Source organism: Candidatus Obscuribacterales bacterium (genome assembly GCA_019744775.1).
In the GTDB taxonomy this organism is placed as follows: Bacteria; Cyanobacteriota; Vampirovibrionia; order Obscuribacterales; family Obscuribacteraceae; genus SBAT01.
Genome location: JAIETZ010000003.1, coordinates 114,299 through 344,984 on the forward strand (window position 1 = coordinate 114,299; position 230,686 = coordinate 344,984).

A 230,686-nucleotide genomic window follows, 5' to 3' on the forward strand; every position below is an offset into this window, starting at 1 on the left:
TGCGGCCTTTTTGATAAGGCTTGCGACTGTCTCTGTAGGTTGAGCGCCGTTCTTGATCCATTTTGAAACTGCTTCTTTGTTAACTTTGAGTTCTTTGGATTTTGGGTTGTAGTAGCCCACTTCTTCGATGGGCATGCCATCGCGTCTGTTGCGCTGGTCGGTCACCACTATTCTATAGTGTGGAGCCTTAGTTGCGCCTACGCGCTTCAGCCTGATTTTAACCACGGATTTTTCCTCTTAGGACCATTTTGTATATGTAGTCACGATATTCTAGCAAAGCTAGGATTAGAACCGTTTCCCTTTCTTTCGATATCCACCACTAAATCCACCTTTTCTTGGGAAATTAGCGGGCGGTAATTTAGGCATACCTGCTGGTGGACTGCCAGGAAAGGGCGGCATTTGCCCTTTTGGAGCCCCAGGCATCCCAGGGAAAAGGCCAGGCAGCATTGAGGCGCCGCCTCCACCCATCATTTTATTGAGTTGTTGAAACATTGTGCGCATCTTGTCAAATTCATTTAACATTTGCCCAAGAGCGTTTTCCTGCATTCCGGACCCGTTGGCAATCCGGCGACGGCGGCTCATGTTGATAATTTCGGGTTTGCGGCGCTCTTCGGGGGTCATGGAGTTAATAGCCGTCTCATAAAGACCCAGCATTTTCTCGCCATGGTCGGCAATTTGCGATTGCTGGTCGGAGGAAATTCCGAACATGCCGCCTATGCCCATCATCTTCATGATGTCGCCAAAAGATCCCATCTTCTTCATCATGCGCTGGGCGTTGACGAACATTTCCAGAGTAAATTCGCCGGCCATCATTTGCTTCGCGACTTTCTCTGCTTCCTTTTCGTCAATTGCTTGCTGCGCTTTTTCGACAAGTGATAGAACATCACCCATTCCAAGAATGCGGCTGGCCATGCGCTCTGGATAGAAGGCTTCTAGGTCGACCAACTTCTCGCCGGTGCTGATGAACTTAATGGGACGACCGGTTGCTTCGCGTACGGAAAGCGCGGCGCCACCTCTGGCGTCTCCATCAACTTTGGTTAGGAGAACCCCTGTTGTGTCTAACTGCGTGTTGAAAGTGTCGGCAACAGTAACTGCTTCTTGTCCTGTCATCGAGTCAATTACAAGAAGCTTTTCTCCTGGCTCAAACAGGCGATCAATAATTACCAACTCTGCCATCAAATCTGTATCAATTTGCAGACGACCGGCAGTATCGAGAAGTACTGGGTTTAGACTTTCTTCTTTTGCTTTGCTTATTGCCTTGGTGGCAATCTCACTTACGTCTGTAACGCCAGGTAACGTAAACACTGGCACATCAATCTGTTTGCCGAGTGTCTGTAATTGCATGATGGCTGCCGGTCTTTGAATATCGCAAGCGACCATCAAAGGCTTTTTGCCTTCTTTCTTGAGCTTCAACGCAAGCTTGGCGCAGGCAGTAGTTTTACCTGAACCTTGCAAGCCGAGCAGCATGACGACAGCCGGCTCGCCTTTGAGATTGATTGGCACATTTTCGCCACCGAAAATCGTGACCAATTCATCGTGAACGACTTTGATGAATTGCTGTCCTGGCGAAACAGACTCAATTACTTCTATTCCCAGTGCTCTTTGGCGCACACGGCTGATGAAGAGCTTTACCACCTTCAAGGAGACATCTGCCTCTAGAAGTGACTTGCGCACTTCGCGAATAGCTTCTTCGATGTTTTCCGGCGTTAGCTTGGCTTCGCCGCGGACAGTCTTGATAAAGCCCTGCAGGCGGTCTGTAAGTGTATCGAACATTTCTTAGCCCATTGGAACAATACGTATAGGCTAGCAAAAGATCTCAACAGGTTGTTGTTTCTGATCCAAAGCTTAAGGTTGTTTGTAATACGATTTATTACGGTTGTCATGCTAGTCCGAACAAAGGGTGGAAAGTCGGGGATCAGACGTTTGTCCGGCAACGTAAAAATTACATATGGAGAACAGCCGTGTAAAGCATGTCGTGAAGGAGCGTACCAGGCATTTAGAAACGCGCATACAAAAGCCGCCAGAAAGAACCAATTGAAAAATGTCCTTTTGCAATTGAAGATAGGTTGCCTTTGATTTCCGTCATATATGATTTACGACAATCGGCAGCAATCTTTCGCTCTTCCACAAGAGGATAGATTGGTCTGCGTCACTGTGCTGATTAATTCTGTGAATGCTAACGTTTTCAATTAGTCCGCCAGGCATATTGAGCAGTTTTGTAATGACGTGCCAAACGCAGCCATGCGAGACGATTAATACTGGCCCTTCGTTTTGTACGGACGCTAACAGTCCGCGATGAATCCTGTCTTGAAACTCCTGTCTGGTTTCACCACCGGGAGGGTTTTCACTTCCAAGAAATAGATTTGGTACTTGGTGATACGGTTTTCTTGACCATTCACCTACTTCCCATTCACGTAATTCGTGGACAACTGTGAGTGGGACAGACAATGCCTCATTGAGGATATGCGCTGTCTTGAGAGCTCTTTTCATTGGACTTGCGCAAATGGTTTTGATGTTGTGCTCGGTATCTTGCAATAGCTGAGTTGCAGCTTTTGCTTGGGCAATGCCTGCTTCGTTAAGCTCAATATCCCATTCGCCACCACACATGACGGCTTGGATATTGGCGTCAGTTTGTCCATGACGGGCGAAGTAAAAACTTGAGGCATTAATCATAATGTTGGTTGATCTTAGGCTATTGGTGCAGGTTCAAGAAGTCGGACAATTGTGTCCGACACTTCAGCTGGATAGATGAGCCAGAATGAGGCGAATTGCCCTTTGACCAATGCATCTACCGTTGGTGAAAGTGATGATAGTTCTTTGATTTGTCCGTTAGCTGTGCGCAACATAATATTTGACTGTGGATGATCGTTGTCCGGATGATATAACTCATATGGCTTGATACCGGTTGAGTCCGTTGTTAAATAGAATTCCGGATCAAAGTTGGATTTCTTCAGCGCATCTGCAGCTCGCTTCTGAATGGCTTCGGCTTCTTCTGTTGTTTTTACTGGAAGACGAATAGCTTTAAAGAGTTTGCGATTGATGAGACGTGAAGCGAGATCGCGGAGAATTGGATCTTTGTCGTCCATCCAACGCTTGATGTGGTACGTGAGAGCCACATCGTCCAGACGTAAATATTCTTGGACGTCCAGGGGCTCATTCATTAGCCACTTGTGCATCGGCTCGTCCATGAAGTTTAACTGTCCGGCAAGCATGCGCGCGCGTTTGACAAGTAAGCCCAATTGGGCGCGTGCGGCAAGATTCTTCTTGTGAAAATAAACAGAGGCGTACATTGAATAGCGAGCGAAGAGATAGTGCTCGACTGCTGTTTGTGCTTTTTCTCCAGAGACAACGAGACGGTCATTAGGTTCGTCGATTTCCAGCGATGCAAGAATGCGATCGAGAGCAAAAAGTCCATAGGCTGTACCGGACATATAACTATCGCGCAACAAGTAGTCGAAACGATCACAGTCAAGTTGGCTGGAGACGATGTCGGATAAGTAGTGGGGCTTAAAAGTCTTTTTCAAGACACTAGCTATCTTTTCCGGAAGTTGTTTATCGAAACTTCTAAGTGTTTCGGTGATTCCAGTGTTCTCGGTAATAATGCGGCTTGACCAGTCTTCGTGGTTATAGCCGACTATTTTTTCGGTGACGTGACTGTACGGACCGTGTCCGACGTCATGCAAAAGTGCCGAAGCAAGAATTAGTGGTTCATATTCGGTAAGCGATGGCGCTTTTTCCAGAAGTTGACTATATAGACGAGAAGCAATGTGCATCACGCCGACCGAGTGCGTAAAGCGTGAATGTTCTGAGCCTAAAAATGTCAAATTGGAAATGCCGAATTGATGCACACGGCGCAAGCGCTGGAATTCCGGTGTATCAATTAGCTTTAGGATGAGGTTTTCAGCACGATTATTGCTGTCCAGAACAATGTCGTGATGAATTGGATCAAGAAATATGCGTTTGCTGCTGGCCATTAAGACCTCGATTCGCTCGATAGAGCAGGCGTGATAAGTGAGATCAATGCGCAGAATATTGTTCCGCCAAAGATCGTGCGTGAAAGTGTGTGCAGTTTATGAAATTCGTCATGAGCCGTCGGGTCGGTGGCAATTGCCGGCAACAGTTCAGCCATCATTGGTGTGAGTCCGAGAGAGAAAATCATTGCTGTTGCAATTGCGGCAAAGCTTGCAGCATAGCGAACGTAAGTAGATTTGGTTTTATTTGGGTTTGTGGCAAAATCAACAGCTTCAGCAGCGAGCAAACCAATTGCTGCACCTAATGCTACTTTGGCAAAGTTGATAAATATCGGTGCATTGGCGGTTGCAGCTTCTGTTTGTGAAATACCGGCCGCTACTGCTGTTTTAACAAGAACAATAGCTGTGAATACTATTGCTGTAGATCCACCAAACAACAATGCTAAACAGACGAGTCGTACAACTGTCGTTAGTGTTTTTGCCCAGGACTGAATTTGCATTTGTATTAAGCTCCTTTTCCGGCTTAACCTAAGCCAGGTGTTTTGACCCTCAGCCGGGTTTCAGCGCCGGCACTTCGTCGGCCGCACTGAATAATGCCTTTGTCGGCATTCCGGATAATTCGGATAAATCTTGATTGAGTCCTTCCAATTCTGCTTTGTCAAAGCCGACGATGGTTCTGTCGATGACCAGATCTCGTCCGACAAGAAAGATGGAAGGCACGTTTGTTAAGTCATAACCGACGGACAATTCGTAGCTCTGATCGAGCAAGGCAGGAAAGGTAATGCCGAACATGCGGCAAAAGCCTTCCGTTGCATCGGTATCGTCTTGACTGATTCCCCAGATCGGCAGATTGGGATAGCTGCGGTGCAGTCTTTCCAGGTAAGGGAATGTAAACTGACAAACAGGGCAGCTAACTTTGAAAAATGCCAAAACTACTGCCGGCTCGGAACGCAAAGTGTCAGTTAACACATAGGCGGCTTTATCGAGCCCAGTTAATCTAAATGTCGGTGCCTTGGTTCCAGGACTGAGTGCCGGCATCTGTTGCTCCGTTATTGCCCTGCACCCATCTTATATTCTTGGCAACAAGTAAAAACTTTGCCAAATCGCTTAAAAGAGCTAATTCGTGGGAAAATTTTTACAGTAGGCCGGAGGATTTAAGTTGAAACCAATTCGCACTTTTGAGGTTACGCCATTCTTGCCGCCCGAGCTTGAGTGCCTGCGGGAATTGGCCTACAACCTGCGCTGGAGCTGGGACCACGAGTCAATTAACTTATTCAGGCGCATGGATAGGGAGTTGTGGGAGACGACCGGACACAATCCGGTGTTGCTTTTGGGCAAGATTAGCCAGCAGCGTTTGAATGAACTGGCAGCCGACGAAGGTTTTCTCGGACACGCCAATCGTATTTACCAAAAGTTTTGTGGATATCTCAAAAGCGAAAATACTTGGTTCGAAAAAAACTACAAAAAACTCAACACTGGCAAAATTGCATACTTTTCTGCCGAATTTGGTTTGACCGAGTCGGTGCCTATTTATTCTGGTGGTCTGGGTATTTTGGCAGGCGATCATGTTAAGGCTGCATCTGAACAAGGGCTTCCTTTTGTAGGCATGGGTATTGTTTACCAACAAGGATATTTCCGCCAGTATTTAAATCGTGATGGATGGCAGCAAGAGCGTTATCCGATTAATGACTTTTACAACATGCCCATTGTGCCTGCTCAGGATGCTAATGGTGAGCAAATTGTCGTCACCGTCAATTTCCCGGGGCGACCGCTTTATGTAAAAGTTTGGAAAGTGCAAGTCGGACGCGTGCCGCTTTATTTGCTTGATACGAATATCCCAGAAAATGGGCCTGGTGATGAAGATATTACGGATGCTCTCTATCACGGCGACAAAGAGACGCGTATTCAGCAGGAAATAGTTTTAGGTATAGGTGGTGTCAAAGCATTGAAAGCTTTGAATATCATGCCGACAGTCTTTCATATGAATGAAGGACACTCGGCTTTTCTAGCTCTTGAACGCGTGCGCATGCTTATGCAGGAGCAGAACTTATCCTTCTGGCAGGCACGTGAAGTCGCCGCTGCCGGAAATATCTTCACAACGCACACAGCAGTACCTGCCGGTATTGATAAGTTTCCACCGGAACTCATCGATAAATACTTGTCGGATTACTACCGTGATTTTGGTATTACGCGTGATGAGTTTTTAGGATTGGGACGTGCCAATGTTCATGATCACTACGAGCCATTTTCCATGGCAAATCTGGCTATGAAGCTTTCATCGCGTACAAATGCGGTAAGCAAGTTGCACGGTGATGTGTCGAGAAAATTGTTCCAAGATGTTTGGCCAAGTGTGCCGGAAAACGAAGTGCCAATCACGCATGTGACAAATGGCATTCATGCTAAGTCTTGGATTTCAGAAGAGATGGCTGATCTGTTTGATCGTTATCTTGGTCCAAAATGGTCTGAAGATGTTGAAGGACAAAACATTTGGAAAAGAGTTGCTGAAATCCCGGATGAAGAACTTTGGCGCATTCAAGATAGAAGAAGGCAGCGTCTTGTTAGTTTCTGTCGCGGCCGATTGCGCAAACAATTGGAAGCAAAGGGTGCGTTGTCCAATGAATTGAAAGAGGCTCTGGAAATACTTGATCCGGAGGCGTTGACAATTGGATTTGCGAGACGATTCGCCACTTACAAGCGGGCGAATTTGCTCATTCGAGATATTGAGCGACTTGCCTCTATTCTCAGTAACAAAGACAGACCGGTGCAGATTATCCTTGCTGGAAAAGCACATCCGGATGATGTTCCTGCTAAAGAAATCATTCGACAACTTGTGCATTTTTCGCGCGGAGAGGATGTACGACGCCGTATTGTCTTTATTGAAGACTACGATATGAACGTCGCTCGCTGGATGTTGCAGGGTGTTGATGTGTGGTTGAACACACCAAGACGCTTCATGGAAGCTTGTGGTACATCTGGAATGAAAGCAGCTTTTAACGGCGCTATTAATTTCAGCATTCTTGATGGTTGGTGGGATGAAGCTTATCAACCAAATGTTGGATGGGCGCTTGGACGTGGCGAAGTGTATGCCGATATGGACTATCAGGATGATGTTGAATCCGGCGCACTTTACGATATTTTGGAAAAAGAAATCGTGCCGATGTTCTATGACCGCGATGGTGACGGGCTGCCGCGCCGCTGGCTGTCGCTCATGAAGTCGTCAATGCTTCAAGTGTGTCCGCTGTTTAATATCAACAGAATGCTTAGAGAGTATGCACTGCGTGCTTACTTCCCGGCGTCACGTCGTTATTCGGAATTTTTGACGCAAGAAGCAGAGAAAGCAAAGAGTATTGCCGATTGGAAAGCTAAACTAAATCACCGCTTCCCTGCTGTGAAAATTGAAATGGTGCAAGCGGCTGATTCGGATCACGTGCGTGTTGGTGACGACATGCGAGTCAGGGCGCGGGTTTATTTGAATGGGCTCAGTCCGGATGATGTAGCTGTGCAGATTTATCATGGACCGATTAACTTCCATGGACAAATTGAATCAGGTGAAGTTATTCCGATGACGGTGAGTGATTCTAGGGATGGCGACACTTACATGTTTAGCGGGGCGATAAGGTATTTCAGCTCGGGTAGACATGGGTTCACGGTACGTGTGCTAGCGCATCACGATGATTTAATATCGCCGTTTGAAACAGGCCAAATCGTCTGGGCAGACGCCAACTTGCACATCGCACCGGAAGCAGATGCGACGCACAAAGAGAAGACGGCGTTGCATTAACGTTCAGCTTTGTCATTTCGAGCGAAGCAGCCAAAGGCTGCGCAGTCGAGAAATCTCGTAAGTTGAACTAATTGAACGTCTGATCGTTGCGAGATCTCCCCACTCGCTTCGCTCCGTCGAGATGACAAAAATGGGGACTCAGAATGACAAAGGGGGCGGGATGTTGGTCCCGCCCTCTTGATTTATAGCACTTACGTTATTTGTTGACAGTTTCGGAAGCGCCTATGGATCTGCTGCTTGGCGGTAGGATTTTGATCTTACCGATAGGAGCGGAAACAGCGGCTTTCGGTTCTTGGTTGTTCATGATGTCGATGAAGCTTATTTTGCGTTTGGTGTCGCTGTCGACAACAGACAACCAGACTGAGTATTCACCTGGTGTCAGTTGCGGCATGCGCAGTTCTTCTTCCCATGCTACCGGGTGTCCGGCTGCCCATGTGTTGGTTGGTGTTTCCGGTGTGTGGTAGGACAAGACGGCGGACTTGCCTTCGGCGTCTTTTAGCTCAATTTCCACGCGGAAGCTGGCGGCGATGTCCTTATCCAATTGCCTTGATGGGCGCTTTGCTGTCGCTGCTCCGAAGTTCATGGCTTTGAATGTGGCTTTGATTGGCTCGCCGGAGGCAGCTTCTGCAGGTACTGTTGCTTGTTGTACAAGTAGTTGATAGCCGATGTGTGAAGCTAGTGCCGACAATGGCTTTTGAATTGCCGGATCGGTGCTGAGCAAAATACTTGCCGGGATTTCGGCATAGCTTATGCCGTCATCGAGTGCGTACTTACTGATTTTATCTAGATCGGCTCCAGTTACGTCTTCCGCTATTTGTATACCAGTCAGAGTATCCGGACGGAACTTCAGGAATAGTCTGTATTCGTCAAACCCGTGCTTCTCGTCGGCGTTAAGGCGCGTTAGGAAAATGCGCTGTCCATAACGACGAATGGCGTAGTCGCTGATTTCATCGAGAACATCTTGTCCCATGCGGCTCTTAACTTGTGGATCGAGGTCAAAGTTTAAGCGAGCGGTCGGGAAAGACTTGGCGAACAAATCAACAATGTACTTGCCGTGCTGGTCAAGCAATCTTTGTGTCATGCCATGTTCTTTTTTCATGGCTTCATCCAATTGATTGCCGGCTGTTTTTACTTCGGAGACCACAGTCTTGCCGTTGTATGCAGGCAACGAACTTGGAGTAACCAAATTGCCTGTCATTATGCCGCCGCCGGTGATGCCGATGCTGTGGATGTTCGGGTTTTTGTCATAACGTGCACCGAACTCGGACAAGAAGTTGTCCCAGTTGGCTAAGTATGTCTTATCCCAGAACAAAGACAGTTGATGGTTCTGTCCATCAGCACCCTTGTAGGTAATTGCTTTAGCGCCGCCATCAAAAACCCACTTCGGAGTGTCGTTGGAATCGGTTGTTCTATCGATTCCAGAAGTCGCAACACGCACGATTGCTGTTCTGTTGGTTTGTGCGCAGAGTTCAAGAATGCGATCTAGAGATTCCCATTTGAAAGTATCTTCAACAGGTTCCAGTTCGTTCCATGTGTAAGTTACAGAGACGCCATTGACGTATGGTTTAGACAACAATTCTTTAATTGCAGTGATGTTGTCGTTATCTTTGATAACTGCGAAGTAGCCCAATTCTTTATTGGCCACTGGGGAAATTGTCGGCAGTTGATTTACCTTGAATGCTTTTTTCTTGATCAGTCTATCTTGTGATTTGTTCAAGTAAGATTTTTCTTGAATCGGATTGAAGTACTTCAAAATCTCGACAGGTTCATTTTTTGCAAAAGCTGCACCTGATGCGCTGACGGACATCAATAAGGTCAGCGACAGGGCAATATAAGAATTACGCATTCATCCTCCAGGCCGTCTATGGCTCACGGTTAGCTATATAGTACATATTAATAGCCTGACAACCGCAGCGGGGGACTACTCACCTAAAAGATGCTACGATTCGCTATTGATTTCCGGCTTGTGGAGTGGACTGTTGAGTCTCACCTATTTAGGTCACAGCGCGTTCAAGTTTGATCTTCCTGGACTCTGTCTTTATGTAGATCCATATTTCAAGCAACCAGTGGACTGGCAGAGACTTGAAAAGGGGCAGCTTGTTCTATTCACGCATGGTCACTTTGATCATGGCGTTAGGATGACGCCCAAACTTTACGAAGCTTGGAAGTGCAAATTTGCCGGACCGAGTAAGCTCATCAAGTGGTTGCAAAAAAGATACAAGAAGCGTGTGCCGGCAAGTGCATTCATCGAGATTGACCACGGCGAAAGCATCGAATTTAATGGCGTGGAAATAAAGGCTATTCCTGCCCATCATCCAATGACCAGACTAGGCAAGATTAGTAAGGGTATTTTCTTCTTGGTTGCGCGAGCGTCCGCTCCCGGCAATCCTGTTAATGGCTATTACTTCAACGGCTTCTATCACTCCGGAGACACCCTATATACGGAAGTAATTGCCAAAAGCCTGAAGGGCAACAAAGTCCATACTGCTTGTTTACCTATCGGTGGTCGCTATAAGGTTGCATCCCCGCAAGAGGCACTGAGAATCGCCGAGGAGATAGGCGCAAAACGCTTGGTGCCAATGCACTGGCAGGCGCTTTACGAGCAGTTTCCGTTCAGATATCAGCCATCGCATTTATTAAAGCTGGCGAAGACCCAAGAGACTCGCGTCAAGGTCAAAGCGCTGGCAATTGGTGAGGAGCTTGACGACGGATAATATAAAACTTTTGTATAAGTTTAAGAATGCATCAAATGTTTGTTGGCATGATGGAATCAGGCATAAGATGTTCATAGCTCCAAGGCAAAGACCGGAGCGTTACGAGTACGGGACCGACGAATCAGCCGAGCGAGAGCTGCGATGAGCAGGTCGCTGAGAGGCGTGAATAGCAAGGAGAAGGCACTAAATGTGCCTTCGGGCTAAGCGAAGGTGAAGACTTGTCTGAACCGGAGCGTTATTAAGGAGTACACACATAATGGGTAAGTCAGTAGGAATCGACTTGGGCACCACCAACTCTGTGGTCGCCGTGATGGAAGGTGGACAACCGACCGTTATTCCTAACGCTGAAGGCGGACGGACAACTCCATCAGTCGTGGCATTTACGAAGTCAGGCGAGCGTCTGGTTGGTCAATTGGCTCGCCGTCAGGCTGTGCTCAATCCGGAAAACACCGTTTATTCCATTAAGCGTTTCATCGGCAGACGCTTTAACGAAGTTGAATCAGAACGTTCTATCGTTTCTTACAAAGTAAAAGAAGGCGGCGACGGCGGTTGTAAGGTTTTAATTCAAGGCAAGGATTATACGCCGGAAGAAATCTCCGCAATGATCTTGCGAAAACTCAAAGAGGATGCCGAAAAATATCTCGGTGAAAAAGTGTCTTCAGCGGTAATCACTGTACCTGCTTACTTCAATGACTCACAGCGTCAATCAACAAAAAACGCCGGCACAATTGCCGGACTTGAAGTTCTGCGTATTATCAACGAGCCAACGGCAGCAGCGCTTGCGTATGGTCTCGACAAAAAAGAAAACGAAACCATTCTTGTATTCGACTTGGGTGGTGGCACATTCGACGTTTCAGTGTTGGATGTGGGCGATGGCGTATTCGAAGTTAAATCCACTTCCGGTGATACACACTTGGGTGGCGACGACTTTGACCACTGCATCGTTGACTGGGTTGCCGACGAGTTTTTGAAGCTGGAAGGCATTGACTTGAGAAAAGATCGTCAAGCTTTGCAGCGTCTGACAGAAGCTGCTGAAAAAGCGAAGATTGAACTCTCATCGGTTACCGAAACAAATATCTCCTTGCCGTTTATTACCGCTGATGCCAGTGGTCCTAAGCACTTGGACATCAAGTTGAGCCGCGCAAGATTCAATGAATTAACAAGACATTTGGTTGAGCGTTGCCGCGCCCCCATGGAACAAGCATTGAGAGATGCGAAGTTGACGTATGAACAACTCGATGAGGTTGTACTCGTTGGTGGTTCTACACGTATTCCAGCCGTGCAGGAATTGGTTAAGAGCTTAACCGGCGGCAAAGAACCTAACCAGAGTGTTAACCCGGATGAAGTGGTAGCAGTTGGTGCTGCAATTCAAGCCGGTGTTCTTGGTGGTGAAGTTAAGGGTGTTGTTCTTCTCGACGTAACACCGCTTTCACTCGGTATTGAAACAATGGGTGGTGTGTTCACCAAATTGGTAGAGCGCAACACAACCATTCCAACAAGAAAGTCAGAGATCTTCTCTACTGCTGAAGACAGCCAAACAGCCGTGGATATTTATGTATTCCAGGGTGAGCGTCCAATGGCGCGTGACAACAAGCTACTCGGTAACTTCCGCCTGGATGGTATCCCAGCATCTCCACGTGGCGTACCGAAAGTCGAAGTTACATTTGATATTGACGCCAACGGTATTCTCAACGTGACGGCGCGTGATCAATCTACCGGTAAGGAACAGAAGATCACGATTACGGCCAGCACTAATCTGTCCAGTGATGATGTTGATCGCTTGGTCAAAGAAGCCGAATCACACGCAGAAGAAGATAAACAGCGCAAGGAAGAAGCTGATATCCGTAACGAAGCCGACAGCATGTGTTATGCGGTTGAGCGGCAAATCAAAGAGCTTGGTGAACGTGTATCAAGCGGTGAGAAAGCGCGCGCTGAAATGCTCGTTACTGAACTCAGACAGAAGCTCAATGAAAACGCTGATCATGACACCATCAAAAACTTGATGAATGATCTTAGAGGTCAGATGGTTGTTATTCAGCAGTCGGCCGCGGCTGCCGGTTCACCAGTTGGTGCCGGTGCTACATCTGGTGGCGCTGAAAGCGGTGGTTTTGATGGCGGCGGCAATAGCGGCTCCGGTTCTTCGTCCAGCGGCGATGATGTAGTTGATGCTGAATTCCGCTCATCGGACGAATAACTGTCAGGGAAAACCATCTTAAATTAACGCAGCAAAAGTGCTATCTTGGGATAGGGCCTAGTTAAGCGGAGTTGATGTTGGTATGCCCAAAATTAAACTTGCCGAAGTCATAGTTGGTAGTCTATTAGGCTTTGGACTAATGTCCTTGCCGTCGGCGTTAGCCGAAGAGTCTGCTCAGGCTATGCTCGGCAAAATAAGCGCCTATGAAAATCGTTTTTTCTTTCATCAATACCCAAGTGATCCCGGTGATAAGCGCCTGCAAAGACTTGAGTTGCTTATCTTTGGTACCACACAGGAAGGCAGCATTGAGGAAAGACTGGCGCGACTGAGTAAAGCAATTGTCGAGCGCGATAGTCAATCAAGCGCAAAAACTACTCCAGTTAAACCCGAGACGCATGCTCCTTCGGCTGCGGAAAAAGAGCCACCGGCTAATAAGTCGTCTGACCAATATCCAATTCTCAATACATTAGAGTGGAGAGTTTTGAAAAAGACGTATCCTGGTGAATCACTTGATGAGAGACTGGCTCGCATTGAGACTAAAATATTCGGTCAACCGAGTCCGGCGATTTCGTATTTTGATCGCGTTGATAGATTGAAAAAGACTTTGGGTATTGGCTCTGTTACGGAAATCCCCAAAGGCCGAATGGGTCCGACTTCGAAGGCTCGACCAGGCAGTCAGTGGGGCGAAGACAATTTCAATCTTCCGCCGACCCAAAATGTGCCGAATATAGTTCCAGGTTTTCCGGAATTTGGTTCAAACAACGATATCTTTGGACCCTTGTCGGACATCATGCGCCAGATGCAAAAACAAATGAGCGATTTGTCGAAATTGCCGCCAGGTACTTATGAACTTGATCCGCAAACAGGCGAGTTTATAGAGAAAGATACTGGTAAACGCACGCAGCCATCTACGCCTTTTGTGCCGCCGAAGTTTACGGAACCAAAGCAGACAACACCAATGCCTCCGCCTTATAACGATCCGAATTCGATTTAATTATTCTATGGGTAAAGATTCCGGCTTGATGGATTTGCGCACGTAGAACATGCCGCGCACGACAACGAATACAATCGGCAGCACGCCGCCAACGACAAACGTTAAATCACCAACCACGCGAAGCCAGGTAAATAACTGGAAGTAATGTGAGTGGATAAATTCGTAACTGCGAGCAAACCAGAATCCGTGATTGAAACTTGCCACCATCTGAATTACGCCGGCCGGAAAGATGTTTAGGATAAGCATGAGCAGTAAGCCGATATTCAAACACCAGAACGATATGCCTATTAGTTTATTGTTCCAGACGGAATTTTCCATAAGATATCTGGTGCAAAATAGCACTGCTGCTACTGCCAGCATTCCATATACTCCCATTAACGCAGCATGTCCATGGTTGGATGTTAGATACGTCGCGTGTTCGTAATAACTTACGATGGGTGTGTTAATTAGGAAGCCAAATACACCGGCTCCAAGAAAATTCCAGAAGCCTACTGCCAGCAAAAACATCATTGCCCAATAGTGGGAGAAGTTCTTAATTGAGCCTTCTACCTTTGCTAGATGGACGAATTTCCAAGCTTCCATCGTTAGTAGTGTCAACGGCACAACCTCAAGAGCAGAGATCATTGAACCTAGCGCCATGTTAATTGCAGGTTGTGCGGTCCAGTAATAGTGGTGACCAATGCCAACGATACCACTGCCGAGATATAGCAAAATATCCACGTAAATAACAGACAGTGCTGACTTTTCAGAGACCATTCCTAAGCTACAGAAGAAATAGGCGACGATGATTGTCGTGTAAAGTTCAAATATTCCTTCGACCCAAAGATGAACTACCCACCAGCGCCAGAAGTCGGCAACTGCGAAATTTGTAGATGGGTCATACATCACCCCAAAACTGAAGAATAAAGGTATTGCCATTACTCCGTACAAAAGCATGTATGGCAAACTGCCGTGGTCTTGCCCTTTGAGAAGCGGACGAATGCTGCGAAATACAATGAATGCCCATAGCACCATGCCTACAATTAGCAATATTTGCCAGAACCGACCAAGTTCCAGATATTCCCAACCTTGATGACCGAGCCAGAACCATAAATCACCGAGCATATTTTTAATGCCGAGCCATTCACCGCAGACACTACCTACGGCAACAATCAGGACGGCACCAAATAATGCCTTTACCAACCAATGTTGTCCTTTGGGCTCATGCTTTGAGAGCATCGGCGCCAGGAACATGCCACCAGCTAACCAAGCAGTGGCAATCCAGAAGATGGAAAGCTGCAAATGCCAGCTGCGCGTGATGCTATATGGCAGAAAATTGCGAATATCCAATCCGTAGAGTCCCCCGGATTCCACAACGTAGTGAGCGGTAACCACACCGAACGCGGTTTGGAATAGGAATAGAAGCACGACGACCACAAAGTAAGGATAGATAGCTCTTTGGGATCGATATGGTTGAAACGATTTGACATTGTCCGTCATTCCAACGCCGGCAGGCGACCAGCCTAATGAGGGGAAAGCGCTCATGAGAAACTGAGTCAAACCAATGCCGCCGATTAACATGACAAGACTCAATGCGCTCCACATGAATATTTGCCAGTTCGGAGTGTTGCCTACAAGCTTTTCCGGAGGCCAATTGTTGGTGAACGTGTAGTCTTTGCCGGGACGATTGGTAGAACACACCCATGCTGTCCAGGCAAAAAATCTGCTTAGTTGCAAACGCTCATTACCATCGGCAATATACTTTGCAGGCAAAGGTAATTTGCCACCATCACTAAATTCAGTGTCATAGTGATGAATAAGCTCGTTGTAGGCCGCTGTCTGATTATCAGTGAGGGTAAGAGTTTCATTATCGCGATTGTAATTGTTGTGCTTAAATTCGGCGGCGAGTCCGCCAGTCAATGATTGTTGTTGCCCGGCGTTGAGTTCGTTGTACGGCTTGTTAAAACGTTCACCTGCAATCTTGTTGAGACAGAAATCCGCTTCGCGATGTAAATAGTCGGCGGAAAAATCCGGACCATTGTAAGCGCCGTGACCAAAGACGGAGCCGACGTCCATCAAGCCGTATTTTTGAAATATGCCTTGACCGGCCAAAATATCTTTACCGGTAAATAAAGTGTTGCCGTGAGAGTCGACAACTGACTTCGGAATTGGTGGTGCCTGTGTACTGGTTTCATGACCCATAAAGATGAGTGTTGAGAAACCTGCGATTAATACAAAGAACACCGAAAGTTTCCATTGCCACGACATCCGCTTAGTCTCCACCGCCTGTTGACATTTGGTTGTTCAAACCGACTATATAGTAGCGCGATTATGTCAGTGTGACTAAGATTGGCTTTCACCAGACTTGTTTGAAAGGTCCAATAAAAGATCTTTGTCGACTTGATAAACGTTGTTGCAAAATTCGCAGCGGCCTTCGGCTTGTCCATCTTCGTTGGCCATCGAAAGTAGGGAAGCTTTATCGAGGACTTTCAATGCTTCGACAAAACGTGCTTTTGAGCATTTGCACTGGAAGCTTAGTGGCAGCACTTCAGTAATTGGGCGGACATCAAATCCTTGCAAAATTCTAGACAGGATTTCTTCAATGCCCATTCCTTGTCTCATGAGAAACGTGAATGTACCGAAAGTGCTAACGTTGTTTTCCAACTGGCATACAGTATCTTCGTTGGCATCAGGCAATAATTGAACAATCAATCCGCCGGCAGCCTCAACACCTTCGCTTGTAATATGAGTACCGATAATGACTATCGAACCGGTTTGTTCCGAATCCACTAGATAGCGATTTATGTCCTCAGCAATTTCGCCTGTCTCCAATTCAACGGTCGATTGGTGCGGCATGCCAAAGCCGCGATCAATTATCACGTGCAAGTAGCCCGTGTTTCCTACAGCTGCCCCAACATCAAAATTCCCCAGGGAGTTTAACGGTAACTCAACCTGGGGATTTTCTACGTAGCCTCTAACGGTGCCTTTGGGATTTGCGTCAACCATTACCGCTCCCAAGGGTCCATTGCCCTGGAACTTTAAGGCTACCTGTCCCTGTTTAGTGACAAATGAAGCCAGCAACGACGCGCCTGTCATTGCCCGTCCAAGAGCGGCAGTAGCTGTGAAAGAGAGGTTGTGACGCCTGCGGGCTTCGGCTACGAGATTTGTGGTCGTGGCAATGACGGCTCGGATAGTTCCATCGGAAGATATTGCTTTTAAAATGCCGTCTTGCATCATGTTCGTAACGCTCCGGTAGTTTTGTCGATCCGACAACACATTTAGTGTTGTCTCCTTACCTTCGCTTGCCTCCGGCAATCCTGGTTAGCTTCGCAGCGACCGGCTTCACCGCCGCTCTTGCTCAGCTACTAGTTTTCCTCATTTTAGCAGCTTCTCAAGCGCAATCAAGTGGATTTAATTGGGCGGGTAGCCGTTAGCACTCTAGGTAGCCCATTCATGTCTTGGTGGATTTGGACCAGGCGCCATCCAGACTCTGCGAATAGTTGAGCAAGCGCTGTTTCTTGTCCGTCTCCAAATTCAAGCACGATTTGACCGTTAGTCTTGAGATGGAGAGGAGCAAGTTTTACAAAACTACGATAGAAGCTAAGTCCATCGGCATCGTCGCCAAACAACGCAAGCTCCGGTTCGAAGTCAATTACCTCGGGGGCAAGAGAGTCTTTCTTGCTCCTGGGGATGTAGGGTGGGTTGGAAACAATTGCATCGAGATCGGATGGAAGATTGTCTTGCCAGTTGCCCAGTATCAGGGTAAGCCTATCAATGACACCATTCTGCATGGCGTTCAGTTTACTTAGCTCAATAGCCGCCGGCGACAAATCAATGGCAGTGACTTGCGCTTGCGCTAATTCGGTAAGCAACGATATTGAAATCGCTCCGGAACCGACTCCAATTTCGGCGATGACTGGTGTGGCGATGTCTCGAAGTAGCGTGATGGAGTTTATGACGACCGTTTCTGTGTCGGAGCGTGGAATGAATACACCCGGCGCTACCGTCAGCTTCGTATTCATGAAGTGCGTGTAGCCGAGGCAATACTGCAAGGGCATTCTCTGACGGCGCTTTTCTACAATTTGCGCCATTCGCTCAGCTTCTACTTTGGATAAAAGCCTGTCTTCCTCAAGAAGCTGCTCCGCTTGAGACAAGTCGGTTATGTCATTGATTATCCAGTTGGCTTCGCTTAAGGCTTCGCCATCGCTCAAGCCAATCTGCTTGAGGTCCGAAAGCAGTTGCCGTTTAGCTGTCTTAATCGTCAGTTCGGGCACTCTTAGGAAATCGCTGACTCCAGCAAATAGCGCTGGTTGACCAAAATATTTGCTTCGATAATCTTGTCCATATCGCCTTCGATGATTTGATCAAGACCAAAGTTTTGGTTGATGCGGTGATCGGTAACACGATTATCTTTGTAGTTGTAAGTGCGAATCTTTTCTGAGCGATCGCCGGTGCCGACTTGTGCGCGCTTCTCGTCGCTCAAGGCTTTTTGTTGGGCTTCCAATTCCATTTGATAGAGCTTGGCTCGCAGAATTTGTTTGGCGCGCTCTTTGTTTTGCAATTGGCTGCGTTCTTCCGAGCAGGCAACCATCAATCCCGATGGTTTGTGTACGATGCGCACGGCTGTTTCTACTTTGTTGACGTTTTGTCCACCGGCGCCGCCTGAACGCATGGTGGAAATGTCCAAATCGTTTTCATTCAATTGAACATCTACTTCGTCTGCTTCCGGCATTACCGCAACAGTTGCTGTTGATGTGTGTACACGACCGGAGGCTTCCGTAGCTGGTACGCGCTGTACGCGGTGAACGCCAGACTCGTATTTTAGTCGGCTGTAAACATCGGCGCCGCGGATGTTGAGAATGACTTCTTTGTAGCCGCCCATGTCGGCCGCGTTAGCGCTAACCATTTCTGTTTGCCAGCCGCGCTTGTCGGCGTACTTGAGATAAAGGCGGAGCAAATCACCGGCAAAAATTGAGGCTTCATCGCCACCTGCGCCGGCACGAATTTCCATGATGATGTTTTTGTCGTCGTTAGGATCTTTGGGAAGAAGCATGATCTTCAGCTTCTCGATTAACTCATCTTCCTTGTTCTTGAGCATTGCTGATTCTTGCTCGGCAATTTCGCGAATTTCTTTGTCGGACTCGGTGCGTAGAATTTCTTGAGCGCCTTCGCGTTCTGCTTGGGTGCTCTTTAACTCATTGAACGCTTCTACAGTTTGTTCAAGAGTGTGACGTGTCTTGGCTAAGCGACGGAACTCATCCGGTCGCGACATGATTGTCGGATCAGCTAACTGCTCTTCCACTTTCTGAAAATCGCGCTCGATTTCCTCGAGCTTGTGAATAAAGTGATCCATTTGTAACGCTCTGGTTCCGCTAACGCTACACCTTCGCTTAGCGTTCGCCGCTCCCGCTTCACTGCGATCCGCTCCTCGCGGCTCTTCGCTCAGCTACGAACTACCCATCCTCCGACGTTTTGATACCGAAGAAAAAACTCGGAGAGGGAGGGATTCGAACCCTCGCTGCGCTATTAACACAGACAGTCTTTCCAGGACTGCACGATAGACCACTCCGACACCTCTCCATATTTAGCGCTCCGGTTCAGACAAAGTCTTCACCTTCGCTTGGCTCCGCTTGTCCCGCCTCGCAGCGACCTGCTCATCGCAGCTCTCGCTCAGCTGAGTCTTAGGAACTCTACGCGCCGGAGAAAATATTATAGCTTATCAAGTCCCGAGTTTTGGGGCTGTTTCTAGGCTTTCGACGAGCAAAGCTGGGCTTTCTTTGCGCCCGCTTTGATGATGGCTAGAAACTCGTCAGCAGCAAGGCTGGCGCCGCCTACGAGGGCTCCGTCAATGTCGGATTGAGCGAGTTGTTCTTCTATGTTGGAAGCTTTTACGCTGCCGCCGTAGAGGACAGGAATGGTTTCCGGGAATTCTTTAGATTTGAAGAGGTTGCCAATTGTTGTGCGAATCAACTTGGCAACTCGATTTGCCTCGGCTGATTCACATACTTTGCCTGTCCCGATTGCCCAGACTGGCTCGTAGGCTATGACCAAAGTCTTGAGTTCTTCCATTGTCAGGTCTGACAAAGCTGCAGCAATTTGTCTTGAGATAACCGAGTCAGCCAAATTTGACTCGCGCTCATCGAGAGTTTCGCCAACGCAAACAATTGGGATTAGCTTATGTTTAAGAGCGGTCTTTAACTTCAAGTTAACTGTGGCGTTAGTTTCGCCAAAGAATTGGCGTCTTTCCGAGTGTCCAATGATGACATAGGTCACGCCTAAGTCAGTCAACATGTTGGCAGCAATTTCGCCTGTGAAAGCGCCGGACTCATGGTGGTCCATATTTTGAGCGCCGACATCAATGCCTTTGCCGGCAGCGGCTGCCACTGTTGGCAAGCTTGTGAAAGGAGGACAGAGAACGATCTTCGGCAATTCTTTTTCGTTTTTAATTCCCTGCAAGATTGCTTCGGTGAGCTGCTTAGCTTCGCCGGTAGTTTTGTGCATTTTCCAGTTGCCGGCAATAATCGGCAAACGATGAGCATGTGCCACGGCATATCCTCCTTGTATCTGTAGACCCAAATTCTAACCGATGTACAATACTTTCGTATGGAAATAAAAGAACAGATCGCAAGTGAAGAGCTGCCAACAAGACTTCCCGAGTGGTTGAAGAAGAACATTCTCAACACCGAAGAAAATCGTGGCGTTCGAAAAATACTCAAAGAACAACGCCTGAACACTATTTGTGAAAGTGGTCGTTGCCCGAATAAGGGCGAATGCTGGGCAAGCGGTACGGCAACGTTCATGCTTATGGGTGCAGTGTGCACACGTACGTGCCAATTCTGTGCGGTCAACAAAGGCAAGCCGCAACCATTAGAAGAAGATGAGCCGACGCGCGTGGCAATGGCTGCGAAGAACATGAATCTTCGACATGTTGTTCTTACATCGGTTAATCGTGATGAGTTGCCGGATCAAGGTGCTAATCACTTTGCCAAAACCATTAGAACTTTGTACGAAACAATTCCTGGTGTGGCAGTGGAAATTCTCACGCCGGATTTTCAGGGACGCAAAGAATGTCTGGAGATAGTGCTGGCAGCCAAACCATCTGTGTTTAACCACAATGTAGAAACTGTGCCGCGTCTCTACAGAAAAGTACGTCCGGGTTCTAAGTACGATAGATCACTTTCTGTTTTAGCAATGTCAAAAGAAATTGATGCGAGCATCCCAACTAAGTCAGGCTTGATGCTTGGGTTAGGCGAAACGCAGGAAGAAGTCTTGCAAGTAATGGCTGATCTTCGCGCGATAGATTGTGATTTCCTGACGCTTGGTCAGTACATGCGTCCGACAAGAGATCAGTTGCCGGTGCAGCGTTATGTCACGCCGGAAGAATTTGAAGCGCTCGCCGACAAGGCTGAAGCAATGGGCTTTAAAACGGTGCACTCGGGACCATTGGTAAGAAGCTCTTACCACGCTAAGGAAGTCTATCAAGATTCTCAATTGGCTTCGGTGTAATGCTCGATAAGGATACCCTTCAACCTGGCGGTCTCAAGGAAGCACAACGTTGCTTTCTCGAAAAGAAGTACGATGAGTGCTTCTTCCATCTTAAGACGCATTGGATCGAGAATTTTGATGATATGGAAGCCGTCAAGCTCTTCTCGGACTTGATGAAAGCGCTAGAGCACAAAGACTTGAGCGCTAGCTTTACCTCGCTTTGCACTGATGAAGGCAAGGTCACAGACGATCCGAAATTGATGTTTGAGACTGGCTATAAGCTAATCGACACCAGGCAATATGAATTGGCAGCTCTATTACTAAAACGATGCGCGGCAATAGTCCCTGATGATCCAGCGCTAAATTATGAGCTTGGATTTGTTTTGATGTTGCAAAAGAAATTTAGTGAAGCGATTTTCTATCTTGAAAAATCCTTTGCTCATGAAATGACTTTTGACACGGCTCTAAATTTAGGCGCGTGCTTTGCGCTTTGCCGAAGAATGAATGATGCTCGTGAACTGCTCGTGCGCATGACCACTCTTGCTGAAACGGAGCAGGAAAAGGCCGCAGTTGTTGAGCATGAACACATTTTGAAGCGCTTAGAGCATTTTGCCGGGCAATCAGAAATGGATGCTCGTGATTGGGCTTATGTGCTTTATGGATCGGTGCTGTTGGATGCCGTGAGCCTCGAAAGCCAATTGGAGGACTACAAGTCAATTGCTGGGATTTTGGTTCAGCTGAAGAATTTTCTCAAATCGTCTTCGGATATCACAGTGATTGAATATTTCAATTTGAAGGCACGACCAATTGCTGAATGCTTGGCCGGAATGCTCAAATTGCCGGTGCAAAACTACAAGGGTCCTCTTCAATCAGGCAAAGCCTTGACGGTAATTGCAAATGGCGATGATATCATTGGACCTCATAGAAGTTTTCTTCCTCTTTCTGAGGAGCGTACGTTGTTTGTCTATTCGCTGGGACTGGAGCCATTGCCTTTGATAATGGAATTGATTGGCAAGTTGCCTGATGTTTTGTTGCCTTGGGACAATGACGAACAATTGACCGATTTTAAGGCAAGCTCCGAAAAGCTTCTCAATGCTGTTGGTAAAATAAATGGCAATGAAGCAGTCTCTGCGTCTGCGCAGAAATTGTTCGCGTACTATCAAAAGAAAAAGTCGCTCTTGCTGTGGAATAACGCTGAAACATATTCTGAAAGACCACAATACACGGCGGAAATTCCATGAGCGTGATTGAAAAGATCGCCTATACGGCCTCATGCGTAACGACGTTGCCTTTCTTGGAGAAGGTGCAAGAGCGTAGAAACTCGCCTTCCGGATTGGCGATTTATTTACCGGCGGTTGGATTGATAATCGGCGGTATTCTGGCTGCGATGTCTTGGATGCTTTCGTCGCTGCACGTTAATCAAATGTTGTCTGGAGCGATGCTTGCAATAGCTTGGCTTATTGTAACTGGTGGCATTCATCTTGATGGATTGATGGATACGGCCGACGGCATCTTCTCGCATCAAGGCCGTGAGCGAATGTTGGAAATCATGAAAGACAGCAGAGTCGGCAATTTCGGTGTAATGTCCGGATTTGTTGTTCTCATTCTAAAGTGTGCTTGTTTGGCTGTAATTCCAAAGACTCTTTTGCCTATCGTATTGCTTCTTTCACCTGTCTGGTCGCGTTGGTGCGAAGTATTGGCAATTGGTGGTTATCCGTACTTGAGACCGGAAGGGTTGGGCAAAGTGTGGCATGACACAACCAAATCGAGCGATGTGCTTCTGTCCTTATTCGTGCCTCTTGTAGTAACCGCAGCGGTATTTATGTCCGGCTTTTCCGGAGCGCTAATTTTGGCTGCCGCAACTGTTGTTGTCGGATGGGCTAGTGCGTACATCTTGAACAAGAAGCTTGCTGGGCACACGGGTGATACATACGGTGCAACGGTGGAGCTTTCGGAAGCGCTGGGGTTGTTGGTGTTTGTCTTAACAGTTGCGGCCTGAATTCTTTGGAACGGGCGCATGCAATGCGCCCCTACAAGAACAAGGGCAGGCACGTCTAGAAGCTTGTGCTGGGACTCTTCAAGAATGAAGGCGTATTGTCTTTCTCGTTTGGAATTAGGCCGGGAATGTTGTCCGGATTAGCTGGATTTGGCAGATTGGGATCCAGTCCGGGTAGAACAATTGGGTTGTCCCCCGCTGCTTTTGCTCGAGCGGCTTCTGCTTCGCGGCGGGCGCGCTCGGCGTCGACTTTGCTTTGCCAGTCTTGTACTTGCTGATCGTAGCTGGCTTGATCTTCTTTGATTTGTTGCATCAATTGCATTTTGCGAATTCGATAGTCGGCAACGTTAGCAATATCCAGTTCGTTGACTTTCTTGGCGCCTTTGGCAATTGCGTTGTAATCCGCCGCTGATTCGGCATTATCGAGAGCTTTCTTCAATAGCTGGCGATTTACATCATGCATGTTTAATGACTCGATGCTGTTTAGAAGCACGCACAGACGCACCGGATTGTCTTCTTGCGTTATAAGATTTGCGATGGACTTGTGTGCCAGCTTCTCCATGCCCATCGTGCGGACTTCTTGCGCGAAGTAAATTGCTTCTTCTGGTGATGTAGTCTGTTGATAGACCTTTTCCATTGCCATTTCAGCAACATCATTGAGTCCTAAATGTTGTGCGTTGACCGCTAGATTCTGCAAGTCCGCGTCCGCGTTGGTATTGTCGATAAGAGTTTTAATTGCTTGCCTGGTTAATTCAAAGAATTGATATTGCCGAGAAGTTAGTGCAACCAACATCAAGTCGTGGCTTGTCCTGCAAAGACTAAGCGCTTTTCTCACACATTGCCTGCGAACTTCCATCATCGGAAACCCATAAGTCTGAGTAAGATTTGCCAAATTGAGGCATTCATCTACAGTCGTCACGGATTCCAGCACAGAGATAATCATCGTACCTGCCATCTGGATTTTTCCAGTCTTAAGCAGTTGTTTTATCTGTAATATCTTTGCTTGGTTTTCATCCGGCAGCGGAGCTATCGGCTTAGCTTCTTTGAATTTGGCTGCATACGCAGGTGCCGGGCTGCAAATGGGAGCCGACATAATTGCTCCAATCAATAGAGGATAAATGAGTTGAGAGCTTTTCATATGGTGATTAAACCACAACTTTAAAGCAGTGCTGACAACTGCATCTGCAATTTAATTCAATGCATTGAACTTTTTTACTGTTTTTTCGTCTTTATGAATAGAGCGGTAGAAGAGTGTTGTCAGAGTGTACGTACACCTTGACATATTTACAAGATGTATTTACAATGACTATAAGATTCGAGTGGGACGAATTGAAGAACCAGCGAAACATTATCGAGCGAGGGCTTGATTTTGCGGACGCGATTGAAGTCATAAACAATCCAGCATTTATTCAACAAGATAAGCGGAAGGAATATGGCGAGGACAGATTTATTGCTGGTGGACTTTCCCAGGGACGATTTGTATTCGCTGTCTACACGGTTCGTTCAAGCGAACTAGTACGAATCATTTCATTTAGGAAGGCAAATAGGCGTGAGAGAAAGAGATATGAAGAGAAAATCTAGAACAGATTGGAAACGAGTAGATGCCATGACTGATGACGAAATCGATTATAGCGAGATTCCTGAACTCGATGATGAATGGTTCGAAAATGCTGTATGGGGCATTCCTGTCAAGGAAGTAATAACCATTCGCTTTGACAGCGAAGTTCTAGAATGGTTTAGAAAAAGTGGTCCCGGATATCAGACGAGAATCAATGCAATTCTGAAGGCTTATGTTGATGCACAGAAACGAAAGGTCGAAGCTGCAAAATCAACCAGAAAAGTTGCCAAAAGCGTGAAGTCGCGTAAGCGTGCTTAGGAGAGTCCACGTACGGTGGCGAGTTCAAACGGTCGGACGGAGAGAATTGAGGAGTTCTTTTCTTTTTTCGATTCGCCGTTCAGACTGCACTCTGTGACACTTTCTCTGAAAAGGTTGCCAGATAATTGGATTTCTTGAATCTTGTCTGTTGGATTAAGCACGCGTAAGACTGGGGCATTGCCGTCGTTATGCAGGGAAACAACGCGGGTTGCGTGATTGTTCAAACGAACCATGTCCGCCTGTTTGATTGAAGTTTGTGAAAGACAAGCCCAGAGGCGACCTTCGAATTGCTCGGCTATGTTGTAGGCATCAGTTTGTTGTGGAAGAGGAGCCCAGGCGTAGGATGTTTTATTTGGGCCGAGGCAGTTTGCTTCCGGTGTCGGTAAGTGTGGTCCGGCGCCGCCGCCACGGGTTCTCATTCGTCCACGGGAGAGTAAGGAGACGGAGCGCAATAAGGTGATGGCGATGTTGTTGCCATTGACGGCGTATTCCGGTAGCCCGGAGTTGAGGAATATTTGATCGTTGGCGATGAAGAAGCGTTGGCAGGGGAAGCGGTCGACGGGGGCTTCGGTTCCGATTTCTACTGGTAGTTCAACGGTTTCGTTTTTGTGTTGACGTTTTACAAGCGAGAAGTGATTTTCGGAAAGAGTTTCTTTTACGGTGTTGCCTGTATTGAGTAATACTTCCAGCCGGTGGTCTTTTGATTTGTTGTCCCAGGTGGTTTCAAAAAATACGATTGGGACATTCTTGCGGACTGAGACTTCTGTCTGGATTTTGTGAGTGACGAGTTTAGTCGAACGAGATAATTGTGGAATTTGATTTAGTTCTAAATCGCCAGGTGCTTGAATCACTTGGTCTGGGATTTTTATCTCATAGTTGAGGATTATTGAAGAAACCAATGGACCTTTGCTGCCAATTTTCGCGCTGATGAATTTTGCTTCTATCGGCATATCATTCGGCAGTGGATCAAAATTGTAAGTATCGCCACCGTCGCCAACGTCTTGCAGGCGATGGTCTAGGTTGTATCTTTGACCGTCTTTGGTGATTGCCGAAATGCCACCGTCTTTGGAGACTTCAACCGTCAGTAATTCATTGGTAATTGTTTTGACGTCGGCAGTGCTTGTGGAGCATGTGCTTGCGACCTTGTCATTGAGCTTTGGCGCGCCCTTTGACCATTGAACACTTGTCGCGCCAATGCCTGGCACTGTGCCTGGCCAGACCCAGCCTTCGTTGTATTGTAGAAGTTTGTAGTAGGGCGTTATGCCTGGTCCTGAGAATAATTCGTCTCGTTTTTCTGTTTTGACGATTTGGATGTTGGGTGATTTCTTGTCCTTTTCCTCGCTGTACCAGGTCATGTAGACAGGATAAGCTTGGTCTTGGCCGGAAAGATTGAAAACAGTCAGGTGATTGTGATTGCGGGCAGGATCATTCTCCGAAAGTTGGCTAATCGAAGACTGGTCGTTTAACGACAGGCGTGCTCGTCTTTCCAGTGCATCTAGAATATTGTTGAAAGAGTCTGTGCGTACCATCATTTCTCGATGCACTTCATCAACGCTGCAGCCGCAGATGCTGTCGTGTGGTTGGTTTTGAAGCAGTAATTCCCAAGCGCGAGCAAGCTCGGCATGCGGATATTCGACTTTGCCCTCGGCGGACAGAAGTGTAAACAATGGTTCGATGATGTTAGTGATTCTATGCTCAGCAAGACGATTCGCTCGCTTTAAATAAAGTCTTGTCGAAAGAACTCCGGGTAATAGATATGCTCGCTCGAAAAGCTTTGCTTCGGTGTTGTCGCGCAATTCGCCGGCTACTGTGGAGAGTTGCCCGTTGCTTGCTGTTATCGATGCAGAAAGTAGATTGATAAAGTCGTTAGGCTGTATTACCCAGGTGTCAATGCCTTCACCTTTCAACTTCTCGTCAATGCTTTCAATTGTCTCGGAGAAATCTTTCGGTGGAAAAATATGATCGCCACCGACAGGACAAAGTGCTCCGTCGATAAATGAGCAATATGAATTAGCTAGATGATTTGTTTCCGGACTGTGATTGAGCCAGGTTTTTAACGATTTGGAAAGTTCGTCAGTACTTTTATCTTCGTGGAATTGCGTTTGATAATAGCCGCGATTGAGGTGGTAGGTCAGCACGCGACTTCCATCGGGGCTTTGCCACCAGAAGACAGGATTGGTTTCGACTTTGCCAACACCACGCCAGACAATTGCGTTGTTAATGCCAAATCCGCTAAGTATTCTTGGCAAGTCTTGGCTGTGACCAAATGTATCCGGGCAATAACCAATCATTGCCGGTTTTCCAAATTTGCTTGTTGTCTCTAGTCCGAGTTTGAGATTGCGAATGAGACTTTCGCCGGATACAAGCATTTGATCTGCAAGTATGTACCAGGGCCCTGCCGATAATTTTCCGAGAGCCATTTGTTGTTTGATTCTGTCGGCAAGATGTGGTGCAATTTCAAGTGCGTCTGTAATAATCGCTGCTTGTCCATCCAAGTAAAAATTTGGAAGTGAGCCGTCATCAAGTCCGTTTAAAACGCGATCCAAAAGCGCAGGAAGTTGGCAGCGAAAACTTTCAAAGGGCAGATACCACTCTCTGTCCCAATGTGTATGAACATACAAGAAGAGCTGCATCAAAAACCTACATGTGGGTTAAGTAATCGCGCCTGACATAGGGATCGGTAATGTCGTTCAAATCCATTCTCAGCATCTTGTAGGATGAGTAATCACCTTGTCGCTGAATTGATAGCGTGACTTCTGTTCCTGGTAAGCCGACAATCATGTCGTAAACTTCTTCTTTGCTCAAGCCGACAGTGGGAATGCCATCGACTGCCACAATAATGTCGTCGTTGCGCAAGCCGACTTTAAACGCCGGCGTCAGCGGGAATACCCTGTTGATTACAGGCGGTCTGCCCATCGACATGACGAATTTTACGCCGATGATACCAATGCCGGAATTGGCGCTACCCGATAATCCTTGATCGCGAGCATCACCACGCAGGAATCTTTCCCAGTCTGACTGACCAATACCGCTGCGCATGTTGGGTTGATTCTGTTTGATGGAGCGTTGTATGCCGCCTTTTAATGCCGGACCAGTCTTTGGAGCCGGTTGGCTCTGAATCGGTGGGGCTGTTTGGGGTACGATGCTGTCCAATTCCGGCACAGCAGGCTTCAGGACAGGCTTGTCCTGCGCGTAACAGGGCAGACCGGCAAATGCCACGACTAACACAAGCGAAATAGGCCAATTCAAATTAAGGAATCCTCACTCTTATCTATAAGCATAACTTGAAATTACTTACCCGTGTTGGGGATTTGCCCTAGGTTTTTTGTTCCTTTTACGTAATGCTCCGTCTACATTTCATTTTGCCTTCACTTGCTTCCGGCAAAACGCGTTCGCTCCACTGCGACCGCTTCATCATCGCTCTTGCTTCGCTTCCCATTTTTGCGTGGAAATTGTGGTAAGCTCAAGGGACTTAAAAGGCTGACTGGTGCGCTTCTGCGCTAGATCAGAAAAACAGCGGTTGCTAGATGGCAAGCGTTGCCTCCCAATCTATAAGACACAAGGAGAACAATCGTGAGCAAGGTCACAGTTGTTGGTTCAGGTTTCGTAGGCGCTACAGTCGCCCAATATGTTGCCGAAAAAGATTTAGCTGATGTCGTTTTGATAGACATTTTGGAAGGTATTCCACAGGGTAAGGCACTTGACCTCCTCGAGGCTGCCCCTGTCAACATGCACGGTCGCAGCATCATTGGCACAAATTCGTATGCCGATACAAAGGGCTCGGACATTGTCGTAATCACAGCCGGTATTGCTCGTAAGCCAGGTATGTCACGCGACGATTTGCTGAAAACCAATGCTGGTATTGTGCAGAGTGTTGCAAAAGAAACATTCAAGCATTCGCCAGATGCAATTTTCATTGTTGTAACCAATCCGTTGGATGTAATGGCTTATTTGACCTGGCAAACAACCAAGTTGCCGACCAACCGCGTAATCGGTATGGCTGGTGTTCTTGACAGCGCACGTTTTGCTGCATTCATCGGCATGGAATTGAACGTTTCTGTTGAAGACATTCGCGCGATGGTACTGGGCGGTCACGGCGACTTGATGGTCCCGTTGCCACGCTTCTCCACAGTCAACGGCATTCCAATTACTGAACTGATGTCGAAAGAGCGTGTTGAAGCACTATGCCAACGCACGCGCGATGGCGGAGCGGAAATTGTTGGTCTCTTGAAGTCCGGAAGCGCCTACTACGCGCCAGGTGCTTCAGTGGCTCAAATGGTTGAGTCCATCTTGCGCAACAAGAACCGCCTATTGCCTTGTGCCGTGCAAGCAGATGGCAAATATGGCATCAAGGACATATATATAGGATTGCCAACAGTGCTTGGTCGTCAGGGTGTTGAGAGAGTGCTTGAACTCAAGCTAAATTCCGACGAAGAAGCGGCTCTCAAGAAGTCAGCTGACGCCATCAAGGAACACATCAACTTGATGAACCAGCTCTTGGTAGCTGTCTAAAACTAGACCAACTGGTAACGTCACCCTGAGAGTAGCGAAGGGTCTCACGTCTTTAACAGGTGAGATTCTTCGCTTCGCTCAGAATGACTGGACCAGGAAGGGCGCATGCAATGCGCCCCTACACCTTTTGTGCAATGCGTCCGTACGATTTTTACGCAGGGTTTGTGGTTACAGCTGTATAATGTCCTTAATTCTGGAAACAGGTCGTCTTTTGGCCACCACCAAGTTTATAGAGGTAATGATGCGTCGATTCTTTTTGCCTGGTTTGTCTCGTCAGTTGACTATTGCCGTGCTGGCAACGATGGTGTTGCCGGTGGTGGCGCAACCAAGTTTGGCTAAGGATGTTTCGGCGGCGCCGGCAGAAGTGTCGAAGAATCCTCTCGGCAAAACTGGAATTTTTGCTGCTGAAGCTACGCCTCCGGTAGACGATAAGGACAGCGCACAAGAGCGCAAAGAGATTGAGACTCTGCTCAACAACATTGAGCGCGAGTGGAATGCTCACAACCTCGAAGGCGTTCTTTCCTATTACGCTGATGATTACATCAACAATGACGGACTCGATAAGAAAGCTGTCGGTGCGTTGACCCAAGACTTTTGGAAGACGTATCCGGATGCAAAATCCAGCTCGACAATCAAGAGCATTCGTGTGGAAGGGCCATTCGTCACCGTTGAATCGCAAGACGTTGCTGATGGTTCAACATCCAAGGAAATGCCAGGTATCGGCGGCAAGGGTGAATTGAGCTCTATCTCCGAAGGTCAGCTTTACGTCAAGAAAGTTGGTCCAAACTGGAAAATAATTGGTGACCGCATCGACTATGAGCGTGTCAGAGTTGCTTTCGGTATTGCTAAACAAATACCGGCTCAATTTGCGGCGCCTGATCAAGTTAGATTCGGCAATCAGTATTCAGCTCGTTTGGAATTGAATCTACCCGCTGGTCTAGCTGCAGTAGGATCTATCACAGCTCAACCATTGCAATATCCGCAGCCACAGCCGACAGATGCTTGGCGTCCAATGGAAAACCCAATTCTTGAGCGCGTAATGAATGCAAACACCAAGAATCGCAATGAGTTGTTGATGGCTACTGTTGGTATAACCAATGCTGCTCGCAATTCGTTAATGGGCATCGCATTTTATACACGTCGACTGAATGTTGTTCCGAAGATGGAAATCGAAAGCGATACAACTAAAGTAACGGCTAACGCTACGCCGCCGGTAACCCCGAGGGACGAAAGCAAGTAATGTGGCTAATCTGGTTTGGTGCTCTTGGTCTCACTGTTTTGGATTTTCTTTCTAAAACATGGGCCAGAACAAATCTGACTTTTGGTACCACTCAGCCATTCATCCCCGGACTGTTGCAGTTCACGCTAACTACTAATCAAGGCGGAGCTTTTGGTCTCGGTAAGCAATATGGTTATTCAATGACCATATTGGCGTTCGCGATTTTCATTGGAATTGCCGTGTGGGCTTTTTTTCGGACGCGGGCAAACGACACACCGAATCTGATTGAAAAGGCCGGCATGGCCTGTTTGCTCGGTGGAGCGATGGGTAATTTATTGGACAGGGTGCAATACGGACGCGTCACCGATTTCTTGGAATTCTCGTTTGTTCCTTTTCCGGTATTCAATGTTGCCGATGCGACAATTGATGCAGGTATCGCTTTGATTTTTATTTCCTACTTGATTGGCTCTAGGGCTTCCGACGACAATGCCGCAAATGCCAACGAATGAAGAAACAGTTCTGACAATTGTTGTGCACTTGGATGCGGGTAATTCACTGCGTCTGGATAAGTACTTAAGCGAACAATTGGAAGAGCTGAGCCGACAACGCATACAAAAGCTAATCGATGACGAAAAGATTTTTGTAAATGGCAAAACAAGCAAGGCATCGCATAAATTAGTCGGCGGCGAAGAGCTTGAAATTCACATCCCTGCCGTGAAGGATTTGGATGTTAAAGCCGAAGACATTCCGCTCTCGATTATTTTTGAAGACGAGCATTTGATTGTGGTCAACAAACCAGCCGGCATGACTACGCATCCAGGCGCTGGCGTGCAGGAAGGCACGCTTGTAAATGCCTTATTGCACCACTGCCGTGGCGCACTTTCCGGAATTGGCGGAGTTGCCCGACCAGGTATTGTTCATCGCTTGGACAAAGACACATCAGGACTTTTGGTGGTAGCAAAAAATGATCAGGCGCACTGGAATTTAGCTGATCAAATAAAACACAAGCGAGCAAAGCGCGTTTATATGTCCTTGCTCGAAGGCGTAATGCCACTGGATGAAGGCATTGTCGATAAACCAATCGGCAGACATCCTACGCGTCGCAAAGAAATGGCTATTGTTGCCGATGGCAGAAATGCTGTTTCGCACTACACGGTAGTAAGCCGATTTAGTGCCTATACCCTTGTGAAAGTTGCACTAGAAACAGGTCGAACCCATCAAATTCGAGTTCATATGGCAAGTCTGGGATATCCTGTTGTGGGTGACATTGTTTACAACAAGAAAAATACCGGCAGCCTGGCCAAGCGGCATAAAATGGGCATCACTGGGCAGTTTCTGCATGCAGCTTACCTTTCCTTCATGCACCCGGTGACAGGCGATCATTTAGAATTTCATGCGCCTTTGCCTGATGATTTGGATAGGCTTGTAAAATCTCTCAAGTAATTCCAATTGGGATAAACAGATGATAATTCGCTATGCGGTTCTGGCAATAAGTATTGTGCTCGCTCTGGCATTTTGTTTGGCCGGCATTTTTAATGGGCAACCAGTGCAGCTCAATATGATTAACTGGCAGGGTGAAATTGCCTTGATGGTTTTGATATTGGGTGCTTTGGCTTCCGGTGCATTGCTTGGTTTTAGCATTACTCAACTGAAAGTCGGCAAAGTATCCCAAGAAAAGAAAAAGCTTGAGTGGGATGCTCAAGACGCGAAGTTAGCTGCATCAGTTAAGTCCGATCGCGAACAGCAACTGGAAGCAAAAATCAACACGCTGGAAGCCGCGCTCAAAACAGCTTTGAAAAACAAGTAATTACTTTCCCGGCGGATCTTCTTTTTTCTTTTTGGTTTCTTTCTCTTTCTCGCTGCCGCCGAAGTCGGAGGCTTTGAGATTGTCTATAAAGGTTTTGAATTCTTCTGCTTCCGCAGTATCTTTTTCCAGATCGGCGGGAATGGTTCCATCTGCCACCACTTGTGGAGATACAAAAATGGGGGCGTGGGCCCTCAATGCAAGTGCTATGGCATCTGATGGACGAGAGTCCATCGGTTTAATTACTTCCTCTAATTTGCCGTTGGGATCCGTCATGGATAACATAATGGTGGCAAAGTAAGTGTTGGCCGAAAGTTCGTTTATCTCAATTTGTTTGACCTTATAACCAAGCGACTGGATCACGCTTAAAAGTAAGTCGTGGGTCATTGGTCTTTCCGGTTTGTAATTGTCTAAGGCTCGCCCGATCGCGTTTGCTTCAGCCATGCCGATCCAGATAGGTAATGCTCGGCGTTTTGTTTCATCGTTCAGTACAACGATAGGATGTCCATTTCGTGCATCCAAGGCTATTCCGGCAACCCACATCTCAATCATCATCGTCTTACTGCTCCGGAATGCCTCTCTTGTTTTTCGTAAAGATTACTTGTTGCAACCTTTCGTTCCCGGCACCTCAAGTCAAAGGTCCAAAAGGCAGGCAGGGTGGCTGTATACGGACATCATGCCTTCCCTAGTGATATGCCCACAATCGGTCTGTTTATGTTGCTAAAAGATAAATTTTTCGCATCTTGGCGCCATTTTCAGCACTTTGGTTCATGCTAACTTGACCTAGCAGGCACGCAATGCATAAACTATTGGATCGGAGCTTTTCCAAGCTGTCCTACCGACTTCCCTTGAGTTTTCTTTAACTGGTAGGATGCACAAAATTGGAACCAAGCTAGCGCGTCCGGGTGGCGGAATTGGTAGACGCGCACGTTTGAGGGGCGTGTGGGTAACCGTGAGGGTTCAAGTCCCTCTCCGGACAAATTTTTTGAATGATGAAACCAAAGGAAGCTCAGCAGTGGTTGCTAAGCTTAACCTGCAACAGCGAGAGCGAGCTTTGCGAATGAGCAATGCGAGTGGAGCGTGGGTTGCTGGATAGCAAGTGAAGGCGAGGCTCTGCGAGCCGGAGCGTTAAAGGAGGATTCTTATGCGCAGTCAGTGGCCGCACACAGTTAGCGATATCGTGAAATCGTTGGACGGTGTTTGGGGTCTTGTAGGTGCCACGGATACACAAGGCAACTTGATTCGCTTAGAGCGCAGCCTGCATGAACCTCTCACTTACAAAATAACTGAGTATGATGGAGTGAGTGAAGACAAAGTAGTTAGGGAACAACTATACCAAGCGGGCGAAAAGGAACAAGCAGTCAAACAATTTGCCCGCGCTTTGGGATTTGATGGCTAAAAAACCGGATTACTTGGGAATAGTTACGCAGGGTTCGCTTTCGGGCGGATTAGAAATGCGTCTCAATGAAAAGGCGTCCGTTGAAGATTTACGTGTTGGACGCTTTGTTGTTGTTGAAGGAAAAAATACGCGCTTCTTCAGCATGTTGACTGATGTAAGCCTGTCTACTGCCAATCCAAGAATACTAGTCAATCCACCACAGGGCGATGACTTTGTTTTAGAAGTGCTTTCCGGTATTTCAACATTCGGTACGGTGAAAGTGCAGCCCATGCTCATGCTTGAGCAAAATGGTAAAGCACAGCCTGAATTAAGCCCGGTCAAAACGATTCCTAGCCATTTTTCGTCGGTTTACGAAGCAACTGCAGATGACTTTGCCTTGGTCTTCGGCGAAGAAGGCAAAGGCGCGGACAACGGCTACTTCAATATTGGGCAGCCTCTCAATATGGATACGCCTATTTGTATTGATTTGTCGAAGTTTGTTGAAAGATCAAATGGCATATTTGGAAAATCCGGCACAGGTAAGTCTTTCCTGACCCGTATTTTTCTGTCAGGCATGATCAGCAAGGATATGGCGTCGGTTCTAGTCTTCGACATGCACAACGAATATGGCTGGCAGGCTATTTCAGAAAACAAATCACAGCCGCGTGTAAAAGGTCTCAAGCAATTATTCGGAGCCGATGTTGTTGTCTTTAGTTTGGATGCCGAATCTTCTCGTGCACGTGGTCTGCCTGATGCGCATGAGCTATACATTGGCTATGACCAGATTGAAATTGAAGATTTAGAGCTTCTGAAATCAGAACTGGCGCTTTCTGAAGCGACTCTGGAAAATGCCTACATCGTCAAAGAGAAATTTGGTCCCAATTGGATATCCACCCTGTTGGAGATGACTCCTGAGGAAATTGACGAGTTTACGGAAACAAACAAGGGACATCCGACGGCCATAAAAACCTTGCAGCGCAGATTGAACACTGTAATCGCAAAGACCCAGTACCTAAAAACTCGTGTCAATCATAATTACATAGATGAGATTATTCGGTTTATCCAAGCAGGCAAACACGTCGTGTTGGAATTTGGTCGCCAGAATAATCTACTTGCCTATATGCTTGCGACAAACATAATCACCAGACGCATTCATAGAGAATACGTCAAACAGTCTGAAGTTTATCTGGCAAATCCTGAAAAGGTAGCGCCGCCGCGCAAGCTGATGATTGTTATTGAAGAAGCGCATAAGTTTCTGTCGCCGCAAGTTGCTAAACAAACTATTTTCGGCATCATCGCCCGTGAAATGCGTAAGTACTTCGTGACGCTGTTGATTGTCGATCAACGACCAAGCGGTATTGATCCAGAAGTGCTCAGTCAAATAGGCACGAGAGTCACGGCCCTTCTAAATGATGAGAAAGACATCGAAGCTGTTTTCACCGGCGTGCCGGGCAGCCAGGCATTGCGAACAGTCTTGTCCCAGCTGGATCCCAAACAACAGGCTTTAGTTTTAGGCTATGCCACGCCGATGCCGGTGGTTGTTCGTGCGCGTCCATTTGATGCGCAGTTTTATCAGGCAGTCGCTCCCTCAAGCGAGATTCCGTCTGATAAGCAGACGCGCCAGGCAATGGCTCGAAAAGCCCAGGCAGAGCTCTTTGGCGGCTAAGGCTATACTCGCCGACGGTTTTCAGCTATTGTTTTACGGGTATCTAAGCTGCAGGGCGGTTGGCGTAAAGCATGCAGGGACAACAGCACGATCAAGACAACTTTATCGAAAAGCGCGATCCGGCAGAGCTGGCCATGTGCATCATTTTGGCGGCCATCTATTTAGGTCTGGCTCGCTACTGCTGGGGGGCGCTCATTAACGCGCACCAGATGCGACTGCTGGTAAACATGATCGGCTTCTTTTGCACGATTGCGTTGCTGTCCATAGTCATCGGCATGCGACCTTACATAAGCCCGTGCAGTCTGCAATTGTCCGGCAAGGGAATTAAGTATCGCGGTCCGTATTGGCCTCAACGTAAGACCGTCAACTGGGATCAAGTCTTTCGTGTGTACCTGAGCCCCGAGCTGATTATCATTCTTTACCATCCGCTGGTTAACAACAAAAGTATGTGGCCGCTGCTCATCCAATCTATTTATTTAGCCGAAAAAGACAAAATCCCCAAGGCAATTTTGAAGTACTGTCCGGTGCAGCCGATTATGCTTACCGGCCCTAATTGGTTGACTCGCTTATTGCTGATTGTCGGATTTGCTATCGTCGCAATTTTTGTTTTGGACAAACTCGGCGTTTTACTTGTTAAGTGATCGTAAATAAGTAACGAGATTTTCCAGCTCGGCGTCGTTGATTGTCTCGACCGATTGCGGAGGCATATTGCCGCGACCTTTGCGAATAATCGCTTTCAATTGAGCGTCATCAGGAATCTTCTCGTTTATTTCTTCCAGGCTTGGACCGATGCCGGCTTTGCCGCCAGGGTGGCAGGTGTTGCAGCTGCGCACAAACAATTGCTCTCCGGTGAGATTCTCTGAGCGAGCAGTTTCTTGACGCTGCTCGGCTTTTTGCACTTCTTCGATGTGCTTCACTTCTTCGGCAATAGAGCAGGCTGACAGTCCCAAAACGACTGCTGCGACAGGAGTTAGTTTGACCAAATCGGCGGACGTGAATCTCATGACAGCTCCAATAAAGAATCCAAAAGGAATTAGCCCAATGATCCTATTGACAAGTGTTCACTAGGCATTGGCAGTTTAACACGCATCGGTCACCAGCCAGAATCGTGATGGAGAGCAGGTTTACGGCGATCAAAAAACTCTTTTCTTTTGTCTGAAATTACGCTAAGGTAATTAAGTAACGTAACGGTTGATAAGCGCGTTAAACACATTGTCTGGTCGGAGTTTGCTGCCTCAATTAACATATAGTTTACGTTGGCCGTGTAGAGTAGGTTTTGAGGGATGACGGGAGTAACTCGTCCTATCTGATCAACAGAACTCCACCACCCAAAAGATGTCACAAAAGTCGATTACTAGAAAGAAACAACAACACATGTCAACAGAAGCCACTCGACTAGAACAACAGGCTCGCCAGAGCCAAATGGAAGCGGTACAAGCCGCAGCGGAACAGAAAATCATCATTCGTGGTGGCAAGCCTTTGAGAGGCACTGTGCGTGTTGGCGGCGCTAAAAACGCCGTGTTGAAGATGATGGCTGGAGCATTGCTCACCAAAGACGTAAGCATTTTGCGCAACGTGCCAAACCTGACAGACGTCTACATGATGGCTGAAGTCATTCGCTATTTAGGCGCCAAAGTCGACATCACCGAAGGGCAAGTTGTAATCGACGCCCGTGATGTAAGAGATACCGAAGCACCGTATGAGCTGGTTAGCCAACTGCGCGCTTCAATTGTTGTTTTAGGACCACTACTTTCGCGCTTCAAGAAGGCAAAGGTTTCTCTGCCAGGCGGTTGTGCAATCGGCGAACGCCGCATCGACTTGCACGAGCGCGGACTGAAAATGCTCGGAGCCGAAGTCAAAATCGAGCACGGCTATGTCTATGCCAACACCGAGAAGTTGGTTGGTACAAGAATTCACTTAGACCGTCCATCCAACGGCGCCACCGAAAACATCATGATGGCTGCTGTTTTGGCTGAAGGTCAGACAATCATCGAAAACGCTGCCCAAGATCCGGAAATCGTCAACTTGGCAGATTTCTTGGTCGCAATGGGAGCAAAGATACAAGGCGCCGGCTCCTACTCCATCATCATCGATGGTGTGAAGCAGGAAGAACTCCATGGCGCTACTTTCGACACCATTCCAGACAGACTGGAAGCAGGCACATTCATTATGGCTGTGCTCGCAACAGGCGGAGAAATCGTCGTCGAAGGAGCCAACCCGCATCACCTCTATGCCTTGATGAGCAAGGTATCTGAAATGGGCGGCGAAATTTCCATGTATGCTCCGGACACAATGAAAATCCGCAGCGACGGTCTGAACAAAGGCACCGACATCACGACCTTGCCTTACCCAGGCTTCCCGACAGACTTGCAAGCACCTTTGATGGCCGTCTTGACCATCGCCGAAGGTACTTCAATCTTGTCCGAGACAATCTACGAAAACCGCTTCGGTCACGTACCCGAACTCCGCCGCATGGGCGCCGATGTAGCCTTAACCGGCAACGCCGCCGTCGTCAAAGGTGTACCGCGTCTTACAGGCGCTGAAGTAAAAGCGACAGACTTGCGCGCAGCCGGTGCACTAATCATCGCCGGACTGGCAGCCGAAGGTATTACCGAAGTTAGCGGACTTATCCACTTAGACCGTGGTTATGAACACCTCGAGTCCAAGCTCCGCAATCTCGGTGCTGATATCTGGCGTCGTTAATCGATCGCAGGTAATTGTTTTTGTAGGGGCGCATTGCATGCGCCCCTATTTGTTGGTGCTGACGATTAGGGATCCTCAGGCTTAATACGTTTCGGCCATAAACGAACCGTAGTCAAAGCTTGCCGCGCTGCTTGTTAGAGTTACAATCACCGCTGGGCTGGTGTTCATGGCTTGAGTCGCGGATGGCAAGTTTGTTGTCTTTGTCGCAACAAGGTTACCGTTAATGTATGCCTTGATTTGAGTCGGATCAGAAGCATCAACAGTGAAGGTAATCTTTGTTCCTGCCGACATGGCTACTCCGGTATCGGTAAATGACCAAACTCCTCCGCCTGAGGATGTTCCGAATTTCCAATTGGTGTCACCAGCGCTGGTAGACCAACGGAATCCGCAGCCCCCGCCGGTGATAGTTGGAGCATCGCCCCCACTTATACCACCTGGATTAAGATTGCATATCCAATACCTGACGTTGGTTGTGGTGTTTGGTGCGATTGAAACTTGCATCTTCGGCTTAAGTTCATATCGGGTTAGCGCATTGGTGGGCTGCTCGAAGCTGTTTTGACCTGATGTTGTTCCAGTGGTTAAACGATTAGTCGTTATACCATCGGTAACAGTCGCGTTTGCTATAGATCCGCTTGTGGTAACTGTAAAGCTTGTACCAATTGCGGTTCTGGTATTTACGCTGAAAGACGTTGGGTAGGAGTTAATAACGCGTTTCACTGGTGCAAGGTTTGGGTTTACTTCTCCGCCACCGGTCGATTGAATGCTAATGCCTGTAGTCGTCTTGGTAATGGTGACGTTGTTACCCGCAGTAATCGAATTGAGTATTGGCGTTGTGCCAGCCACTGCAAAAGTCCAAGTGGCGATTTTGCTTGTGCTTTGTTCTGTCATCCAGAGATTGCCGTCAGAGCCAATACATATTGATGTGACGCCGGTGCTTGAAGAGGGGAGCGCATACTCTTGAATCGAACCAGTGGGGGAAACTGATGCAATCTTATCTTTTGCATATTCGCAAAACCATATATTCCCATCAGGTCCCGCGCAGATTCCGTCTGGTGAGCTGCTGGCAGTAGGAATCGTGTATTCCGCAAATGTACCTGTAGTACTAACTTTTGCTACTTTGTTGACTCCTGATTCTGTAAACCAAAGATTGCCATCGGACCCAGTACAGATTGAGAATGGGGAGGCTGAACCGGTTGGTACTGTGTATTCAGTGATGGTTCCTGACGTTGTAATTTTTGCGACCTTGTTTCCGGCGCTCTCCACAAACCAAAGATTACCCTCCGGACCAGCGCAAATTGAACGTGGTTGAGAACTTCCGGTCGGCACGGTGTACTCGGTGATTGTACCGGCGGTGGTGATTTTACCTATCTTGTTGCCGTTGAATTCGGTAAACCATAAATTTCCATCTGGTCCAGTGCAGATACCAGTTGGCTGCGACGATGCTGTGGGAACAGTGTATTCAGTAAAGCTACCGCCTGTTGTAACCTTGGCTATTTTGTTACCAGATTTTTCAGTGAACCAGATATTTCCGTCTGGACCTGTACAAATTCCCCAAGGAGCTGAGGAACCTGTCGGAATGGTGTATTCCGTAAAACCACCTATTGGGGTTATGGTTGCTATCTTGTTTTGATTGTTTTCAGTAAACCAGATATTTCTATTTGGTCCTGTGCAGATACCTAGTGAATTGCTTGAACCTGTCGGTACTGAATATTCTGTTCCTGCGCTAGAAGCGGCAAGCGTGTGATCAAACGGCAACGGTTGTATCAATGCATTGGCTGGCATGATTACGTTAGGAACGCTTGCGGGAAGATTTCCTGCGGTGAGTGCATTGGTTGTGCTTCCACCGCCACCGGCACCATTGCTTGCAGAAGTAACCAGCCCTTGGGAGTTTACAGTGATGTCGGCGTTTGTATAGGAGCCAGGTGTAACACCGGAACTTGGAAGGCTGACGTTAACTTTGATCTGCCCTGGTGAAGTGGTATCAATAGTGGTGCCGGTGCCATTGACTAGCTGGCGACTTGTTGGCACATCTGGAGTTTCATCATTGACTGTGATTGGTGTATTGACCGGAGTTGGTGGGCATTCCGCATTTACCGCGGCACAAAATGCAAACATCGATAAAAGCGCAATTGATGCTTTCCAATTATTGAAACGACGAGTTGATTTTTTAAACATCTTGATGTTTCCTTGCCGGCGGTAAATTTGGTCGTGGCTGGTATTATACTGTCTCGTAGTGCGAACGCCATTAGATTGAGGATGACAAAATAATATGACTGTCTTTCGGGCGAAGTTCTACTTACTATGTATTGCATTTTCTATGCTCTGGTTGGGAGTAAGTCAAGCAGCTGAAGCGCTGAATCCACCGGTGATTTCGCCGGGTACGGGTTCGTATACTAGTGCACGCGCGGCAAGCATAATTGCGCCATCTGGTACCATTTTTTATACAACAGATGGAAGTACACCTACTTCAAATTCAAATCAATATCAATCACCCGTTATAGTTAACAGCCCGACACAAATTAACGCGGTTGCATATCAAGACGGAATTTATAGCACTGTTGCTACTGCATACATAGATGTAAATTCGGCACTCGAACCAATATTGCAAATTGCACCGTTATTACGCCTTACGACTGATTTCGGTGTTGTTACTGGAATTGGATCACCACAACCCGTGCAGCAGTGGATTGATTTATCAGGAAATGGTTACTCAGCTACATATAGTGAAGGTAATGAACCAATACTTTCTAATCCTTCATCAAGTATTGGCGCGATTAGCTTTAATGGCACATCTCAATTCTTGAATCTGCCGACAGGCTTTTCAAACTTCGCGTCCGGAATGAGCATTTTTCTTGTTGTGCGTCCAGACACACCAAGCACTGATGCCCGCTTCTTTGAGTTGGGCAACGGTCCTAGCAACAACAATATATATATGTCTCAACCCTCATCGACTGGTGCAGATCTGCATGTTTATAACGGCTCGACAGATAGCTCGGTAACATCATCAAGCGCTATCGCAATAGGACAATTTCAATTACTAGAAGGCATCTATAACGGAACTAGTACTGCGACAGTTTATACAAATGGAACGCAGGGTGCGCAGAATACTAGTATGCAAACGGCGGTGAATATTAGCCGTTTGCAAAATTACATTGGGCGCGCAAGTGGATTGGGTGGTTTTTACTCCGGCAAGATAGCTGAGATATTGATCTATCCCACTCAATTAACCTCAACTCAACGTTCAGCTGTCGAGTCTTACTATATTCAAAAATACCAAACACTTTCGGTCGTGCCGGTGACTCCAACAATTAGTGTGGCAGGCGGAACATTGAGCGGACCGACCGATGTTGCTGTTGCTTCTCAGCCGGGGACTATCACGTACATAACGACAGATGGATCAACACCGACAACATCATCGACAGTATATTCAGGGCCGCTTAGCGTCTACTACAGTCAGACAGTTAAGGCAATATCTGTGCGCGACGGAGTGCAGAGTAGCGTAGCTTCTGCCACATACGTGTTGGACTCAAGTCAATGGCCTGCGCCAAATCCTGGTGATACAACACCGCCCACAATTAATCTGCAACTACCAGCTCCTTCTATATAACATTTGGAAACAAATAAATGGCAAACAATAGAATCATCTGTCTTTTTCTGACAATGCTTACACTGGCGAATTCGCCGGTTGCATTTGCTGCTGACACAGCTACAGTGAAAAGGCTGAATGCACCGCCTCCGCCGGCAATGCCTGCCTTCATTCGTCGTGGCACAAAAGCCATACAACTCCACAACAACAAAGTATTGAAGTTTTCCGCCAAGGCGACAGACAGCGAAATTTCTGCTGCTCGAATTTTTCCAGAGCCGCTTTGTCCAATGAGCACAAAGCCTGTGCCAGGCGAAAACCAAGCACTCACAAAAGCGCTTTCATCGTTTAAGTCTAAAGGTGATTGTGAAAATGTTAGCGATCTGAATAGCTTTCTTGCTAAATACCCACGTTCGCGTTGGCGTGCATCATTAGAGCTGAATTTGGGACAGTGTCGTTTTGAGTCCGGCTATCCTAGTGATGCCTTGCGTTATTGGAAATCAGCATGGACTATTGCCAAGCCAGAAAAAGGACAATTGCAAACAGCCGTAGCCAACGGGGCAATTTCCAGACTGCTGATGTTAGAAGCGCGACTCGGTAAGATGGAGGACATCAGCAGTCAACTAGCCGAAATCAAAAATCGTCCGATGCGTGGCTCAGATGAAACTCGTGTACACAGCGCGCGCACCGGTCTGGAAACAATGAAGACGGATCCAGGCATAGCTTTCAAGTGTGGACCGTATGCAATTAATAGTCTTTTGTTTGGCAAAGAGCATGTTAAATCCTGTCATCCAACTTTATATAAAGCCGCTTCGACTATTAAAGGAACGAATTTATGGCAATTGAAAGGTTGGGCAACTGAAGCAGGTTTGGATTATCAACCAGCTAAAAGAATGCCGAATTCGCCTATTGTCGTTCCAGCTGTTATGCACTGGAAGGTAGGCCACTTTGCCGCGATAACTGAAGAAGCCGATGGACGATATCGACTTAAAGATCCAACTTTTGATACCGCTGGTGATAGATGGCTTAGCAAAAAGGCATTAGATGCTGAGAGCGACGGCTACTTTCTGGTGCCTGCAGGTAAATTGCCCAACGGCTGGCGAGCCTTAAGTCAGCAAGAAGCAGAAAATGTTTGGGGCAAGGGCTTTGCCAATGATAGCGACATGGATGCTATGACCCCGGATTGTCCTAGGACAAAACCTATGGATCAATGTGAAAAGGGAATGGCCCAAGCTGCATTCTGGACAATGCAGACAACTACTAATATTTCCGACATTCCATTGACATATAGTCCTCCAGTTGGACCAGAGATGAACTTTCGTGTCAACTACAACTATCTAGAAAACAATCAACCCGGCTCATTTGCCTTTACAACACTCGGAAAAAATTGGACGCTCAACTGGTTGTCCTATTTGACTCTGGATGCTTCTAAGAATGCCACCGTGCGGGTAAGTGGCGGCGGCTGCGAAGTATTTACCAATACCGGTACGGTGGGCAGTCCTGCCTACGCGAATCCAAATCTAACTTCGCAATCCACACTGGCAATTGTTGGCGGCAACTATCAGCGCCGTTTGCCTGATGGAACGATCGAGCTATTCAATGATACTGACGGTACAGGCCGGATCTTTATGACACAGGTGTTTGATCCGCAAGGCAACAGTATTTCAATTCAATATGACTCAAATTTTCGAATTTCAACAATTACGGATGCCATCGGACAGACATCCGCACTTACATATGCAACCAACAGCTTTGGTTCACCTGGCTATTACAACCTTACTCAAATCAGTGACCCGTTTGGACGTACTGCCACATTTACATATGATTCAACGTACGCCCTTCTTCTATCAATAACCGATCAAATAGGACTGGTATCTAAATTTACATATGATTCAGGTTCTAATTTTGTTACGGCAATGACGACGCCTTATGGAACGACATCCTTTTACAGTTACACGCCAGCCCGACCGAGCAATAAATTACCTACAGGGTTGAGAATCAGTTTTCCAGATGGAACTTCGTGCGTCGTGGAAAACTGGAAAGAACACATCCTTCAAACCTACTATTGGGATAGAGAAGCGATGTCTCGTTATCCCAATGATCCAGCAAATAGCGTTAATCCGGTCTATTCGAGTACCTGGCACTGCGCTGTCACCGAATGGCAACTATTAGCTCCGACAACTACCACTCAAAGCCCTGTCCCAAATTGGTACGAGCCTGCTCTTACACAGACAGGATCTGATACTAGGACTAGTTACTACTATGATGGCTCGACGGCTACCGGCGATGGCGATCACTATTGGACCGGACCAAGTAACAAACCCAACACAGTTACCCAGAACACTTCAGAGTGGGACTATACCTACAATACATACGGGCATATGACGCAGTCCATAGATCCCAAAGGGCGCAAATTTTCTTATACATATGCCGCGAATAACATTGATCTGATTCAAGCAAAGCAAGTTAGAGGAAGTAACAACGATGTAATTGGTCAATGGAGTTACAATCAATTCTCTGCACCACCCACGGCAGCGCTTAGTCAGCACCTTCCGCTTTCCTATATAAATGGATCTGGGCAGCAAACCATATACTCCTATAACGCATTTGGTCAGACTACACAGGTGTGTGATCCCCGAGGAAATGTGTGGAAATACACGTACGGCAGTATCCCAGGCAATTCTCTTCCTGCTTATCTGACCCAAATTGATGGACCACTGTCTGGTAATCAGGACGTCACGACATTTACCTACGATGGTTACGGACGGGTCTATCAAGCAACGAATTCCCAGGGCTATACACTAACGTATAGCTATGACAATGCAGACAGAATTACCCAAATAACCTACATGGACGGCACGTATGATCAAATTGTCTATGACAGACTTGATCAAATCCTGTTTACTGATCGACTAGGAAGAGTGACGCAAAATTCGTATGACAGCATGCGTCAGCTTGCCTATACAGTTGATCCGCTTGGTCGTAAAACCAAATATACATGGTGTGGTTGCGGTGCTGTAATGTGTTTGACTGATCCAGCCGGGCATACTACGACCATGCATCACGATCTTGAGGGACGTCTCTCAAGCAAGGTCTACGCTAACGGTACAAAATACAGTTACACATACAATAACTTCGGACTTCTGCAAAACCGTACGGATGCTTTGAGTCAGGTCACGAACTATTCTTACAACAGTGACCTGTCACTTGCAGAGACCAGTTATTCGAAGGCAGTTAACCCCACGTCATCGGTATATGTAACCTACGACCCGAATTATCCAAGAGTAACTAATAGACAAAATGGTAATTCCGGACTTTCTTATACCTACAACCCTTACCTAACGTCGACCGGTGGAATTGCCACTCTTACACTTGGTGGCTCTCCAACAACTGGCGATGTTGTATCGGTAACGGTAGCGAACACTACTGCCACTAATGTGTCTCTCACCGGGACTCCGACCACAGGCAATGTCGTCAACGTTCTGGTAATTAACAACAACCTTTCTGGTGGCAAGTACAATCTGCAATACACAGTCCAGGCTGGTGATACAACTTTGTCCACATTGGCAAGCAGTATTGCCACTGCAATTAACGGTAACGGGACGCTTTCGGCAGCCAACATCTCCGCTAGTGCAAGTAGCTCCAATGTGAAAATATCAGCCTATGGTGCGACTGGTGCATTTAGCATTCTGCCGAATGCCAATGGCACTGTCACCGAGACAGTTGGCGGCTCAATAAATGCCGGCGATGTTGTAAGCGTGTCGGTTTTTGACGCGGGAATTCCATCAAATACATCTACTGGATTGCCTGCTGGACAGCGGACTTATTCGTACACGGTCGGCGGCGGTGATACGACAATTACAATAGCCAATCAGCTTTCAACTGCAATTAACGCTGATGCCACACTTTCCGGATTGGGTATTACTGCCTCATGGTCTGGCGGAAATTCCTACTTCACCATTTCGTCCAATTCTGCTAATCAAACTCAATATGCCCAGTGGGTGAGCCCCGCTGGTAATGAAACAATTACTTTGACTGGTGGTCCGTCTGAGGCTGCTGCTACAGCCATATTGCCAAGCAGCTCAACGACAGTTAATTACACAGTGCAGTCAAGTGACACTACTTTGACGACGTTGGCGAATTCAATTAAGACTGCAATCAATGCGAATTCTGCCTTGAGCAATGCAGGTGTAACTGCCACTGCCAATGCCAGCTATGGCGTGATTTATCTATCTGCACCCGCTCAATTTGGTGTGCCCGCGGTAACAGTCGGCGTCAGTGGAGTGTCTCCAACTGAAACGATCACAACGGCAGTCTCTGGAAGTATTTATTTTTCCGGAACCCCCACGACAGGTAACAGAATAAATGTAACTGTGTACAATGACACGCTAAGTGGTGATAGTGTCAATTTGCAATACACGGTGCAATCGGGTGATACAACCGCCGCACTTTTAGCAAGCTCAGTCGCCAGCGCTATAAATGCAAACTCAACAATTTCCGCTGCCCAAATTGCTGCTACTGCAAGTGGGTCTATTGTCACTCTGACAGCCCCACCTGCCGCCGGCACGGTGGGTATTACCGCTAATGCCAACGGCACTGTGACTGAAACACTCACATTCTCAGGAACTTTGGGTGATACATTCAGCATCACAGTTTATGACCCTGCCTTGCCTGGAGGACAGGCAACTGCATCTTATACGGCAAGTGTTAGTGATACCGCCACGGTTATAGCTGCGGCCTTGGCTTTTAGGCTCAATTCAAGTACGCATACTTCTGGTATCGTTGCCACCTCAAGTGGTGCGGTAGTTAGTATTAACTCCTCCACTAACAGTCGCACAGTAGTTCAACAGAAGACAACTGGTACATCAACAATTGTTCAAGGTGGTGGTTCAACAAGTACGATATTGGCTGGAAGTGCATTTGGCGCCGGAAAATTGTCGTCAACCGCCAATACAGCAATCAACAATTCTATGACAACATATATCTACGATTCGCTGGGTCGTACCACTAATAGGTCAATAAATGGCCCAGCTAATTCCACAACATGGGAATATGATGCAATCAATCGTGTAACAAGCGAAGTAAACCCACTCGGCACTTTCAATTACGGATATTTGGATAACTCGCCAGGTTCATCAAAAGGTGATCCTCGTTTAGCCTCGATAACCTATCCAAATTCACAAACGACCACTTTCAATTACCTACCCAACATCCTAGATCAACGCTTGCAACAGATAGTCAACGCAAATCCAAGCGCCGTAATGGTCTCACAATTCAATTACGCTTATGACCCAGCAGGACAAATACGTCAGTGGCAGCAGCAACAAAATGCCGGCAATATCCACACTGATTACGACTATGACCTAGCCGGACAACTCACCTCTGCACAATCCGACTCCGGCAGCATTTTCAAAGCATACATTGGTGGTGCAGTGCACGCTGGCGATGTTGTGTCAGTAACTGCATATGACGCATCGCTTACTGGAACTGTACCTGTCGGACAGGAAACAGCCAGCTACACAGTAACCGGTGGCGATACGGCATCTAGCATTGCCACAGCTCTGGCCAGTTCAATCAACTCAACGATGAGCAACATAAGCGCTACGGCATCTTCGAGTGGCTCCATGGTAACCATAAGTACTTCACCAAACTACACCACAAGCTTTACTTGTGCAGTAACCGGGGCCGGAGCAACAGACACAATTGCATTAAGTCAAAGCAGTGCAATTTCTCCGCTGCACAAACAGAACTACTATAAATATGACTGCGCCAGCAATATTGTTGGAATGCAAGGAGACAGCACAGGCAGCTTCCCCTCCGGACTAACAACGACAGCAGCACAAGCAACATACGACTGTGTAAATCAACTCACAGAAGTAAAGGCCGCAGGACCTGTTGCCTTCCAAGCCACAACTGTAAATCCCGTCAAATCGGCTGTGGTAAATCTAAGCCAGACGGCCACCATAAGTGGAAACATCCAAGCAGGAGACGTCCTTTATCTAAGCGTCCATGATAAACAGCTTCCGCAAGCAGAGATAATTGCCTACACAGTTGGTGGAAGTGACACGCTGACAACGATAGCATCTGCCATTACCACAGCAATAAACGCAAACATGACGCTGAGTACGCTCGGTGTAACAGCAACGTCTGTTGGAGCAGTAATTACAATATCGTCGACATCTAGCAGCAAGACAAGCTATTCACAAGCAGCTAGCCCGAATGCAAAAACTGTAATAGCCTTGAATGACATACGAGGCGCATCAGAAAACATAAAGCCATCGACAAGCTTTGCTAGCAGTCCGAAGCTGGCTGTTGGTACAAACACTGCATCCGTGACAGCAGTCAGTGGAGGCGGAACTGCAACAACGGACACGTACCCAGTCACGATTGCCAACGGCACCTCAAAGTCATTTAGCTCAGACGCTAACGGTAATATGACGAATACGACTACAGGTGCTTACCCACAGTATTCGTATGATGCCGAGAATCGAATAATTCAGATGAATTATGGCGGTACCAACAGTACAAATATTACATACGACGCTGCGGGACGCTATTCGCAAATTTCGGAAACATACAATGGGGCGGTATTGAGTATCAGCAACTTGGTGTGGTGTGGAGATGAGATTTGCGAGACACGCCTTTCCGATAACAGCAGTTGGCGTCAATATTTTTCACTGGGACAGATAAACTTCTCCGGTGGATCTAATACAAATTACTTTTATAACTTCGATCATGTAGAGTCTGTTCGAGAAATGACAGGCACGGATGGAGGGGTTGTTGATCAGTATAGTTATGATTCATGGGGAGTAGGTTCGAAGATTGTTGGAGTCGGACCTGATGCTGATTTTGGCTATGCAAATATGTATCTCAATAGTCGTAGCGGACTATACTTGACGAAATATAGAGCTTTCAGTCCGAGTAAGGCTCGCTGGCTAAGTAGGGATCCGATGGGAATTAGCGCAGGAACCAATGAGTTTATTTATGTGGGGAATCGCCCGATATCCTACAGAGATCCATCAGGTCTTGGTCCTATAAACGCTGCAATATGGGGAACCGCTGGGGCTACTGGCGGATACTATGGTGGTGCCCTCACCGGGGGTGTCCTATCATTGCCAGGAGGAGGCGGACTTGCAATTCCTGGAGCAGTAGCAGGAGCGCTCCTCGGTGGAATGGCTGGCACTGCTGCAGGTTGGCTCATTCCGGATCCCAAAATTAGCGATATACCAGATCCCTTTTGTGCTGCTAAGCCGCCGAAAAATGCGTTAGATCCTAATGGACCAAAGGCTCCGGGGAACCCTGCTGATTATCCGGAGACTGGATTTGAGGAACCCAAGGGTGGACCTAATTGGGTTCCGAACCCGAATGGACCAGGTAAAGGATTTGAGGCTGCTGACGGGAATGTTTGGGTTCCTAGTGGACCTAAGGGACACGGTGGTCCACATTGGGATGTTCAAGTTCCTGGGCGTGCCGGAACAGGCTTTAATGTGTATCCAGGGGGACGTGTCCGGTAAATCTGGAGTGGCGTATGAGGTTGTGTAACATTGAAAATAGATAGTACTGGAGAATAAGCAGATGGTTAATGCGCAAGTACGACTCATTTTTGTCGGCGATTTGATAGATCCGGACTACATTACACAAACGTTGGGGATCACTCCAACAAAAGTAATGAAGGAAGGCGAGAAATTTGGGTCATGGAAATACGACGGACTGGCTATTAGTGATGATGAGGCTTCATCCGGCTCCTATGAAGCTTGGCGTTTGCTACTTCTTAAAAACAGTGAGCCATTAATCAAACTAAAAGAACTGGGTTACGATGGTTATATAGAGATTGAATGGCAGACCGATGGTCATCCAACGAATGACAGCTTATACCTGACTGGTGAATTCGTACAGGAGATCGGGAGGGTCGGACTTGGATTGAGCGTTTGGTTCAAGAGATAACAGAAATGTAAAACACGCGGTGAAAGATGAATAAGGCGGACTTTAAAGAAATATGGGGACAAGGTCAGCAAGACTCGGTTCGTACTTTGTTATCTCGTGCGGTCGATCGAGTTCGGAGTATTGCAGGACACACTGCGATTGATGTCTACTCAGAAGAGCGTGTGAAAATTATTTGGGATTCTGTTTGGCTAAATATTGATTGCGATCCACAAGGCTTTTGGATTCATGCCCCTAAGGATCTTGTTGGTGCTGATATTGATAGCTGGAATAAGGCTCTTGAAAGTTTTCATAAGGAAATTATTGAACCAATAAAGGATCAGATTGGCGGGGTATCCACCGGCATTGGATTTAAGTGAACGACTGCAGTTACTGGAGCGAATCAAGGGGACATGAATATAAGTTGGAACATAGCGGGGTGGTAGCTTTACTTGTGAAAGATTTTGATGTCTAAAGTGTTTTTATCATCTGTACTGGTGTTTTCTCTGGTTCTCGTGCTGGGAGGATGTGGACAGCCGTATACCCACTCAACTAATGAATGGAGACGTTTTGCAGTGCAACTTCCAGATAGCCAGTATGATCTTCAAATATCTATACGTCCTCGCCATGTGTTCTTGGCAGAATATGAGTATGAAGTCCTGGTCCGACGACCGAATCAATCACAAATAAAAGATAGCCTTCAAATGCAGACAGGAGGAGATACCTCGGTTTTGGTGAGCTGGTATCCTGGTTCTACCAAGGCGGGACCGTTTATTAGGTTTCAGCATAAAGTTGGTCCAGAGCAAATTGATGAATTGCTCGATTTGAAGTCTGGATCAAAATACGATAGTAGGAACAATGAAGATTTTGGCGACAAGTTGTCTGAAGCTCGCGTAAGCCAAGGGCAAGTTGTTGGATATATTGATAATAATTTTGAGTACCACAAAGAGAAAAATGTGCCATGAAGTTCAACGATAGCTAATCCGATATGATTGTGACGATGAAATAGTTGATTGGTCTGCCCAATGGATCGAATACTGAAGAATGGAGAGATAAGGGCCCATGCTGGAAGAATTTTCTCAATCATCCATTCGTTCATTGATACAGTCCAATGAGGAAGCTCAGCTAACAGCGCAACCGAAGATCAGAGATATTGAACTGTTTCTTGCTGTCACTAGTGAAGCTAACGGAATTGCCTGTTCTGTACTTAGTTCTCTTGGTCTAACAAAAAATGAAACTCGTTCTTGTTGTGCGGAACTGTTTCCTCAAGAAACAAAATCAACGGATAGAGACAGAGAATATGATAGGAATTTTTGGCATGCCCTCGAGCGTGCTCGGCATACACAAGTGCTATTAGACCATCGCCTGCTAACTACAGGACATCTATTGATTGGTTCGCTTGATTGCGTCAACATTTGCAAGGTGGTTGAAAAGCTGGGACTAGATCGTGCAACCATCTCAGAACAAGTCAAAGTTGCATTTAGCGATCCAGATAATGTAGCCAGAGAGGAGAGAAACCCAGACTCAGAGTTGCTTTCTTCGCTCTCGAAACGTTTGGGCAGTAAGGGTACTATTCTTCTAACTATTGCTGAAAGTGAGGCTCGAAAGTATGGACACTTTTACATAGATTCAGGGCACCTTTTATTGGCCTGTTTTTTAAGCACAGTGAGAATGCCACCAGAGCAATGTAGGAGTCAGTTAGTAGACCCCGTACGGAAGGAACTCCTACGAATGGCTGGCACGGGTAGTGGTTGCGAACTTGCTTTGCATCCACTAATGATCACTATTCTGGAAGACGCAATATCTCTAGCCAAGTCGGCGGACAAAGAAGTGGATGCCGAGTTTGTTTTTCAAGCAATCAAAGGAAATGAAAAAGGAATTGCTTTACGAGCAATGGAGAATCTTGGTATTGAATTGTAAATGGGCCAACTGAACTTTGAAGTACGTTAGCAGTTACGGTGAAAAAATGCAGAAAATGTCGGTTACCCTAAATTTGACAGCAAAAGATATGGTTGTGTGCGGAGAGCAACTTTTCTTGCGAGACATTATGCGCAGGCGGGGGCTTTGGATTTTATATGCGATCTGTTTGATTGAATCATGTCTGTCACAAGCATATTTTTCTGGAAATCTACTAGATGCTTTTTGTTGGTTCATTGTATGTTGGTTGCCAGCGTTTATTGTGTTCATAGTCTTTGTTGGTGTTCCAAGTCAATCATGGATCTACTATAGGGATAACCGCGAGCGCCTATCGAATGTCGTAATCACTATTTCACCGGAGAACCTTTTGAATGAGGCTAAGTCGGCCGGTGTTACTGCAGTCTACGAATGGGCGGCTATATCCAACATTGAGTTGAGGAAGCATTACATTTGGATTCAAGTGTTAAAGCATCCGCCAGTAGTAATATGTGTTCCACTGAGATCCTTTCAGGACGCGGACGAGGCTGAAGAGTTCTATAGACAGGCTTATTCATTTTGGCAACAGGGTAAGCTTCGGCAATAATATTGGAGGCGGAACTTTCGAGCAGACGATACACCAATTAAGAGTAAATTGCCGATTTTAACTAATGGAGTGGTGGGAGTATTGCGGATTCAAGCGGTGAGACTAATACTAGTGAAATTAGCGCTTGGCTCCATGAGTCTCGCTGCAGTAGCGTTAATCCTTACACTACTAGGATTTCCGAAGTTTCCTGCCCTGCTGGCCGCTGTTTCAAGCTTATCGTTTTGTCTTTTTGTGTGGGCAGCCGTTTGGAGGCGGAATATTGTGCTCTCGATAGCGTTTGCACTCCTGTCCGTCACCGCATTCATTGCACATGTATGGGCATGGGGACCGCACCTGCATCTCATCGCATTTTGATTAATTGAGTTCTGTTGATGCGCATGAGACAGCTTTAGCGCATAAATTCAATTCCTTTATCGATCTAGTGACATTTGAAAAGGCTGAAAAATGTCAGAATACGCTACAAGAAAAATCTGGACAGAAGAAGACTTGGACTCAATTAACTGGCAATTAGCTTATTGAGGCACCTGCAAGCTCTTGCCCAAACGCGCTGCGGCATTTAGAATTAGAACCATACGGTTCTAAAGTGGTTATATGATTCCGGTCAAAGAAAGCTCATCTCGAGAAAAGCTCATAAGCGCGACGATGCAGCTTATGTCTTCGCGTGGCTTTGAGTCTATGGGCATCCATAGCATTCTTGAAGAAGCGGGTGTTACTAAAAGCAATTTTTATTACCATTTCAAATCCAAAGAAGAGCTTTGTCTGGCAGCGCTTGATCACATGTCGGACTACTTCTTTGAGATGTTTGTTGATCCGATATTGCTTGATGCGAAGGTCTCGCCGAAAAAGAGGCTGCATAAGTTAATTGATTTCTTCAAGCAAAAAATGAGTGAGTCGCAGTGCTCGGGCGGTTGTGCCTTTGTCAATTTGTCCGCGGAGACGTCAGACTTTCATCCGGCGTTTAGAGAGAGAATTACTCGTCACTATAAAGAATATGCAGATCGTATCGCTAAGTGCTACGAAGAAGGCGTGAAGAAGGGCGAGTTCACGAAGAAGATAAAGCCGCAGCAAGCTGCACAAATGATTATGTCTTTGATGAATGGCACGATGTTGATGTCTAAGGTTCAAAAAGACCCTGGTGTTATTGAAATGAATACGAGCACCCTTTTTAGCCTTATCAGCGAAAAATAGCTACTGACAAGGTCAATCTTTATCTTTTTGTTCTTGATTAGGACAGACCGGTATGATTCAATTTAGTTAGGACAAGTCGGTCCTAATGCGTAATTCAGATTAAACAACCATAGAAAAGGAATACACACATGTCTAACGAATGCTGCGAAGAAAAGGGTCATTGCAGTGAGCCTGCCAGCCAGCAACATTGCTCAACTGGTGCTTCTCATGGCAATGAGGGCGAGTGCAATATGCACGAAAAGCTTCTGTGCTTGGCTGATGAAGCCTGGAAGGAAGTTTTGAAAGAGAAAATCAAACAGGAAATCGAAAAGACTTCCGGTGCCAAACTTTCGTCACTGGCTAAGCTTGTCGCGGAAGCTAACGGTAAGAAATGGGCGTTTATGATTCAAGGCAAGAAGGCTTGCGAAGAATACAAAGCCCAAGTTCGTAATTTGCTGACTGAATAATTTGGTCACTTGGGTGATCGATAACGAATAGCCTCGGCAACGTGCTTGCTGTCGACATTTTCCGAAGCTTCGAGATCAGCAATGGTCCGAGCAACGCGCAAAATGCGATCGTAAGCACGTGCTGATAGTCCGAGCTTGTTGACGGCTAGTGCGAGTAGTCTGCTTGCTGATTCGTCGATGCTGCAGAATTTTCGTACTTGTTTATGGGATAGCTGTCCGTTGTAGATGAAGTCGGGTGTGGGGAAGCGGGATTTTTGGGCTTCAACTGCGCGTTTGACGCGGAGAGAAATTATTTCGGAGGATTCGGAGATTTTGGTTGAGGCGAGCTCTTCTTCGCTTAGGCGGGCAGCTTCGACGTGTAGGTCCATGCGGTCGAGGAATGGGCCGGATAAGCGAGCCCAATATCTATCGGCTTGATTGGGTGTACACGTGCAGTGTTTGACTTTGTCTCCGCGGAAGCCGCATGGGCATGGATTGCAGGCGGCGACTAAAAGAAATGATGCGGGATAGGTGAGAGTCTGGCTGACGCGCGAGATGGTTACGTTGCCTGTTTCCATTGGTTGACGTAAAGTGTCCAGATGAGCGCGTGGGAATTCGGTGAGTTCATCGAGGAAGAGAATTCCTAAATGGCTCAGTGAAATTTCTCCCGGTTTTGGTTGGCGTCCTCCGCCGACTAGACCAAATGCGGATGCGCTGTGGTGTGGTGTGCGGAATGGACGTTGATTGATGAGCGACTTTTTGTCGGATAGAAGTCCGGCTACGCTGTACAGCTTCGTGAGTTCCAAAGATTCACCGAACGAGAGTGGTGGCATGATGGACGGCAAGCGTTGAGCTAGCATTGATTTGCCGGAGCCGGGTGGGCCGACCATTAGGATGTTGTGGCGACCGGCGGCGGCTATTTCTAGAGCGCGTTTTGCGTTTTCTTGTCCCTTAACGTCGCAGAAGTCTAAGTCAAATATCAATTGAGTTTGCCTTTGTTCGAATATTTGTTTAGCGCTTCGTACGAGTTGAGATGAGTTGTCCAAACCAGACAAAATATTTACCACTTGCTTCAAGTGGCTGGCTGGATAGACAGTTAGACCTTCGACAAGACCTGCCTCTTCGGCGTTAACTTCAGGCACGATTATGTTCTTTGCGCCGTAGTGAAAGGCAGCAAGAGCAACAGGTAAGACGCCTGTGACGGGGCGAATTGAACCATCCAGACTGAGCTCGCCGATGAGCCAGAAATCAGACAGCTTGTCTGTTGGCAGATAGCCAGTTGCAGCAAGTATGCCTGCGGCAATAGGCAAATCGTAAGCTGGTCCTTCTTTGCGTGTGTCAGCGGGTGCGAGATTGACCACCCACTTCTTGCCGGGTGGAAGAAGGAAGTCGCAAGCTTTAATTGCTGAGCGGACTCTTTCTTGTGATTCTTTGATTGCTGTATCAGGCAATCCGACAATTAAAATTTGTCCTATGCCACCGCCCGAATCAACTTCTACTTCAAGACGATAACCGTCGACACCTACTATGGCTCCAGAATAGACACGTGCGAACATAAGCCCTCCTTTTCAAGGGATACCTTGCTGGTGTTTATCTATAGACGGTCAAGAGGTGGAAAAAGTTCAATGCAATTGGCAGATTTTATCTTTAGCCGATAGCGTATGCATGTCCGCAACTCAAGCAGAATGAGAAGTCGTGCTGTCCGTTGATGCCGCAGTGTGGACACGCAAAGGCAGCGTTTTTGCTATTGACTTGAGTTCCAATATCTTTGTAATTGAGACTATCAAATTTGTATTCGCCGAAATCGTAATTTAACGGCTCTGGCATAGGCATGCGTTCTATTGCCCGCACTTCAGTTGCGTAGGGATCAGAATGCGTAGCAATAGTGTCGTACATAAATTGCCCTGCTTTGATGTCTCCGTAGCCTAGGTTGTTTACGGCATCAGGGTCAGTGGGACTTACAATTGGCTGGGCGCAAACGTTTTGTTGTAGGTGGCTGCGCACAAATTCATCTGTAAATTCATTGACGTTTTCCGGTGGCGTTTCGTGTGACACTTTTAACGTGGACCGAAGAGACTCGGGAGGAGCATTTATTGCTTTCGGTCTGGAGCGAGTATAACTTGGTTGAATGTCTTTCGGTTTTTTCTTTGGTGGTCGCGATAGTGCGGATTCGGCAGCGATTTCTGTGGTGGCGATGATCGACAGCACAACATAAGCTCCCAACAGCACGCCGAAATGCTCGGACATAAAAATACGAATAAGCACGCCAATTACAAGCCAGCGTAAGGCTGATAAACCACTGGCATAGACGTTGCCCACTCCTAGTAGGAATATGTTGAGAATCCAGACTAGAAGTATTGATTTTGAGGCTGGAAAGCGTACTGGCGAAACCATTGTCCTGCCCTGAAAAAGGGTCTGCCTAGCCTATTACTTGCCCTTAAGCAGCTAATTTATTTCGCTTTTTTGATGCCTTGAAACAAAGATAGATATTTCTTTGCCTCTTCGTTTTTAGGGTCTTTCGCCAGGATTTTGTTTAACTCGGCTTCGGCTTGAGACTTGTCGCCTTTGTCGTTCAGCGCTATTGCCAGACCAATTCGAGCTTCGGCATTATCTGGGTTTATCTCGAGAGCCTTTTTCTCTTCGGCAATTTGTCCATCAAGCTGTCCGCCTTGTCCTAAGGCTAGTCCGAGTTTGTGGTGGACAACATCATCGTCTTCGTTCAATTGCAGCACATAGCGGTAGTGATCGACTGCCACTTGAATGTCGCCTTTGCCCAGCGCGGCGTCTGCAAGCGCTTTGTGAGCCTGTGGCTCTGTTTGAGAAAGTTCAATTGCGGTGCTTGCTTCTTTTATTGCTTCGTCGAATTGCCCTTTGTTGGTCAATGATTGAGCCAATACGTAATGAGCAATTGTGTTTTTGGGATCAAGTTCAATTGCTTTGCGCAAAATGCTAATAGCTTCGTCGTATTGTCCTTGTTCGTTTAGGATGACACCGAGGTTGTTGGCGGCAACAGAGCTTGTCGGGTCTAATTTGAGAGCCTGTCTGTATTCGGTCTCTGCGTGTTTGTAATCCGACATTTTGAAATAGTTGTTGCCGCTTATCAAACAGTCAGTAGCGCTCTTTACCGTGCAGCCGGCTAGTGCGGCGCTTAGGCAGAGAGCAGATATGATGAAAGCTGATGAACGCAACGTCTTACTCATGCTAGGTTTTGGAACCCATCGTAGCAGGTTTGTTTTGCCCTAACAAATGAAGCTCTTTCAGTTGTTCTGCTGAAGCTTCCGATGGTGCGGCAGTCATTAAGCAAGTGCCGGATTGAGTTTTTGGAAACGCAATGACATCACGAATAGACTTTTGTTTTGCTAGAAGCATGACGATACGGTCAAGTCCGAGTGCTATGCCTCCGTGTGGTGGCGCACCGAATTCCAGTGCTTCTAATAGGAAACCGAATTTGTCATATGCGGTATTACGATCGATGCCTATTGCAGCGAACGCTTTTTGTTGGACTTCTTGGCTGTGAATACGAATAGAGCCGCCGCCAATTTCTACTCCGTTGTAGACAGCGTCGTAAGCGCGAGCACGACATTTTTCGGGGCTTGTTTCTATGTATTCGATGTCTTCCGCCTTTGGTGCGGTAAATGGATGGTGCACTGCCATCATGCGTCCTTCTTGTTCGTCGAATTCAAACATCGGGAAGTCGACTACCCAAAGAAGTTCGTGTTTTGATTCATCGATAAGACCAAGCTCTTCGCCAAGTTTTAAGCGCAGTCTGCCGAGCACGGTGGCAACAACATTTTCTTTGTCTGCCACGATTAAGATGACGTCGCCTGCGGTAGCTCCTGCAAGTGACTTCATGGTTTCGAGTTCTTCATCGGAGAAATGTTGGACAAGTCCTGATGAGCGAATGCCTTCTTTCTCGCCGCTTGCCGGGAAAGAAATCCAGGCAAGTCCTTTGGAACCTTGGGCTTTGGCGTATTCCACCCATGTGTCCAGGTGTTTGCGCGAAGTTGTCTCATGCGCGTTTTTCAAGGTGAGCGCTTTTACTTTGCCGCCGGCTTCAGCTACTGAGGCAAATACTTTGAATTTGCAAGTTTGAGCCAGTGGTGTCAGATCTCTGATTTTTAAATCAAAGCGCAAGTCCGGTTTGTCAGAGCCGTATGAGCCCATTGCTTCTGCGTAAGACAAACGCGGGAACGGACGTTTTACAGCGATGTTTACTTGTTTGAAAGACTCTTCAATAATGCCTTCGGCAATATTCATCACGTCTTCTTCATCGACAAAAGACATTTCCAAGTCTATTTGCGTGAATTCAGGTTGACGATCAGCGCGCAAGTCTTCGTCACGGAAGCAGCGAGCTACTTGATAGTAGCGATCAAGACCGCTAACCATCAATGTTTGTTTGAATAGTTGTGGAGACTGCGGTAATGCATACCATTGTCCGGGATTAAGACGGCTTGGCACCAAGAAGTCTCTTGCACCTTCAGGAGTTGCTTTGGTGAGCATTGGCGTTTCGACTTCAATGAAATTTTCTTTGTCGAGATATCTGCGCATTGCTTGTGTGATGTTGTGACGCAATTTGAGATTGCGGTTCATTGTCTGCGAGCGCAAATCCAAGAAGCGATACTTTAAGCGCAATGCTTCATCAACATTGTCAGATTCATGTAGTTGGAATGGCAATGGTTTGGAAGTGTTGAGAAGTTCAACTTCATCAGGATAAATTTCCAACTGACCGGTTGCCGCTTCTTTGTTCTGACTTTCGTCCGGGCGCTTGGTAACCGTGCCCTGGGCAATTATTACGTATTCGCTACGCAGGTTTGAAAAGATGTCGTGGACGGCTTTATTTTTGTTGGGGTCGGCTACCAATTGAATTTTGCCGGTTGTATCCCGCAATTCAATAAAGATGAGCCCGCCCAAGTCGCGCCTGGCATCCACCCAGCCTGCCACGGTTACTTTCTGTCCGATATTAGTGCTGGAAAGCTCGCCAGAGCCGCAACTACGTTTTAATCCTTTAGCCATTTCCTACAAAAAATCTCCTGCAAAAAGGACAGTTATCCCCTGCCCCGGACTCTAATTATAATTGCCCGCTTGGGTGTAGACTGAAGGGGTAAAGTAATTACATCTTTTGACAAGGTTTTAACTAATGCCCCCAGAGACCGCAGGTTTTATTTCTCAAATGAATCCCGTCGTATTGACGGTTTTGCCATGGTTGCTGTTGGCTTTGGGCGGATCTTTTATCTACAAGTCGGTTCTAGCCACCTTTTGGGGGCGCACCCGCTATTGGCATGGTTTTTTGCCAATTTCTCTTGTCTCGCCGTTATTTTTGCATTTGCCGTCGTCCCCACGCTCGCCGGTTAAGACTACCCACCAATGGTGGGTTCACATTCTGCTTGGACCTTTGTTCCTATTTCTTGGTCTGGGCTGTTTGGCCAGTGGCGCTGACCTATTGGGCTGGGAAGGTACCAAGTCCGTCAATCGTTTACTGACCCTTGGTCAAGACCATGTTGTTGATAAAAACGGTAAAACCAGAGCGGTCAAACCGCTTATCGTATTTGATCGGGATAGAGGTTATAGCTTTCCGGGATTCCATAGACTGCGCAAGCATTTTGTAAAAGTATTCAATCAGCCGGTATTCAAAGAAGAACACCCACAACCCGGACAGCCTGCGCCAGTGGAAACCGAGGAAGAGTCAAGCGACGATTCCGAATAGGCTTGCCAACAGTCAAGTTGTAACCAAAATGCCGAAGGGAGTATCCGATGACAAATTCTCTTACGCATACACGCAACGTTGCTTTTGTCGGACCGAATCATGCCGGCAAAACAAGTTTGATAGAGGCAATTCTTCACTCCACAGGTGCAATTACACGACGAGGGAAAATCGCTGATGGCACCATGACGATGGATCATGAGCCGGAAGCAATTGCCAGACAAATTTCCACTTCGACATCATTTGCGCGATTTACTTATAAGGACATCACATTCAATGTGCTCGATTGTCCGGGCTTCGTTGATTTTGTCGAGGAAGCCAAACTTGCTTTGCTTGGCTGTGATACCGCTGTCTTTGTGGTCGAACCTGATCCGCAAAAGCTAATTCAAATGGATTCGCTTTTGCATTTTGCCGAAGAATTGGGGCTCGCTTGTCTTGTCTTTGTAAATAAGATGGATAAGCCGGACATTGATTTTCACGAGACGTTAGATGCTTTGAATGCAATGACAGGTGTTAAGACATTGCATCCGATGACGGCTTTGGAGTATCCCATTTCTGATGCATCCGGCATTACAGGCTACGAAGATGTGTTGAAAATGGAAGCCTATAAATTTGGCGCTCAGGGCAAAGCAGAAAAAATGCCGGCTCCTGATGCGCTAATAACGGAAGTAGAAAATGCCCATGAGAAACTCATTGAGAATTTAGCGGATACGGATGATGCTGTTTTGGAATTGGTCATGGATGGCAAAGAGCCTCCTGTTGATCTATTGCAAAAAGATTTGAAAAAAGCTGTGCGTGAAGGTAAGTGCGTGCCTATTCTTGTTGGGTCAGCGCACACGGATGCCGGTGTATTTGCGCTGCTTGATACGCTTGTTGATGTTTGTCCTTCGCCTGCTGAGCGCCAATACAAAGACAAAAATGGCAAAGTGATAGCAGTGTCGGAGAATGGTCCTGTAATTGCACAAGTCATAAAGACTTACATTCATCCACAATTCGGTAAGCTGTCGCTGACACGAGTTATTTCAGGGACAATTTCAGGTGATGCGCATCTCGTTGACTCTTCTCGATCGGGAGCCAAGGAAGAACGCATTGGTGGCTTGTATTGGTTGCTTGGGAAAAAGCAAGAGACAATGCCTTCGGCTCCTGCTGGTTCTATAGTGGCGATTGCCCGATTGGAGAGTGCGCACACGGGTGATACTATCGTTGCCGGCAAAGATTCAACGGTGATGTTTGCGCCACCGGCACCACCGCCTTTGTATTCGCTGGCGATAACTCCAAAAACACATGGCGATGAAGCAAAGCTTTCTACATTGCTGGCAAAAATTATTGAGGAAGATCCGACTATCAAAGTTGATCGTGATCCTGACACTAATGAGTACTGCATTTATGGTCAGGGAGAAGTGCATCTAACGCTGACCAGGCAACGACTCGAGCGTAAGTATCATTTAGAACTTGAGTCAAAACGTCCTTTGATTGCTTACAAAGAAACCATCCAAAGCAAAGTAGAAGCGCATGGGCGTCACAAAAAGCAAAGCGGCGGACGTGGTCAATTTGGTGAAGTCTATCTGCGTTTGGAGCCACAGGAAAGAAGCAGTGGTGTCAAATTCAGCGAGTCCATCGTTGGTGGTGCAATACCGAGGCAGTACATTCCCGGCGTGGAAAAGGGAGTCATGGAGGCGCTTCAGCGCGGACCGCTCGCTAATTTCCCTGTAGTAGATATTTCGGTGAATCTATTTGATGGTTCATTCCATGATGTGGACAGCGATGAAATGTCCTTCAAGATGGCTGCAATTGTTGCCATGCGCGAAGGTTTGCAAAAGTCTCATCCGATTATTCTTGAGCCGATTGCCGAGGTGAAGGTCGTTGTGCCTTCAGCTCATACATCAGGTGTGCTCAGCCAAATTACTGGTCGCCGCGGACACATTTTGGGATACGGACCAAGCGGGACACGCGCCGGTTGGGACGAAGTCTCCGCGCATGTACCGCAAGGTGAGCTGTGGGATTACATAATTGAATTGCGAACTCTCAGCCACGGTCTGGGCTATTACACCTGGCAATTTGATCACCTCTCCCCTGTACCAGTGCAATTGAGCCAAGAGCTTATCTCCCAAGCCGCCGCCACCCACGATCACAGCCACGGGTAATTGCCCTTTTGTCAGCAATGCAAACCTCGCGTCCGTCGTAGGGGCGCATTGCATGCGCCCGCTTCCAAAAAGTGAATACATTCCTCAGATCTACAAAAGAAGCGCCATAGATGCTAAGATCCTTTGACTTCGAGTTTTTCGAGAAGATTTGTACTGTCTAAGTTTTCTTAGGGGGAGGTTCCCTTGTCCGAGGTTAGAGTCGCAGAAGGCGAAAGCATAGAAACAGCGCTGAAGCGTTTCAAGAAGAAGATCCAGAAAGCTGGCATCTTGTCTGAAATTAAGCGCCGCGAACGCTATGAAAAGCCGAGCGTAAAGCGCAAGCGCAAGGCCGAAGCAGCTCGTAAGCGCCGCGCCTAAAACTCTGATTTTTTGCATTCTTGTTACACGCGTCACAATGACGCGTGTTTTTTGCTAAATAAATTCCAATCTTGACATCACGTATCAAATTGGAAACGTTAATGTTGTCAAGGTTGGTTGGCAATCCAAATGGGGAATAAAAACCTTACGTCCCCCAAGGAGGCCGCTAATGGGCAGCGCTAAATTTGGCAACCAGGAAAATCTAAAGTTGGCATCCGTATCGACCAACACCTTAAAAGAGCGCCTAAACGGCATCTACAGAACCATGCAGCGCCGTCCGGAGACGATGATTACGCCAGGTCTTTTTGAGTACCTGTGGGATTTGAAAGAACTTGCGCTTCTAGAGGGCAAGCCGTCAGTTGAAGTGCCGGAGCCATGGCTCGCTGAATTAGAAGACACCTGCTGCACAGTCAGCAATGGTCTGCGTCTCAATTAACTTCTATAATTGAGGCGATGTTTTGCCTCAAGAATTACCAAATCAAAATTACTGTTAGTGCGTCAGCGCTGTTGTTTTTCAGCGGTGCCGCAATTGCGAAACATGCAAGTCAGAATTATGCGGTTTTGTACAAAGACATTCTTGCTGCAACTGTCCAGGCGGATGAGCAGTTAGTAAACGATATTGAAACAGTAGCTGAAACACTCAGAGAGTTTGCCCAAAGTCAGGGACACTTTCCAGATACCGGTGACGATATTGACGGCATGGCTTTGGAGTTGAGTGCGGTTTTGCCTAAGAATCCATATTCAGGGCAAGAAGCTCCGAAAGTTGAAGCGCACACGGATTTTTTAGATGGCTACGGACGACCCGAAGCGAAACGTGCGCGAATTATTTTTGATCCAAGCTTGAATGAAAGTATTGTCGACAAACTTAGTATGCATCCGTATTCTACGTGGACCGCTAAACCTGGCACGGTTGTTGCTGTTACCAACGGCTACGATCTCTGCCTCGTTTGGGGAGCAGGTATGGACGAACAACCGATGCGCGGAGAAGGCGGCCGTGTGCGTCTCGCTGTTCTTAGACGAGATACGGATTAAACCACTCGGATTGTATGGGCGCATTGCATGCGCCCTTTGTTTTGTCATTGCTCGTAAACTTCCAAAGGCAGTCCGTCAGGATCAAAAAAGAAGAAGAATTTCTTGTTGGTGATTTCATCGATACGAATTGGTTCGCATTTGATTCCATGTTCTTCCAAATGCGTTCGGTACTTATCTACACTTTCCACTTCGAAAGCCAGGTGCCTTAATCCACAGGCTTCGGGTCTTGTAAGACGCTTCGGAGGAGACGGGAAGGAGAAGAGTTCAATCTGGTTGTGTTCTCCTACTTTTAAGTCCAGCTTGTAGGAGTCTCTTTCGGCGCGGTAAGTCTCTTTGATTATGGGGAACTTGAGAACTCGACAGTAAAAGTCTTTGGACTGTGCGTAATCCGAGCAAATAATGGCTGCATGATGAATTTTGGTCAGCATTTGGGTTCCCAGTGACGTTTGAGGGAACTATTGTCCTGTAAAACCATCCTATTTTTGTTCGGATTAAGGTTCTTGTTCTACTTGCCTTCACTTGTCTTAACTTTTACGCAGTCAGTTATTGAAGGTGGTTTATGCAGAAAGCTCCAGTCAAAAAGCAAAGTTTATGCAGATGCCGGAATTCTTCCACGGATAGTTCTAGGAAAAACCCTATTTTCGGCGGCCACCTGAAGGCGTAATCTGGTTGCAGTAAAAGCCATTAGGGGGCTACAAGTTTATGTTTAAATTAGGGAAACGGGCTCACGGAGCCCTTTGTTTTGCTGCGTCTATGATCGCGCTAACCCTGTCGGCGCCTTGGTTTGCATATGCCAAACCGGTGGCAAGTCCAACCAAGAGAATCAGTTCCGCGTCGCCAGTGCGTCAGGCACCCGGTCTGTTAAATCAATTTGGCAAAGAAGATTCCGGATCGCTTTCGGCAATTAGCCCAGGTGGAAAACCTTTGGGCAAGTGCCCTCTTAAACATACGGATGTTAAAGCGGAAATATCCGGTTTTGTTTCAAGAGTAAAAGTAATACAGCAATTTCAAAATCCATTTCCAGAGAAAATTGAAGCCGTCTATACTTTCCCGCTGTCGGAATCAGGCGCCGTCGACGAAATGCTCATGAAAGTCGGCAATAGAATCATTCGTGGGGAAATCAAAAAACGCGAAGAGGCAAGGGAAATATACGAGCGTGCTAAAGCACAAGGACACACCGCGTCATTGTTGGATCAGGAAAGGACAAATATATTCACGCAATCAGTAGCCAATATCAAGCCTGGCGAAACTATTGAAATAACCATTTCGTATGTTGATCTATTGCCATATGAAGCAGGTAATTTCAGTTTTGTTTTTCCGACGGTAGTTGGTCCACGATTCATTCCTGGACAGGCTTTGGGCAATCAAGGAACCGGCTGGGCTTCAGATACGGACAAGGTACCGGATGCCTCGCGCATAACGCCGCCTGTAACACCGAAGGGCACACGTGCAGGGCATGACATTTCCATTTCTCTAGACATCGATGCTGGAGTACCAATTCTTGATTTGCAGTCAAAACTACACGAAGTAACCATTACAAAAAATGGTGACCGGAAAGCAGTGGTGGCATTAAAGGATAAGGAAACAATACCTAACAAAGATTTTGTACTCTCGTGGCAAGTAGCAGGCGAAAAGCTAAAGAGTGGTTATTTAACGCACAAAACCGGCGATAAGGGTTATTTCTCTTTGATGATTTTGCCACCCAAGCGCGTGACTCCAGAGACCGTAGCGCCCAAGGAAATGATCTTTTTGATCGATTGCTCGGGTTCACAGTCCGGGGCTCCGCTTGAAAAAGCAAAAGAGACTATGAGCTACATTCTCGATCACATGAATGCAAATGACACGTTTCAAGTAATTGCATTCAACAATCAACAGACTGTGCTTTTCGATAAGCCGGAAGTTGCTGATTCATCAATGCGTGCTCAGGCAAGAAAATTTATTGCCGGACTAAACGCCAATGGAGGCACCTGGATGGCGCCTGCTGTTGAAAAGGCGTGTGCTATTCCAGCTGATGAGCATCGTCTGCGCATAGTTACATTTATGACTGATGGTTATGTTGGAAATGATTTTGAAATCATCGGCATGGTCAAAAAATTGCGCGGTAAATCACGCTGGTTTCCGTTTGGCACTGGCAATGGCGTCAACAGAATGCTCATTGACATGATGGCCAAAGAAGGTGGCGGTGAGTCTGAATATGTTCTATTGAACAGTTCCGGAGCCGAAGTCGGTCACAAATTCTACGAACGCATTGCTTCGCCTGTTTTGACTGACGTCAAGATTGATTTTGGCGGACTATCCGTCAAAGATGTCTATCCGCAGCAGGTATCGGATGTTTGGGCGGAAAAGCCTTTGTACATCAAGGGCTGTTACACCAGAGCCGGTGCCGGTACAGTAACCATTTCCGGTTATAACGGCGGCAAGCCATATACCGAAAAACTAGCTGTCAATCTTCCTGTTAAGCAGACAGACAACGCTGTCATGGGTTCTATTTGGGCTCGCGCAAAAGTTGATCAATTGATGTCGGAAGATTGGTTCGGCGCACAGCAAGGCTCTGTAAAAGAGGAATTGAAGAAGGAAATTGTTGCTACCGCGCTTGCCCATCACATCATGACTCAATACACATCATTTGTGGCTGTGGAAGAGAAGCGTGTTGTCGAAGGTGGTGTGCCGAAGACAGTTACGGTGCCTGTGGAAATGCCGGATGGCGTATCCTATGAGGGAGTTTTTGGTGAGTCCGATCCTAATGTGGGTTGTGCTCGTAAAGCCCGCTTTAACTTTGCGCCGACGATGTATGGATCTGGTGGTTGTGTGCCACCACCTCCGATGGCTGCTCAAAGTTGTCTACCGATGGGTCATGTAGGTTTGTATAAATCTCGTGCCGAACTCTGTCTAGATGCGGCTTCGCCGAAGCCTGCAGTTCGCGAGAAAGAGTCGACATCCATGAAATTCAAAGATCTATCGAAGCTCGATAAGTCTCTAATTGCGGTTCTGGCTGCTTATAGCCGAGGAACAATCAACGGCAAAGCTGCAGGAATTGAAATTCGCGACGGCAAGTTGAGTGTGCGTATCCTTGTAGCTAAGGCTAATGAAAGCATTGTGAGTGCACTTACGAAACTTGGACTGCAAAATGCTCAATTAAACAAACACGCCTTGGTAGTCACCGGCGTGATCGCAGTCGCAGACTTGGAAAAGCTTGTGGACTTGAAGGAAGTGCTTTATGTGCGAGCTAACTAGGTGGTATGAATGCTGCGTAGCATAAGAATAGACCTATGCCTATTCCGAAAATGCCAATGAAAACAGCAATCAAAAAATTGCGGGCAGCAATTGAGCTACGCACAAAGAAAGCGCCGCCGCCTATGTACACAAGTCCTAAAATGAAGCAAAGTACGCGTTCAACCACAGACTTTTAGCTCTTATGTCTGGGTGGCATGCTCAAGTGGCTGGCTAGTGCTACGGCAACGAATATGGAAAAACCAACTTGCAGGAAGAGCATCAAAAAGAGAATGGTTTGATCCCCTTGTGGAAGTTGTTCCATCGTGCCTAATTGATCCACTTTGGGTTTTGCCGGAGGCATAGGAATTGGACTATTGGCCGGCTGAGCATATGCAGCAAGTCCAGATATTCCAACAACTGTCAGAGCCAAGGCGCTCAGCAGACTAGTCTTTACGGCTTTCATATTCGGCATAGAATATTCCCCTTGATACATTAGCCGCCTACGTATCAATCATATACCCTATAGTTGATTTACGGCCCGCCGCACTGTAAACGCCCAGGCAATCCTGGGTGGACGTCTGCGTGGTCGATAACCACCGGAAGCCTTTGTCTGCCCCAGTTTCCTTTGTTTTTCTCAAATAGTCCCGGAATAGGCTCTTTGCAAAAACTGCACTTGTTTCCCTTAAGCCGATAAACGCCTAGCTGGAACCAGTCGCGTTCTATCAGACACTCATGGCATTTCGGACAGTAGGTACTTTCTCTTTCAACATCGTAGACATTGCCGACGTAGGCAAACTTTATACCGGCCTCTATTGCTTGGTTGCGCGCGCGAATAAGAGTGGCATGCGGTGTAGGCGGCCGGTTCAATTTGAAATCCGGGTGATAGGCGGTGAAATGTATTGGCACGTCATCGCCTAGATTTTTCAAAATCCAGTCGCACATGCGAGCAATTTCGTCTGCTGAATCGTTTTCTTCCGGTATAACGAGATTTGTTAATTCGAACCAAACGTTAGTTTCTTTTTTCAACCATTTGAGTGTGTCTAGGACAGGTTCAAGATGAGCCAAGCATAGGTGTTGATAGAAGAGTTCAGTAAAAGCTTTCAAGTCCACATTGGCTGCGTCCATTACCGAATAGAATTCCGGGCGTGCCTCAGGTGTAATGTAACCAGCGGTGACCGCGATAGTCTTCAGTCCTCGCTCGTGGCAGGCTTTGGCTGTGTCAATTGCGTATTCAGCCCAAAGAACGGGATCGTTATAAGTAAACGCAACTGACTTACAACCCAGTTTTAGTGCTGCTTCTGCAATTTCATCAGGTGTGGCCTTCTCGGATAGTGCTGCGATCTCACGTGATTTACTGATTGACCAATTCTGGCAAAAGCGGCATCCCAAGTTGCATCCGGCTGTGCCAAATGAAAGTACGCTCGTACCTGGTAGAAAGTGATTCAGTGGTTTCTTCTCCACGGGGTCCACGCAAAACCCAGTGCTCATGCCGTAAGTAGTTAATATCATCTCGCCGCCGACATTCTGTCGCACGAAGCAAAAACCCCTGTCACCGTCTTTCATCACACACTGACGGGGACAAAGATTACATTTTATACGCGCGCCGTCCTCAACTGGTCTCCACCAGCGACCTGGATATTTCCCAACTAACATTTCGTCCATAATTTCAGTATAGCAATCAAGAATCATTGCTAGCAGCGTAGCAAGAGCGCTGATGAAGCGGTCGCCGCGAAGCGAACGTCAGTTGCCGGATGGCGAGCAAAGGCGGAGTGAAACGAAGCCGGAGCGTTATTAAAAATATGCGCCCGTTGTTCAATAATACAAATTACCCCAGACCGCCTCTAACTGATCCATGGTTTTGAATAGTGTCGTGCGCATGTGCTTATCTTTGGTGCAATATGCTTGCCAGTACAAGTCCCACCACTCTCCGTAAGCTTTTTCACGACCTTTAGCGGATTCCTCATCCAATACTTCTTGTCCCAGGATCATTGGTTTCATAGGACAAGCGGTGTCGGTGCATTCAACAGGTGGAAAGTCATCCGGTGTGAGGCTGGCTCCCTTATTAACCCAAGCGCGGCTAATATTCTCCACCGTGGCTGGATAAAGGTGCTTAATTTCCATACGGAAAATGTCGTCCGCCCGGCGGCAGCGTTCGGGATAAAACTCCACGATGCCTTCCTCGGGAAATTTTGTTTGAGGTGGTACATTCTCGCCTTCCGAGCTCATCACGACTAGATGACCCGGGAAGCTAGTAATCATTTTGTCGAACATGGCTTGCTGGATGCGTCGCCAGAGCTGCCTGGTGAGCTTGAAGTGGCCGTTGTCGGAAATTGACAGAGCCGCATTAACTACTTTTAGACAGTGGGCTAGTCGGTAAAGATCCGGATTTTCTATATGTTGATCAAGAAGACGGTAATAGCGATAAGACTCATCTAGAGCCAACTTATCGCGACGATCCATTCGTGACACGGTTGCCCTCCCAAGGATTCCAAAATTTACTGCACTGACTTTATACCCAGGCATAGATAAAACTCTCTGCCATGGCTTGTTTCAATCAGTTTTATTGCATTAAATTGCCGGCTCTAAGCCGTATTTGGCTAGAATGGCGCCCCAGTGCCCTTGTGCTTTTAAGATTAGCTCGGCTACTTCGCGAACGGCACCCTGTCCGCCGTCGGTATTGGTCACATAATCGGATGCCGATTTAATCTCTGGTCGAGCATTTGCCGTGGCTATGGATAGCCCGGATACCTTCATCTGTGGGTAATCTATAAGATCGTCCCCGATGAATGCCGTCTGGGACTCCGTAACGCCCGCCTTTGCCATGATTTCCTTGAAGGAAGCCATCTTATCCAGGTGCCCTTGATAGATGTATTTCATGCCCAGGAGAGTTGCTCTTTCCTCTACAGCTGGAGACGTGCGGGCGCTTATTAAGCCGGTTTGTAGTCCATATTGATGGAGAAGTAAAATGCCCAGTCCATCATGGGAGTGAAAGCCCTTAAACTCAGCCATTGTGCCATCTGGAGCCGGTACATACGAAAGGACACCATTGGTCAAAACGCCATCGACATCCATGACGAGAAGTTTTATTTGGCTGGCTTTAAAGGCAATTTCGTTGGGGATATTATTCATTTGGCACCTGGGTTTTTGTCCCAATAATTGAGTGTGCAGGAGCCGTTATCCAGGAGCAGTTCGCAGAGATGTCCTGTTTTGACTTTCACTTTTTTTGCTTGACGACGACTTTCAAATTCGCCGTTCATCAGCGTCAGGAAATAGCGCAGGCGACCATTGCTGCTTACAGCCATTATGGTGTCACTTGGTGAGTGCTTTCTTTGTATCTCATCGACAAAGGATTTGATATCGGCAAGTACGGCAGCTTCGCTTCCACCCCAAGAGCCTTTTTGCGGCCATTGACTTAGCTCGCTCCACTTTTTAAGCTCGTTTTCGCCAAAGCGCTCAATGATTTCCTGATCCGAAAGTCCAGTCCACTCGCCGTAATCTATTTCATTCAAACGTGCATCAATGATAGGTTGATAGTTAAGTGCTAGTCTCTCAATTACAATCTCTGCAAATTTCTTAGTGCGCTGCAGCGGACTGCAATAAATTGCCGTAGGTTTGATGTTTTCTGCAAGCAAATATTCTGCTGCATTATGAGCTTGCTTCAATCCTGTTTCTACAAGTGTTAAATCATTGCTGGAGCCGGCCCAGACGACTTTGTCTCCTGGCGCGAAGGTATTGCCATGGCGTGCAAGAATGAGGCGCATCAGACAAGCTCCCCTTCTTTTTCAATTATTGATTCGGCAATTGTGACATCATCAGGGCTGTCGATTGCCCAGTGACTGCGCCCTTTGTAATCGACCAAGACTACCTTAATTGGAATGCCGTTTTCCAGAGCGCGCAACTGCTCGAGCTTTTCGCTTTGCTCCAAAGGAGTCGGTTGAAGTTGCAGATAGTTTTTCAAACATTCATAGCGATAGCCGTACAAGCCAATGTGACGAAAAACGGGAGGCATGTCTTGTTTCTTGTCACGCAGAAACGGTATCAGTGCTTTGGAGAAATAAAGTGCATTGTTGTTTTTGTCGAATGTGACTGTTGTGCCACCGGCAACACCATTTGATTTGCTGGCTGCCAGTTTTTCATACTGCTCCCACGTAAGTTGCGTCGCAGGCGTTGCTAATTGCACTGCAGGATCAGAGTCCATTGCATCGACAATTGCTTGAATAATCCATGGCGGTGTAAGTACGGCATCACCTTGCAGATTAATTACCGCATCCGGTTTGTAACCGATATTTTGAATTGCTTGCCAGACTCTTTCCGTGCCGTTTTCGCACTCGCCTGTCATTACAGGCGTGGCGCCTATCTGTTCGGCATGTTCAGCAATGCGCTCATCGTCGGTGGCTACAAAGACACCTTCAACGTTTTTAACAGCTTTTGCGATTGCGCAAGTGCGCTCAAGCAAACTCTTACCTTTGATTAATTTCAAAGGCTTTCCAGGAAAGCGTGTTGAGCCATAGCGCGCCGGTATAACGATAACGGTTTTCATAAGGCATTTATTGTATAGTATATTGGGCGATGAAGATTAGAGGGAATAAGGTCATAGCGCTTGTTGCAGCGCTCAATGTCATGGGATTTGGACCCTTGTCAGCATATAGCGAGTCAAAATCTGCAGACGGCCAAAGCTTTGAGCTTGTTGATGTTTTGCAAGTGCGTGCAGACGATCCTCAAAGAGCAGTTAAAAAATTCAAGATAGGCAAGCCGTTAAAGCAACTAAGTTGTGATGTTTTAGTAGTTGGTGGTGGCGTTGGCGGAGTGGCAGCAGCTCTCCAGGCGTTAAAAGCCGGCATGACAGTTTGTCTGACGGAAGAAACAGACTGGCTTGGCGGACAGATGACTGCGCAAGGCGTATCAGCCCTTGATGAAAATTACTTGGTAGATATATCGGGAGCTAGCTCCAACTATCAAGAACTACGCAAAGCGATACGGTCTCACTATCTAAAGTCTTACAATCTGAGCCAAGCGGGCATTGATCAAGAGCGGCCAATTAGTTGGACAGGTGACACAACTCCAAAGGGCATTGAGTATTTCAATCCGGGAAATTGTTGGGTGAGTTGGTTGGCGTTTGAACCAAAAGTGGCCGTTGCAGAAATTGAAAAACTTTTCGTCCCGTATTTATCTGATGGCAGTCTGACTATTCTTAAGCGACACAAAGCAATTTCCATATCCGGCTCAGCGCTGAAAGTGTTAGTCGTGAATCTTGTAAATCTAGATGTCGGTACGACAGTCAAAGTGAAGCCAAAACAAGTCGTTGATGCTACTGAATGTGGTGATTTGCTGCCAATGGCTAAAGTGCCCTATGTCAGTGGTGCCGAGTCCAGAAAGCAAACCACCGAACCACATGCTCCGGAAAATGCCGATGCGGAAAATGTACAAGACTACGTATTTCCGTTTGTTGTTGAATTTTGTCCTGGCGAAAATCACACTATTGAAAAGCCTTCAGGCTATGAACAATTCCGTGATCAGGGAAAATATTCACTTGAAGGCTACAAAATGTTTACAGGCGCTGACTTTTGCAAACGTGATCGCAAGCCTGGTGAAAATGCGCCTTTCTGGACTTATAGGCGTCTTATCGACTACAAGATGTTCGCCAATGGTTCATTCGGCAAAGACATAGCTATGATTAATTGGTCGAGCAATGATCTGCGTGGTAAGAACATCATTGATAAGCCTGCAATAACCGTTGCCGAACGACTTGCTGAAGCGAAACAATTGAGCTTAGGGTTCTTATACTGGCTGCAAACCGAAGCGCCGCGCGATGACGGTGGCAAAGGCTATCCTGAAATGCAGTTGCGCAAAGATATTATGGCAACGGAAGATGGACTTTCCAAATACCCCTACATTCGCGAGGGAAGAAGAATAGTTGCCCACACAACGGTGATTGAGCAAGACATTGCTAGTGCAACCAATAAGACAGCACGAGCAAAGCTTTTCAATGACTCTGTTGGCATTGGACTTTACCCTATTGATATTCATGGTCGCCAGGAAGTGCCTGGTGCAGGACAATTTGCTCGACCATTCCAAATCCCCTTGGGTTCACTTATCACCCAACGCTCTTCAAATATAATTCCAGCTGCTAAAAATATCGGTACAACACATGTAAGCAATGGCGCTTACAGGCTGCATCCTGTCGAGTGGGGCATCGGCGAAGCCGCCGGTGTTATTGCGGCCTATTGTGCAAAAAATGGCATTCGCACAGATAAGACACGTACTCAGCTGAAGCATTTGAGACAAATTCAAAAGTCACTGGTCGAACAAAGAATTCCAATTTATTGGTACAAAGACATTTCAACAACAGATCCCGACTTTGCCGCGATTCAATTCCTCTCCGCAATAGGTGCGTTGCCGTCAGCTAGTGATAATCTCCTTTTCGATCCGCAACAGACAATTAGTCGCAGTGATGCTAGATCTGCTTTAGCGCGTGTCCTCAAGCTTCAAGGACACGACCAAATCCTTGATAGCATCATAAAGAGTAACGACGATGAGTCGCTTACTTGGAGTGATTTGGCTGTAATGGGCCGACATAGAAGCATAAAGAAGGACACCAAAAAGGCTGACAATTCAACTGTCTCACGTCGTGACTTTGCGGCATGGCTATATTTGGTTGCAACTGATCCCAAATACATGGGGAAAGTCTAAACGTTAGTCTTTTCCATTAGCTATTTCTACACGGACGCCACGGGCGCGGCCGCTTACGCCGGCCACAGCGTCCATAATTACTATCAAATCGCCTGAGGCAATTAGGTTGGCAGCGATTGCTGTTGGTATTGCTGAGCGGGGCATGTTTTCGTCATCAGTTGCTGATTTGATGTGCAGCGGATAAACACCCCAGAGAAGTGCCATTTGTCGGCAAATGGAAGCTCGTGAGGCTGTGGCAATGATTGGTGAACGCGGACGGAATTTGCTAATTAATCGAGCGGTACTACCACTGTAAGAAGGGACGATTATTGCTGCTGCATTGAGTTCAGAAGCTAAGTGCGTGGCGGCAACGGTAATAGATTCAAGTATTTGTCTTGAGCCGTCGATGTCTCTATGAGCTGGTAGTTGTTCTGATGTTTCTACCTTTTCAATAATGCGGATCATTGTCTCAACGGCTTCCAGGGGATACTGACCTGAGGCCGATTCGTTGGAAAGCATTACAGCATCGGTGCCGTCAAAAATTGCGTTGGCGACGTCAGAGGCTTCCGCGCGAGTTGGGCGGGGTGCACTGACCATGGAATCAAGCATTTGGGTTGCAGTTATGACTGGACGACCAGCGATATTGGCTTGACGAATGATTTGCTTCTGGATAAGCGGCACGTCTTCTGAAGGACATTCAACACCAAGATCGCCACGAGCGACCATGACGCCATCGGCTACCGCTAATATCTCTTGCAATGAGTTGACTGCTTCGCGCCTTTCGATTTTGGCGATGACCGGAGTCTGGCTGCCTGCCTCTTTGAGGTAAGCCTTCACTTCAGTTACGTCATTGGCTGTTTGCACAAAGGAAGCGGCTACCCAATCGACTTCGTGTTTAGCTCCAAATGAAAGATCAGCCTTATCCTTCTCAGTCAGCACAGAGATGTTGAGCAGAGAACCGGGAAAATTGACACCTTTGCGTGGTTTTAGTGGACCGCCGACTTTCACTTTCGTGACAAGCGCTTCTTTGGTAATTTCCTCAACAACGAGTTCCATACGTCCATCGTCGATTAGAATAACTGCGCCCGGCTTAATATCTTCGAGTAGTCTTTCGTAGCTTACGCTAGCAAGCTTTTCGGTGGCAACAACAGGTGCTGTCTGTAGTTTAAAAATGTTGCCTGCTACAAGTTGCACTTCACCGCCTATAACTTCGCCTATGCGGATTTTTGGACCTTGAATATCTTGCAGAATGCCTATGTTTAAGCTAAGTTCTTTGGCAATTTTTCTAATTCGCTTGATGTTTTCTTCGTGACCGGCATGTTCACCGTGAGAGAAATTGAGGCGGAAGATGTTTACACCTGCTAGCATCATGGACTTGATCATTTCATCGTTGGCGCAGGATGGGCCAACTGTGGCGACCAATTTGGTTCGCTTGTTGAAGCGTTCAAGCGCAGGCGCCTTGTCAGTGCCTTGATGGCGCAACAGCCTTTGTTTGGTCAACAATTGGCTTAATTGAAATTCTGTTACGTAGCCAAGTTCAACAAGGATTTCACCAAGACGACGCCTAGTCTTTTCTTGCACGGACATGGCTTTGGATAACTGCTCTTGGCTGATGAAGTCATTGCTTAGTAAAAGTGAACCGATGAATTGATGCGATAGGTGCTCGCGCAGGATTTTGTCTAGTTGCTCAATGGTGATAAGTCCCATTGATAGGAGAATTTCACCTATTCTCAAATGCGGTTTTTCAGCTTGAATGTATAACGCTGCTGTTACTTCGTCGGCTGTGACCATGCCACGAGCAACGAGTAATTCGCCGATGATGCGATTTTCGTCGAATTCACTGTACGTTTGTGTAGTGGGCAACTTGAGTTTCCTTGCGGTTTAGAAGGAAAAGAGGAATTCCAAATCTTCTTTGGTCAGTTCTTTGGCAACGCCTTCGTCGCCGCCGATAACTAAGTCGGCAAGTTCTTTCTTTTTCTTCTGCAAGGCAATTATTTTCTCTTCTACAGTGCCTCTTGTAATGAGTTTGTAATTAAAGACGTGCTTGGTTTGACCGATACGGTGGGCTCTATCTGTTGCTTGGTTTTCGACAGCCGGGTTCCACCATGGATCATAGTGAATGACGTAATCGGCGCCTGTTAAGTTAAGACCTGTGCCGCCTGCTTTCAAGCTGATCAAGAATATCGGAATATCCGGATTGCTGTTGAAGTGGTTGACACGATCAAGACGTTCTTTGGCAGGAGTCTGACCGTCAATATATTCGTAAGCGTAGCCGGCTTTTTCCAGCTCGGGACGGATAAGCGTAAGCATTTCAACGAATTGGCTGAAGATGAGCGTCTTGTGTCCGCCTTCGATAATGTCTTCCAGCATTTCCATGAGTGCTTCGAGCTTGGAAGAGTCAGGCAGCTTTTCTTCTTTGTCGCGGTTCTTTAATAGACGTGGATCACAACAGACTTGTCTCAAGCGCAATAAGGCTGCCAAAACCGATATCTGCGAGCGGGCAATACCACGAGCGGCAATTTCGCCGAAGACTTTTTGACGGCACTCGTCAAGGACATTGAGATAGAGTGAGCGTTGTTCGTCGTCCATTTCACAGAGCGTGACGATGTCTGTACGTGGTGGTAGTTCTTTTTCCACCTGGCTCTTCAAGCGGCGCAAAATAAATGGATGAACAATGCGGCGCAATTTCTGACCGGCACCATCAATGCCTGCTTCAATCGGGCGCTCGAATGTTTCATTGAAATCTTTGTGATTACCCAGGAAGTCCGGCATTAAGAAATCAAATATGGACCAGAGTTCTTTTAGGCGGTTTTCTACCGGTGTACCGGAGAGTGCCAGCCTGTGCAGCGCGTTTAAGCTCTTGGAGGCGATAGCGCCTACTGATTCCGGGTTTTTGATGTTTTGTGCTTCGTCAAGAATGAGATAGTCGAATTGAATGTTCTTCAATGCTTCATAGTCGCGACGAATGATACCGTAGGTTGTAAATACAACGTCAGGCTTGCTGCTGCTTACTTTTGTTAGTTTGGTCAACAGCTCATTTCTGTCTCTGCCCAAGAATAACGCTGTTGAAAGAGTTGGTGTAAAGCGCTCAGCCTCGGCCAGCCAATTGTAGACAACGGATGTTGGAGCAACAACCAACGATGACATGTGCTTGCCCTTTTTGTGATGTTCCAACAAGAGGGTGAGAGCTTGAATTGTTTTACCAAGACCCATGTCGTCAGCAAGAATGCCACCCAGACCATATTCACGCAAGAAGGTTAGCCAGCTGTAGCCCTCTTTTTGATAATCACGCAACTTGCCGCGGAAATCTTTGTGTACATCCAATTGTTCGAGCTTCTTGAAATTGAGAAGTCTATCGAGGAATTGCTGGAAGCCTTCGTCGGCATTAATGTCAACTTCATGAGCTTCTAAAGCTGCGTACACAGGCAATGCTTGATAGAGCGGACGCGACATATCTTTGCTCTGTCCGATTGCTTTGAGCAGACTCAATAAGTTATTGACCGGCAGACGTACATATTCGCTGTCATCGATTTTTAAATAAGTACGGTTGCGAAAGAGCGCTTCGATAATCTGTGGGAATGGCAACTTATTGCCGTTCGAATGCGCCGACAAGTCGAAGTCAAATTTGTAATTGTCTTTCTTGAGCGATACGCCGGCTTTTAGCTTGACCGGCTCTTTGCGCACTCGATAGTGCTTCAAATTGTCCATGCCGACAATTTCCCAGCCGGCACATTGCTCTGAGGAAAGATAATAGACAACATCGAGAGCCTGATCGTCCAGGAAGAAGAATCGATCTGCAACGGTTCTTGTAGGCTGTAAGTTGGACAAAAAGCGTCTGACTTGACTTTCTTGTTCCCAAAGACGTTTTACCCAGACGCTTTGTCCGGCGTCCGAAATTGTTCTTGTATAAAGTTCAGACTCAACAGCACTTGTTTCATCACGAGAAGGTAACACAAGATTGCCGTAGCGGAAGCCTAGGGCGAGTTCCAGGTTGGGGTTGGCGCTTGTAGTGCCACCGTTGCCGTTTTTCTCGGCTAGACGAATGACTACTTGTGGCGGTTCGGTAATAGCAACAGGGAAAGGAGCGCTGGTTTCATCAAGGCTGACATCCATGCGCTTGACCAAAATCGGCAGGTCCACAGCGAGGAACTTTGGCACGACCTCTAATTTGACGGTCATCTTGCCGTGCGAATCAAAGAATTGAAAGAGCCTATGCAAAGGACTTAAGTCAATGGTGTAAAAGGTGTTGTCTGCCAATACCCAGGACGGCTGTCCAAGGAAAAATATGGAATCCTCAATCGGTTTGTTGTGTTTCAACGCCACGAGTTGAATGCACAGTTCACCGTTTTCAGTTTCTGAAATAACTACACGCGGCTTAACAGGTGATGCCGCAAAAGTAATTGGCTTGTCGGTGCCTGTATTTATAAGGTTGGTGCAAAGACTTGCGTGATAGAGCACTTGCCCTTCATCGTTGCGCGGGATGCGGTGACCACCGGCAAGTCCTGACTTAGCGACAGATGGTAGTGATACCAAATACTCAGCCAAGCGATAGCTGCGCGAGCCTGGTTTTAACTGCTGAAGATTGTCGGGTGAGAGTCTTAAGATGTTGACTTTGCCGTGTGGCTCATCGGGAATCATGCCCAAGATAAGAGCCAGCGGTTTTTCAATTACCAGAATACCCAAGGTTAAATCGCCAGGCTCTTTAACTTCCAGCCCGGATTTTGGATCATCCAAAAAGTCTTTGGCTTTCGGGAAAATTTCTTGCGGCGCTTCCCGCGGACGGTCGACCTCACTGCTGTCAAATCTAATGCCTGGATGGTTGCGGGCAATGTGGGTCAAAATTACGGCCACTGAATGTTTGCAAACTTCCTCAAAATAAGGGCAGCTGCACTCAGCTTTGAATTTAATTTCCGAGTCGATAGTTACCTTAACTTTGTAAGGCTGGGACTCTGAGCCAATGACCAGGGCTTCGATAAGCCCACCGCCGTTAGCCTCTTCGTACTTCAGGACCTTCTTGCGCCGGTAATATTGAATGCCGCGGCGATAGACAGGCTCGCTTGAAGATTCCTGTAAGGCTTCAAGGGTAAGAGAAAACTTTTTTCCAGAAACTGGATTCATATGTACTTTGCTAGTTTGCTCGTCTGCTTAAATACGCGAATACGCAGATACCGCGTCGCTGAAACGCCAATAGGCGTCGGCAACTCATAGTCTCCAACGGTATTAGCTTAGCATGGATAGGCTAAATCGTTAACTGATATTGCAAATTTAGCCACTTGCAACTCCAAGTGTTATGCTTCTTGATAACAAGGGTAAGAAGTAATTGATCGGGTTTATAGATTCAATGGAGGTTTCTCTATCGAGAAAATCTATGACTTAGTACAACTTGATCTAGGTGGCTCTTACTAACAAGGGCAATAAATAAAAGGAATCCCGCTGGGCATTTCCAGCAAACTGTTGCCAGGTTTTAAATAACCTGGCTTTCCTTTTGGAGGACAAGTTTCTTATCCTTGGCTTTATCCACACCTGCTTGGAAATTCAGATGTGGTATGAATTACCTCTTAAGTAGACCCGTCGTTTTATCCTAATCAGGAGATGAGAATGCTACAGCAGAAAATTTCATATAAACCGTACAAAGAGATGGACTTTTCCCGCCTTAAGGGACTGAATGGTATTTCCGATGAGACATTGGAAATCCACTTGGGTCTATATTCCGGCTACGTTAAAAACACCAATATCCTCAATGAGAAAGTCATTGAGATTACAGAAGCAGGCAAGAGCGGCTCACCTGAGTACGCTGAATTGAAGCGTCGTTATGGCTTCGAGTACAACGGCATGCGCTTGCATGAGTACTACTTTGAAAACCTGAAGCCGAATGGCTCGGATATGTTCAAAGAGTCTTCCGCTTTGGGCAAAATAATTACCGAAACCTACTCCAGCATCGACGTTTGGAAAAACGACTTCTGCAAAGTTGGTGCTATGCGCGGTGTGGGCTGGGCAATTCTTTTCCAAGACCCATTCACCAAGACATTGTCCAACCACTGGATTACACTCCATGAGGAAGGCAATATCGCCGGATTTAATCCATTGCTCGTAATGGATGTCTGGGAGCATGCTTGGTTCCGTGATTACAAACCGGCTGACAGACCAAAATACATCGAAGCCTTCTTGAGCAACGTTGATTGGTCCGCTGTCGAAAAGCGTCTACTTAAGTAACTGCTTTTCTGAAATAGGTAACTTTGTAGGGGCGCATTATGTGCGCCCTTACTTTTTGCCTGCATTTATGCCGGTACAGTTGCCGGCTGGTGCACCGGTAAATAGACAGTAAATGTTGTGCCTTGCCCGACTTGGCTGCGGCAGGCAATTGTGCCGTGATGCGCTTCTGTAATCTCTCGGCAGAGATGCAGCCCGAGACCTGAGCCGGGTGCATATTTCTTGCCGGGCAAGCCTTGCCAGAATCTTTCAAACAATCTATCAATTTCCTCTTCAGGAATGCCCGGACCGGAGTCCTGCACCGAGATAATTACCTGTTCGTAATCGACTTCTAAAGCAACTTTGATGAAGCCATCGGATGGTGTGAACTTCAAAGCGTTGTTCAACAAATTCTGCATCAGACGTTTGATGGACATGTAATCAGCTTGTCCAAATACTGGTGTGCGCGGACGATCAAACATCAATTCGATGTTGCGGCTTCTGGCAAGAATTTCAATTTCAGTGACAGCGTCGGAACAAAGCTTAGTCAAATTGCAGTCGCTGAGTTGCAAACTGCGTATGTCTCTTTCCAGGCGGTAAATGTCAATCAGGTTTCTTATCAAATCAATGAGATCCTCATTGCTTTGTTTCAATTGCAAGAGAACTTCTTTTTGGTTCTCGTCGAGATCACCTAGTTTGCCGCCGATTAGAATATCGAGAACACGATCTGCTCCGACAAGCGGATTTTTTAAATCGTGAGTGAGGGCAGCCATAAAGTCTTCACGCTCTTGTAAGACATGCAAATGATTGGCTTGTTCTTGCAGGCGTTTGCGTTCGGATATGTCACGACAAACCATGACACCACCTCTAATGCTTCCTGTTTTATCAATTAGCGGGCGGGCATTTACTGAGACAAATACACCGAATGGCCTGCGACCGTTGCGAATGAACATTTCCACATCATTAACTTCCTGTCCGCCGGCAGCAAGGGAGAGTGGAAATCTATCTGCAGGAAATGGTGTTTTTTGATCGGACAAGTAAAATCCATAATGCCTGGGCCATTCTTCAGGCATTAACTCGCAAGTGCCGAAGCCGACAATACGTTCGGCAGCCGGATTGAACATTACTAGATTCTTTGATTCGTCGCAGACCATAAGTCCTTCGGAAATACTGTCGAGAACGAGATTTAATAGGCGTCCTTTGGCTTGTAATTCACGTTCGGAGCGATCCAGTTCTGTGATGTGTTGATAAAGCCTACGCATCAGGATAAAGAACAAAAGCAAAATTACGGCATCAAGCAAAAGAAAAACATTGGCGGCATTTTTGGAATCCAGTACGGATTGATCGACCTGTCCATTTAAATGCGCGATTACTTCTGTTTCGTGCGCAGCTGCCACCGAACGTAATTGATCAAAGCCTTTGTTGGCTCCGTCGATAACTAGTGCTTCGCGTGCTGCGTCAAAACCTTTATTTTGCCTGGTGTTGATTATCTGCTGAATGCGGTCAAACCTATTCTTGGACAAATTTTCCAGCTTTGCCAACCAGGACTGTCTTTCCGGAAATGAGGCATTGGCTATTTTTAATTCGGTTATGAAGCGTAAGAAGCCTGTCTGTGCCGTTTGGAACGACTGCAGATAGTCGTTGTCGCCTGTAATCACGTAACTCTCAGCACCGGCTTCGGCCGCCTTCATGGTGGTCAACGCTTCATGCAGTTGGCTTACATATTGGTAAGAATGGTTGATTGATCTTTCGAGATCCAAGAGTTTGAAAGCGTTTTTATAGGACAGCAAAAAGACATAACCGACTATCAGGAGTATCAGTCCTGAGCCAATAAAAAACTTTTTTGTTTTATCCCACTCTCCAGACATGGTCAAAACAACCGTTGGTTATGTATTTCAGCCGCTCACAAGTCTAATTTGCCCAAAAAAGCCATAGGAATAAACAATAAAACTTAAGCTTATTTCCTTATTGCGTTACTTTTGGCTAAGTAGTGTGTGTTTGGTTCATTTCGACGACTTTCCGGGGCTCAGTTACTGCTAAAATTTGACGGTTATTGGACTAGCATGAGGTTGGCAGGCACTATGTCTACAGAGACTGGCACAAACCCGGAAACCAATGTAAACGACATACCGCAAGAAGCCGCTCCCGAGCCGAGCGTCGAGATACCGCGTCCAACCCTTACCCTGAGGGAAGCTGCCGCCATAATGGGCAAGTCGCTACGTTCACTTGAGCGCAGTATCCTGGGCAAATGGGGCAACAAGCTGCCGGCAGGCTGGTCTGCACGTAAGATAGACACCGAGTCAGGTCAAGAATGGCGAATCATCCCGCCTCCAGGGTTTCGCTTAAGACATATCTTCTCGGATGCTAATGAGACTGCCGAATCAAATGACGAAATGGAAAAGCCGGTAGAAACAAAACGCCGTTTGCCGCGCCAACTAAATTCCTCTATCGAGAGTCCGGCTATTGTTATAGACCGCACTGATGAAGTAGAAAATCTTTTGCGCGAACTTCTGCAAGTGCAAAGACAGCTTTCCGAGGAAAGACGCCTGCGCATGGAGGACCTCCGTCTGATAACCCAGATGCAGGGTTCAATGAGATTGCTTGAAACCAATGCCAATGAGACTAGCCGTCTGAAAGAAGAGTTGGTGCTTGTGAAAAACGAATTCCAATCTCTGAAAGTTGACTATTTGGCTGTTGTCAACGCTCCCTGGTGGAAGCGCTTATTCAAGCAAAAGTAAATAAGTCCAGCAAATAAGTGGAGAGGGTAATGAGTCAAGCTGACGCGTTTGTAATTACATATTGTGGTGCTTGAGGTTACAGGCAACGGGCTGTCAGGTTGGCAGCCGAGTTAGAAGTACAGCTTGGTCTCAATTCAGAACTCAATCAAGGTTCTGGCGGCATCTTTGAAGTTGAGTACCAAGGACAAAACGTTTTTTCCAAGAAAGCATTCAACCGCTTTCCGGAAGACGGAGAGGTGGTGGCGATAGTGACACTTATGGGACAGGGAATGTCACTCAAAGAAGCACAGGATAAGGCTGCTGAGGGAATTGCACAGGGACCATCTTTCATGGAATGGTTGAGCAAATTCTTCAAAAAGGACTAAAAACTTTTGGCTGAGCAAAGAGATCTGGTGATTGCCATTGATGGACCGGCAGGCGCCGGTAAATCGACAGTGGCGCAAATGGTGGCACAGAAACTCCAATACCTTTACTTGGATACCGGTGCTATGTACCGCGCGGTCACCTATCTTGTAGTGAAGCGCGGTGTCAATCCGGATGATGAAAATGCTGTGACGGAAACAGCCAGACAGGCAGATATTGAACTTAAGAGCAGTGTCGATGGCTCAGGCAAACCGAGAGTGTTTGTCAATGGTGAAGAGATAACAGACAAGATTCGCACAAGGGAAATTTCCAATCTGGTCAGTCCTTTGTCGGCAATTGCGTCAGTGCGTTCAATTCTTGTTGATCAACAAAGAAAGCTCGCTGCCGGCGGCAAAGTTGTCTTGGATGGACGTGATATCGGCACTGTTGTTTTGCCGAATGCCGATGTAAAAATATTTCTGACGGCGTCTTCTGAAGAACGCGCCAGAAGAAGACTGAAGGATCTCGAGAAATCAGGCGAGACGGCCGATTTCCAGGAATTACTTGCTGAAATCGAAGCACGCGACAAGCGTGACTCAACAAGAGAAGTGGCACCTTTAAAAGTTGCCGATGGCGGTATCGTCGTCGACACCGATAGTCTGACAATTGATCAAGTCGTGGGCAAGATTTTAGATATTTGCGCTACGAAGAATTAGACTAAAAATCTTCGCGGACTTCGTCGCGGGCAATGAGAGCTTCTGTTTTTTGACAAAGAGCAACAAGAGGCTCCGGCATGCCTGGTGCGCGTATAAATTGCCGGCAGAGATCAAGTGTGCGCCGCAACGCACGCACTACATCGCCTTCATCGAATGGGCTGGCATTGCGAATCTCGTCCCAAGTGGCACCCTCCGCCCACATCTGGCAGATACCGGAAAATAGCGGACTAAAGCTTACGGGTACTTCAATTTCAAATTCCTTTTGCAGGCGCAAAACGTGTTTGGCGGTTTTGAGAATTTGTCCAAGGGCTATTTCCACGTGCGGTGAAATTGACGCTCTATTGGATGACACTCGGTCGTCTTCTGTGACAAGGGCTGTAATAACAGCTGCTAATTCGGCAGGTTTTAGTGTTTCTAGAACGCCACTCAAGGCAACTTCTGTTAAGAAGAGTTCGTTAGTGCCTCTTATCGTGGCGGCCATCAGACCGAGCTGGGTGGGCGTGTCGCCCTGTATATAACCTTCAATGCGTAAGATGTTAGCCAAGGCTTCAAAAGTTCTCCAGTAACGCCCTGATTGCCAGTGTATGCGTTTTTCAATTTGCTTGTGTCTGGCGCGCAGATGGTCAATGCGCTCGGTTTGTTTGCTGCAAGGTTTTTGCACAGGACAACCATGGCAGGGCATGCCATTTGCCTGGTCGAGCATTTCCTTCATTTGTGTTTTTACTTCTGCAAGGGCAACGCTGCCTTCTTGAGCATGAGCTTTGGAAAGCCCTTTTTGAATCTGTTTGAGTTGTTTTTCTTTAGTATGTACTGCTTCAAGGCGCTTTTTGTAGAGCGGCAAATTGCCCAATACTTTTGGACACAAAGGCTTAGCCAAGCTTTCCAATTCGCGTTCTATCTGCATGGTTTGCAAATAGAGAGGTTCTAATTCCTGGCTGACCATGAATTGTCCAAAGGACTTTTCAATAAGCTCTTGGGCTTCTTCAATGCTGTGTCTTTGCAGCAGGTTGAGAATCATGCCATATGAAGGCGTGAAGCGACTGGATAATGGATCTGCCGGTGCCTGGGCTAGTTTGCCGGCATCCTCTACTGGTTCAAATGGATGATGCAAAACGACTACGTGCCCGACTTCGTCCATGCCTCGTCTGCCGGCACGTCCGGACATTTGTAAGAATTCGCTTGCGGTTAGTTGCCTGTGTCCTTCGTCGGCACGTTTGGAAATTGAGCTGATGATGGTTGTTCTTGCCGGCATGTTAATCCCTGCAGCAAGAGTCTCTGTTGCGAAAACTACTTTCAATAGACCCTTTTGGAAAAGCTTTTCCACCATTGCTTTCCATGAAGGCAACATGCCTGCGTGGTGAACGGACATGCCCTCAAATAGATAAGGTAAATGCGGATGGTTTTTTAAATTAGGGTTATCACCGACGAAATGATCAACTTGTTTCTTGAGTTCTTCTTCTTCCTCGTGACTCAGCAGGGGAATGCCGCGTGCCTTTAGCATTGATTCTTCGCAGCCGCGTCTGGAGAATAGGAAATAAATAGCCGGCAGCATATTGCGAGAAGCCATTGTCGCCAGAATATCGCCTGGTCGCGGAGACATGCTGGCGATGATGCTTCGACGATTGCCTTTAAAAGTCTTTTTGCTGCGACCAAAGTGTTCTTTAAGACTCTTGTTTGTGCCTTGTCCGGGAGTAAGCAAAGGGTAAAGATGGCGAGCTCCGAAGTAGTAAAAGCGTAGTGGCACGGGACGAAAACTTGATGTAACAAGTTCTGTCGGCCCGTGTGTTTCGTCTATCCATTGTGTCAGTTCTTGGGCATTGGCAATGGTGGCGGAAAGCGCTACCAGCTGAATGTTTTTGGGAGCGTAAATAATCGACTCTTCCCAAACAGTGCCTCGTTGCGCATCGTTCATGTAATGACATTCATCTAAAATGACGAAAGAAACATCGCGCAGGTTGCGGTCGATATCACCAAGGGCGGTTCCGTAAAGCATATTGCGAAAGACTTCTGTTGTCATAACGACAATGGCTGCGTCTCTATTGATGGAAACATCGCCTGTTAAAAGACCGACCTTCTCATCACCGAACTTCATGCGGAAATCGTAAAACTTTTGATTGGACAGGGCTTTTAGAGGCGTTGTGTAGAAACAACGCTTATTGGCTGCCAGAGCCATTTCTACAGCATACTCGGCAATGACTGTTTTGCCTGAACCTGTCGGTGAAGAGACTACAACGCTCTTGCCTTCTTCCAAGTGTTGAATAGCTTGTAATTGAAAATCGTCAAGCTTGAAAGAGAAAAAATTGTCAGGACTTAATTGCAAGGTGAAAGGAGGCTAAGCGCCCGGATTGAGTTAACGGCTAAATCATAGCAGGGATGGGGCTTTTCAGGGGCATAATCGCCTTAAGGCAAATGGCATATTATAATAGTCCTGCCGGGACGTGGCGCAGGGGTAGCGCGCACCCTTGGGGTGGGTGAGGCCGGAGGTTCAATTCCTCTCGTCCCGACCATAACAGGAAGCCGAGCCGGACCATTTGGTCCGGCTTTTCTTTTCGGATTTATTCTAGTTTGTTTTCGTCTAATAGAGTCTTGAGCATGCCTTGTCTGTGAGAAAGGCTTGCTTGGTTCTTTTTCTGTTTTTCGTCTTCTTTTTGCTGACTGAAAACTTGGTAGTTGCCCCAGTCAAACAAGTTCGCCGGGTTACCAATCCAGATTTCTTTGATGTTCTTATCATCGACTTTCAGATTGTCGTGCACTTTGCCGTCTTCTGTTTTGCAAAATACTTTTTGTGTTTTGTCGGCGTCTAGACGAGTTTGCAAACTAACTTCATTGTAGATGGCGCGAAACTCTTCGGCAGAAGTATTGTGAAAAAGAGTTGAAAATTTATAGCTGGCTTTGTCGGCCATAGACTTGCGCTCACTGTCGTGCTTGCCGGACATATCCAAAACATCTTTGGCGATATTTTCTGGTGTAAAAGGAAGTTCTTTGTCGGACATGATCTTGAACCATTTGTAAGGAAAAGCGGTAAGGAAAAGTTTTTGATCCAGGAAATCTTCAGCACAAAAAGAGAGTGCATGGGACTCCTGATTTCAATATACCCAAATTCGGCCAAAAATGGACAAATTTAAGCGCCGGTGGAGGCACCTTTTAATATACGTTCCATTTCGACTTGGTTGAGAGCATAGCGGCGTGCCGTGTCGGAGTCTATAAAGCCCTCTCGATAAGCGTTGTAGATGCTGCCGTCCATTGTCTGCATGCCTTCAAATGTTGAATTGCGAATGTACTCGTTAATGGCTTCAATATTGTTGCCGAGAATTGCTTCCTGAATGGTCAGATTGTTGAGCATGATTTCGTGCACTGCCATACGTCCGCCGTCACGCAACGGCAATAGTTGTTGAGCAATTACAGCCTTAAGTGAATTGGCTAGTTGCTGGCGAATTTGCTCTTGTTCGGCCGAGTCGAACATACCCATTATTCTTTGGATTGTTTTTGGTGCCGAAGATGTGTGCAAGGTGGAAAGCACTAATAGCCCGGTCTCAGCGCCTCTCAGCGCCCCTAAAATCGTTTCCCGGTCACGTAGCTCACCGATGAGTAAAACGTTCGGGTCGGCACGCAGGGCAACGCGTAAAGCGGTGGCAAAGGATCTTGTCGAGAAACCAATTTCTCTTTGTGTGATGATGCAACGTTTTGGACGGTGAACAAATTCCACCGGGTCTTCCATCGTGTAAATATGTGAGAGTTCTCGCTCATTGATGGCATCAAGCATGCCGGCAAGTGTTGTAGATTTGCCGGCTCCTGTAACACCTGTGACAAGTATTAGTCCGGAGCGCGAGTGAGTAAGTTCCTCAATTACAGGCGGTAATCCAAGTTGAACGATAGTTGGTGCCACAGGCGGTATAATACGCATGGCCGCTCCGAGCGCATCGAGGTCTGTGTACAAGTTGATACGAACACGAGCCTTGTCGCCGAATTGCAAACCAATGTCTATTTCGTGTTTTTGATCAAATTCAGCTTGCTGTCTTGGATCCAGTAAGGATAAAAGTGTTGATTTAAGCGCTTCAGGAGTGAATACTGGCAGACCGGAAACCGCACGAATGCTGCCGTCGATACGTAAGACAGGTGCCATGCCCGACTTGAAGTGAATATCCGAAGCCTTATATTCGAGGGCAAGATCAAGGATCTGCTCGACTGAAACGGGTAGATTGCGGGCGTCAACTGACATTTTTACTGAAGGACCTATATTATCTCTGTGCCGAGTATGCCTTTTAAACTCTTGAGGCCGGAATTAACGGCACGTGACACAACCATCTCTGATAAACCCAGTATCCGGGCCGTTTCCTTCTGTGTCAAATCATAGAAGAAAACAAACTGTACAATCTTGCTTGTTTTATCGGATAGTTTTTGAACGGCATTGGCAATAAGTTCTCTGTCTTCCTCAGCCAATTGGAAATCTTGATACTTTTTGTCGGGCACCATGTCGTTGAGGCTGCGATGATCCTCGTCTTCATTGGTATCACCGTTAGATTCTAATGACTCATAATGCGTGCAGGCATCCCACGACTGTTGGGCAGCCAGTATCTCGTGTTGAGCGATACCGGAATTTTCCGACAGCTCATGCAAGGTTGGTGCTCGTCCCAGCTCTCTGGATAACGTCTCTTCCAGATGTCCTATCGCTGAATTTATTTCGTTGAATTTGCGAGGCACCTGCACAAGACAGGCATTGTCGCGCAAGTAGTGGAGAATTTCGCCCTTGATATAACAAGTTGCCACAGTTTTGAAGCTGGCCTTACTTCTTTCCGGATCGTAGTAACGAATAGCTTTTAAGAGGCCAATTGCCCCAACTTGCTCAAGATCCTCGAGCAAATCCGGGCGTGTTCTGGAATAGCGTCTGGCAATGCGCCCGACAAGAGACATATGATCTTTGACCAACTGGTCAGAAGATTTCCGCCCCGAATTGTCGGCCGCTAATCGAAGGGTGCCCATGTGTTATCCCGTAAAGACGTGCGTAGCTTGTCCCCACAAGATCTTTCCCGGTTAGCCTAAAGATTAAACTTGACAAGCAGCCCTGAAGCAGGGTAAAAACCTGGGTCGGAGCCCGAACTCCGCTACAATTGGGCTAGATGGGCAGATTTAGTTGTGTTTAATGCGTCCGCAATATGCAGCTTAAGTGCCTATGATTAAGTAGCTAAGATGGGAAACAGTCCTTGATACAAGCGATTAGAAATAAGTCGATGAAAGCCCTGGAGACTATTGGACAGCTCTGGGGACGCATTTCAACTCAAAAGCGACTATTGCTGTTTGGGTTGGTTTCCATTTCCGCCATAGTTACTTTTACCGCTTGGGTGGTTGTTAACCGAACGCAGGCTGTTATAAACCACTCCGTGCAACAGTTTGGACAAGCTCTAGCACAAGCGCTTGCTCGAGGGGGCGCGGAAGCTCTTTCCAATTCAGGCAATCTAGAAGGGCTTAAATACTATGTTCTGACCGAAATGGGACAGACTCCTGCAATTGCTTACGTCGTTTTTTGCGATCCCTCCGGAAAAATACTTCTGGACAGTCAAGCATTGCCGACCAATAGAGATGAAGATCCAAAAACGCAACAGATTTATCCAATCTATCGTCTGACTCGCTGGCAGCAATCGGAGCCGGGAATTTATTCCAGCCCGATTGGATACAGACCACTCATGAATATCGCAGTGCCTATGCAACGCAACAATCAACAACTAGGCATTTGTTGGGTGGGACTTGATAGCTATGCATTTACTATCTTGGGCACCCCTAAGGAGACGCGAGTATTTCTCGTCTCGATTTTTGGATTAGTGGGATTTTTAGGTGCGCTTTGTCTTGCTGTTAACTATGCGCTTATCAACGGCCCATTAACTGCACTTTCCACGGGAGCAAGTCATATTGCCGCCGGGCGTTTCGGTCACCAGATTGAACCGCAAAGTGCAGGCAAAGAAATTGATCAAGTGGTCAATGCATTTAACTACATGTCCAATCGATTGCAGCAATACGACAAGCAAAACCTTGATAGTTTGATGGGAGAGCGGAATAAGTTCATTTCCGAACGCAACAAACTTGAGCTGGTTCTGATGTCTATCGCCGACGGCGTTGTCGTGTGTGATCGAGATAATAAAGTACAAATTGCTAATACGGCTGCAACGCAGCTGTTTGACAAAGAAGCCAGTGAAATCGTTGGTAAGCCGCTTGTCTTTTGCACGGAAGGTCCTGAGTCTCCGCAGATTTGTCAGGTGATTCAAGCATTTACCGATACCGTATCGCCTGGATCGCTTGAGCCTGTTGTTCAGCAAATTCACCTTGGACAAAGAACGGTGAGACTGCACATAGCGCCACTTACGACTAATCGCGAATTTCTCGGCTCAGTTATGATCATGCAAGACATCACGCGCCAGGCTGAACTTGAGCGCATGAAAAACGAATTCATTTCTAATGTGTCGCATGAATTGCGTACACCAATTACGTCTATCAAGAGCTATGTTGATACTCTTTGTAATCACGGTGAAAAGTTGGAAGCCGATACGCACCGCGAATTCCTGCAAATTATCGACAACGAAGCTGATCGCTTGATGTATCTAGTTAATGAAGTGCTTGAGTTGTCTCGCGTGGAAGAAGGCGAATCTGAACTCGAGATGTCGCAGCAAGATTTGCGCGCCACTGTTGAGTATGCCCTCAGAGCGGTCAATCTTATGGCAGTTGAGCGGCAGATTGAAGTCAATCTTTCCAGTGATACCAACTTGCCGCCTGTGACTATCAATCAGGAGTCAATTGAGCGCGCAGTTATCAACCTGATGACCAACGCCATTAAGTACACACCAGTAGGCGGACACATTGAAGTAGTGCTTGCGCATTTGAAAGAGAGCAACGAAATAAAGATTGCCGTTTCTGATACAGGTATTGGTATTCCTGAAGAATCATTGCCGCACATATTCGATCGTTTCTACAGAGTAGAGCGCAAAGTGCATACGATAAAAGGCACGGGACTTGGTCTAACCATTGTCAAAAAGATTTTGGAAAGACACGGTGGTCGTGTGCAAGCCGAATCATCGCTGGGTGATGGCTCTACTTTCAGTCTTTTCCTGCCTTGCTCGGCTACAAAAGAAAGTCCAATTGTTGTTTCTGATGAAACGCACCAGGAAGCGGCTGGTTTACAAGGGGTTTAATTAAGCCGCGTTTAATCAGGGCTGACCATAGATTAGCAACATATCGATTTTGGGTTTCGGTTTACAAGGTAGCCACATGTTATGATCATGCAGTTGACAAGCTGAAAAACAGCTAGTCTTCTTTGATGTTCAGGGGCTTTGGAGTGTCATGCCGATGAAAAACGGTAGGATTGGAGTCTAAAAGCTTGGCTAGAGCAATCTATCCGGGATCTTTTGATCCAATGACGCTAGGTCATCTGGATATCATTCGGAGAGCTTCCAGGCTCTTTGACAAAGTGGTGATGGCGGTGGTCGGCAACCCGGGTAAATCCCCCCTCCTGCCGATTGAAGAGCGTAAAAGGCTCATTCAAGCGACAGTAAAAGGGATGCCCAATGTAGAAGTCGGGAGTTTTGAGGGCTTAACCGTTGATTACGCCAGAGCCAACGAAACGACCATCTTGATAAGGGGGCTGCGAGCTATATCGGATTTTGAAGCAGAGTTGGGCATGGCCCAAACAAATAAAGAACTGTTTCCTGAACTAGAAACAATTTTTTTAATGTCAAAAGCCGAGTATTCTTTTATTAGCTCTTCTACCGTCAAGGAGATAGCCCGATTGGGAGGCGACGTTTCCCAGTTCGTTCCAGAACCCGTAAATGTTTACTTAAAAGAACATTTCGCAAGAGGTGCCAAATAAATGACGACAGCAATTGCACCAAGTGCAACCACAGCTTATAAGCAAACATCCATTTACAAGCATTTGGATTTGCTCGAGCATTTGATTGACGATGCTGCCGGCATCCACAAGTTTAAGCTGATCAATGCCGATCAATTTCTTGATGTGCTCGACAAAGCAAGAGCTCGCCTCCCTGAAGAACTCAGAGAAGCTGCTGATGTATTGCAACATCGCGATGAAGTAATCGCCGAAGCACAAGCAAGAGCAGAACAAATTATTTCCATGGCCCGCCGTCAGGCTGAGACCATGGTCCACGAGTCGGAATTACTGAAGGCAGTACAATCCGAAGTAGAGCGTATTCGTAAGCAAGTAGTTGGCGAAGTAGAGCAAATGCGTAAGGAAGCTCTTGGCGAAGCCGAGCGTATCCGCGGCGAAGCCGAGCAAGAAGCGCAGCGTGTTCGCGATGGTGCTGACCATTATGCTGAATCAGTGCTGTCACGCATTGACGCTGATCTCAACACATTGGGTCAAACCCTTGCCGAGTCGCAGTCAATTGTTCGCAACGGACAAAGACTCTTGGGTCAAGTTAAGCGTCAGGCATCACTCACTAGCCCGCTTTTGAGCGGACGGAACGAGTAGTCGCTTTACCGGGACCAGCTTTAGAAATTGAATACTGCGGCCAGTGCTTGTGCTTTGCCACATGTCTCATTCCGTGCGGCAAACGGTAGTGTCGTGCACGGAACTTGGGCTTCGGCGGGTCGGGCACTAGTTCGCCGGTAAATCCTTCATAGACAATTTTCGACAATTTGCGCACTAATACATTAGCCCGCCTGTCATTGTGCGGACGTTCGACTTGTATGGCAACCAGATAGCATTTGCCGCTGTTGCACCAGACAATACCGGCATCGCCTACCATTGAGCCAATGTCACCTGTTTTGTGAGCAATTCTTGCCTCTTTGCCTAGACCATTTGGAATGAGTGACTTGTTGCGCACACGTTGCATGACGTTGAACATCCAGTCATGACTTTTCTTCTCGAGAATTTCACCGTTGTTGATTCTGGCAACTAAATACGCCAATTCATATGGACTTGTTTTGTTCGCACCCGGCAAATCCGGTAACCAGGCATTTAATTGGGTTTGTTTCAGCCCCCATTGTTTAAACAACGGATTGAACTTATCAATGCCGCCAAGTAAATCAATGACGAGATTGGTGGCAGTGTTGTCCGATCTGGTAATCATCAGTTCGGCTGCGTCTTGAACGGAAATTTTGGAACCTACAGGTCGCCACTGCAAAATGCCGGAACCGCCTGCCATCAAGTCTTTGCGCAATTCAAGTTGCTTATTTGGATCAACTAGGTGTTTGTCTTGCGCGCTCAACAATGCAACTAAAATAGGAATCTTGATAATGGAAGCTGCAGGGAATTTGTGATAGCCGTTAATTTCGGCATATTCGCCGGAGTCGAGATCAACAGCGAAGACACCGGCTGTTAATTTCGGCAAGTTAGCGGCTTCTTTCAGCCCAGTGGCAATGGTTTCCGATTCTGCTTTCAATGCAAATGGCGGTGCTATAAGGACAGGTGTTTCTGGTATCAGATCGTTTGCCAGGGTGGTATTGGGTGTATCGGCAGGGAGTTTGTAGCATTGTAGTAAGGTGATTAAACAGGCAAGCATGCCATAAAGAACGAGCCGTTGTCCGGGTGGCAGGCGCTTATTTCTCTTCTTGCGGGCCACGTGACGCTTTGCGTGTTTAACACGCAACGGATAAGTTTGTCTCTGGTGGTTTCCTGAATGATTCACATTTACCATTTTAGCCTCAAATCAAATTTTGGTAAGATTCTGTGCGTCCTTATGCTCGGTTTTAATCTCGACTGCAGCTGTTCTTCGTGGGATGAAGAAGTACAACGAAAGCAAAACAAACGTGGTTAATGACAGCCAGTATCTTGAAAGTAGCGAAACGTCGGTGCGTGGTGAGACGAAGCCTTCTATGCAGGCGGCAATAATGAGAAGGGGAATGCAGCCGCCAAAAAGTCCTAAAGCCGGCTTGGCTGCTAGTTTTAAGGAATCTATGCGCGAATAATTGCCGGGAAACAAAAGAGCTTTCCCTATCAAAAGACCGGCCCCGCCGCTTATGAAGATTGCCGTGAGTTCCAAAACTCCGTGAGGCGCTACAAAGGCTAGAAGATTACGGGCAATGCCGAAATTGTGGCAGACACCAAATATGGTGCCAAGAGAAATGCCATTAAATATTAAAACGATTGCTGTGCCAACGCCAAAGGTAATTCCCAAGGCAAAAGCTACGATGGATACGTGGATGTTATTGGTGACAATCTGGGAGGCGGCAAGAGGACTGAAATTTTGTATACCGCCTGTCCACAATTCCCGCTTTTCAACGGTACTCCAGATATGGTCTGGTACTAAAGGGTCACCATGGAAAAGTTCTTGGCGAGCAAAATTAAGGTCCGAGTTGGTTGCTACGTAAGAACCTATTAGAGGTAAAACGAAAAGCGTAACAGCAGCCAATACATAGGCAAAATATCTCAAGACCAAATTGGGGAATTCCACCCAGAGAAAGCGCAGTAGATCAATTAAGCGGTTATTGGTGTTTTGATAAACCTGGTTGTGGGCGCGGACTACTAAATTGTTGATGTAGCTTTCCAGTTGCCTATCAACCATAAATGAGCGCGCTCGAGATAAATCGGCTGAGGTTGCTCTGTAAAGTCTGCCCAACTGTCTCAATTCTTCCTTGCTTAAACCGGCCATGCCGAATTTATCTATGCCGGCAAGAATTGCTTCCAGCTTTTGCCAGGACTTCTTCCTTTGTCTTACCCAACGTTCGAGGTTCACAGGAGTATACTTTTATCGAAGTCATGCCAAGTTAGGTCAGTCCGTGCAAAATCCAGACTATGTAATATCTACCCCGGAAAACGTCGAGTTACACCTGGAGATGGCTGGTTTGGGCAACCGCATCTTGGCTTGCCTGATTGATACTGCCATTAGCTACCTGGTCGTCGGCATAATAGTTGGACTGGCCTTTGGCGTCGCCTATTTTCTGGAATCCATGCACCTACCTTGGCAGCAGGCGACCGTGCTCGGAATTTATCTTGTGAGCGTCACCATTATCAGCGTCTTTGTGGTTATGCTGGGTTATTTCATTTACTTTGAGGTGCGGTGGCAGGGACAGACGCCAGGCAAGCGCGTTATGCGCATTCGGGTGGTCGATGAAAATGGCGCGCCTGTAAAAACAAGCGCTGTTTGGATTCGCAACCTCGTGCGCAATGTTGATGTGGGAGTTTTCTTTATTGGAGTTCTCTTCATTATGTTCGATAAGAGAGAAAGGCGCCTTGGTGATTTTGCCGGAGCTACTCTTGTAATAAGGGAAAGACGACTCGACCCGATGATTGTCGAAGCAGGCTTTGCTGAATCCAAAGACTTCGTGCGGCATGTTGATGCCGGCAGACTTAGCCCGGAAGAGTATCAAATAGTGGCTAGTTTTCTGGCGCGGCGCAACAAGCTGGAAAAGGGAGCAAGACAGCTTTTGGCTCGCGACCTCAAGGAATACTTGATGAAAAAGGTCGGCGATGCGCAATTGAAAGAACAGAGTCCCGAGCTTTTTCTGGAAGCTGTTTACTTTGCCTATCAGGAGCGAGCGATTTAAAACCGGATTTGGTTCTAACTTAGCGCTGCGCTACTGGAACATAGTTCAAGTTGTTTGGTCCTGTGTACTCGGCACGTGGACGAATCAAACGATTGTTTGAGTATTGCTCAAGCACGTGAGCTGTCCAGCCGGAAATGCGGCTCATAGCAAACACTGGCGTGAAGAGATCCTCTGGAATGCCGAGCATGTAGTAGACCGAAGCGGAGTAGAAGTCTACATTTGCGTAGAGTCCTTTGTCAGCCAAAATCATTGCTTCAATCTTGCGGGACATGTTGAAGAGTTTCAGATCGCCTTCGCGCTTGCCGAGTTCTTCAGACATCTTGCGCAAGTGTGTTGCGCGTGGGTCTTCTGTTTTGTAAACGCGGTGTCCGAAACCGGATATCTTCTTGTGCTCTTCGAGCATCCTCTTGATGTACGCTTCAACTTTTGATTCTTCGCCAATCTTAAGCAGCATTTTGATAACTTCTTGGTTGGCGCCACCATGGAGCGGACCAGCCAAAGTACCTATTGCTGCAACAATTGCCGAATACATGTCGGTCAATGTACCTGCTGCTACGCGAGCAGCAAAGGTGGAAGCATTGAGTTCGTGATCAGCATGCAAGATAAGCGCAATATCCAAAGACTTTGTGTCTAATGCATCTGGCTCTTTGCCGGTCAGCATGTAGAGGAAGTTGCCGGCTGTGGAAAGATCGGTTTTTGGAGCAATTGGCTCTTTGCCGTTGCGAATGTTGTCCCAGTGGGCAATGATTGTTGGGAATTGCGATGTGAGACGAGTGGCTTTGCGGATATTTGCTTCGCGGCCATTGTCGCCGGCATCCGGATCGAACATGGAGAGAACAGAAACTGCCGAACGTAGCACATCCATTGGCGGAGTGTTCTTCGGAAACTCCTTCATGATTTTCACAAGGTGTGCTGGCAGTTGTCTGTTTGCTTTTAATTCTTTGACCAATGTCTCGTATTCGGACTTGTTCGGCATACGACCGAACCAGAGCAAATAGACCGTCTCTTCAAAAGTCGAGTTCTTTGCCAGGTCGTGAATGTCATAACCCTGGTAAATCAGGCGGCCTTCTTTACCATTTACGTCGCAAATCGTTGAGGTTGCGGCTACTACGTCTTCTAGCCCTGCCTTAGTCATGGTCGACTCCCGAGAATTTGAATTGTTTGGTGTGCTCATTGGTATTTTTTCCGTGTTGTATTTTGCTCAACACAATAGTTAATAATCGTCTGTTTATACACTAAATGACAACCATATAGCCTGAGTATAGGCTCATTTCGCCGGTTTTAGCAATTTCGCAAATTGAGCCATTTTGGGCGATAATTTTGAGGTGCCGAAGTCAAAAAAGCCAAGTGATCAAAATGCAGCCAAGCGGCAAAAACTGCATGGCCAGCAGTTTTCGGCGATAAGGCAGTTAGTCAGGCGTCTAAAGAAGCTCGTTCCAGTTGAGACAAACTCTCAATATGACGAGGCTGTGCTGGCTTATGCGGCGCTTCTGTCACTGGCGGCACGCCAAATTATGCCGGAAATTTTTCAGGGAAAACCTGCCGGAATTATTCTTTCAGCCCTGACAGACGAGCTTCGTCTGGATAAAAGCCAATTTGCTGACGTGCTTGTTGTCCATATAAATGACGCCTGCTTGACAGCCGATAAGTCGTTGATTGCCTCACTGAAAGAAATTCTCTTGCAGGCAGGATCTCAGGAGATCGCGGTTCTGTCAGACCCATTGCTTGTTGGTTGGGTGTATCAGTGCCTGCTTTTTGAGCGAAGAAACTCTTTTACTAAATCTGATGCGTTGCAGAGAATTAGTTCCGATGAGATTCAGTTGAGCGATCTGCCGGTGCTTACGCAATGGTTTACGCCTGATTGGATAAGCAAATTTCTTGTTGCTGAAACGATAGCGCTCAAGGCAAATTCGTCAGACAACGATTTCACATTCATTGATCCTTGTTTGGGCACAGGACATATTTTTGTTGAGGCGCTTAAGGCGCGTTTTGCGTCGCGCGGTAATTTGCCTGCTGAGACTTGTCTGACAAAAATTCTTGCCGATGAATTATTTGGTTGCGACATAGATAGAAAAGTAGTTGAGATAGCTGGATTTTCTATTTATCTTGCTTGTCGGGATTTGGCACCAATAATTGAACTGCCGTTGCCCCAAATCTTTTACTTTGAAGAAGGCGTCGGTAGTCTGTGTTTGCCGTTTGATGAAAAGCCTGGAGTGGAGATTTATTCACTAGTCGGCAAGGCCGATATAGAGCAACTAAGACGAAAATATTCGGCTGTCATTACTAATCCACCGTATTTAAGTCATCGGCTGATGCCCAAAGAGCTTTCGAATTTTCTAAAAGACAATTATCCTTTAGGGCGTTTTGATCTTTACGCTGCCTTTCTCGAATTTTGCATGAAGCTGGTTGAGGAAGATGGAGTTTTTGCTCTCATTTGCCAGCAAAGCTTTATGTCAATTACCCGCTATGAGAAATTGCGGCAAGAGCTTTTGGAAAAATTCTCTCTTAAAACGATTGTTCAATTGGGCTCAGGAGTCTTTGCTTCTCGAAAAGGTGAAAAGGTAAGCAACGCCATTATCATTGCCCAGTTGAATAAACAAGAAAGTGCCACTGACTGTTTTCGAATTTTGAGTGATGAGGAGCAAGCAATTGCACAGATAGAAGGAATTCGAAATTTGCCCAAGCTGGAAGGCAATTCCCAGCTATTTTGGAAATTTCCGGGACAGCAATTTGCATTTTGGTGTCCGGCGGAAATACTTGCTTTGTTCGACCTGCCGGCCTTGGAGTCGTCCGAGTCAGGCATTGAGTCAGCCAACGGTCTGTTCACTTGTAACAACAAGGAATTTGTGAAATTCTTCTGGCAAGTTGATGAGAGTGAGGCAGGCAATTATGTGCCTTACGATAAAGGCGGCGGCTATAAGTGGCATTACACAACACCGCTGCGCCTGAATTGGCGCAACGATGGAAAAGACATTCGCGATTATCGCAAATTGCGAGGACAGTCGGTAGCGCTTCCGGGTGAGCGTTACTACTTCAAACCAGGCGTTACTTATTCTTATATTGGAACACGTGGCTTCAAAGCCAGATTGCTGTCGCCAGACAGTATATTTGATATTGCCAGTTCGGCGTTGTTTACAGATGATCCCCACTATTTGCTTGGATATTTAAATTCGTCGCTTGCTCGTTTTCTATTGGGTGTTTTAAACCCGACTGTAAATTTCCAGATCGGTGATTTAAGACGACTGCCGTATAAAAAACCTTCGTTGCAAATAAGACAGAAGGTTGCTAAAGCAGTAAACGAAGCAATTGAACTTGCTCGCCGGTTGGAGGCTTTTGACTCGCAATCACCCAATTACAAAGGACCGGTGCTGCGGCAATATACGCAATCAAACGATTTGGAGCATCTGGCGGACGCGTGCGTTTTGCATCGTGAGAAGTTATCTGAATTGAATGAGCTGGAAGCTTCGTTGCAAAAGGCCATTGACGATGAGATTTTTGCGCACTATGGAATTAGCGCGGAAATGCGAACTTTAATTGAAAACGATCCCTGGGTTAGCCGTAATCAAAAACTAATTGGCGATATGCCTAGCGATAAGCAACTAATCGCTGACTGCATTAGTTGATTGTCTGGTTTGCCTTAGTTCCCTGTGCTAATGCGTTCTGTTTTGGACGCATAAACAGTTCAAACAGAGCTGGGATGGTTACAAGGGTAAATGCGGTGCTGGTAATTAGACCACCGACTATTACAATTGCCAGAGGTTGTTCCAATTCACGACCAGCCCCGCCAAAGATGGCTAGAGGCAACATGCCCAATGCGGCGGTAATCGCCGTCATCAATACAGGGGCAAGCCTGTCCACGGCTCCTTGATAAAGTGCGTCATCAAATGGCACATTTTGATCGACAAGGGTTTTGATATGTGTAACCAGCAAAATTGAATTGCGCGCTGAAATCCCGAAAAGGCTTATGAAGCCAATCATTGAGCCAATACTCAAGACATTGCCGGTCAATGCCACAGCTAGAATTCCGCCGATGGCAGCTAATGGTAAGTTAGTCGCTATTAGAAGTGTTGCTTTCCAGGAACCCAGTCCTCTGTTGAGAAGTAAAAGTATTCCGACAAGCGACAGAAGCGACGTCCAGATGAGATTGTTGCTGGCTTGTTGTTGAGCTTCGTATTGTCCGGCGTAGTGGATGTAATAACCGGCAGGCAGCTGTACTTGTTTTTCTATTAAGCGTTTAGCGTCGTTGACGACTGAAACAACGTCGCGCCCGTTCGTATTTGCTTGCACCACTATCCGGCGTGCGACATTTTCTCTGATAATTGCATTGGGACCGGGCATTTCTTCAATAGTTGCCAGATCTGAAATTGGTATGCGGGCGCCATCTGGAGTGTCGATGAAAGTTTGTTTGATCAAATCTAGGTTGTGCCTTGAAGTTTCATCCAGCCAAATCTTTAAACTAAAAAGTCTTTGTCCCTCGAGCACTTGTGAAACTATTTTGCCATTGAAGGCAGTTGAGATAAGCTCTGATACGTCATCTGCGGTAAGTCCATAACGAGCCGCTATCGAGCGATTGATTTTGACAATGACTTCCGGAGTCAATACTTGTGATTCGGTTTTTACATCGACGGCTCCTTTAACAGTGGACAAAGCGCCTTCTACTGAATGTGCCAGAGTGCGCAAAGTATTTAAGTCGGGACCGAATATTTTGATGGCGATGTCGGCGCGTGTGCCGCCGGAAAGTACATCATCCATGCGGTGTGCAATAAATGATCCTACATCAAAAGCCATTCCCGGAATTTCAGAAAGATGGCCGCGAATATCGGCAAGTATTTTCGATAGGGGGCGATTGCTTTCTTTCAGATGGAGATCAAATTCGCTAAAGTGAGGACCGCCGGCATCATCGTCAAGCTCCGCGCGACCGATTCTTTGTCCGACGGCTATAACATCTGGATGTTTGAGAAGATTCTTCTCAAGGGCAATACCCATTCGCTTCGAGGCGTCAATACTTTGTCCGGGAAGTCCTGTTGCTGCGATGATCAAATTAAGTTCACGAAACTCAGGCAAGAAAGTCTGTCCCATAAAGGGTAGCAGCGAAAGTGATGTTAGAAATGCTACGAGGGAAAATACCGCAACCATGCGAGGCTGTTCCATTACCCTGTGCAATAAGCGACCGTATTTGTTTTTGAGATAGTGAACTGTTGAGGGTTCGCCTTTCGGCAACTGTTCGCGCTTGCTCAAGAAGTAAACGCATAAGGCTGGAGTTACAGTCAACGCTACGGCTAAACTGGAAAGGGTGGCTACTATGTAAGAAAAGGCCAGTGGTGTAAAAATCCTGCCCTCGACTCCAGAGAGAACAAAGACAGGCAAAAACACCAATGCAACGACAAAAGTGGCATAGACAACAGATGAGCGCACTTCGCGGCAAGCCATATAGATAACTGAAAGAGTCGGCTTGGGGTGTTCCGACATATTGTTTTCTCTGAGTCGACGGTAGACATTCTCTACATCGACAATGGCATCATCAACAACTTCGCCGACAGCAATTGCTAGTCCGCCCAGAGTCATTGTGTTGATGCTGCCGCCTGTTGCTTTTATCGCTAGGATTGCCGATAGCAAAGAAAGAGGAATAGCAGTCAAGCTTATAGCGGCGGTGCGCCAGTTGAGCAGGAAACACCACAAGACGGCAACAACCAGGACACCGCCCAAGGCAATGGCAAACAAGACGTTGTTTATTGATGTTTCGATAAATTCAGCTTGCTCGAAAATGTAGTGGACTTTGATGTCTTTGGGTAGAGAGAGCTGTAGTTCGGCAATCGCTTTTTTTACTTGCTTGGTTACCCCAAGCGTATTAGCCCAGGGTTGTTTAGTGATGATTATTTCGATGCCGGTGTCGCCATTAACTGTGGCATCGCCGATTTTAAAGGCGGAGCCGATTTTCACATCGGCAACGTGTTTGAGCAAAATTGGCGTCCCTGCTCGTACGACAATGACTGAATTTGCTAAGTCGTCGATGTCTTGAATCCTGCCGACTCCGCGAATACTAAGTTGACGATCCGGGCGTACGAGGTAACCGCCGGGTGCGACTGAGTTTGCTTTTTCTGTTGCTTGCAATACTTGATTGAGTGTGACTTCATAGGATCTCAGCTTGTCGGGGTGCACCAGTACTTGATATTCCTTTTTGTCCCCACCCATCACCAGGACTCTGGCGACACCAGGGACGGCCAAAATACGGTTGCGAATATCCCAATCAGCAAGGGTGCGCATTTCCATGGGTGTGGTGACGGTCGATGTAAGTCCTATTTTTAGAATATCGCCTACAACAGACATTGGCGGCAGCATTATTGGTGGACCAATGCCATAGGGCAATTTGGGTAACACAGTCTGAATTCTTTCATTGACCAGCTGTCTTGCCAGATACAGATTTGTGCCGTAGTTAAATATGACTGTTATGACGGATACGCCCGGGAGCGAAAGCGACTTCACCAGGCTCACTCCTGGTGTGCCGTACAAAACAGTTTCCAGAGGCAGGCTTACAACAGGCTCGACTTCAGAAGGAACCAATCCTGGCGCTTCTGTCTGGATTGTTATTTGTGGTGGCGCAAATTCCGGTACGACGTCGACATCCATCTGAGTTGAGAGATAAAGACCGGAAACAACAAGTACCATCGCTAAGACTATCACAATAAAGCGATTGGCTATTGACCATTTGATTACTTGGTTGAGCATGCTTTTAGTCTTTGGCTATTTTTTCGCTGTCGGTGGAGCTGGCTTTTTCGGCTTGTATTTGCCGTTTTTCGCGAGCCGATTTTTTTGAAAGCGAGGACACAAGCAGTCCAAGGAAGAATGAGATGACAACCGCAATGGCAACCAATTGAACATGCCAGGCTTGGCTGTCGTTTGCGCTGTCGCTACCTTCACCATGACCAATTAAACGCTCGCCCTCGGTTGGTTGCGTAAACATTTCGTCGCGTCCACCGGATTTCAAAAGCTCGGCAGCTAGTTGGAAGGCGCCTTCCACTATTACTCGCTGTCCTTCATGCAGTCCGGACAGGATTTCTACTTGATCGCCCAGGCTGCGACCTGTTTTTACTCGTGTTGGTTGATAGCCGTCTTTTGTTTCGACAAATACTAAATTATGACCAGTGCTGTCAACCAAAGCTTCTTTGGGTAACATCAAGGTTTGCACCGGTGCTGATGTTTGGATGTGCAATTGTGCGTACATATCAGGCTTAAGGCGTTGATCAGGGTTGGCTATTTCAGCTCTGACTGGAAGTGTTCTCTTGTCAGGATCAAGTTCAGTGCCTATATAAGTAAGAGTGCCGCGGAAAATTTCATGTGGGTAAGAAGTGACACTGAGTGCGACAGACTGTCCTGTGGACATGCGTGAAACGTCGTCTTCATAGATATCGGCAGTTGCCCAAACTTTGGTGAGATTGCTTATCTTGAAAAGTTCATCAGCCGAAGTAATTGATTGACCGATGGTGGCTGAGACCTGTGCGACCATGCCTTCTCGACTTGCCAAAACAGGAACCGTCAAAATAGTCCGGCGAGTCTTGAACATTTCTTTCAGCCTGGCATCACTTACGCCAAGTTGTCCTAAGCGGTGACTCAACGAATCGTAGATGATGTTTAGTTTGGCTCTCAATGATTTGAGAACAATTTCTCTTTTTGTAGTGGCTGCCTTCAGTCGGCTTTCTGCCAGCTTCATGTCGGCATTTGCTTGTTGCCATGTACGCTGGGCAGCAATACCTTCAGCAAAGAGCTTCTCATTGCGCTTCACTTCAATTTGAGCAAGATCAAATTGTGTCTGGTTTTGTTTGATTTCGGCATCAAGTTCTGCTGTTGTTTGCGCTATTTGATATTCAAGTTCGGTTTTACTCTTAAGTGTTTCGGATGCTAGTTCGTTTATCTCAGGACTGTCGAGCAAAATAAGCGGCTGTCTGGCTTTGACATGTTCACCTTGTTTGACCAAGATGTCGATAATGCGGCCGGAGACAAGTGAATGTTGTTCAAATTGCCATGTGGGAATAGCTTCAATTTTCCCTGTTGTTTCAACAGTCATGGGCAGAGGTTTTTGCTCAATGGTCATAATTCTTAAGCCCAGGGCGGCTTTGCCCAGGTTGCTTACAGGAATTATCTGACCTTCCGGTCCAAAGGTTTCAAGCCCTGAGGCGCTGTCGCCGGCGAAGGCACAAGGCTGCAAAAAGCCGAATGTGAGAGCAAATGTCAGGCAAGCCAGGCGCAATTTTTTGTTCACAGCCATTAGACGAACCTGCCGTATCTAGACCAACTTAGATTCCTAACTAAGCTAATTATAGCTGTGTGGCGCTAATTTTATAGTTCGTATTTGGTCTTTCCCAGCCTGCTTGGCTGATATGGTTGTGCGCTCGGGGCGCGGCCACCCCAATACTGGCTCCACGATTTATAGGGAAAGTTTGTTTTTTTGGCCATGTACGCTTGATACAGAAAGTCGGCGTTATATTTGCCATCGGTATTGATTGTAAAACTTAGTTTTGTATCGGCGTCGGAAATTTGGAAGCATGTGGGCACAAGCGGCTGTTCTCTTGAGGTGTATTGCGGGGTGCCACCTTCCGTGATAGTGCCATTGTTGTTGAAGTCGAAATAAGCGATATTGATTGGCGGCTTCTCGCTAAACGGTTTATCTATGCCTATGTAATTCTTGACTGTTTGGAATTCGGCAATGATATTTCCCCGCAGGTCGTAGTCTTCGTGCCTTGCATGAGCCTGGGCTTGCTCAGTCTTCAAGTCTTTGATTCTGTCTTGAAAATAGCCGTTAACTTCTTGCAGTAGGCGATCATGAGTACCTTGGTCGCTCTTTGGCAGGCTATTGAGCTCTTCTATTTTTTTTGCAATGCCTTCGGGAGTGCGTCCCTGGGAGTCTTTCATCGTCAATCCTCAATTGCTGCACAAAGGGATATATGCCCAACAGAGGCATGATCTGACACTCGATGTCATTAATTTGCCTGATTGTTTAGATTAAAGACATTGCTGTACTGTTAATAGACTCATTTGGGTCTATGTCGAGCTTCTCTTTTAGCCATGCGATGAGACCTTCGACGCCTGATTTGGCGATTTGCTTCTGGAATCGGGCGGTCATGCGTGTCAGCAAGTCCTTTTCGCCGACGGTAAGGCTTATGACCGTCGGTTCGCCGTTGCTGTTTCGGCGCAGACGCCAGGTTACGTGCGACTGCTTTTTGCCCATAACTAGAGCTGTTTTGACCAATACGTCATTTTTGGATGTGGTTTCTGAAAGAATAGACAATTTCCCTTTGTGGAAAATATGGTGCCACCGTGGGTAGTATCGTTTTTCCACAAGATGTCGCAAAGCAGAGACAAACTCTCGCTTCTGTGTGGCGTTTAATTTGTTCCATTGCGGTTGTCCTACAGAAGATTCGGCCATTTCTTGATAATCGATATGTCTGGCTGCCGGCTCAAATACACTGTGATCATCGTCATCGCCTGACCACTGAGAAAAGAGGATGACCAAGTTTTGGACTACGTTTTTGCCGCTTTGTGCTTGCGCAGGCAGGCTTGTGAGCGTAAGAACGATATACAGGGCAAGTATGGAGAAAAGTATTTTTTGCATTACTGACCTTAGAGCATTGCTCGGCGCTTATTGAGAAGAATTGCGGCTGTCGCCAGACCCGCTACCGCCCAAGTGGCCAGCACCAAAATGTCTCGCAAATAATCAGCTGGAGTACCCAGCATGACGCCACGAAACGCATCTGCAGAATAATACATAGGCAATGCTTTGGCTAAAATCTTTTCCCATGTGGGCATGCCGTCAACAGGAATAATAATTCCGGACACGAACATGAGTCCCACTCCCAAGATGGACACGGTCATCGTGTAAATGCGGATTGTTTTTAGAAGACAGGCAGCACCCAATCCTATGCAAGTAAAGCAGAACATTGATGCCAGTGTGGCAATGACAATGCCGAAGAAATTATTGCCTAAACTAAAGCCTGCTAAAGGCGATGTTATGCAGAGCGCCAGCCATAAAACGACGGCTGCCTCGACGGTTACGGTCAATGTCTTAGCAATAATTGCCGCTCTTAAACCCCGGGGAGCAAGGATAATTTGTCTATAGGTCTTTTCCATCCACTCATAAATCCAGGAAAAACCCAAATTCATGCAGGCCAGTACATAACAAAGATAGGCAGCCAGCCCTGGTGTGACAAAGTCACGCATCGTGAAAGTTACTGGAAATAACGATGCCGAATGCAGGGGTAGACTTAACTCTTTAGCGCGTTGAGTTAAAACCGACAAGATGCCCATGGCAATTTGTTGATCAATTAGTGGATTGTGTCCTTCGGTCAGAATTTGCACGGAATCTTCCAAAGGATCCTGAGAAACATTTGCTAGAACGGCTATTTTGCTCGAGGTCAAATCGCGCTTAGCTTGATCAAGATCCTCGTAATTAGTGACAACGAATCTATTTGTTTCTTGCAAACGTTTAGTCAATTCGCTAATGCCTGCCGGATCGTAAAGACCAAGTGGAATATTTCTTGCGCCGGCAATGGTATTGCCTACAATCCAAATAATTAGAATGGCCAGCAAGCTGCTGGCAATAAAGTACAAGGGTCTGCGCGTCCATTGCAGAATGTCCTTGCTGATAATTGCCAGAACTTGGTGCATGTAAAAAGGACTCCTTTGAAATTTGACTAGCGTGTTACGGCTGTGCCTGTTGAGACCGCTAAAAAGATCTCTTCCAGGCTTGGTTCGTTGGTTGCAACATTGGAGAATACGAGTTTTTCTGTTTCCAACCAGTTCAAAACCGTTTGCATGCTTGGTACAAGCTGCGCATCTTTTGGCTGGGCAATTGAAATGGTGTTGCGGACAGGATCGTAGTTGATCTGAGTTGGTAGTCTTAAGAGAAGTCTTTCTATCTTGATATTCAACTCTTCTTGCGAATAGGTTTTTGCCAGGCGGATAGAAATGCTGTGAATTCCCTCAGTCTTGGCTCTTAATTCTTCGATGTTGCCTTCCAATACCATTTGTCCGCGACGAATAATGCCTATGCGATCTGCCAATAACTCCGCTTCTTCCAAATAGTGAGTGGTCAGCAAAATGGTAACGCCGGCTGAACGCAATTCCTTGAGCATTACCCAAATTTGTCTGCGTGAGGCTGGATCTAGTCCAACTGTAGGCTCATCCATGAACAATACTTTTGGATTGTGCAAAATGGCCATGGCGATAGAAAGTTTGCGCATCATGCCACCGGAAAATTCGCCGGCCAGGTCGTTGGCTCTGTCAGCTAGTCCAGCTTGCGCCAGCAACTGTTTAATTCTTGGTATCGCTTGTGCGCGGTTCATGCCGTAAAGGTCGGCTATGAAGATAAGGTTTTCGTATGCGGTGAGTTCCTGGTAGAGGCAGACATCTTGCGAAACTACGCCAAAGGCTTTTTTGCACTTTTCCGCTTGTTTGATGCTGTGAAAGCCGGAGATAAAGACATCACCGGACGTTGGGCTCAAAAGCGTGGTCAGCATATTTATTGTTGTTGTTTTGCCTGCGCCGTTATCGCCAAGCAGCGCGTAAATATCGCCTTCTTTGACGGAAAAACTTAGACGATCAACAACGACCCTGTCACCAAACTGCTTGGTCAAGGACACGGCTTGAATAGCCGGTGCCAATTTTGAGCCGGTTCCTGACTGAGACATGTCGTGCAGCGTTCCGATTGAATCTGAGTTCTTCATTGGATTCCTAATTACAGTCTGCTGTCAAGAATGAAGTAGGGCGCCAGACAGAATTGGCAGGCAGATGAAATTTATTGTATCAGGAGTGACAGGTCTATATAGTGCTGCGCTAACGACGCCGCTTGTCAAGATGCTTTTGTAGAAAAGAATGTTCCTAGCAGTGAGGACCGGTGACGGAGAGCATGCCGCAGGCTTTCATGATGGCGTCTATGTGTGCGACCTTGAAAACCTTGTAAATGTCTGTGGGTATGTTTGCGAAGGTGACCTTGGTGCCTTTTGAGTCGCTGCGTAAAAGCAGTTCTTCCAGCCATTCAATTCCTTCTACGGAAATGAATGTGGCATTGGCAAAGTCCAGTGTCAGTTCAGTTGTGTCTCCGGCAAGAAGCTCATCCACTTCAGGGATGCTGCTTTTTATTTGACCGATGATGGCGTAATTTTTTGCTTTCATAACTGACTCTTATGGACGGTTGCGTTTTGGATAGGAACTCATGAAGAGTTCCAGAACTTCACTAACTAACGCAGTGCGTGGATTGGTGCGCGCACTAATGTCGGCGCAGGCGTTCTTGATCATGTTTGGAAGTTCTTTTTGGAAGTCGCTCGGGGAAATGCCTAACTCGGAAATGCTTGATGGTTGTCCTGCGGCAGCAAGCAAATCGTAGACACCGCGTTGTAATGCAAGCACGCCTTCTTTGGTGTCATGACCACCTTCGTAAGTAGCCAGTCCTAAGTATTGAGCAGCCTTGGCATATTTCTTGTCGGCAACATAGAGATTGTAGCTGGAATGCGCAGTTATCTTGTTGGGCATGCCGGAGTTGTAGGCAATTGTTGAAAGTAAAAACACGCCGTTGGCTTTGCCGTGAGTGATATGGAATGTTGCACCCAGTGCGTGAGCTAATGCGTGGTTGATGCCGACGGATGCACCACCGATGGCCATGCCGGCCATGCTGGCGGCATTGTGCAGTTTGTGTCTCCAGACAATGTTTTCGCTGTCCTTCAAAACTTCCGGCAGTGCTTCAAAGATTAGGCGCATTGCTTCCAATGCTAAGCCATCGGTATAATCCGTTGATAGGAACGAAACCAATGCTTCCAGCGAGTGTGTCAAAGCATCAATTGCTGTGTCGACAGTAATATCTCTGGGCAATGTGCGGGTTAAGTTCGGATCGATGATGGCGACATTTGGAACTAGGGTTTTGTCGACAAGTGAAATTTTGCGCTTCGTTTCATTGTCCTTGAAGACAGCAAACGGTGTAACTTCAGAGCCGGTTCCCGATGTTGTTGGAATGGCTATCAATTGTGTATGCACTGTCTGAGGATAATTGCCTATGCGATAGCGGAAATCCAAGAAGTTAACATCGACATCAGCACGAGTAAGATTTGGTGTGTCGTAGAACAAACGCATTAGTTTGGCTGAGTCGATAATTGAGCCGCCACCTAAAGCAATAATTGTATCCGGCTTGGACTGACGCATTTTGTCGATGGCTTTGCTGATTGCTTGCCAATCAGGCTCGACGCCAACCTCATCAAATACTTCAACTTGACTGTCCGCAGGCAATCTCTCAAGGACTGCTGATAGGTGACCACGTTTTGCAGCGGATTTTGTTGTAAGCACAAAGACGGATTTCGTCTCGATGTTGCGCAAGTGATCGATACTGCCCGGATTGTTGTAGATGTTTTTCGTTGTTGGTAGCGAGAAAACGGCGGTGCGACGTCTAGGCACGCGCTTCAAATTCAACAAATTGCTGATGCCGACATTGTCGGTGGTGATATTGCCGCCGCCGGTGCCGCAACCAAAACTCAAAGTGGTCTTCAGGTTGTTGTAAATGCCGCCAAGCCCACCCATGGACGTTGGTGAGTTCACAATGATGCGTCCTGCATTTATGGCAGTAGCAAATTTTTCAATAACACTGTCGTCTTTGGCAAAAACGCCTGCGGTGTGACCTGTGCCGCCTGCATAGTTGATATCCAGGGCGCGGTTGATGCCATCCTGCACGTTGTCTACAAAAACATAGCTCAATACAGGCATTAGTTTTTCAACGGCCAATTTGTGTGACCGAATATCGCCTTCCATCGCGCAAAGCAAAATCTTCGTTCTGCTGTCGACACTAATGCCGGCTTGGTCGGCAATTAGTTTTGCCGGTTGTCCAACGAGGCGGTAGTTCATGCCACCAGATTTGGGATCGATAACAACATTTGCCACCTTTTCTGTTTCTTCGGGTGTGCAGACATGGCAGCCCAGGCGTTTAAATTCTTCCATCAGAGAAGGCCCTACTTCTCTATCGATTATGAGAGTCTGTTCCGATGGACATTCCGTTCCGTTATCAAACGTCTTGGAGATGATTATGTCCATAGCGGTTTCAGGCATACTGGCGGATTTGTGGACGTAGGCAGGTGTGTTGCCTGAACCAACGCCTAATGCCGGCTTGCCTGATGAATAGGCAGCCTTGACCATGTTTGTGCCACCTGTGGCAAAAATCAAATCGACTTCCGGATGGATCATCAGAAGTTCGGTTTCGCGACGCAAGCGGGAAGACTTTTCCACCCAGGAAATGAAGCCTTTAGGAGCGCCGGCAGCAATTGCTGCTTCATAGACAATTTTGGCCGCTAGATTGCTGCAGTTGGCAGCCATTAAGTGCGGGCTAAAAATTATCGAGTTGCGTGTTTTAGCTGCAACTATGCTTTTGAAGATAACAGTCGATGTTGGATTGGTAACCGGTGAAAGCGCGAGAATCACACCCATCGGTTCGGCAATTTCCACCATGTTGTCTTCCGGCATTTCTTTGATAATGCCGACTGTTTTTTCGCCTTTGATCTGCTCGTAAAGGTATTCTGAGGCGACACAGTTTTTCATCACTTTGTCTTCCATGACGCCCATGCGTGTCTCTTCTACGGCAGCTTGTGCGAGAAGAGCTGCATTGTTGACGGCAGCCTGTGCCATGGCTTTGACGATGCGGTCAACATCTGCCTGGCTATATTGAGTGAAAACTGCTGCAGCCAGACGCGCCTGACGGGCCAGGTGATTGACCCTGTCCATTAACTGAGTGTCTTGTTCTCGAATGGAGATGACCATTAATTCTCCTCCAGTACTAAAGACTGGATTTCAGCGCCTCTGTTCCGGCGAACTCATTACACAATAAGTAAAGTGTAATAGAGTAACCGCTCCGTTACCCGTTTTAACAGCTCAGGTTGGAGAACTTTCATTTATCTTATTGCTTAAGGTTCCTTTTATAAAGCTTGTTTTTCGCTCATAAGTGGGGCAACCACGCAAATATAGCTATCAATATAAAGAGACACTGACTAAAATATTGGCAACGGCAAACCAAGAGCAAACGAGATGAAGCTAGTTTCCGACAAAAAGAGAATCGGGTCATTGGCAATGGCTCTGTCCTTTGCTGCCAATTTGAGCCTATATCCGGCAATAGCCCAGAACCAGCAAGCTCAGCAGGTTTACGTGCCGCCGACGAAATACCAACGCACCAAGCAATATGCCTTGGCTGGTATGCAGACTGCCCAGAGCCCAGGCATTCCTTTAGCGATGTCGGGGATTCCTTACGGGGTTAATCCGACTCTCAATGTACCGTCAGCCACCTGGAGGGCTCCTTCGGCAAACGTTGCCTCCTACACTGCCTGCGATTCAGTCGCTCATACGCAAGCGACAAAGCTGGTCAAGTTGGGCAAGTTGGATCATGCCAGACAGGTAATTTTGACAGGCTTGCGTTCTCATCCCGGTGATCAGCGCTTGCGCAAAGATCTGCTCGATATTGATTTGAAGCGCGCCAAATACTTGAACAGCCAAAAGCAATTTGATGCAGCAACTTCCGCATTGCGTGAAGGGCTTTATTGGGTTTCTACAAGCACTGTTGCATTAAGCATGTTGAACAGCATTCTAGTCGTGCAGGGTATTAATGCCTCTGATGCTGCTGCTCGTTTGAGACTAGCTGATGTGTTCGCCGGACAGAACAAAAATACTGATGCGTTTGTTGAATATCGCATTTCGGCAAACATCACTGCCACGGCAGCCGCTTACATTGGCTTGGGCAATATCGCCTATCGCTTCGGCGAGATGAAAGAAGCAAAGGGATTCTATGGACAAGCTGTTTCTCTTGAGCCTAATCTTGCTGCTACGCACAGACAACTAGGATTGTTTGACTTAGCTATAAACGACTTGGTGGGAGCCAATTCCGAACTAAGTCGAGCACTTATTCTTGACCCGACTGATCAAACATCGGCTCGCTCGCTTGTCGGACTGTGGCAGCGTCAGGTATCGATGAATACCAATGACGTAAATAACCATCTTGGATTGGCTCGTGCCTATTTGCTTGTCGGCGACTTGAAGTCGGCTCAGCAAGAGTACAGGCAAGTGGTATTAATTGATCCACAGAACCCGCAATTGCCGGCAGCTCGCATGGGTTTCAAACTTGCTATATCCAGACAGGAAGTAGCCAGAGCCTTTGACGCAGCGCGCGGCTTTGAGTCACAAGGCAATTTTTCAGCAGCACTGCAAAGTGTGCAGAGTGCTTTGAGAATTGAGCCAAATAATATTCAATTGCTCAACTACGACGGCAGCCTCTGGGAAAAAATGGGGCGTTTTGAAAATGCCCGCTCAGCTTATTTGGCTGTATTGAAACAAGATCAAGCCAACACTTATGCCATTCAACGCTTAAATGCATTGGCAACTGCTGGAGGTATTGATGCCGCCAAAGTTGCCTCTTCATCCGGATTAGGAATTGCTGCCGCTTCCGCAGGAGGCGCCGCATTGGGAGCAGCTCTGCCGGCTATCATGTCGCCGCCGCCAGTTGCCAAAATTGGTACCGATGAGGAAGTGAATAGTATCGCTGGGCTTTTAGGTCACGTGCGGACAGTTGCCGCCGGTGAAAAAATGCGTATCACTAAAGGTGAGAATACAGTACAAAGTCTTATGCAACTTATGGAGAAGCTGAATTCCGGCAAGAGTAGTGGTAGCGGTGGACTAAATTTGTCTGCTTTGTTCGGCGGCGGTGGTGCTGATACAGCCGCTGCTTCTATGGGATCCGGGCTGCCACCAGGAGTATCGGCATTACTTGGTGCGGGACCGGCCGGCTCGTCTGTACCGAATGGCTTGTCCGCCTTATTAGATAGCATCGGTGGTGCCAGCGGATTGGCAGCTCTTTTGGGCGGCGCGGGAAAGCGTACGGTAGGCAGCAATGGCTTACCGCCAGCAATTGCTGACCTGATGCGTGGAGATAAGTCGCCGGCTGGTTCTGGTTTGCCTTCGGCAATTGCTGACTTGTTGCATGGCAGTCAATCATCAGCCGGAGTTGATTCTGCTTTGGCAGGGTTGCCGCCAAATATTCAAGCGATTGTAAATGGCACTCAACCGCCTGCCAAGCCGGCAGCATCAAGCATTACCGCTGGCGTTCCAGCTTCTGTAGCAGCCATTCTCGGAGCCGTGCCGGTACCTGCTGCAGCAGCCACTAGCGAATTAGCATCGACCAGTGCTCGAAAGACAAGCGGCAGCAAAAGTGTAAGTGCAAGAAAGGTGGAGACAACAAAAGGAAAAACGTCTGTCAAGAAAGCGACAGTGAAATCGGCGCCCAAGGTAGCAAGTTCATCTGGAGTAAGCGCAGCTACCGAAGCAGTAGCAGCTGGAACCGGAGCTGCACTTGGCGGTGGACTAGCCGGCTATATGCCTCTTATTCAAATGGCTATGGAACGGTTTACTGCACTTGAACAGCAAACTAAAACTATGCAACAGCAATTGGAGGAAGCAAGGCAGCAATTGCAGGTTTTGCAGTCAAGACCGTGTGTTACTCCTTGTGGTGGTAATTATTCACCGCCTAATCTACAAGCACCACCAGGATTTTTGCCCATGACACCACAATTAGACATGGCGCAACCATTGAATCCCGCCTTACCTTCTTCATCTAGCTTGCCAGTTGCTGGTGAAGTTGGAGCTGCCGCGCTTGGCACCGCTATTCCTGCTATTAATTCTCCAACTTTTAGTTCAGCAGCATCCACGTCAAGCGCCGATGGTTCTGATACCAGTAAAAAAAAAGAAAAGCAAAACAAAATTCGCCTTGAACTGGAAGGCGTGCGCCCGGATATTTTGGGATTGAGATTCAAGGTTGTTTTGAAGAACGACGAGAATCATTCAATTCCAGTGCCTGCTGATCCCAATGCCATCATAAGGAAACTCAAGGTTTCGTTCCCGGCTACTTCAGTGCCGGCACATGGCGAATTGCACGGCAATATCAAGTTCTCAATTCCCTAGTGCATTAACGGGCAAGCAACCGCTGTCTTATTGTTTAGCTCTTGGCTTAGGACATCTTTGAATATGCGCTCGTCCCTAAGGAATTCTTCCGGATAGACTTTAACGTCGCCGGAAAATGGGTAGCCATAAAAGGCAACCAAGAGCAAGTTTAAGCCAATTAAGAGAGACACGCCGGCAGTCATGATTATCTGCGATAGTAAATCCGGTAGTCCAAAGAAGTAAGTGAAAATAATTGTGCATACAGCACCTACGAAAAGCACGAACCAAACTGCCGGCCAGACGCCATGAGAACTTAGGACCAGTCTGTCGCGACGCGCGTCGGTAAATTCGGACAATTCCTGCAAAAGTGATTGGTAAATTGCTTTTTGACTTTCGGTGACAGGTTCCCACATGACGCAAGCTTTGTAGAGAAGCACCCTGTCCTTTTGTGCTTTTGGACTGGCCTGCATTTTGTTCATCAGATTCCATTCGTTGGAGCGTACCTCATGGACGTAGTCCATACAGAGTTGGTGAATCTGAAAACGTTTTGCTGAAGGCAGACCATCTGCCAATTCAAATATATTGGCCACAGCATTAGCCTCTTGTCCGACAGTCATGTGCGCTGTTTGGAATTTGGTCATACAGTCGACAACGATTAAACCAAGCAAAACAGCATAGAGGGTGCCTACAACAGAAAGAAGCGGACTTGCTACATCGTGATAATGCTTGAGAGCTTCGGCATTGACCTTGCGCCGTACCAACAATAAGCCGAAAACGGAGATAATTACTCCTACAAAGACGAAGAGTCCGCCGACTAAGTAAGAGTCCCAAGATATCCGTTCCATTTAATTAGTCCTTTCGAATTGCTTCAAAGCACATACTGCGGCTTTTGCTTGTAGAGATATCGCAAGGTGGCGGCATCCCCTGGCGATAGTTGTGGCACAATGCGATCGACATACATAAGATCATCGCGATAAGGGCTATGCGCCTTAATCCCTAATGCGTGACCAAATTCGTGGGCAGATTGTGCTTGCAGTCTCTCGTTGTTGCCGTCGAGCAACAATTCAATAACCACAGGCTTTTGGGCAATGTTTACTTGTTGTGCCAAATCGAATGGGTAAACTTGAGCCGATGTGATACCAGCCACGTGAGTGCCACCCGGAGTGCCTGAGTCGGAAAATCCTTCGGTAAAAAATACAAGTATTTGCGCATTACGAGGATCATCGGTAAAGGCAAAACTGAGTAAGCCTTCGTTTTGAAAGCGCCGCCATTGTTCTATGCCGTTAGCCACAATGTAGTTGATATCAGGAGTCCAACCGAAGGCTGTTTGCAACTGTGCGAAAGGATCTGCGGTTGGGGATTTGAGCATTCCATAGACTTCCTCAACCCTTGTCTCTTGGATTTGATCAAAAGGACACTGAGATAATTTAAGTCCGGGAGCTATCCAAATTTTGAGAGGCATTTTTCTTGCTTCCCAGCGCACAAGCGCCCCATTTAATGTAGGTTCGCCAGGTAAATAGGAAGTAGCCTGCTGATTGGGTCTGCGATCTTCTCCGGGTGTTAAGTGCAATCCATTAACTCCGGGCAAGTCCGATTCGGAGGACCGGCTATAGGTTTGAAAGCCGGCTTTGGGTAGGGCGCGGGTTTGCGCGTATAAGTCAGAGGGTGCCAATAAAAGGATTACGAGGCTGATGCCAAGTAAGCTTTTTAATGAAACACTCTGCATAGATTCGCCGTCCTGAATTGGCAAGGGCAATAGAATAAAGGTTCTAAATCTTCATTTTACAGAACGTCCATTTTTCAAGCCCAAAAAATTGCCGAAGCTACGTTAAAGGTAGGACAATGATGACAGTTTTAAACGCAGTAGGTGGCCTAGTTTTGACTGACCGATACCAAGAAATGAGCATGAAAGCAGCCCAGGCTGTAGCTTCTCAGCTAAAGCAGAAGCCAAACAGCGCTCTTGGTTTGCCTACCGGTAGGTCGCCTGTGGGTTGTTACAAACTCTTATCTGATTGGACGCGTGCCGGCAATTTGGACTGGTCGAAAGCAAATTGTTTTGCTCTCGATGATTATCTGCATGTCCAGGAGGAATTTTCCTTTGCCCGTTTTCTGGAGGATCATCTCTTTAAAAACGTCAGCTTGCCGGACAACCAAAAACATAATCCTTGTTGGGTTGATAATTATGATGAGGAGATTCATCGGGCTGGTGGTCTTGATCTAGTAATGATAGGCATAGGACGCAATGGACATATTGCTTTCAATGAACCAGGCACACCCGTAACAAGTTGGACGCATTGTTCAGGACTAACGGAATCGACGCGTCAGGCAAATGCGTCAATGTTTCCAGACGCCAACATGGTGCCAAGCGGCGCTATTTCCATTGGTTTGTCGACAATACTCTCGGCTCGTAAGGTTATCTTGTTGGTCAGCGGTGAAATAAAGAGAGATATTGTAATCAGGTCGCTATCCGGACCAATTACAACAGAGGTGCCGGCATCATGTTTGCAAACACACCCTGACTTAAAGGTATTTGCCGACTTCGAGTTGCCGAATCATATTCCTCAGCATTGATGGAGACTGCATGGTGAAATTTAGGCATTTTACGTCGGCGCTATTGGCGGCAATCTATGCTTTTCTGCCGTGCTCAGGACAAGGTGAGCAGCCCGGTTTTGAAAGCGATGACTCTCGAATAGTAGCGCCTAGACAAACGGTGCCCATGCAACCTGCCCAGCCGGCGTCGCATGTGGATCCTGTTGTTGTTTTAGAAACGAGCAAAGGGCAGATTGTCATTCGTCTGTTTGATCAGTTGGCACCAAATACGGTGAACAACTTTCTTGATCTTGTGGACAAAGGATTTTACAACGGGCTTAAGTTTCATCGCCGCGAAGCAGGCTTTGTTGTGCAGGGTGGTTGCCCGAATGGTGACGGTACAGGCAATTACATCGACCCTAAAACAAACCAACCGAGATATTTGAAACTCGAAATCAACCCGCGCTTGAGACACAATTCCGCAGGTGTTGTGGCGATGGCTCGCAGTAATCATCCGGATTCTGCCAGTTGCCAGTTTTATATTACGCTTGGAGCGGCACCTCATTTAGATGGAAAGTATGCAGTATTTGGTGGCGTGATACGTGGCATGAATGTCGTACATTCACTGGCAATCGGCGACAAAATAATTTCTGCTAGTATACAAAATCCTCAGTAACTGTTTAGAAATCAAATTGAGCCCTGTCTATTTGGAGAAAAAAGTGGGAATAGAGAGAGCGAAAATCCGTGCTGTTATTGTGGGCAACATCGCCATTCTGGGCATGAGCCTGGCTGGTTGCGGAGAAAAACCAGAAGCTGAAATGATTCAAGTGGGACAAGGGTCATTGTGTCATGGAAATTGATATTTAAAATCCTAATTTCCGACATTTTGGTGCTAAAATATTGACATGTACCCACGAAATCTTAAAAAATCACTCCTTGTCGCTGCCGGTGATACGCCAGTTGTAATGGTCAACGGTTCCAGACAAACTGGTAAAAGCACCCTGATTCAGCACCTTTTCCCGGCTTCCAAATCGCCTGAGTATGTTTCATTGGATAATTTGGCTACTTTGGACTCGGCTAGATCGGATCCACAAAGATTTATCGAGAATTTACCGGAGAGAGTTATTATTGATGAAATCCAACGTGCTCCTGAACTCATGCTGCCCATCAAATATTCGGTGGACCAAAGAAGACGTCCTGGCCGCTTCTTCCTAACCGGATCGGCAAATGTATTGGCACTTCCCAAAGTAGCCGATACGCTTGTTGGCAGGATCGAGGTTCATACTCTTTGGCCATTATCACAGGGCGAAATTCAAGGTCAAACTGAATCGTTCATTGACACTGCATTTAGTACTGCCAAATTTAAAAGAGTCAAGCCGATTAAAATGGCAGACCTCACACAGTTAATGTGTACAGGTGCTTATCCTGACGTACTTCAACGTGACACTGTAGCGAGACGCAAAGACTGGTTCACTGGATACATCAACACTTTGATCGAGCGAGATGTGCGTGATTTGCGCAATATTGAGCAGTTGACTGTAATGCCAAGACTATTACAGCTCATCGCTACTCGTGCTGGAGGATTACTCAATTATTCTGATCTTTCGCGATCTCTAGAAATAAATTTGTCTACTTTAAAAAATTACTTGGCACTTTTAGAACTGCTTTTCTTAGTGGTACCAATACAGCCATGGTTTGGAAACATAGGAAAAAGACTGGTTAAAGCACCAAAGCTCTATATGAATGACACTGGATTGCTATCTTACCTACTCAATGCAGATGCGAAGGCCGTCACTCAGAATGGTTCTCTTTCGGGAATGATTTTCGAAAATTTCGTAGTGATGGAGCTGCTCAAACAAATAGCCTGGAGCGAGGCTCAGCCGAAAATTTACCATTTCCGTACCGAGGCAGGACAGGAAGTTGATATTGTTCTTGAAACGCGTGATGGCCGAATAGTTGGCATTGAGTGCAAAAGCGCCATTACACTTTCCAGAGATGCTTTTAAGGGATTGAATGCGTTGAAGCAAATGACCGGGAAAAAATTTCATCGCGGCATTATCTTGTACGCTGGTGACTCAAATCTTGCTTTCGAAAACTATTTTGAGGCGATACCAGTTTCGGCCATTTGGGAGACTACAAGTGGCAAAGCTCCCACTCTTATATGAAAATCCATGCTTCCCTGTTTATTTCTTCAAGTGCGGTAGTAAATGCGCGATAAGCTTGTGTCCGCCGGAGTGGTTTAAGTGGGTGGTGTCCCAGAAGTCACCGTCATTGAAATCGCTATTGGCGCCCAGAGGAACATAGGTTGCACCTTGTTTGGCGGCCATTTGTCCTATTGTGTCTTCAAAGTGTTGATAGAAGCCATTGGGCAACAGTTGTCTGTTGGTGCCTGTGAGAGGCATGTTTACCAAGATAACCTTGATGCCACGCTCGTGGCAGACGGACATCAGTTTGTCCAGAAAGCCCATTTGTATAGATAGATCTCTGTCGGCAATATTGCGGTAGCGGCGACGATATTCTTCAGTACTGTTTTTCCAGCGATCTTCCACGCTGCCATCAAGCATGAAGCCGGCTTGCTGTGCTTGTTTGGGTTGTGCTTCGGTTGCTGTCAGCCCAAGCAGTTGTCCTGACGATTGATAGAACTTCTCGAGCGCCTTGTCTATTTCCTTCTGCAGGCGCCAGCGTTTGCCGTAGAAAAAACACGTGTGAGTGCAAATGAAATCAGCTTTGTCCATCCAGTTGGGCAGGTAGAGGTCTTGATAGTTGGGGAAATTCTTCAGTCCAACTAAGCGCTTGAAAGTAAATGTATGAATCGGTGACGGCAAGTCATAGTCGCTAAAGTCACGCGGAGCAATGCCGAGTACTAAGTAATCCGGTTTCTTGTCGCCTTTCAAATACTCGTTGACGTAGATGTATGCGTCAGACGCCATCTGACCAAAAATAGCTAAATTGAAAACTGTTGGTTTATCAAAACCGGCACCGGCAAGATGCTTTTCCAGGGTGTGCGAGCGGTGGTGGTGGAATATGTCGTAAATGGAACTGTCCGCTTCTTTGTCCATCGACCAAAATGGATACATCACAAGCGACGAACCAAGTAAGACTACGTTTGGTCTGCTTGGTAGGTTTTTCAAATCATCGAGTGCCAGGTCTATTGAGCCTGTGCCACCCCAAAGATCTTTGGAGGATGCCTTTTCTTCGCCATAAGCCATCCAGAGGGCAAAGTTTATAACGGCAAAAATTGCCAGCGCCAAGAAGGATGCTGTGATCCACGAATTCGATGGTTTTTTACTGGAACCAGCCTGTAAACCATTTATAGGTTCGGCAACTGACCCAGGTTTAGCTGACAAGACTTCCGGCAAAACGGACTCCCCGAAATCACTCTTGACTATTTTAAGGTCCGGGTTCAGAGCCGGCGATTAAGCTTTTATAGGACTTAAACAGCTCTCTTAACCTTGCCTGCTTTTAAGCAGCAAGTGCAGACCTTCATACGCATGGTTGTTTGCCCAACAATAGCCTTAACCGGCTGCAGGTTGGGGAGCCAGCGGCGCTTATTGTGGGGGTTGTAGTGCGAACGCAGGAACGTGTAGTTACGACCGGTCATCGGTCCTTTGCCGCAAACATCACAACGTCTGGCCATGATTTAAATCCTTCTTACAGTCCCTGTCGGGAAGAGCAATCGCGCCACTGGAGCCAATCTTGGGGCCCATCGGCACATATACAATCGAACCAGTGATCTTAGCATTTTTTGCCAAGAGCTAGCCTACCTTTCCAAAAAAATTAGATTGTAGGGGGCGAAAAAAGAAGCAATTATCATGGTAGTCTGTGTCTGGGGAATCGTCGGGTTTTGATGCGGTAGTCAACATGAGCGATTTCTGAACAATTCGGCGGGAAGACTTGGAATAAACGATGGCATTAGTAAATTACGCGGCTCGGGAAATAAACTGCAAAATCGTTTACTACGGAACTGGACTTGGCGGCAAAACCACCAACCTGAAGTACATCCATAGCCAGTTGGCCCCAACAACCCGCGGTGAGCTCATAAGCTTGGCCACGGAAACTGAAAGAACTCTTTTCTTTGATTTTTTGCCTCTGGATTTGGGTTCAGTGCAAGGCTTCAAAACAAGATTTTCCCTTTACACCGTTCCTGGTCAGGTTGAATACAACGCTTCTCGTAAGCTCATCTTGAACGGTGTTGACGGCATTATTTTCGTAGCTGACTCAGATGTGATGCGTTCGAAAGACAATGTCGAGTCCTTGCAGAACATGATTGAGAACTTGGCAGAGTACAGTCTTACACTGGATAACGTTCCATGGGTTTTGCAGTACAACAAGCGCGACCTGGCTTCCGCCATGCCCATTGAGCGTATGGAAAAAGAATTGAATATTCGTGGCGTCCCAAGCTTTGAAGCAGTAGCTTCTGAAGGTCTTGGGGTATTTGCCACCTTGAAAGCAATCAGCAAACTGATTTTGAATCGCTTACAATAACGGCCATTATGCCGGTTGTTCAAGGCAAGTACAAAGAAGTCGAACTAAACGCCTTGCGGCGTGCGATTCTTGTCGAGCGCAAGGGTCGCTATGCCGACTATCAGGGCAAACGCTCGACGTTTTCGCAGTTCATGCGTCAGACAGCGGCTGTTATGTGCCGCCGTAATCCTAAAGAAGCGCGTTGGGCAACCATACTGGGACTGTTTCGCGAATATCCAAATCTAGATGTGGCAACAAGAATTGCTGTCTTGCGCAGAGCCGAAGAATTGATTGAAACACTAATGGGCAGCCCTTCGGCAGAGGACCCCGTTGCAGAGTCTCAGCCGGAAAAGCCGGCTGCAAGCAAAGAATCCAATAAGCCGGCAACACTTCCAAGAAAGGCAGTCGAACAAAAATCGGTGCCGCCAGTAAAGCCGATAACGATAAACAAAGACGCGAAGGCGACGAAAACAAATAAACTTCCGCGCGAGGTTGATGTTCAGTACGTCAAAGGTGTTGGACCAAAAGTTGCTGAGCTTTTGAACAGACTCAATATTTTTACTGCGCACGATTTGATTCATCACTATCCGAAAAGACATTTGGATTTTCAAAACAGATTGATGATCAAAGATGTCGAACCCGGTCAGGAAGTGACTGTCTTCGGCACCATCGCATCAGTTTCGGCTTTTCAATCGCGGCGCGGCAATGTATCTATTCTGACCGTGGTCATTACAGACGGCACTGGGCGTTTGAACGTGACACGTTTTATTGGCGGCAAATCCAACAAGTATTTGCTTGACCGTTATAAGGCTCAATATCCCAAAGGCGCTCAAGTGATGGCTTCCGGCATAGTGGAACGCGATAAGTCGGGCAGGCGGCTTGAACTCAAGAATGCGGAATTGGAGATATTTGGTAATTTGGCTGGTGATGGTGAGGAGTTGGATTCCATCCATGCCGGGCGTCTGGTGCCTGTTTATCCGCTAACGGAAGGTCTTTCATTGCGCTACCTGCGCAATGTTATTCACAATGCGCTTGAATCATTTTTAGCAAATGTCGACGAAACATTACCTGCCGAGATCATCAAAAAATATGACCTTGTAGATTTGAAATCGGCATTGAAGGAAATACATTTTCCGGAAAGTCATGAAGCGCTCAATCTGGCAAGAAGACGTCTTGTTTTTGATGAGCTCTTCGGCATGCAATTGCAATTAGCGTGGCGACGTCATCACTATCAAGTGAGCGAGTCGGCTGTTGAGTTAGTCATGAAACCGGAAGGACTTGTCGCCCGCTTGCGTGCAAGCTTGCCATTTACGTTGACCAATGCTCAGGAGCGGGTATTTAAAGAAATTGCCAGCGACATGGCTTCCGGTAAACCGATGCAAAGATTGGTGCAGGGAGATGTTGGTTCCGGCAAAACAGTTGTTGCACTTATGGCTTTACTGGTTGCTGTGGAAAACGGCTATCAAGGCGCCATCATGGCACCGACTGAAATTCTTGCCGAGCAGCATTTCCGTCAATTCCAAAGATTGCTTACGCCTTTAGGACTTAAGGCGGCTCTGTTGTTAGGCAAGCAAGGCGTCAAGGAAAGAAGAGAAGTCCATCAAGGACTTATGTCGGGACAGATCCATATTGCTGTAGGAACGCATGCGCTAATTCAAGAAGGTGTTGAGTTTGAAAAACTAGGTTTGATCATCATTGATGAACAACATCGATTCGGTGTCAAACAACGAGCGCAATTGAAAGCAAAGGGCGTGCATCCACAACTATTGACGATGACCGCGACGCCAATTCCAAGAACTTTGGCCCTTTGCTTGCATGGCGACCTTGATGTGTCGGAAATTGATGAGTTGCCTCCGGGGCGCAAGCCAATTGAAACGAAGCTGCTTACCGGTACGGAAAAGCGACAAGTCTGGGCAGGTGTTGAGCGTCAGGTGCAAGCTGGCAGACAGGCCTATGTTGTCTTTCCGCTGATTGAAGAATCAGAAACGTTGTCGGCAAAGGCTGCCACTGCCGAGTATGAAAAACTGAAGACGAATGTTTTTGCCCATAGACGAGTTGGGCTTATGCACGGTAAGTTGAAACCACAAGAAAAAGATGAGGTCATGGAGCAGTTCAGGCGTGGTGAACTGGATATTCTGGTTTCAACAACGGTAATTGAAGTTGGAGTCGATGTACCTAACGCAACTGTCATGGTAATTGAAAATGCCGATAGATTTGGTCTGGCTCAATTGCACCAATTGCGTGGACGAGTCGGCCGAGGCGCCGAGCAGTCTTATTGCTTGCTTTTGTCCGATAGCCGTACTGATACGACAAGGCAGCGCCTGGAAATCATGACCAAGACTAATGACGGTTTCGTCGTTGCCGAGAAGGATTTGGAAATAAGAGGGCCTGGCGAATTTCTGGGCACTCGTCAAAGTGGTTTGCCGGATTTATTGCTGGCGGATTTGCTTAATGATGCAGAGATTTTGGAATTAGCGCGTAAAGCCGCTGTTGAAATGATAAATGCTGATCCGGAATTGGTAAAGCATCCCATGCTCAAACAACGAGTGAACAAGACTCTGGCATTGGAGCAAACGCAGTATCTGGGTTCTGGCTAAATCGCAGAGCACGTCATTCTGACGAGCGAAGTGAGGGAGAATCTCGCGTCTTTAACAGGTGAGATTCTTCGCTTTGCTCAGAATGACGTGCCTAAATCTGCGGCTTGTGGCTTTCGGCAATTAGCGATAAGAAAATATAGAAGAGTTGTTCGGTGCCTTTTAGAAATGAATCAAGAGATTCGTCAGGCAATTTGTCGCTGTTTAAATCAAATATGGGCCGGTCTGGATTGAGGGTTAGACAACTAAGTGCCGGATACTTGGCACTTACGTCGGAATGTGCTTGGTGGACATAACGCCTGACTTGGTCTCGACCTAGTAGTGCCGATAAGCTTGCTGTAACTGAATTTATACCATTAACAATGGTAATGGCTTTCAGTGACACCGGCTGTTGAACTGGTGTTGCAGGCTCAGGCTTGGGCGGAGCCGGTGCAGCCTTTGCGCGAATCATTTCCTTCTCTCGCATTGCATCCATACAGGTAAGTACTGACCAACGATCAAACGGCAGCTTGTTGGCTATTTGACTCACAGACAAACCAACCTCTAGCAAAAACCAAATCTTTCGGGCAATTTCTGCTTGATTGGTATTAAAGCCTTTCCAGTTCGGCGAACCGTTTTGCAAATAAATCATGTCAGGCCAGTCGAGCTTTTTCATTAACTGAGGCAACTCATCGGAGCGTCTTGCCGCTTCAAGCAGAAACTGATGAGGCTCTTTGCTGCTCAATATAGGATCAGCAGCGGACATGCTTTCCTCCGGCTGTGGTTCGAAAACGAATTCCATGGGCTCCGTGTGAGTGAGCAATTCGTACCACGCCGATTCTCCGCTCAAGTGTCCGAAGCCAACTTGCAGCAGTCTCCCGTGTCGGACGCCGATTGTTGCAGAAAGCTTGCCTACGCGAGCCTTCAGCGTGAGAGTGCCAGTCTGCCTGGAGGAAATAACTGTTTGGATAACTGTGGGTAGATCAAATAACGAAAGGTCACCCTTCAATCCGGCTGCTTCTGTAGGTGATGACTTGTCCAATCGTTTCGTGATTAGACTGACTATTTCTTTTGTCACTTGGGGAAAGTAGGCTTGCAATTCGTTGAATTGTTTCATTGGCAATCTCAAGATCACAGAGTCTTCCATTGCACGAATAGAGGCGGTACGTTTGGATTCGTTGTAGGCAGCCATTTCACCAAAGAGATCACCTGGTTCTAGATGAGTGACCAGTTTGGGTGGATCATGACCTTGATACACTGCCACCCGACCTTGTTGAATTACATACAACGCGTCAGCCTTGTCGCCTTCGTGAAAAACTACTTGTCCGGATGAAAGTCTCTCTTCTTCGAACAATTGGCAGATAGCTGACAGCACGCGCTCATCGAGCACCTTAAAAATCGTGCGCTCTTTGAGGAAATCAGTCAGGCTCTGTGACGATTGGACCACACTACCTCACAAGATTTTCAACTTGGGATGTGCTGCTTGGGGCATCTGGCGTGGTCGGCGCCTCTGTTGTTGCAGCAGGAGGAGCGGCCACTTGTCTTATTTTAGCCAAATTGCTGTTGGCTGATTCGGCATAAGGCCCAGCCGGCTCGAGCGACAAGTATTTTTCGAAGGAAGCAACCGCATCCGGCACATTATTGTCAGCCATGTTGACCAACCCCAAAGCATAGTAGGCGGCAGAAAACTTGTCGTCGAGACTAACTGCTCTTTGGTATTCCGCTTTTGCTTCAGGAGCCATATTTTGTCCGGCATAAGCTAAGCCAAGGTTGTAGTGCACTTGGACATTATTCGGTGCTGCCACGCTGGCTGACTTGTACTCATTCATAGCGCCGCCAAAGTCTTTCTGAATCAAGTAAATATTGCCGAGATTGACATGGGCTTCCATAAAGGTGGCGTCAAATTCCATAGCTTTGCGGTATTGCGATGCGGCACCTGTGAGGTCGCCTGTCTTTTGCAAGGCTAAACCAAGATTGTTGTAGGCTTGTGGCGAGCGCGGATTAATTTGCACCAGTCGTTGATAAATCTCAATTGACTGCTCGTTTTTATTTTGATCGGACAAGTTGTCCGCCAAAAGCGCAAGTATTTTGCTGTCCTCTGGGTTTTGAGCGAGCAATTGTCTGTAGATAACTTCGGCTTTCTCTGGATTGCCTTCATCGGTTGATAGAACAGCCAGGCTTAGCTGCGCATCTTTATTGTTGGGATTAAGAGCAATGGCTGATTCCAATGCCGAGCGAGCGCCGGGTCTGTCTTTCAACGTGATTAATGCTTTGCCCAGTTCCACATAGGCATTGGCGTCGTTTGTTTCTATAGAAAGACCTTGGCGATAGTAACCTACCGCTTCACCCAATTGTCCTTTCATAAGCAATGTGCGACCGAGGTTTATCAATGCTTGTCCGTCATTTGGTGTGGAATTCAGCACCGCACGGAATTCACTTTCCGCTTGCGCCAACTGACCTTTGTTTTGTCTTATTATGCCCAAATTGTAGTGAGCATTGATGTTGTCCGGACTGGCTTTGATGACAACTTCAAACTGTTGCGCAGCTGAGTCCATATCACCGCTCAATTGCAGTGCATAGCCCAAGCCGTAAATGGTTTCAATATCGCCGGGCTTTATCTTGTGAGCATTGCGGAATGCTGTAATTGCATCGTTGTACGAGCCAAGCTTAGTTAGTACATTGCCCAGCGAGTACTGCCAGTCGGCACGATCTGCTTTTATGCCGGTAGCTGTTTTCAATTCTTTTGCCGCGTCTTGCAAATTGCCTTGCATGGTCAAAGCTGTTGCTAATTGAGCGTGTGCTTCCGGCACCGATGGTTCGATAGCAATTGCGCGAGCAAATTCATGCGAAGCGCCTGCTGCGTCGCCAGTCGATAGCAGTGAGTTGGCGTAGTTGTAGCGAATTGAGAAGTTGCCTGGTTCATGCACCAGCACCTTACGATATTCAATAATTGCATTGCGCCAGTCGCCTTTGTCCTGATAAGTGGCAGCTAGCTGGGATCTCGCTTTTAAGTTATCCGGATAAGCTGCTACTACATTACCTAATTCAGTAATGGCGCCATCAAGATTGCCGTAAACGCGCAAAGCAATACCTAAATTCAAGCGCAACAATGGTACATCGGGACGCAGGCGGACAGCATCCTGGTACTGTCTTATTGCATCTACTATTTTGCCTTGTGATTGAAACAATAGACCTAAGCTTTCGTGAGCAAAAGCATCGCTCGGTCTTAAGGCAATCGCTTGCTGATATTCTGCAACGGCATCTTCTAGATCACCATGCTGTTGCAAGGCCGTCGCCAGGCTTATGTGCGCAAGTGGATCACCTGGGTTGGTAATAACTATTTGCTTGAAAGCAGCGATGGCTCTTTCCAGGTCGCCCGCCTTGAAGTATGTGAGGCCTTGATAGTAGTGCTCAAGCGCCTGCTTGGACATTGGTTGTCCCAAGACTTGTGTTGCCGCCCAGGTGGGGGCTGCCATGCTTACGGTCAATGCCGTTGTAATTATCAGATTTCTCAACATGGTTGTATCCAGGGTTGGGAATATAAAGAAATGCTTGTCAAGACATATTGTTTGCCGAACTACATTATGCCTCATCAATATAAAGATTGGCATAAGGATTCGCAACTATTTGCTCCTTGAAACTCTTACTAATCTGAAAGGCGGCACTGTAGGCTGCTTTTGACAAATCAACAAAGACCGGGGTTAACCCCAATTGCTAATAAAAACCATTAGACAGGTTGGCTAATTTTTGATGCTGTTTTTTGGACATAGTGCACATTGCTGTCAATAGTTGGGCTGGTGTACATTGAGAGTAGGAAGAACAGAAAGCGCTTATCAAAAGTGCACTGTTGTTGCGGCTTTTACGCCCGCCTTCTTTGGAACACGTTGAAATAGCAATATTCAATAGAGAGAATTATGAGCAACGCAAAATTCCTAATAACGAGTTTTCTGTAGCGTCTCTTCTTTACCAGTCGCTGTGCTGTGCACGCGGCTAATTCCAATAATTTCTCAAGTTAACTAGCAACACCAAATACGGTGATGCCTGGTGTCAAGGCACATTCCAATACGGAAAGGTACATTTTATGGTTCTCTACAAGAAGGACATGCAAGAAAAGTCACGGTTACCGATTGTAGACAGACAGGCTCTGCGCTACGAGCAGATGGCAGCTGAGGCACTGACGAATTCAATTGAACACTTAAACCATGCCTACAGACAAAAACTTTGTGGGGCTGAAGGTGCAGTTGAGTTTCGTGACGGTGGTGTTTATACCTACGACAATCATGGCAAACGCTATTTAGATTGCCTTGGTGGTTACGGTATATTCAACGTCGGACACAGACACCCGCGCGTTATCGAAGCTGTGCGCAATCAGTTAGATCAAGTCTGCTTGCACAGTCAGGACTTGCTCAATCCTTGGGCAGCTGAGCTTGCAGCCAAACTAGCTGACATTGCTCCAGGCAAATTGAAGTACACATTCTTCTGTAACAGTGGAACAGAAGCAGTTGAAGGCGCCTTGAAGCTTGCTCGCTTGTACACAGGCAAGACCGAAATCATCTCCACACGCAACGCTTATCATGGCGTCTCCATGGGCGCGCTTTCGGCAACCGGTCGCGATGTATTTCGTAAGCCGTTTGAGCCATTGCTTGAAGGTTTTGTGCACGTGCCATTCGGCGATGCCGAAGCTATTGAAGCTGCAATCACAAAGAAAACAGCAGCCGTTATCCTTGAACCAATTCAAGGTGAAGGCGGTATACATGTGCCACCGAAGGGCTACTTGAAAAAAGTACGTCGTATAACCCAAAAGCACGGCATCTTGCTTATTCTCGATGAAGTGCAAACAGGTATGGGTCGTACTGGTCGCATGTTTGCTTGCGAGCATGAAAATGTCCAGCCGGATATCATATGCTTAGCCAAAGCATTAGGCGGTGGTGTCATGCCGATTGGTGCTTTCATGTCGACATCGAAGATTTGGAAAGTGTTGGAGTCAAACCCAACAATTCACAACTCGACATTTGGTGGAAATCCGCTTGCTTGTACGGCAGCATCCGCCACAATTGATGTATTGCGAGATGAACACTTGCCTGCTCGTGCAACCATGATGGGCAACCACTTTATGCGTCGCTTAACGCAGCTTCAGAGACGTTATCCTGAATACATTGCTGAAGTTAGAGGCAAAGGTCTTTTGATTGGCTTGGAATTCGAAACCAAGGAAGTCCGTGAAGCTGTCCAAGTTGAACTCTTCCACAGAGGTGTATTGGTAGCCGCTACGCTCAATGCGAACCGCACAATTCGTATCGAGCCACCATTAATCATCACCGAATCACAAATCAACTTCATGGTTGATACCTTGGAAGATATCTTGGTCGACATCACCAATAAAAAGGTGAAGGTCAAGAAGAGAAAAGCCAAGAAGGACTAACCCCTGCTAAACTTTTGTCGGGGGTATTTACCAATGAATAAATTAGGCTTGATTACAGGCGCAGTTTTGGTGGCAATCACCGCGCAGGCAACCCTGGCACAGACTTCGACGACAGAAGAAGTAATTATTACGGAGCCGGCTTTTAAATCGCAGGACAAGCCGTTAATTAAGGGTGGGAAAGAAACCCGTATTCCCTATAGTCCGGTACCATTATTCAAGCAACGCCTTGCTAATAGCTTGGAGCAAATTGATACTGGTGTATCCAAAGGCTGGGTGACAAGCGATGTTGCGGCTACTCTAAAACAGCAAGGCAATGAAATCGCCCCATTGATTGACAAGATCAAAGATGCAAAAGGCGCAGATAAGCCATTAGTTGATGAAGTCGAGCAAAAGCTTACTGCTCTGAATGCTGCTGTGTTTGCTTCGTTCAATAAGCAACCAGTTAAGACGGAAGCGAAGAAAGCAGAGCCGGCTAAACCAGCAGCTAAAGTTGAAACTAAAAAGCAAACAGCTACAACTAAGACGACTGCTCAGAAAAAATCAGTTAAGACTCCATAGTTCGAGATCTGAGAAGTGGCTGACTCTTTTAGTAAGTTGAACAAGGAAATTATTTCCTGTCGACTTTGCCCGCGCCTTGTTGTGTACCGGGAAAAGGTCGCTAGAGAAAAGCGTGCCGCATATGCCAATTGTGATTACTGGGGAAAGCCGGTAACAGGCTTTGGCGACCCTAGTGCTGAGTTGCTTATCGTGGGTTTGGCTCCGGCTGCGCATGGTGGAAATAGAACTGGGCGTGTGTTTACTGGTGACAGTTCAGGGACATTTCTGATGAGAGGACTTCACGCTTTTGGTTTTGCCAATATTCCAGACAGTGTGAGTCGTGATGATGGGCTTGTTTTGAATAATGCTTACATTGTTGCGCCGGTTAAGTGTGCGCCGCCGGATAATAAGCCTTTGCCGAAAGAGATATTGAACTGTCGGCCGTATCTTGATAGAGAAATGGCGTTGTTGAAAGACCTCAAAGTAGTTCTTGTGTTGGGAAAAATCGGCATGGAGTCTTTTCTCCAGGTATTGCGAGAGCAAGGACACGAAATTCCCAAATTGGCTTTCGCGCACGGCGCAGTTTATGACTTAGGTGAGGGCTTGCCGCGTATGTTTGTGTCCTATCATGTAAGTCGGCAGAACACGCAAACTGGCAAGCTTACGCCTGCCATGTTTGAGTCTGTGATTGGGAATATACAGAAATTTCTCAAGCGTCGCGGACCTAAAACATAGCGGACAGTCTCATTGGGGCGCCGTCGAAATTTATTTGGTTCTTGTTCCAGAGGGCGACTTCGATTTCGTAACCAGTTGGATCGGTGACATACCACGATGTTGAGTGTGGATAGTCAACGGCTCCGCCGTATGCGACTTCTAACTTCTCGCGTTTGATTACGTCTTCCCATTCATTGCGATCGGTTATTCGCAAACCGAAGTGGTTGATGCCGTGAAAGTTATGCAGGCGTGAATCGTCGAAGTCGGCGTATTCTCGTTCTGGGTGTTCGTAGATGCAGAGCATTGATTCTCCGCCTTTGATAATGCCCCAGCGTACGCCGCCGCGCACGCCGTATTCGACCAGAGTGAAACCGAAGACGCGGTTGTACCAGTCGACGGTTTTGTCGAAGTTTTTGACGGACATGTTTAGGTGATCTAGGTGTTTGATTTTCATGGTGGATCTCCTTTTGTAGGCGTGGTGGATAACGGGCGCATGCAATGCGCCCCTACGAGAGGACAGTTAGGCCGACTCCTTTAGAGTTGGGCTTTTCAAGTTTTCCAGAGCGGTTTGGTAGCGTTTGGCGTGGAAGGCTTCGACCATGCCTAGTGCTTTGAAGCGCTTTGCGGCTTGTTGAAAGATGTCTGCGTGTTCTTTTGATTCGGCAGCTTGTTCTTTGAATTCAGCAACTGCTTCAAGATTTCCTTCTTCTTTAGCAACGCGTTCAAACTCCGGATACATTTGGTTTGTCTCGTAGAGTTCGCCTTCAATGGCAAGTTCGAGAAGTTTTTCGACGGTCATTTCTGATTCCGGATACAAGAGATCTAGATGTGCGAAGGCGTGTCCAGTTTCTTGATGTGCTGTTTCTTCGAAGAGATCAGCGACGGAATTGCTGCCGAGTTTGCGTGCAATTCTGGCGAAATACAGATATTTGCGATTGGCCATTGATTCGCCGGCAAATGCGGAATGTAGGTTGGCTTCGGTTTTTGTTTGATGATTGTGCATGACTGAACTCCTTTTGTATTTAATCTAGCTTTAGAATTAATCTAAATGGAAGGCCAAAAAATTTTTACTGGTCTTTGACTTCCCCAAAGAAAGTAATTTGATAGCTGTGAACCTTGTAATTGTTGCCCAGTAAGGGTTTCAGGTGTGCTATCTGGTCGGCTGGGATGTCCAAAATCTTGCCCGATTTCACATCAACAAAGTGATGGTGTTCAGTCATGTTGGCATCGTAGCGGGTTCTTTCCGCCTCGGTCACAACCTCTCTAATAACGCCTGCTTGAACAAGTGTATTTAGGGTGTTGTAGACGGTTGCGCGTGATAGAGCTACCGGCAATTTGCTTTCAACAGCTTGCAAAACCTCATCAGCAGTAGGATGCGAGTGGGTCTCCAACATGTATTTGGCGATTACAACCCTCTGCGGCGTTGGTTTTACGCCGTGTTCTATAAGGATGTCTTCTACTGAGGATAATGTCATCTTGGTCTCCTTAGGATTTAGAATAAGTCTAAACTGAGACTTTGTCAACCCTGGGTGATTACATTTTCATTTTCATAAAAATGGGCTCTGGAATGGTTTTTATGATGAGCATTATCCACTGCCAAAACCAAGGGGTGTAGACGACCTGTTTGTTTGCTTTCAATGCTTTGACGATATCTTGAGCAACGGCTTCCGGACTTGCAACCAAGAACATTCCTTGACGGCCGTATGTCATTTTTGTGTCTACAAACCCAGGCTTAACGGTGAGTACTTGTACGCCGGATTTGCAGAGACGATTGCGCAGCCCTTGGAGGAAGAGAGCGAAGGCGCCTTTGGCAGATCCATATATATAGTTGCTTTGTCTGCCACGGTCGCCGGCTACCGAAGCTATGCCAATAATAAAACCGTGTCCCTGTTTTTCAAAATGATTAGCGGCGTGAGTGAGAATTGAAACGGCTCCAGTGAAGTTGGAGTCGATGATGCTTTTTGCTTGTTCAAATTCTGATTGTGCTTCTATTTGATCACCAAGTTCGCCAAAGGCAACGACCAGACCATCAAGTCCGTGTTTGCCGTTTTTGCTTTCAACTTGGATCAAGAGAGTTTCGTGTGATTTGAAATCAGATGCTTGAAAGGAGTGTGCTGTTGATTGTTGCTGGTAGCGGACGCTTAGATCGTTAGCGATTCTTTCTATCTCGGTAGGGGTGCGTCCGGCTACGTGTACATGCGCGCCTTGTTTTGCAAGTTCTTCTGCTAGCGCTCTGGCGATACTAGATGTTGCACCAAGTACAAGTATGGATTTGTCTTTTAAGTCCATTATCGAATCTCTAAGCGCTGTGATAGATGAGAGGAGAATGTGTTTTTTGGATCGTATTTTGCTTTGACCTTTTGCCATTCGTCAAAACGTGGATACATTTTGCGAAATCCATCTGCAGAAAGAAATGCATCTTTTGCTAAATAGATTCTGCCGCCGTAGTTCAATACAACGGATTCAAGTTCCTTGAGGAAATCAAATAAGCCATCTTTAACGGCGATGTCCAAAGTTAGCGTGTAGCCGGGTCTCGGGAAAGACAACCAGCCATCTTGTGGTCCAAATCTTTTCAATACTGCCAAGAAAGAACCCCAGCCGTTTTCGCTGGACAGGGTGAGCAATGTTTTCAATGCTTCGCGGCTGGTTTCTTCAGGAAATACCGTTTGATGTTGAATGAATCCTCTCTTGCCATAGAGTCTGTTCCAAGAGCCGATGGCATCCAGTGGGAAGAAGTAAGATTCGAAATTAGCGATACCTTTGTGGTGATCGCTCATTTGTTTGGCATAGAAAAGTGAATTGAAGGTGCCCATCGTAAATGGATTCAATAGCCAATCAGGAGAATCAATTGGTACTTGAATCTGGCGTTTTTCTTTCAGCGAAAGTGGATTGGATAAATGTTTGATTCTTTCGTCGTCTTTTGTAAGAGAGTTGCCTAGCATTAAAATACTGCGTCCAAGATCATTGCCGCGTGCCAGGCAGTCTATCCAGGCAACGGAATATTGATAGTCCTTTTCGTGTTGATCGAATAAGGACATAACTGCATCGAGATTCTTTGCCTTGATTTCAGTCTTTTCTACAAATACAGACTCAATGGGTTTGAGGGTCATCTGCACATCGGTGATGATGCCTGTTAGTCCCATGCCACCGACAGTTGCCCAGAAGAGATCGCTGTTTTGTTCTCGGGAGCAAAATACCTTTTCTCCGGAGGCAACAATTACAGTAAAACTTTTGACAAAATTGCAAAATGATCCATCGCGGTGATGATTTTTGCCATGGATATCTGCAGCAATTGCGCCGCCGACCGTTACGTATTTGGTGCCGGGCACCACGGCTGGAAACCAACCTCTTGGTGCAAAAATGTTGATTATCTCTTCCAGCGTTACGCCCGACTCTAAGTGTAAGTCGCCTGAAGTATTGTCGAATGAAGTGAAACGATCAAAGCGCTCCAGCAAAATGGTGTAGCCATTGTCGTTAATGGAGGCATCACCATAGCTCCGACCTTTGCCGCGAGCGATGAGCGTGTCAGAGTTAGCGTTCTTAACATAATTATCGACAGCAGACCAATTTTCAGGGCGCACGGTTTTAGCCTGCACGACCGGGTATCTGCCCCAGCCAGTGAGGGGTCCGCTGTTTACGGCTGACCATTGATTCTGCATAGCACGCCTAGAAAGTAGGGATACACTCCGCTAGCCGGACAACTATATCATTGCCATTAGGGTTATTATGTCGAATAGGGTTAATGAACGGCGAAAGGGATACAAGGCATGAGCTCGCGTTGGCGCGATAAAGCCTATAAGGCAGAAGCCGCCCTGGATGAGGGGAATCTCAACCAGGCAGAGAGTTTGCTGCACCAAGCTGTGGATGCTAAGGTGCTGGAAGGCTTCGAGGATATCGAGCTGGCTGAGCTGTTAAGCAAGTTGGCCCTAATTCATCTGGCTCAAGGTAAAGGCGATATGGTCGAGCCTCTTCTTAAGCGCTCCCTGAAGATTCGCCAGAGAGAAATGGGAGACGAAGCCCATGGTGAAGTGGTTTTGGCGCTAAATGACCTCGCGGCTTTTTACCATCGCGTGGGACAGTATGGACAGGCAGAAAAGCTTTACGTCGAAGCTCTGCAAGTACTTATTCAAATTTTCGGTGATGACAGCAATGCTTTAGTTGCGTGTCTTACTAACTTGGCACAGTTTTTCAGGCAAATTGGAAAGTACAAGGAAGCCGAAGAGCAATTTCGTAAAGCGCTTGAGATTTTGGAAAAAGGAAAAGGTGCTGATCATCACGAAGTTGGTCTGGCGCTTAACAACTTAGGCATGTTGTGTAAACAACAAGGCAGATTTGTTGAAGCAGAGACGTATTACAAAAGAGCCCTTGCGATATTCGAAAAGGGTAAAGGTAAATATTCAAAAGAAGAAGCTACGATGTTGAACAATATGGGTTTGTTATATTGTTCGCAAAACAAATTCATCGAAGCAGAAGTTGTCTTCTGGCGCGCAGTAGAAATTTACGAGAAGTCGCTCGGGCCAGATCATCCTGAAGTGGCAAAACGTATGGCAACTTTAGCTGGTGTGTATTTTGCTCTGGGCAATTACGAAAAGGCGTTAGGGCTTTACGAATGGGCGATGAAAACCATCGAAAAAGCCAAGGGAGCTGACGATCCAAGCGTGCAGAGATTGCATGCATGTGTGAATTTGTGTCAGCGGGCCATTCAAAAAGACGACATTAGTCACGAAGAAATTGGAGTCATCTGGCGCGGTTAAAGGTAATTCTTTTCTTTTTCCAATAGAATATTCAATGCCCCCTTTCGGCTGACAAATTAAAGTGCTTTTTGGTCAGGTAGTGATGAAGTATTCATCGGCAATATGGCTCAGCTGTATTGCTGTGATTTGTCTTGCCATCTGCCAGCCATGTTTTGCTCTCACTAATGAGGGCAGGGTTACCGAATACAGCTTTTTGCCTGAGCCATTGAAGCCGGCATATACGTTGAGCGAAGCGGTCAATGAGGCGTTACGGAATTTCCCGTCTATTCGTGCTGCCCGTTTTAAATTAAAAGCTGCTGCTGCCGAAATTACCCTAGCTAAAACTGAATACCTGCCGAATCTTGATGTGCTGGCTCAAGAGATATTCACCAGCCATAACATTGTCGCCGGCACAATCATTCCGCAGGTTTTGGATGTTATTCCAATTCAATCCGGAAGTGCATCAGGCAATACCGGAAAAGGTTATTTCTCATCTAACCAAGGTATAGGTGCGTCATGGTTAGCTCTGGACTTTGGACTTCGTCGAGCAAACGTCAAATTAGCACATGCTGCAACCACGCAAGCAGAACAGAGTTTAAAATTGACGGAATTGGATGTTGCTTTTCAAGCTGCAGAAAGTTATCTCGATATGATTGCTGCCGAGCAAACAATTAGAGCAGCGCGTGCCACAGTCGATCGAATGAAAGCAAATGTGTTGGCAATACACACGTATGTGGACAATGGTCTACGTCCTGGTGTTGATGCTTCAAGAGCCGACTATGAGCTTTCAGCAGCACGCATTGCGCTAATAGATGCAGAGCAAGCTACAGAATTGGCGCGCGTTGATTTGGCAGAAAAAATGGGAGTTGCAGGTACTTACGTCAATATCGATCCGGATCCAATTATTAGAGCGCCGAGTCCAAAGTTTGATGCCAGACCGGTTGAGTTGAGCAAGCATCCGTTGGCGCTCTTGCGATCATCCGTTGTCACAACAGCCACAGCTAAAGTTAAGGTGATTGATAAGACTTGGTATCCGCACCTTTGGTTGCATGGCAATTTCTGGGGTAGAGGTTCCAATGCTCCAGGCGGTGTCGGTACACCAATCGGTGGCGGCATATTACCGCAAGCAATGAATTACATGGTTGGTGCGTCTTTAAGTTTCCCAATTATGGATTACTTTGAAATTAAGGCTAAACGCAAAAACGCATTCAATGAAGAGTTAGCGGAGAAAGCTAACTTCGATCTAGCGATGCAGATACTTGAGCAAAAGGATGCGCGTGCACGTGTGCTTCTAACAGAAGCAAGACGCGTAGCTGACGAAACACCTATTATGGTCAAAGCTGCTCGTGAAAACGCTGTGAAGACAGTTGAAAGATACAAAGTTGGATTGGCAAACATCGTAAACGTGTCGGAAGCAGAACGCATTCTGGCACGTGCTGAGGTCGATGATGCTCTTGCCCAGGTTCGAGTATGGAAAGCAATTCTGGCTACAGGATATGTACAAGGTGATTTGCGTCCGTTCTTGAAGATAGTTAGTGCAGCGGAGGGCAAATACCGGTGAACCTCATTGGTGGATCGCTTAAACGACCAATAAGCGTTGTTGTTGCCGTAATATCCATTGCGCTTGTAGCAGTCATGGCTTTGCGCTCAATGCGTCAGGACGTATTTCCTGATCTGAATATCCCAGCCATTTATGTTATCCAAGGTTATGGCGGCATGGCACCAGACCAGATGGAGGGTTACTTAACTTCAGTCTACGAACTGTTTTTTTTGTATGTGCCTGGTATTGAACACGTTGAATCTCAGTCAATTCAAAACGTAGCGCTTATCAAAATTTTCTTCCAGCCTGACACGGATATGGCTGAAGCTATGGCGATGGTTGTGGCGATGAGTAATAGGGCCACCAGTCTTATGCCTGATGGAACACTTAACCCCTTCGTGCTGCGCTTTGACGCGGGCACGTTGCCGGTAGGAGAGCTTGTGCTTTCTTCGCCAACAGAAACCGTAGAAAAAATTCAGGATTTGGCTTATGTGCGAATTAGAACGCAATTAGCAACAGTGCCCGGTGCACAAGCACCACCTCCTTTTGGCGGCAACATTCGCTCCATTATTGTCAATGTGGATGCCGATAAGCTAAGGCGTTACAACATCTCTGGTAATGAAATTCTCAATGCCCTGGCCACAGGCAATAAAGTTATGCCGGCAGGTAATGTAAGAACTGGCGATTTGATGCGTATTGCTCCCGTAAATACTGACTTGCCTGATATTCACCAGCTTGACTATTTGCCTATACGTACAGGTGCTGGTCCACAAATCTTTATTCGTGACGTTGGGGAAGTAATTGACTCATCGGATATTCTTGCCGGCTATGCTTTGTATAACGGCAAACGGACTGTTTACTTGCCGGTAGTTAAAAAGGCGGATGCATCCACGGTGTCCGTAGTTAATGCTGTGCGCGCTGCTTTGCCGACTATGCAAGCTGTTTTGCCGAAAGATGTCACTATCAGCTATGAGTTCGACCAATCAAAGTATGTAAGAGCAGCAATTGACGATGTTCTTTACGAAGGACTGATGGGCACTATCTTGCCCGGCTTAATGATCCTGCTTTTCTTGAGAGACTTAAGAGCAACGCTTATTGTTGTAACGACGATTCCATGTTCGCTGCTTGGTGCCTCCGTTGCGCTTTGGGCAACAGGGCAGACAATCAATATTCAGACGTTGAGTGGCTTAGCTTTGGCGATCGGTATTTTGGTGGACGAAGCAACGGTAAACATTGAGAACATTCACACGCACCTTGGGCGTGGCAAGCCGTTAAGTAGAGCCGTGCTTGATGCAGGTTCAGAAACCATGGTGCCCCGTTTGTTGGCCATGTTATCCGTGATTACTGTTTTCATTCCGTCCTTTTTCATGGTTGGTATTACCAAAAATCTTTTTGTGCCGCTTTCTCTAGCGGTAGGCTTTGCCATGTTCTGTTCGTTCCTTCTATCTAGCACATTGGTGCCCGTTATGGCTGTCTGGATTCTTAAGCACAAGAAGGAAGAAGACGAAGAGAAAGGATTAATGGCGAAAATAAGACACTCATTGGGTAGGTTAGTGGAAGCAGCTATGCCGGTCCGCCCTATCGTTATTGGTGTTTATTTGGCAGTTTGTCTGGTCATCATTGGCATCCTGTTTACTAATATCGGCCGCGAGATGTTTCCGCAGGGTGAAACAGAAGAATTTCGTATTCGAATTACAGCACCTACCGGTACACGCGTCGAAACGGTCGAACAAATTGTTACTAAGACAGTCGACATTGTGAAAAAGGAAGCCGGACCTGGAGTTGTGGAAAAAACTTTGGGTTATGCAGGACAGCAACCACCACAGTTTGTTATTAGCTCAACCTATTTGTGGACATCCGGCCCGCATCAGGCGGTTATGGATTTCAAATTGGCCAAAGGTGCTCATATTGATATGGAGCCCTTTAAGGAAAGACTGCGTAAGCACTTTAAAGAACAGCTTCCTAGCGTACTCTTCTCATTTGAGCCTGGCGACATCGTTAACCAGGTAATGAATATCGGATCAACTACACCAATTGGTGTCATTGTTCGTGGTCACGATCTGACAGAAGATCGAATTTTTGCTGAGAAGATAATGCGCGAAATAAAGAAAATCCCTTACATCAGGGATTTGCAGTTTGCGCAGCCTCAAGAGTATCCGACGTGCGAAATCAAAATTGATCGTGAGTTGGCTGGACAGTTGGGATTGACGCCAGTGGATATAGGCTATTCACTGCAGCCGGCATATTACTCTAGCCGCTATGTTCTTAAGAGTTTTTGGAAGGACAGAAACAGCGGTGTGTCCTACCAGATCCAGGTGCAGGTCCCGCAGGATCAAATTCAATCTAAGTCAGACATTGAAAATTTCCCGGCGATGAACAATCCTAAATTGCAACATCCATTGATTGCTGATGTGGCAAAGGTTGTTTATGGTACCTGTATTGGCGAGTATGATCGCTACAACATGATGCGTATGGTCGGCTTAACGGCCAACATCTACGGTAAGGACATGGGTACCGTCGGCGACATGGTCAAGCAGGCTGTCGACCGCTGCGGCACTCCACCAAGAGGCGTATACGCCGACGTTAAAGGACAAATTCCAATTCTTAAGTCGACATTTGATCACTTATTTACCGGTTTGGCACTTGCGGTAGTTGTAGTTTTCTTGATGTTGACCGGCTATTTTCAAGCACCAAGACTAGTGATTGTGGTTCTTTCAACAGCTCCAGCAATAATTGCCGGTATTTTGATGATGCTTACTATTACCGGAACAACACTGAATGTGCAGTCATTCATGGGAGCGATCATGGCAATTGGGGTTGGAGTGTCCAATGCTATTTTGCTTGTTGTATTTGCCGAGAAGAATCGTTACGAAGGTATGCAAGTTGAGCAAGCGGCTATTGATGCTGCCGAAAAGCGCATGCGCCCTATTATGATGACGTCATTTGCTATGATTGCCGGTATGGTGCCGATGGCGCTAAGCGATAGCCAGGGAGCTTCTCTGGCGCGAGCAGTTATTGGTGGACTGGCTATGTCCACATTGACCGTGCTGACTATACTGCCGCTTTTCTTCGCGACAATCCAAGCTAAGTTACCTCTTACATCTCCGTCCCTGCACCCTGACGATCGTGGTGAATAAAATGCCCAATTTCAAAATTCCAGACAAAGTAAAAGAGAAACCATTGCAATCAGGCGCTATTGCCGTTGCAGCTTTGATAGTGGCTTTTATGTTTTTTAAGTTTGGCGTTCCTGCCATTGAGAGTTTCTTCGTGCACAACCAAAAGGAAGAAGCCCAAGGACCGGTTGATGTGCCTGCAGTAACCGTAATTTCACGAACGCTTGAGCGAGTCGATCAGTTGCCTGGTGAAATACATGCCTACCAAGACGTAGCTATTTTCCCGAAAGTGCCGGGCTTCATCAAATGGATAGGTGTCGACCGCGGCTCCATAGTTAAAAAAGGCGACTTGATGGTTGTTATGTATGCGCCTGAATATTTGGCCAGGCGCAACGAAGCCTTATCGGCTTTTTCGCAAGCAAAGGCGCAATTACAAGAAGGCATTTCCCAATTGCAAAGCGCCCGCGCGGAATGGCGCCAAGCTAAAGCGCAGCTTCTGTCGGATGATTCAACTTACCAACGTGTAAAGGCTGCGTCTCTTGTGCCTGGTGTTGTGGCTAACAACGATGTAATTGTTCTTGGTCAGACGGTAGATGTTGATCGCGAAAATGTAAAAACATGGGAGAGCAAGGTGCTCGCTGCTGAATCACAAGTTGACGCTCTCAAAGAAAATGTCAAAGTTGCTCAGCACGGTTTTGAAAACTACAAAGACTTCGCTGATTATTTAAACATCTATGCTCCTTTTGATGGCTATATCACCAAGCGTGACATGCATGTAGGCAGCTTCGTGGGACCGTTGGGTAATGGTGCTTATCCGGAAATAGTGAGAATCCAACAATTGGATTTATTGAGAATCGTCACTCCTGTTCCTGAAATAAATACTGCCGGCGTTTTGCCGGGAGCAAAAGTTGAATTTACTGTCTCAACTTTCCCAGGTCGTCGTTTAGTTGGAACTGTAGCAAGGTTGGGTAATTACCTTGAGCAAAAGACAAGGACCATGCCTGTTGAGCTAAACTATTTCAACCCTGACTATAAAGTGCTTCCAGGAATGTTCTGTGAGGTATATTGGCCGACACGCAGACCAGAACCAACTTTGTTTGTACCTATTACATCGGTCGTATCAACGACGTTAGATACATTTATCTGCCGAATTAAGGGCAATGATATTGAATGGGTGCCTGTAAAGAAAGGCGAAATCATGGGCGAATTTGTGGAAATATTTGGCGATGTTTACGCCGGAGAAGTTGTGGCGCAATACGGAAGCGACGAGCTGCGTCCTGGACAAAATGTAAAGCCGGTTTTAGTCGCACAAAAAGATGTTAAACGAACAGAGCGCCCAACGTATCACTTGCATGCACAATAGTGAAGTCGCCAGGATTCTTGAGTGGTTTGGGTAGGAGCGCATTGCATGCGCCCTTGATACAGACACTTATTGTGTGGGCGGGACCTGTACTTGCGCTTCTGAAAGTATGTTTGCTGCGCGAGCTTCCATTTGGTCCGCTTCTGAAGTCTTGTTCAGTTTACGCAGAACTTTTGCATAGTCATTTAAACACGCGGCCAATAGCGGGCTTCTGGATCCCAGGGCTGCCTCGGTGCTTGTTTGTGCTTGTTTGTAATAACTCTCCGACTGGTCTAATTGATTCGCTCTGAAGTAGAGATAGCCGAGATTGTTCAAAATTTTAGCTGTTTCAAAATTATTGTTGCCGAACGATTTTTGGCTGGCGGCTAATGCTGACTTCAACACTTGCTCAGCTTGGCTGAAATTACCGAGTCCTTCGTAAGTGTTTGCCAAATCGTTTTGCAGTTTGAGGACGAGTAAATTGTTGCCGCCGTAAAGTCCTTGATATATCGAAAGTGCGCGCGTAAACAACGGCTCTGCTTCGGCGAATTTCCCTTGGCTTTTATAGAGCATGGCTAGATTGTTCAAATCCGCTGCAACGGCTGGATGATTAGGGCCAAGGCTTTTCTCATCAATTTCGATCAGCCGTTTATATAAAGGCTCCGAATCAACATAGCCACTTTGTCTGTAATAGACATCAGCTAATGTGCTGAACATGGGCGTTATTTGATAGTCGCGTAGACCAGATGTATGCGACTCACTCATGAGTTCCGGCGCTTCATTGGCTTGAGAAACAGTAGTTTTTTGGCTGGTCTCTTCGATTTGAGTTTGCCAAGCCGATTCTGGAGTTGCCTTTTTTGGTTTTGTTGACTGGCTGGAAGAATTCAGCAGAATTTTTCTAGCTCTAGTTTCTAAAGCCTCCGCTTCTGAATCTCTCCCTAGTTGTCTAAGAAGGCTTGCATAATCATTCAAACATTTAGCTACATCCGGATTGTCTGATCCCAAAGAGCTTTCCAAAATAGCCAGAGCCTTTTTGAACGAATCTTCAGCATGAGTTAAGTCGCCCTGACGTGTTTTAGCGGTGGCTACTCTTTGTAGACTCTTGGCTGTGACAACATCCTTTGGTCCAAAATTCTTTTCGTTGATGGCAAATACTCGGTTGTATAAAGCCATTGCTTTGTTTTGATTGCCTTGTGATTCATAGGTTGAAGCCAAAGCAAGCATTGTTGGAATTATTTTTGGGTTGTTTGCACCCAATGACCCTTCGAGGATATTTAGTGAGCGTGAATATAGCTTTTGCGCTTCTTCGCTTTTGCCGGTCATTGAATAAACATTTGCCAGTCCATTTAAGGCAGATGATAAATCCAACGCTGAGGCATGTTGTTTTTCTGCTTGCGTCACTGCCTGTTGATATAAGTTCGAAGCCTGTGAATATAGTCCTTTATTCAAGGCGTTGCTTGCCTGATTTATTATCGAGGCGTTGTCATCGGCGGCCCAAGCATTGCCTGCCACAGTTGCTAGATAGAGACTTATGGAAAGGGCGAGGATTTGTTTACACGCTGACATGTGATTTATCTCAATTCTTGGTCTCGGGACACGCTCGATCTGCGCAAGCCGCGCGGGGACTATGTTAATGATACCCCAGCTAACCGAAGCATTAGGAAATCAAACTGTTGTAAAGCAGGATTAATGTAATGAGATCGCCAATTTGATTTGATTGGTGTGGAGTCTCAATTGATCCATCTTGTCAAGGCGGGCATAGAATAACCGTGAGCCTTTCGACGGCACCAGTTTTAGAGCAAACTTCCAAAATCAAAACAGCCTTTCCGCGCTGGTCTAATTTAGACTGGAGAATTTTTGCAGTTGTAGCAATTGGCGCGATACTTCTATTTTTTCCTGCGCTTGGTTTGATGCCGATTATGGATCCTTCTGATGGATATTATTCAGAAGGGGCTCGGGAAATGTTTGAGTCCGGCAATTATTTGGTTCCGCATTTAAACTATGTGCCCTGGTTTGAAAAACCAATTTTGATTTACTGGCTAATTTCACTGAGCTACAAGATTTTTGGAGTTACTGAATTTGCCGCGCGCTTTCCTGCAGCATTGAGTGCAACTGCACTGATTACTCTTTCTTATCCACTTAATCGCCAATACCTGCGCCGCCGTGCCGCACTTCTATCTACTCTGGTTTTGGCGTCATCTGCTCTTGTATTGCTCATAGGTCATATTGCTGTAACTGACATGCCTCTGTGCTTGCTGTTTTCTATGACAGTTGCTTGTTTGTTTTTGACCATTACCAAAAACATCGGTTGGACCAAATGGCTTGCCTATGTTGCTTTGGGTATTGCTGTCTTATGCAAAGGACCGATGGCCGGTGTTCTTGTATTTGTGTCTTTGTTTGCCTATATTGGCTTTACTTCGCGCAGTATCAGCGCTGCATGGCAATCAGTTAGAAAGCTACAGTTGATTTACGGTGCACTTATTGTTGCGGCAATTTCCTTGCCATGGTTTATCGCTGTGACAATTGCCACGAATGGTGAGTTTTACCAAGAGTTCTTTATTAGGCAAAACATCGGACGTGCATTGGGCACCGTCAACCACCAAGCAGGACCTTTATATTATGTTCCTGTGTATTTGGGTGGCTTTTTCCCTTGGTCGATTTACTTGCTGGCGTTTATTCCGTCAATAATTGCAGCGGTGAAACGAGCACGTCTCAAATGTCGTGAAATGAGCATGCGCAGCCAATTGATTGTCCTAAGCGCCTTGATTGCCGCTTGGATGTATCCATTTTTTACTATAGTCTCGGCGAAGTTGACGACTTACATTTTGCCGATGTTTCCAGCTATGGCCATTTTGGTCGGCACATCGATGGACCTTGCTTTGCGTCGCAATAAAACAAAGTTGATGGCGGTAATTGCTGCTGCATTAACGGCTGTGATGGGTGTAGCTTCAATTGTTGCCCCAATGAAAGTTGGTGGCCTGCACGGATATGAAGCGGTCCTAGCCGCTGCTGGACTTTGTATAACAATGGCATTCCTTACATGCACCGTTTTGTTTTTGCGCAAGCAAAACGCATTTGCTGTTTGGCAATTGTCCATATCCTCTGTAATCGTTGGTGCTGTGCTCGTGCCTCTAGGCTTGAATGTTGCTTACGATATGAAAATGGGCGACTATCATTCATTCGTACGCATGTTAAGCGACGCGCATATCGTGCCGGCTGTGTGTGGTCGAAAATCGCCATCAGCTAATTTCTATCTTCGCCAGCCTGTAACCATCATCGAGAAAAAGAAAGAATATATTTCTTACGTCAACAACAGCGACCCAACAAAGCCGTTATGGATAATCATGGCCCAAGACAGAATCCCGTATCTAACTGAAGCCAATCGCCCCGGACACGTTGTGGAAACCCGCGGTAGATGGTCACTAGCTATTGTCGAGCCGGCTAAGTAAGCGATTGCTCTACATTCAAACCTAGGGTAAACCCGCTTACAGAAATTCGTAAGTGGCCTGTCAATGGTACAAGCGAGTCTTGTATGAGGGGTGGGCCATGAATCCTTTACGAAATATATTTCTGGGAATGTCTAGAATTCCCTTGCCGGTGATGTTGCTGGCCATTGTTGTTTTAGCAATAGGAGTGACGACGCTCATTGTGTCTTATGTGCATGAGCAGGAGACGAGGACAGCTGAGGCCATTAGAAAGGCTCAGCAGGCAGAGCAGGGTGAGCTCATTAGGGTTGTGAAAGCAGTAAAAGATATCCCCGAAGGTTCGGCAATTACATTTGAAGCTTTAGAAGAAAAGGAAATTCGTGGGCATTACGCGCAAGGTACATTAAACAACGCGTCTTTAGCTGTAGGTCGTACCGCAAAGTATCTAATTCCTGCCGGAAATCTTGTCAGCTTTGGTGATTTGGCTCCTGTTGATCAATTGATTGGAATAGAAGCACGATTGAAAGCAGGCTATCGCGCAGTAACGTTCCCCGTAGACTCCAGCTCTGGCGTCGCAGGTTTTGTTGCTCCAGGTAGTCGTGTTGATATTCTGGCTTCTGCTGGCTCTGGTCATGAGACAAGTACGGGTTGCATTTTGTCTGATGTTGAAGTGATTGCTGTTGGTGATACAACGGAAAGAGCAGCCAGCGGCACCACTTATCAGGGCAACACTATTACAGTCGCAGTCTCAACCGCAGACACCACCAAGCTCATAAAGGCGCAAATTGCTTCCGGTAAACTCTACATGGCGTTGAGAAATCAAAAAGATCATGCGCCTATTCGAGTAGTAGATGTAACGTCGTTGTATAAGCAACCGGTTGCCGAAATTAACGTGCCTGTAGTACCTCTTATTCCGCCGCCGCAAGAAAACCTAGTGCGGAATGCTGATGTGCAAACCCCGTCAAAGGATTATTCCGTTGAGATAATTTCTGGAACGCGCAAAGAAATTATGTCTGTGCCGGCTATTTAGTTTACAGGCTTAATTTCGGTTTGCCGGCCCACTCGACTGCTTTGTGACTATCGAGCATGTCGGATAGGTGCATTAGCCAGCTTGGTCCTTGATAAACTACCAGTGCGCAGGTAGCAACCCAGAGAATGATGGTTGCTTGGATGGCTTTGTCTTTGAAGAGTACTTCTTCAGGTGAGCCGGTAATAGTTGAATGTACAGAGAGGAATTTGTAACGCATCACGCCGTAAAGCACAAAAGGCACTGTTAGAAGCATTGCTTCACCGTGTGATGATTGGAAACTGTAGAAAGCATAGGATGTCACGACGCTGGGGACGATAATGCTTTCTAAGCGATCTAAGAGTTCTTTGGAGTAAAGACCAAGACTTTTGCGATGCGCTAGTGATTTGTCACCGAGCACATTCAATTCTTGTCGTCTTTTTTCTAGAGCAAGGAACAATGCACCGAGCGATGTGCACAGAAGAAACCATCCGGATGTCGGTACGCTTACAGCAACTGCACCGGCTACGGCGCGCAATACGAATCCGCCGGCGATGGCAAATACATCGAGAATGACTGTGTGCTTAAGCATCAACGTATAGGACAAGCTCAAGGCGAAATAAGCAATTGTTACAACTGCAAGAGTTGGACGTACTAAAAAGCTGATGGTCACACCAGCTATGACAGCTAGCACACAAGCGACAAGTGCTACAGATGCCGGGAGTTTGCCGGAAGCAATAGGACGCTTGCACTTTGTGGGATGCAGGCGATCAGCTTCTGCATCAAGTACGTCATTTAGTAAGTAGACAGCGCCGGACACTAAACAAAATGCAGCAACGCAGGCAGTAGCTAAAGCGAATAAATGCGGCTCGTGTATGTGCATGGAAAAGAGAAGCGGAGCATATGCAACCAAATTCTTTGTCCATTGCTTCGGACGCATTGCTTTTACGATTAAGGGAAGCATTTCCATAGGTGACGCGGAACCATTGCTGTGGTTGTTTGACTCATGCTTTGGTTGCGTTGTCGGACTTGTTTCTTGTAGTGCCGGCACAGGTGATTCTCGCGCTTGAAATGATTAGACGCAGTTAGCCAATGGATGCCATTATTAACTTTTTGCCAGGAGAATCCAGGCGTTTTAACCCAACGGACTATTTTAACACCCCTTACTGGAGTGTACCCAAGGCAGCCTCTACCGTCTGTAAGAGACTTCCCGATGCAACTATCTTCTCAGCGGCATCAATGTCCAAGTGAATTTCTCGGTCTTCGCCTAAATGAGTTATTTTGCTGCGGACATGTTTGTAGGCAGCATCAATACCTGGACCTGGTGAAAGGTCTTTGATTTTGTGATTGGCGTCAGCTCCATTTTTCAATCGGAAGTCTAAACCCTGTGTTGCGCACAAGAGTTCAATTGCCAGTACTTTAGTTGTGTTGCCTAGAATGTCGCGCGCTTTTCGCGAGCCGATGGTGCCCATGGATACGTGGTCTTCTTGATTGGCCGATGTTGGAATCGAATCAACAGACGCCGGATGAGCTAGTGGTTTGTTTTCAGAGACCAGAGCCGCTGCTGTGTAGTGGGCAATCATAAAGCCGGAGTTTAAGCCGCCGAATTCTGTCAGAAATGCCGGTAGTCCATTTGATAGTGCCGAATTGACCAGGCGCTCCGTGCGTCTTTCCGAGATGTTGGCCAATTCCGCCAAAGCGATGGACATATAATCAAAGGGCAGAGCCAGTGGTTGTCCGTGGAAGTTGCCGCCGGACAATACATCGTCGCCAAACACTAGCGGATTATCTGTTGCTGAATTGATTTCAATTTCTAGAATTGAACGCACATGCGCAAACGCCTGACGCGAGGCGCCGTGCACTTGCGGCATGCAACGCAGCGAGTATGCATCTTGAACCATTGCGCAATCCGTATGACTTTCAACAATGCCACTGTCTTTTAGAAGCCTGCGCAAGTTGGCTGCGGAAGCTAATTGTCCGGGAATTGGGCGAGCCTTGTGAATTCTTTCATCGAACGCTTTTGCCGAGCCTAATTGTGCCTCAAGTGACATGGCCCCAATAATGTCGGCCATTTTGGCCAGGCGCTCTGCTTGCAATAGCGTGAGAGAGCCGATGGCGGCCATTGCTTGAGTGCCGTTGGTCAATGCGAGTCCTTCTTTTGCTTCCAGTTCAACCGGTTGGAGTCCGGCCTTGGCTAATGCCTCGCTCGCGTCCATGATTTTGCCTTGATATTCCGCTTTGCCGTAGCCAATCAGCAAAAGACTTAAATGGGCAAGTGGGGCGAGGTCGCCGGAAGCGCCCAATGATCCCTTTTCCGGAATTAGTGGATGGACGCCTTTGTTTAAGCAATCCAGTAGAAGTTGAACGACAGACGGTCGAATACCGGAGAAGCCTTTCGCTAACGCGTTGGCGCGCAGAAGCATAATGACGCGCGTTATCCTAGTATCTAGATTGGCGCCGACTCCGGCTGCGTGGGAAAGAATGAGGTTCTTTTGTAAAACTTTGGAGTCAGCCGGATCTATATAGACGTCTTTGAATTTGCCAAAGCCAGTTGTGATGCCATAAACAGGTTTTCCACCGGCTAGTATCTTTTCCACCGTCGCACGGCTATCAGTTAGCTGCTTTAACGCTGCGTCGGAGAGTTTGACAGGTCGTCTAGCGTCTGCGACCGGTTCGAGGTCCTCCAGGCTAAGGCTGAATCCGTCGATTAATAAGGGGCTTGTTTTTACTTCTATTGCTGACATGTCAATGGGTGGTGAGGGAATAACTGATAGTCTTGAATTTTAACTGATGGAACAAAGGTCTTTTTATGTCGTCTATTTTTGGCAGTCTCCAGTGCTTTTTATCGGGTCAATTTCGGGGTTTTTACTAGGATTTACCGTGGTAAGATGGCTCTAGGGAACGGCTTCTTGGGCATTTAAAGGTCCACCTGGATGAGTTTGCACCTGTTTCAATCACCACCAATGACAGCAAAAAAGACAACTAGACTTTTCGCTTTGCTAAGTTTGAGCCTGGCTTTGTCGTTTGGCTGTATCGCTTCCGCTAGCGACGATCCTAATATCGTCAAGTTGGAAAAACGCTTTTTTGAGCATGACTATCCTAAGGATACGACTGAAGCCAGAATTGAACGTCTGGAAAAAATGGTCTTCGGCGAAGCAAAGACAGGACCAATACAGGAGCGACTGAACTCATTGATGTCTGTTGTTCCTGCAGATAATAACGCCGCCGAACCGGCTAAGGCTAGCCCGACAACTGCTAAGCAGCCAAGTAATTATGATGCAACACGATCGGCCAGTGATGTGCCTACTGCAGACGTACAAGAATTTGATGACACGCCCGCACCAGCGGGCAACTATCCGGCGATTTCAGCAATTGAAACCAAATTGCTTGGGCGTGAGTACAATGATGAGCCTGCACGTAAAAGACTCGATCGTCTAGAGACGAAAGTTTTCGGCAAGCCTTCAGGTATAGATGACATGACAGAGCGCATGGATCGTCTAAAAATGAAGACAGGTGTTGATGTAGCTAAGCAAGCACCTACGGGATCCGATTGGGCTGATGATGATGATTTCTCATTCGATAATTTACACAGTGCGCCCAAACGCACATCACCGCCTCTGACTTACACGCCTCCGGCTAATGCCGATGGTACAAGTTTTAGTGGACGCAATGTGCGTCAAGATATGCAACGCGCTTTTGGTATGCCGAGTTCCGGAAATTCAATGGGCGCGATGCCGCAGTCGGCCCCGGATTACCGCAATCGTAATAATTATGGCTATCAAGCACCAAATGCGGTGCCGGCTCAAGAAGCCGCTGGTGGACTTAACCAGCAAGTCACACAGTTGGAAAATTTGATTTTTGGTAAGAGTTATCCGAAAGATTCATTGCCTGCTCGAGTAAACAGACTTGAGCTGACTTTGTATCCACAACAACCGTTAGCTGTGACGACGCCATTGCCGGATAGAGTAAGAAGAATGCTAGGCACGGTGCCGGGAGCAGTTCCCAGCGCGACTGCTAATCGCGGTTATGCACCAAGTTACTCACAGCAACAACCAAGTTATTCACAAGATCCAAATCTTGCTGATGATCTAAGCGACATGGATAATTCCATGAGCTCTGATTTCCCCAAGCCGGCTCCACAATATCAAAAGCGTTCAAGCGGATTGTCCAAAATTATCAACTCGATTGGTTCGATGATGGGCAGTGGATACGGTGGCGGCTACACGACACAGAGTGGCACGCTAGTCACAGATCCGCAAACAGGACTCTTGTATGATCAGGCATCAGGCGTACTAATCGACCCGTTAACCGGTGCTGTTGTTGGCCAACGTTATCCAGCTAATCCATCACCGAGTTATGGCGGTTTCAATAATGGGTTCAGCCCTTATGGTGGTGGCGGCATGATGGGTGGATCTGGACTTAGATTCGGTTTTGGCGGCATTGGTGGCATGTGGCCCTAATACTTGTAACTGGTGGCACAGGCTTTGTGGGTAGTCGGGTAATCCCCGCACTGCTTGAAGAAGGCTATCAAGTTCGCATGATGTCTCGCGGCAATGTCGACTGGACCGACACAACAATGGCCGAATTAAAACGCGCAGGAGTCGATGTCATCGTTGGCGATGTCAGAGACCCGCGCAAACTTTTAGAAGCCGTCGACGGCGCCAAGGTAATCATCAATCTCATTGGCATAACTCAACAAACTGCAGACACTACTTTTGAGGACATCCACGTCGAAGCTCTTAAAGGACTTATAGAAGTCGGACAAAAATATGGTGTCGAAAGATTTATTCATGTAAGTTGTCTCGGCGCATCACAGTATTCAGAAAACGCCTGCTTTAAAACGAAGGCGCAAGGTGAAGAAATCGTCAAAGCCAGCAACTTCATCTGGACAATTCTTAGACCATCTTTGACTTTCGCGGAAGACAGTATTTTCCTAAACAGATTAGTCAACATAGTGAAAGCCTCGCCGGTAATCCCTGTTGTAGATAGCGGATTAAATAGGTTGGCACCAATTTCCGTAGATGATGTCGCCGACTGCATCGTGCAAAGCATCTACAACAAACATACCGCTGAACAAACCTATGATCTCGTCGGACCTAACTCCTACAGCATCTCCGAATTCCTGCAACTCATTGCCCAAGCCAAAGGCAAGAACAAACCCGTCCTTCATGTTCCCTCATCAATGGTCAAAGCCTTAGGCAATTTAGTAACCAAAGTTAAACCCGACAACCCCCTAAACGATGATCTTGTCAACCTCCTAAAAGCCGACTCCGTGGGCGACAAAGACGCCATGCTCGCCACCTTCGCCGTAAAGTGGAAAACGTTTGAAGAATGTCTAACCAGCTTAGAAGACTAGCTGGTTGTCAACGAGTGCTAAAATTACCCTGAAGCGAAGCAAGCGCGGCGATTGAGCCGTGCGCCCGCGGAGCAAACTACGGATGCTGGCTAGCAAGCGAAAGTCGAGCTGGCAGCGAGACTGGAGCTTTACATATGATCCGACCAAACAAACCCATCCAACTACTCGAATGGGGCCAAGGCACCAACACATTGAATCAAGTGTGGACAGTATGCGGCAAAGGACGTATCGCATCGATCAAGCAAGTTGATTGCATCACCACGATGGTCATCGACATCGAGGGTGGCTTCGACAAAAAGAATTTGAACGACAACTCCATAAAGTTGACTCAACAAGGCGAAGGAATGGCAGCGCACTCTGAAGATTGGGGCGAAGTAGGCTTCGGTATTTTAAAGTCGGTTGAATCGCAATCGGGTAAGCGCCAAGTGACTGTTGAAATCAAAGTTGCTGCAAAAGTCGGCAAAGCTCATCCAGACTAAGTTGCATAAAAAGACAAAAATTACTTGGGCTCTCATCGTATTGGGACTGATAGCAGCAGTCGCAGTTCCTTTGTTGCGTAAGCCGTTTTCTCCGCCTCGTGAGAGGTCGCGTTTTTGCATTACTGAATCGACTCTATCTTGTGATAGAGAAGATTGGGTTAAAACAGAACCTGGTGTGTGGCAAGCTCTTGCGCCTAACGGCGTAAGTCGTATTTATAAATTTGTCCGACGGGAAACAGGGGTTCTATCAAACGGCACAGTTGTTAAATGCGACGATGCAACGGTTTATATCCCGGACGAGGGAGAAGAAGGAACGTTGCGTTTTATGCAAGGCAGTGACTGGTTTGATTACACTGGTACTGTCAGAGCCCCGAGTCAAATTGAAAGCATCTATGAAGATGGTGCCAGACTATTGGCGGCTAGAGACACAGAGGGAGCAATCACAAAATTTGATGATTGCATCAAGCAAGATCCAAGATTTGTTGCTGCTTATTTGCTTCGCGGCATTGCCTACAACCAGCTCGGACAAAAGGATAAAGCCAAAGTCGACTGCGCCACAGCAGACGAATTAGCAGCCGACTGCAAGTATGCTCAGGAATTGCGTCAAAAGATTGGCTCTTAGCGGAACCAAGAAGCAAACGGCGTCATGTCGTGAATAAATGCGATGTTGCCTGTAAGCACGGCGCTTTGTTCCATCGGTGTTTTCTTCTCGATTTTTCCTAGCGGATCGATAATTGCTGACGGTCCTGTATTGGCAGCCATCACAAGATAACGCTTAGTTTCAATTGCGCGTACGGTGGCAAAGGCGAGCATCTGATCGCCAATCATTGAATTGTGGAACCACGTGAGGTCGCAGAGATTAACAATGACGGTACCACCTGAGCGAACAGATTCGGCGGTAATCTCCGGCGAAATGGCTTCAAAGCAAATATTTGGTGCAATCAGTCCTGATGGCATGTAGAACATGACCGGACGTTTTCCTGGTGTGAGTCCGCGTCCTGCCGGTGTGGAGGTTAATTTGCGCAACACATCCGGCAAGTAGTTTGCAATGTCGGGCGTGTACTCACCAAATGGCACAAGGAAGCGCTTGTGGTAAATGCTGTCGAGAACAGTGCCGTCTTTGGTGATGCCGAAAGCGGAATTGTACGGATGCTTGCGTTTGTCGGAATCCAGTCCGCCGAGAATAATGTCGATGCCGCGTTCGTGAGCTAGATGAGCTAAGAATTGCTTGGTGCGCTGATCTTCTTTTAGATAGGTAGGCAATGCATTTTCGTGAAGCACGGCCAATCCTTTTGGACAGGCGGCAACCAGCTTGCCATATTTGCTCAAGAGTTGTTCAAAACTGAATCGGGGCTTTGGTCTAAGCATTTCAATGCCGATGTTTGGTTGCAGCAGTGAAACCGTCAAAGATGGAGCATCACGGTCGACTGGACCTTCTGCCAATCTTGTTTGTCCCCAGATATAAATGTTGGCCACGACAAGTGAAATCATCAGGAGGTTGATCATCGCCAGGGGAAAACTGGGCACGGCAAACGATTGCCATTTTTGTTTATTGAACAGTGTGGCGATCAAGCCGGCAATTGTTACGTTGACGGCAACGATGAGAAATCCAATACCAATGCCGCCAATAAGACTGGCGCTCTGCATAAGCGGTAGTTGGCGATATTGCGAGTATTCGAGCATCGACCAGGGTACACCCAGAAAGTCCGGATGATTGCCAATCTTGTTATGGATTAAAACCCAAAGAAGCGGCAATACCAACAATGCAGGCAGGCGCCATTTACCATCGATGGAACGCGGGATGATACCGCCAGTCAGAGGTAGCATTTTTAGAAGCAAGGCGAATAGAGCTGTGATAAGTCCCTGGTGGCATGAGACGACAGCCCAAATAACTGCCGACATTATCAGGCTCTGCCAGTCGTCAAAACCCATCCAACGCAAAGGATGCAGGTGAAGGTACCAATTCAAATAGACGAGGTTATAGGCAAGACCAAAACAAAAACCCCGAATGAATGCCTGCAGGAAATTCGGCGATTGCGCGACAAGTAAAAACAGTGGCACTAGCCCGAACCAGGCTAAGTACCACTGTTCAATACCAGGAGCTGAAAGTCCAAGTAAGGCACCGGATAGTATGGTGACTGCAGCGGTAAACCATACACGCGCACCAGTAGCAGAAACCGACTTTTCAGTCTTAGCTTTGGCTTTATCTGCCACCACGGCTCCGGATTTTTCTAGGATCCCTATTTAGTAGATATGGAATCGATGTACTAGAAAGACCTTATACCTTGCCTTGAGATTTCGCAAGCTCTGCTTTTACTTTAGTTTGTATTTCTGCCAACAACTTAGGATTTGCTTCCAAATATTGGCGAGCGGTATCACGACCCTGTCCGATGCGCTCCTCGTTGTAGCTGAACCAGGTGCCTGACTTTTTCACAATGTCAAGCTCGGCAGCCATATCGAGCACGCAACCGGCAGTGTTGATGCCTTGTCCATAGATGATGTCGAATTCTGCAATTTTGAATGGTGGTGCTACTTTGTTCTTAACGACCTTAACCTTAACGCGGTTGCCGAATTCGGAACCATCCTTCTTAAGGGTTTCAATCTTACGGATGTCCAAACGAACTGAAGCATAGAACTTCAGGGCGTTGCCACCTGTGGTTGTTTCCGGGTTTCCGTACATGACACCAATTTTTTGTCTTAATTGGTTAATGAAGATGACGATGGTTTTGGTTTTGGCAACGACACCTGTCAGCTTTCTCAAAGCTTGGCTCATTAAACGAGCTTGCAAGCCAGGCAACGAGTCACCCATGTCGCCTTCAATTTCCGCTTTTGGAACAAGAGCGGCAACGGAGTCAACGATAACCAGATCAACAGCGCCGGAGCGGACTAATTGCTCAGTAATTTCCAGAGCTTGTTCACCTGTGTCCGGCTGAGAGATCAACAGTTCTTCAACGTTGACGCCAAGCTTGCGGGCATATTCAGGATCCATTGCGTGTTCAGCATCGACGATGGCCGCGATACCACCCAATTTTTGCACTTCGGCAGCAACGTGCTGAGCCAGTGTGGTTTTACCGGATGATTCCGGACCATAAATTTCAATTACGCGACCGCGTGGCAATCCGCCAACACCGAGGGCAACATCAAGCGAGAGGGCGCCTGTTGGTACCACCTCAATTTGTCCCTGGCGGGAATCGCCCAGGCACATAATGGAGCCGTCACCAAATTGCTTCTTAATGGAATCAAGAGCCAGACCAAGCGCTTTCTTGCGGTCGGCTGAACCCTCGCCGGACTCCGATTTGGATTTTGAATTCTTATCCACTGCTGCTTCCTTGGTTGCTTTTTCTTTTGTTGCGAATGCCATTGCTCTTCTCCTAAGTTGGTGGGTAATGCCGCCGCCGGCATTAACAAGGGTTCGACAAGAACAATAGGCGCGTACGCCGACTGTCTCATCTTACTTCCAGGGTCCCCACCCTATATTCCAAAAAGAATTATAGCGGTTTGTTCAAAAGGTGGGAATTAAAAGTAGCAGCCCTGTCGTTTGTATATGCGGTACTACCTGTGGTGGGTTTCAATAGCCCGGCCAGGGGTATAAAAATGTTGCTAGGCAACAAATTCGCACTTATCAGCCGTTCTTTTATATAGACGGTCAAGAGGGTCAAAAAGTTCAAATACTGGCAACTGAATTTATCTTTCTATGAAACAGCCACCAAAACCACCAGCCATGAAACAGAGCGATCTATTTGATTCGTTCAATCCACTTGAGATGAACAAAATCGTCGGCATGGCTGGGGAGATTGAACTTCCCAAGCACCAGATCCTTTTTGCTGCTGGGGACAAAACCCAGGCTATCTACTTTATAGAGAAGGGCCGCGTGCGTCTGTCACGTGAAGTGGACAATGGCAAGGAAATTCTTTTAGCTTTATTTGGTGCTGGCGACATGATCGCTGATGCCATATGGGAATCCGGCTATCACGAGTGCACAGCCGAAACGCTTGAAGACTCAAAATTCTATGAGATTGGCGAGGAGGTCTTCCAAGAACTCTTGCGCACCAATCCTGAATTCGCTGGGCGCATTATTCAAATAGCCGGCTCAAGACTTAAGCAAGCCGAAGCTCGGATGGAAGATCTCGTCTTTCGCCAAGTGCCCGGCCGGGTTGCCCGTCTACTAATTACTTTGTCGGAGTCTTATGGCAAGGTGACAACCAACGGAATTCGGGTGGACTTTCGCCTCACCCACCAAGACATTGCCGACTTAGTGGGCTCGTCGAGAGTTACTGTCACCCAGGTACTCAATAAGTTCAAAACTAGCGGTTGGATAGATATTGAAGGCAAGCGGGTGACTATTCACAACAGTGAAGCTCTTGAAGACCTGGTAAATCACTTTCCTTAGTCAAAGTGAGCCACAATAAAGGGTCTTATGACAACCAGGCGATATAATTAAACGCTATGTGCCCGTAGCTCAGCTGGATAGAGCGTCGGTCTCCGAAGCCGAAGGTCTCGAGTTCGAATCTCGACGGGCACGATTATTTTTGCCATGGAAATTTTGCTGTGACCAATGCAAAAACTCTAGCCCAGGTCGAGCTTATTGTCGGACCATATAGATCCGGCAAGACAGAACTTGTTCTCAAAGAGTTGGTTGAGTTCAGTCGCACAAAGCCATTGATGAATTCGCTCATCATGGTGCCGTCGGCTCGTTATCGCTCATTATTGAGTCAGCGGATTAAAGAGCAGCTAGCGCAATTTGCGGCGAATTCGGAAAAAGTATCAGGAATATTCGGGCTAAATATTCTGCCGTTTTACCAAGTCTGCCAAATGGTGCTTTCGCTTTCAGGTGAGGTCACGCATCTAATTCCAGATAAGTTGCGTGCGCGAGTGATTTCGCTTGTTGTTGATGACCTCGTAGCACAAAAGAAATTGCCGATACTTGAACCTATAGCTGGATTTGTCGGTACATCGCCGGCATTGTTGGAGCTAGTCGATGCTTTTGAACGAGCGGGAATTTCATCTGCTGATGTGAAAGGACGTTTGTCGAAAGCGCCTCCGTCGCCGTACCATAATGAACTTTCGCTTGTTTATGATGGTTATTGGAAAAAGCTTGACCAGTTAGGTCTTCTGGATCAAAGACGCTTGGCGTTTCAAGCGTGTGAGGTTTTGCAATCCAAAAAGATTTCCGGATTGAATTTAGACTGGCTTATCTGTGACGGATTTGACCGGATAAGCGGATTGCAAGCAAAAGTAATTGAAGGTTTGTCAGCGCACGCTACAAAGACGTGCTTGCTTTTCGACTTCGAACCGGAGCAAGAATCGCAGTTGAAGCAGTATCAGTGGAAAGAGCGTGGATACATTGACCTCGTCAACGTGCTTAAGCCAAAGATGCGTTCGACCAGTGCAATACAAGGTGTTAAAAGAACCGAGGAAGTATTTAGCGGATTAGATCGCTTCGTCGAAATTCAAGAAATCGCTCGGCGGGCTAAACAGCTAATTGTCGATGGCAGGCGTCCAAGTGACATTCTGGTTACAGCTCGTCAAATAGGGCCGTACAAGGCGGCCGTGATTGCGGCATTTCGCAACTTCGGCATTCCGTATTTTATGGATGAAAGCATAGCGCTTGTCGAATTGCCGCTAATTCAATTCCTCATGCGTTTGATGAAGCTAGCCAGTAGCGACTTCAAGCGTTTTGATGTCGTTGCGTGCTTGCGCAGCCCGTTTTTTGCCGGTGATCGAATTGGTATAAGCAAAGAGCTTGTTTCTGAAATTGATTCGATAACACTGACAAAGCAGCTTGTTTCCGGGAAAGAGCGCTGGCTTAAAGCATTTGCTGACAAGCCGGAGTATGCGCAGAAAGTGCAAGGTCTTTTTGACGCTGTTATGCCGCCGGTAGAAAAACGCTCAATTACCGAGCACTGCATTTGGTTGGAAAATCTAATTGACCATCTCCTGGTAATAACCAAGGAAGATGATCTCGCTCAGCAGTTGTTTAAGGGCTACGACCGTCGGGCTATGCTAGAAGTGCGCAATACGATTGCATTGCTTATTCAGGAAGAAAGAATTTTCGATTTGCCGAAAGTTTCTTACGAGACTTTCATCAAGTCATTTGAAAAGCTTATTGAGGACAGTAATTTCCGCAGCCAGCCGGAACACCCTGATTGCGTGACGATTTGTTCGGCAGAACTTGCACCCAACAAGTCCTTTGAAGCGGTATTTATTGCAGGACTTGTTGAAGGACAGTTTCCGCAGCGCTCAGGAGCCAGTGGATTTGCCGGCGGCGATGAGTTAGCCGCTTGGGCCAAATTGGGAATTGAGATAGACAATCCAAGATCGCATCCGACTTATGAATGGGCACTATTTCGTGCACAAATAGATAGAGCAAAGTCCTTTGTCAGTTTGTCTTATCCTCACTATGAATTATCCGGTCAAGAGTGTGTGCCTTCTTTCTTTCTGCAGAGTGTTGAAAAGAAAGCCAAGGTATTTGTCGCCCCATATCAAAACTCCCTAACTAACCCTGCATCTGCTGTTGATGCAATCAATGGCTGGCACTGGCGTCATGAGGGACTGGAGAGCGACTTTGCAAGTGTACCTGCAATAAATAAACTAGAGACGAATTTGTCCGGGCGTATTGGCTTGTCGCAGATGCGCATATTAGGAGGTAATGAAAGTCTCTACAACGGCTGGCTGGTTGATCCGGTGAAAGCTGGTGTCTTGAAAATTGATATGCCTGAGCACTTTAGCGCCAGCAGGCTCAATGATTATGGTAGATGCCCATTTCGCTATTGGGTATCACATGTATTGAATTTAGAGCCACGTATTGAGCCGGAAGCAGGTTTGTCACCGAAGCTATTGGGTAATCTCCACCACTACATTCTAGAGACATTTTTCAAAAAGCTGGCGACTAACAAGATAGATTTCTATTTGGCGCCTAAGGAAAACATTGCTGAACTGCTGGATGAGGCAATCAAGTCTGGTTGGTCCTGGATTGAAAGACGAGAAGAATTTTTGCCAGGTAAGTTCTGGAAGTACGAACAAGAAGATATTGCGTTTCGTTTGCGTAGACTAATTGCTCGTGAGCGTGAGCGCGGCATCGCTGATAAGGACCAGTTTGCGCCGTATATGTTTGAAGCGTCTTTCGGACGAGACAATTCGCCGATGTTGGAACTTTCAGGAAAGGACAAAGTGTCCATCCGTGGTCAGGTTGATCGTATCGATGTGACAGGTGCGTCCGGAGCACAGAAAGTCAGGCTAATTGACTACAAGACTTCCAGTCAGGCTATTTCAAAGGCAGATGCAAGCCAAGGCAGAAATATGCAATTGCCGTTGTACGCACTGGCGGTTGAGCGAGCAATTATGCCCGGTAGTCATGTCTCTAAGGCAATGTACGTCAGCATCAATTCAGGAGAAGTCGTTGGTACGCTGGACTTTGATGAGCCTGGCACTGATGAAGATTCAAATCTTCTACAACTCACGGAAGAGTATGTGCAAACATATGTGAAAAACATGCGCAGTGGCGACTTTCGCGTTATGCCTAACGGCGAACATGTCTGTAAGAGTTGCATCCACAAAAAATCTTGCCGGATAAGCGAACTGATGGAAGTGGAGGCAGCCGATGAGTCTGACTAGCGAACAGCAGTTGGCTGTCGAAGCCATTGACAAAAATGTGCTTGTTTCCGCTGGTGCAGGCTCCGGTAAAACGCACGTACTTGTTGAGCGCTTTCTAGAGATACTGCGCAAAAACAGCAGGCTGTCTGTCGGAAATATTATTGCCGTAACCTACACTCATAAGGCTGCTGATGAAATGCGCAGTCGCTTGAAAGAGCGGATGGAGTCGCTGAGCAAGGGCGAAGAAGCTAGGCGCTGGCAAGAGTGTCTGGCTGAACTTGATGGAGCCAAAATAGGCACTATTCACTCCCTCTGCCAGTCTATACTGAAGTCTTTTCCGGAAGAAGCGATTGTTGATCCGGCATTTTCTGTTTTGGATGAAATGGAGGGCGCCGAGCTTCTCAATGAGTGCTTGGAGGAAGTCCTTTACGAATCGGTGAGCGCCAGTCCCGAAATACACGACTTTCTCACCGCGTATCCGGTAGATGCTGTACGCAAGTGGCTTGAATCGCTTGTCAAATCACCAATTACTTTCTTTGAAGCACGTGAAAAGCTTGGCAAATTCGAGGATCAAGACTTTGCGAAAGTATTTGCTGATGTAGCGGCACAGGTTAAAGAGCGTGTTGTAAGGGACATTTGCGCTGATAAGCGGTTCGGACATGTGCTTGCCGAACTAGCTCCGTCATTTGCAGACGATGCTAACAAATTGGAGCAACATCGCCGTAATATCGTAAATTTGGCGTCTAAAGTTTTAGCCGATGGTTCGTTTGACGAACGATTCCAATGTCTGAGAGAAATCAAGGCAATTTCGGTTCGCACATCAGGTGGTAATGGCGAAGATGCCAAAGCATTGCGTCAGGTGATTAGCCGGCTGAAAGACATCAATAAAGCGTATTTGCCTGAGTTTTCTGACAGCTTAAATGAAGCGGATGCCCAAGCTATTGCCAGCATTAAGGCATTGATCTATTTGGCTGACAAAGTACTGGATAGTTTCAATGAGAAGAAGCTGGCGCATCAAAAGTTGGATTTCAATGATCAAATCATGCTTGTTTATAAGTTGCTTTCCAACAAGGCGAGTCGCGCGCGCAAGCATTACAATCAGATAATTGCTGCAATACTCATAGATGAATTTCAAGATACTAATGCCATTCAGGCAGAGATACTGGAGTCGCTTTTGGGTCCGCAAGCACGCCTGTTTTTGATTGGCGATGATAAGCAGTCAATTTATAAATTCCAGGGCGCAGAAGTCGAGACATTCAACCGTTGGCGGAAACGTATTGTCGATAAGAATGCCGATGGACTACTTGTCGAACTAAACAAATCATTTCGCAGCCATCCGGAAATTGTTGCCTTTGTCAATTATGTATTTGCAGGACTGCTTGATGATAGCGTAATAGACTATCGAGCTAGATTCCAGTCGCTTAGTCCCAATCGTACAGACGCTGCGCAGTCACCGCGCGTGGAACTTGTCGCATTTGATGGAAGTGATGAAGAAGGTAGTCGGAAAAACCTGAGCGTGCGTCTCACGGAAGCAGATGCCGTTGCTTGCTGGATTGAAGAAAAAATCAAGAAGCAGGCTGTAGTCTTTGAAAAGGCAACCTCTACAACGCGACCAATTGCCTACGGTGATTTTGCCGTGCTTGTGCAAGCTAGAAAAGACTTTGTGTACATCGAGCAAGCTTTAGCTAGTCACAACATTCCTTACATAACGATTGCTGGAAGTGGATTGTTGTATGCGCAGGAAGTTTACGATATTGAATCCGCGCTTGCCTTTTTGTGGTGCCCGGAAGACAGCCATGCTTTGATGACCATACTGCGCTCGCCACTAGTTGGCTTAAGTGATGATGTCATTCAAAAACTGATGATGGCGGCAAAGGACAGTCAATCCCTGTGGCATTATCTGAAATCAGCGACAGTAGAAGATGTCAGACCAGCCGTAGATATGCTCAACTCGTGGTTGAAGCATGCGTCTGCGGAGTCTGTGGGCAGGCTGGTTCAGACAATTATTGCCGACAGCAATTATGAGACGATTTTGCTCGCACTGCCAAACGGTAAGCAACGCTCTCGCAATATTTGGAAATTCCAGCAGCTGTCTTTCGATCACAACCATATGCCTATCGGTGAATTCTTGCAGGCGTTACAAAGCATGCGTGAACTGGCGGTACGGCAATCTGCTGCACCGCTAGACATGGGCGATTCAGTCAAGCTTATGACTATCCACGCCTCTAAGGGATTAGAATTCCCTGCTGTAATTCTTCCGGTGTTGGATGGCAAGGCAATTAGCAATTCACCTAAGCTAATTTTCCACAGACAATTTGGCATGGCTTTCAATTGCGCGCGTTCTAAAACCGATGAAGTGCCGTCCCTGTATGCGGCAGCTAATCACATGGAACGCGACATGCAGATAGCCGAAAAGAAACGGCTATTCTATGTGGCTGCCACTAGAGCCCGCGACTATTTGTCATTGTTTATCGAATACGATGGCGGAGATAGAGCTTCCTTTGCCGACTGGATGACTTCGATTGTCGACATCGGTGCCATTGATGCTGATGTCGGTATTGAAACAAAGACGTTGGACAAAAACTGCTCAATTCAATTGCGTCGAGTGGACAGCGAAGCTTTAACCATTTGGCAGGAAAGTGTATTTGAATCAACAACTGGCGACAAGTTACAAGTTGAGTCCAGTGTATCTTTCAATGAGAACATGATTGAACCTGTTTCTGTGGTGCTAACTGAGCCGACGGTTGACTGGCAATTGCTTGGTCGAATAACGTCAGCGACAGATGCGCCCGTGATTGCGCCAACAGTTTTAGGGCAATTCTTCCATCTGATCATGCAGCGCTGGCAGCCGGGTTGGAAGAAAGTGCCGGAAAAAGTTTTGAATGAGTTGGCACATCACAAAGAAGTCCGCGCGATTCATGCTGAGCAAAGAAAAGCACTAATAGCTGAGGCTGAAAAGCTTGTTGAAACATTTGTCGCCAGCGAGCTTCACACTATTCTTAATTCGTCCGTACGGACTTTCCGTGAAATCCCGTATCTGATCTCAGCGCGGGAAGGTCGCCCTGATTTGTTGTTGGAAGACAGCAACGGACAATGGCGAATCATCGACTTTAAGGTGAATAAGGCTGAATTCTTGGAGTTGGACAAAGAGCAGTTAAGGAAATATCGCAAGCAAGTCCTAGGGTATCTGGAAGACATCGAGACACTTACCGGCATTCGCGCAAATGCATTTCTCTACTTTGCCAGAGAAGGAAGATTAGAGCCTGTAGCCTTGGAGCCAAGCATGGTCTAGCCTTTTAGGCAGTTCGCGATTTGGCTCTGGAAGATTTTTTTCGTTGTCTTTTATTCGTATCGAAATTTACACTTTTTAGAAGTTGTTTCGCCTGAGATTCCGTCAACGTAACGCTTGCCGTAAGCAACTTCTCTTGCAACGGTTCTTGGTCTAGTTTTGCTTTGGAGGTTTCCATGGATGCTTGGTAAAATGCGTACAAAAAATCAAGTAGTTCGCCTTGGGAGCAACCAAAATCGCTCACTAATCCCTTGATGCCTTTTCTCGTTTTGGGAAGTACGTCAGTATTTAGTGCAAGCCGTCCTTTCGACGGTCTCCCTGGTTTATCATATTCCGCCATGGTGCCTTCCAGGTAAGCTTCGTAGGCATCATCTAGCAAATTGGAGAATAGTCGATGTGCTTCTTCTTCTGTTTCTCCAATTCCTGAACAGCCATCCAGTAGTGGAGATTCAACTATGTATTCGTCATACTCACTGCTCAAATAGCACACGGCTGTTCGGGCTATTAATTGCTTATTCATTTTGATTTTTCCTGTTCGCGCTTTGCCTTGATCTTTTTCAAAAACACATCTAGATAAAACGATTTTACGTACCGACCTTTAACAGTGGCGAAGCTGCATATCCATCTACCGTCTTGCAAATCGATAATGTCACATTCTTTAGTTCGTTTGCGAATCATGCAGTGCCAAGTCTTAATGAGGGCTTCAAAGTTGCGAAGACTTATAGGGGATTTCCCTCCCATAAGCATCCTCCGACTGTGATATTTTCATAATAATACAAGGCAGAAGAAAGAGCAATATGTGGCAGAACTATTAATGAACCCAGTTTGAGAAGCAGCGCCTTTGGGTATATAGAATCAAGTCATATTCACATTTCTACTGAACTGGCCAGGTGGGCAGGAATAATTCCTCCAGTGTCAGGATGAAATATGAGAACGAAAGAACTTAAATGCTTTTGGCGAACACCAGTTTCGCACGTTAAATCTCTAGACCTAGTCTCTTGTAGCATGACGTCGTCGCTTGAAGTCACCGTATTGGAAATGAGGGACTCAGAGCCGTTTGGCAAAGATGTGATTTCCTATCGGTTCATGTGGCGAAACTTGAACGTCTTCGCTTATCGTGTGATTAATGAAGAACAAACACACCCTGGTCAGGACAACCTTATACCTGACGACGTGAGTAGTTGGACATACGAAATAGGTGGCTCAAAATGGATTGCCGAATCGAATCGAGCTGATGGTGGACAAGAATTAGCTGATTTGCGTCACTTCGTCATTCTTACACGTGACTATAAGGTGGAGGTGCTGTCGGACAAAGCGCCCGGTTGCGAAATCATCTGAACTCTTATCCAAAGAATTTCGGCAAGTATTGGTCAAGTAATACAGCGCAGATAACTCCGGCGAAGATAGCAGGTCCGAGGGGCATGTACGATTTGCGCATTTGTTGGATGCGGGCTAAGTCTTCGGCGGTGATTTGGTGAGCTGCGCCTTGTCCGATTATTTGCATGAAGATTTTGTGCCAGGGTACAGCAATTGCAACGCGGCCTATTCCGAATATTCCGTAGAAGATGCAGAAGTAGAAAAAGACATAGAGGGCTGGTTTGGGTCCGAGAAATGCTCCGGTTGCGGCCATTAGCTTGATGTCGCCGAAGCCTTTTCGGTTTTTGGAGTCTGCTTGTGGTAGCAGAAGAATGGGCATTGCCATAAGTAATGCGCCGGCAAACCAACCGCCGACGGCCATTAGAGCGCCGGAAATGCCTGATTGGTAAAAGTGCAGGGCAATAGCAACAGCTGCAGCAGGAAATGTGAGGACGTTGTAGATTTTTCGGGTTTTTAAATCTGTGACTGTGCCGATGGCAACAACCAACAAAGCTAAAAGTTGTGCCAGCGTTGGCGTGGGCATGCAAGTCCTCTACTAGTTAGCTAACGCGATGGCGTCAATTTCAACGGCGACATTTTTCGGCAGACCGGCAGCTTGAATGGTGGCACGTGCCGGTTTTGTTTCGGTGAAATATTCGGCGTAAGTCTGATTCATCTCGTCGAAGTCTTTCATGTCTTTGAGATAGACGGTTGTTTTGACGACTTTGGAAAGATCGGAGCCGGAGGCTTTAAGAATTGCCGATAAATTGGCAATTACTTGCTTGACTTGAGTTGCTATGCTGCCAGAAATTAATTGTCCGCTTGCTGGGTCTAAAGGAATTTGTCCGGATACAAAAACCATACCGTTGGCTTTAATTGCTTGTGAGTAGGGGCCAATCGCCTTTGGAGCTGATTCGGTTGAAACTAGTTGCAACATGCTCTTTCCTTGTCGTTAAAGTTGAATGAAATCACATTATAATGGCTCATACGAAAAGGAGCTGGCGATGAAAATTATTGGTCTGACATTAGCGTTATCTCTTGGCTTCACTGTTGGTTTTAATACAGCAGTATGTGCAGCCGATCAAGGTCCATCACAAACCACCGGCATTTTTAGAGATTTAGAAAATGTTGTTGACGGTGCTTTTAAGAGTGCCGATCGCGCGATAAATCATTTGCATCGGAAACTAATTGCTGACTCAAGCTCGACAACATCAATTTCTTCGGAAGGAACGCTTAGAAACGTTCGCGACTTGGCTCATAGATTAATGCGTGAGGCAATGTACTTGATCGATGACTGTGAGCAGCGTGACATGGTTGTAACAGGCGAGCCAATGCTTATTCAGCCGCAAGATGTTTATCGCAATGACAAGCGCGCAGTTGGTTGGGCTCAGGAGGCTTTTGATTTGGGAGCGCCGGAAGCGCCGCGCAAGAAGTGGGTAGATGCGGATATGGCTCATTTAAAGCAATTGATTGATCTTCTCAAGGCAGACATGGGTAATACCCCTAAGGATGATCAGCAAGCTGCAGTTGATGCATCGTGGGCAAATGCAAATGCTATTGCCAAAGAAATTGAAGACCACTACAACAAGCTTGTTGATATAACGAGCGGATCCAAACTCGACAATTTTGCCATCGGCAAAGAAGCACTAGGAATTTACGACGCGTCAAAGCGGCTGGAGAAGCCTTGGACGGAAGTTCTTCGCAACGTAAAGTCGAAGTAACTCAGAATACGGGCGCATGCAATGCGCCCCTACGCCGTACCGATACAAAAGGGACCGATACGAAATGCGGGTATGAAAAGACCGGCAGGACGGCGTGAGATTCTTCATGTTACTGAGGATGTCCCCAGGCTGATGGTAGATCACTTTTGTGATCCGTCGTCATGTCGCCGTCGAAGGTATTGCCCTTGTCGAGGTAATTAAAGTCGTTGTATGGCGGTGGACCTGTTGTGCCCTCATCCCCATATTTCTTGTCGTCCATATCTGCTCTGATAAAACCATCCAATCTGGTTGGTGGCAGTTTGTATCCAAAGCGAGTTTGGTACATCAAGTTCAAATTTGTACGGGCTTCCATTCCGCCTTTGCGGGGTGCCGAGTTGGCTGCACCACTATTCTGTCCACCGCCTCTGGCTGAATCACCGGGAAGATTTGGTCCACCAGGTGTGTCGGGGCCTTGGTTTCTGGTGTAATAAGTTTGTCCTATTCCAGCATCTGCGCGCCCACTAGATGAGTCGTAGGTTGCTTGGTGGTCTGTTTTTTGCGTGTCGTGCATGCCACCACCGCCGGAACCACCCCAATCAAGTTGCGCATTGGCCGGTACCATCGAAAGAAATGATAGTGTGCTGAATGAGGCTATTAGTAAAGTTGCTTTGAGCATGTTTGTAATTTGTCCTGTTGTTGCCACTGCCGCCGAATTATTTGCCTAGATCAATGTCGACACTGCCTGTGCCTACTGGTGGCAAGTTGGCTCCTTGTTTGCCGCCGCCGCCGATGCTGCTGCCACCACCACCTGCAGAGTAGGCGCCTTGGTAATTTTTCTGTTCGCCGGCTTTGAATCCGAAATTGTATTTGTTAGATGGTATTGGTTTGTCGCTTACGCTCTCTTTGGCCAAGCATGGCGTTTCTGTCTCAGGAAGCATTGGTGCGTTGTAATCAGTGACACCTTGTGTGTCGGTTCTATAAGAACGCCCGGGAGGTGCCATCATATTGCCTGGTGACGGTTGGTATTCGATGTCTCTCCAGGGATGTGTTTCTTCGCTGTCGTGAGGACCGCCTTGAGCAAAGGCTGCTCCGCACGAAATTACTGTGCTAAAGGCTAGGAGAAGAGCAAAATGCTGATGCTTGTGCATGGGTGCCTGCCAATTGTTGTGAACGTAGTAAAGAAAACTCAAAGAAAGTGGGCAAATTCAGCCTAAGCTGGCAGAATACTACTCCTGAAAACACCACTTGTCAATAGGCAGTATAAGACGGAAGGTTAATTGTGGCGCTATACCTCGGCATTGAATCCAGTTGTGACGAAACCGCTTGCGCACTCGTAGAAGACGGACGAGTGGTAAAAGGCAGTTGCATGCTCTCGCAAACGAGCATCCATGAGACTTTTGGCGGTGTGGTACCAGAAGTTGCGGCGCGCCAGCATCTAGAGGCGATAAATGTCGTCATTGAAAAAACCCTGTCGGAATCAGGCGTTAAGCCATCTCAATTGACTGCTATTGCAGGAACAGCAGGGCCAGGGCTTGTTGGCACGCTGCTGGTAGGATTTTCCGCTGCGAAAGCTTTGAGTTGGGCTTGGGATAAGCCTCTTATTGCAGTCGATCACTTAATGGCTCATATTTGCGCTAATTACATCGACACAGACTTGGAGCCACCTTTTATAGCGCTGTTAGTCAGTGGCGGTCACACGCAAATCATTCACTTTACCGACTACAAAAATGGGCGCATCATAGGGCAAACTCGCGATGATGCAGCCGGCGAAGCGTATGACAAAGTTGCGCGCCTAATAGGACTAGGTTATCCAGGTGGGCCGGCAATAGATAAGCTCTCTGTGCAGGGTGACAAGAACGCCTTCAAATTTCCGGAAGGGCAAGTGCCAGGCTATGACTTTAGTTTCAGTGGTCTGAAGACTGCTGTTTTGCGAGTGGTGGAAAAGCTGCCGAAACCATTACCTACTGCTGATTTGGCAGCCTCATTCCAAGACGCGGTAGTTCGGGTTTTGGTTAAGAAGACACTACTAGCTCAGAAAGAGCTTGGAGCGCCAACAATAGTTTTGGCTGGTGGGGTAGCCGCTAATAAGGAATTGCGGGCTCGAATCAATGAGCAATCGCCAGTGCCTGTTTATTGCCCTCCTTTGTCCCTCTGCACCGACAATGCGGTAATGGTCGCCTCGGCTGCCCATTTTTGCGGTGAGGAAGCAACATTAGGGACCAGCGTCTATTCCCGGCAGACCTAATAGATCCAATTTTGAAATTAAATAGTTAACCGGTAGGCTAAATATTCAACTCAGGGCTTGTAAGCCTGGCTATACCAAGGTCTACACCCAAATGGGTTACAGGTGATTGCCATATTTATATAGCGATTCCCCTATATGTCGGCTCGGAGTCCTTCCCTGAGCCATATCTGCGTGTTACGATGCCCACGCAATATTTTCTTAACAACTGGCGGTTTTGCAAAACCCAAGGCTGTTAAAAGGCTGCCTGGTACACATGACTTTTGAAGATAAGATAATCACCTGCCGCGACTGCCAAGGAACATTCGTGTTTTCTGCAGGGGAGCAACAATTTTTTAGTACGAAGGGTTTAGTAAACGAGCCGAAAAGGTGCCCCAACTGCCGGTTGGTGATGCGCTTGCAGCGTAGCGGTGAAGACACCAGCCGTGCTGTCGAGGTGAATTGCGCTGAATGCGGCATAGCTACGAAGGTCCCATTCCAGCCAAAAGGGTATAGACCCGTTTACTGCACCTACTGCTTCCAAAATAAGAAGCTTGAGGCTCCGCCTGAAGAAACGGAAGAGAGCTCGCTGCCCGAGGGGGGCATGCAAGTAATCACAGTCTGATCAGTAGTTTATGTAAAGCATATGATGCACAGGAGATTGCCGACTTCCATAGTCGGTAATCTCGTTTATGATGGGATTTAGAACGCCTTGAAGGGAGATGCCCCATTCACAAGGTAGAGTTGGAGTCCATGATTTTATGCGCAGCGCTCAGGCAAAGCTGGGCGAACTGTGACTCGCCTGGCGTGCTCGTTTCAGTGCGCCAGCTCTATGAGCTTTTCCCGGATTTGATGCCGACGATAACAGAAGAGAGCAATAATCGCATCGGTGACTATTACCAACTCTTATCAGTCACGCCTGATAAGACCAACCAACAAATAGTCTCGTCTTACATGCGGCGTGCACGTAAAAAGCTCATCGCCAGCCGCAAGCAGGGCAAAGCGCCTCCGGAAAAAGAAGAGTATTGGCGCTTGTTGGATGCCGGCTTCGTTTTGAGAATGGCACGGCTGCGCCTCAGTCATGATTTGATGGGTGCCTATCAATGGCTTGTCAGTGAAGGTGTGCTCAAGGGAGATGGCACCTGGGATTTAACTGATTCGTTTAAGAAGAGTCAGCAGAGTACGCAAACATTGCCGAAGATCGACATTGTTATTCCTGAGCCGAAGCCTGTTCAAGATAAGCAAAAACTACCGCGAATCATCGAGCTTCTCCAAATTTCGCAAATCATCGGTACCGAAGAAGTCAGAGCAATGGAAGCACAGATGGCATTAGCACCGGAAGTTTCCGTCGAACGCTTAGTGCTTGACTCGGGCTACGTGACACGTCAGGAGATGAATTCGCTGAAGTTAGCGGAAATGCTTTTAGATGAGGGCAAAATAAATATTGCCCAGTTTCAAGTTGCCATGTATGACGAGCGTGCTTCCGGAATCCGCATGGCAGAGTCGTTACAAGCCAGAGGATGGCTTGCCATCGATGTTACGCCGCAAGGCCAATAAGCTGAAAACCTGGATAGAACCGCATTCAGGCTGTATGATTTAACTTCATAAAGTTGGTGAGCCCTTGCAAGGAGCGATGGTCAGGATGTCAAACGCGATCAAATTTGGAACGGACGGCTGGCGTGCCGTAATTGCTGAGGACTTTACCTTTGCCAATGTTGAGCGAACAGTCTACGCAATTGGTATGTATATCAAGCAGACATATCACAAAGATCCGGCAAGCCGTAATCTGCCTGCTCTCATCGGCTACGACACTCGCTTTTTAGCTGACGAATTTGCCAAGCGCGCTGCACGCGTATTGATGACTATGGGTATTCCAGTTAAGTTGGCCAACCGTGATGTGCCGACTCCAGTTATTGCTTACGCTGCATCAATTGAACCAACTGTAGGTGCGCTGCAATTTACAGCAAGTCATAACCCACCGCAATATTGTGGTATCAAATACATTCCGCATTTTGGCGGACCGGCTACAAACGAAACAACTAACCAGATAGTTTCTTTACTCAATGAAATTCCGGATGATTTTGTGGCTAAGCAAGCAAATTGCGAAACATTTGATCCAATGCCTGGTTATCTCAAGGCAATTACACAAAAGATTGATTCTAAGAAAATTGGTTCGTCCGGATTGAAGATTGCTTATGATGCACTCTACAGTACAAGCCGTGGTTATCTGGACAAGATACTTGCTGATACAGGGCTGACACTCAATGTCTTGCACAACTGGCGTGATCCATTGTTTGGTGGTGGCATGCCTGAGCCAAAACCGGAATGTTTGACTGAGCTAATTGCTACAGTCAAAGAAAAGAAACTCTCAGTCGGATTGGCAACAGACGGTGATGCCGATAGATTTGGTGTCATTGATGACAAAGGCAATTACTTGTCGCCGAATATGTTGCTTGCTTTGTTGACCCGTCACTTGGTCAAGAACAAAGGACAAAAAGGCATCATTGTACGCACGGTTGCGACAACACATTTGCTCGATAACTTGGCCAAACAGTACGGTTTGGAAATTGTTGAAACACCAGTTGGCTTCAAATACATTGGCGAAATCATGCGCCAGAAAGAAGTGCTCATCGGTGGTGAAGAATCAGGTGGTGTTTCCATCAAGGGGCACATTCCAGAAAAAGATGGCATTCTCGGTAATTTGCTGTTGATTGAATTGATGGCTTACGAAGGCAAGCCGCTTTCAGAAATCTGGGCGGATTTGATCAATGAAGCTGGTGTCACATTCATCGGACGTCGTCGCGATTTGCATTTAACAATGCCGATTCAACGTGGATTGATGGAGAGACTAATTGCGGAACCATTCAAAACAGTTGGTGCTGAAAAGGTCGCTAAAGTCGGCAATGCTGATGGTTTGAAATTCTACTTTGATGATTCGAATTGGCTACTTGTTCGCCCATCGGGTACTGAGCCGCTAATTCGTCTCTACTTCGAAGGCACTGACGAAAAACGAGTGGATGCCGCAGTAGATGCTTTCATCAAGCAGGTAGATGAAATCGTTGCCCAGCTTGAGTCAGGCTCTGGAGTCAAAGTAAAGGTCAACGCCTAGACATTGGCTGTCAGGAGATGTTAAGATGCCCGCCTGTCGGTGGGTCAGATAATGCCGCAATTAAGCAAAAGAAGAGCCCTCAAAGAGTTCCTCATCATGATCGTTACGATAGTGGCGATCTACCAAGCCTTTAGGTCCATTGCCGGTAGCGTGGAGCGCCAATTCCTGCTCCACCAGGAGTCCATAGCCCTCAAAGCCGGGCAAACGCAGGCTGAGGAAGTTAATAAAGAGCTACGGGACGGTCTAGCTAACTATAGGTCCGACAAAGGCATCGAACGCTTAGCTCGCGAAAGATTAAATCTGGCAGGTCCAGATGAAATCGTCGTCCGCATCGGCAAATAGATTAAATAGCTCGTCCGGAGGCCCTTTGGGCCACTGACAGCGAGCTACAGCGTGAACGAAGCGTCGCGAGGAGCGATGCGCAGTGAAGCGTGGAATGCCGGATGGCAGCGAAGGTTTAGGCGCAGCCGAAACCGGAGCGCTACAAAGGAATTTAGGAGATTGTCGTACGAATTAGCGGACGATAGCTCTCGATAGCCAGAACGAGCGCACTTGCCTATATGAGTTAAGCAATTGCGTTTTGATTACTGCTGTATTTGGTGCTACGAAAACTCTAGGAGCCGTTGTCGGCGCCGTTGCTGGTCCTAATACAAGAGGACCACTAGCAAAACTGGATGTGGCAAACAAAGTCAAACCAAACACCCCGGCTAATGCCCCTGCTGCTAAAAGGCGTTTATATTGAATCATGGATAACCTCCGAACTTCCTTTCTAGAAGGACTATGGAAATAACCTGCGACTGATAATGACGCATTCGTGTGTAGTAAACCTTGACTTCATAATAACACGGTAGTCAAGGTTCCGGAAGGTGGGGGAAACACTGGTTTCTTGGGCATTTAGCTCGTATATGCTCAAATATAAGAGATAGGAGCGCCACAGTGTCTTTCGACGTCTTTTTAATTCTTGTCTGTTCGATTTTGGGGCTTCTAGCTCACGGCTCAAGACGCGTGCCATGGTTGGAATGGCTTTTGCGCGTTGTTATCTTTGGTTTCTTTATTTACGATGCACTCACTGGTATGGCCGGTGAGCTTTTCGGAAATCAAAGTCCCTGGCAATTGGGAGTGTGGAAAGTTTTGGCGGTCGCCACCCTGGCACTTCTATTTATCAATGTTCGTAAGTGCGTGTCGGTTGTCTTCAGTGTGACTGAACGCATTGTTTCCGGACAAGCGTTTTTGGCTTTGTACAAAAAGGCAAGTGCTGCCGAAGCATTTCTTGCCGAGAGAATTTTTGTTCCTAACTCAATTCCGCATATGGTGGCATTCTTCATTTTTATAAATGCCGTGGCATTCATGCTTGGCGGGATTGATCCAAATTCAGGCAAGATGCCCATGTTGCCCGTGCCTTTGCCGGTACCAATGGATCAACTATTTACCTACAACGGATTTGGTCTGGTGTTAGTTTCTGCTTGTGGTGTCGGAATACTTGTCGCTCGCAAACTAAAGGAAGTTGCCGCCCGACTCGCCTGGGCAAAGCCAACGTGGGCGCAAGTAGGAATAGGTGTCGGACTTATTGTATTTGCTTTCAGCTATGACTATGTTTGGTCGTTATTTACGCACCAAATGGCAGGTGATCTGGGCGGAAAGCTTTCCAACTACAATGCCGGTACATTTACTGCTGGCGGTGGCTTCGGCTCATCTATTATCTTGGCGCTGGCTGTAGCACTTTGTGCAGGCATTGGTGAAGAGACGCTGATACGCGGTGCGTTGCAACCGGTATTTGGTATTTTGCCGGCGGCCATATTGCATGGACTCCTGCACGGTCAATTCAGCCATGCGCCGCTCTTCATGGTACAAGTCGCCGGTTGGTCGACTTGTATGGGGATAGCGAAGCGCTACACAAATACGACAACGACTATAATTGGACACGCCGGTTTCAATTTGGCGACAACATTCTTGTTTGCGTTTAATCCGTAATTGTAAGATCGCAAGAAATATCAAAACGCATAAGGTTCCATTGGCTAGACTTGGTTTGTTGGTTATATGGACTACGTTGAAAGAATTCAAGCAGCAATAGACTTTATCGAAGAACGTCTCTGGCAAGACGTAAATCCAGCGGATGTTTGCTGTGCAATTGGATTTTCTGAATACCACTTTCACAGAGTATTTCAAGGAATGCTCGGTGAATCGGTGGCGGCCTACATGCGCAAGAGACGCTTGTCGGAGGCAGCAAAGCAATTGCGAAGCTCTTCAACGGCAATACTGGACATTGCGCTTACGAGTCAATTTGATTCGCAGGAGTCTTTCACTCGAGCATTTAAGAAGATGTTTGGTGTCAGTCCCAATCAATTTAGGAAAAACGGAGACACGGCTTCCAGCTATTTGAAGAAAAGGACAAATATAGACATGATTGAGCATTTGCAAAAGGGTATTCATTTGGAGCCCGTATACAAGGAATTTGAAGGGGCGCTCGTAGTGGGCATGGCTAGTGGATTTGCCGAGGGTCAACACAAGGAGATTGGGCAACTTTGGGATAGATTCAACGCGAGGCAGGGTGAGATCAAAAATGTGAAACCGGGTTGCGCATTTGGCATTTGTATGTCCTCGCATCCGACTGTTGAGAAGAAATCAGGACAGACTTTTGTGTACATGTCTGGGTTGCCGGTAAATAGTGCGGAGTCTTTTCCTAGTGGAATGATCAGCTGTGAGATTCCGGCGCGCAAGTACGCCGTCTTTACCCACAAGGGATCTTTGGACACGTTGCCGCACACGGTCAACTATATTTGGGGCACGTGGGTCCCGAAAAATATCAAGGCGTATCAGCACACAGATGCGATAGATTTCGAGCTATACGACGACCGTTTCGACCCGAAGACACTCTCTGGTGAATTTGATATTTACATTCCGGTGTAAATATTACTTCGTAGCCGCTAGTTGCATTCCGAATATTTTGGCGCCTTCTTTGAGTGCTTGGAGTTTACGGAATGCAATTTCGCGGGGTAGGTGATTCAAGCCGCAGTCAGGCGATAGCCAGAGTCGGTCTATGTCGATTGACTTGCTTATCTTTTCGATCAACTTCGCGATCTTCTCTGGTGACTCGACTTCGTGATTCTGAACGTCGATAACACCGAGTCCCAGAATGCGGTCTTTGGGGAATTCCTTAAGCAACACCGGATCTTCTCCCAGAGACGTAAATGTCATCAGAATGATGTCCACATCACATTGCTCAAGTACAGGAATAATTGACTTGAATTCAGCTGGGAAAATGCGCAGCCCTTTGCGAGCGTTAGGATCTTGATTGTAATTCCCCTGGCAGACGTGCAGCGCTTTCTTGGCTCGCTTCACGCCAGAGAAGCAGGTATTGATAGCTTCAATCGCCCACTTTTGATCTTGAGCAGCGAACCAAATAACAGGCTCATCCAATTGAATAAAATCGCAACCAGCATTATCCAGAGCTGTGAATTCACGGTTGATGACTTTTGCCATGTCCTTGGCTAGAGCTTCCGTGTTCTTGTAATGCTCGTCCCAGGAAATGCAAGCAAACATATGTGGGCCGGTCATAGCGATCTTAACTTGCTTGTCTGTATTCGCTCTTAAGATGGATAACTCATCCAAAAGCCCTAGTGAAGTTGGTTTGAGAGGACCTGTTACGATAGGTGATGGAAATGAAGCTTCAGGAGCAATAGGTGTCAGTCCCGATTTAGCTCTATGCTCGCCGGAGAATCCTGTTATCTTGTCGGCGAAGTAATTGATCATCGCATTAGGAGGACCATAGCAATTGTCACTGCGACGGAATAATTCACCATCACTTATTACATCTATGCCGGCATTTACTTGATCGCAAATAGCAGACTGCACAGCCGCTACCTTGGCGTCTTGAAAAGCTTCTTTGCTCAGCGTGCCTTTGACTACAGCTTCTTGCAAAACCGGATACCAGTCAGGCACGGTATAGGAGCCAATCACAGTTGTAATTAGAGACATATTCCCTCGTCAAATATGGGACGACAGAAGCGAATATATCACAGTGGCAACAGGTTATGAGCGGGTTTGGTTGGATGATTTGCCGGGGAATTGTGCCTTGGCGTCATAGACAAATAACGATGCTAATTTGTCCCAGAAATCTCCACCTAAAATGAACAGACTTACAACGAACAAGACATCTGCTCCAATATTGATGTAAAGCCGATACGGCGAATCATCAGGCATTAGGTGAGGTGTATAAGCCATCACGTACGTTGGTATGAGGGGCAAGAGAAACAGCACAAGGCCAATGACGTAGCGTTGTTTGCTGACAGGTCCGGTTGGTTTCATTCGATGTAAGGCCGCGCGTATCTTGCCAGTGATGAATTCAAAGGCCTCTTTGCCGAGCAAGGCAACGGCAAGTAGGATGAAAACTTCCGGACCACCAAGCGTTAGCAATCCAATAATTGTGCTTTTGATTGCTATGTGCAAATCTAATTGCGCGACCCAAAATCCAAGCAAAGGCATTACCACTGACAAAATCAGGAAGGTAATTCCTAAGTAGAATTTGACTTGCTTTAGCAAAATCAGCCTTTCAAAAGCTAGCTGCGCTGTGGCATTTCCGGTGGTGGTTGATCGTTGTTGGTTGAGCCACCAGGAGCCGGTTCATGCTCGCCAATAGCTTGGAGATTAATTACTGGTGGTGTGCCCACACGCTTGCGCATGGCCATTTCGTCTATCTCGTGCTGAATGTCGGCAGGTGTCCTATTAGGCTCGAGAATTTTCGCCAGGTCGGCATAGTAGAGAGTCTCTTTCTCTACCAGTACTTGAGCAAGACGATCTACTTCGGTGCGATAGCTCTGGAGCAAGCCTTCGACGTTTTTCATGCAAGTGTCAATGATGTCCTTAATTTCAGTTTCAATTTGACGCTCGGTGTCAGGTGATGAATGGTATTTGCCACCGCGAGTAAAGGCTTCATCAGTGTTGAATTTGAAGCTGCCCATACCCCAATGTCTTACCATGCTGCTGGCAATTTCTGCTGCTACGCGAATGTCTTCGGAAACACCAGAGCCTGTGGTTTCGAGGAACATTTTTTCGGCTACCGTGCTGCCGAGGGAAATTTCTATTTGAACCAAATAGTCTTCCTTCATCCATTTGCGATAGTCTTCTTTGCCCACGTACCAGATATAACCAAGTGCGCTGCCACTCGGCACAATAGTGACGACTTGTATGCGGCTACGTCTGTTGCGGAAGTAGGCAACGACCGCGTGACCGGCTTCGTGGTAGGCGGTTGCGCGCAATTCGTCTAAGAGAATTTCGCGGCTGTAGGACATGCCGAAGCTTGTTCGCTGGATGGCGGTGATCAAGTCTTTTTGTGAGACTTTTGATCTGCCATGGCGAATTGCTGAAAGTCCTGCCTCATTGACCACATTGGCGATGTCGGCGCCTGTTTTCCAGACGGTCATACGGGCCAATTCTCTTGGTAGAACCGTCTCGTCAACACCAATCTTCTTGAGATAGTAGTTGAACATCGCTTCTCTGCCTTCGAGATCCGGCGGCGGCACTTCGATACGTCTGTCAAAGCGACCTGGACGAAGTAGAGCTGCATCGAGCATGTCAGGCTTGTTGGTTGCACCAATCGTCAGCACTTTGTGTTTGCCGAAGCCATCTAGTTCCACCAAGAACTGGTTAAGAGTCTTATTGGAGTCCTGTACGGCGCCGCCGCCAAGATCGATGCCACGCTTACCACCCAATGCATCTATTTCATCAATAAAGACAATTGCCGGTTTGCCGCTGCGACGAGCTTGCTCATATACAGCACGTACGCGGTTGGCTCCGACGCCTGCCCACATTGACTGGAAGTCTCCACCTGACAGCGCATAGAAAGGAACGCCGGCTTCGTTGGCAATTGCCTTAGCCAGCATTGTCTTGCCTGTTCCTGGCTGACCGAATAGAAGAACCCCTTTAGGTGCTTTGAGTCCAGTGTTGGAAATCTTCTCAGCGTTCTTTAGTAGAGCAACTACTTCAGCGGCTTCTGATTTGGCTTCTTCCATTCCTTTGATGTCATCGAGTCTGACATCAATATCAGGAACGCGCGCAAGGTTCATGCCGTAAGTATTCAGCTTGTGACCAGCTGTTACCGAAATACGGTCAACAGCTGCTTCTAAGTCCACTTCTTCAACGTGCTTCTTGCCATGGCGAACAGCAATGATTGCGCCTTCGTTGACAGCAGCTGCGATATCAGCTCCTGAGAAGTTGGTTGTCTGTTTTGCTAACTTCTCTAGGTCAGGTTCAGAAGCCAGCTTGATGCTCTTCAAGTATTTTGCAAAGATTTTCTTGCGGGCTTCCGAGTCCGGCAGTCCAATGTAGGCTTTGCGGTCGAAGCGACCTGAGCGCATAAAGGCTGGATCAAGACTTTGCTCAGTATTAGTTGCGCCAATTGTAATGACGTTGCTGCGGCCCAGCCCATCTAGTTCAATGAGCAGTTGGTTGAGTGCGCCTGTTCGGTTGTTGCCCGTTTCCGACATGGTGCCGCCGATTGCGTCTATCTCGTCGATAAATACAATTGCAGCTGGACTCTTGCGGGCTTGTGCGTATAAGGCGCGAATTCGTCCTGCGCCCTCGCCGGCAAATGCGCTTTGGAAGTAGCTTGCGGAAAGTCCGTAGAATGGAACGCCTGCTTCATTGGCAATTGCTTTGGCGAGCATTGTTTTGCCAACACCGGGTGGTCCGATGAAGAGCAATCCTTTAGGAACCTTGGCGCCAATCTTGCGCAAGTCATCTCCGTGGCGTAGGAAGTCGACAATTTCAGAAACGTCTTGTTTAACTTCATCGACGCCAATTACGTCATCAAGACGAATTGATGCGTCAGCATTACCGAGTTCTACACCGGAAACGAGGGTTCTTTCCAAACCGACTGAAATTCGATCGAGAGCGTTTTCAATTGTTTCTTGAGTGACTTTTCCTGGTCCACCAGGGCGTCGCGCCAGCAATGCTGCTTCGTTGATGACGTTGGCGATTTCAGCTGGTGAATAGTTGGTTGTTAGTTTTGCTAATTCATCCAGATCAATATTTACGTCGCTGGAGACTTTGTCCAAGTAATAACGGAACAGATCTTTGCGTTCTTCCGGATTGGGCGACTGGAAGTAGATACGTCTGTCCATACGACCAGCACGCATAAGGGCTGGATCAAGAATGCCGTCGTTGTTAGTCGCACCGATAACGAGAATGTTGGATGCCTGGAAGCCGTCCATTTCGGTGAGCAGAGTATTCAACGTCATGTTCATGTCTGCTTGTCCGCCGAAGCCTTTGTCACCTTGACGGCGGGCTCCCATGGAATCAATTTCGTCAATGAACAAAATCGCTTTTTCATATTTGCGCAATTTGCGGAAGAGTGTTTTTAGTTTCAAAACACCAAGACCCATAATCAAGCCGCTTAGTGATGAACCTTCCACTACATAGAATGGAATACCAACTTCGTTAGCAATGGCGCGGGCAAAAAGTGTTTTACCAACACCGGGAGGTCCTACAAAGAGAATGCCTTTAGGAACTTCAGCACCCGATTCGGAATAGTGTTTGGGGTTGGCAATAATGTCGATAACTTCGCGAATCTCAACTTTTGCCTGATCGTTGCCGATAAGCTCTGAAAGTTTGGTCGGAGCTTTTGGATTAATTGTTGGCTTCTTAAAGAGGAAAGGAAATACCCTTAGCCAAAATCCTTTTGGTGCTTTCGAGTCAGCTCTTGGTGGCAGCGGGAAAATTATGGAGATAAGTAAGTAGTACTGGATGAGGATAACCAGCGCGCCGAAGATGGCGCTGGCGATGACCGAGACTACCGAGTACTTCAGCAGCGCGGGAAATGACGTAAACGGATTCCAGTATGGCGAGCTGAATAGTAAGACCAGCGTCCATACAATTAGTAGAGTCCATTTTGCCCACGGTTTCAACATGGTGTTTATCCTCGATTAGTTATTTGCGCCAAGGGGAAACTCGGCTGTTCTTTCGTTGCTCTTCTCATCTATCTTGGTCATGTAGCCGACACCTCTTGCGGTGTCAGCAATATGAATTTCAGGGATGTTGCCTTCGGCTCTTTCCATGCCCAAGCCGCTTTCCTTAACGTGTCCAATACCCACCGGCATCGGATACGGTGGCGGCTGATCCGGAATCAGGCTGAACAGCAAACAGCTCAGCACAAGCATTGCAAAGAAACTAACAACAAAAGCCTTCATGGATCACATTGTAGCTAGGAAGAATCCCGGATAGCAAATGGTATTTCCCTGGAATTTTCTAGGGAAAAGGACCTTTTTCTAGTTGTACCCAAGAAAGAGACTTAAAGAACGCGGTTAATTTGCTCGGCGAGAGTTTCTTTTGAGGTGACACCACTTACGATGGTGACCATTTTGCCGTCTTTGAAGAGCATCAGAGTGGGGACGCCGTTCACATTAAACTTGCCGGCCAACTCCGGCTCAGCATCAATATCAACCTTGACGGTTTTTATCTGCTCTTCGAACTCTTTAGCAATCTCATTAACCACTGGTTTCATTCGCTTGCAAGGATCACACCAGGTTGCCCAAAACTCGACCAGAACAGGCTTTTCAGACTGGAGCACGTCACTGTCGAAGCTTGCTTGAGTGACCGCCGGCACAAGGTCCGCATCTCTACTAGCAGCCGCGCTTTGTTGCAAAGATTCCGGCACATGCGAAACTGCCGGCCCATGAGAGCCGTTAATGATCGCCCCGATCACGAGGCAGGCGAAGAAAGCTATGAGAGCATCGCGCATTGATTACCTTGTTTTGACTCCATCATATATCAAAAGGCGGTCCGTTATTTACAACGGGCCGCCCTCAATTTTGAATTCGTTAAATTAGCCGACGTGCTTGTTGATAGCAGTAGCCAAAGTGGATTTCGGTACTGCGCCAACGATTTGCTCGACTACCTGACCACTCTTAAAGAGGTAGAGGCTTGGAATTCCTCTGATGGTATAGGCTTGAGCCGTCTTCGGATTCTCGTCGGTGTTCAACTTGACGACCTTGAGGCGTCCGTCAAATTCCTTAGCCAGATCTTCGACTACTGGAGCGACAGCCTTACATGGTCCGCACCAGGGAGCCCAGAAGTCAACAAGTACTGGAAGGGGGTCTTTCAGAACCTCATTCTCAAAATCGTTATCATTTACGTTCGACACATGGGTCATTGGATAAGGACCTCCCTAAATCTCTGGGGTTTTGACAACCCGGACACTCGATCTCGAATTATAGATACCATTACATAATGACATAGAAATGCTCGTTTTGTTTTAATCCCAATCTAATTGCCTATTTTTAGTCTAAATCTTGGAATCGAATATAGCATCGGCAATAATTGACTGTAGGGGAGGCAGAAGAAATGTTCAGGCAACTTTCTAATTGGCTGTCCCGCAGTCTTGCAAACCAGCTTCTATTTACTTACTTGCTGGTACTAACAATCGCCCTAATGGCCGTTAGCGTATGGGCATTGGTCATTCTGAAATCCGAATCGATATCCGATTTGCGTAACGCCTTACAGGTTGAAGCTGTAAATCTAGGTCTGGAAATTGACAATGACCTGGCACTTGATTCGCCGGAAGCAACTGCGCGTATCCAATCGGCTACCGACAGACATGCCGGTAAACTCAACGCCTGGGTGACTGTTGTGGACAGTGGTGGTCATGTTATGGCCGAGTCGGGAATGCGTCCTTCAAGATCCAAAGAAAGTATTTCCGACCAACCAGAAATCAATGATGCGCTCGCCGGTATCGCTGCCATTTATACACGCAGCTCGCACCTGACGAAAACCGACTGGTTATTTGTTGCCTATCCGGTGCGCTCGATGGGTGAAACAGCAGGAGTCATTCGTGTTGGTGTGCCATTGACTGAAATCAATCAGCGATTGCACCAAGATTTGATTGTATTTTTGGAAATTATTCTGGCAACTCTTGTTGTGACGGTCTTAATCAGTCGTTGGTTGGCCAAGCGAGTGACAAAACCAATTCGCGATATGAGTCAAACGGCTAGTCAAATTGCTGAAGAGGGTGACATATCAGAATTTGTGCCGGTGTTGCGCAAAGACGAAATTGGAGAATTGGCTAACTCATTCAACCAAATGATTAGTCGCCTGCGAGAGCAAGAAAGATTACGTCAGGAATTCATCGCTAATGCGAGTCATGAATTGAAAACTCCGACCATGGCAATTAGCTCCGTTGTGGAAGCATTGCAGGCTGGTGCTGTTAACGATCCAAAATTGAGAAGCGAGTTTCTACATTCATTGGAAAAACTTGTTGATCGGCAATCAAATCTATTGAAAGATCTTCTCGACATTACACGCCTCGATGCGTCCGTTAGGGCTGACTGGCATGAAGACGTAAATATCTCGTCGATCATTAATGATGCCCTTGAACAAGTGCGTGTGCAGGCAGAAAAGAAAGAAATCGTATTGTCGAATTTGTCCAAAATAGATGGAATGATGGTGTCAGGCAACAGCATTCAATTGCAGAGAGCAATCTTGAATCTCCTGCACAACGCTGTCAGCTATACGCCTGTTGGTGGATCAGTATCGGTCGAAACAAGCACCGATGGTAAAAGCGAAATTGCTGTAGTCGTGAAAGACACTGGTCCCGGAATCGAAATCGGTGACTTGCCCCATATCTTCGAGCGCTTCTATCGCGCCGACAAGTCCCGTACTCGTGCAGCCGGAGGCACCGGTCTTGGCTTGGCGATCACCAAAGAAATCATCGTGCGCCACAAGGGCTCAGTTGATGTTGAATCAACTGTCGGCGAAGGGTCTACATTCACCATCCGCCTTCCATTGTCGCGCCACTAAGGAGCATCTGATGACTGACAAATCATGGATGCAGAAGTTGACCGGACTTTTTGGCGCCTCAAAACCAGATGCAACCGAATCCACGGAAGAAGTAGTTGAAAATCCATGCTGCAATGGCGTAGTGCACATCGCATTTCGTGGAGTAAGCGATGAGCGAATGTATATCTCATATTCGCGTAAATGGCCCGAGGTCAAATTCTTTCGCCCCAGAGGGCTAAGAGTATTCTGTGCGGACTGTCGCCGGAGATTGCTGTAGTGGTTTGATTTTATAGAGTTATTTGAGAGTGAGGAGTAATGCAAATGTTATTTAATAGTGCCCACAAACTTCATTTTTCAGGTTCGTTGTTATTGTTGGCACTTATCACGTGTCCCGTGGCAACGGCACAAATGTCACAAGCCAAGTTCAATGAGGCAGCACGACTGTATGCTGAAGCAGGGCAGGCATTTAATGCTGGTAATAACACTCGAGCTTCTGAACTGTGTGACAAGGGGGTATTACTAGTAGCAGGACAGAACCCCCAGCTTCTACAGGGGTTTTATTCCACACGTGCTCAAATCTTCTCAAGACAAGGCAAGTATGATTTGGCTGAGAAAGCGGCGCAACTGGCGGTTCAATTTGCCACGCAGGTTGACGGCAAGGGACCATCTTACGGACTGGCACTTATGGTGAAAGCAAAAGTGTTAGTTGAGTGTGCACGATTTGCAGCTGCTGAGCCACTGGCTACAGAGAGCGCAAGTATTATGGAACATACCGTTTACCGCAAAAAGGACGCATCCTACGGGCGGGATTACGTTGATGCTTTGACTGAGCAGATGATGTCGTTAGCGGGACAAGGGAAGGAAAAAGAAACCGTAGCAGTACTTAGGCAGCTACTTCCTCTCCGAGGAAAGCCTGATCCGGGAGATTTTGAGTTGTACATGGCCCTAGCTAGTGCTTCTGCACAAACGGGAGATTTGTACTACAAAGTCGGCAAGCTAAGTCAGGCTGAGACGCTATATAAACGATCTATTGCGCTTTATAACGAGTGGAATACAAAATCAAAAAACAACAATATTGGTACAACTCACGTCTTACCTTATGACAGCATCGTATTGGGGATGAAACATCTGAGCGAGATTTACATCAAGTCCGGACGAACTAAAGAAGCAGCAGATCTCAATAAAGATCTAGATTTTTGGACTGCGATGAAACGTGGAATGTAGAGAGAGTTTCCGTTAGGATTTAATGTCCCAACTTGCTGAGGAAAGGCGTTTGAGGTCACAATTTGTGACCTCAAGTTCTATGTTTTGGCTCGTCTTATTGCTAGCTTCAGGTATTCTCAATCACTGGAGAAACCGATACGTTGACAGTGTATTATAAGTGTATTACACTCGAGCTATGGATTAGTGGATAGTTGAGGCTCCTCTGTCGCTTTGAGATCACAGTTTGTGATCTCAAGATTAGTTGGAGGTTTAAGTGACGACTGACACTCCTGCACAATATGTAGATTCACTGACGTCTCGCATTCACCTTGTGCGTGGTCAGAAAGTTATGCTTGATGCTGATTTGGCCGAGCTTTACGGCATTTCGACAAGAATTTTTAATCAAGGTGTAAAACGGAACAGAAGTCGCTTTCCGGTTGACTTCATGTTTCAGCTTACGGTCGAAGAATATGAAAACTTGAGATCACAATTTGTGATCTCAAGTTCCAGATGGGGCGGTCGACGGTATACTCCTTTGGCGTTTACCGAACACGGCGCAATAATGGCAGCAACGATCTTAAATTCTCAGAAGGCGATGGAGATGAGCGTTTTTATTGTCCGTGCCTTTGTACAACTTCGGGAGATAATTTCTGCTCATAGTGAGCTAACCGACAAATTACAACAACTAGAAAGCAAAGTATCTGGACACGATCAATCGATTGCCGATTTATTTGAGGCAATTCGTCAATTGATGATGCCGCCATCCTCAAAAAAGCGTTTTGTTGGATTTCGCACGGGCGTTGATGGTGAGTCATGATCAAATTCAATTCAGCACGATAGGACAAACAATAATGCCTAAACTTACAGACAAACAATTACAACAGCGAAAGCTAGAGATGGCTGCTAGGTCACGCGCTGCTGTGGCTAAGAAGGAATTAGTCCAGTTCCGTTTAGAGGCTGACCAGATTGTGAAGCTGTTTGAAATCGCAGCGAAGAACGAAATCCACATGGGTACTATGCTGCGCCAGTGGGTCAACGAGCGGATAGCTTATGAAGAAACGGGTTCAGGCACTAGCCTATATACGGACAAACAAGAAAACAGAGGCTCATCTGCCGGATTTGTTGTGAAGGAACCTACAACTGAACAACTTTATATTAACAATAAACTGGAGCGTGGAATCAATTTGTTAGAGCAGCGCATCGCCAAACTAGAGGAGAAATCAAGAAACAAGAAGACCAAAACTTGAGATCACAATTTGTGATCTCAAGTTTTGTAAGCCCAGTTGAGGCTTTTGATGGTTTGACCTTTATTTTGTGGGTGCTAAAGTAACTATATGAGGATATGACAATGGCTCAATCTAAACCCGAAGATATTAATCTCGATCAAGTACTAAAGCTCGTAGAGCAGCTTTCGCCCGAAGACCAGAGCGAACTACGTCGTAAGCTGGACGATTCTTGGTCCAAGCGTTGGTCGGCTCTGGTTCAGCGGATAGAAAAAAGAGCCAAGGATTATCCACCATTGTCCGATGAAGAAATCTTGGCGGAAGTGAAAGCAGCTAGAGAAGCGCGTAAGGGTGCTTAGAGTCGTAATCGATACTAATGTTTGGATCAGTGGACTCATTAAGTCTGGTCCGCCTGCCAAGATCGTTTCTCTTTTTGCCGCAGGTGTATTTAGGGTTTGTTGTTCAAAGGAAACAATGGATGAACTGGCAGTGGTTCTTAAACGCCCCAAATTAGCAGATCGTATTGACCTGCTCGATGCCGAACTATTAATTGACTTACTCAATTCCAGCGCACTCCTAGTAAATACTGAAACCGTTCAGTCGATTGTTAGAGATCCAAAGGATCAGATTTACCTTGCTTGTTCCGATGCAGCAAATGCAGACGTTCTTGTGACTGGCGACAAAGACTTGTTAGTGCTTAACAGCTACGGACGGACGCGTATAATGGCACCAGCAGAGTTTTGTTCGCTGTTTGCTGAGTGATGGATTTAGAGTCCCAAAAGAACGTGCGCTCTCAAATTTGTAGTGCATAATTCCGGTGCTGCCGTAGATGCCGATTGGTTGACCTGCTTTAACTTCTTGTCCGGTGGTCACGGGACGGCTAAGTATCTTCCTCACTGTGCCTATCTTAAATACGTTTGAAACGCCAAAAAGTTCAAAGACGTCACGTTAAATCGCGACGGATTTTACTAATTAATATTGCACTCAAATTTTCGAGCGGCGTTTACTGGTTTGCAGCAAAGCATCGAATTCGTTTGCTGGATAGCGAGTTGACTTCGTTATGGTCTGAAGGGAGTTGAAAAACTCGTCTCTAAATTTCAGCGCTAGCTGCCCATACTGCTCTATGGCAGAGGCAACTGGTGGAGGCACATCATTTGATTTTGTTCTGTCGCTGAGTAAGGACTGCAATTTTAAGTGCCAGTTCTCCTGTCCATAGAATTTGGTAACTATGCAGTGAATCATGCTTGCAATGCTGGCGCAGCGGTCATAGTTTTGATGCTTGTTCAGGAATAGGAGTTCGTCGTTTGCTAACTCGAATTCAGCTGATGAAGCGAGACCAAAATCGGTAAAGTACAGGCGATTGCCATCCGTGAGTATGTTGTTGAAATGAGCGTCAAAGTGAACAAATGAATGTCTGTTGAGAAAATCCGTTGTCTCAACAAGCTGATTGTCGACAAATGAAATTGCCTCATCGGCGTCAATATCGAGTTGATGTTGTAGCCACTGCGATAATGTGGACGGAATGTATTCCAAGAATAGTACTAGATGTGCTGAAGCATCGCGAATGCCTTCTAGCCTATTTCGTATGGCTGATGAATTATCCCAATATTGAACATCTGCATCTATATCTTCAACTGCTTTGCCAATATTTTTAGTGGGAAGGCAAGGCAAAATACGCCAATGATAGAGAATTGGGAAGTTCGCACATTGGTCAGACAAGACCCAATTTGTCGTCATTATGTGGGCGGCAAGATCACGCCAAGCTCCAAATCCTGTTGATCCGACGCCATATTGATAGTAGAGCGGTAATTCAAAAATATTGGCGGTAGACTTAAAGTGCTTAGGCTGTCTTTCTAAGTCCGTCAATGGGAGTTTTTTGACAAAGATGGGAGCATCATCCACTCTAAGCAAAGCTGAACTACCACCATAACCACAATGGAGTGGCTTTGCTTGCTCAATCAGAAGAGTGAGTGTGTCGTCACTTTGGACAGAAAGCTGCTTTGAAAGTTGGTTATACGTACCTATTCGATTATTCAATTGGCCGCCTGGGAAAGTCTCCACTGTTCATCGCCAGTGATATCTATTAGCGTTACTTCTGGTCGACATAAAAATCTCACGCGCGGTGCCCAAGAGCCTTCCAGTCCTACGCCTCGAGTTACGCTGAGCCAGGTATCGTTCACGTGATACATACCTGCTTCAAATTGTTTTCCGGTCGGGGAACGAGTAATTATTGCTCCGTAGAAAGGCAAGCGTACTTGTCCACCATGTGTATGACCAGTACACAGGAGATCGATATTGTATTTGCTGAGCGACTCTGCCGCGCAGGGGTAGTGATAGACGTAAATGTTGTAATTGTCTTTGGATAACTTGTTTAAATTTGCTGTCCCCAATGATTCCCGATCTACGGGAACGCCAGTGACGCAAATGGACATGCCATGCAAATTTAGCTTTTCGATTTGTCCCTTTAGATTCTTTACTTTGGTCTTTCCGAGAATATCCATGTTCGGCCACTGCCGGCTGTCGTGATTTCCCAGTCCAACGAAGGTTGGTGCGATGGTGGACAGCTCTTGCATGCACTTTCTAAATATAGGCAAACCCTCGCGACAATTTATGCAGTCACCGGAGAATACAATAATGTCCGGATGAAGTGATTTTATCGTTGGATAAAGTCGGGGTTCAAGTCTTGGTTGGGAGTCACAATGCAAATCGGAAATATGGACTATGCGTAGAGATGGTCTGTCGGGGTTAGCGGCAAATTTTTTCGAGTAAATTGTCGATCTAGTGACTTCAAGGTCATATGGTTCGACGAAGACCCCGTAGCTAACGCAAGCGATTATGGCAATTCCAACTAAGACTCCTAGGATATCCAGTGGATCGACTTTTCTTTTTGTACGTATCGATTTGATTGTTCGCCAAACAGCTCTAAGCGCCCAGAGTGAAATCACAACAAGGACTGCCACAAAAAGGACCAAAACGAAGAGTTCTGAAATCAGCGGATTCATGGCAAATTGTTCCCCTCTGCAGGGATTATGTCCTTCGTCCTACGCCTGTTCGTCTAACGCTTGACGCAAGAAGCCGGCGGATTTGTTGATGAGGGTTTCAGCTTGTTGTCTGCCCAGCTTGCGCTTGACCATGAGGATGGCTGTTTTAGCGTTGTAGTGGGAGGCGACAAGAGCGCCTTCAGCGATGTGACGTGGCACATCGGCTAGGCTGCTGATGATCATCAAGGCGCGTTCGCGCAATTTCTCGTTGGTTGGTTTTAAATCAACCATCAAGTTTTCGTAGACTTTGCCGAGGCGGACCATGGAGCAGGTGGAGATGAGGTTCAAGATCATCTTTTGTGCTGTTCCGGCTTTCATTCTGGTTGAGCCGGTCAATGCTTCTGGTCCGACTGGAGCGACAATGGCAACGTCGGCAATTGATTCCAATTCGGAATTCGGGTTGTTAACAACAGCAATTACCTTTGCTCCCAATTCGCGAGCTTTGTCGCAAGCGCCTTGGACATAAGGTGTTCTGCCGCTGGCTGTTATTCCGACGACTACATCTTTGTCGGTTATGTTAGCGGCGGTGGCGTCGGCTATGCCGGATGTTTTGGAATCCTCGGCATTTTCAAAAGCTTGGAACATTGCTTCTTTGCCGCCGGCAATGTAGGCAGTGACGATATTGGGGTCAATGCCAAATGTCGGAGGACATTCTGAGGCGTCGAGCACGCCGAGTCTGCCGCTTGTTCCGGCGCCGAAGTAAATGAGGCGGCCGCCTGCGCGCAATCCGTCGACAATGAGGTCAACTGCGCGGGCGATGTCCGGTATCACTTTGTTGACTGCTTGAGCAACCAAGAGATCTTCGCTTTGAATACGCGACACTAAGTCCAGCGTATCGAGCACATCCAAATCCATTGTTTTTGGATTGCGCTCCTCAGTGAGCATTTTATTGAACTCAAACGTGTAACTTGATTTCACTGAGCCTCCTAGCTTCCCTTGGTTCGCGGTCGATGATGCTGAATTTGCCATCTTGTTGTGCCTTTATTGGTCCTAAATCTACGGTGGAGCGTTTCAAGTATTGACCGTCACCGGCTTTGCCTGTGTATTTGCCGTTTTCTATTACGACCTTACCACGAGACAAGACGGTTTCGGGAACGCCTGTAACTTCCATTCCTTCATAACAGTTGTAATCCACATTCATGTGGTGATGTTCTGCGCTTATGGTCATCTTCTTGTCTGGGTCGAAGATAACGATATCGGCGTCAGATCCCGGAGCAATTGTGCCCTTGCGCGGGAAGAGACCGAATATCTTCGCTGCAGACGTTGAAGTGATTTCCACGAAGCGGTTTAGATTGATTCTTCCCTGGACAACACCACCATTGAAGACGAGACTCATGCGGTTTTCAACGCCTGGTCCGCCGTTTGGTATTTTGCTGAAGTCATCTTTGCCCAGGTGTTTTTGATCTTTGAAGCAAAAGGGGCAGTGGTCTGTGGAGACTGTTTGCAGATCATTCATGCGCAAACCAGTCCAAAGTTCTTCTTGATTCCACTTTTCGCGAAGTGCTGGCGTCATTACGTACTTGGCGCCTTCAAAGTTTTCTTTCTCGTAATAGCTGTAATCGAGGAAGAGATATTGCGGGCATGTCTCAGCAAATGCTGGAATGCCTTCATCGCGAGCTTCTTTGACTTTTTTCAGCGCGTCGTAGCAGCTCAAGTGCACGATGTATACAGGTGACTCGGCCATTTCTGCTAGAGCAATTGCGCGGTTAACACCTTCAGCTTCTGCTTTAGTTGGGCGAGTAAGCGCGTGATATTTCGGTGCCGTGTAGCCTTTTCTCAGAGCATGGCGAACAATTTCATTGATGACGATACCGTTTTCGGCATGCATACAAATAAGTCCGCCGCGACTTCCTGCGACAGACATTGCGCGAAAAATAGTAGCGTCGTCAGCAAGCAATACGCCCGGATAAGCCATAAATAGTTTGAAGCTTGTTACACCTTCGCGGTCAATCATCTGCTTCATTTCGGGAATGTGATCGTCGGTGAAGTCGGTGACAATCATGTGGAAGCCATAGTCGATTGCTGTCTTGCCGTCAGCTTTTTTGTGCCAGATGTCTAAAGCTTCAAGAATTGCTTGACCTTTGTTTTGAATGGCAAAGTCAATGATGGTTGTGGTGCCGCCGTGGGCTGCTGCGCGTGTGCCGGTTTCAAAATCATCGGCAGATGTAGTGCCGCCGAATGGCATGTCCATGTGAGTGTGGGCGTCAATGCCGCCAGGAATTACCAGCTTGCCTTTTGCGTCGATTGTTTTGTCGGCTTCCATATTTAAGTTGGTGCCGATGGCGACTATCTTTTCGCCGTCAATAAAGACGTCGGCGTAGTAATCATCGACTGCTGTAATAATGCGCCCGTTTGTGATCAAAGTTTTCATGGCATTCATCACCTTTTACGCAAGGCATTGGAGCGGCTTGAAAAGCCAGAGGTAATGTTAACCCAGAAGGAGATAGCTAAAAACACCATTTTGCTTATCTCTTCAATAATCGCAATGAAACAGAACGATAGACAAAGCCGAAGATGCCAATAGGTGGCTGTTTGACAAAAGCAAGAGATCAAAAATTTAAGCTAAACCGGCTAGGGTGCCCACATTGCAGCACCGACCAAACACATGCAGAAGAAAATCCAAATCGCTAGAAAGATTTTCTTGCGAGACCTTATTTGGTCTCGATATTTTGTGCCTATGTAGCTGGCGAGAAAGGCAACCGTTGCGTTGCGCAGAGTTCTGCCGACAAACACGCTGGCAAAGATTGCTAGTGGAGAATAACTTGACCTGCTGGCTTCGAAGACAAACGCCTTAAGTGGAATTAGGCTAAATGGTTGCAGAAGGAAGGACAGGTATCCCAAATCGTTGAGCGTACGAATAACGCGCTCTATTTTTGGCGGGCTGACCAGCGAAATTTTCTGCAGCAGGTAGTAGCCGGCCGCTGGGTCAGTCTTTGCCAAAAAGAATGGGATGAGTGAACCCGTGAGGGTTCCGACAATACAGACGGCGACAAGTTTGAGCCAGCTTTGAGGATACTTTGCCGCCAGAGGAGCTAGAAGCACGTCAGGCAAAACGAAGAAAAATGACCCCTCGGCAAATACCCAAAGAAATAGTGACAAACTTGTAAGGATGCTTGGAGGATTCAATTCGAAACAGCTCTGCGAAACGACTGAATTTTAACCCGTCAGAAGCCAAGATCTGTTATAAACTCGATGAATCAGATTGGTTGATCCCGGGCGTTACCTCATGGGATCTCCAGCAGTCTCGTATTGAGCAAGGGGTCGGTTTTTGAAGAGCATAACTTCAGAAGTAATAGCCGAAGTTAGAGGCCGGGCAAGTATCCTGGAAGTTGTCTCTGACACCGTTGCGCTCAAACGGGCTGGAAAACATTACAAAGGACTTTGTCCGTTTCACAACGAGAAGACACCGTCGTTTACGGTCAACCCTGAGCGCGGGATTTTCAAATGTTTTGGTTGCGGCGAAGGTGGAGACGTTTTTGCCTTTGTGCAAAAAGCCCATCGCGTTGATTTTATTGACTCAGTAAAGAATTTGGCTGAACGCTATGGCGTTCAATTGGTTGAATCACAAGAGCAACGCCAAGAGCATGATCGTCGTAGTTTGATGCTGATGCTTTATCAACAAGCATCAGAGTTTTACATGCGCATGTTGCAAGACGAGAAGCAGGGTGCCATTGCCCGGGAATATCTAAAGCGCCGCGGAATACCGGAAGAAATTATTCAAGAATTTCGACTAGGTTATGCTCCCAATACCTGGGACAGTTTGATTCAGTATTTGACCAGCGCCAACAAAGTTAGTCCGGCAACGTTAGCGGAAGCTGGACTTGTTCGTCACAAGGAAGATACTAATTCTTACTACGACCTTTTTCGCCATCGCTTGATGGTGCCGATTACTGACGATCAAGGTCGAGTAATTGCTTTTGGTGGCAGAACATTTGTTGAAGGCGAAATCAAGTACATCAACTCGCCGGAGTCACCAATTTATACAAAGGGACAACATCTCTACGGATTGAATGTAGCCAAAGATCATATCCGTCAGAAAGACTCGGTAATTGTCGTCGAAGGTTATTTCGACGCCATTGCCTTGCATCAATTCGGATTCAAAAACTCCGTCGCTACTTTGGGTACGGCATTGACCGAACGTCAAGCAAAGTTGCTGGTCAGACATACCGACTCTAAGCGAGTTTACTTATCATTTGATGCAGACGCTGCCGGACAAAAAGCAGCGGAGCGAGGAATTGAAACGCTTAATCAAGTAGCTGAAGGCATAGGCATCCAGTTGCGAGTTATCCGCGTACCTGGTGGCAAAGATCCCGATGAGTGCCTGCGTGCTCCGGCACCCGATGGTGGCGCCGAAGCATTTGAGGCGGCGATTCAAAATGCGCCACTGCTAACCGACTATCAATTGGAAAGAGCTGTTGCTGATTGCAATTTGGCAACACATACGGGCCGTATCGAAGCATCAAAATTGTTGGTGCCAATTCTTTCGGCAATCAAGAATTCAGTTGCTCGCGGTGAATACATTCGTCAATGGGCTGTCAGGTTGAACATTCGCGAAGAAGAATTGCTTTCTGACGTCAGCCAATATCGCCGGCAATCAGGAATAGCCAGGGCTCAAATGCCATCCAGGCAGGCGTTGCCCCGACATAAGGCATTGCCGTCCGGTTGTTTTGAAGCTGAGCGTCAGTTATTGGCTTTGTACATGACCGGTGAAGATGATCAGCGTCGGGTGGCAGGAATTTTGGCCGATGACAATATGGTTGATCCGGTTCACCAAAGAGTTAAGGAAGCCATTGAGAAGGTGATGGTCGAAACTCAAGATATTGATGATTTGCAGTCAAAGCTGATGGATGAGTTGGTAACCGACCAGGATGGTTTAAAAACAGTTGTCGACTTAATCCTCAAGGCTGAGGAGTTGAAAGAGCAGAACTTCGCTGTTGACGTTATTCTGAAAGATGGCAGGGCTAGAATTCTCAAGGAAAAGGTTACCCAAGAGAAGAATCGGTTGCGCGGACTTTTGAATTCATCTACTTCGGATGATGAACAAAAGCAAATACAGAGTAAAATAGGTGGATTGATGGAGGTGGAGGCGATTCTTTTGCCTAAAGCACAAACTGATTCGGATCTGTCAGAGATTAAGATGAAAGTGGATAGACTTCTAGGCAAGGAGCCCCAAGTACTTCAGGTGGAGAGTAGTAGCCTGTGACTAAAGGTAAAGACAAAGAAGACACGTTTATCCAACGGCTAGACAAGATGGAAGAGGTTGGCAAGCGTCGTAATCGTGCCGACTTAACGGATTTCTTGACCGGTGGCGACGAAGTCTTGGGTGGCGAAGACATATCGGGTTTGTCCGAGGTCGAAGAACCAGTTTTCATTGAAGAAGACGAAGAAAGAGTTACCGAAAACCCGGCTGAATTTGAGGAAGAAGCATCCAAAGGACTTACTTCAGATGATCCGGTACGCATGTATTTGCGTGAAATCGGGCGAATTCCTCTTTTGACTGCTGACCAAGAAATTGAATTGGCTCGTCGAATTGAGGAAGGCGGAGCAGATGGTGCAATTGCTAAACGTAAATTGGTGCAAGCCAACTTGCGTTTGGTTGTTTCAATCGCCAAAAAATATGTTGGTCGCGGCATGCTTTTCTTGGATTTGATCCAGGAAGGCAATTTGGGTCTTATCCGTGCGGCAGAGAAGTTTGATCACGAGCGTGGTTACAAGTTCAGCACCTACGCAACATGGTGGATTAGACAAGCGATTACACGCGCTATCGCCGACCAGGCTCGCACGATTCGTATACCTGTGCACATGGTTGAGACCATCAATAAACTGAAAAAAGTTACTCGTAAGCTTGCTCAAGATAAAGGTCGCAAACCAAGCGAAGAAGAAATTGCTCTGGCAATGGAAATATCCATTGTTAAACTGCGCGAGATCATCAAAGTTGCCCAAGAGCCAATTTCTTTGGAAACTCCAGTCGGCAAAGAAGAAGACAGCCGTCTTGGTGATTTCATTGAAGATCGCCAGGCTGAAACTCCAGCATCGTCTGTCACCCAAGAATTGTTGCGTGAAGATCTGGTTGAAGTTATGGCTGGGTTGTCACCGCGCGAAAGAGACGTCTTGCGTCTGCGCTTCGGACTTGATGACGGCAGAACAAGAACTCTGGAAGAGGTCGGTCAGCTATTTGGTGTAACTCGAGAACGTATACGTCAGATTGAAGCCAAGGCCTTGCGTAAGCTGCGCCACCCAAATCGCAGCCGTCGCCTTCGCGAATATATCGAGTAGAAATACCGTCTTATTCTTCTAAATCCGAAATGTCCAGCTCTTCAGCAGAGCGGCGAATTTCTTCGGTTATTTCGTAGAGCGAAGCTGCGTCTTGTGCTGAGACTGCGCCGGTGGGCACAGTGAGTACCTCGACAGTAAGTGCACGCCTGCCTAACTCTATATGTACTTTGTCTTGTGGCTTAAGCTCCAGTGCCGGTTTGGCTGGCCGGTCATTTACGAAGACCCGACCCTGGTCGCAAGCCATTTGAGCCACCGTGCGGCGTTTTATTAAACGGGAGACTTTGAGCCATTTATCTAAGCGCATAGCGGTTCATTTTATAGCAATACATTAAATATGATACGAGTTCTCGATATTAGCCAATTAAATTGGTAAGAGTTAGACTAGAAGTGCCTAGACTTGTAGAACTGGTTGGGTAGGGGTATCACGTCCAATGTTTAAGACATACAAGCAGGCAATTTTCATCTGTGCCGGTCTCATTGTGTTGGCAGTGATGTCCTGGGTTATTGCCGCTTTTAGTTTGCAGAGCAATCAGGAAGCAGAACAAAAGAGCGATGAAAAAACGGAGAATTTCATCGAAGTAAGCAATGATGTTGCCAATGAGATTGCCATCCGAAATGAACCGATAGACCAGCGAAAGGTGTCCCTAACCTTGCGCATTACCGGTCAAATTAGACCGGAAGTGGGCAAAGAGGTTGATATTAATTCACGGTTTAGTGGGCGGGTAATCAAGGTGCCCGTAGCTCTTGGTCAAAAGGTAAGTCCTGGCGAAGTCCTCGCCACTATCGACAGCCGCGAGATTGGTGATTTGCAGGCGGAGCTTATTGAGGCAAGGTCGAAGTTGGAAATTGCCCGGGCGCACGAGCGGCGCGAACAACAAATTTACGAAGAACAACTGCAGCGGCCGGCAGCGTTGATCCACGCTAAAGCTGAATTCAACCAAGCAAACACAAAGTTGGAATTGTCTGAGTCGGAATATCGCAGACAGGAGCAACTGCACCAAGAGAAGATTGCTTCGACAAAGGAATTCTTGCGCTCTAAGGCTGGTTATGAAAACGCCAAGGCGGACTTCTCGCAAGCCCAACAGAGTCTTCAACGCGAGGAGCACTTGTTTGCAAACCGGGCGATGATGAGACGAGATGTTGATGTCGCCAAAGCTGAGACAAAACGGGCTGACCAGCATTTGAGTACGTTGAAGCAACGACTGGTTTTTTTAGGTGTGCCGCAGAGCATGGTTGAAGACGTAATTCGACAAGGCAAAATACAGGTACTTGTACCTTTAATATCACCGGCAAATGGTGTCGTAACCAATATAGATGTTGCTGTTGGTGAAGTTCTAAGTCCAGAGAAAGTAGCTTTCACAGTCACCAATCTTAGTTCTGTAGTTGTTGCGGCAGATTTGCCGGAAATTGATTTGGCTAGAGTGAAAATGGATAGTCCGGTTCGGGTAAAGATTTCCAGCTATCCCAATGAAATTTTCCATGGCACCATTAATTACATAAGCCAAGTAGTTGATCCAGAAACACGCACGGTAAAGATTCGAGTCACGTTGCCAAATGAAAGCAACCGGCTGAAATCAAATATGTTCGCTGTAATTGATATTGATGGGGACTCGGCTGACATGTTGGCTTGTCCGAAGTCGGCAATTCAAGAACGCGACGGCAATAAGGTTGTCTATGTAGCTGTCGATGGTGGCTATCAAGAAAGAGCAATAAAGACCGGCAGGGAAAGCGAGACATATGTTGAAGTGTTGTCGGGTCTGGCTCCTGGTGAAAAGGTTGCTACACAGGGAAGTTTGATGCTTAAAACCGAGCTGACTTACAGGCACTAAGTTTTGAATTTTGGTGTTAGGAAAACATGCTGGACAAAATAATCACATTTGCCCTGACTCAGAGATTACTGATTGCCTTTGCTATGCTCTGTTTGATTTGTGCAGGTATCTGGGCTGTTTACCAAATTCCTGTTGACTCCTTTCCCGATGTTAGCAACGTCCAGGTTCAGGTGATAACGGAACCAGAACGCATGGCGACGGAAGAGGTGGAGACGCTTGTAACCTTTCCTCTTGAGACATCGCTCAATGGCTTGCCGAAAATCAAACAGATCCGCTCGAATTCCAGCTTCGGTTTGTCTGTTGTTACAGCCATATTTGAAGATGATGCCGATGTGTATTTCTGCCGTCAGCTAGTTTATGAACGCATCAATCAGATGAACTTCAATTTGCCGGAAGGCGAAATACGCCCGGTTTTGGGACCAGTGTTGACTAGCTTTAGTAATGTATTTATGTACTACCTAAAGTCGGATCGTTACGATTTGACCGATTTGCGCACCATGCAAGATTGGCTGGTTGCTAGAAGACTGAGAGCCGTCAGGGGCGTAGGGAATGTTGTCTCTTATGGTGGATACGTAAAGCAATATCAGGTAATTGTTTCGCCGAATAAACTACGCGGTTATGGACTAACGGTAGCAGATGTCATTCATGCATTGGCTGAAAACAATGCTAACGCCGGCGGTAACTTCATTGAGCAAGGCGGCGAAGAAATAATTATTCGTGGGTTGGGTCGAATTCAAAAGGAAGCCGATATCGGCACTATCGTTTTGAAATCTGTAGGCGGCACACCGGTCAAAATATCCAACGTTGCTGAGATTGTGGTGGGGTCGGCATTCCGTCGTGGATCCGCATCTATGGATGGGAAAGGCGAAGTAGTTACAGGCATCGTTCAGACTCGCAAGGGCGCAAATACCAAGGCTTCGGTTGAAGCTATTCGCAAAGAAATAGCCCACATTCAAAAAGACTTGCCGGAAGGTGTAGAAATAGTCCCATATTATGACCAGTCACACCTTGTAAATCAGACCATCGAGACCGTAAAAGAGATTCTGATTTTTAGTAGCGGACTCGTTGTCATTGTATTGATGGCAATGCTGATGCACATTCGCAGTGCAATTATTGTTTGTGCAATCATTCCGTTATCGTTGCTATTTAGCTTCATTATGATGAAGTTCACCGGCTTGTCAGCCAACCTTATGACTCTGGGAGCCGTGGACTTTGGTGTGATTGTTGATTCCGGCGTGGTGATGGTGGAGAACATCTATCGACATTTAGCTGAAGCCAGCCACCATCAACCAGGCAAGAAATTAGACACATGGAAAATTATTTTGGAAGGAGCCAAGGAAGTAGGCAGACCAATCTTCTTTGCTATCGGCATAATTATTTCAGTTTATATTCCACTATTTACGCTTGAAGGCGTGGAAGGAAAGATGTTCCATCCACTTGCGCTTTCCTTTATTTATGCCATTTCCGGTGCTTTGATTGTGTCTCTGACAATTATTCCTGTCTTGTGTTTCTGGGCAATGAAAAAGCCTTTGGTTGAACGTGAGAGCCCAGTGCTGACTTTTGCCAAGCGTCATTACACGCCAATCTTAAAGGCTGCATTGAATAACCCGCAAAAGACAATGGGCATTTCTGTACTGGTGCTCGTTGCCAGTCTGTTGCTGGTACCGCTCTTGGGTTCTGAATTCGTGCCAACATTGGACGAAGGACCAATTCTACTTAGAACCAAATTGTCTGCCAGCGTCTCGCATACCGAATCGCGTCGAATTGCTGCTATTGTCGAGAAGATGATCAAGAATTTTCCTGAGGTCACGGAGGTCGTTTCTCGAATTGGTCGATCTGGAATGGGATCCGATCTTGATGGTGTGGACAACGCGGATGTATCTGTTGGTCTTAAGCCGAAATCAGAGTGGAAGACAGCGCACACCAAAGAAGAACTAGTCAACAAAATGGCGGCACAGCTGGACAAGATACCGGGACTTGTATATAGCTTCTCGCAGCCAATTGCGGACATGATTGATGATTTGATTGCCGGCATCAAGGCTGACTTGGGCATCAAGATATTCGGTGATGATATTTACACTATCGACAGCCTGGCCGGTAAAGTGCAAAGAGTCGTCTCAAGTGTTAAAGGTGCTGCTGATATGCAGCGAGAACATATTCTTGGTCTGCCTCAACTTAATATCAAAATCAAGCGGGAAGAAATTGCTAGGCATGGCATCAACGTGTCTGACATTCAAACTATTATCGAGACAGCGATTGCCGGTGAAGTCGTGACACAAGTCGTTGAAGGAACAAAGAGATTTGGCTTGTTGGTGCGCTTCCCTTATGACTATCGCGAAAACATGGAAGACATTCAGAATATTTTGGTTACGACTCCTGACGGCGGTAAGATTCCGCTCAAGCAGTTAGCTGATTTCGAATTGGATCGTGGTTTGGTAATGCTTAATCGCGAGGACGGACAGCGCAGAACGGCTGTGCTGGCAAATGTGCGCGGACGAGATTTGGGAAGCTTTGTTGCTGAGGCGCAGGCAAAGGTTAATAAGGAAATTCAATTGCCCAAGGGATATCACATCGAGTGGGGTGGACAGTTTGAAAATCAACAACGAGCTATGGCTCGTTTGTGCATTGTTGTTCCGGTTGTGCTTTTGCTCATCTTCATTCTTCTGTTTGTAACTTTCAACTCTCTGAAGAATGCGGGACTGATTATGCTTGTTGTGCCATTTTCCCTCATTGGTGGCATTCTTGCGCTCTTTATTACTCGTCAGGTCTTGTCTGTGCCGGCTGTTATTGGATTCATTGCCCTCTTTGGTGTCGCCGTGCAAAATGGTGTGATCTTAGTTAGCTATATTATGCAATTGCAGAAACATGGTTATCCGGTGCAAGAAGCGGTATTGGATGGCGCTCATGTTCGATTGCGGCCCGTGTTAATGACTGCTCTCGTGGCTATTATGGGATTGGTTCCCAAAGTTCTATCTAGCGGTACAGGCGCCGAAATCCAAAGACCATTGGCGACGGTAGTGCTTGGTGGATTGATATCAGCTACGATTTTGACATTGGTTGTTCTGCCGGCCCTGTATGAGCTCTTTAATCAGCCAGAAGAAGAACGTTAATGCAAAATTTGGTTGCTAGTTTTATCGGAACAGCGCTAAAGGGCAAATACCTTACTCTGGGTTGTGTTGCTTTACTTGTAATTGCTGGTGTAATTGCTTGGAGAATGCTGCCTATTGAGGCTTATCCGGAGTTGGCTAATCCTCAAGTTAGGGTGATCACTATAGTCCCTGGAAAAGGTGCCGAAGAAGTCGAACGCTTAATTACAGTGCCGCTGGAAAAGGAAATGAATGGCATTCCAGGACAGACTGCTTTGAGATCTTTATCTTTATATGGTTTGTCTGTAGTAATTTCAACATTTAGCGATAACTCCCAGACAGCGCTCGCTCGGCAGCAGGTTCTTGAACGGATTCATCAGGCTGACTTGCCGGATGGTATAGAGCCTCACTTGGAGCCGGATGTTGGCTCGCTAAGGGAAATCTATCGCTACTATTTATCCAGTCCCTACTACTCTGCTATGGGTTTGCGTTCGATTCAACAATGGGACTTAGAAAAGCTTTTTCGGCAAATCCCGGGAGTTATTGGTGTTGTTAGTGAAGGTGGGCAAACCAAGACTTTTCAAATTAACGTAGATCCATATAGGTTACGAGCATTCAATGTAAGTTTGGAGCAAGTATTTATTGCTGTAGAAAAATCCAATGACAGCACGGGTGGCGGATTCATCGAACGAAATGGAAATGCTCTCATCGTACGTGAATTGGGACTTTTAAAAAATGAGGACGACATAGGGAATGTCGTAATTAGGACAAACGCCGAGGGAGTTCCTACACGCGTAAAGGATGTGGCTTCCGTAACAATTGGACCTATGGTACGTCGTGGGCAAGTTGGGAAAGACTATGACGATGAGATTGTAGAAGGCATATTGTTGCTTCGAAGAGGCGAGAATCCTACCCAGGTGTTGAAGTCCGTGAAAGAGCATTTGCCGGAAGTTATTGCGAGGCTGCCGGCCGGCGTCAAGCTAGTGCCTTTGTATGACCGCGATATTCTGATGAAGCAGACGCTAGCTACAGTTGGTTTCAATATTTTTGCCGGTATTACTCTCGTTGTTATTTTGTTGGCAGTATTTCTCGTTGATGTACGGTCTGCTCTTATCACGGCTTGTGTCATTCCAATTTCTATGCTCATAGCTTTTATTTGCTTGACTCTTTTGGGAGTGCCGGCAAATTTATTAAGTCTTGGCGCAATTGATTTCGGTATCTTAGTTGATAGCTCTGTAGTGATGACCGAAAACATTGTTAGACGTTTGTCTAAAGAAGGACGTGATATGAACGTTCAAGAGCGCCTATATCTCTTGGCTGAGTCTGCTCGTGAGGTAGGAGGACCAATTATTTTCGGTATTGTCGTAATTATCGCTACGTTTATGCCGATATTCAGTTTCTCGGGAGTAGAAGGAAAATTGTTTCGGCCACTGGCGACTACGATGGTCAGCGCTTTAATTGGTGCAGGTCTTGTGTCGCTGGCGGTAGTGCCGGTACTGTGTTCTATTTTTTTGGTGAAGAAGCCATTAGAAGAGAAACAGAGTCCAATTGTTAAGATTGCCCGTCGTCTGTATGAACCAAGTTTGAACTGGGCGCTAAAACATTCTCACGCTGTAATTGGAATTGCGGTTCTGACGATTGTCATTTCCGGCTTGCTCTTCGTGAATCTTGGAAGCGAGTTTCTACCGCATTTGGAAGAGGGTAATATTTGGTTGAGAGCTACTATTAAGCCCGGCAGTGTGACTTTGGAAGAATCGGCTAAGATAGGCAGGCAAGTGAGACTAGCTCTGCTGAAGTTCCCTGAAGTCAAACAGGTGATTTCCCAGGTGGGTGGTCCTGATGATGGAACTGATCCAGCGAGATTTGCTGATCAGGAATATTACATTGACCTTCTGCCGGCCAAAAAATGGCGCGGACAGTTTCATGAGAACAAAGACCTACTTATAAAGGCAATGCGTCAAGATTTGGAAACTATTCCTGGTGTTGGCTATTACTTTACACAATATATTCAAACGACTCTTGATGAAGCCTTATCCGGCGTACAAGGCTCTCTTGTCGCGAAAATAGCCGGCCCTGACTTGGCAGAATTGGAAAAATTAGCCGACAAAGTTGGTCACATAATGTCGAAGACGCCTGGAATTGTGGATGTAATTGTTGACCCGCTTTTAGGACAGCCGCAGTTCGTAATTAAGATCAATCAGCAAGAAGCGGCACGTTATGGACTTAATGAACACGATTTGCGCGACCTGGTGGAAATAGCAGTCGCTGGAAAATCGGCGACCAAGATTATCGAGGGCGAAAGACGTTTTGATGTGGTCGTGCGTTTTGCTGCTCCCTTTAGATCAACTGAAGAATCGCTTGAGCAAATCCTTATTGATACTCCAAATTCGCAAAGAGTTCCTCTATCGCAATTAGCAACACTGGAACAAGTCAATGGTGCCACGCAAATTTGGCGAGAGTCTGGTTATCGAATGGCTACCATTCGAGCAAATGTACGGGGTCGTGACTTGGCTACTGCTGTTAAAGATGCACAGCGGCGTGTTGCTTCGGCGATTGTTCTGCCTGAAGGATATCGCGTTCAATGGAGCGGTGAATTTCAAAGGCAAAAAGAGGCAACACACCAATTAGCGATTGTTCTGCCTGTGACATTAGTTGTAATTGTTACTATCCTCTATCTCTCGTCTGGAACGCTGGGCGGAGCCCTGGTAATCTTTTCCGTGATACCGCTTGCTGCTCTTGGAGCGCTATTGGCCTTGCACCTCACTGGTACTTACTTTTCCATTGCTGCCGGCGTTGGACTAATTGCCTTATTTGGATTAGCTGTTAAAAATGGCATTCTTCTTGTGGCTTTTGTTAATGAATTAAGACACGAAGGATTTTCGGTTGCGGAGGCTGTTTATCAAGGAGCACTGACCCGGATGAGACCGGTTCTAATGACAGCAACAATTGCTGCTGCTGGATTGATGCCGGCAGCAATGTCAACGGAGATTGGTGCGCAGACACAGAGGCCTTTTGCTATCGTAATAATTGGCGGGTTAATTTCTTGTACACTACTTTCGTTATACGTATTGCCGGCGCTTTATCTCAAATTCTCTCCCAGCCCTGGCAGACCCGCAGGCACCAAGAGTACCGACCTAGAGGAGGCAGTTGATGCGTAGAATCACGATTCTTCTTATTACTGTCCTGATTTCTGGTTGTACGCAATCGACATCTACTATTCCGACCTCGGATTCAAAGGGCAAAGATATCTGTGCGCCGCTAATGCTCACGGATAGTGAATTGTCTAGTATTGGATTTACAGATGCAGTTGCTTCCGTGCGGACGGTGCCGGTGAAGCTGAATTTGGTAGGGACCATTCAGGCTAATCCCAACTTAACGACACCGATTAATTCTCTGGTGCCCGGTCGGATTGAAAATGTATTTGTCCAACACGGCGATGTTGTGAGAAAAGGACAGATTCTTGCACAAATTCGCAGCGACGAAGTGGGCGAGTTGGAAAGCGATTATTTGTCGAAATTAGTTGACCTGGATTCTCAGCGCAAGACCGCGAATTTACAATTGGCTTTAAAGCAAAAGATATATGATCGTAGAGCGGTTTTACTCAGTGAAAAAATTGCCGCGAGGGCGGAATTTGAGCTTGCAGAAAGCGACTTAGAGGAAGCTAGGCTAGACCTGGCTGCAATTGACGAGAAGATACAAGCAGCCTATAGATCTACCAAAGAAAGGATAGGCTTGTATGGTTTGTCTGAAAGTGAGTTGAATAGATTGAACAAGGCTCGTACTATAAAAGCTGTGTTTGATGTCGTATCGCCGCGAGCCGGGATTATTATAGATCGTGAGGCAGATCCAGGCGAAATGGTTGAGTCTGGTAAGAACTTATTTGAAGTTTCTGATTTATCGCACGTATGGCTTGTTGCCCAAGTCTTCGAGAAGGATTTGCGCTTCATGCGAAAGTATTTGCCAGTCGAAGTTGTTGTAGATAGTTTTCCTGATGAAAAATTTTACGGACTAATTGATTTTGTTGGCGCACAAATTGATCCGGAGTCCAGAACATTGAATATTAGAGCAACAATTAGCAATCCGGGAATAAGACTTAAGCCTGAGATGTTTGCCGAAATTGTAGTTCAAACAGGTTTGTCTAGTGGATTAGTAATCCCGCAGGCATCAGTGCAAACAATTGGAGAAGTATCAGTAGTGTACATAGTTAAGGATAAAAATCATTTTGAGGAAAGGCAAATTCGTACCGGGCAAACCTCTGGAGATTTAGTAGAGGTTACGCAAGGATTAAAGCCGGGCGAAAGAGTGGTCGTCAAAGGAAGTTTGCAATTGTTGGGTCAGTCGGTAAAACGAGCGAAGGAGTAAGAGCGCCATGGAATTGATTACGGCAATCATTCAACCATTCATGCTGGATCGCCTCACTCGAACCTTGCGTATGCAGGAGATTACCGGCTACACCGTTACGGAATTAAAAGGTTCAGTACTAAACTTAAATGACTCGGCTGACTATTTGCAGCCGCGTGTTAAAGTCGAGATAGCAGTCAACAATGAAGAATCTTCAAATATAATCCAACTGATTAGTAAAACAGTGAGAACGCATCAGGAAGGAGATGGCATCATTTACTCAGTTTCGTTGAATAGTTTTTCCAATATTCAAACGGGATTGACAGGACCGGAAGCTTTGGCCAAGCAGCAAAAAAAGGATTAGTTATTGCAATGGTACGTTAATTGCTTGCTCTAGATCCGTGAAGGCTAGTTGATAGTCCATGATAGCGTTTAGGTAATCTCTGCGTACTGCCACGTTTGCTTGTTGAGCGGTCAATGTAGCTGTAATGTCAGACTGACCCACCTCATAACTCCGTCGTGCCAGACGTGCTACTTCGTATGAGTCAAAGAGAACGTGTTCTTGATACTCGAGGATACGTTGTCTGGCTGTGATGAGATTGTTGTATGCAGATGAAACTTCGCCGATGACGATATTTTTCTGTCCTAGCAATTGAGCTCTCAATTGTTTAATTGTTGCCCGCAATTGAGTAATTTGTCCTTGCTGAAAATCTAGAACTGGCAGTTGAACCAGCACGTTGAATAACAGACCGACGGTGGCGTCAGATCCAGTCTCGGGAACCGGCGGGTTGCCTGAAAAGTCACGACCCCACATGAATTCGGGTGTTGGAATGATATTGCCGAATGCTGCTTTTAGCTGTGCGCTGGCTACATTAATTTGTTTGTTGATGATTTTGAGTTCGAGGCGATTGTTTTGCGCTAGGGTGATGAATTCACTAAGCGGTGGCACTGGCTTGGAAAAGTCCGGCAGTAAATCATTTCTTTCGGCGGTAGATAATTCCTCTGCACGTTCTTTGCTTGCTTTTAATCGAAAAAGCGGTAATCGCGGGACGTTAATGCTGTTTTCGACCGGATTGGCCATGACTACGTTGAGTTGTTGTGCTGCTCTTGTGGCGCGCATGTTTCCTTGTCGCAATTCGATATTGGCTTGTGACGTTGCCAGGCGTGCTTTTAAAACATCCAACTCGGGTACGTCGCCTGCATTGAATCGTTTTTGTGCAACATCTAAAAGTTTTTCGGCAAGTTGAGAAAGATCAGAGAGCGTTTCTGCCGTTTCTTGTGCGAGTGCAAGTTCGGTGAAGCTGCGGCGGATGTCGGCGCGGAACTTCCAAAGGTCGCGAGCGATTTCCAATTTTGTTTGTGCCACTTGGCGCTTGGCTACCAGCAATCTGAAAAGTACTTTCCATGGTGGCTCAATTGGAACGTTGACTGCTTGCTGGAAGCTCAAGCTACCGTATCCATTGATCAAGACCAAGCTTGGATTGGGAAAAGTGAGGGCTTGCCAATACGCTGACTTTGTAATTCCAAGTTGTTTTCGTATCGCTTCTGTCCGTGGGTTATTCATAAGCGCATCATTTAGTGCTTGGCTAATAGTCACTGTCTTTACTGCAGTGCCTTTCAACATCGGTTGCCCACTGGTGCTAGTAGCAGTGGGTTGTGTTGCGTCTGTTGCCGGCATTGATGATTGTGATAGGTCGACAGACGGTAAAACGATACCTTTGTCTGTCATTGTTCCATTGCTGGTTGTTGACTGCGGATTCGCTTTCAATGCCGAATCGGGAGCCACCTGTAGGCTTGGTGATGGAGTTAACGCCGGACGCAATTGCACCGATGAATCAGAATCAGTTTTTGCCGCAGGCATGCTGGCGCCTGCCTGCATGCTGAATGTAGGCGTTGTAGTAAGAATGAAAAACAAAAGGAAGTAGGCGATAAATGCCATTCTTCATTTCCTAATACTAGAACTAGATAGTTAGTATAACCTAATTTAAAATTGCACTGTGACAACGTGCTAAATACGCTCTTGTACCCATTGAGCTATTTCGTATCGTAGTGACGGCATCATCTCAAAGCATATATGTTTAGCCCTCGAACAGATAACCAGCTTCTTGTCCTGGCAAGATACTAATTCAAACAGATTTTTGGTTTCTGCAAACGGAACAAATACGTCTTTGCCGCCACCGATGATTAGGGTAGAGCAAGTGATGCCTGACAAGGTTGAGTGCAGGCTGAATTTTTGAGCCAGTTGGGATATGTCTTCATCGTCTTGCACAAGTTGTGACAAAAGCTCACGCTTCAATTTGTTCTGAGCTTGTTTGTTGACCAATACATCCGACGGTGCGGAAAGACTTACGCAGACTTTGAAAAGCTGCGGAAACTTTGCGGCTAGACTCAAGGCAATGGTGCCGCCGATACTTGCGCCGTGCAGTGCAATGCGATTTGCATCGAGGACTTTTGTCTCCGCAATGAATAACACAATTGCATTGCACAAAGAATCAAGATTCAGTAAGTCAAACGACTCGGAAAGACTTTCACCGGTGCCCGGATAGTCAAATGAAAGTGTTGCAATGCCTTGGCGTAAAAACGCGTGTTCGGTGTAATGCAACTCTTCTTTCGTTGACTTGTGTGCGTTAAGCAATACGACAACAGGAAGTGAGCCATACGGAATTTCTTCTTCGTTGCCTGGCAATCGCAAGTAGCCTTTAAGTGATGCAACTTTGTATGGAATTTCAATCTTGCGAGCTGGATAACTGAAATACGGCGCTGCTAACTCGTAATTGCGGCTGCACATGTTGTACGTCTGTGACTTTTGTTTTGTGTCTTTCATTATGAGTTGCGCGTAGAAACTCCACAACGCTGCTTGCAAATGATGGTCGCGTGCTCTGGCAAGAAGACCTAAGTCGTCCCAGTAGCGAGCTTTTTCTTGATAGTTTGCCGCCATCAAAGTTAAGCGGTAGCGCAAGTCGTCTAGAGTTTTTACTTTGTTTGTCGCTTGCGCGAATTCTTCGGCGTAAAGTCCATTTGCTAATGCTCTTGTTTTAAGCACCGGCAAAATCATGCGCAAGGTTGCGCTTTCGGAAACTTCATTGAGAAATTTCGTCAGTCTTTGATTTGCGCGATTTGTTGTTAGACGAGACATTAGTCGACTGAATAAATAATGACAACATGGCTGAAAGCCTGTTGGCAACGGTGTTTTAGCGATCGCTATTCTACCTGAGGGATATATCTTGTCCCTTAACAACAATCAAAAAATGTTTTTGGAAAATCTTGTCAAGAAATTCTTGGAAACGTATAGATGCAAGTCTTACTAGCGAGGACGCAGCGCCGATAATGCGGTTCAGAAGCGACAAGTCAGGGGTATAAAACCGGTACTGGGGCATCCAATTTCGGTTGTCGAGCGGGCAAATAATTTGAGAATTAATTACAGAGCAGCAGCAGAGCAAGGGCGGCGAAGAGCCGTCCGTAGCGATGCGTGTAAAGCTGGACAGCAGGCGCAGGCGAGACTTGTCGAGCCGGAGCTATAAATATGGACGTTAAAGAGAGCAGAGCATTTTTGCGAGGCGAGATGGAATTCACGCCCGAACGCATGATGCGTTATATCCGCTCCCGGGCGAGGCTCTCCTCCGAAGAAGATGTTGAGGACATTCTGCAGAATGCCCTAATTTTGGTGACCAAGCACTTTGACCCTAGCTATCCGGGTGCCAAGCTCAAGCCCTACTGTATGGCTGCCTGTAATAAGGCTATCGCTCAGAATCTGGAGCGTTATCACAAAGTTATCCTTAAGAAGGCTGAAAAGCCTGAACTGGCCGTGCCTCACGGGGTTGTCTATGAAGAAGAGCGGGAAGTCCATGGCGGCAAGGTAAAGATTAAAACCCTAGCCCCGGGACAGGCTTTCGACTCCCAGCCGTCTTCGGGCAGCATCTGGCAGACGACCTCCCTTGATTCCTTGTTTTCCGAGGAGGATGGACGCTCGGCAGATGACGTTATAGGGGAATCGTCCGTTCTGGGCTCCGGTTCAGGACTGGGTCAAAATCCTGAAGAACGGGCTCTAATGGCTGATTTAATCAAGCAAATAACCGATGAACTGCCCACAGACCTGCACAAAGTTTGTTTCATGCTCAAATATGTCCATGGATATAAAAGAGAAGATTTGATTTCCTGTCTAAAAATGGAGGCTAAGAGTATAGATACGATCGATAAGAAAATCGTCCGTACACTAGCTCAATTCAAAGCGAAGCTGGACGAGGAAAGCAAAACAAAAGCGAGGGATGAATAACATGGACGGCAAAGCCTCAAAAGCAAAGACGGAGCTCAAGCAGATTCTCGATATAAAGGAAGAAGATGTTTGCGTCAAAGCTCTTGCTGACTTTTGCCAGAGGCACAGCGACAAATTGCCGTTGCCTGGCGAGAACAGCCAATTTGATGAACTAATGTGGAAGGTATCTGAACATATCAACTTAGGTAAGGAAGACAAAGCGACAGTTAAACGCGTTACTGAAAGACTCATCGCCGGACTTGCACAGTCTGGTGTGGACATTGCCTTGAAGTTTCGCGAGTTAGTGGGTGCCGGCAAAGAGATGGCTCTCAGTGCCTGGCAGGATGCACTCTTTTCTTTGAGCTGGCAGCAATTGCAACCAGTGGCAATTACACGTAGCGCGGGCAAGCAAATGGTGTCACTTGGCACAATTGAAAGACAGCTGGGTGATGCTCACGTTGAACTAAATCTTGGTTGGTTGGTTGAAGAGGATAGTTTGCGAATATTGATGCAGGCTACAGACGAGAAGAGTTCCGGTCTGCAAGATTTGGAATTGCGCGTCAAAGAAATGGATCGCGGTGTTGTTTTCATCGAGAAGACAGATACGGATGGATCACTTGTCGCCAGCCGTGTTGAGGTTGGACCAGGCAATTATCGAATTGAAATTGGTTGGAAGGACCTTGTGGCTGTAACGCCGTATTTTTCAATCAGTGCGAGTTAGACGATCGAGACGTTCTGCGTAATCGGTGGAGCGAAGTATTGTGGCTCTGGAATATCGAGTTTCAACTGATATTCAGATGGCGGCTCGAAGCAGTGAATGCAACGTGCTTCGTATTGACTGTCACCGACAAGAATTTGTTCGTTTGATTGCACAACGCGTTGCGTACGGCAGGCGAAGTCTGATCCGCACTTACGACAGACTGCGAGCAATTTGTCGACGCGATCAGCAAGTGTAAGAAGATGCGGTACACAACCAAATGGAAGTCCGCGGTAATCCAAATCCAAACCAGAAGCGATTACTTTCTTCTTCTGTCTCAACAGTACATGGATGACATCAATAAGACTGTCATCAAAAAACTGACATTCATCAACGCCAATAACAATTGCTTGGCTCGAATACTTGAGCATATCCTTTGCTGTTTCTACGACGATCGCTTGAGAAGTTAAACCATTGCGTGATTCAACATGGTCCGGACGCGAGCGAGTATCAGTTGCCGAGCGGAACATAATTGTCGGCAAATAAGCCAAACGAGCGCGCTCGATACGCCGAATAAGCTCGCTGGATTTCCCAGCGCTCATGCAGCCAACGATCATCTCAAATCTATATCCACTATACATATCTATAGTTCCATCCTCACTACCAGTTCGGATTTCACTTGCCAGCCGGCAACCCGCGCTACGCTTCGCATCGCTCCTCGCGACGCTGCGCTCTCGCTATGGCATGTGATTAGCATGTGCGATCTCCTCGAGCAGCTTGTAAATAGTAACTCAACTTAGCTGCCTTATGGTCAGCTAGATTCTTTCATATTTCTTCATGAGGATCATGAGTTAGAAATCGATAATATTCCATTGAGGCAACGCTGGTTGAAAGAACTAAGCATATTGCTTAACAGATCCATTGAATCAAGAATGTTATGAATAATTAGGGGCATCAGTGAATTGGATTGCAACTGCCCTGATTGTGCAGCAAGCGTCACACCGCTGTCATTGCTGATAATTTGAAATGCCACCATATGCAGTGCTTCAGGAATAACTGGTTCGGAAGTTTGCAGCTGGTCTCTTGCGGCGACTGGTGGAATCGTAATCTTGCCGCTTGTTGCTAGGGCTATCAGGTCATTAGACAGTCTTGCTAATTCAATTGCCATCTCTTTAAGTGCTGCCGAGAATTCCACGAAGTCAGCCATAGACTTCAACGGACGCAAGGAATCATCCGGGGCTTTGAGTGCTAGTCCTGTTGATTGGCGAAGTTTCTCCAGGGTGAATGGTGCATAAGTCTTGGCGATTGCCGTGTCACTCACAGATAGATTTATTTCAAGCAAATTAGTGCTGGCTTGGGTCAACCGCTTCCAATTATGTTGAATTGACGATGCGTAAATATTGATTTCGCTGGATATAGCTGGCGCCGGTTTGTCAAATTCAAGTGCTTTCCTGCGCAAGAGTCTTTCTAAATCTCGAATGATTGGCGAAAGGTCTTTTAGTGATGTCAAAACAGCAATGCGCATCGCTGTGGAAAAAATATCTTGTGGTGATTGAACTGCCGCAGCATGTTTGTCTGGATGAACCATGGTGTAAGTGCCCACTTCGCCACCAAGCATTTCTGAAGCGCGATTGGCCGTGAGTTCATCCAAATTACCAGAGTGAAAAGACACTGGAGCAAATGCGTCGACTACAAAGTTATCCGGCCACATGCCCGAGAGAATTTCGTCAGCAGCTTGCGATAGAGCTTGGGCGAGTTTCGCATCTAAAAGTCCTGACTGCCCGTTAGCTTGTGAAACGGCTTTTTTGACATGCGTGAGAGCCGAAATCATTCTCGGGTGCATCGTGCAACCTGAGATTGAAAAACATTCACGTGCTCGTTGAGTGTTTGCGCCCCAGTAGACGTCAGCAGGTATCTGGACCTGGCCCAGGTGATCGCTTTCTGTGCGGACTCCGGTCTTCTTGCTCACGGGCAACCTGTGATTCCTGCGCTTAACCTGGTCTAACCTTAGGCTAGTGTGCCTTTTGGTCGCCGCTCATGGTATCACGACCGGACAAAACTGAGAAGGTTGGAATTGAAGGTCCCGGTCCATACTGAAGTGAAAATGGTTGAGGAGTCTTGTTGATGATACGGCCTTCAACTTTGCCGTGAATCTTCGGATCGAGTATCTTGCCTCTAATGTAATCGCCAATAGCGTCAACGATTGATTCTTTGTAGTCCGTTGCATCAATTGCTTTGTAGGCATCTTTAAGAGGTACGTCTCCCAAGAGTCCTGCTTTGTGTGCTTTGTCTATAAAGTGCCAGCGTGTTTGCCATCTGTAAGTTCTTGTCGGCTCTATCTCTGCTAGGTGACCGTTTTCATTGAGCATAATTTTACTGACTCTTTGTCCAACTGGTTTGCTCAAATCGAAAGTATAACTGCCGTTCATATGCAAGAGATTGCCTTGTGGATCATCAACCTTCGGCATGGATTTGCCAGTCAACATCCTGTTGAACATTTGTTTGATAAAGCCCTTGATGCCGGCATCTTGTGGTGCATTGAGATCAGCTATGCCAAACTCAAGCATGTCCTTGAATTGCTTGCCGGTGACATTCACCATAACTTGCTCGAGTTCTTCGTCCGATTTTTTACCGGCATTGATTATCACTTTGCACAAATCGAAGCGTGACAGTTCTTGTCCGCCTGGTATGCCTGTTCTTATGAAGCCGCTCTGGGCGGTAATGATGTCTGGTCTTATGTCCGGCGCAATGCGCTTTTGACTGTCCGCTACTAGAGCATCGACGATCAAATTAGCAGTTGGGTTTTCATCGCGACGAATGCTGTCTAAATTGTATTTAGCTGTTGCTGTTGCGTCGTATTTTTCTGCGTATAGATCATTGAGTTCTTTGGGTATTCTTTTATCAATGATTGATTTGATTACCGGATCTTCCTTAATGTCCTTCGTGACCGCATGCAGTCTACCGGTGGTTCTGAATTTATTGAGTGAACCGTCCGGATTGAACGCCAGGTTGTATTCGCCGATGTGAGACAGATAAGCGCCTGCCTGTATAATTGCGACATCGCGTTCGCCATTGTTGACGTACATGACTGTGCCGTAAGCTTGGTGAGAGTGAGCGTCAAATATGACAGAAACTTCCTTGAATTCTTGAGCCAACTTTCTGGTTATTTCATCGCCTAAATGTGCCTGGACCATGAAGATTTTGGTGTCCGGATGTTCTTCTTTGACTTGTGCCAATACTTCTTTGAGTCGTTTAGCAGCGTCTATGTATTTGATTCCGCCGACTGCGCCTTCTTCGGTGGTCAGACCAATGGTCGCTGCTTTGACCGGTTTACCGTTGGGCCCTTTCAATTCGTGGACAATGTAAGGCTCGAATATCTCTCGCAAGTTCTTCGCGGCTTCTTCAGGCAGTTCTGAAAGATCCAGGTTGCTTGTTACAATTGGTCGGCGCTTGCCGGTGATTGTATTTTGCTGATTGATATATTCTGGCAGCGTCACGATGTCAGACCCACCGCCTGCCTTATCGAAAGGATGGTTGCCCCAGCCTTCAACATCTAAGTCCATAGCTCTGACGATTTCGTCTTCGCCTTTGCCCCAGCCTGTCCATGGAGCTGAGACGTTGGCGTTTTCCAAATCGCCGCCCTGGCGCTTCTGGTAGTTGCGTGCGGTTCTTTGATTTTCCATTACTGGTTCTTGACCGGTGAATTGTTTCCACCAGCGACCAGTACGTTCTTTCTCGGGTACTTCACTCCAAATTGGACTGTTCGTTTCCATCGTTTTGGATTTAGTGCCCAGATCATTCATTAGTGTATTTGCTCTGGCAAAATTTCGATCGCCAAGCATTTGTCCATGTCCGTCATTGAAATAAGAGACGTCCATGCGAGTGAGACCATCGTCTCCATTTAAATGAGCTTTGAAATAGCGTCCTATAGTCTTGCCATGAATGGCAGATGTAATAAGCCCTGCTGATCCACCACCAATTAGCGTTCCTAAAGTTGTATCAACACCGATTTGAGAGATAGTTTTTATTGTGCCTTGCGTTGCATCTTTGTTTATTTCGTCGCGATTTTCCCATGCGCGATGAGGTACTGACCAGGTAAGAGAGCCGACAAAGCCTCCGGCAACTCCGCGCAGAACATTGTGAGTTATTTGCGGCAACACATCTTGCGACACGATGCGTTTGCCTTCAGTCAAAGCAGCCTTTTCAGAGACCATTCCTGTCGGAGATTTGCCCTTGATCCAGCTTGCAAATTCGTGCTTCAGTCCGCCGGCTGCGCTTGTTGAACCGCGTGTTAATTCGCGGCGGCCAACATAGCCTGTATACCAGTGCGAAGCTTTTTGTTCGGCCATGCTACCTGTGATACCGGCAACTGCATCGAGTGCGCCTGTGTAGTAGTCGTTAGTGCTGGCGCTTTTGTCTTTGCCGCTTAAATGCAGCATGCTGTCCAGTCCTTCTTTGACGCCATGTTTTGACCAACCACCTAAGACAGGAGCTAGTGCTACTGTGCCTGCTTTTAGTAATTGATAGCGCTTCATTGCAGCGCCGGCGCTAAATGTAAGAATGCCTGTTAGTCCGGCTGCGAATGTACCAACTGCTTCCGAGCTGCCTTGCTTGAAGCCCGTTGTTTCCCAGAAAGGAGTATTTGCGGCAGAGGCTTCTTGGGCGAGCCTGGAAGACGACTCAAACGAGCCATGACCGTTGCGGTCGTTGCTTAACTCGAAGTTGCCTCTTTCTGGCAATTTAGGGACTCCTGAGGACTTTTATTGAAGAGAAATAGTAATGGTAAGAAATCCCTAAGGAAACAGTAAATTACGTATAGTGTTTCGTAATTACCCCCATAAAAGCATTATTTTTTGCCGAAAAGTGGCTCTATCGGCTACGATTCTGCAAATGACTGGTTGTTACCCTTTAATGCTTATCGAGGATGCACCTGGGTCTTGTGCCCAGTGCGGTGCCGCTTTGTGCCTTCGCAAACAAGTTATTAACCTGGCTTTGGGCAATTCGGAAACGATGAAATGCCTTGAGTGTTTGGGAAAAGAAATGGGACAGAACCCTGTTGCCGTTTTGGATAGAGTTAAGGGCTATGTCGATAGCCGGGACTGTTTCAGAAAGCAATGGATTCGCTATGAAACAAAAGATTGGTGCCCTGAGCCGAGTAGATGTTTTCCAGGAGAGTGTTTCAAATGAATTTGAAGCTGGATTTGCGCGGTGTTGCCTGCCCGATGAATTTTGTGAAAACGCGACTGTTTTTGGACAAAATGGCAGTTGGGGATACTGTCGAAGTTTTGCTTGATGGTGGTGAACCGGTGGAGAGCGTAAGCTTGAGCGTTCAGCAAGAAGGGCATGCAGTTCTGGCAACGTCTCCTTCAGCCGAAGGACACTTTGTGGTTACTATCCGCAAGGACCTATAACAAGTAAATATTGAAAAGAACAAATATATATTAAATACAAACTGTTGACAAAATCCGCTCATTTTTAGAGGATCAACAGGTGTTTTACCTTTTTCACAAAGAAATCAACGGTGCCAGGCGCTTACTACTAAGCGTGTCTGCCTTTTCTGTAGTGGCTTTGCCAGCCTACGGACATGACTTTAAGGGTGATTTGAAGCCTGAGAAGGCGCCGGCTGGAGCTTCTTTTCATGGCAATATGTCGACTGGCGATGCGAAGCTCGACAATAACGACTATCACCTCGTCTATACAAAAGCCGAAGAAATGAGAAAAGCAGGCAACGAAAAAGAAGCTGCCGATTTGTATCTGCGAGCTGTTACCTTGGAACCCACTCTCTGGGTGGCATACCACCAACTAGCAAATTTGAAAGACGAACAAGGTCAAATTGATGCCGCGATGGCAAAGCTCAATGAATTGAAAGCAAAACAACCAAAAGAATTGATGTTGCGAGTTGCGTTGTCCGAACTGCTGGAAAAGCGTGGGGATTATTATCAAGCTTCTCGCGAGCTAGTTGATCTAGTTTATGCAAATTTAGTACCTGAAAAATACTCGAAGAAAATCAATGCGCGCATTCATTACCTTTTGAGCAAATCAAAGCATGCCAACATCAATGTGCCGAATACTGAATTTGAAAACCTGCGTACAGAAGAAGAATTAGATACGGTGCCGCCACCACTTCCTGATCCAGGACTTGTGGTAAGAGATTTGGCATCAACGAAATCAAAAGAAATTCCTGCAATGCAGGGTACAGGACATACACAACTTCAGCCGTGAAAAACATGACTTTATATGTGTGCGCCGCAATTGCCTGTCTGGTTTATCTGTGCAGTTGTTCTAGTCGTGTTGCATCGCCGACATCTGAATTGCCGCAAGTTAATTACGGCGAAACTAAAACAGCCGAAGTTCAACCTGCAGAGCATGATCCGGAAATGGATTCTGCTGTGGCAACAGGTTGCTTAACTGCCTGGAGAAAAGCAATTGACGGCAAGGTTGATGAGGCAATATCCGACTTGAAGGCATTGGATAAAGATCATCCAAAGACAGGCACTATCGCCATGATGATGGGTCAAGTCATGGAGCATGCCGGGCGCAAGAAAGAAGCCACTGGTTATTACAAAGAGGCAGTTAATCGCTCTCGCTACAGTTCACTTTACTTGTTCAAGTATGCTGAGCAATTGCGAAAGTCAGGCGATGCTAAGGCGTCGATTCCCGAATATAGAACGCTGCTTAAGCAAACGCCGAATTTCGCACCGGCTCATTTAGGTTTGGCCCAATCATTAATTGCTCTCGACAAGAATTCCAAAGAGGCGCGCGAAGAGATTAAACAAGCTCTTATTCTTGAACCGGAAAATACCGACGCTAAGCGACTTTCCAAGCAAGTCGGATTGAACCCATAAATGTTATAAATAAGGTGTACGCATTTGTTGCCAGGTGCATTAGCGCTTGAGAGCAACGCTCAAATGAGGATATGCCTTATGGTAAAAGAAAAAACAGAGTTGGACGCAATGGCATCCGGCGCTGAGGAACTCAGAATTGATGGGTTTGATCACGTCGAATTTTACGTAGGTAATGCCCTGCAGGCGGCTTACTACTACCATAAAGGTTTTGGCTTTGATGTAGTTGGCTATCGCGGACCGGAAACAGGTGTGCGTGACACAGCTTCTTACGTGTTGAAGCAAAACAATGTAACTCTGGTTTTGACAAGCGCATTACATCCTGGTCACCCGATTGCTGAACATGTTCATCGTCATGGTGATGGCGTGAAGTGCGTCGGCATGAAAGTACAAGATGCTCGCAAGACGTATGAGACAGCCATATCACGCGGTGCTAAAGGTGTTGGTAATCCGGTTGAGTACAAAGGCGAAGATGGAACCTATGTTTCCGCATCCGTGCAGACATATGGCGACACCATCCACACCTTTGTTGAAAGAAAAGATTACACAGGTGCCTTTGCTCCTGATTACAAAGGCAAAAAGAAATCTGCCGGCAATATTGGGCTTACTTACATTGATCACATCGTTGGCAACGTAGAAGCACAACGTATGGAATCTTGGGTTGACTTCTACAAGAAAGTATTCGGATTTTACGTCTACCAATACTTTGATGCTAAGGACATAAGCACACAGTATTCGGCATTGGTTTCCAAAGTTATGGCCAACAAGAGCGGCACAATCAAGCTGCCTATCAACGAGCCGGCACCAGGCGTTGGCAAGTCACAGATACAAGAGTATCTCGATTATTACTTGGCTCCCGGTGTTCAACATATTGCCATTGGTACGAAAGATATTATTGCCACAGTTGCACAATTGCGTGATCGCGGCATCGATTTCTTGACGGTACCGCATTCTTATTACGAAGCTTTGCCGGAACGCGTTGGTAAAATCGACGAGGATTTGGAAGAGCTTGAGCGTAACGGCATTCTTGTTGATCGCGAATCCGAAGGCTATTTGCTGCAAATTTTCACCAAGCCGGTTGAAGATAGGCCAACATTGTTCTTTGAGATCATTCAACGCAAAGGTGCGCAAGGGTTCGGCAAAGGCAACTTCAAAGCGCTTTTCGAAGCTGTGGAAAGAGAACAAGCTGCTAGAGGAAATCTCTAATGCCAATTTATCATCGCTTGGGTGAGCTGCCTCCGAAGCGTCATACGCAATTTCGCAAGGCTGACGGCACGCTTTATCACGAGCAGTTATTTGGTGTGCGTGGTTTTAGCGGACCACATTCGCTCTTGTATCATCACGTGCCTCCGACTGAAATCTCCAAGGTGGAAGTGCTTAGTGAAGATGTAACGCCCCAGTACTTGCCGAACTCTGCCGGCATGCGTCACCGTCATTTTAGACTTGGTGAATCAAAGCCATGCGGCGATCCCATATCCGGGCGCACAGCGGCAGTCGGTAATGACGATGTTGTCTTGTATACATGTGCGCCGGAAAAAGCAATGGATTATTTCTTCTCAAATGGCAATAGAGATGAAATAGTCTTCGTGCATGAAGGTACAGGTGAATTGCATTCACAATTTGGACAACTGAAGTATCGTCCCGGCGATTACATAGTTATTCCAAAGGGCACAATTTATCAACTGCTGCCTGATTTTTCCAAGCCAACAAGATATTTGGTAATTGAGACACCGGATAACGTGGCTCTACCAAAACATTACTTCAATGAAGTTGGACAATTGTTGGAGCACTCCCCTTTTTGTGCGCGCGATTTCCGTCTGCCGGAAAAATTGGAGACGCGCTCCGAGCGTGGGGATTTCCTGGTCAAAGTTAAAACCTGGCATGCCTTGATGGGCTATCACTGGGCGCATCATCCATTCGATGTAGCCGGCTGGGATGGTTATCTATATCCCTGGATATTCAACATCGAAGATTTTGAACCAATAACTGGACGCATTCACCAGCCACCACCAGTGCATGTAACTTTTGCTCTGCAGAATTTTGTAGTTTGTTCATTTGTGCCACGTCTATTTGATTACCATCCACAAGCAATTGCCGTGCCATATAATCACAGCAATCTGCAGAGCGACGAAGTGCTTTATTACGTCAACGGCGACTTCATGAGCCGCCGCGGGATTGACAAAGGCTCAATAACTCTGCATCCGGGTGGCATTCCACACGGACCACAGCCAGGTGCTGTTGAAGCTAGTCTCGGTGCAAAAGAAACAAACGAAATGGCTGTGATGGTTGACACATTCCGTCCGCTGAAAATAGCAGTCGACGCTGATAAATTCGATGATGCAAATTACCCATTTAGCTGGATGACCAAATAAAGAAAAGAGGCAGGACAAACCTGCCTCTTTTTAGATCGATTGTCAGTGCGAAATTACTTGCTGAAAGTAATTGTTGCGCATGGCTCTTCGAATTTGATTTCCGCTTTGAAGCCGAATTCTTGTCCGAGGCCTTTGATGCACTGTTCGAACATTTCACCCTGTTCTTTTTGTTGGTTAGGGGTAAACTTGCCATGCTTTTGCATTGCATTCCAAACAGCACAGGCTTCGTAGGTCAAAGAAGCTTTCTTCTCATCGCCTTCGATTTTGATCTTGCTGCCGAAGATGTTGGCTTCGAATTCAGCCATTGCTTTGACGAGATCAACTGGAGTCTTAACGCCAGCGTGCTTGTACCATTCTGCTTTCTTAGCATTCATTTGCTTTTCGAATTCTTTGATTGCGCTTTCGCCGTACTTGGACAGAACGTTAACTGTCACGAGATGGCGTACTGCAAGAATTTCAGCGACTGTTTCGCGAACTTTCTTTGTGTCCCATTTAGCTTCAACTGGTGTTGGTTTAATTGCTGTTGTCATTTAATTGATTCTCCGTATATTGGTAAAACATCGGACGGATCCCCATATCTCGATGATAGTCGAGTGACAATTCAAATGAGCCTCCGTTAATCGTTGTTTCTTATTTCCGCTTGAAATGCAATTTGAAAAGAGGGCGCATGCAATGCGCCCCTACGAAAACGATGTATTGCCTTAGGGCATTACTAATGGTGGCGCGTCTGCAGGTAAGGATTTCAGACGTTCTTCAGGATTTACATCTTTGCTAGTGGCCAATGCTGGAATTGAATTCACGGGTTCATTCAATACATCGCTCACGATATATCCTTCTGCTTTCAATGAGTCAAATATTGTTGTGAGCTTCAATATATTGCTGTCGTAATAAAGCTCCATAATGAAAGGAGAGGTTTTTACCGCGTGCGCAAGAATTACGCCTGGTGTTTGACGCACTTCACGTTCTAATCGTCTTATGCAGGATATGCAACTTGCGCCTGGTACACGAAATTTCGCATGATGCAAAGCTTGCGCGCTTGACGTAGTGTTGCTCGCATAACCGAGATCAACATTACATATAAAAAGGACCAGACTTAGAAAGACAATTACCAGTTTATTCTGAGTCGTCAATGGCAATAACTTGAACTTCCTCGTGCATGTGGCCTTCGTGACTGTGTCCATGGTGATTGTGTATTTCCTCGTCCAAATGATCGTGCATGGCTTCGCGATCTTCTTCTGAAATTTCTGCCGATGCACCGCTTCTGTGTCTGCTGTGCGCGTATAACGCTCTGCCTAATTCTAGCAGCGCTACGTCTAATCCCGCTACCAAGCTCTTAAGTGTAGATTGATCGCCATCCTCCTTGAGCGATTCTTTAATGCTGGCCAGTGCTTGCTGCACTCGCTCGATAAGCTCAGAGTCGACTGATTGACCATATTTTTGAATGCTGCGATCTGCTTCCAAGACCAAAGTCTCTGCCTTTATCTTGGTGCTTATACGTTCCTTCAATTCTTGATCCTGTTCGGCAAATTCTTCTGCCTCCTTTTGCAAGCGAGCTACTTCGTCCGGAGCAAGTCCTGTAGTGCGTGATACAGTCACAGTCTGGGTACTACCGGTTGCGGCATCTCTTGCACGACACTGCAAGATGCCGTCTGCATTGACTTCAAAAGTGACGTCAATTTGTGGGACGCCCCGAGGAGCTCTGTGAATGTCCGTTAGGAAAAATTTTGCCAAAGACTGATTGAATTTGGCAACTTCGCGCTCACCCTGCAGCACGTGTACTTCTACTGTTGTTTGCCCATCATCAGTGGTGGTGAACGTCATCGTTCTACTTGTAGGAATTGTTGTGTTGCGCTCAATGATACGCGTGAATAGTCCGCCAGCGGTTTCAATGCCCAGAGAGAGCGGTATTACGTCGAGCAGGAGAATGTCGACTACCTCACCGGAGATAATCGATGCTTGGATGGCGGCGCCTAGAGCCACAGCTTCATCCGGGTTGATTGATTTGGATGCTTCTTTGCCGAGTTTGAATTTAATGCCATCTTGAATTGCTGGTATACGAGTTGAGCCGCCGACTAACAACACCTGGTCGATTTGTTCTGGCGTTAGACCGGCATCAGATAGTGCTGCTTCGACAGGAAGTAATGTTGCTTCTACTAAATGGTGAGTCAATTCATTGAATTTTGTGCGTGACAGCGTGAGTTGCAAATGTTTGGGTCCCGACGCATCGGCAGCTAAAAATGGCAAATGGATTTCGCTGCTCATCGCGCTGGACAATTCAATTTTTGATTTTTCTGCCGCTTCCTTTAGTCTTGAAACAGCCATCACGTCGCGTGAAATATCAATACCATGTATTTTTTGAAATTCTTCTATCATCCAACCCATAATGCAGGCGTCGAAATCATCGCCGCCTAAGTGGTTGTTGCCGCTGGTGGCTTTTACTTCAAAGACGCCTTCTGTTATTTCCAGAATGCTTACGTCGAATGTGCCACCACCTAAGTCAAAGACCAAAATGACCTGATTCTCGTGAGCTTTATCGAGACCGTATGCGAGGGATGAGGCAGTCGGCTCGTTTATAATTCTGAGCACTTCTAAGCCGGCAATCTGACCGGCATCGCGTGTCGCTTTTCTTTGTGAGTCATTGAAGTATGCCGGCACAGTAATAACAGCCTTGCTTATCTTTTCACCCAGGTGTGCTTCGGCATCGGCCTTGAGTTTTTGCAGAATAATGGCTGAGATTTGCTCCGGACTGTAGGATTCTTCGCCAATCTGTACGCGATCATTCGTGCCCATCTGGCGCTTAATCGAAGCAACCGTATGCTGCGGGTTCGTCACAGCTTGTCGCTTTGCGACTTGTCCAACCAGGCGCTCGCCGTTGGGCAAAAAGGCTACGACGGAGGGTGTTGTACGTGCACCCTCAGCATTTTCTATGATGACCGGACGTCCACCCTCAACTACAGCCACGCAAGAGTAAGTCGTTCCGAGGTCAATTCCTATAACTTTGTCGTTGGCCATTAATGCTTTCCTACCACCCAAACTCAGTTAACTTCCCACAGGACCTTTTCGGGGGGTCTGTGGGTTGGGTTCCGCTATGGCTACCACCATTCCTGTACCGCTGGTTTTAGGTACGGGTACGCCTAATTGACCCTATGCCCCGATTGGGGCATAAATAATCTGTATTAATATCAAGAGATAATTAAATCTACAACACTTTACGAAGAGCTTTAATAAAGGCTCTATTCTCGTCAGGCAGACCGATTGTGACCCTGAAACAGGTCGGTAATCCGAAGGCTTTGAGCGGTCGGATGGCTACCCCTTGCCGGAGCATATTCTCGTGAATTTGTTGGACGCGAGTTTCGCTGCCGGTCTCAACCAGGACGAAATTGGCGTGAGATGTTACGTGCTCCAGCCCTTGGCGGTCGAATTCTTCAACAAGGAGTTTCATTCCTTGGCGGTTATTTTCAATCGAGCGTTTTAGGTACTTACCGTCGTTGAGAGCCGCTGTCGCCGCCACTTGTGCTAGATGATTAGGCTCGAAAGGGAGTTTGATCTTATTGATAAAACCTATGAGGTAATCGTGACCAAAGCCAAAGCCTACGCGCAAGCCGGCCAAGCCATAGGCTTTGGAGAATGTGCGCAAGGTCAATAAATTGTCGTAGCGATAGTGCAGTGAGTCGGGGAATTCTTCGGCATTGCCTGCAAATTCGTGATAAGCCTCGTCCATGATTACCAGCACCCGGTCAGGCACTTTGGTCATAAAGTTCTCGAACTCTGACTTAGTAAAAATGGTTCCGGTCGGATTATTTGGATTACAGAGGTAAATGATCTTTGTTCGATGATTGATGGCATCAGCAATGCCTTCTAAATCAAATCTGTAATTACGCAAAGGAACTGTTCTTAGGTTTACGCCGTGTGCTTTGATGAGTACAGGGAAACCGATAAATGTGCCTGCTGAAGTTAGTGCCTCGTCATCGCCGTGCAGAAACGCGCGGACGATGTTAGCCATAATACTCTCAGAACCAGAACCGATAGCGACGTTTTCCATCCAAAGGTTGTATTTGTCGGCAAGCGCTTGGCGCAATTTTGCGCCACTTGATTCCGGGTAGCGGCTCAATTCGCCTTGCGCCGCTTTTATGGCTTTGAGAGAGCTGCTGGGTGGACCAAAAGGATTTTCGTTGGAAGCCAAATTTATGAAGCGCTTTAACCCAAGCTCCCGCATTAGGACTTCCGGTGGACGTCCTGGCTGGTAGGGGGTGAGAGCTTCAATATGAGGGCATACAAGGGAACGACCGCCTTCATGATGGCACTCGGAAGCGGACTTTTGAGCTAGGCGTTCGATGAAGGTTTCCATGTGTATTTCTAAAGCGATAATTAAGGGTGGTCTGTAAAGTTATCACTGGTATGGCTTTCGGGCAACCTCTTGAATTGGAATAAAAAGTAAGTTCAATTGCCTCTAATTGATCTCTTCGATCTTGGATTCAGTATTGGCGTCGGATATCATATGTGCCAATCTCACAAGTAGCGCCGTCTGGTCACTTCGGTGACTTTTATAGAGGCGCGGCGCGTGCGCCCAGAGCGGGGGTTTTATGAGAGACCACTTAGTTTTCTACATCAACGGCAAGGAACAGCGTGTATCCGGCAGCAAAGCCTTTATGCCGCTTTCCAGCTACTTGCGCTACGTCAAGCAAGCAACAGGCACCAAAGTGGTATGTGAAGAAGGTGACTGTGGCGCCTGCACTGTATTGATTGGACGATTGGAAGGCGAAGAAGTTTCCTACAAACCTGTGAATTCCTGCATTCAATTCCTCTACCAACTTGATTGTTCGCACATTGTCACCGTTGAAGGTCTAAAAGTAGATGGGCAATTGAATGCCATTCAAGAATCGATGGTCGACTGTCACGGAGCTCAATGCGGTTACTGTACTCCTGGTTTTATCGTGGCAATGCAATCTATTTATGACAAGTCTTGCGAAGGACCAAAGACTTGTGACGGCAAAGTCACAGAGCAATGCGTTAAGGATGCTTTGACGGGAAATCTCTGCCGTTGTACCGGATATGAGTCCATTATCAAAGCCGGCATGCAGGTAGCAGCCAATGAAATGGTTTCACTGCACAAACTTTATCCATCAGCTCATATGGTGGAGACTTTCAAAAGACAATCGAAGACGCCTATTTATATCGAAGGCGAAGGCAAGAAATTCTGTAACCCGATTGATGTTACTTCCGCAGTTGAATTTAAAAGCAAAAATCCAGGCACGGTAATTGTGTCGGGTGGCACGGATGTTAGCGTCAATTGCAACAAGCGCGCTTATGATCCGCAATCAATAATGAGTCTTTCCAATGTGGAGAAGATGCAGGAGCTGAAAGTTGTCGACGGTGTCTTGCACGTCGGTGGGAAAGTGACGCTCACGCAACTGGAAGAATACGTCAAGGATCTCATTCCTGAATTGCACCGCATGCTTTGGGTCTTTGGCTCACCACAAATCAAAAATGCCGGCACTCTTGCCGGCAACATAGCAAATGCTTCGCCAATTGCGGATACACCGCCATGTCTATTTGTGACCAATGCGGAAATTGGACTCACCGGCACCAAAGGCACTCGCTTCGTCAATATGAATAACCTGTATAAGGGTTATAAACAGTTGGATATGTCCGCTGATGAACTCATTAGCGAGATTCGTATTCCTATACCCAAGCAAGATGAAGTGCTGAAACTATATAAAGTATCGAAGCGTAAGAATTTGGATATTTCTACGTTTACTGCTGCGATGCTGATGCGCAAATCCGGCAATAAAATCGAATCTATTAGAATCGCTTACGGTGGTGTAGCAGCTGTCATTTTGCGCTTGCCGAAGACAGAAGCATTTTTAACCGGCAATGCAATAAGCGAAGACACATTCCGCGCTGCTGGTGAAATTGCCAGAGGCGAAATTACACCTATTTCAGATGTTCGCGGCTCGAGCGATTTCCGCTATCAGTTGGCTGAAAACATATTGCTGAAGTTTTTCCACGATTGTGTAAGTGAGAAGGAGCTGGCATGCCGATAGATATGGAAGACGGCGTCGTTGGACGCAATATCCCGCACGACTCAGCACCTGGACATGTGTCCGGCGAATCAATTTATGTCGATGACATGCCGTTTACGTCTAATGAACTATTCGTTGACTTTTATCCAAGTCCGGCTGCCCACGGCAAAATAAAGAAGCTGGATTTGTCAGAAGCAAGTAAAGTGCCTGGCATAGTTGGTCTCTACACTTATAAAGACCTTGGCGGCAACAACAAATTTGGACCAATCATTGCTGATGAAACGCTTCTTGCTGAAGATATCGTTGAATTCATCGGACATCCTGTTGTAGTTATTGCTGCTGAATCAAGGGAGGCAATTAAGGCAGCCAAGAAAGCCATTAAGCTGGAAATTGAAGAGCTCAAGCCGGTATTTACTATCGATGAAGCAATTGCCAAAAAGCAATTTATTGCTGAGACACGAGTAATTAAACGTGGCGACGTTGAGCAGTCTCTGAAGACCGCCAAGCATGTTATTGAAGGTACTTTCATCAATGGTGGGCAAGATCACTTCTATCTGGAGTCGCAGGCAGCGATTGTTTATCCTGGCGAGTACGATACCCTAACCGTTCATTCCTCGACACAAAATCCATCGGAAGTGCAGGAAGTAATTGCGCACGTGCTTGGACTCCAGCATAACCAGGTAGTTTGCATAACCAAACGCATGGGTGGCGGCTTCGGCGGAAAAGAATGTCAGGCAACTCATCCGGCGGCTATGGCTGCCTTGGCTGCTCATAAAACCAAGCGTCCGACACGCATTGTCTACAATAAAGATGACGACATGATGTACACAGGTGGTCGCCATCCATTTCAAAACAACTACAAAGTTGGTTTTACAGATGAAGGTCTAATTACAGGTATGAAAGTTGACCTGTACACAGACGGCGGCGCTGCAAATGACTTATCCACAGCTGTTATGGGCAGAGCTATGGTGCATGCGGAAAATGCCTACTATATTGAAAACGCTGAAATAACAGGAACCATCTGCAAGACAAATTTCCCACCCAATACCGCTTTCCGTGGTTTTGGCGGACCGCAAGGCGTCGCCAACATGGAAAATATTATTGAGGAAGTGGCGGCTTATTTGAAGAAAGATCCATTGGAAATTCGTACGCTGAATTGCTATGGCATCAATGAGCGCAATGTCACTCCATATGGGCAAGTCGTTTATAACAACATGTTGCCTCAACTGTTCGAGCAGTTAACCAAGAGCTCAGATTACGAAGCTCGATTGGCAGCTGTGAAGCGATTCAATTCAGAATCCAAAACGCACTTGAAGGGCATTTCGCTAACACCAGTTAAATTCGGCATTTCTTTTAATACTAAATTCTTGAACCAGGCAAATGCGCTGGTCTTGGTCTTCAAGGATGGCACAGTGCAGGTAACAACCGGTGCCACGGAAATGGGACAAGGCGTTAACACAAAAATTCGGCAGCTTGTGGCGGACGAATTTACGATTGATGTTGGTTGCGTTGTCGTCATGCCGACGCAAACAGACAAGAACAACAACACGTCCGCAACAGCTGCGTCGTCAGCTGCGGATCTCAATGGCAGCGCTGCCGTCAATGCCTGCATCAAGATAAAAGAACGTCTTATAGACTGTGCAAGCTTGTTCTTATCGTCGGTAGAAGCTGGACTGACACCTTCGCCTGGGCACATCGTATTTGAGAAAGGGCAAATCTTTGATTTGCGCCGCCCGGAACAGCGCTTGACCTTCTCTGAATTAGTTGAGCTGGCTTATCACGAACGCGTCAATCTTGGTGAGCGCGGTTTCTATGCAACTCAAGGTATTGATTTCAGCTGGAAGACTGGCACTGGTTCCCCCTTCTTGTATTTTACGCAAGGCGCCGCATGTTCAGAAGTCTTGATTGATCGGTTTACAGGTGAACTTAAGGTCAAGCGCGTCGACATTTTGATGGATGTCGGTAAGTCGATAAATCCTGGAATTGATAGAGGGCAAATTATTGGTGCCTTCACTCAGGGCATGGGTTGGGTAACAACTGAAGAGTTGAAATACAGTCCGAAAGGCGAACTGCTCTCACACTCGCCGACGACTTACAAAATTCCAAACATTCAAGATACTCCGGAAATATTGAATTGTGCATTTATTGCCAACGAGGGCAATGTTGTGAACATCAGAGCCAGCAAGGCTGTAGGTGAACCGCCGTTGCTTCTCGGTATTTCAGTCTGGACAGCTGTTAAACATGCGTTGTCGTTTATTTCAAACGGCGAAATCCCACGATTGAAAATGCCGGCGACAAGCGAAGAAATATTGATGCGAATGACACATTACAGCAAGAAAACTGTCGGCGCTGCCAAATAGGTGTAAGAGATGAAAGCCGAATCGGGTAGCTTTTTTGAAAAATTGCAAGAGCTACTGCAAAGCGGCGTTCCATTTGTTGCCGTCACCGTCGTTGATGTGCAAGGAAGTGTGCCTCAAGACAGCGGTTCCAAAATGCTGGTTACATCGGAAGGTCACTACTTGGGCACTGTCGGCGGCGGCAAGGTGGAGAAGAGAGCTATTGAAGAAGCGCAGTCGATGCTCAATAGCGAGAATGGTCGCGAAACAAAGTTCGTAAATTGGGCGCTGGATCGCGATATAGGAATGACCTGTGGCGGCTCAATGAAATTGTTTTTTGAGCCATATAACTTAAATACGTGGAAGATTGTCATATTCGGCGCCGGGCATGTGGCAAATGCGCTAATTGATTTGTTAGTCAAACTTGATTGTCATGTCACCTGTATTGATCCTCGCCAAGAATGGCTGGACAAGTTGCCCAAAACAGCGAAACTAAAAACTGTGCTGTCCCCCAATATGCCGGACATGGTGAAATCGCTTGACGAGGATTCGTTTGTTATGTGCATTACCATGGGACATACAACAGACAAGCCAATACTTTTGGAAATCCTCAAGCAAGGCAGGAAATTCCCTTATCTTGGTGTAATTGGCAGTAAGGCAAAAGCTGAGCGTTTGAAAAAGGATGTCCTGGAAGCTGGGTTGCCGGCAGAGATGCAAAATGCATTTTATTGTCCGATAGGTATAGATATCGGCAGTAATCATCCACAAGAAATTGCCATAAGCGTAATTGCGCAGCTAATTCAGGAACGTGACAAGGCGGTGAAAAGTGCAAACTAGATTGGCTGTTGAGAATGATGTAGTACATTTGGAAAGAATTATTCAGTACGCCTATCGTGGCGGTAAGGCAACAGGTTCTTGGACTAATGAGTATAGTCTGGTAAAAGGACCAAGAATTACAATTGAGCAATTGCACGGAATTCTCAAGAATGAAGATCAGGCACTGTTGGTAGCGGAAATAGAAGAGAACGGTTCCAAGATGCTAGCAGGATGTATTTGCGTAGATAACTTGAAAAACGGACAAGCTTACTTGGGGATGTTGGCAATTGATCCTGATTTGCAGAGCAAAGGAGTCGGCAAACAACTGTTCGCAGCTGCAGAAGAGCATGCCACTAAAGTGTTTGGCTGTCACACGGCCAGAGGTTCCGTTCTCTCTCCGCGCGACGAATTGCTAGCCTGGTACCGCCGTCTAGGATACGAAGAAAACGGTGAAACAGAACCGTTTTTGAAACCTGAAAGCGGTGTAACAGCCCTTGTCGATAACCTGCATTTTAGAGTGATTGTCAAAAAATTGTTAGTTGCCGGATTCCTTCTCGCAGCAATGATGTGTTGCCTGCCTACCCTTGCAGTTGATGGCATTGGTTCAGTGGACGATTTTGTTTTGCACGATAAGCAACGCAATAAAGATCTGCATATGCGAATTACGTATCCAACAGAGGAAGGAAAATTTCCTGTAATCATCTTTTCGCACGGAGCGGGCGGTTCAAAGGATGGATATAGGTACCTGATCAGTTATTGGGTTAAGAATGGTTTTGTTTGTATTCAGCCATCGCATGCCGATGCAATTACCAATACAGCAAATAAAGAGCAGTTGTTTCAGACTCTAATGTCTACCTTGAGAGTGCTGCCAACAGATTACTCCGGTTGGGCGAATCGCGTGGCTGACATTAAGTTGATTCTTTCCTCGCTTCAATCGATACAAACATCAATTCCTGCCGTGATGGATACGTCGCATGTTGGTTTGGGCGGACATTCATATGGGGCATTCACCTCTATGCTGTTGGGTGGTGCAACAGTGCCTAAAATTGCTTCTGCTAAGGTTAAGAATCCATATGATGGTCGAGTGGCGGCAATACTCGTTATATCGCCTCAAGGCATAAAGCACAGACCTCGTGATTTTGGCTTTGACAACAAATTTTCTTGGAAAGGTCTTCATGGACCGGCAATGTTTATGACAGGCAGTCTTGATCAAACTGGTTGGACGATGCCGAAAGACAGACGTGCGCCATATTTGGATAGCCCCGCGGGAAACAAGTACCTTGTGGACATTAAAGGTGCTAATCATTTGACCTTTGCTGGTGTCGGACAAAGAGAGGATGCTTCAAAATCTAAGGGCCCAATTGTTGGCAAGCGAATTGCCAACCGCATCCAAAAGCGCAAAGAGCAACTCGGCGCACTAACGACTACAGGCCGACTAGCCAAATTCTTTGGACCAATGGAAAGCGGCGACCATCAAAAAATGCTCGATGCAATCGAGCTTGTCAGCACTGATTTCTGGGATGCTTACTTGAAAGACCTTGAATCAGATAAGCAGGCTTTGCAATCAGAAGCCGTTGAAAAAGACAATCCACTGATTCAGATTGAGTCTAAATAACTTAGATTGTTGGGTTGCTTGGTCGGAATGGGATGTCCATGGTGTAACGTCCCGGAAAGATGTCTTTTCTTTCCAGAGTGTAAGTTGGTTTGCCAATCAAATTGCCGACAACTTGAAGTTGCAGTCTTTCCTGGTCTATTCTGGGTAGACGATTGTAGACGAGGCAGGCATCACCATTTCTATTGATTAGCCGGCAGCAAGATTCTACTTGGGAAAAGGACGGGTAATTAAGTGCCCAATGAATATCTTGAGCTTCTTTGTCGATTCGTGCTGTATCTTGCTTACTAAGTTGAATACCATCCGGAAAATCGGCAGGTATTTCATGAAAACTAGCGAGTTCTTGTCTGACGTTGTATGCCTCTTGATCAAATAGACCTGCCTGATCAGTAAAGCCTTTCGGCAGTGATTTCATTTTTAGATCACTATCAAATAAATGCCAGTATCTTTCTTTGGGGGACATTTGAGGTTCTCCGCATTACGGAAAATCCCCCAGATAGCTAGTAATTGAAGTATAGATAGTGATGGAGTTGAAGTAAATTCCCTCTTCTACTTACACGAAAACGTGTATGAATTAGTGTGCTTTCTTTTGTTTTTTAGGTATCAGCCTTTCAACCGGTTTTCCTGATTTGTCTGTCAAATACAGAAGTTCTACTTTCAACTGCTCATCCGAAGTTAGTCGGCTATGCACATCCCATGCATCTTCATTGCTATTGATTTCATCGCATGCATCTTTGATTTCATCGGCATCTTTGCTTTTTAGTGCTTTGCGCAGTGTACTCGTTTCAATGCAGATTCTAAATTTGTCGAATGCATGGTCAGCATCGGTTGGATAGCAAACATCGTCGGCTGCTTGGGCCAACATAAATGAGTAAGTCGACTCTTTTAATTGGTCATCTTTGCGTAACGCAGAGACTTGGTCCTTGTAAGACGACGCATTACCAAATTGACCCTGCCTGACGTTGTCGGTTGAAGTTGACTCTAGATTCGTGAGCTTGGTTGTCTGACGGTCAAAACATGGCATGGTAATAGTCCTCTGTTGCACTGGCTATTATTACTAGCCAGGCATCAGGCGATTTTGGACATTAATTGTCTGATTAGAGAGTCCAATTAAGTTGTTCGACAGTAACTATGTCTCCGGCATTGAGCACCTGAGCCTCAAGCGGGAAGTAAATTAGACAATCAGCTTTGGCGATGCCGCCCATCATGTGCGAGTCTTGTCCTTTGGCGGGGCTGACCACAAGTTGACCCGATTCGGATGCCAGTCTGCCGCGGACAAACTCCATGCGACCGGCTTGTTTTTTGAGTGGAGCTGTTAACTTTGCCGTTAGCTTAAGTGGTTGATAGTTGAGTCCCATCATTTTCAGCAAAGCTGGTTTAACCAACTGATGGAAAGTCACAAGAGCTGACACGGGATTGCCTGGAAGCCCGAAGATGAGCTTTCTTTGTGCATTGCCGTTATCGAGAATCCCGAAATAAACCGGCTTGCCTGGCTTAATAGCAATTCTCCAGAAAATGGTTTTTATACCCATAGCCTCAGCTATGTCTTTGACAAAGTCATAATCACCAACGGAGACACCGCCGCAAGAAATTACTACATCGGCTTGCAATGCTTTTTGGAGTGTTTTACGCGTCGAGTCAGGATCATCTTTAGCGTGCAGCTTTTCTACGCCCAACAATCCTAATGAATTCAAGGCGGTAGCTAAAGCAAAGGAATTGGAATCGTAAATTTGTCCAGGCTTGAGAGATTGACCAGGCTGCACAAGCTCGTTGCCTGTAGACATAACTGCCACAGTTGGTTTCTTGTAAGCAGAAAATGAAGAATAACCTAGTGTCGCCAGAAGTCCAATCACCGAAGCGTTGGCGAGCATACCTGATTCTAATACAGTTTGACCTGCACGAAACTCCTCACCCTTACGGCGAATATTCATGCCCGGAGAAGCAGACTGTTTGATAAGTACTGAGCCGTTGCATTCTTCGGTAAATTCTTTCATCACAACTGCATCGACGCTTGCCGGCACCGGTGCGCCAGTCAGTATCTTCAATGCGCTGTTTTCGTTAAGCGTGTAATTAGCGTGGTCGCCTGCTTGGATAGTTGCCTGTAGAGTTAACTTGCATGGCGCAGTATCACTCGCTGATTGTGTTGTGTTGCTGAGCACACCAAAGCCATCAACGGCGGAATTATCGAAAAGCGGCATATCGAAATTGGCGACAACTGGTTCAGCTATAACGAAGCCCGGCAGAGTCTCCAATGTGAGACGCTTTGCCGGCATCAAGGGCACGTTCGAGAGAATTTGTTGGAGAGCTTCGTCGAATGTAATCATATTGAGTGAAGGCTAGTTCTTTGCGTCGTGATTTGCGCCGCGCAGCATTTTGAAGACATGAACTACTGCGGGAAATATTGCGTCGAGAGAATCTTTGACGCCACCCTGAGAGCCAGGCAGGGCAATTATCAAAGTTGAGCCGCGCGTGCCGGCGATAGAACGCGAAAGCATGGAATACGGTGTACGCTCTTGTCCATATGCTCGCATAGTCTCGGCAATCCCAGGGATTTCGCGATCTAAAAGATCAACCAATGCTTGTGGGGTATTGTCACGCGGGCTTGTACCTGTGCCGCCAGTAGTGACGATCAAATCTACTTTCTTGTCGTCTGCGTATTCGTTTATCGCTGCTGCAATGCCTTGTGGATCATCGGAAATGACCTGATAGTCAACGACGTCCAGTCCCTCGTTTTTCAAACGATCAACGATTACCTGTCCAGACTGGTCGCTCTTCTTGCCGGCGGCAATAGTGTCGGACATAACCAGAACCGCTGCTTTTAATCCAGATACTTTCTGCCTAAAATCCGACTTGCCGCCTGTTTTGTTGACGAGCACGGTGCTGGATATTTCCATTGCCTCATCAAGCATTTTTGTCATGTCGTAAATTGTGAGCGCAGCGACAGAAGCAGCTGTAAGGGCTTCCATTTCGACGCCGGTTTTATAAACGGCTTTGACTGTGGCAGAGATTTCAATTGAGTCTTTGTTCAGATTGAACTCCACTCCTACATAGTCAATCGGTAGTGGATGACAGTAAGGAATAATTTGACTGGTGTTTTTTGCCGCTTGGATTGCAGCGACTTTTGCCACCGGTAGCGGATCTCCTTTTGGAATCTTACCGTCTTTGATCATCTGAATTGTGGTTGGACTTACTTTGAGGATGGATTTTGCCGTAGCAGTCCTCAATGTTTTTACTTTTGCTGAAACGTCACGCATGGTTATCTCCGGTTATCCACCAATTTCAATCATTGATCTATTAGCCACACTAGCCAACTCTTCCATCGGAGGATGAGCTTCTGGTTTCATCAGGACTGCTGATTGAATCATGAGAGCTAAATCTTCGTCGGTAATGCCTCTACGTAAAACGTCGCGAAGATTTACTTCAGGTAAGTAGAACAAGCACGACTTAACGGAACCGTCTGCCGTCAGACGCAGCCTGTTGCATGTATGACAGAAACTTTCCGTCATTGATGTAACAAAGCTCACCGTTCCAATATGTCCTTCAATAGCAAAGTCTTTAGCGACTGCCCCGTGTTCTACTTCTAGTAGGGTAAGGGTGAATTGCTGTTCTAGCTGCTCGCGCATTTCAGCGTAAGAAAATACGCCTTCAGGCTGCCAATGATTGTCCTTGAAAGGCATATATTCAATGAAGCGAACATTTATTGGTTTGTCCTTTGCCCAATTCACAATGTCGATCAACTCATCGTTATTGAACCCTTTGATGACGACGACATTCAACTTGAGTGGAGCAAATCCGGAATCAAGTGCTGCACTAATCCCGCGCATTACATTGTCATAGTCATCGCGCTTGGTTATTTCGGTGAAGCGAGCCTTTTGTAGGGTGTCTAGGCTAATATTCAAAGCAGTCAAGCCGGCAGCTTTCAGGGCAGGTGCTTGCTGTGACAGCAAAACTGCATTTGTTGTCATTGCAATTGTCTGGATGCCTTTTAATTGAGACAGATGTTCAATCAATACATGCAAGTCTTTGCGGACTAACGGCTCGCCGCCAGTTAGTCGAATTTTTGTAATGCCGAGATCAACAAAAACACGAGCTATACGAATGATTTCCTCATACGTGAGAATTTCACTTTTTTCTTTCCAGTTAAGACCTTCAGGAGGCATGCAATAGGAGCATCTCAAATTGCAGCGATCAGTAACAGAAATGCGCAGATAAGTATGTTTTCGGCCGAAGGTGTCGACGAGCTTATTCATGCGTGCCTACCTCGGCTGGATGTGAGCATTGGCAATTGACCCAGCCGGAAGTTCCATTTTTGTAGTGTTCTTTTTTCCATATCGGCAGACGTGTTTTTATCTCGTCGATGATGTATCGGCAAGCATCAAATGCCTCACCGCGGTGTGCGGCAGTAACACCAAGCCAAACGGCAAGATCGCCAATTTGTAGAGCACCTTTTCGGTGCACACAGATTGCGTCGTAGATAGAAAACTTTTCTTTGGCTTCGGTTATGATGCGTTCGGCTTCAGTTATTGCCAAAGATTCCATTGCCTCATATTCAAGCAATGTCACATCGTGTCCTTCGTTGTGGTTGCGTACCCAGCCCTCAAATGTCGTAAGAGCACCGGCACGAGGATCAGACAAGGCGGACTTTAATGGTTCTATTTCAATTGTTGTTTTTGATAACTTGAACATGTTAACCACCGGCCACGGGTGGAATGAAAACCACGGTGTCTTTGTGTTGAAGTTGTTTGTCCCAACTTGCAAACTGTTCGTTAACAGCAACCCGCAATTGATCCATTCGCAAAGAAAAGCCATGCCGTTGTGCTAATTCTTGATAAAGATCGCCGGCAGTTTGAGCAACGGTCTGAATAGACTCCGTAGACGTCCCTGATTGCTCACGCAAAAGTGCGTAATACTGAATTTCCAGGTCTTTAGGCTGTGCCATGCCAAAGCCTCTTCGGGGGCTAGACCCCATTCAATGTCAAGAAGGTTAATTGTCGCATACTGCGGGCTTAGATGAGGCTTTTCTTGACCGAAATTTAGTGATTGCAGCCTGTGATAG

198 protein-coding genes and 4 tRNA genes (2 of these 202 cut by a window edge) are annotated in these 230,686 nt (G+C 46.8%); 102 read left to right on the top strand and 100 right to left on the bottom strand.

Annotated elements, in window-relative coordinates; translation table 11 throughout:
• Positions 1 to 61, bottom strand: partial view of a KH domain-containing protein gene (locus tag K2Y22_07230; GenBank protein ID MBX9878237.1) — the 5' end (the start) only. Its footprint begins 320 nt before the window's first position; only the first 61 of its 381 coding nucleotides appear in the window; it begins with the start codon at positions 59 to 61; its stop codon lies off the left edge, out of view.
• Positions 1 to 225: the 5' portion of a 30S ribosomal protein S16 gene (rpsP, locus tag K2Y22_07235; GenBank protein MBX9878238.1), read on the bottom strand. It extends 6 nt beyond the left edge of the window; only the first 225 of its 231 coding nucleotides appear in the window; the start codon lies at positions 223 to 225; the stop codon falls past the left edge of the window. Before rpsP ends, K2Y22_07230 begins: the two co-directional genes overlap by 67 nt.
• 60 nt (positions 226 to 285) lie before the next feature.
• Positions 286 to 1,773, bottom strand: a complete 1,488-nt coding sequence (gene ffh / locus K2Y22_07240) for a signal recognition particle protein (protein ID MBX9878239.1) — start codon at positions 1,771 to 1,773, stop codon at positions 286 to 288.
• Between the two features lie 309 nt (positions 1,774 to 2,082).
• Positions 2,083 to 2,673 (bottom strand): histidine phosphatase family protein, encoded by a 591-nt coding sequence (locus K2Y22_07245; GenBank protein MBX9878240.1) that lies wholly within the window; start codon positions 2,671 to 2,673, stop codon positions 2,083 to 2,085.
• A 14-nt stretch (positions 2,674 to 2,687) separates the two neighbouring features.
• Positions 2,688 to 3,974 (bottom strand): HD domain-containing protein, encoded by a 1,287-nt coding sequence (locus K2Y22_07250; GenBank protein MBX9878241.1) that lies wholly within the window; start codon positions 3,972 to 3,974, stop codon positions 2,688 to 2,690.
• A complete protein-coding gene (locus K2Y22_07255) occupies positions 3,974 to 4,471 on the bottom strand; it encodes a hypothetical protein (GenBank protein MBX9878242.1) in 498 nt (165 codons plus the stop codon). The genes K2Y22_07250 and K2Y22_07255 overlap by 1 nt, the downstream gene beginning before the upstream one ends.
• A 49-nt stretch (positions 4,472 to 4,520) precedes the next feature.
• Positions 4,521 to 5,009 (bottom strand): TlpA family protein disulfide reductase, encoded by a 489-nt coding sequence (locus K2Y22_07260; GenBank protein ID MBX9878243.1) that lies wholly within the window; start codon positions 5,007 to 5,009, stop codon positions 4,521 to 4,523.
• Between the two features lie 121 nt (positions 5,010 to 5,130).
• Here K2Y22_07260 and glgP point away from each other — a divergent pair, with 121 nt between their 5' ends.
• The gene (glgP, locus tag K2Y22_07265; GenBank protein MBX9878244.1) at positions 5,131 to 7,752 is read left to right on the top strand and encodes an alpha-glucan family phosphorylase; all 2,622 of its coding nucleotides are present in this window, start codon (positions 5,131 to 5,133) and stop codon (positions 7,750 to 7,752) included.
• Between the two features lie 196 nt (positions 7,753 to 7,948).
• Here the strand turns inward: glgP and K2Y22_07270 are convergent, their stop codons facing one another.
• Positions 7,949 to 9,598, bottom strand: coding sequence for a beta-galactosidase (locus K2Y22_07270; protein ID MBX9878245.1), 1,650 nt, complete (start codon positions 9,596 to 9,598; stop codon positions 7,949 to 7,951).
• A 133-nt stretch (positions 9,599 to 9,731) separates the two neighbouring features.
• Here K2Y22_07270 and K2Y22_07275 point away from each other — a divergent pair, with 133 nt between their 5' ends.
• From K2Y22_07275 to K2Y22_07285, 3 genes are all read left to right on the top strand, one after another.
• Complete coding sequence (locus K2Y22_07275; GenBank protein MBX9878246.1) at positions 9,732 to 10,466, top strand: MBL fold metallo-hydrolase; 735 nt, start codon at positions 9,732 to 9,734, stop codon at positions 10,464 to 10,466.
• 256 nt (positions 10,467 to 10,722) lie between these two features.
• The gene (gene dnaK / locus K2Y22_07280; protein ID MBX9878247.1) at positions 10,723 to 12,660 is read left to right on the top strand and encodes a molecular chaperone DnaK; all 1,938 of its coding nucleotides are present in this window, start codon (positions 10,723 to 10,725) and stop codon (positions 12,658 to 12,660) included.
• A gap of 82 nt (positions 12,661 to 12,742) precedes the next feature.
• On the top strand, positions 12,743 to 13,654 hold the full coding sequence (locus tag K2Y22_07285; GenBank protein MBX9878248.1) for a hypothetical protein: 912 nt from the start codon (positions 12,743 to 12,745) through the stop codon (positions 13,652 to 13,654).
• Here the strand turns inward: K2Y22_07285 and K2Y22_07290 are convergent, their stop codons facing one another.
• From K2Y22_07290 to tpiA, 6 genes are all read right to left on the bottom strand, one after another.
• Positions 13,655 to 15,901 (bottom strand): nitric-oxide reductase large subunit, encoded by a 2,247-nt coding sequence (locus K2Y22_07290; protein ID MBX9878249.1) that lies wholly within the window; start codon positions 15,899 to 15,901, stop codon positions 13,655 to 13,657. It lies immediately after the preceding gene.
• 75 nt (positions 15,902 to 15,976) lie between these two features.
• Complete coding sequence (hslO, locus tag K2Y22_07295) at positions 15,977 to 16,870, bottom strand: Hsp33 family molecular chaperone HslO (protein ID MBX9878250.1); 894 nt, start codon at positions 16,868 to 16,870, stop codon at positions 15,977 to 15,979.
• Between the two features lie 164 nt (positions 16,871 to 17,034).
• Positions 17,035 to 17,907, bottom strand: coding sequence for a peptide chain release factor N(5)-glutamine methyltransferase (gene prmC / locus K2Y22_07300; protein ID MBX9878251.1), 873 nt, complete (start codon positions 17,905 to 17,907; stop codon positions 17,035 to 17,037).
• A gap of 2 nt (positions 17,908 to 17,909) precedes the next feature.
• Positions 17,910 to 18,986, bottom strand: a complete 1,077-nt coding sequence (gene prfA, locus K2Y22_07305; GenBank protein ID MBX9878252.1) for a peptide chain release factor 1 — start codon at positions 18,984 to 18,986, stop codon at positions 17,910 to 17,912.
• Positions 18,987 to 19,125: 139 nt separating this feature from the next.
• Positions 19,126 to 19,213 (bottom strand) — tRNA-Ser (locus K2Y22_07310).
• A 165-nt stretch (positions 19,214 to 19,378) separates the two neighbouring features.
• A complete protein-coding gene (gene tpiA, locus K2Y22_07315) occupies positions 19,379 to 20,179 on the bottom strand; it encodes a triose-phosphate isomerase (protein MBX9878253.1) in 801 nt (266 codons plus the stop codon).
• A 57-nt stretch (positions 20,180 to 20,236) separates the two neighbouring features.
• On the opposite strand from tpiA, the gene lipA reads away from it, so the two are divergent.
• From lipA to cobS, 3 genes are read left to right on the top strand one after another with little or no spacing between them, the layout of a single operon-like run.
• Positions 20,237 to 21,139, top strand: coding sequence for a lipoyl synthase (gene lipA / locus K2Y22_07320; protein MBX9878254.1), 903 nt, complete (start codon positions 20,237 to 20,239; stop codon positions 21,137 to 21,139).
• Complete coding sequence (locus K2Y22_07325) at positions 21,139 to 22,359, top strand: hypothetical protein (protein MBX9878255.1); 1,221 nt, start codon at positions 21,139 to 21,141, stop codon at positions 22,357 to 22,359. The genes lipA and K2Y22_07325 overlap by 1 nt, the downstream gene beginning before the upstream one ends.
• On the top strand, positions 22,356 to 23,117 hold the full coding sequence (gene cobS, locus K2Y22_07330) for an adenosylcobinamide-GDP ribazoletransferase (protein ID MBX9878256.1): 762 nt from the start codon (positions 22,356 to 22,358) through the stop codon (positions 23,115 to 23,117). Before K2Y22_07325 ends, cobS begins: the two co-directional genes overlap by 4 nt.
• A 55-nt stretch (positions 23,118 to 23,172) precedes the next feature.
• On the opposite strand, the gene K2Y22_07335 is transcribed toward cobS, so the two are convergent.
• Entirely contained in the window at positions 23,173 to 24,207 is a 1,035-nt protein-coding gene (locus K2Y22_07335) for a hypothetical protein (GenBank protein ID MBX9878257.1), read from the bottom strand.
• Between the two features lie 209 nt (positions 24,208 to 24,416).
• Here K2Y22_07335 and K2Y22_07340 point away from each other — a divergent pair, with 209 nt between their 5' ends.
• Complete coding sequence (locus K2Y22_07340) at positions 24,417 to 24,695, top strand: BrnT family toxin (GenBank protein ID MBX9878258.1); 279 nt, start codon at positions 24,417 to 24,419, stop codon at positions 24,693 to 24,695.
• Positions 24,679 to 24,990, top strand: coding sequence for a BrnA antitoxin family protein (locus K2Y22_07345; protein MBX9878259.1), 312 nt, complete (start codon positions 24,679 to 24,681; stop codon positions 24,988 to 24,990). The genes K2Y22_07340 and K2Y22_07345 overlap by 17 nt, the downstream gene beginning before the upstream one ends.
• On the opposite strand, the gene K2Y22_07350 is transcribed toward K2Y22_07345, so the two are convergent.
• A complete protein-coding gene (locus tag K2Y22_07350; protein ID MBX9878260.1) occupies positions 24,987 to 27,623 on the bottom strand; it encodes a hypothetical protein in 2,637 nt (878 codons plus the stop codon). The two genes, K2Y22_07345 and K2Y22_07350, sit on opposite strands and share 4 nt — an antisense overlap.
• Before the next feature lie 7 nt (positions 27,624 to 27,630).
• A complete protein-coding gene (locus tag K2Y22_07355; GenBank protein MBX9878261.1) occupies positions 27,631 to 28,239 on the bottom strand; it encodes a PDZ domain-containing protein in 609 nt (202 codons plus the stop codon).
• A gap of 324 nt (positions 28,240 to 28,563) precedes the next feature.
• Between K2Y22_07355 and mdh the strand changes: the two genes are divergently transcribed.
• From mdh to K2Y22_07380, 5 genes are all read left to right on the top strand, one after another.
• A complete protein-coding gene (gene mdh / locus K2Y22_07360) occupies positions 28,564 to 29,502 on the top strand; it encodes a malate dehydrogenase (protein ID MBX9878262.1) in 939 nt (312 codons plus the stop codon).
• 181 nt (positions 29,503 to 29,683) lie between these two features.
• The gene (locus tag K2Y22_07365; protein MBX9878263.1) at positions 29,684 to 30,742 is read left to right on the top strand and encodes an ester cyclase; all 1,059 of its coding nucleotides are present in this window, start codon (positions 29,684 to 29,686) and stop codon (positions 30,740 to 30,742) included.
• Positions 30,742 to 31,230, top strand: coding sequence for a signal peptidase II (lspA, locus tag K2Y22_07370; GenBank protein MBX9878264.1), 489 nt, complete (start codon positions 30,742 to 30,744; stop codon positions 31,228 to 31,230). Before K2Y22_07365 ends, lspA begins: the two co-directional genes overlap by 1 nt.
• Positions 31,208 to 32,164 (top strand): RluA family pseudouridine synthase, encoded by a 957-nt coding sequence (locus K2Y22_07375; protein ID MBX9878265.1) that lies wholly within the window; start codon positions 31,208 to 31,210, stop codon positions 32,162 to 32,164. The genes lspA and K2Y22_07375 overlap by 23 nt, the downstream gene beginning before the upstream one ends.
• A gap of 19 nt (positions 32,165 to 32,183) precedes the next feature.
• A complete protein-coding gene (locus K2Y22_07380; GenBank protein MBX9878266.1) occupies positions 32,184 to 32,528 on the top strand; it encodes a LapA family protein in 345 nt (114 codons plus the stop codon).
• Here K2Y22_07380 and K2Y22_07385 read toward each other — a convergent pair whose 3' ends face one another.
• Positions 32,529 to 33,080 (bottom strand): bifunctional nuclease family protein, encoded by a 552-nt coding sequence (locus K2Y22_07385; GenBank protein ID MBX9878267.1) that lies wholly within the window; start codon positions 33,078 to 33,080, stop codon positions 32,529 to 32,531.
• A gap of 344 nt (positions 33,081 to 33,424) precedes the next feature.
• Here K2Y22_07385 and K2Y22_07390 point away from each other — a divergent pair.
• The 4 genes from K2Y22_07390 to K2Y22_07405 all read left to right on the top strand — a co-directional run bounded on the left by K2Y22_07390 (position 33,425) and on the right by K2Y22_07405 (position 36,210).
• Positions 33,425 to 33,504: transfer RNA gene (locus tag K2Y22_07390), tRNA-Leu, on the top strand.
• Between the two features lie 165 nt (positions 33,505 to 33,669).
• A complete protein-coding gene (locus K2Y22_07395; GenBank protein MBX9878268.1) occupies positions 33,670 to 33,924 on the top strand; it encodes a hypothetical protein in 255 nt (84 codons plus the stop codon).
• A complete protein-coding gene (locus K2Y22_07400; GenBank protein ID MBX9878269.1) occupies positions 33,917 to 35,569 on the top strand; it encodes an ATP-binding protein in 1,653 nt (550 codons plus the stop codon). The genes K2Y22_07395 and K2Y22_07400 overlap by 8 nt, the downstream gene beginning before the upstream one ends.
• A 71-nt stretch (positions 35,570 to 35,640) precedes the next feature.
• Entirely contained in the window at positions 35,641 to 36,210 is a 570-nt protein-coding gene (locus K2Y22_07405; GenBank protein MBX9878270.1) for a hypothetical protein, read from the top strand.
• On the opposite strand, the gene K2Y22_07410 is transcribed toward K2Y22_07405, so the two are convergent.
• A complete protein-coding gene (locus tag K2Y22_07410) occupies positions 36,196 to 36,573 on the bottom strand; it encodes a cytochrome c (GenBank protein MBX9878271.1) in 378 nt (125 codons plus the stop codon). The genes K2Y22_07405 and K2Y22_07410 overlap by 15 nt on opposite strands.
• Before the next feature lie 370 nt (positions 36,574 to 36,943).
• Here K2Y22_07410 and murA point away from each other — a divergent pair, with 370 nt between their 5' ends.
• Positions 36,944 to 38,272 (top strand): UDP-N-acetylglucosamine 1-carboxyvinyltransferase, encoded by a 1,329-nt coding sequence (gene murA / locus K2Y22_07415; GenBank protein MBX9878272.1) that lies wholly within the window; start codon positions 36,944 to 36,946, stop codon positions 38,270 to 38,272.
• Between the two features lie 81 nt (positions 38,273 to 38,353).
• Here murA and K2Y22_07420 read toward each other — a convergent pair whose 3' ends face one another.
• Positions 38,354 to 40,447, bottom strand: coding sequence for an SMP-30/gluconolactonase/LRE family protein (locus K2Y22_07420; GenBank protein ID MBX9878273.1), 2,094 nt, complete (start codon positions 40,445 to 40,447; stop codon positions 38,354 to 38,356).
• 94 nt (positions 40,448 to 40,541) lie between these two features.
• On the opposite strand from K2Y22_07420, the gene K2Y22_07425 reads away from it, so the two are divergent.
• The 8 genes from K2Y22_07425 (at position 40,542) to K2Y22_07460 (ending at position 53,909) form a co-directional block, all read left to right on the top strand.
• Positions 40,542 to 41,879 carry a chitobiase/beta-hexosaminidase C-terminal domain-containing protein gene (locus K2Y22_07425; protein MBX9878274.1) on the top strand — a complete coding sequence of 446 codons (1,338 nt, stop codon included), beginning with the start codon at positions 40,542 to 40,544 and terminating at the stop codon, positions 41,877 to 41,879.
• A gap of 17 nt (positions 41,880 to 41,896) precedes the next feature.
• Positions 41,897 to 49,369: a hypothetical protein gene (locus K2Y22_07430; GenBank protein MBX9878275.1), complete on the top strand. Its 7,473-nt coding sequence runs from the start codon at positions 41,897 to 41,899 to the stop codon at positions 49,367 to 49,369.
• A 61-nt stretch (positions 49,370 to 49,430) separates the two neighbouring features.
• Positions 49,431 to 49,799, top strand: coding sequence for a DUF4279 domain-containing protein (locus K2Y22_07435; GenBank protein MBX9878276.1), 369 nt, complete (start codon positions 49,431 to 49,433; stop codon positions 49,797 to 49,799).
• A gap of 26 nt (positions 49,800 to 49,825) precedes the next feature.
• Entirely contained in the window at positions 49,826 to 50,155 is a 330-nt protein-coding gene (locus K2Y22_07440; GenBank protein MBX9878277.1) for a hypothetical protein, read from the top strand.
• A gap of 87 nt (positions 50,156 to 50,242) precedes the next feature.
• A complete protein-coding gene (locus tag K2Y22_07445; GenBank protein MBX9878278.1) occupies positions 50,243 to 50,740 on the top strand; it encodes a hypothetical protein in 498 nt (165 codons plus the stop codon).
• A 97-nt stretch (positions 50,741 to 50,837) separates the two neighbouring features.
• Positions 50,838 to 51,695, top strand: a complete 858-nt coding sequence (locus K2Y22_07450) for a hypothetical protein (GenBank protein ID MBX9878279.1) — start codon at positions 50,838 to 50,840, stop codon at positions 51,693 to 51,695.
• A 1,171-nt stretch (positions 51,696 to 52,866) separates the two neighbouring features.
• Entirely contained in the window at positions 52,867 to 53,463 is a 597-nt protein-coding gene (locus K2Y22_07455) for a TetR/AcrR family transcriptional regulator (GenBank protein MBX9878280.1), read from the top strand.
• A 128-nt stretch (positions 53,464 to 53,591) separates the two neighbouring features.
• Positions 53,592 to 53,909 carry a hypothetical protein gene (locus tag K2Y22_07460; GenBank protein ID MBX9878281.1) on the top strand — a complete coding sequence of 106 codons (318 nt, stop codon included), beginning with the start codon at positions 53,592 to 53,594 and terminating at the stop codon, positions 53,907 to 53,909.
• 5 nt (positions 53,910 to 53,914) lie between these two features.
• Here K2Y22_07460 and K2Y22_07465 read toward each other — a convergent pair whose 3' ends face one another.
• The 4 genes from K2Y22_07465 to aspS form a co-directional block, all read right to left on the bottom strand.
• A complete protein-coding gene (locus K2Y22_07465; GenBank protein ID MBX9878282.1) occupies positions 53,915 to 55,444 on the bottom strand; it encodes a YifB family Mg chelatase-like AAA ATPase in 1,530 nt (509 codons plus the stop codon).
• Between the two features lie 91 nt (positions 55,445 to 55,535).
• A complete protein-coding gene (locus K2Y22_07470; GenBank protein ID MBX9878283.1) occupies positions 55,536 to 56,282 on the bottom strand; it encodes a hypothetical protein in 747 nt (248 codons plus the stop codon).
• Positions 56,283 to 56,338: 56 nt separating this feature from the next.
• On the bottom strand, positions 56,339 to 57,088 hold the full coding sequence (locus tag K2Y22_07475; GenBank protein MBX9878284.1) for a tetratricopeptide repeat protein: 750 nt from the start codon (positions 57,086 to 57,088) through the stop codon (positions 56,339 to 56,341).
• 1 nt (position 57,089) lies between these two features.
• Positions 57,090 to 58,901, bottom strand: coding sequence for an aspartate--tRNA ligase (aspS, locus tag K2Y22_07480; protein MBX9878285.1), 1,812 nt, complete (start codon positions 58,899 to 58,901; stop codon positions 57,090 to 57,092).
• A 157-nt stretch (positions 58,902 to 59,058) separates the two neighbouring features.
• Between aspS and K2Y22_07485 the strand changes: the two genes are divergently transcribed.
• The 5 genes from K2Y22_07485 (at position 59,059) to K2Y22_07505 (ending at position 63,122) form a co-directional block, all read left to right on the top strand.
• On the top strand, positions 59,059 to 59,592 hold the full coding sequence (locus K2Y22_07485; GenBank protein MBX9878286.1) for a hypothetical protein: 534 nt from the start codon (positions 59,059 to 59,061) through the stop codon (positions 59,590 to 59,592).
• A 47-nt stretch (positions 59,593 to 59,639) separates the two neighbouring features.
• The gene (locus K2Y22_07490) at positions 59,640 to 61,733 is read left to right on the top strand and encodes an elongation factor G (GenBank protein ID MBX9878287.1); all 2,094 of its coding nucleotides are present in this window, start codon (positions 59,640 to 59,642) and stop codon (positions 61,731 to 61,733) included.
• A 183-nt stretch (positions 61,734 to 61,916) separates the two neighbouring features.
• A complete protein-coding gene (rpsU, locus tag K2Y22_07495; protein ID MBX9878288.1) occupies positions 61,917 to 62,090 on the top strand; it encodes a 30S ribosomal protein S21 in 174 nt (57 codons plus the stop codon).
• 169 nt (positions 62,091 to 62,259) lie between these two features.
• Complete coding sequence (locus K2Y22_07500) at positions 62,260 to 62,526, top strand: hypothetical protein (GenBank protein MBX9878289.1); 267 nt, start codon at positions 62,260 to 62,262, stop codon at positions 62,524 to 62,526.
• Between the two features lie 17 nt (positions 62,527 to 62,543).
• The gene (locus K2Y22_07505) at positions 62,544 to 63,122 is read left to right on the top strand and encodes a hypothetical protein (protein ID MBX9878290.1); all 579 of its coding nucleotides are present in this window, start codon (positions 62,544 to 62,546) and stop codon (positions 63,120 to 63,122) included.
• A gap of 44 nt (positions 63,123 to 63,166) precedes the next feature.
• Here the strand turns inward: K2Y22_07505 and K2Y22_07510 are convergent, their stop codons facing one another.
• Positions 63,167 to 63,550 carry a VOC family protein gene (locus K2Y22_07510; protein ID MBX9878291.1) on the bottom strand — a complete coding sequence of 128 codons (384 nt, stop codon included), beginning with the start codon at positions 63,548 to 63,550 and terminating at the stop codon, positions 63,167 to 63,169.
• A gap of 274 nt (positions 63,551 to 63,824) precedes the next feature.
• On the opposite strand from K2Y22_07510, the gene K2Y22_07515 reads away from it, so the two are divergent.
• Positions 63,825 to 66,356 carry a VIT and VWA domain-containing protein gene (locus K2Y22_07515; GenBank protein MBX9878292.1) on the top strand — a complete coding sequence of 844 codons (2,532 nt, stop codon included), beginning with the start codon at positions 63,825 to 63,827 and terminating at the stop codon, positions 66,354 to 66,356.
• 172 nt (positions 66,357 to 66,528) lie between these two features.
• Here the strand turns inward: K2Y22_07515 and K2Y22_07520 are convergent, their stop codons facing one another.
• From K2Y22_07520 to kdsB, 6 genes are all read right to left on the bottom strand, one after another.
• Positions 66,529 to 66,807 (bottom strand): hypothetical protein, encoded by a 279-nt coding sequence (locus tag K2Y22_07520; GenBank protein MBX9878293.1) that lies wholly within the window; start codon positions 66,805 to 66,807, stop codon positions 66,529 to 66,531.
• Positions 66,808 to 66,866: 59 nt separating this feature from the next.
• Positions 66,867 to 67,988 (bottom strand): AmmeMemoRadiSam system radical SAM enzyme, encoded by a 1,122-nt coding sequence (amrS, locus tag K2Y22_07525; protein MBX9878294.1) that lies wholly within the window; start codon positions 67,986 to 67,988, stop codon positions 66,867 to 66,869.
• A gap of 159 nt (positions 67,989 to 68,147) precedes the next feature.
• Complete coding sequence (locus tag K2Y22_07530; GenBank protein ID MBX9878295.1) at positions 68,148 to 68,804, bottom strand: hypothetical protein; 657 nt, start codon at positions 68,802 to 68,804, stop codon at positions 68,148 to 68,150.
• Positions 68,805 to 68,903: 99 nt separating this feature from the next.
• Positions 68,904 to 69,464, bottom strand: a complete 561-nt coding sequence (locus K2Y22_07535; protein MBX9878296.1) for an HAD hydrolase family protein — start codon at positions 69,462 to 69,464, stop codon at positions 68,904 to 68,906.
• A complete protein-coding gene (locus tag K2Y22_07540) occupies positions 69,461 to 70,096 on the bottom strand; it encodes a histidine phosphatase family protein (protein ID MBX9878297.1) in 636 nt (211 codons plus the stop codon). Before K2Y22_07540 ends, K2Y22_07535 begins: the two co-directional genes overlap by 4 nt.
• Positions 70,096 to 70,875 carry a 3-deoxy-manno-octulosonate cytidylyltransferase gene (gene kdsB, locus K2Y22_07545; protein ID MBX9878298.1) on the bottom strand — a complete coding sequence of 260 codons (780 nt, stop codon included), beginning with the start codon at positions 70,873 to 70,875 and terminating at the stop codon, positions 70,096 to 70,098. The genes K2Y22_07540 and kdsB overlap by 1 nt, the downstream gene beginning before the upstream one ends.
• Positions 70,876 to 70,904: 29 nt before the next feature.
• On the opposite strand from kdsB, the gene K2Y22_07550 reads away from it, so the two are divergent.
• Positions 70,905 to 73,025 carry an FAD-dependent oxidoreductase gene (locus K2Y22_07550; GenBank protein ID MBX9878299.1) on the top strand — a complete coding sequence of 707 codons (2,121 nt, stop codon included), beginning with the start codon at positions 70,905 to 70,907 and terminating at the stop codon, positions 73,023 to 73,025.
• Positions 73,026 to 73,028: 3 nt separating this feature from the next.
• On the opposite strand, the gene pyk is transcribed toward K2Y22_07550, so the two are convergent.
• The gene (gene pyk / locus K2Y22_07555; protein MBX9878300.1) at positions 73,029 to 74,867 is read right to left on the bottom strand and encodes a pyruvate kinase; all 1,839 of its coding nucleotides are present in this window, start codon (positions 74,865 to 74,867) and stop codon (positions 73,029 to 73,031) included.
• 18 nt (positions 74,868 to 74,885) lie between these two features.
• Positions 74,886 to 78,122: a DEAD/DEAH box helicase gene (locus tag K2Y22_07560; GenBank protein MBX9878301.1), complete on the bottom strand. Its 3,237-nt coding sequence runs from the start codon at positions 78,120 to 78,122 to the stop codon at positions 74,886 to 74,888.
• Between the two features lie 480 nt (positions 78,123 to 78,602).
• On the opposite strand from K2Y22_07560, the gene K2Y22_07565 reads away from it, so the two are divergent.
• Entirely contained in the window at positions 78,603 to 79,217 is a 615-nt protein-coding gene (locus K2Y22_07565; protein MBX9878302.1) for a hypothetical protein, read from the top strand.
• Between the two features lie 65 nt (positions 79,218 to 79,282).
• On the opposite strand, the gene K2Y22_07570 is transcribed toward K2Y22_07565, so the two are convergent.
• Positions 79,283 to 81,061 (bottom strand): CHASE3 domain-containing protein, encoded by a 1,779-nt coding sequence (locus K2Y22_07570; GenBank protein ID MBX9878303.1) that lies wholly within the window; start codon positions 81,059 to 81,061, stop codon positions 79,283 to 79,285.
• A 213-nt stretch (positions 81,062 to 81,274) separates the two neighbouring features.
• Here K2Y22_07570 and K2Y22_07575 point away from each other — a divergent pair, with 213 nt between their 5' ends.
• The 3 genes from K2Y22_07575 (at position 81,275) to cmk (ending at position 82,989) form a co-directional block, all read left to right on the top strand.
• Positions 81,275 to 81,931, top strand: coding sequence for a hypothetical protein (locus K2Y22_07575; protein MBX9878304.1), 657 nt, complete (start codon positions 81,275 to 81,277; stop codon positions 81,929 to 81,931).
• A gap of 98 nt (positions 81,932 to 82,029) precedes the next feature.
• A complete protein-coding gene (locus tag K2Y22_07580; GenBank protein MBX9878305.1) occupies positions 82,030 to 82,296 on the top strand; it encodes an Rdx family protein in 267 nt (88 codons plus the stop codon).
• A gap of 6 nt (positions 82,297 to 82,302) precedes the next feature.
• On the top strand, positions 82,303 to 82,989 hold the full coding sequence (gene cmk / locus K2Y22_07585) for a (d)CMP kinase (protein ID MBX9878306.1): 687 nt from the start codon (positions 82,303 to 82,305) through the stop codon (positions 82,987 to 82,989).
• Between the two features lies 1 nt (position 82,990).
• On the opposite strand, the gene K2Y22_07590 is transcribed toward cmk, so the two are convergent.
• Entirely contained in the window at positions 82,991 to 85,240 is a 2,250-nt protein-coding gene (locus K2Y22_07590; GenBank protein ID MBX9878307.1) for a DEAD/DEAH box helicase, read from the bottom strand.
• Positions 85,241 to 85,421: 181 nt separating this feature from the next.
• On the opposite strand from K2Y22_07590, the gene K2Y22_07595 reads away from it, so the two are divergent.
• Positions 85,422 to 85,496, top strand: a tRNA-Pro gene (locus K2Y22_07595).
• Positions 85,497 to 85,544: 48 nt separating this feature from the next.
• Here K2Y22_07595 and K2Y22_07600 read toward each other — a convergent pair.
• The 3 genes from K2Y22_07600 to K2Y22_07610 all read right to left on the bottom strand — a co-directional run bounded on the left by K2Y22_07600 (position 85,545) and on the right by K2Y22_07610 (position 87,969).
• Positions 85,545 to 85,982: a hypothetical protein gene (locus K2Y22_07600; GenBank protein ID MBX9878308.1), complete on the bottom strand. Its 438-nt coding sequence runs from the start codon at positions 85,980 to 85,982 to the stop codon at positions 85,545 to 85,547.
• Positions 85,983 to 86,110: 128 nt separating this feature from the next.
• The gene (locus K2Y22_07605; protein ID MBX9878309.1) at positions 86,111 to 87,208 is read right to left on the bottom strand and encodes a PilT/PilU family type 4a pilus ATPase; all 1,098 of its coding nucleotides are present in this window, start codon (positions 87,206 to 87,208) and stop codon (positions 86,111 to 86,113) included.
• Positions 87,209 to 87,222: 14 nt separating this feature from the next.
• On the bottom strand, positions 87,223 to 87,969 hold the full coding sequence (locus K2Y22_07610; GenBank protein ID MBX9878310.1) for a sigma-70 family RNA polymerase sigma factor: 747 nt from the start codon (positions 87,967 to 87,969) through the stop codon (positions 87,223 to 87,225).
• Between the two features lie 248 nt (positions 87,970 to 88,217).
• Here K2Y22_07610 and K2Y22_07615 point away from each other — a divergent pair, with 248 nt between their 5' ends.
• The 3 genes from K2Y22_07615 (at position 88,218) to K2Y22_07625 (ending at position 91,459) form a co-directional block, all read left to right on the top strand.
• Positions 88,218 to 90,167, top strand: a complete 1,950-nt coding sequence (locus K2Y22_07615) for a HAMP domain-containing protein (protein MBX9878311.1) — start codon at positions 88,218 to 88,220, stop codon at positions 90,165 to 90,167.
• A 185-nt stretch (positions 90,168 to 90,352) separates the two neighbouring features.
• The gene (coaD, locus tag K2Y22_07620; protein MBX9878312.1) at positions 90,353 to 90,841 is read left to right on the top strand and encodes a pantetheine-phosphate adenylyltransferase; all 489 of its coding nucleotides are present in this window, start codon (positions 90,353 to 90,355) and stop codon (positions 90,839 to 90,841) included.
• Positions 90,842 to 91,459, top strand: a complete 618-nt coding sequence (locus tag K2Y22_07625; GenBank protein MBX9878313.1) for a hypothetical protein — start codon at positions 90,842 to 90,844, stop codon at positions 91,457 to 91,459.
• Here the strand turns inward: K2Y22_07625 and K2Y22_07630 are convergent.
• Together K2Y22_07630 and K2Y22_07635 are read right to left on the bottom strand one after the other, a co-directional pair.
• Entirely contained in the window at positions 91,428 to 92,627 is a 1,200-nt protein-coding gene (locus K2Y22_07630) for a class A beta-lactamase-related serine hydrolase (GenBank protein ID MBX9878314.1), read from the bottom strand. The genes K2Y22_07625 and K2Y22_07630 overlap by 32 nt on opposite strands.
• A 12-nt stretch (positions 92,628 to 92,639) precedes the next feature.
• Positions 92,640 to 93,665, bottom strand: a complete 1,026-nt coding sequence (locus tag K2Y22_07635) for a stage II sporulation protein M (GenBank protein ID MBX9878315.1) — start codon at positions 93,663 to 93,665, stop codon at positions 92,640 to 92,642.
• Positions 93,666 to 93,708: 43 nt separating this feature from the next.
• Between K2Y22_07635 and K2Y22_07640 the strand changes: the two genes are divergently transcribed.
• Positions 93,709 to 94,476, top strand: a complete 768-nt coding sequence (locus K2Y22_07640) for an RDD family protein (GenBank protein ID MBX9878316.1) — start codon at positions 93,709 to 93,711, stop codon at positions 94,474 to 94,476.
• Between the two features lie 19 nt (positions 94,477 to 94,495).
• Here K2Y22_07640 and K2Y22_07645 read toward each other — a convergent pair whose 3' ends face one another.
• Positions 94,496 to 95,611 (bottom strand): citrate synthase, encoded by a 1,116-nt coding sequence (locus K2Y22_07645; protein MBX9878317.1) that lies wholly within the window; start codon positions 95,609 to 95,611, stop codon positions 94,496 to 94,498.
• Positions 95,612 to 95,801: 190 nt separating this feature from the next.
• On the opposite strand from K2Y22_07645, the gene K2Y22_07650 reads away from it, so the two are divergent.
• Positions 95,802 to 98,099, top strand: a complete 2,298-nt coding sequence (locus K2Y22_07650) for an N-6 DNA methylase (GenBank protein ID MBX9878318.1) — start codon at positions 95,802 to 95,804, stop codon at positions 98,097 to 98,099.
• On the opposite strand, the gene K2Y22_07655 is transcribed toward K2Y22_07650, so the two are convergent.
• The 8 genes from K2Y22_07655 to adhE all read right to left on the bottom strand — a co-directional run bounded on the left by K2Y22_07655 (position 98,092) and on the right by adhE (position 109,260).
• On the bottom strand, positions 98,092 to 101,202 hold the full coding sequence (locus K2Y22_07655; GenBank protein MBX9878319.1) for a CusA/CzcA family heavy metal efflux RND transporter: 3,111 nt from the start codon (positions 101,200 to 101,202) through the stop codon (positions 98,092 to 98,094). The two genes, K2Y22_07650 and K2Y22_07655, sit on opposite strands and share 8 nt — an antisense overlap.
• A 4-nt stretch (positions 101,203 to 101,206) precedes the next feature.
• Positions 101,207 to 102,739, bottom strand: a complete 1,533-nt coding sequence (locus K2Y22_07660; protein ID MBX9878320.1) for an efflux RND transporter periplasmic adaptor subunit — start codon at positions 102,737 to 102,739, stop codon at positions 101,207 to 101,209.
• Positions 102,740 to 102,810: 71 nt separating this feature from the next.
• A complete protein-coding gene (locus K2Y22_07665; protein ID MBX9878321.1) occupies positions 102,811 to 103,383 on the bottom strand; it encodes a hypothetical protein in 573 nt (190 codons plus the stop codon).
• 85 nt (positions 103,384 to 103,468) lie between these two features.
• Positions 103,469 to 104,083 carry an ABC transporter substrate-binding protein gene (locus tag K2Y22_07670; GenBank protein ID MBX9878322.1) on the bottom strand — a complete coding sequence of 205 codons (615 nt, stop codon included), beginning with the start codon at positions 104,081 to 104,083 and terminating at the stop codon, positions 103,469 to 103,471.
• Between the two features lie 8 nt (positions 104,084 to 104,091).
• Entirely contained in the window at positions 104,092 to 105,135 is a 1,044-nt protein-coding gene (locus tag K2Y22_07675) for an ABC transporter permease (GenBank protein ID MBX9878323.1), read from the bottom strand.
• Positions 105,136 to 105,161: 26 nt separating this feature from the next.
• A complete protein-coding gene (locus K2Y22_07680) occupies positions 105,162 to 106,193 on the bottom strand; it encodes an ABC transporter ATP-binding protein (GenBank protein MBX9878324.1) in 1,032 nt (343 codons plus the stop codon).
• 154 nt (positions 106,194 to 106,347) lie between these two features.
• Positions 106,348 to 106,641, bottom strand: coding sequence for an STAS domain-containing protein (locus K2Y22_07685; protein ID MBX9878325.1), 294 nt, complete (start codon positions 106,639 to 106,641; stop codon positions 106,348 to 106,350).
• Positions 106,642 to 106,650: 9 nt separating this feature from the next.
• Positions 106,651 to 109,260 (bottom strand): bifunctional acetaldehyde-CoA/alcohol dehydrogenase, encoded by a 2,610-nt coding sequence (gene adhE, locus K2Y22_07690; protein MBX9878326.1) that lies wholly within the window; start codon positions 109,258 to 109,260, stop codon positions 106,651 to 106,653.
• 264 nt (positions 109,261 to 109,524) lie between these two features.
• Between adhE and K2Y22_07695 the strand changes: the two genes are divergently transcribed.
• Positions 109,525 to 112,440, top strand: coding sequence for a hypothetical protein (locus K2Y22_07695; protein ID MBX9878327.1), 2,916 nt, complete (start codon positions 109,525 to 109,527; stop codon positions 112,438 to 112,440).
• Here K2Y22_07695 and K2Y22_07700 read toward each other — a convergent pair.
• Together K2Y22_07700 and K2Y22_07705 are read right to left on the bottom strand one after the other, a co-directional pair.
• Complete coding sequence (locus tag K2Y22_07700) at positions 112,437 to 113,264, bottom strand: DUF4239 domain-containing protein (GenBank protein ID MBX9878328.1); 828 nt, start codon at positions 113,262 to 113,264, stop codon at positions 112,437 to 112,439. The genes K2Y22_07695 and K2Y22_07700 overlap by 4 nt on opposite strands.
• A gap of 23 nt (positions 113,265 to 113,287) precedes the next feature.
• Positions 113,288 to 113,881, bottom strand: a complete 594-nt coding sequence (locus tag K2Y22_07705) for a hypothetical protein (protein ID MBX9878329.1) — start codon at positions 113,879 to 113,881, stop codon at positions 113,288 to 113,290.
• A 416-nt stretch (positions 113,882 to 114,297) separates the two neighbouring features.
• Between K2Y22_07705 and K2Y22_07710 the strand changes: the two genes are divergently transcribed.
• From K2Y22_07710 to K2Y22_07725, 4 genes are read left to right on the top strand one after another with little or no spacing between them, the layout of a single operon-like run.
• Complete coding sequence (locus K2Y22_07710) at positions 114,298 to 114,990, top strand: glucosamine-6-phosphate deaminase (GenBank protein ID MBX9878330.1); 693 nt, start codon at positions 114,298 to 114,300, stop codon at positions 114,988 to 114,990.
• A 10-nt stretch (positions 114,991 to 115,000) separates the two neighbouring features.
• A complete protein-coding gene (locus K2Y22_07715) occupies positions 115,001 to 115,624 on the top strand; it encodes a peptidylprolyl isomerase (protein ID MBX9878331.1) in 624 nt (207 codons plus the stop codon).
• A 43-nt stretch (positions 115,625 to 115,667) separates the two neighbouring features.
• Positions 115,668 to 115,808, top strand: a complete 141-nt coding sequence (locus K2Y22_07720; protein ID MBX9878332.1) for a hypothetical protein — start codon at positions 115,668 to 115,670, stop codon at positions 115,806 to 115,808.
• A gap of 45 nt (positions 115,809 to 115,853) precedes the next feature.
• The gene (locus K2Y22_07725) at positions 115,854 to 117,113 is read left to right on the top strand and encodes an ATP-binding protein (GenBank protein ID MBX9878333.1); all 1,260 of its coding nucleotides are present in this window, start codon (positions 115,854 to 115,856) and stop codon (positions 117,111 to 117,113) included.
• A gap of 18 nt (positions 117,114 to 117,131) precedes the next feature.
• On the opposite strand, the gene K2Y22_07730 is transcribed toward K2Y22_07725, so the two are convergent.
• A complete protein-coding gene (locus K2Y22_07730) occupies positions 117,132 to 118,307 on the bottom strand; it encodes a hypothetical protein (GenBank protein MBX9878334.1) in 1,176 nt (391 codons plus the stop codon).
• Between the two features lie 74 nt (positions 118,308 to 118,381).
• Positions 118,382 to 118,585, bottom strand: coding sequence for a 50S ribosomal protein L28 (gene rpmB, locus K2Y22_07735; GenBank protein ID MBX9878335.1), 204 nt, complete (start codon positions 118,583 to 118,585; stop codon positions 118,382 to 118,384).
• A gap of 269 nt (positions 118,586 to 118,854) precedes the next feature.
• Between rpmB and K2Y22_07740 the strand changes: the two genes are divergently transcribed.
• On the top strand, positions 118,855 to 119,433 hold the full coding sequence (locus K2Y22_07740) for a GTPase domain-containing protein (protein MBX9878336.1): 579 nt from the start codon (positions 118,855 to 118,857) through the stop codon (positions 119,431 to 119,433).
• 8 nt (positions 119,434 to 119,441) lie between these two features.
• Positions 119,442 to 122,009 carry an ATP-dependent DNA helicase RecG gene (gene recG, locus K2Y22_07745; protein MBX9878337.1) on the top strand — a complete coding sequence of 856 codons (2,568 nt, stop codon included), beginning with the start codon at positions 119,442 to 119,444 and terminating at the stop codon, positions 122,007 to 122,009.
• A gap of 91 nt (positions 122,010 to 122,100) precedes the next feature.
• Here recG and K2Y22_07750 read toward each other — a convergent pair whose 3' ends face one another.
• Together K2Y22_07750 and K2Y22_07755 are read right to left on the bottom strand one after the other, a co-directional pair.
• Positions 122,101 to 123,432 (bottom strand): cyclic nucleotide-binding domain-containing protein, encoded by a 1,332-nt coding sequence (locus K2Y22_07750; protein MBX9878338.1) that lies wholly within the window; start codon positions 123,430 to 123,432, stop codon positions 122,101 to 122,103.
• A gap of 1 nt (position 123,433) precedes the next feature.
• Complete coding sequence (locus K2Y22_07755) at positions 123,434 to 125,503, bottom strand: tetratricopeptide repeat protein (protein MBX9878339.1); 2,070 nt, start codon at positions 125,501 to 125,503, stop codon at positions 123,434 to 123,436.
• 563 nt (positions 125,504 to 126,066) lie between these two features.
• On the opposite strand from K2Y22_07755, the gene K2Y22_07760 reads away from it, so the two are divergent.
• From K2Y22_07760 to K2Y22_07770, 3 genes are read left to right on the top strand one after another with little or no spacing between them, the layout of a single operon-like run.
• Positions 126,067 to 127,404 (top strand): aminotransferase class III-fold pyridoxal phosphate-dependent enzyme, encoded by a 1,338-nt coding sequence (locus K2Y22_07760; GenBank protein ID MBX9878340.1) that lies wholly within the window; start codon positions 126,067 to 126,069, stop codon positions 127,402 to 127,404.
• Positions 127,405 to 127,437: 33 nt separating this feature from the next.
• On the top strand, positions 127,438 to 127,962 hold the full coding sequence (locus tag K2Y22_07765) for a hypothetical protein (GenBank protein MBX9878341.1): 525 nt from the start codon (positions 127,438 to 127,440) through the stop codon (positions 127,960 to 127,962).
• Between the two features lie 36 nt (positions 127,963 to 127,998).
• Entirely contained in the window at positions 127,999 to 128,676 is a 678-nt protein-coding gene (locus tag K2Y22_07770; protein ID MBX9878342.1) for a uracil-DNA glycosylase, read from the top strand.
• Here K2Y22_07770 and K2Y22_07775 read toward each other — a convergent pair.
• The 5 genes from K2Y22_07775 to K2Y22_07795 form a co-directional block, all read right to left on the bottom strand.
• Positions 128,666 to 129,109: a VOC family protein gene (locus tag K2Y22_07775; GenBank protein MBX9878343.1), complete on the bottom strand. Its 444-nt coding sequence runs from the start codon at positions 129,107 to 129,109 to the stop codon at positions 128,666 to 128,668. The two genes, K2Y22_07770 and K2Y22_07775, sit on opposite strands and share 11 nt — an antisense overlap.
• 66 nt (positions 129,110 to 129,175) lie before the next feature.
• Positions 129,176 to 129,658: a rubrerythrin family protein gene (locus K2Y22_07780; GenBank protein ID MBX9878344.1), complete on the bottom strand. Its 483-nt coding sequence runs from the start codon at positions 129,656 to 129,658 to the stop codon at positions 129,176 to 129,178.
• A gap of 64 nt (positions 129,659 to 129,722) precedes the next feature.
• Positions 129,723 to 130,130, bottom strand: coding sequence for a transcriptional repressor (locus K2Y22_07785; protein ID MBX9878345.1), 408 nt, complete (start codon positions 130,128 to 130,130; stop codon positions 129,723 to 129,725).
• 58 nt (positions 130,131 to 130,188) lie between these two features.
• Positions 130,189 to 130,944 carry an SDR family oxidoreductase gene (locus K2Y22_07790; protein MBX9878346.1) on the bottom strand — a complete coding sequence of 252 codons (756 nt, stop codon included), beginning with the start codon at positions 130,942 to 130,944 and terminating at the stop codon, positions 130,189 to 130,191.
• The gene (locus tag K2Y22_07795; GenBank protein ID MBX9878347.1) at positions 130,944 to 132,314 is read right to left on the bottom strand and encodes an FAD-binding oxidoreductase; all 1,371 of its coding nucleotides are present in this window, start codon (positions 132,312 to 132,314) and stop codon (positions 130,944 to 130,946) included. Before K2Y22_07795 ends, K2Y22_07790 begins: the two co-directional genes overlap by 1 nt.
• A gap of 108 nt (positions 132,315 to 132,422) precedes the next feature.
• On the opposite strand from K2Y22_07795, the gene K2Y22_07800 reads away from it, so the two are divergent.
• From K2Y22_07800 to K2Y22_07815, 4 genes are all read left to right on the top strand, one after another.
• Positions 132,423 to 133,409, top strand: a complete 987-nt coding sequence (locus K2Y22_07800) for a tetratricopeptide repeat protein (protein MBX9878348.1) — start codon at positions 132,423 to 132,425, stop codon at positions 133,407 to 133,409.
• A gap of 79 nt (positions 133,410 to 133,488) precedes the next feature.
• A complete protein-coding gene (locus K2Y22_07805; protein MBX9878349.1) occupies positions 133,489 to 134,949 on the top strand; it encodes a TolC family protein in 1,461 nt (486 codons plus the stop codon).
• Positions 134,946 to 138,065 (top strand): efflux RND transporter permease subunit, encoded by a 3,120-nt coding sequence (locus K2Y22_07810; GenBank protein MBX9878350.1) that lies wholly within the window; start codon positions 134,946 to 134,948, stop codon positions 138,063 to 138,065. Before K2Y22_07805 ends, K2Y22_07810 begins: the two co-directional genes overlap by 4 nt.
• Before the next feature lies 1 nt (position 138,066).
• Positions 138,067 to 139,404: an efflux RND transporter periplasmic adaptor subunit gene (locus K2Y22_07815; protein MBX9878351.1), complete on the top strand. Its 1,338-nt coding sequence runs from the start codon at positions 138,067 to 138,069 to the stop codon at positions 139,402 to 139,404.
• 66 nt (positions 139,405 to 139,470) lie between these two features.
• Here the strand turns inward: K2Y22_07815 and K2Y22_07820 are convergent, their stop codons facing one another.
• Positions 139,471 to 140,946, bottom strand: a complete 1,476-nt coding sequence (locus tag K2Y22_07820; GenBank protein MBX9878352.1) for a tetratricopeptide repeat protein — start codon at positions 140,944 to 140,946, stop codon at positions 139,471 to 139,473.
• A 203-nt stretch (positions 140,947 to 141,149) separates the two neighbouring features.
• Here K2Y22_07820 and K2Y22_07825 point away from each other — a divergent pair, with 203 nt between their 5' ends.
• On the top strand, positions 141,150 to 142,829 hold the full coding sequence (locus tag K2Y22_07825; GenBank protein ID MBX9878353.1) for a glycosyltransferase family 39 protein: 1,680 nt from the start codon (positions 141,150 to 141,152) through the stop codon (positions 142,827 to 142,829).
• Between the two features lie 97 nt (positions 142,830 to 142,926).
• Positions 142,927 to 143,835 (top strand): Flp pilus assembly protein CpaB, encoded by a 909-nt coding sequence (gene cpaB / locus K2Y22_07830; protein MBX9878354.1) that lies wholly within the window; start codon positions 142,927 to 142,929, stop codon positions 143,833 to 143,835.
• 1 nt (position 143,836) lies between these two features.
• Here cpaB and K2Y22_07835 read toward each other — a convergent pair whose 3' ends face one another.
• Together K2Y22_07835 and hutH are read right to left on the bottom strand one after the other, a co-directional pair.
• Positions 143,837 to 144,862, bottom strand: coding sequence for a decaprenyl-phosphate phosphoribosyltransferase (locus K2Y22_07835; GenBank protein ID MBX9878355.1), 1,026 nt, complete (start codon positions 144,860 to 144,862; stop codon positions 143,837 to 143,839).
• Between the two features lie 112 nt (positions 144,863 to 144,974).
• The gene (gene hutH / locus K2Y22_07840) at positions 144,975 to 146,555 is read right to left on the bottom strand and encodes a histidine ammonia-lyase (protein ID MBX9878356.1); all 1,581 of its coding nucleotides are present in this window, start codon (positions 146,553 to 146,555) and stop codon (positions 144,975 to 144,977) included.
• Between the two features lie 189 nt (positions 146,556 to 146,744).
• Between hutH and K2Y22_07845 the strand changes: the two genes are divergently transcribed.
• The 4 genes from K2Y22_07845 to K2Y22_07860 all read left to right on the top strand — a co-directional run bounded on the left by K2Y22_07845 (position 146,745) and on the right by K2Y22_07860 (position 150,268).
• Positions 146,745 to 148,271, top strand: a complete 1,527-nt coding sequence (locus K2Y22_07845) for a hypothetical protein (GenBank protein ID MBX9878357.1) — start codon at positions 146,745 to 146,747, stop codon at positions 148,269 to 148,271.
• Positions 148,262 to 149,167 carry a complex I NDUFA9 subunit family protein gene (locus tag K2Y22_07850; protein MBX9878358.1) on the top strand — a complete coding sequence of 302 codons (906 nt, stop codon included), beginning with the start codon at positions 148,262 to 148,264 and terminating at the stop codon, positions 149,165 to 149,167. The genes K2Y22_07845 and K2Y22_07850 overlap by 10 nt, the downstream gene beginning before the upstream one ends.
• A 134-nt stretch (positions 149,168 to 149,301) precedes the next feature.
• The gene (locus K2Y22_07855) at positions 149,302 to 149,646 is read left to right on the top strand and encodes a hypothetical protein (GenBank protein MBX9878359.1); all 345 of its coding nucleotides are present in this window, start codon (positions 149,302 to 149,304) and stop codon (positions 149,644 to 149,646) included.
• Positions 149,600 to 150,268 carry a tetratricopeptide repeat protein gene (locus K2Y22_07860; GenBank protein MBX9878360.1) on the top strand — a complete coding sequence of 223 codons (669 nt, stop codon included), beginning with the start codon at positions 149,600 to 149,602 and terminating at the stop codon, positions 150,266 to 150,268. The genes K2Y22_07855 and K2Y22_07860 overlap by 47 nt, the downstream gene beginning before the upstream one ends.
• Here the strand turns inward: K2Y22_07860 and lnt are convergent.
• Both lnt and recA read right to left on the bottom strand, forming a co-directional pair.
• Entirely contained in the window at positions 150,265 to 151,860 is a 1,596-nt protein-coding gene (lnt, locus tag K2Y22_07865; GenBank protein ID MBX9878361.1) for an apolipoprotein N-acyltransferase, read from the bottom strand. The two genes, K2Y22_07860 and lnt, sit on opposite strands and share 4 nt — an antisense overlap.
• Positions 151,861 to 151,924: 64 nt before the next feature.
• Positions 151,925 to 153,007 carry a recombinase RecA gene (gene recA / locus K2Y22_07870; protein MBX9878362.1) on the bottom strand — a complete coding sequence of 361 codons (1,083 nt, stop codon included), beginning with the start codon at positions 153,005 to 153,007 and terminating at the stop codon, positions 151,925 to 151,927.
• Between the two features lie 333 nt (positions 153,008 to 153,340).
• On the opposite strand from recA, the gene K2Y22_07875 reads away from it, so the two are divergent.
• The 4 genes from K2Y22_07875 to K2Y22_07890 all read left to right on the top strand — a co-directional run bounded on the left by K2Y22_07875 (position 153,341) and on the right by K2Y22_07890 (position 160,531).
• Positions 153,341 to 154,036, top strand: a complete 696-nt coding sequence (locus tag K2Y22_07875) for a Crp/Fnr family transcriptional regulator (GenBank protein MBX9878363.1) — start codon at positions 153,341 to 153,343, stop codon at positions 154,034 to 154,036.
• Positions 154,037 to 154,094: 58 nt separating this feature from the next.
• Positions 154,095 to 154,168, top strand: a tRNA-Arg gene (locus K2Y22_07880).
• Positions 154,169 to 154,194: 26 nt separating this feature from the next.
• On the top strand, positions 154,195 to 157,260 hold the full coding sequence (locus K2Y22_07885) for an exodeoxyribonuclease V subunit gamma (GenBank protein ID MBX9878364.1): 3,066 nt from the start codon (positions 154,195 to 154,197) through the stop codon (positions 157,258 to 157,260).
• Positions 157,247 to 160,531: a UvrD-helicase domain-containing protein gene (locus K2Y22_07890; GenBank protein MBX9878365.1), complete on the top strand. Its 3,285-nt coding sequence runs from the start codon at positions 157,247 to 157,249 to the stop codon at positions 160,529 to 160,531. Before K2Y22_07885 ends, K2Y22_07890 begins: the two co-directional genes overlap by 14 nt.
• Positions 160,532 to 160,535: 4 nt before the next feature.
• On the opposite strand, the gene K2Y22_07895 is transcribed toward K2Y22_07890, so the two are convergent.
• Together K2Y22_07895 and K2Y22_07900 are read right to left on the bottom strand one after the other, a co-directional pair.
• A complete protein-coding gene (locus tag K2Y22_07895) occupies positions 160,536 to 161,048 on the bottom strand; it encodes a hypothetical protein (GenBank protein ID MBX9878366.1) in 513 nt (170 codons plus the stop codon).
• Positions 161,045 to 161,269 (bottom strand): hypothetical protein, encoded by a 225-nt coding sequence (locus tag K2Y22_07900; GenBank protein MBX9878367.1) that lies wholly within the window; start codon positions 161,267 to 161,269, stop codon positions 161,045 to 161,047. The genes K2Y22_07895 and K2Y22_07900 overlap by 4 nt, the downstream gene beginning before the upstream one ends.
• Positions 161,270 to 161,455: 186 nt before the next feature.
• On the opposite strand from K2Y22_07900, the gene K2Y22_07905 reads away from it, so the two are divergent.
• Positions 161,456 to 161,866, top strand: a complete 411-nt coding sequence (locus K2Y22_07905; protein ID MBX9878368.1) for a hypothetical protein — start codon at positions 161,456 to 161,458, stop codon at positions 161,864 to 161,866.
• Between the two features lie 4 nt (positions 161,867 to 161,870).
• Here K2Y22_07905 and K2Y22_07910 read toward each other — a convergent pair whose 3' ends face one another.
• The gene (locus tag K2Y22_07910) at positions 161,871 to 162,428 is read right to left on the bottom strand and encodes an A24 family peptidase (protein ID MBX9878369.1); all 558 of its coding nucleotides are present in this window, start codon (positions 162,426 to 162,428) and stop codon (positions 161,871 to 161,873) included.
• Positions 162,429 to 162,440: 12 nt separating this feature from the next.
• Positions 162,441 to 162,818 (bottom strand): RidA family protein, encoded by a 378-nt coding sequence (locus K2Y22_07915; protein MBX9878370.1) that lies wholly within the window; start codon positions 162,816 to 162,818, stop codon positions 162,441 to 162,443.
• Positions 162,819 to 162,888: 70 nt separating this feature from the next.
• Between K2Y22_07915 and K2Y22_07920 the strand changes: the two genes are divergently transcribed.
• Entirely contained in the window at positions 162,889 to 163,605 is a 717-nt protein-coding gene (locus tag K2Y22_07920) for a hypothetical protein (GenBank protein MBX9878371.1), read from the top strand.
• Positions 163,606 to 163,714: 109 nt separating this feature from the next.
• On the opposite strand, the gene K2Y22_07925 is transcribed toward K2Y22_07920, so the two are convergent.
• On the bottom strand, positions 163,715 to 164,260 hold the full coding sequence (locus tag K2Y22_07925) for a hypothetical protein (protein ID MBX9878372.1): 546 nt from the start codon (positions 164,258 to 164,260) through the stop codon (positions 163,715 to 163,717).
• 37 nt (positions 164,261 to 164,297) lie between these two features.
• Positions 164,298 to 164,732, bottom strand: a complete 435-nt coding sequence (locus tag K2Y22_07930) for a hypothetical protein (GenBank protein MBX9878373.1) — start codon at positions 164,730 to 164,732, stop codon at positions 164,298 to 164,300.
• A 131-nt stretch (positions 164,733 to 164,863) separates the two neighbouring features.
• Here K2Y22_07930 and tsaD point away from each other — a divergent pair, with 131 nt between their 5' ends.
• From tsaD to K2Y22_07955, 5 genes are all read left to right on the top strand, one after another.
• Positions 164,864 to 165,829, top strand: coding sequence for a tRNA (adenosine(37)-N6)-threonylcarbamoyltransferase complex transferase subunit TsaD (gene tsaD, locus K2Y22_07935; GenBank protein ID MBX9878374.1), 966 nt, complete (start codon positions 164,864 to 164,866; stop codon positions 165,827 to 165,829).
• 253 nt (positions 165,830 to 166,082) lie between these two features.
• Positions 166,083 to 166,430 (top strand): zinc-ribbon domain containing protein, encoded by a 348-nt coding sequence (locus K2Y22_07940; GenBank protein MBX9878375.1) that lies wholly within the window; start codon positions 166,083 to 166,085, stop codon positions 166,428 to 166,430.
• Between the two features lie 128 nt (positions 166,431 to 166,558).
• Complete coding sequence (locus K2Y22_07945) at positions 166,559 to 167,362, top strand: hypothetical protein (GenBank protein ID MBX9878376.1); 804 nt, start codon at positions 166,559 to 166,561, stop codon at positions 167,360 to 167,362.
• 85 nt (positions 167,363 to 167,447) lie between these two features.
• A complete protein-coding gene (locus K2Y22_07950) occupies positions 167,448 to 168,914 on the top strand; it encodes a phosphoglucomutase/phosphomannomutase family protein (protein ID MBX9878377.1) in 1,467 nt (488 codons plus the stop codon).
• A gap of 51 nt (positions 168,915 to 168,965) precedes the next feature.
• Complete coding sequence (locus tag K2Y22_07955) at positions 168,966 to 169,256, top strand: septum formation initiator family protein (GenBank protein ID MBX9878378.1); 291 nt, start codon at positions 168,966 to 168,968, stop codon at positions 169,254 to 169,256.
• A gap of 171 nt (positions 169,257 to 169,427) precedes the next feature.
• Here the strand turns inward: K2Y22_07955 and K2Y22_07960 are convergent, their stop codons facing one another.
• A complete protein-coding gene (locus K2Y22_07960; GenBank protein MBX9878379.1) occupies positions 169,428 to 169,661 on the bottom strand; it encodes a hypothetical protein in 234 nt (77 codons plus the stop codon).
• A gap of 189 nt (positions 169,662 to 169,850) precedes the next feature.
• Here K2Y22_07960 and K2Y22_07965 point away from each other — a divergent pair, with 189 nt between their 5' ends.
• A complete protein-coding gene (locus K2Y22_07965; GenBank protein ID MBX9878380.1) occupies positions 169,851 to 170,885 on the top strand; it encodes a CPBP family intramembrane metalloprotease in 1,035 nt (344 codons plus the stop codon).
• Positions 170,886 to 170,951: 66 nt separating this feature from the next.
• Positions 170,952 to 171,821 carry an AraC family transcriptional regulator gene (locus tag K2Y22_07970; protein ID MBX9878381.1) on the top strand — a complete coding sequence of 290 codons (870 nt, stop codon included), beginning with the start codon at positions 170,952 to 170,954 and terminating at the stop codon, positions 171,819 to 171,821.
• 3 nt (positions 171,822 to 171,824) lie between these two features.
• Here the strand turns inward: K2Y22_07970 and K2Y22_07975 are convergent, their stop codons facing one another.
• From K2Y22_07975 to trxA (K2Y22_08000), 6 genes are all read right to left on the bottom strand, one after another.
• Positions 171,825 to 172,889 carry a cobalamin-independent methionine synthase II family protein gene (locus K2Y22_07975; GenBank protein MBX9878382.1) on the bottom strand — a complete coding sequence of 355 codons (1,065 nt, stop codon included), beginning with the start codon at positions 172,887 to 172,889 and terminating at the stop codon, positions 171,825 to 171,827.
• 54 nt (positions 172,890 to 172,943) lie between these two features.
• Entirely contained in the window at positions 172,944 to 173,408 is a 465-nt protein-coding gene (locus tag K2Y22_07980) for a hypothetical protein (protein ID MBX9878383.1), read from the bottom strand.
• A gap of 62 nt (positions 173,409 to 173,470) precedes the next feature.
• Positions 173,471 to 176,818, bottom strand: coding sequence for an AAA family ATPase (locus K2Y22_07985; protein ID MBX9878384.1), 3,348 nt, complete (start codon positions 176,816 to 176,818; stop codon positions 173,471 to 173,473).
• A gap of 15 nt (positions 176,819 to 176,833) precedes the next feature.
• A complete protein-coding gene (locus K2Y22_07990) occupies positions 176,834 to 177,097 on the bottom strand; it encodes a hypothetical protein (GenBank protein ID MBX9878385.1) in 264 nt (87 codons plus the stop codon).
• Positions 177,098 to 177,198: 101 nt separating this feature from the next.
• Positions 177,199 to 177,648: a thioredoxin gene (trxA, locus tag K2Y22_07995; GenBank protein MBX9878386.1), complete on the bottom strand. Its 450-nt coding sequence runs from the start codon at positions 177,646 to 177,648 to the stop codon at positions 177,199 to 177,201.
• A gap of 84 nt (positions 177,649 to 177,732) precedes the next feature.
• Positions 177,733 to 178,059, bottom strand: coding sequence for a thioredoxin (gene trxA, locus K2Y22_08000; protein MBX9878387.1), 327 nt, complete (start codon positions 178,057 to 178,059; stop codon positions 177,733 to 177,735).
• Between the two features lie 191 nt (positions 178,060 to 178,250).
• Here trxA (K2Y22_08000) and K2Y22_08005 point away from each other — a divergent pair, with 191 nt between their 5' ends.
• The 7 genes from K2Y22_08005 (at position 178,251) to K2Y22_08035 (ending at position 182,869) form a co-directional block, all read left to right on the top strand.
• Positions 178,251 to 179,702 carry a cell wall metabolism sensor histidine kinase WalK gene (locus tag K2Y22_08005; GenBank protein MBX9878388.1) on the top strand — a complete coding sequence of 484 codons (1,452 nt, stop codon included), beginning with the start codon at positions 178,251 to 178,253 and terminating at the stop codon, positions 179,700 to 179,702.
• A 10-nt stretch (positions 179,703 to 179,712) separates the two neighbouring features.
• The gene (locus K2Y22_08010) at positions 179,713 to 179,958 is read left to right on the top strand and encodes a hypothetical protein (GenBank protein MBX9878389.1); all 246 of its coding nucleotides are present in this window, start codon (positions 179,713 to 179,715) and stop codon (positions 179,956 to 179,958) included.
• A 44-nt stretch (positions 179,959 to 180,002) separates the two neighbouring features.
• Entirely contained in the window at positions 180,003 to 180,905 is a 903-nt protein-coding gene (locus tag K2Y22_08015; GenBank protein MBX9878390.1) for a hypothetical protein, read from the top strand.
• Positions 180,906 to 181,158: 253 nt separating this feature from the next.
• Positions 181,159 to 181,701, top strand: coding sequence for an ORF6N domain-containing protein (locus K2Y22_08020; GenBank protein ID MBX9878391.1), 543 nt, complete (start codon positions 181,159 to 181,161; stop codon positions 181,699 to 181,701).
• Positions 181,702 to 181,735: 34 nt separating this feature from the next.
• Positions 181,736 to 182,131 carry a hypothetical protein gene (locus K2Y22_08025; GenBank protein MBX9878392.1) on the top strand — a complete coding sequence of 132 codons (396 nt, stop codon included), beginning with the start codon at positions 181,736 to 181,738 and terminating at the stop codon, positions 182,129 to 182,131.
• Between the two features lie 101 nt (positions 182,132 to 182,232).
• Positions 182,233 to 182,466, top strand: a complete 234-nt coding sequence (locus K2Y22_08030) for a hypothetical protein (protein MBX9878393.1) — start codon at positions 182,233 to 182,235, stop codon at positions 182,464 to 182,466.
• The gene (locus K2Y22_08035) at positions 182,459 to 182,869 is read left to right on the top strand and encodes a putative toxin-antitoxin system toxin component, PIN family (GenBank protein ID MBX9878394.1); all 411 of its coding nucleotides are present in this window, start codon (positions 182,459 to 182,461) and stop codon (positions 182,867 to 182,869) included. Before K2Y22_08030 ends, K2Y22_08035 begins: the two co-directional genes overlap by 8 nt.
• Positions 182,870 to 183,091: 222 nt before the next feature.
• Here the strand turns inward: K2Y22_08035 and K2Y22_08040 are convergent, their stop codons facing one another.
• From K2Y22_08040 to K2Y22_08060, 5 genes are all read right to left on the bottom strand, one after another.
• Positions 183,092 to 184,144: a phosphotransferase gene (locus K2Y22_08040; protein MBX9878395.1), complete on the bottom strand. Its 1,053-nt coding sequence runs from the start codon at positions 184,142 to 184,144 to the stop codon at positions 183,092 to 183,094.
• Complete coding sequence (locus K2Y22_08045) at positions 184,141 to 185,109, bottom strand: metallophosphoesterase (protein ID MBX9878396.1); 969 nt, start codon at positions 185,107 to 185,109, stop codon at positions 184,141 to 184,143. The genes K2Y22_08040 and K2Y22_08045 overlap by 4 nt, the downstream gene beginning before the upstream one ends.
• Before the next feature lie 39 nt (positions 185,110 to 185,148).
• Complete coding sequence (murQ, locus tag K2Y22_08050) at positions 185,149 to 186,066, bottom strand: N-acetylmuramic acid 6-phosphate etherase (GenBank protein ID MBX9878397.1); 918 nt, start codon at positions 186,064 to 186,066, stop codon at positions 185,149 to 185,151.
• Positions 186,044 to 187,519, bottom strand: a complete 1,476-nt coding sequence (gene hydA, locus K2Y22_08055) for a dihydropyrimidinase (protein ID MBX9878398.1) — start codon at positions 187,517 to 187,519, stop codon at positions 186,044 to 186,046. The genes murQ and hydA overlap by 23 nt, the downstream gene beginning before the upstream one ends.
• Before the next feature lie 200 nt (positions 187,520 to 187,719).
• A complete protein-coding gene (locus tag K2Y22_08060) occupies positions 187,720 to 188,274 on the bottom strand; it encodes a hypothetical protein (GenBank protein ID MBX9878399.1) in 555 nt (184 codons plus the stop codon).
• A 142-nt stretch (positions 188,275 to 188,416) separates the two neighbouring features.
• Here K2Y22_08060 and dnaG point away from each other — a divergent pair, with 142 nt between their 5' ends.
• On the top strand, positions 188,417 to 190,351 hold the full coding sequence (gene dnaG, locus K2Y22_08065) for a DNA primase (protein MBX9878400.1): 1,935 nt from the start codon (positions 188,417 to 188,419) through the stop codon (positions 190,349 to 190,351).
• Between the two features lie 47 nt (positions 190,352 to 190,398).
• Positions 190,399 to 191,424 (top strand): RNA polymerase sigma factor RpoD, encoded by a 1,026-nt coding sequence (rpoD, locus tag K2Y22_08070; protein MBX9878401.1) that lies wholly within the window; start codon positions 190,399 to 190,401, stop codon positions 191,422 to 191,424.
• A gap of 10 nt (positions 191,425 to 191,434) precedes the next feature.
• Here rpoD and K2Y22_08075 read toward each other — a convergent pair whose 3' ends face one another.
• Positions 191,435 to 191,728, bottom strand: coding sequence for an RNA-binding S4 domain-containing protein (locus K2Y22_08075; GenBank protein ID MBX9878402.1), 294 nt, complete (start codon positions 191,726 to 191,728; stop codon positions 191,435 to 191,437).
• Between the two features lie 127 nt (positions 191,729 to 191,855).
• Between K2Y22_08075 and K2Y22_08080 the strand changes: the two genes are divergently transcribed.
• Genes K2Y22_08080 through K2Y22_08100 form a run of 5 tightly spaced genes read left to right on the top strand, consistent with a single transcriptional unit; the run spans position 191,856 to position 201,044 of the window.
• Positions 191,856 to 193,253 (top strand): efflux RND transporter periplasmic adaptor subunit, encoded by a 1,398-nt coding sequence (locus K2Y22_08080; GenBank protein MBX9878403.1) that lies wholly within the window; start codon positions 191,856 to 191,858, stop codon positions 193,251 to 193,253.
• A gap of 26 nt (positions 193,254 to 193,279) precedes the next feature.
• Positions 193,280 to 196,363 (top strand): CusA/CzcA family heavy metal efflux RND transporter, encoded by a 3,084-nt coding sequence (locus K2Y22_08085; protein MBX9878404.1) that lies wholly within the window; start codon positions 193,280 to 193,282, stop codon positions 196,361 to 196,363.
• Positions 196,363 to 199,497, top strand: a complete 3,135-nt coding sequence (locus K2Y22_08090; protein ID MBX9878405.1) for a CusA/CzcA family heavy metal efflux RND transporter — start codon at positions 196,363 to 196,365, stop codon at positions 199,495 to 199,497. Before K2Y22_08085 ends, K2Y22_08090 begins: the two co-directional genes overlap by 1 nt.
• Positions 199,490 to 200,701: an efflux RND transporter periplasmic adaptor subunit gene (locus tag K2Y22_08095; GenBank protein ID MBX9878406.1), complete on the top strand. Its 1,212-nt coding sequence runs from the start codon at positions 199,490 to 199,492 to the stop codon at positions 200,699 to 200,701. The genes K2Y22_08090 and K2Y22_08095 overlap by 8 nt, the downstream gene beginning before the upstream one ends.
• Positions 200,702 to 200,708: 7 nt before the next feature.
• Entirely contained in the window at positions 200,709 to 201,044 is a 336-nt protein-coding gene (locus tag K2Y22_08100) for a P-II family nitrogen regulator (GenBank protein MBX9878407.1), read from the top strand.
• Here K2Y22_08100 and K2Y22_08105 read toward each other — a convergent pair whose 3' ends face one another.
• Both K2Y22_08105 and K2Y22_08110 read right to left on the bottom strand, forming a co-directional pair.
• Entirely contained in the window at positions 201,045 to 202,619 is a 1,575-nt protein-coding gene (locus tag K2Y22_08105) for a TolC family protein (protein ID MBX9878408.1), read from the bottom strand.
• 69 nt (positions 202,620 to 202,688) lie between these two features.
• Positions 202,689 to 203,816 (bottom strand): esterase FrsA, encoded by a 1,128-nt coding sequence (locus tag K2Y22_08110; protein MBX9878409.1) that lies wholly within the window; start codon positions 203,814 to 203,816, stop codon positions 202,689 to 202,691.
• A 387-nt stretch (positions 203,817 to 204,203) separates the two neighbouring features.
• Between K2Y22_08110 and K2Y22_08115 the strand changes: the two genes are divergently transcribed.
• Both K2Y22_08115 and K2Y22_08120 read left to right on the top strand, forming a co-directional pair.
• Positions 204,204 to 204,953, top strand: a complete 750-nt coding sequence (locus tag K2Y22_08115; GenBank protein MBX9878410.1) for a hypothetical protein — start codon at positions 204,204 to 204,206, stop codon at positions 204,951 to 204,953.
• A 1-nt stretch (position 204,954) separates the two neighbouring features.
• Entirely contained in the window at positions 204,955 to 205,653 is a 699-nt protein-coding gene (locus K2Y22_08120; GenBank protein MBX9878411.1) for a hypothetical protein, read from the top strand.
• On the opposite strand, the gene K2Y22_08125 is transcribed toward K2Y22_08120, so the two are convergent.
• The 3 genes from K2Y22_08125 to K2Y22_08135 form a co-directional block, all read right to left on the bottom strand.
• Positions 205,650 to 206,231, bottom strand: a complete 582-nt coding sequence (locus K2Y22_08125; protein ID MBX9878412.1) for a hypothetical protein — start codon at positions 206,229 to 206,231, stop codon at positions 205,650 to 205,652. The genes K2Y22_08120 and K2Y22_08125 overlap by 4 nt on opposite strands.
• A 242-nt stretch (positions 206,232 to 206,473) precedes the next feature.
• Entirely contained in the window at positions 206,474 to 207,598 is a 1,125-nt protein-coding gene (locus K2Y22_08130; GenBank protein ID MBX9878413.1) for a hypothetical protein, read from the bottom strand.
• Positions 207,599 to 207,641: 43 nt separating this feature from the next.
• Positions 207,642 to 210,368, bottom strand: coding sequence for a 5'-nucleotidase C-terminal domain-containing protein (locus K2Y22_08135; protein ID MBX9878414.1), 2,727 nt, complete (start codon positions 210,366 to 210,368; stop codon positions 207,642 to 207,644).
• Between the two features lie 444 nt (positions 210,369 to 210,812).
• Between K2Y22_08135 and K2Y22_08140 the strand changes: the two genes are divergently transcribed.
• From K2Y22_08140 to K2Y22_08160, 5 genes are all read left to right on the top strand, one after another.
• Entirely contained in the window at positions 210,813 to 211,040 is a 228-nt protein-coding gene (locus K2Y22_08140; GenBank protein ID MBX9878415.1) for a sulfurtransferase TusA family protein, read from the top strand.
• 79 nt (positions 211,041 to 211,119) lie between these two features.
• On the top strand, positions 211,120 to 211,851 hold the full coding sequence (locus K2Y22_08145) for a hypothetical protein (GenBank protein ID MBX9878416.1): 732 nt from the start codon (positions 211,120 to 211,122) through the stop codon (positions 211,849 to 211,851).
• Positions 211,852 to 211,856: 5 nt separating this feature from the next.
• A complete protein-coding gene (locus K2Y22_08150) occupies positions 211,857 to 212,474 on the top strand; it encodes a hypothetical protein (protein MBX9878417.1) in 618 nt (205 codons plus the stop codon).
• A gap of 78 nt (positions 212,475 to 212,552) precedes the next feature.
• Positions 212,553 to 213,677, top strand: coding sequence for a 4-hydroxyphenylpyruvate dioxygenase (gene hppD / locus K2Y22_08155; GenBank protein MBX9878418.1), 1,125 nt, complete (start codon positions 212,553 to 212,555; stop codon positions 213,675 to 213,677).
• Positions 213,677 to 214,843, top strand: a complete 1,167-nt coding sequence (locus K2Y22_08160) for a homogentisate 1,2-dioxygenase (protein MBX9878419.1) — start codon at positions 213,677 to 213,679, stop codon at positions 214,841 to 214,843. The genes hppD and K2Y22_08160 overlap by 1 nt, the downstream gene beginning before the upstream one ends.
• 53 nt (positions 214,844 to 214,896) lie before the next feature.
• Here K2Y22_08160 and K2Y22_08165 read toward each other — a convergent pair whose 3' ends face one another.
• The 4 genes from K2Y22_08165 to hisC all read right to left on the bottom strand — a co-directional run bounded on the left by K2Y22_08165 (position 214,897) and on the right by hisC (position 219,191).
• Positions 214,897 to 215,373 carry a hypothetical protein gene (locus K2Y22_08165; GenBank protein MBX9878420.1) on the bottom strand — a complete coding sequence of 159 codons (477 nt, stop codon included), beginning with the start codon at positions 215,371 to 215,373 and terminating at the stop codon, positions 214,897 to 214,899.
• Positions 215,374 to 215,544: 171 nt separating this feature from the next.
• Positions 215,545 to 215,979, bottom strand: a complete 435-nt coding sequence (locus tag K2Y22_08170; protein MBX9878421.1) for a heavy-metal-associated domain-containing protein — start codon at positions 215,977 to 215,979, stop codon at positions 215,545 to 215,547.
• Positions 215,957 to 217,855, bottom strand: coding sequence for a molecular chaperone DnaK (gene dnaK / locus K2Y22_08175; GenBank protein ID MBX9878422.1), 1,899 nt, complete (start codon positions 217,853 to 217,855; stop codon positions 215,957 to 215,959). Before dnaK (K2Y22_08175) ends, K2Y22_08170 begins: the two co-directional genes overlap by 23 nt.
• Positions 217,856 to 218,042: 187 nt before the next feature.
• On the bottom strand, positions 218,043 to 219,191 hold the full coding sequence (hisC, locus tag K2Y22_08180) for a histidinol-phosphate transaminase (protein MBX9878423.1): 1,149 nt from the start codon (positions 219,189 to 219,191) through the stop codon (positions 218,043 to 218,045).
• Between the two features lie 235 nt (positions 219,192 to 219,426).
• Here hisC and K2Y22_08185 point away from each other — a divergent pair, with 235 nt between their 5' ends.
• The 4 genes from K2Y22_08185 to K2Y22_08200 are packed head-to-tail and all read left to right on the top strand — an operon-like array spanning position 219,427 to position 225,633.
• Complete coding sequence (locus K2Y22_08185) at positions 219,427 to 220,887, top strand: FAD binding domain-containing protein (GenBank protein MBX9878424.1); 1,461 nt, start codon at positions 219,427 to 219,429, stop codon at positions 220,885 to 220,887.
• Positions 220,878 to 223,226 carry a xanthine dehydrogenase molybdopterin binding subunit gene (xdhB, locus tag K2Y22_08190; GenBank protein ID MBX9878425.1) on the top strand — a complete coding sequence of 783 codons (2,349 nt, stop codon included), beginning with the start codon at positions 220,878 to 220,880 and terminating at the stop codon, positions 223,224 to 223,226. Before K2Y22_08185 ends, xdhB begins: the two co-directional genes overlap by 10 nt.
• A 9-nt stretch (positions 223,227 to 223,235) precedes the next feature.
• The gene (gene xdhC / locus K2Y22_08195; protein MBX9878426.1) at positions 223,236 to 224,039 is read left to right on the top strand and encodes a xanthine dehydrogenase accessory protein XdhC; all 804 of its coding nucleotides are present in this window, start codon (positions 223,236 to 223,238) and stop codon (positions 224,037 to 224,039) included.
• Positions 224,029 to 225,633 (top strand): GNAT family N-acetyltransferase, encoded by a 1,605-nt coding sequence (locus tag K2Y22_08200; GenBank protein MBX9878427.1) that lies wholly within the window; start codon positions 224,029 to 224,031, stop codon positions 225,631 to 225,633. Before xdhC ends, K2Y22_08200 begins: the two co-directional genes overlap by 11 nt.
• Before the next feature lies 1 nt (position 225,634).
• On the opposite strand, the gene K2Y22_08205 is transcribed toward K2Y22_08200, so the two are convergent.
• From K2Y22_08205 to moaD, 7 genes are all read right to left on the bottom strand, one after another.
• Positions 225,635 to 226,093: a hypothetical protein gene (locus K2Y22_08205; protein ID MBX9878428.1), complete on the bottom strand. Its 459-nt coding sequence runs from the start codon at positions 226,091 to 226,093 to the stop codon at positions 225,635 to 225,637.
• Between the two features lie 111 nt (positions 226,094 to 226,204).
• Complete coding sequence (locus K2Y22_08210) at positions 226,205 to 226,654, bottom strand: hypothetical protein (GenBank protein MBX9878429.1); 450 nt, start codon at positions 226,652 to 226,654, stop codon at positions 226,205 to 226,207.
• 73 nt (positions 226,655 to 226,727) lie between these two features.
• Positions 226,728 to 227,954, bottom strand: coding sequence for a molybdopterin molybdotransferase MoeA (locus K2Y22_08215; protein ID MBX9878430.1), 1,227 nt, complete (start codon positions 227,952 to 227,954; stop codon positions 226,728 to 226,730).
• A gap of 12 nt (positions 227,955 to 227,966) precedes the next feature.
• The gene (gene moaCB / locus K2Y22_08220) at positions 227,967 to 228,884 is read right to left on the bottom strand and encodes a bifunctional molybdenum cofactor biosynthesis protein MoaC/MoaB (GenBank protein MBX9878431.1); all 918 of its coding nucleotides are present in this window, start codon (positions 228,882 to 228,884) and stop codon (positions 227,967 to 227,969) included.
• 12 nt (positions 228,885 to 228,896) lie between these two features.
• The gene (moaA, locus tag K2Y22_08225; GenBank protein MBX9878432.1) at positions 228,897 to 229,880 is read right to left on the bottom strand and encodes a GTP 3',8-cyclase MoaA; all 984 of its coding nucleotides are present in this window, start codon (positions 229,878 to 229,880) and stop codon (positions 228,897 to 228,899) included.
• On the bottom strand, positions 229,873 to 230,316 hold the full coding sequence (locus K2Y22_08230; GenBank protein ID MBX9878433.1) for a molybdenum cofactor biosynthesis protein MoaE: 444 nt from the start codon (positions 230,314 to 230,316) through the stop codon (positions 229,873 to 229,875). Before K2Y22_08230 ends, moaA begins: the two co-directional genes overlap by 8 nt.
• Before the next feature lies 1 nt (position 230,317).
• Positions 230,318 to 230,569, bottom strand: coding sequence for a molybdopterin converting factor subunit 1 (gene moaD / locus K2Y22_08235; GenBank protein ID MBX9878434.1), 252 nt, complete (start codon positions 230,567 to 230,569; stop codon positions 230,318 to 230,320).
• Positions 230,570 to 230,686: the final 117 nt, after the last annotated feature.

What these genes read in the sequence shown, in the direction of transcription:
- ffh (MBX9878239.1), bottom strand. Translation starts at nt 1,773, where the DNA reads ATGTTCGATACACTTACAGACCGCCTGCAGGGCTTTATCAAGACTGTC.
- K2Y22_07245 (MBX9878240.1), bottom strand. Translation starts at nt 2,673, where the DNA reads ATGATTAATGCCTCAAGTTTTTACTTCGCCCGTCATGGACAAACTGAC.
- K2Y22_07250 (MBX9878241.1), bottom strand. Translation starts at nt 3,974, where the DNA reads ATGGCCAGCAGCAAACGCATATTTCTTGATCCAATTCATCACGACATT.
- K2Y22_07255 (MBX9878242.1), bottom strand. Translation starts at nt 4,471, where the DNA reads ATGCAAATTCAGTCCTGGGCAAAAACACTAACGACAGTTGTACGACTC.
- K2Y22_07260 (MBX9878243.1), bottom strand. Translation starts at nt 5,009, where the DNA reads ATGCCGGCACTCAGTCCTGGAACCAAGGCACCGACATTTAGATTAACT.
- K2Y22_07270 (MBX9878245.1), bottom strand. Translation starts at nt 9,598, where the DNA reads ATGCGTAATTCTTATATTGCCCTGTCGCTGACCTTATTGATGTCCGTC.
- dnaK (MBX9878247.1), top strand. Translation starts at nt 10,723, where the DNA reads ATGGGTAAGTCAGTAGGAATCGACTTGGGCACCACCAACTCTGTGGTC.
- K2Y22_07285 (MBX9878248.1), top strand. Translation starts at nt 12,743, where the DNA reads ATGCCCAAAATTAAACTTGCCGAAGTCATAGTTGGTAGTCTATTAGGC.
- K2Y22_07290 (MBX9878249.1), bottom strand. Translation starts at nt 15,901, where the DNA reads ATGTCGTGGCAATGGAAACTTTCGGTGTTCTTTGTATTAATCGCAGGT.
- hslO (MBX9878250.1), bottom strand. Translation starts at nt 16,870, where the DNA reads ATGATGCAAGACGGCATTTTAAAAGCAATATCTTCCGATGGAACTATC.
- prfA (MBX9878252.1), bottom strand. Translation starts at nt 18,986, where the DNA reads ATGGATCACTTTATTCACAAGCTCGAGGAAATCGAGCGCGATTTTCAG.
- lipA (MBX9878254.1), top strand. Translation starts at nt 20,237, where the DNA reads ATGGAAATAAAAGAACAGATCGCAAGTGAAGAGCTGCCAACAAGACTT.
- K2Y22_07325 (MBX9878255.1), top strand. Translation starts at nt 21,139, where the DNA reads ATGCTCGATAAGGATACCCTTCAACCTGGCGGTCTCAAGGAAGCACAA.
- cobS (MBX9878256.1), top strand. Translation starts at nt 22,356, where the DNA reads ATGAGCGTGATTGAAAAGATCGCCTATACGGCCTCATGCGTAACGACG.
- K2Y22_07335 (MBX9878257.1), bottom strand. Translation starts at nt 24,207, where the DNA reads ATGTCGGCTCCCATTTGCAGCCCGGCACCTGCGTATGCAGCCAAATTC.
- K2Y22_07340 (MBX9878258.1), top strand. Translation starts at nt 24,417, where the DNA reads ATGACTATAAGATTCGAGTGGGACGAATTGAAGAACCAGCGAAACATT.
- K2Y22_07345 (MBX9878259.1), top strand. Translation starts at nt 24,679, where the DNA reads ATGAAGAGAAAATCTAGAACAGATTGGAAACGAGTAGATGCCATGACT.
- K2Y22_07350 (MBX9878260.1), bottom strand. Translation starts at nt 27,623, where the DNA reads ATGCAGCTCTTCTTGTATGTTCATACACATTGGGACAGAGAGTGGTAT.
- K2Y22_07365 (MBX9878263.1), top strand. Translation starts at nt 29,684, where the DNA reads ATGTCCTTAATTCTGGAAACAGGTCGTCTTTTGGCCACCACCAAGTTT.
- lspA (MBX9878264.1), top strand. Translation starts at nt 30,742, where the DNA reads ATGTGGCTAATCTGGTTTGGTGCTCTTGGTCTCACTGTTTTGGATTTT.
- K2Y22_07375 (MBX9878265.1), top strand. Translation starts at nt 31,208, where the DNA reads ATGCCGCAAATGCCAACGAATGAAGAAACAGTTCTGACAATTGTTGTG.
- K2Y22_07380 (MBX9878266.1), top strand. Translation starts at nt 32,184, where the DNA reads ATGATAATTCGCTATGCGGTTCTGGCAATAAGTATTGTGCTCGCTCTG.
- K2Y22_07385 (MBX9878267.1), bottom strand. Translation starts at nt 33,080, where the DNA reads ATGATGATTGAGATGTGGGTTGCCGGAATAGCCTTGGATGCACGAAAT.
- K2Y22_07395 (MBX9878268.1), top strand. Translation starts at nt 33,670, where the DNA reads ATGCGCAGTCAGTGGCCGCACACAGTTAGCGATATCGTGAAATCGTTG.
- K2Y22_07400 (MBX9878269.1), top strand. Translation starts at nt 33,917, where the DNA reads ATGGCTAAAAAACCGGATTACTTGGGAATAGTTACGCAGGGTTCGCTT.
- K2Y22_07405 (MBX9878270.1), top strand. Translation starts at nt 35,641, where the DNA reads ATGCAGGGACAACAGCACGATCAAGACAACTTTATCGAAAAGCGCGAT.
- K2Y22_07410 (MBX9878271.1), bottom strand. Translation starts at nt 36,573, where the DNA reads ATGAGATTCACGTCCGCCGATTTGGTCAAACTAACTCCTGTCGCAGCA.
- murA (MBX9878272.1), top strand. Translation starts at nt 36,944, where the DNA reads ATGTCAACAGAAGCCACTCGACTAGAACAACAGGCTCGCCAGAGCCAA.
- K2Y22_07420 (MBX9878273.1), bottom strand. Translation starts at nt 40,447, where the DNA reads ATGTTTAAAAAATCAACTCGTCGTTTCAATAATTGGAAAGCATCAATT.
- K2Y22_07425 (MBX9878274.1), top strand. Translation starts at nt 40,542, where the DNA reads ATGACTGTCTTTCGGGCGAAGTTCTACTTACTATGTATTGCATTTTCT.
- K2Y22_07430 (MBX9878275.1), top strand. Translation starts at nt 41,897, where the DNA reads ATGGCAAACAATAGAATCATCTGTCTTTTTCTGACAATGCTTACACTG.
- K2Y22_07435 (MBX9878276.1), top strand. Translation starts at nt 49,431, where the DNA reads ATGGTTAATGCGCAAGTACGACTCATTTTTGTCGGCGATTTGATAGAT.
- K2Y22_07440 (MBX9878277.1), top strand. Translation starts at nt 49,826, where the DNA reads ATGAATAAGGCGGACTTTAAAGAAATATGGGGACAAGGTCAGCAAGAC.
- K2Y22_07445 (MBX9878278.1), top strand. Translation starts at nt 50,243, where the DNA reads ATGTCTAAAGTGTTTTTATCATCTGTACTGGTGTTTTCTCTGGTTCTC.
- K2Y22_07450 (MBX9878279.1), top strand. Translation starts at nt 50,838, where the DNA reads ATGCTGGAAGAATTTTCTCAATCATCCATTCGTTCATTGATACAGTCC.
- K2Y22_07455 (MBX9878280.1), top strand. Translation starts at nt 52,867, where the DNA reads ATGATTCCGGTCAAAGAAAGCTCATCTCGAGAAAAGCTCATAAGCGCG.
- K2Y22_07460 (MBX9878281.1), top strand. Translation starts at nt 53,592, where the DNA reads ATGTCTAACGAATGCTGCGAAGAAAAGGGTCATTGCAGTGAGCCTGCC.
- K2Y22_07465 (MBX9878282.1), bottom strand. Translation starts at nt 55,444, where the DNA reads ATGTTCGCACGTGTCTATTCTGGAGCCATAGTAGGTGTCGACGGTTAT.
- K2Y22_07470 (MBX9878283.1), bottom strand. Translation starts at nt 56,282, where the DNA reads ATGGTTTCGCCAGTACGCTTTCCAGCCTCAAAATCAATACTTCTAGTC.
- K2Y22_07475 (MBX9878284.1), bottom strand. Translation starts at nt 57,088, where the DNA reads ATGAGTAAGACGTTGCGTTCATCAGCTTTCATCATATCTGCTCTCTGC.
- aspS (MBX9878285.1), bottom strand. Translation starts at nt 58,901, where the DNA reads ATGGCTAAAGGATTAAAACGTAGTTGCGGCTCTGGCGAGCTTTCCAGC.
- K2Y22_07485 (MBX9878286.1), top strand. Translation starts at nt 59,059, where the DNA reads ATGAATCCCGTCGTATTGACGGTTTTGCCATGGTTGCTGTTGGCTTTG.
- K2Y22_07490 (MBX9878287.1), top strand. Translation starts at nt 59,640, where the DNA reads ATGACAAATTCTCTTACGCATACACGCAACGTTGCTTTTGTCGGACCG.
- K2Y22_07500 (MBX9878289.1), top strand. Translation starts at nt 62,260, where the DNA reads ATGGGCAGCGCTAAATTTGGCAACCAGGAAAATCTAAAGTTGGCATCC.
- K2Y22_07505 (MBX9878290.1), top strand. Translation starts at nt 62,544, where the DNA reads ATGTTTTGCCTCAAGAATTACCAAATCAAAATTACTGTTAGTGCGTCA.
- K2Y22_07510 (MBX9878291.1), bottom strand. Translation starts at nt 63,550, where the DNA reads ATGCTGACCAAAATTCATCATGCAGCCATTATTTGCTCGGATTACGCA.
- K2Y22_07515 (MBX9878292.1), top strand. Translation starts at nt 63,825, where the DNA reads ATGTTTAAATTAGGGAAACGGGCTCACGGAGCCCTTTGTTTTGCTGCG.
- K2Y22_07520 (MBX9878293.1), bottom strand. Translation starts at nt 66,807, where the DNA reads ATGCCGAATATGAAAGCCGTAAAGACTAGTCTGCTGAGCGCCTTGGCT.
- amrS (MBX9878294.1), bottom strand. Translation starts at nt 67,988, where the DNA reads ATGTTAGTTGGGAAATATCCAGGTCGCTGGTGGAGACCAGTTGAGGAC.
- K2Y22_07535 (MBX9878296.1), bottom strand. Translation starts at nt 69,464, where the DNA reads ATGAATAATATCCCCAACGAAATTGCCTTTAAAGCCAGCCAAATAAAA.
- K2Y22_07540 (MBX9878297.1), bottom strand. Translation starts at nt 70,096, where the DNA reads ATGCGCCTCATTCTTGCACGCCATGGCAATACCTTCGCGCCAGGAGAC.
- kdsB (MBX9878298.1), bottom strand. Translation starts at nt 70,875, where the DNA reads ATGAAAACCGTTATCGTTATACCGGCGCGCTATGGCTCAACACGCTTT.
- K2Y22_07550 (MBX9878299.1), top strand. Translation starts at nt 70,905, where the DNA reads ATGAAGATTAGAGGGAATAAGGTCATAGCGCTTGTTGCAGCGCTCAAT.
- K2Y22_07560 (MBX9878301.1), bottom strand. Translation starts at nt 78,122, where the DNA reads ATGAATCCAGTTTCTGGAAAAAAGTTTTCTCTTACCCTTGAAGCCTTA.
- K2Y22_07565 (MBX9878302.1), top strand. Translation starts at nt 78,603, where the DNA reads ATGCTACAGCAGAAAATTTCATATAAACCGTACAAAGAGATGGACTTT.
- K2Y22_07570 (MBX9878303.1), bottom strand. Translation starts at nt 81,061, where the DNA reads ATGTCTGGAGAGTGGGATAAAACAAAAAAGTTTTTTATTGGCTCAGGA.
- K2Y22_07575 (MBX9878304.1), top strand. Translation starts at nt 81,275, where the DNA reads ATGTCTACAGAGACTGGCACAAACCCGGAAACCAATGTAAACGACATA.
- K2Y22_07600 (MBX9878308.1), bottom strand. Translation starts at nt 85,982, where the DNA reads ATGTCCGACAAAGAACTTCCTTTTACACCAGAAAATATCGCCAAAGAT.
- K2Y22_07605 (MBX9878309.1), bottom strand. Translation starts at nt 87,208, where the DNA reads ATGTCAGTTGACGCCCGCAATCTACCCGTTTCAGTCGAGCAGATCCTT.
- K2Y22_07610 (MBX9878310.1), bottom strand. Translation starts at nt 87,969, where the DNA reads ATGGGCACCCTTCGATTAGCGGCCGACAATTCGGGGCGGAAATCTTCT.
- K2Y22_07615 (MBX9878311.1), top strand. Translation starts at nt 88,218, where the DNA reads ATGAAAGCCCTGGAGACTATTGGACAGCTCTGGGGACGCATTTCAACT.
- K2Y22_07625 (MBX9878313.1), top strand. Translation starts at nt 90,842, where the DNA reads ATGACGACAGCAATTGCACCAAGTGCAACCACAGCTTATAAGCAAACA.
- K2Y22_07630 (MBX9878314.1), bottom strand. Translation starts at nt 92,627, where the DNA reads ATGGTAAATGTGAATCATTCAGGAAACCACCAGAGACAAACTTATCCG.
- K2Y22_07645 (MBX9878317.1), bottom strand. Translation starts at nt 95,611, where the DNA reads ATGACTAAGGCAGGGCTAGAAGACGTAGTAGCCGCAACCTCAACGATT.
- K2Y22_07655 (MBX9878319.1), bottom strand. Translation starts at nt 101,202, where the DNA reads ATGCTCAACCAAGTAATCAAATGGTCAATAGCCAATCGCTTTATTGTG.
- K2Y22_07660 (MBX9878320.1), bottom strand. Translation starts at nt 102,739, where the DNA reads ATGGCTGTGAACAAAAAATTGCGCCTGGCTTGCCTGACATTTGCTCTC.
- K2Y22_07665 (MBX9878321.1), bottom strand. Translation starts at nt 103,383, where the DNA reads ATGAAAGACTCCCAGGGACGCACTCCCGAAGGCATTGCAAAAAAAATA.
- K2Y22_07670 (MBX9878322.1), bottom strand. Translation starts at nt 104,083, where the DNA reads ATGCAAAAAATACTTTTCTCCATACTTGCCCTGTATATCGTTCTTACG.
- K2Y22_07675 (MBX9878323.1), bottom strand. Translation starts at nt 105,135, where the DNA reads ATGCACCAAGTTCTGGCAATTATCAGCAAGGACATTCTGCAATGGACG.
- K2Y22_07680 (MBX9878324.1), bottom strand. Translation starts at nt 106,193, where the DNA reads ATGAAGAACTCAGATTCAATCGGAACGCTGCACGACATGTCTCAGTCA.
- K2Y22_07685 (MBX9878325.1), bottom strand. Translation starts at nt 106,641, where the DNA reads ATGAAAGCAAAAAATTACGCCATCATCGGTCAAATAAAAAGCAGCATC.
- adhE (MBX9878326.1), bottom strand. Translation starts at nt 109,260, where the DNA reads ATGGTCATCTCCATTCGAGAACAAGACACTCAGTTAATGGACAGGGTC.
- K2Y22_07695 (MBX9878327.1), top strand. Translation starts at nt 109,525, where the DNA reads ATGAAGCTAGTTTCCGACAAAAAGAGAATCGGGTCATTGGCAATGGCT.
- K2Y22_07700 (MBX9878328.1), bottom strand. Translation starts at nt 113,264, where the DNA reads ATGGAACGGATATCTTGGGACTCTTACTTAGTCGGCGGACTCTTCGTC.
- K2Y22_07705 (MBX9878329.1), bottom strand. Translation starts at nt 113,881, where the DNA reads ATGCCTCTCAAAATTTGGATAGCTCCCGGACTTAAATTATCTCAGTGT.
- K2Y22_07715 (MBX9878331.1), top strand. Translation starts at nt 115,001, where the DNA reads ATGGTGAAATTTAGGCATTTTACGTCGGCGCTATTGGCGGCAATCTAT.
- K2Y22_07725 (MBX9878333.1), top strand. Translation starts at nt 115,854, where the DNA reads ATGTACCCACGAAATCTTAAAAAATCACTCCTTGTCGCTGCCGGTGAT.
- rpmB (MBX9878335.1), bottom strand. Translation starts at nt 118,585, where the DNA reads ATGGCCAGACGTTGTGATGTTTGCGGCAAAGGACCGATGACCGGTCGT.
- K2Y22_07740 (MBX9878336.1), top strand. Translation starts at nt 118,855, where the DNA reads ATGGCATTAGTAAATTACGCGGCTCGGGAAATAAACTGCAAAATCGTT.
- recG (MBX9878337.1), top strand. Translation starts at nt 119,442, where the DNA reads ATGCCGGTTGTTCAAGGCAAGTACAAAGAAGTCGAACTAAACGCCTTG.
- K2Y22_07755 (MBX9878339.1), bottom strand. Translation starts at nt 125,503, where the DNA reads ATGTTGAGAAATCTGATAATTACAACGGCATTGACCGTAAGCATGGCA.
- K2Y22_07760 (MBX9878340.1), top strand. Translation starts at nt 126,067, where the DNA reads ATGGTTCTCTACAAGAAGGACATGCAAGAAAAGTCACGGTTACCGATT.
- K2Y22_07765 (MBX9878341.1), top strand. Translation starts at nt 127,438, where the DNA reads ATGAATAAATTAGGCTTGATTACAGGCGCAGTTTTGGTGGCAATCACC.
- K2Y22_07775 (MBX9878343.1), bottom strand. Translation starts at nt 129,109, where the DNA reads ATGAAAATCAAACACCTAGATCACCTAAACATGTCCGTCAAAAACTTC.
- K2Y22_07780 (MBX9878344.1), bottom strand. Translation starts at nt 129,658, where the DNA reads ATGCACAATCATCAAACAAAAACCGAAGCCAACCTACATTCCGCATTT.
- K2Y22_07785 (MBX9878345.1), bottom strand. Translation starts at nt 130,130, where the DNA reads ATGACATTATCCTCAGTAGAAGACATCCTTATAGAACACGGCGTAAAA.
- K2Y22_07790 (MBX9878346.1), bottom strand. Translation starts at nt 130,944, where the DNA reads ATGGACTTAAAAGACAAATCCATACTTGTACTTGGTGCAACATCTAGT.
- K2Y22_07795 (MBX9878347.1), bottom strand. Translation starts at nt 132,314, where the DNA reads ATGCAGAATCAATGGTCAGCCGTAAACAGCGGACCCCTCACTGGCTGG.
- K2Y22_07800 (MBX9878348.1), top strand. Translation starts at nt 132,423, where the DNA reads ATGAGCTCGCGTTGGCGCGATAAAGCCTATAAGGCAGAAGCCGCCCTG.
- K2Y22_07815 (MBX9878351.1), top strand. Translation starts at nt 138,067, where the DNA reads ATGCCCAATTTCAAAATTCCAGACAAAGTAAAAGAGAAACCATTGCAA.
- K2Y22_07820 (MBX9878352.1), bottom strand. Translation starts at nt 140,946, where the DNA reads ATGTCAGCGTGTAAACAAATCCTCGCCCTTTCCATAAGTCTCTATCTA.
- cpaB (MBX9878354.1), top strand. Translation starts at nt 142,927, where the DNA reads ATGAATCCTTTACGAAATATATTTCTGGGAATGTCTAGAATTCCCTTG.
- hutH (MBX9878356.1), bottom strand. Translation starts at nt 146,555, where the DNA reads ATGTCAGCAATAGAAGTAAAAACAAGCCCCTTATTAATCGACGGATTC.
- K2Y22_07845 (MBX9878357.1), top strand. Translation starts at nt 146,745, where the DNA reads ATGAGTTTGCACCTGTTTCAATCACCACCAATGACAGCAAAAAAGACA.
- K2Y22_07855 (MBX9878359.1), top strand. Translation starts at nt 149,302, where the DNA reads ATGATCCGACCAAACAAACCCATCCAACTACTCGAATGGGGCCAAGGC.
- recA (MBX9878362.1), bottom strand. Translation starts at nt 153,007, where the DNA reads ATGGCATTCGCAACAAAAGAAAAAGCAACCAAGGAAGCAGCAGTGGAT.
- K2Y22_07875 (MBX9878363.1), top strand. Translation starts at nt 153,341, where the DNA reads ATGAAACAGCCACCAAAACCACCAGCCATGAAACAGAGCGATCTATTT.
- K2Y22_07890 (MBX9878365.1), top strand. Translation starts at nt 157,247, where the DNA reads ATGAGTCTGACTAGCGAACAGCAGTTGGCTGTCGAAGCCATTGACAAA.
- K2Y22_07895 (MBX9878366.1), bottom strand. Translation starts at nt 161,048, where the DNA reads ATGAATAAGCAATTAATAGCCCGAACAGCCGTGTGCTATTTGAGCAGT.
- K2Y22_07900 (MBX9878367.1), bottom strand. Translation starts at nt 161,269, where the DNA reads ATGGGAGGGAAATCCCCTATAAGTCTTCGCAACTTTGAAGCCCTCATT.
- K2Y22_07905 (MBX9878368.1), top strand. Translation starts at nt 161,456, where the DNA reads ATGAGAACGAAAGAACTTAAATGCTTTTGGCGAACACCAGTTTCGCAC.
- K2Y22_07910 (MBX9878369.1), bottom strand. Translation starts at nt 162,428, where the DNA reads ATGCCCACGCCAACGCTGGCACAACTTTTAGCTTTGTTGGTTGTTGCC.
- K2Y22_07920 (MBX9878371.1), top strand. Translation starts at nt 162,889, where the DNA reads ATGAAAATTATTGGTCTGACATTAGCGTTATCTCTTGGCTTCACTGTT.
- K2Y22_07925 (MBX9878372.1), bottom strand. Translation starts at nt 164,260, where the DNA reads ATGCTCAAAGCAACTTTACTAATAGCCTCATTCAGCACACTATCATTT.
- K2Y22_07930 (MBX9878373.1), bottom strand. Translation starts at nt 164,732, where the DNA reads ATGCACAAGCATCAGCATTTTGCTCTTCTCCTAGCCTTTAGCACAGTA.
- K2Y22_07940 (MBX9878375.1), top strand. Translation starts at nt 166,083, where the DNA reads ATGACTTTTGAAGATAAGATAATCACCTGCCGCGACTGCCAAGGAACA.
- K2Y22_07945 (MBX9878376.1), top strand. Translation starts at nt 166,559, where the DNA reads ATGATTTTATGCGCAGCGCTCAGGCAAAGCTGGGCGAACTGTGACTCG.
- K2Y22_07950 (MBX9878377.1), top strand. Translation starts at nt 167,448, where the DNA reads ATGTCAAACGCGATCAAATTTGGAACGGACGGCTGGCGTGCCGTAATT.
- K2Y22_07955 (MBX9878378.1), top strand. Translation starts at nt 168,966, where the DNA reads ATGCCGCAATTAAGCAAAAGAAGAGCCCTCAAAGAGTTCCTCATCATG.
- K2Y22_07960 (MBX9878379.1), bottom strand. Translation starts at nt 169,661, where the DNA reads ATGATTCAATATAAACGCCTTTTAGCAGCAGGGGCATTAGCCGGGGTG.
- K2Y22_07970 (MBX9878381.1), top strand. Translation starts at nt 170,952, where the DNA reads ATGGACTACGTTGAAAGAATTCAAGCAGCAATAGACTTTATCGAAGAA.
- K2Y22_07975 (MBX9878382.1), bottom strand. Translation starts at nt 172,889, where the DNA reads ATGTCTCTAATTACAACTGTGATTGGCTCCTATACCGTGCCTGACTGG.
- K2Y22_07985 (MBX9878384.1), bottom strand. Translation starts at nt 176,818, where the DNA reads ATGTTGAAACCGTGGGCAAAATGGACTCTACTAATTGTATGGACGCTG.
- K2Y22_07990 (MBX9878385.1), bottom strand. Translation starts at nt 177,097, where the DNA reads ATGAAGGCTTTTGTTGTTAGTTTCTTTGCAATGCTTGTGCTGAGCTGT.
- trxA (MBX9878386.1), bottom strand. Translation starts at nt 177,648, where the DNA reads ATGCGCGATGCTCTCATAGCTTTCTTCGCCTGCCTCGTGATCGGGGCG.
- trxA (MBX9878387.1), bottom strand. Translation starts at nt 178,059, where the DNA reads ATGACCCATGTGTCGAACGTAAATGATAACGATTTTGAGAATGAGGTT.
- K2Y22_08005 (MBX9878388.1), top strand. Translation starts at nt 178,251, where the DNA reads ATGTTCAGGCAACTTTCTAATTGGCTGTCCCGCAGTCTTGCAAACCAG.
- K2Y22_08010 (MBX9878389.1), top strand. Translation starts at nt 179,713, where the DNA reads ATGACTGACAAATCATGGATGCAGAAGTTGACCGGACTTTTTGGCGCC.
- K2Y22_08015 (MBX9878390.1), top strand. Translation starts at nt 180,003, where the DNA reads ATGTTATTTAATAGTGCCCACAAACTTCATTTTTCAGGTTCGTTGTTA.
- K2Y22_08025 (MBX9878392.1), top strand. Translation starts at nt 181,736, where the DNA reads ATGCCTAAACTTACAGACAAACAATTACAACAGCGAAAGCTAGAGATG.
- K2Y22_08030 (MBX9878393.1), top strand. Translation starts at nt 182,233, where the DNA reads ATGGCTCAATCTAAACCCGAAGATATTAATCTCGATCAAGTACTAAAG.
- K2Y22_08045 (MBX9878396.1), bottom strand. Translation starts at nt 185,109, where the DNA reads ATGAATCCGCTGATTTCAGAACTCTTCGTTTTGGTCCTTTTTGTGGCA.
- hydA (MBX9878398.1), bottom strand. Translation starts at nt 187,519, where the DNA reads ATGAAAACTTTGATCACAAACGGGCGCATTATTACAGCAGTCGATGAT.
- rpoD (MBX9878401.1), top strand. Translation starts at nt 190,399, where the DNA reads ATGGAAGAGGTTGGCAAGCGTCGTAATCGTGCCGACTTAACGGATTTC.
- K2Y22_08075 (MBX9878402.1), bottom strand. Translation starts at nt 191,728, where the DNA reads ATGCGCTTAGATAAATGGCTCAAAGTCTCCCGTTTAATAAAACGCCGC.
- K2Y22_08080 (MBX9878403.1), top strand. Translation starts at nt 191,856, where the DNA reads ATGTTTAAGACATACAAGCAGGCAATTTTCATCTGTGCCGGTCTCATT.
- K2Y22_08085 (MBX9878404.1), top strand. Translation starts at nt 193,280, where the DNA reads ATGCTGGACAAAATAATCACATTTGCCCTGACTCAGAGATTACTGATT.
- K2Y22_08090 (MBX9878405.1), top strand. Translation starts at nt 196,363, where the DNA reads ATGCAAAATTTGGTTGCTAGTTTTATCGGAACAGCGCTAAAGGGCAAA.
- K2Y22_08095 (MBX9878406.1), top strand. Translation starts at nt 199,490, where the DNA reads ATGCGTAGAATCACGATTCTTCTTATTACTGTCCTGATTTCTGGTTGT.
- K2Y22_08100 (MBX9878407.1), top strand. Translation starts at nt 200,709, where the DNA reads ATGGAATTGATTACGGCAATCATTCAACCATTCATGCTGGATCGCCTC.
- K2Y22_08105 (MBX9878408.1), bottom strand. Translation starts at nt 202,619, where the DNA reads ATGGCATTTATCGCCTACTTCCTTTTGTTTTTCATTCTTACTACAACG.
- K2Y22_08110 (MBX9878409.1), bottom strand. Translation starts at nt 203,816, where the DNA reads ATGTCTCGTCTAACAACAAATCGCGCAAATCAAAGACTGACGAAATTT.
- K2Y22_08115 (MBX9878410.1), top strand. Translation starts at nt 204,204, where the DNA reads ATGGACGTTAAAGAGAGCAGAGCATTTTTGCGAGGCGAGATGGAATTC.
- K2Y22_08120 (MBX9878411.1), top strand. Translation starts at nt 204,955, where the DNA reads ATGGACGGCAAAGCCTCAAAAGCAAAGACGGAGCTCAAGCAGATTCTC.
- K2Y22_08125 (MBX9878412.1), bottom strand. Translation starts at nt 206,231, where the DNA reads ATGAGCGCTGGGAAATCCAGCGAGCTTATTCGGCGTATCGAGCGCGCT.
- K2Y22_08140 (MBX9878415.1), top strand. Translation starts at nt 210,813, where the DNA reads ATGAATTTGAAGCTGGATTTGCGCGGTGTTGCCTGCCCGATGAATTTT.
- K2Y22_08150 (MBX9878417.1), top strand. Translation starts at nt 211,857, where the DNA reads ATGACTTTATATGTGTGCGCCGCAATTGCCTGTCTGGTTTATCTGTGC.
- hppD (MBX9878418.1), top strand. Translation starts at nt 212,553, where the DNA reads ATGGTAAAAGAAAAAACAGAGTTGGACGCAATGGCATCCGGCGCTGAG.
- K2Y22_08160 (MBX9878419.1), top strand. Translation starts at nt 213,677, where the DNA reads ATGCCAATTTATCATCGCTTGGGTGAGCTGCCTCCGAAGCGTCATACG.
- K2Y22_08165 (MBX9878420.1), bottom strand. Translation starts at nt 215,373, where the DNA reads ATGACAACAGCAATTAAACCAACACCAGTTGAAGCTAAATGGGACACA.
- dnaK (MBX9878422.1), bottom strand. Translation starts at nt 217,855, where the DNA reads ATGGCCAACGACAAAGTTATAGGAATTGACCTCGGAACGACTTACTCT.
- hisC (MBX9878423.1), bottom strand. Translation starts at nt 219,191, where the DNA reads ATGGAAACCTTCATCGAACGCCTAGCTCAAAAGTCCGCTTCCGAGTGC.
- K2Y22_08185 (MBX9878424.1), top strand. Translation starts at nt 219,427, where the DNA reads ATGAGAGACCACTTAGTTTTCTACATCAACGGCAAGGAACAGCGTGTA.
- xdhB (MBX9878425.1), top strand. Translation starts at nt 220,878, where the DNA reads ATGCCGATAGATATGGAAGACGGCGTCGTTGGACGCAATATCCCGCAC.
- xdhC (MBX9878426.1), top strand. Translation starts at nt 223,236, where the DNA reads ATGAAAGCCGAATCGGGTAGCTTTTTTGAAAAATTGCAAGAGCTACTG.
- K2Y22_08205 (MBX9878428.1), bottom strand. Translation starts at nt 226,093, where the DNA reads ATGTCCCCCAAAGAAAGATACTGGCATTTATTTGATAGTGATCTAAAA.
- K2Y22_08210 (MBX9878429.1), bottom strand. Translation starts at nt 226,654, where the DNA reads ATGCCATGTTTTGACCGTCAGACAACCAAGCTCACGAATCTAGAGTCA.
- K2Y22_08215 (MBX9878430.1), bottom strand. Translation starts at nt 227,954, where the DNA reads ATGATTACATTCGACGAAGCTCTCCAACAAATTCTCTCGAACGTGCCC.
- moaCB (MBX9878431.1), bottom strand. Translation starts at nt 228,884, where the DNA reads ATGCGTGACGTTTCAGCAAAAGTAAAAACATTGAGGACTGCTACGGCA.
- moaA (MBX9878432.1), bottom strand. Translation starts at nt 229,880, where the DNA reads ATGAATAAGCTCGTCGACACCTTCGGCCGAAAACATACTTATCTGCGC.
- K2Y22_08230 (MBX9878433.1), bottom strand. Translation starts at nt 230,316, where the DNA reads ATGTTCAAGTTATCAAAAACAACAATTGAAATAGAACCATTAAAGTCC.
- moaD (MBX9878434.1), bottom strand. Translation starts at nt 230,569, where the DNA reads ATGGCACAGCCTAAAGACCTGGAAATTCAGTATTACGCACTTTTGCGT.